This is a genomic window from Herpetosiphon gulosus (genome assembly GCF_039545135.1).
Taxonomy (GTDB): domain Bacteria; phylum Chloroflexota; class Chloroflexia; order Chloroflexales; family Herpetosiphonaceae; genus Herpetosiphon; species Herpetosiphon gulosus.
The window spans coordinates 288,357-462,501 of record NZ_BAABRU010000002.1 but is presented as its reverse complement, the minus strand read 5'-3'; the positions used below and the strand labels follow the sequence as shown (position 1 = coordinate 462,501).

Annotated in this window: 134 protein-coding genes, 1 tRNA gene and 1 other RNA gene (1 of these 136 running past the window's edge); 86 read left to right on the top strand and 50 right to left on the bottom strand. The window is 50.3% G+C overall.

Going from position 1 to position 174,145, the window contains the following annotated elements; all coding sequences use genetic code 11:
• Positions 1–601: 601 nt before the first annotated feature.
• Together ABEB26_RS03980 and ABEB26_RS03975 are read right to left on the bottom strand one after the other, a co-directional pair.
• Complete coding sequence (locus ABEB26_RS03980) at positions 602–1,000, bottom strand: LysM peptidoglycan-binding domain-containing protein (RefSeq protein WP_345720655.1); 399 nt, start codon at positions 998–1,000, stop codon at positions 602–604.
• A gap of 9 nt (positions 1,001–1,009) precedes the next feature.
• Positions 1,010–2,017: a stage II sporulation protein M gene (locus ABEB26_RS03975; RefSeq protein ID WP_345720654.1), complete on the bottom strand. Its 1,008-nt coding sequence runs from the start codon at positions 2,015–2,017 to the stop codon at positions 1,010–1,012.
• Positions 2,018–2,056: 39 nt separating this feature from the next.
• Here ABEB26_RS03975 and ABEB26_RS03970 point away from each other — a divergent pair, with 39 nt between their 5' ends.
• The gene (locus ABEB26_RS03970) at positions 2,057–2,884 is read left to right on the top strand and encodes an RDD family protein (protein WP_345720653.1); all 828 of its coding nucleotides are present in this window, start codon (positions 2,057–2,059) and stop codon (positions 2,882–2,884) included.
• Here ABEB26_RS03970 and miaA read toward each other — a convergent pair.
• Entirely contained in the window at positions 2,790–3,740 is a 951-nt protein-coding gene (gene miaA / locus ABEB26_RS03965) for a tRNA (adenosine(37)-N6)-dimethylallyltransferase MiaA (protein ID WP_345720652.1), read from the bottom strand. The genes ABEB26_RS03970 and miaA overlap by 95 nt on opposite strands.
• Before the next feature lie 115 nt (positions 3,741–3,855).
• Between miaA and ABEB26_RS03960 the strand changes: the two genes are divergently transcribed.
• On the top strand, positions 3,856–4,065 hold the full coding sequence (locus ABEB26_RS03960; protein ID WP_345720651.1) for a hypothetical protein: 210 nt from the start codon (positions 3,856–3,858) through the stop codon (positions 4,063–4,065).
• 2 nt (positions 4,066–4,067) lie between these two features.
• Positions 4,068–5,258 carry a cysteine--tRNA ligase gene (gene cysS / locus ABEB26_RS03955; RefSeq protein WP_345720650.1) on the top strand — a complete coding sequence of 397 codons (1,191 nt, stop codon included), beginning with the start codon at positions 4,068–4,070 and terminating at the stop codon, positions 5,256–5,258.
• 57 nt (positions 5,259–5,315) lie between these two features.
• On the opposite strand, the gene ABEB26_RS03950 is transcribed toward cysS, so the two are convergent.
• Positions 5,316–5,891: a DUF1499 domain-containing protein gene (locus tag ABEB26_RS03950; RefSeq protein WP_345720649.1), complete on the bottom strand. Its 576-nt coding sequence runs from the start codon at positions 5,889–5,891 to the stop codon at positions 5,316–5,318.
• A 222-nt stretch (positions 5,892–6,113) separates the two neighbouring features.
• On the opposite strand from ABEB26_RS03950, the gene ABEB26_RS03945 reads away from it, so the two are divergent.
• The 5 genes from ABEB26_RS03945 to ABEB26_RS03925 all read left to right on the top strand — a co-directional run bounded on the left by ABEB26_RS03945 (position 6,114) and on the right by ABEB26_RS03925 (position 14,452).
• A complete protein-coding gene (locus ABEB26_RS03945; RefSeq protein WP_345720648.1) occupies positions 6,114–7,142 on the top strand; it encodes a helix-turn-helix transcriptional regulator in 1,029 nt (342 codons plus the stop codon).
• Positions 7,143–7,212: 70 nt separating this feature from the next.
• A non-coding RNA gene (ssrS, locus tag ABEB26_RS03940) (6S RNA) lies at positions 7,213–7,380 on the top strand.
• 6 nt (positions 7,381–7,386) lie between these two features.
• Positions 7,387–8,358: a DNA polymerase III subunit delta gene (holA, locus tag ABEB26_RS03935; RefSeq protein ID WP_345720647.1), complete on the top strand. Its 972-nt coding sequence runs from the start codon at positions 7,387–7,389 to the stop codon at positions 8,356–8,358.
• 118 nt (positions 8,359–8,476) lie between these two features.
• On the top strand, positions 8,477–10,891 hold the full coding sequence (locus ABEB26_RS03930; RefSeq protein ID WP_345720646.1) for a hybrid sensor histidine kinase/response regulator: 2,415 nt from the start codon (positions 8,477–8,479) through the stop codon (positions 10,889–10,891).
• Positions 10,892–11,233: 342 nt separating this feature from the next.
• Positions 11,234–14,452: an N-acetylmuramoyl-L-alanine amidase gene (locus tag ABEB26_RS03925; protein WP_345720645.1), complete on the top strand. Its 3,219-nt coding sequence runs from the start codon at positions 11,234–11,236 to the stop codon at positions 14,450–14,452.
• 42 nt (positions 14,453–14,494) lie between these two features.
• Here ABEB26_RS03925 and ABEB26_RS03920 read toward each other — a convergent pair whose 3' ends face one another.
• The 3 genes from ABEB26_RS03920 to carA form a co-directional block, all read right to left on the bottom strand.
• Complete coding sequence (locus tag ABEB26_RS03920) at positions 14,495–16,039, bottom strand: anti-sigma factor family protein (RefSeq protein WP_345720644.1); 1,545 nt, start codon at positions 16,037–16,039, stop codon at positions 14,495–14,497.
• Complete coding sequence (locus ABEB26_RS03915; protein WP_345720643.1) at positions 16,036–16,563, bottom strand: RNA polymerase sigma factor; 528 nt, start codon at positions 16,561–16,563, stop codon at positions 16,036–16,038. Before ABEB26_RS03915 ends, ABEB26_RS03920 begins: the two co-directional genes overlap by 4 nt.
• Positions 16,564–16,700: 137 nt before the next feature.
• Positions 16,701–17,831 (bottom strand): glutamine-hydrolyzing carbamoyl-phosphate synthase small subunit, encoded by a 1,131-nt coding sequence (carA, locus tag ABEB26_RS03910; protein WP_345720642.1) that lies wholly within the window; start codon positions 17,829–17,831, stop codon positions 16,701–16,703.
• 194 nt (positions 17,832–18,025) lie between these two features.
• Here carA and ABEB26_RS03905 point away from each other — a divergent pair, with 194 nt between their 5' ends.
• The 26 genes from ABEB26_RS03905 (at position 18,026) to ABEB26_RS03780 (ending at position 59,046) form a co-directional block, all read left to right on the top strand.
• Positions 18,026–18,811 carry an enoyl-CoA hydratase/isomerase family protein gene (locus ABEB26_RS03905; protein WP_345720640.1) on the top strand — a complete coding sequence of 262 codons (786 nt, stop codon included), beginning with the start codon at positions 18,026–18,028 and terminating at the stop codon, positions 18,809–18,811.
• Between the two features lie 3 nt (positions 18,812–18,814).
• A complete protein-coding gene (locus ABEB26_RS03900) occupies positions 18,815–22,009 on the top strand; it encodes a response regulator (protein WP_345720638.1) in 3,195 nt (1,064 codons plus the stop codon).
• Positions 22,006–22,386, top strand: coding sequence for a response regulator (locus ABEB26_RS03895; RefSeq protein WP_345720637.1), 381 nt, complete (start codon positions 22,006–22,008; stop codon positions 22,384–22,386). Before ABEB26_RS03900 ends, ABEB26_RS03895 begins: the two co-directional genes overlap by 4 nt.
• A 59-nt stretch (positions 22,387–22,445) precedes the next feature.
• Positions 22,446–24,029, top strand: a complete 1,584-nt coding sequence (locus ABEB26_RS03890; RefSeq protein WP_345720636.1) for a long-chain-fatty-acid--CoA ligase — start codon at positions 22,446–22,448, stop codon at positions 24,027–24,029.
• A gap of 265 nt (positions 24,030–24,294) precedes the next feature.
• Positions 24,295–24,717: a hypothetical protein gene (locus ABEB26_RS03885; RefSeq protein WP_345720635.1), complete on the top strand. Its 423-nt coding sequence runs from the start codon at positions 24,295–24,297 to the stop codon at positions 24,715–24,717.
• A gap of 143 nt (positions 24,718–24,860) precedes the next feature.
• Positions 24,861–25,319, top strand: a complete 459-nt coding sequence (locus tag ABEB26_RS03880; protein WP_345720634.1) for a hypothetical protein — start codon at positions 24,861–24,863, stop codon at positions 25,317–25,319.
• Positions 25,320–25,322: 3 nt separating this feature from the next.
• Complete coding sequence (locus ABEB26_RS03875) at positions 25,323–26,612, top strand: cytochrome P450 (protein ID WP_345720633.1); 1,290 nt, start codon at positions 25,323–25,325, stop codon at positions 26,610–26,612.
• Positions 26,613–26,623: 11 nt separating this feature from the next.
• Positions 26,624–29,482 (top strand): excinuclease ABC subunit UvrA, encoded by a 2,859-nt coding sequence (gene uvrA / locus ABEB26_RS03870; protein WP_345720632.1) that lies wholly within the window; start codon positions 26,624–26,626, stop codon positions 29,480–29,482.
• A 170-nt stretch (positions 29,483–29,652) separates the two neighbouring features.
• Positions 29,653–30,303, top strand: coding sequence for a hypothetical protein (locus ABEB26_RS03865; protein ID WP_012191641.1), 651 nt, complete (start codon positions 29,653–29,655; stop codon positions 30,301–30,303).
• A gap of 164 nt (positions 30,304–30,467) precedes the next feature.
• A complete protein-coding gene (locus ABEB26_RS03860; RefSeq protein ID WP_345720631.1) occupies positions 30,468–31,766 on the top strand; it encodes a DapH/DapD/GlmU-related protein in 1,299 nt (432 codons plus the stop codon).
• Positions 31,767–31,804: 38 nt separating this feature from the next.
• Complete coding sequence (locus tag ABEB26_RS03855) at positions 31,805–32,740, top strand: response regulator (protein ID WP_345720630.1); 936 nt, start codon at positions 31,805–31,807, stop codon at positions 32,738–32,740.
• A gap of 40 nt (positions 32,741–32,780) precedes the next feature.
• Positions 32,781–43,229 (top strand): GAF domain-containing protein, encoded by a 10,449-nt coding sequence (locus ABEB26_RS03850; RefSeq protein WP_345720629.1) that lies wholly within the window; start codon positions 32,781–32,783, stop codon positions 43,227–43,229.
• A gap of 24 nt (positions 43,230–43,253) precedes the next feature.
• Positions 43,254–43,634, top strand: coding sequence for a response regulator (locus tag ABEB26_RS03845; RefSeq protein WP_012191637.1), 381 nt, complete (start codon positions 43,254–43,256; stop codon positions 43,632–43,634).
• On the top strand, positions 43,631–44,464 hold the full coding sequence (locus tag ABEB26_RS03840) for an alpha/beta fold hydrolase (RefSeq protein WP_345720628.1): 834 nt from the start codon (positions 43,631–43,633) through the stop codon (positions 44,462–44,464). The genes ABEB26_RS03845 and ABEB26_RS03840 overlap by 4 nt, the downstream gene beginning before the upstream one ends.
• Positions 44,465–44,912: 448 nt before the next feature.
• Positions 44,913–46,172, top strand: coding sequence for an ArsB/NhaD family transporter (locus ABEB26_RS03835; protein ID WP_345720627.1), 1,260 nt, complete (start codon positions 44,913–44,915; stop codon positions 46,170–46,172).
• 47 nt (positions 46,173–46,219) lie between these two features.
• A complete protein-coding gene (locus ABEB26_RS03830; protein WP_345720626.1) occupies positions 46,220–46,681 on the top strand; it encodes a hypothetical protein in 462 nt (153 codons plus the stop codon).
• A gap of 11 nt (positions 46,682–46,692) precedes the next feature.
• Positions 46,693–47,526, top strand: a complete 834-nt coding sequence (locus ABEB26_RS03825; protein ID WP_345720625.1) for an alpha/beta hydrolase — start codon at positions 46,693–46,695, stop codon at positions 47,524–47,526.
• A complete protein-coding gene (locus tag ABEB26_RS03820) occupies positions 47,523–48,788 on the top strand; it encodes a glycosyltransferase (protein WP_345720624.1) in 1,266 nt (421 codons plus the stop codon). The genes ABEB26_RS03825 and ABEB26_RS03820 overlap by 4 nt, the downstream gene beginning before the upstream one ends.
• Positions 48,789–48,812: 24 nt before the next feature.
• Positions 48,813–49,532 (top strand): pentapeptide repeat-containing protein, encoded by a 720-nt coding sequence (locus ABEB26_RS03815; protein WP_345720623.1) that lies wholly within the window; start codon positions 48,813–48,815, stop codon positions 49,530–49,532.
• A 320-nt stretch (positions 49,533–49,852) separates the two neighbouring features.
• Positions 49,853–51,127 carry a WXG100 family type VII secretion target gene (locus ABEB26_RS03810; RefSeq protein WP_345720622.1) on the top strand — a complete coding sequence of 425 codons (1,275 nt, stop codon included), beginning with the start codon at positions 49,853–49,855 and terminating at the stop codon, positions 51,125–51,127.
• A gap of 42 nt (positions 51,128–51,169) precedes the next feature.
• Entirely contained in the window at positions 51,170–51,775 is a 606-nt protein-coding gene (locus ABEB26_RS03805; protein ID WP_345720621.1) for a hypothetical protein, read from the top strand.
• Between the two features lie 11 nt (positions 51,776–51,786).
• Positions 51,787–52,572, top strand: a complete 786-nt coding sequence (locus ABEB26_RS03800; RefSeq protein WP_345720620.1) for a hypothetical protein — start codon at positions 51,787–51,789, stop codon at positions 52,570–52,572.
• 164 nt (positions 52,573–52,736) lie between these two features.
• A complete protein-coding gene (locus ABEB26_RS03795; RefSeq protein ID WP_345720619.1) occupies positions 52,737–53,126 on the top strand; it encodes a DUF2721 domain-containing protein in 390 nt (129 codons plus the stop codon).
• A gap of 11 nt (positions 53,127–53,137) precedes the next feature.
• A complete protein-coding gene (locus tag ABEB26_RS03790; RefSeq protein ID WP_345720618.1) occupies positions 53,138–54,298 on the top strand; it encodes a sensor histidine kinase in 1,161 nt (386 codons plus the stop codon).
• 610 nt (positions 54,299–54,908) lie between these two features.
• Complete coding sequence (locus tag ABEB26_RS03785; RefSeq protein WP_345720617.1) at positions 54,909–56,480, top strand: type III PLP-dependent enzyme domain-containing protein; 1,572 nt, start codon at positions 54,909–54,911, stop codon at positions 56,478–56,480.
• A gap of 313 nt (positions 56,481–56,793) precedes the next feature.
• Positions 56,794–59,046: a (Fe-S)-binding protein gene (locus ABEB26_RS03780; protein WP_345720616.1), complete on the top strand. Its 2,253-nt coding sequence runs from the start codon at positions 56,794–56,796 to the stop codon at positions 59,044–59,046.
• Between the two features lie 58 nt (positions 59,047–59,104).
• On the opposite strand, the gene ABEB26_RS03775 is transcribed toward ABEB26_RS03780, so the two are convergent.
• The 4 genes from ABEB26_RS03775 to ABEB26_RS03760 form a co-directional block, all read right to left on the bottom strand.
• Complete coding sequence (locus ABEB26_RS03775) at positions 59,105–59,740, bottom strand: hypothetical protein (RefSeq protein WP_345720615.1); 636 nt, start codon at positions 59,738–59,740, stop codon at positions 59,105–59,107.
• An 80-nt stretch (positions 59,741–59,820) separates the two neighbouring features.
• Positions 59,821–61,182 (bottom strand): phosphoribosylamine--glycine ligase, encoded by a 1,362-nt coding sequence (locus tag ABEB26_RS03770; protein WP_345720614.1) that lies wholly within the window; start codon positions 61,180–61,182, stop codon positions 59,821–59,823.
• Between the two features lie 75 nt (positions 61,183–61,257).
• A complete protein-coding gene (locus ABEB26_RS03765; RefSeq protein WP_345720613.1) occupies positions 61,258–63,204 on the bottom strand; it encodes a 1,4-alpha-glucan branching protein domain-containing protein in 1,947 nt (648 codons plus the stop codon).
• Positions 63,205–63,554: 350 nt separating this feature from the next.
• On the bottom strand, positions 63,555–64,508 hold the full coding sequence (locus ABEB26_RS03760; protein ID WP_345720612.1) for an aldo/keto reductase: 954 nt from the start codon (positions 64,506–64,508) through the stop codon (positions 63,555–63,557).
• A gap of 185 nt (positions 64,509–64,693) precedes the next feature.
• On the opposite strand from ABEB26_RS03760, the gene ABEB26_RS03755 reads away from it, so the two are divergent.
• From ABEB26_RS03755 to ABEB26_RS03745, 3 genes are all read left to right on the top strand, one after another.
• On the top strand, positions 64,694–65,929 hold the full coding sequence (locus ABEB26_RS03755; protein ID WP_345720611.1) for a sugar ABC transporter substrate-binding protein: 1,236 nt from the start codon (positions 64,694–64,696) through the stop codon (positions 65,927–65,929).
• A gap of 192 nt (positions 65,930–66,121) precedes the next feature.
• Complete coding sequence (locus ABEB26_RS03750) at positions 66,122–66,490, top strand: roadblock/LC7 domain-containing protein (RefSeq protein WP_012191988.1); 369 nt, start codon at positions 66,122–66,124, stop codon at positions 66,488–66,490.
• Positions 66,491–67,102: 612 nt separating this feature from the next.
• Positions 67,103–68,542, top strand: a complete 1,440-nt coding sequence (locus ABEB26_RS03745; protein WP_345720610.1) for an O-antigen ligase family protein — start codon at positions 67,103–67,105, stop codon at positions 68,540–68,542.
• A gap of 253 nt (positions 68,543–68,795) precedes the next feature.
• On the opposite strand, the gene ABEB26_RS26910 is transcribed toward ABEB26_RS03745, so the two are convergent.
• Positions 68,796–70,034, bottom strand: coding sequence for a DUF7507 domain-containing protein (locus ABEB26_RS26910; RefSeq protein ID WP_486348291.1), 1,239 nt, complete (start codon positions 70,032–70,034; stop codon positions 68,796–68,798).
• A gap of 504 nt (positions 70,035–70,538) precedes the next feature.
• Between ABEB26_RS26910 and mltG the strand changes: the two genes are divergently transcribed.
• The 5 genes from mltG (at position 70,539) to ABEB26_RS03715 (ending at position 74,738) form a co-directional block, all read left to right on the top strand.
• On the top strand, positions 70,539–71,612 hold the full coding sequence (mltG, locus tag ABEB26_RS03735) for an endolytic transglycosylase MltG (RefSeq protein WP_345720609.1): 1,074 nt from the start codon (positions 70,539–70,541) through the stop codon (positions 71,610–71,612).
• The gene (aroE, locus tag ABEB26_RS03730; RefSeq protein WP_345720608.1) at positions 71,600–72,421 is read left to right on the top strand and encodes a shikimate dehydrogenase; all 822 of its coding nucleotides are present in this window, start codon (positions 71,600–71,602) and stop codon (positions 72,419–72,421) included. The genes mltG and aroE overlap by 13 nt, the downstream gene beginning before the upstream one ends.
• Before the next feature lie 7 nt (positions 72,422–72,428).
• Positions 72,429–73,100, top strand: coding sequence for an A24 family peptidase (locus ABEB26_RS03725; RefSeq protein ID WP_345720607.1), 672 nt, complete (start codon positions 72,429–72,431; stop codon positions 73,098–73,100).
• An 88-nt stretch (positions 73,101–73,188) separates the two neighbouring features.
• The gene (locus tag ABEB26_RS03720) at positions 73,189–73,821 is read left to right on the top strand and encodes a cyclodeaminase/cyclohydrolase family protein (RefSeq protein ID WP_012191994.1); all 633 of its coding nucleotides are present in this window, start codon (positions 73,189–73,191) and stop codon (positions 73,819–73,821) included.
• A 56-nt stretch (positions 73,822–73,877) separates the two neighbouring features.
• Positions 73,878–74,738 carry a bifunctional 5,10-methylenetetrahydrofolate dehydrogenase/5,10-methenyltetrahydrofolate cyclohydrolase gene (locus ABEB26_RS03715; protein ID WP_345720605.1) on the top strand — a complete coding sequence of 287 codons (861 nt, stop codon included), beginning with the start codon at positions 73,878–73,880 and terminating at the stop codon, positions 74,736–74,738.
• Here ABEB26_RS03715 and ABEB26_RS03710 read toward each other — a convergent pair.
• The 4 genes from ABEB26_RS03710 to ABEB26_RS03695 form a co-directional block, all read right to left on the bottom strand.
• The gene (locus ABEB26_RS03710; RefSeq protein WP_345720604.1) at positions 74,735–75,328 is read right to left on the bottom strand and encodes a hypothetical protein; all 594 of its coding nucleotides are present in this window, start codon (positions 75,326–75,328) and stop codon (positions 74,735–74,737) included. The two genes, ABEB26_RS03715 and ABEB26_RS03710, sit on opposite strands and share 4 nt — an antisense overlap.
• 98 nt (positions 75,329–75,426) lie before the next feature.
• A complete protein-coding gene (locus ABEB26_RS03705) occupies positions 75,427–77,319 on the bottom strand; it encodes a peptidoglycan DD-metalloendopeptidase family protein (protein ID WP_345720603.1) in 1,893 nt (630 codons plus the stop codon).
• Between the two features lie 262 nt (positions 77,320–77,581).
• On the bottom strand, positions 77,582–78,796 hold the full coding sequence (locus ABEB26_RS03700; protein ID WP_345720602.1) for a glycosyltransferase family 4 protein: 1,215 nt from the start codon (positions 78,794–78,796) through the stop codon (positions 77,582–77,584).
• A gap of 92 nt (positions 78,797–78,888) precedes the next feature.
• The gene (locus tag ABEB26_RS03695; RefSeq protein ID WP_345720601.1) at positions 78,889–79,908 is read right to left on the bottom strand and encodes a polyprenyl synthetase family protein; all 1,020 of its coding nucleotides are present in this window, start codon (positions 79,906–79,908) and stop codon (positions 78,889–78,891) included.
• Between the two features lie 123 nt (positions 79,909–80,031).
• Here ABEB26_RS03695 and ABEB26_RS03690 point away from each other — a divergent pair, with 123 nt between their 5' ends.
• The gene (locus ABEB26_RS03690; RefSeq protein ID WP_345720600.1) at positions 80,032–80,457 is read left to right on the top strand and encodes a BlaI/MecI/CopY family transcriptional regulator; all 426 of its coding nucleotides are present in this window, start codon (positions 80,032–80,034) and stop codon (positions 80,455–80,457) included.
• A 115-nt stretch (positions 80,458–80,572) separates the two neighbouring features.
• Here the strand turns inward: ABEB26_RS03690 and rimO are convergent, their stop codons facing one another.
• Positions 80,573–81,982, bottom strand: coding sequence for a 30S ribosomal protein S12 methylthiotransferase RimO (rimO, locus tag ABEB26_RS03685; RefSeq protein WP_345720599.1), 1,410 nt, complete (start codon positions 81,980–81,982; stop codon positions 80,573–80,575).
• A 117-nt stretch (positions 81,983–82,099) separates the two neighbouring features.
• Here rimO and ABEB26_RS03680 point away from each other — a divergent pair, with 117 nt between their 5' ends.
• A complete protein-coding gene (locus tag ABEB26_RS03680; protein ID WP_345720598.1) occupies positions 82,100–82,639 on the top strand; it encodes a GNAT family N-acetyltransferase in 540 nt (179 codons plus the stop codon).
• 6 nt (positions 82,640–82,645) lie between these two features.
• Here the strand turns inward: ABEB26_RS03680 and ABEB26_RS03675 are convergent, their stop codons facing one another.
• A complete protein-coding gene (locus ABEB26_RS03675) occupies positions 82,646–83,272 on the bottom strand; it encodes an MBL fold metallo-hydrolase (RefSeq protein ID WP_345720597.1) in 627 nt (208 codons plus the stop codon).
• A gap of 205 nt (positions 83,273–83,477) precedes the next feature.
• Here ABEB26_RS03675 and ABEB26_RS03670 point away from each other — a divergent pair, with 205 nt between their 5' ends.
• The 3 genes from ABEB26_RS03670 (at position 83,478) to ABEB26_RS03660 (ending at position 86,842) form a co-directional block, all read left to right on the top strand.
• A complete protein-coding gene (locus ABEB26_RS03670) occupies positions 83,478–84,569 on the top strand; it encodes a 6-phosphofructokinase (RefSeq protein ID WP_345720596.1) in 1,092 nt (363 codons plus the stop codon).
• Positions 84,570–84,923: 354 nt separating this feature from the next.
• On the top strand, positions 84,924–86,306 hold the full coding sequence (locus ABEB26_RS03665; protein ID WP_345720595.1) for a glycogen synthase: 1,383 nt from the start codon (positions 84,924–84,926) through the stop codon (positions 86,304–86,306).
• Positions 86,307–86,323: 17 nt separating this feature from the next.
• Positions 86,324–86,842 carry a GTP-binding protein gene (locus ABEB26_RS03660; protein ID WP_345720594.1) on the top strand — a complete coding sequence of 173 codons (519 nt, stop codon included), beginning with the start codon at positions 86,324–86,326 and terminating at the stop codon, positions 86,840–86,842.
• A 28-nt stretch (positions 86,843–86,870) separates the two neighbouring features.
• Here ABEB26_RS03660 and ABEB26_RS03655 read toward each other — a convergent pair whose 3' ends face one another.
• Positions 86,871–89,018, bottom strand: a complete 2,148-nt coding sequence (locus ABEB26_RS03655) for a hypothetical protein (protein ID WP_345720593.1) — start codon at positions 89,016–89,018, stop codon at positions 86,871–86,873.
• A 444-nt stretch (positions 89,019–89,462) separates the two neighbouring features.
• Here ABEB26_RS03655 and ABEB26_RS03650 point away from each other — a divergent pair, with 444 nt between their 5' ends.
• The 6 genes from ABEB26_RS03650 (at position 89,463) to ABEB26_RS03625 (ending at position 97,268) form a co-directional block, all read left to right on the top strand.
• Positions 89,463–90,770, top strand: coding sequence for a PT domain-containing protein (locus tag ABEB26_RS03650; protein WP_345720592.1), 1,308 nt, complete (start codon positions 89,463–89,465; stop codon positions 90,768–90,770).
• 103 nt (positions 90,771–90,873) lie between these two features.
• Positions 90,874–91,236, top strand: a complete 363-nt coding sequence (locus ABEB26_RS03645; protein WP_345720591.1) for a DUF1294 domain-containing protein — start codon at positions 90,874–90,876, stop codon at positions 91,234–91,236.
• Positions 91,237–91,501: 265 nt separating this feature from the next.
• Positions 91,502–92,575, top strand: coding sequence for a threonine synthase (gene thrC, locus ABEB26_RS03640; RefSeq protein ID WP_345720589.1), 1,074 nt, complete (start codon positions 91,502–91,504; stop codon positions 92,573–92,575).
• A gap of 147 nt (positions 92,576–92,722) precedes the next feature.
• On the top strand, positions 92,723–94,159 hold the full coding sequence (locus ABEB26_RS03635) for an aspartate kinase (RefSeq protein WP_345720588.1): 1,437 nt from the start codon (positions 92,723–92,725) through the stop codon (positions 94,157–94,159).
• 203 nt (positions 94,160–94,362) lie between these two features.
• The gene (locus ABEB26_RS03630) at positions 94,363–95,454 is read left to right on the top strand and encodes a prenyltransferase/squalene oxidase repeat-containing protein (RefSeq protein WP_345720587.1); all 1,092 of its coding nucleotides are present in this window, start codon (positions 94,363–94,365) and stop codon (positions 95,452–95,454) included.
• A 227-nt stretch (positions 95,455–95,681) separates the two neighbouring features.
• A complete protein-coding gene (locus ABEB26_RS03625) occupies positions 95,682–97,268 on the top strand; it encodes an ankyrin repeat domain-containing protein (protein ID WP_345720586.1) in 1,587 nt (528 codons plus the stop codon).
• Between the two features lie 44 nt (positions 97,269–97,312).
• Here the strand turns inward: ABEB26_RS03625 and purQ are convergent, their stop codons facing one another.
• The 4 genes from purQ to purL all read right to left on the bottom strand — a co-directional run bounded on the left by purQ (position 97,313) and on the right by purL (position 102,828).
• Positions 97,313–98,083: a phosphoribosylformylglycinamidine synthase I gene (purQ, locus tag ABEB26_RS03620; RefSeq protein ID WP_345720585.1), complete on the bottom strand. Its 771-nt coding sequence runs from the start codon at positions 98,081–98,083 to the stop codon at positions 97,313–97,315.
• A gap of 64 nt (positions 98,084–98,147) precedes the next feature.
• Entirely contained in the window at positions 98,148–98,864 is a 717-nt protein-coding gene (locus tag ABEB26_RS03615) for a hypothetical protein (RefSeq protein WP_345720584.1), read from the bottom strand.
• A 15-nt stretch (positions 98,865–98,879) separates the two neighbouring features.
• On the bottom strand, positions 98,880–99,713 hold the full coding sequence (locus ABEB26_RS03610) for a DUF1444 family protein (protein ID WP_345720582.1): 834 nt from the start codon (positions 99,711–99,713) through the stop codon (positions 98,880–98,882).
• A 235-nt stretch (positions 99,714–99,948) separates the two neighbouring features.
• Positions 99,949–102,828 carry a phosphoribosylformylglycinamidine synthase subunit PurL gene (gene purL, locus ABEB26_RS03605; RefSeq protein ID WP_345720581.1) on the bottom strand — a complete coding sequence of 960 codons (2,880 nt, stop codon included), beginning with the start codon at positions 102,826–102,828 and terminating at the stop codon, positions 99,949–99,951.
• A gap of 430 nt (positions 102,829–103,258) precedes the next feature.
• On the opposite strand from purL, the gene ABEB26_RS03600 reads away from it, so the two are divergent.
• Positions 103,259–104,491 (top strand): hypothetical protein, encoded by a 1,233-nt coding sequence (locus tag ABEB26_RS03600; RefSeq protein WP_345720580.1) that lies wholly within the window; start codon positions 103,259–103,261, stop codon positions 104,489–104,491.
• A gap of 3 nt (positions 104,492–104,494) precedes the next feature.
• Entirely contained in the window at positions 104,495–105,535 is a 1,041-nt protein-coding gene (locus ABEB26_RS03595) for an ABC transporter ATP-binding protein (RefSeq protein ID WP_345720578.1), read from the top strand.
• On the opposite strand, the gene ABEB26_RS03590 is transcribed toward ABEB26_RS03595, so the two are convergent.
• Positions 105,510–105,734, bottom strand: coding sequence for a hypothetical protein (locus ABEB26_RS03590; protein WP_345720576.1), 225 nt, complete (start codon positions 105,732–105,734; stop codon positions 105,510–105,512). The two genes, ABEB26_RS03595 and ABEB26_RS03590, sit on opposite strands and share 26 nt — an antisense overlap.
• Before the next feature lie 272 nt (positions 105,735–106,006).
• On the opposite strand from ABEB26_RS03590, the gene ABEB26_RS03585 reads away from it, so the two are divergent.
• The 4 genes from ABEB26_RS03585 to ABEB26_RS03570 all read left to right on the top strand — a co-directional run bounded on the left by ABEB26_RS03585 (position 106,007) and on the right by ABEB26_RS03570 (position 109,628).
• Entirely contained in the window at positions 106,007–106,510 is a 504-nt protein-coding gene (locus tag ABEB26_RS03585) for a cyclic nucleotide-binding domain-containing protein (protein ID WP_345720575.1), read from the top strand.
• A 16-nt stretch (positions 106,511–106,526) separates the two neighbouring features.
• Positions 106,527–107,615, top strand: a complete 1,089-nt coding sequence (locus ABEB26_RS03580) for a hypothetical protein (protein ID WP_345720574.1) — start codon at positions 106,527–106,529, stop codon at positions 107,613–107,615.
• Positions 107,616–107,694: 79 nt separating this feature from the next.
• Complete coding sequence (locus ABEB26_RS03575) at positions 107,695–108,666, top strand: type I phosphomannose isomerase catalytic subunit (RefSeq protein WP_345720573.1); 972 nt, start codon at positions 107,695–107,697, stop codon at positions 108,664–108,666.
• Complete coding sequence (locus ABEB26_RS03570; protein WP_345720572.1) at positions 108,666–109,628, top strand: GDP-mannose 4,6-dehydratase; 963 nt, start codon at positions 108,666–108,668, stop codon at positions 109,626–109,628. Before ABEB26_RS03575 ends, ABEB26_RS03570 begins: the two co-directional genes overlap by 1 nt.
• A gap of 1,206 nt (positions 109,629–110,834) precedes the next feature.
• On the opposite strand, the gene hisB is transcribed toward ABEB26_RS03570, so the two are convergent.
• Positions 110,835–111,425, bottom strand: a complete 591-nt coding sequence (hisB, locus tag ABEB26_RS03565; RefSeq protein WP_345720571.1) for an imidazoleglycerol-phosphate dehydratase HisB — start codon at positions 111,423–111,425, stop codon at positions 110,835–110,837.
• A 192-nt stretch (positions 111,426–111,617) separates the two neighbouring features.
• Between hisB and ABEB26_RS03560 the strand changes: the two genes are divergently transcribed.
• Positions 111,618–112,088, top strand: coding sequence for a hypothetical protein (locus tag ABEB26_RS03560; RefSeq protein ID WP_345720570.1), 471 nt, complete (start codon positions 111,618–111,620; stop codon positions 112,086–112,088).
• 42 nt (positions 112,089–112,130) lie between these two features.
• Positions 112,131–113,234, top strand: coding sequence for a glycosyltransferase family 4 protein (locus tag ABEB26_RS03555; RefSeq protein ID WP_345720569.1), 1,104 nt, complete (start codon positions 112,131–112,133; stop codon positions 113,232–113,234).
• A 120-nt stretch (positions 113,235–113,354) separates the two neighbouring features.
• On the opposite strand, the gene ABEB26_RS03550 is transcribed toward ABEB26_RS03555, so the two are convergent.
• The 3 genes from ABEB26_RS03550 to ABEB26_RS03540 all read right to left on the bottom strand — a co-directional run bounded on the left by ABEB26_RS03550 (position 113,355) and on the right by ABEB26_RS03540 (position 116,211).
• Entirely contained in the window at positions 113,355–114,596 is a 1,242-nt protein-coding gene (locus ABEB26_RS03550) for a sensor histidine kinase (protein WP_345720568.1), read from the bottom strand.
• Positions 114,593–115,291: a response regulator transcription factor gene (locus tag ABEB26_RS03545; protein ID WP_345720567.1), complete on the bottom strand. Its 699-nt coding sequence runs from the start codon at positions 115,289–115,291 to the stop codon at positions 114,593–114,595. The genes ABEB26_RS03550 and ABEB26_RS03545 overlap by 4 nt, the downstream gene beginning before the upstream one ends.
• Before the next feature lie 224 nt (positions 115,292–115,515).
• Positions 115,516–116,211 (bottom strand): DM13 domain-containing protein, encoded by a 696-nt coding sequence (locus tag ABEB26_RS03540; RefSeq protein ID WP_345720565.1) that lies wholly within the window; start codon positions 116,209–116,211, stop codon positions 115,516–115,518.
• Positions 116,212–116,398: 187 nt separating this feature from the next.
• Between ABEB26_RS03540 and ABEB26_RS03535 the strand changes: the two genes are divergently transcribed.
• Positions 116,399–117,763 (top strand): MFS transporter, encoded by a 1,365-nt coding sequence (locus ABEB26_RS03535; protein ID WP_345720564.1) that lies wholly within the window; start codon positions 116,399–116,401, stop codon positions 117,761–117,763.
• A 76-nt stretch (positions 117,764–117,839) separates the two neighbouring features.
• On the top strand, positions 117,840–119,324 hold the full coding sequence (locus tag ABEB26_RS03530; RefSeq protein WP_345720563.1) for a S10 family peptidase: 1,485 nt from the start codon (positions 117,840–117,842) through the stop codon (positions 119,322–119,324).
• Positions 119,325–119,368: 44 nt separating this feature from the next.
• Here ABEB26_RS03530 and hemG read toward each other — a convergent pair whose 3' ends face one another.
• From hemG to ABEB26_RS03480, 10 genes are all read right to left on the bottom strand, one after another.
• On the bottom strand, positions 119,369–120,799 hold the full coding sequence (hemG, locus tag ABEB26_RS03525) for a protoporphyrinogen oxidase (RefSeq protein ID WP_345720562.1): 1,431 nt from the start codon (positions 120,797–120,799) through the stop codon (positions 119,369–119,371).
• An 87-nt stretch (positions 120,800–120,886) separates the two neighbouring features.
• On the bottom strand, positions 120,887–123,388 hold the full coding sequence (locus tag ABEB26_RS03520) for a hypothetical protein (RefSeq protein WP_345720561.1): 2,502 nt from the start codon (positions 123,386–123,388) through the stop codon (positions 120,887–120,889).
• Complete coding sequence (locus tag ABEB26_RS03515) at positions 123,385–126,066, bottom strand: ATP-binding protein (protein WP_345720560.1); 2,682 nt, start codon at positions 126,064–126,066, stop codon at positions 123,385–123,387. Before ABEB26_RS03515 ends, ABEB26_RS03520 begins: the two co-directional genes overlap by 4 nt.
• 6 nt (positions 126,067–126,072) lie before the next feature.
• Positions 126,073–128,106, bottom strand: a complete 2,034-nt coding sequence (locus ABEB26_RS03510; protein ID WP_345720559.1) for a sensor histidine kinase — start codon at positions 128,104–128,106, stop codon at positions 126,073–126,075.
• 146 nt (positions 128,107–128,252) lie between these two features.
• The gene (locus tag ABEB26_RS03505; RefSeq protein WP_345720558.1) at positions 128,253–128,894 is read right to left on the bottom strand and encodes a hypothetical protein; all 642 of its coding nucleotides are present in this window, start codon (positions 128,892–128,894) and stop codon (positions 128,253–128,255) included.
• Positions 128,895–128,974: 80 nt separating this feature from the next.
• Positions 128,975–129,715 carry an RDD family protein gene (locus ABEB26_RS03500; protein WP_345720556.1) on the bottom strand — a complete coding sequence of 247 codons (741 nt, stop codon included), beginning with the start codon at positions 129,713–129,715 and terminating at the stop codon, positions 128,975–128,977.
• A 53-nt stretch (positions 129,716–129,768) separates the two neighbouring features.
• Positions 129,769–130,179, bottom strand: coding sequence for a phage holin family protein (locus ABEB26_RS03495; RefSeq protein WP_345720555.1), 411 nt, complete (start codon positions 130,177–130,179; stop codon positions 129,769–129,771).
• A gap of 68 nt (positions 130,180–130,247) precedes the next feature.
• Entirely contained in the window at positions 130,248–133,208 is a 2,961-nt protein-coding gene (locus ABEB26_RS03490; protein ID WP_345720554.1) for a S8 family serine peptidase, read from the bottom strand.
• A gap of 120 nt (positions 133,209–133,328) precedes the next feature.
• Positions 133,329–134,120, bottom strand: a complete 792-nt coding sequence (locus ABEB26_RS03485) for an anti-sigma factor domain-containing protein (RefSeq protein ID WP_345720553.1) — start codon at positions 134,118–134,120, stop codon at positions 133,329–133,331.
• The gene (locus ABEB26_RS03480; RefSeq protein ID WP_345720552.1) at positions 134,117–134,854 is read right to left on the bottom strand and encodes an RNA polymerase sigma factor; all 738 of its coding nucleotides are present in this window, start codon (positions 134,852–134,854) and stop codon (positions 134,117–134,119) included. Before ABEB26_RS03480 ends, ABEB26_RS03485 begins: the two co-directional genes overlap by 4 nt.
• Before the next feature lie 200 nt (positions 134,855–135,054).
• Between ABEB26_RS03480 and ABEB26_RS03475 the strand changes: the two genes are divergently transcribed.
• The 10 genes from ABEB26_RS03475 to ABEB26_RS03430 all read left to right on the top strand — a co-directional run bounded on the left by ABEB26_RS03475 (position 135,055) and on the right by ABEB26_RS03430 (position 147,007).
• Positions 135,055–136,656, top strand: coding sequence for an ATP-binding protein (locus tag ABEB26_RS03475; RefSeq protein ID WP_345720551.1), 1,602 nt, complete (start codon positions 135,055–135,057; stop codon positions 136,654–136,656).
• 106 nt (positions 136,657–136,762) lie between these two features.
• Complete coding sequence (locus ABEB26_RS03470) at positions 136,763–137,422, top strand: response regulator (RefSeq protein WP_012192170.1); 660 nt, start codon at positions 136,763–136,765, stop codon at positions 137,420–137,422.
• A gap of 107 nt (positions 137,423–137,529) precedes the next feature.
• On the top strand, positions 137,530–137,826 hold the full coding sequence (locus ABEB26_RS03465) for a PqqD family protein (RefSeq protein WP_012192169.1): 297 nt from the start codon (positions 137,530–137,532) through the stop codon (positions 137,824–137,826).
• Positions 137,827–137,828: 2 nt separating this feature from the next.
• Positions 137,829–138,944, top strand: coding sequence for a radical SAM protein (locus ABEB26_RS03460; protein ID WP_345720549.1), 1,116 nt, complete (start codon positions 137,829–137,831; stop codon positions 138,942–138,944).
• 22 nt (positions 138,945–138,966) lie between these two features.
• Positions 138,967–139,137 carry a hypothetical protein gene (locus tag ABEB26_RS03455; RefSeq protein WP_345720548.1) on the top strand — a complete coding sequence of 57 codons (171 nt, stop codon included), beginning with the start codon at positions 138,967–138,969 and terminating at the stop codon, positions 139,135–139,137.
• A 14-nt stretch (positions 139,138–139,151) separates the two neighbouring features.
• On the top strand, positions 139,152–139,982 hold the full coding sequence (locus tag ABEB26_RS03450) for a hypothetical protein (protein ID WP_345720547.1): 831 nt from the start codon (positions 139,152–139,154) through the stop codon (positions 139,980–139,982).
• Positions 139,960–140,400 carry a hypothetical protein gene (locus tag ABEB26_RS03445; RefSeq protein ID WP_345720546.1) on the top strand — a complete coding sequence of 147 codons (441 nt, stop codon included), beginning with the start codon at positions 139,960–139,962 and terminating at the stop codon, positions 140,398–140,400. Before ABEB26_RS03450 ends, ABEB26_RS03445 begins: the two co-directional genes overlap by 23 nt.
• A 2-nt stretch (positions 140,401–140,402) precedes the next feature.
• Positions 140,403–143,462, top strand: a complete 3,060-nt coding sequence (locus ABEB26_RS03440; RefSeq protein ID WP_345720545.1) for a C25 family cysteine peptidase — start codon at positions 140,403–140,405, stop codon at positions 143,460–143,462.
• Positions 143,463–143,602: 140 nt separating this feature from the next.
• Positions 143,603–144,484, top strand: a complete 882-nt coding sequence (locus ABEB26_RS03435) for a sortase (protein WP_345720544.1) — start codon at positions 143,603–143,605, stop codon at positions 144,482–144,484.
• A 30-nt stretch (positions 144,485–144,514) separates the two neighbouring features.
• Complete coding sequence (locus tag ABEB26_RS03430; RefSeq protein WP_345720543.1) at positions 144,515–147,007, top strand: isopeptide-forming domain-containing fimbrial protein; 2,493 nt, start codon at positions 144,515–144,517, stop codon at positions 147,005–147,007.
• Positions 147,008–147,066: 59 nt separating this feature from the next.
• Here the strand turns inward: ABEB26_RS03430 and ABEB26_RS03425 are convergent, their stop codons facing one another.
• Positions 147,067–147,483, bottom strand: a complete 417-nt coding sequence (locus ABEB26_RS03425; RefSeq protein ID WP_345720542.1) for a RusA family crossover junction endodeoxyribonuclease — start codon at positions 147,481–147,483, stop codon at positions 147,067–147,069.
• Positions 147,484–147,738: 255 nt separating this feature from the next.
• On the opposite strand from ABEB26_RS03425, the gene infC reads away from it, so the two are divergent.
• The 4 genes from infC to ABEB26_RS03405 all read left to right on the top strand — a co-directional run bounded on the left by infC (position 147,739) and on the right by ABEB26_RS03405 (position 149,777).
• Positions 147,739–148,314 (top strand): translation initiation factor IF-3, encoded by a 576-nt coding sequence (gene infC / locus ABEB26_RS03420; protein ID WP_486348290.1) that lies wholly within the window; start codon positions 147,739–147,741, stop codon positions 148,312–148,314.
• Entirely contained in the window at positions 148,283–148,486 is a 204-nt protein-coding gene (gene rpmI, locus ABEB26_RS03415; protein WP_054535718.1) for a 50S ribosomal protein L35, read from the top strand. The genes infC and rpmI overlap by 32 nt, the downstream gene beginning before the upstream one ends.
• 114 nt (positions 148,487–148,600) lie before the next feature.
• Complete coding sequence (gene rplT, locus ABEB26_RS03410; protein ID WP_345720540.1) at positions 148,601–148,957, top strand: 50S ribosomal protein L20; 357 nt, start codon at positions 148,601–148,603, stop codon at positions 148,955–148,957.
• Positions 148,958–148,976: 19 nt separating this feature from the next.
• The gene (locus ABEB26_RS03405; protein WP_345720539.1) at positions 148,977–149,777 is read left to right on the top strand and encodes a TrmH family RNA methyltransferase; all 801 of its coding nucleotides are present in this window, start codon (positions 148,977–148,979) and stop codon (positions 149,775–149,777) included.
• A 171-nt stretch (positions 149,778–149,948) separates the two neighbouring features.
• On the opposite strand, the gene ABEB26_RS03400 is transcribed toward ABEB26_RS03405, so the two are convergent.
• Complete coding sequence (locus ABEB26_RS03400) at positions 149,949–150,578, bottom strand: YqiA/YcfP family alpha/beta fold hydrolase (protein WP_345720538.1); 630 nt, start codon at positions 150,576–150,578, stop codon at positions 149,949–149,951.
• Between the two features lie 137 nt (positions 150,579–150,715).
• Between ABEB26_RS03400 and purF the strand changes: the two genes are divergently transcribed.
• Complete coding sequence (gene purF / locus ABEB26_RS03395; protein WP_345720536.1) at positions 150,716–152,122, top strand: amidophosphoribosyltransferase; 1,407 nt, start codon at positions 150,716–150,718, stop codon at positions 152,120–152,122.
• A gap of 65 nt (positions 152,123–152,187) precedes the next feature.
• Here purF and ABEB26_RS03390 read toward each other — a convergent pair whose 3' ends face one another.
• The 9 genes from ABEB26_RS03390 to ABEB26_RS03350 form a co-directional block, all read right to left on the bottom strand.
• Positions 152,188–153,861 carry a M14 family metallopeptidase gene (locus tag ABEB26_RS03390; protein WP_345720535.1) on the bottom strand — a complete coding sequence of 558 codons (1,674 nt, stop codon included), beginning with the start codon at positions 153,859–153,861 and terminating at the stop codon, positions 152,188–152,190.
• Positions 153,862–154,695: 834 nt separating this feature from the next.
• Entirely contained in the window at positions 154,696–155,376 is a 681-nt protein-coding gene (locus ABEB26_RS03385) for a hypothetical protein (RefSeq protein ID WP_345720534.1), read from the bottom strand.
• 60 nt (positions 155,377–155,436) lie between these two features.
• On the bottom strand, positions 155,437–156,297 hold the full coding sequence (locus ABEB26_RS03380; RefSeq protein WP_345720533.1) for a cytochrome c: 861 nt from the start codon (positions 156,295–156,297) through the stop codon (positions 155,437–155,439).
• Positions 156,298–156,356: 59 nt separating this feature from the next.
• Entirely contained in the window at positions 156,357–158,045 is a 1,689-nt protein-coding gene (locus ABEB26_RS03375; protein ID WP_345720532.1) for a cytochrome b, read from the bottom strand.
• 27 nt (positions 158,046–158,072) lie between these two features.
• On the bottom strand, positions 158,073–158,792 hold the full coding sequence (locus tag ABEB26_RS03370) for a Rieske (2Fe-2S) protein (RefSeq protein WP_345720531.1): 720 nt from the start codon (positions 158,790–158,792) through the stop codon (positions 158,073–158,075).
• 213 nt (positions 158,793–159,005) lie between these two features.
• The gene (locus tag ABEB26_RS03365; protein WP_345720530.1) at positions 159,006–159,473 is read right to left on the bottom strand and encodes a hypothetical protein; all 468 of its coding nucleotides are present in this window, start codon (positions 159,471–159,473) and stop codon (positions 159,006–159,008) included.
• Between the two features lie 265 nt (positions 159,474–159,738).
• On the bottom strand, positions 159,739–161,424 hold the full coding sequence (locus ABEB26_RS03360; protein ID WP_345720529.1) for a M3 family oligoendopeptidase: 1,686 nt from the start codon (positions 161,422–161,424) through the stop codon (positions 159,739–159,741).
• Positions 161,425–161,524: 100 nt separating this feature from the next.
• Positions 161,525–161,601: transfer RNA gene (locus tag ABEB26_RS03355), tRNA-Val, on the bottom strand.
• A 27-nt stretch (positions 161,602–161,628) separates the two neighbouring features.
• Positions 161,629–163,008, bottom strand: a complete 1,380-nt coding sequence (locus ABEB26_RS03350; protein ID WP_345720528.1) for a cytochrome P450 — start codon at positions 163,006–163,008, stop codon at positions 161,629–161,631.
• 516 nt (positions 163,009–163,524) lie between these two features.
• On the opposite strand from ABEB26_RS03350, the gene ABEB26_RS03345 reads away from it, so the two are divergent.
• The 4 genes from ABEB26_RS03345 (at position 163,525) to ABEB26_RS03330 (ending at position 168,939) form a co-directional block, all read left to right on the top strand.
• The gene (locus ABEB26_RS03345) at positions 163,525–165,603 is read left to right on the top strand and encodes a PrkA family serine protein kinase (protein ID WP_345720527.1); all 2,079 of its coding nucleotides are present in this window, start codon (positions 163,525–163,527) and stop codon (positions 165,601–165,603) included.
• 80 nt (positions 165,604–165,683) lie between these two features.
• Positions 165,684–166,787 (top strand): DUF444 family protein, encoded by a 1,104-nt coding sequence (locus ABEB26_RS03340; protein ID WP_345720526.1) that lies wholly within the window; start codon positions 165,684–165,686, stop codon positions 166,785–166,787.
• Positions 166,788–166,985: 198 nt separating this feature from the next.
• On the top strand, positions 166,986–167,357 hold the full coding sequence (locus ABEB26_RS03335; RefSeq protein ID WP_345720525.1) for a four helix bundle protein: 372 nt from the start codon (positions 166,986–166,988) through the stop codon (positions 167,355–167,357).
• Positions 167,358–167,436: 79 nt separating this feature from the next.
• On the top strand, positions 167,437–168,939 hold the full coding sequence (locus tag ABEB26_RS03330; RefSeq protein ID WP_345720524.1) for a SpoVR family protein: 1,503 nt from the start codon (positions 167,437–167,439) through the stop codon (positions 168,937–168,939).
• A 106-nt stretch (positions 168,940–169,045) separates the two neighbouring features.
• Here ABEB26_RS03330 and ABEB26_RS03325 read toward each other — a convergent pair whose 3' ends face one another.
• A complete protein-coding gene (locus tag ABEB26_RS03325; RefSeq protein ID WP_345720523.1) occupies positions 169,046–169,750 on the bottom strand; it encodes a class I SAM-dependent methyltransferase in 705 nt (234 codons plus the stop codon).
• A 148-nt stretch (positions 169,751–169,898) separates the two neighbouring features.
• Between ABEB26_RS03325 and ABEB26_RS03320 the strand changes: the two genes are divergently transcribed.
• The 4 genes from ABEB26_RS03320 to ABEB26_RS03310 all read left to right on the top strand — a co-directional run.
• Entirely contained in the window at positions 169,899–170,813 is a 915-nt protein-coding gene (locus ABEB26_RS03320) for an ABC transporter ATP-binding protein (RefSeq protein ID WP_345720522.1), read from the top strand.
• Positions 170,814–170,832: 19 nt separating this feature from the next.
• On the top strand, positions 170,833–171,960 hold the full coding sequence (locus ABEB26_RS03315) for an ABC transporter permease (protein WP_345720521.1): 1,128 nt from the start codon (positions 170,833–170,835) through the stop codon (positions 171,958–171,960).
• A gap of 1,043 nt (positions 171,961–173,003) precedes the next feature.
• Positions 173,004–173,612: a glycosyltransferase family 87 protein gene (locus tag ABEB26_RS26905; RefSeq protein WP_486348289.1), complete on the top strand. Its 609-nt coding sequence runs from the start codon at positions 173,004–173,006 to the stop codon at positions 173,610–173,612.
• Between the two features lie 34 nt (positions 173,613–173,646).
• Positions 173,647–174,145, top strand: the 5' portion of a protein-coding gene (locus tag ABEB26_RS03310) for a hypothetical protein (protein ID WP_345720520.1). It continues 131 nt past the right edge of the window; only the first 499 of its 630 coding nucleotides appear in the window; its start codon is at positions 173,647–173,649; the stop codon falls past the right edge of the window.

Here is a 174,145-nt window from a genome sequence, read left to right as displayed (position 1 = left end):
ATGTGCAGAAATGTATGAGAGGCACCGTCGAGACGAGACGGACAACTGGGTTGCTGTGGAGGCCGTGTGAACGGTAGAGCAGACAACCGCAGACAGCCGAGCGATCATCGGTTGCCGCGCGTCGGCAAGCATTCAATCTGTAATATGTTTATTGCAATTTTTGAAGCTATAGTTATCAAGCTTATCTGTTGTTGGGTTTACCATTGGTACGTGTCGAGGTGGTTGTGCCCCACGCTGCTCCATCCCGAACCAGGCCGTGAACGCGACACACACCGAGGCTACTGCAGCACCCGCTGTGGGAACGTAGGAGGATGCGTACCATCCAATCGAAAACGCGCTAGATGTCCAACATCTAGCGCGTTTTTGTGTGTACTAAAAAGCTTAAACTTGCTCGAAGCTGGCTGAGCTAGCCTAAAATGCGAAACCGCCAGTTCATCGAACTGGCGGTTTGCTTTCGTCTTTTCGCTTCACGATAGGACTAGAGAAGTCCCTCCGTGATGCTACAATGACTACTATCATTCATTGGCATCACCTCCTTTATCTCTTGCGGTAGTTATCGAATAAAGGTTATGCTGGAAGTATAGCATGCTGAAAATCATTGTCAAGGTGTTGGAGTTAGGTCTTTAGACTGATTTAATGGCAGCGTTATCGTCAGATTACTCGTGCCACTAATCAGCGATGGAATGATCAGCGGTTGTCCAATTGCAATAAGATTGATATCTTCAAGTTTATTGGTGGCTGAAATTTCTTCTACGCTGGTATTAAAGGCTAAGGCTATCGATTCAAGCGTGTCGCCATCGCGCACAATATATAAACCGAGCGGTTGCGCAGTCGGTTGTAACTCATTTTTATAGGCTTCACGGGTTGCATCTAAATCGATAGTTGGTGCCGCTGTTAGATTAACAATCGGTTTGGGGGTTGGGCGGCTAGCAACTGGTGTGCCGCATCCAACTAAAGCTGCACAAATCAAACCAATCGCTAATTGATCTCGTCGTTTCATTATGATCCTCTAGTGTGCTGGGGTTTCAAGCTTCAAGGCGCTTGCTTCAGCAGATTCTGGTTGTTGGACGTTGCGTCCGGCTAATAAAAGATAGGCGTACATACTGCCAGCACTGATAATACCAACTGCAATCTTAAACCACAATGGTAGATATTGCGGCGAAATAAAGCCTTCGATTAATCCTGCTAGAATCAGAAACATGACGATTGCTCCTGATACTTTGAATGCCCGTTGAGCAGCAATCGCCAAGGCGGCCCGCCGCGAAACCATCCCTGGTCGCAGAATGGCCCAAGCAAGTTGTAAGCCAGCACCGCCAGCAAGAAAGATGATGCTTAACTCAACAGGGCCGTGCGCCGCAATAAATCCCCATAAATTATCGGCAAAGCCTAAATTTTGGGCTGCCCCAGATAGAATTCCAAGCATTAATCCGTTGTAATACAGGGCATAGAGTGTGAGTAAGCCTAAAGTCAACCCTCCCACAAATGCTTGAAATGAGACGAAGATGTTATTGGATAGAATCATGACTGCACCTTCAGCATTGTTGTCATTTAAATTGCGCCACCATTCAGTATCGGTTCGCATATCGTCAATCACTGGCTGAAATTCAGGTGCTAAGGCTACCCCTCGAACCGGATCTTGGTAGCTGATGACCCACGCCACAATTGCTGGGAGGAAAAATGCTAAAAATGCTATGCCTGTAAATGGTAGTAGCTCACGGAAGGCTTGGGGGAGTTGATAGAGAAAGTAGTTTTTTATTCCGGTAATTGGCGAATTGCGCTCACGGTAGATGCTGCTATGGCCCTTCGCCACCAAATCGTTTAAATAGATTGTCAAGGGATGACCTGGAAAATCTCGCCGCGCTTGGGCTAAATCTGAGGTCGCTTGGCGATAAAGTCGGCCTAGCTCTTGCAATTCAGCGGCATCCATGGCAATAATATTACTCTGAGCACGGCTGGTTAGCTGGGTTAATCGTTCCCAAGCATGATGTTTGGCATTGATAAAATCTTCTGCTACCATAAAGCTACTCCTCTACTAGTTATATTGTTGGAGATAGAGATGATCGATAATCGTGGAAGTGATCGCTATATTATTGATACTCCCGAAAGTATTGAGTTTGGTTATGATGTGGCTGGAATCGGCACACGTTTTGTTGCCGCAGTCATTGATACGGCCTTCTTCTCAATTTTGTTGTTTATTGCGCAACGGGTCTATATCGGGACTGATAACAATCCCAGCGATCTAGCATATCGGATTTTCTTTTTCTTCTGTATTTTTACAGTCTTGGTTTATTATATCGCCTTTGAGCGCTTTTGGAATGGTCAAACACCTGGCAAGCGGCTTTTGGGGATTCGAGTGGTGCAAGAGGCTGGCAAGCCATTAACTTTCACTGGTAGTTTGATTCGAAATTTACTTCGGTTAATCGATTTTGTGCCAGCTTATTATTCAACTGGGCTGCTCACGATGTTGATCGATAAACGTGCCCGCCGTTTGGGCGATTTGGCTGCCAGCACGTTTGTGGTGCGCGATCGTCAACGGGTGACGCTTGAGATGTTGTTGCAATCAACCCGCGATGATAAAGTTGCGAGTGCGCTCAAAGATAGTGGTGCAACTTTGCCCAATATTACTGCCTTGCGCTCAAATGATATGGATTTAGTTCAAAACTTTTTGCTGCGCCGCGCTGTTTTAGCTCCAGATCGACGCTTGCGGATCGCAACTCAATTGGCCTATGCGCTGTTTGGGCGGCTTGGCTATAGCGTGCCTGGCGATCCTGAGCAGTTTTTGCAACAAGCTACTGATCAATATGTGTTGCTACGTGCTCAGTCATTGCAGCAAGCAGCGTCTGCACCTGTGCCAGTAAATCCGTATGATGGGCATCGAGGCTAACCCGATTGGGCAAACGCCGAAACCACGCCCCTTGTTTGCGAGCAAAACGATGGGTGTTGAATTTGAGTTGGCTGATGCAAGCGCCAGCACTTTGTTGGCCTTGCCACAGTGGCCGAAATTCGGCATAACCCAATCCTGACATCGATGGTAGCTCCCAGTCATAGCCTTGACGAATCAACGCCCAAACCTCGGCAATTAATCCTTCGCGCACCATCAGATCAACCCGTTGATCGATGCGGGCATATAGTTCGTCGCGTGGTCGCTCTAGATCAAGCGTCAACATGCGATAGGGCGGTGGATTGCGGCGCTGAAGCTGGCTAATCGGCTGGCCTGTTTCATGGAAAACTTCTAAGGCGCGAATCACCCGCCGAACATTGGTTGGGTCGATTGCCTTGGCTGCTTCGGGATCGATCGTTTGCAGTTGTTGATGGAGCGCTGTATGGCCTTCGCTGGCAGCCTGTTGCTCATACCGCGCCCGTAATTCGTAATTGGGCGCAACCTCGGGAATGCTCCAGCCCTCAAGTAAGGCTGCCATATATTGACCTGTGCCCCCCACTAAAATTGGCTGTTTGGCTCGTTGCTGAATTTGGGCAATCGCCGCATAGGCCGCTGCTTGGTAGGTTGCCAGGCTATATTCCTGATTAGGATTAACCACGTCGATTAAATGATGTTTGACCAGCGCTTGTTCAGCAGGCGTTGGTTTGGCTGTGCCAATATCCATCCCCCGGTAGACTAAGCGCGAATCGACTGAAACGATCTCGCCATTCAAGGCTTGGGCTAAATCGAGTGAAAAGGCAGTTTTGCCAACCGCAGTTGGGCCAACGATGGCAATGATTAATGGTTGTGGTGCTTGCATGGCCGCTATGATACAAGCCGCCAGCGATTGTTGCAATGTTAATTACGATCTGACGGTATTTTGGCTATTTTTGAGGTACAGTACTACAGGACAATTCTGTGTTAGAGGATCAATCATGACCGAACAACCACCCAAACGTGATGATGATCAAGGCTTCGAGGGCCAAGCTGGCTACGATAGCGGTTTTCAAGATGGCAAATATACCAATCCCGACATTGCCGAATCAGGTGGCGTGGAAGATCGGGCTGGCTCATATGAAGATGGTTTGCGAATTGAACGTGACGATGCGCTTGATCAAACGCTCGACGACCATGGGGAGGCCTAGTCGTGTTACTTTATGATACTCTGCGCCAAACGCCTGTCGCCATGGAGCCAATCGATGGCTTTGTGCGCATGTATGTATGCGGCGTAACTCCCTACGATACGACCCATATGGGCCATGCGCGGACTTATGTGGTCTATGATACAATTCGGCGCTATTTGGAATGGCAAGGCTTGCCAGTGCTGTATGTGCAAAATGTGACTGATATTGATGATGATATTTTGCGCAAAAGCGCCCAACTTGGCCTAACCTGGGATGAATTGGGTCGCCAAGAGACCGAGCGCTTTTTGCGTGATATGGATGCCTTGAATGTGCGCATGCCCAATCACTATGTTAAAGCGACTGATGCCATCGCTAAAATTATCGAAGTGAACAGCGGCTTAATTGAGCGTGGCGTGGCCTATGAAAATCAAGGCAACGTCTATTTCAATGTCCATGCTGATCCCAATTTTGGCAGTTTGGCCCACAGCGATTATGCCAGTATGCTGGCGATTGCCAATGAGCGCGGCAACTTCCCCGATGATCCGCATAAACGCGACCCATTGGATTTTGTGTTGTGGCAGGCGACCAAACCAGGTGAGCCATGGTGGGATAGCCCATGGGGTCGTGGTCGGCCAGGTTGGCATATCGAGTGTACCGCTATGGTGCTGGAGTATCTGGGTCCACAGATCAATATTCATGGTGGCGGCAGCGATTTGCAATTTCCGCATCATGCTTGCGAATTAGCTCAAGCCGAGAATTTTACTGGCCAAAGCCCGCACGTTGCTGCTTGGTCACATATTGGTATGGTCTATTACGAAGGCGAAAAAATGAGCAAATCGCTGGGCAATTTAGTCTTGGCCAGCAAAACGCTACAACACTACAGCGCCGATGCGATTCGCTTGGGCTTGCTCAAATATTATTATCGCGATCAATTTGAATATAGCGATGATGATGTGGCTTGGGGCGAACGCACGGTTGAACGCTTCAAACAGGCTGTTAATAGTGGCGTAGCTGGTGGCGCACTTCATGCTGAAGAGCTGCGCAATGAGGCAATCGCAGCACTTGATGCCGATTTTCAAACACCAGCCTGTTTACAAGCGTTAATCACGTTGGCCGAAGCCAGTATTAATGGCGAAATTGATGACGCTGAGTTGGCTGCTACAACCTTGCGTGAGCTAGGCACGGTGCTTGGCTTACGTAGCGAATTGTGGTAGTTGAAATGATTAACAACAAGGGTAGCCAGGTTAAACTACCCTTGTTGGCGTAACGCTTTATTGGCTTGGTGTGCCTAAATCTTCCTCAAGTGCCCGTACCAGTTGGCGAATATGCCGCCGATTTGCCCCAAGATCTGCACCGCCAACCTTGGATAGCGATTGAATATCCACGCGAGTTTGGCCGCCCTCATCAATAAAGGCGACAGTTAACTCATCGGTGAAGATCCCCATCATCACATCAATATCGACTTTGAGCGATGTTTGACTATCGGAGCGATTGGTAATCGTCCAGCCACGTTGGGCCTGAATTGTGCGAACGCCTGCTTGATAGACCGTATTTTTATCGAGGGTAAAGCGTGGGGTCATCAATTCAGGCACGACTGGGCTATCGCTGGTTGCGGCGCGATTGGTGCTTAGCCCAAGCTCAAATTTATCGCGAAAGTTTGGCACAAAACGGAAGGCATAAAATATCAAGCCAAGACAAATCACGAAGAGCACGATCCGTTTGCCTGGAAACACTTTAGGTTGTGGCCGAAAAATCCAACGAACTGTGGAAAAGAGCGCCATCGAAGCTAAAATGACCGAGCTTACGACGACGACTTCCCATGGGAACACATCCTGATAGTAATTCATGCATCCTCCTAGGCAAAAAAGAACGAATTACAAACATTGCCTTGGTCTTTGGCCGATAATTGCTATGCTACCACATTCAGTGCAAGCTGTTGACGAGCCTCGATTGCTCACTACACGAGTGATTGTCGTTGATCTTGTACAATTTGTTTGCAGTCCCATATGTGCCCCACGTTCCACACCACAACAATCTGAATGGGCTTATTTTGGAATAGTGAGGATTACGTGAATACAAAACGACAAGCACGCGGGATTAAGCGTTCATCGGTGATGAAGGTGCAGCGTCAGATGTTGTTGCTGCGTTGTTTGGGCAGCGGCCCTAAAACCAGTGAAGCCTTGATTGACGAAGTTAACGGCCAGATGCTTGAAGCGTATCCCAAAGCGGCCCGCGAGGCGCTCCGTCACGATCTACGGGCTTTGCGCGAGGTCTTTGGCTGTGTGATCGAATACACGGCTTCGGTGGGTTATCGTTTGGTTAGTGTTGGCGATTTGGCCTTGCTCAATTTAACCAACGATGAAATTGCAGCGCTGCGTTTTCTGGATGCAACCTATACTGCCAATAGCACCTGGCCCGATCATCAACAGGTGCGGCGGTTGGTCGAGCGGATTATTGATTTCTTGCCAATCGAGCGCCGTGGAGCATTGAATGTGGGCGAGCCAATTTTGCAACAGGCTGGTCCAGTTGCACCGTATGAGCATGATCCGCAAATTATGCGTAGCTTGCGCAAAGCCCTTGCCCAGCGTCGCGAAATTCGTTTTCGCTATACTTCAAGCCAACGTGATGGCGAGGAGACGCATCGGGTCGGGCCAGTTAATATTTTTACTCGCGATGGCCATATGTATCTTTTGGGCTATTGTTTTGATGGGCCGCAACAGATGGTCGAGCGGGTTGGCCGCTATGTTGATTATCGCATCGACTATATTAGCAAAAACAGCTTAACAATTTTGCCACGGGTATTGCCACCAGCGTTGCCCAAACGCCCAACTTGGACAGTTAAATATGAGTTGCGCGATGTGGTTGCTCGCAATAAAAAAGTTGCCCACTGGTTTGCTGATACTGATATTCAATATCGTGATGATGGCTCGGCCTTGGTTACGGCCACGGTGCATAATCTCTGGCAAACCCGCCAAATTCTCCTGCGCTACTTGGAGAATTGCCGTGTTTTAGAGCCACCCGAATTGATCGATATGATGCGGGCGACGGCCCAGGGCTTGCGCGATTTGTACCCACCTAGCACCAACGAAATTGGCTAAACAAATAGTCTAGTGTTAGGATATGATTTGATGATTTTTGCAGATCTGAGTGGGCTATAGTACAATAGGGTGCACCCTTCGCTGTACGTGCGGTGGGAATTAGTTTTGAGCCAACACTTTATGAAGGGGAGCCGGGTTCCGCGACTAGTGCGGCTGGTGCTGTACGACTCAAGGGCTGGCACCCACCTGCGAAAGCAGGTTCAAAACTACCCCGCTCACGGCTGATAGAAGGGTGTTTACTTTTATGTTGTATCTCTTTTTTGGCCCCGACGATTATACCCGCCAAGCCACAATCAATGCGCTCAAGGCGGCTTTTCCTCCTGATGCTGCTGCCTTCAATGTGGTGGTGCTCCACGGCAAATCGATCAAACTCAACGAAGTGCGCACTGCTTGCGAAGCCTATCCAGTCTTTCATGATCGCCGCTTGGTGATTGTGCATGATCTGTTGAAGCATGCCAAATCGGCTGAGCTGCGCGATGGCCTCAAAAGCTTGGTGCAACGCTTGCCCTCGACCACCGACCTTGTGCTCAACGAAAGTGATGCCCCCGATAGCCGTTTGAGTGTGGTCAAAGATATTCAGGCGTTGGTCAAAACCAAACAAGCTGAGCAGCGCGAATTTAATTTGCGTGAAGGCAATGCTCTGATCGCTTGGATGCAGCAAGAAGCTCAATCCAACGGCGTGCAATTGCGCCCTGATGCGGCTCAACATTTGGCCAATTATGTGGGCAGCGATGGTTGGATGCTGCATAATGAAATTGCCAAATTAGCGGCCTATGTTGGCCAAAATGGCACAATCGGCATTCGTGAGGTCGATTTGCTGGTGGCTGATGAAACAGAAACTAATTTATTTAATTTTATCGATGCGTTAAGTACTCGGCGAGGTGCTGCGGCAGTGCAAGGCTTAAATGGCTTATTAGCCGATGATGCCGCCCCGCTGTATATTTTGACCATGATCGCCCGCCAAGCGCGTTTGATGTTGGCGGCGCAGAGTGCTGGACGGGTCGCGCCCGACGAGCTGGCTAAACTTTTGGGCCAAAAACCGTTTGTGGCACGTAAGGCTGCTGAGCAAGCCCGCAACTTTAGCCCAACCGAATTGCGCATGCTTCACGAACGCGTGGTGCAGATTGACCACGGGATTAAAACAGGTAAAATCGACGCAGAAGGCGCACTAGCCAGTCTCGTTGGCGATTTTGGCTTTGCACCAAACCGAAAATAAACATTTTAAGGCTTAGATTGCGGTTAAACCTATTGCGTAGAGCGATGCGACTCGTTAGAATAGCTATGAGTCCAACAATCTGCCCATACAACACGCAACAACACGCGAAGGATGTCCCATGGAAGAAATCCTCATCATCGACGATAGCCGTCAGATAGCCGATTTTTTGGCTGAGACGGTGCTGCCATACTATGGCTATCGTTCGCGCGTCGTACCCACAGGCTGGGAAGGCCTGGCTTTTTTGAAACAACGCCAGCCCGACCTGATTTTGCTTGATCTCCAACTCCCCGACACGTCGGGGCTTGATGTGCTTCGCCAGATGGGCGAACTTGGCTACGATATTCCGGTGATTTTGATGACCGCCCATGGTACCGAGCAAACCGCTGTCGAGGCCTTTCGACTTGGTGCCAAAAATTATTTGATCAAGCCTTTTGATGCTTCTGAAGCGGGCGCGGCAATTGAGCGTGCCCTGCGTGAGCGCCGTTTGCAGCGCGAAAAAGAAGTGCTTACCCGCACCTTGCAGCAACGCTTGCAGGAGTTGACGATTCTCTCTAGCGTTGGTAAATCGGTGACCTCGCTGCTCGATCTTGAAGAATTGCTCGAACGGATCGTCGATGCTGGGGTGTATCTGACCCACGCCGAAGAAGGCTATTTGCTGCTGCGTGATGGTGATGAGCTGTATTTGCGGGCGGCCAAAAATCTTGGCGAAGAGCGTGTCCAGCGTTTTCGGGTCAAGATGGATGACAATGTGGCAGGCCAAGTCATTCGCACGGTCAAGCCAATTCGGCTTGATCGCTCGCAGCACCAAGATTTAAAGCTGCGCACTGGGCTTTTGGTGCAGGCCATGTTGCAAGTGCCCTTGATTGTTGGTCGTCATGCAATTGGTGTGTTGGCGGTTGATAATCGGGTGCAGCAACGCACCTTCAGCGAAAACGACCAATATTTGCTCTCAGCAATTGCCGATTATGCAGCGATTGCGATTGAAAATTCGCGTCTGTTTAAATCGACTCGCGATTCTGAGCAACGCTATCGCGAATTGTTCGATAATGCCAACGATATGATCTTCACGCTTGATCCACAGCTACGAATTGCCTCGATCAATCGTCAAGGGGTTAAATTGTTGGGCATGACCGTGGCTGAAATGATGCAGCGCACCCTGATTTCGCTGTGTGTGCCTGATGATCAAGCAGCGATCGAGCATCAATTGCAACGCCAATTGGCCAAAGCTGCTGGTGATGGCGGGGCATTTCCGTTGACCTTACGCCGCGCCAATGGCGAAGATTTGCATATTGAAGTTAGCGCCCAATTGATGCAGCGTGGCGATCAGGTGATTGGTCTGCATTGTATTGCGCGGGATGTGACCGACCGCCGCCGCTTGGAATTGCAACTGTTGCAGGCCGAAAAACTCTCAGCGATTGGCCAATTGGTGGCTGGGGTTGCCCACGAGTTGAACAATCCGATGACCAGCATCAAAGGCTTTGCTGAGCTATTGCTGCGCCGCAAAGATTTGGATGATGATGCCCGTACCGACCTGAATTACATTAATAATCAAGCTGAACGGGCCGCGCGAATTGTGACCAACCTGCTGACCTTTGCCCGTGAACATCAGCCTCAGCGGGTTTTAGTCGATGTCAATAAAGTTATCGACGACACGCTGAGCTTGCATAGCTATCACTTGCGCGTCGATAACATCAAAGTGCAACGCCAATTCGAGCCAGAGCTACCGACCACCGTCGCCGATCCTTATCAATTACAACAGGTGTTTCTGAATTTGATCGGCAACGCCCATCAAGCTATGGCCGAAAAAGGCGGTGGCGGTTTCTTGACCGTCAAAACCGAACGGGTTGATGATGAAATTCGGATCAACATTGGCGATACTGGCCCTGGCATTCCTCAGCACCTCGTTGGGCGGATCTTCGATCCATTTTTTACCACGAAGCCTGTTGGCAAGGGCACAGGGCTGGGTTTATCGATTTGCTACAACATCCTGCATGATCATGGTGGCAATATTTGGGTTGATAGTGTGGCCAACGAGGGTACGATCTTCCACTTGGCCTTGCCCGTGGTTCAGGGCGATAATCCTGAGTTGATCAACGACGATGATCGCGAAACCACGATTAAGCCCGACCAAGCCTATAAAATTTTGGTGGTTGACGATGAAGAAGGTGTAGCCCAAGTGATTCAGCGCTTGGTGCGCGATTTGGGTCATCAGCCAGTGGTGGTGGCCAGCGGCGAGGCCGCCTTACAAGCCGTTGATCAAGCGCCCTTCGATTTGATTCTGAGCGATGTCAAAATGCCAGGCATGAATGGCTTTCAGCTCTATCGGGCTTTGCAGCAAAAAGCGCCTGAATTGGCCAAACATTTTATCTTCATCACTGGCGATACGATGAGTCCGGCCACAATTACTGCGATGCGCCAAATTGGCACGCCGATGATCGCCAAGCCCTTCTCGGCTAAAAAACTCGAACGCACAATCAACGAGTTTATGGCTCGCGAAGAAGCCTTGCAACGCGAGGCCGAAATTCAGCAATAGTTGAAATTCGGAGATCGGGGATCGGTTATTGGGGATCGGGCTGCATGGCCTGATTCTCTTTTTGATCCACGAAGGGCACGAAGGTATACGAAGGAAAAGTGGCTATAGGCTATAGGCTCAATAGATTATATAGATACCAACAATTGTTCCGATAGCCTATAGTCCAAAGCCAATAGCCGTCGATTGCTCTGCGTTAAATGCCTTATGTTCTATACTCTATGCTCTATGTTCTATATTCTCCCCCTTGTCATCCGATTGTCATTTAAAAGGCTGCTTTTGCTGCAAGGCTCATGCTACTGTTTGTAGCAACAGCTACGATTTAACCTAGTTTTGGGGGTTGCGATGAACCAAGTAGCATTTTGGTGGGTTGCGTTAGTGCGTACCATTCGCCAGCCATTGCGTTGGCTGGCTTGGCCTGCGGCCATTATTACGGCATTGTTTGTGGTTGCGGCTTCAGCCCAAACTGGCGAACGCCGTTCGGCAGCATTCGAGCCAGTGACGACCGTTCTGGATACCAACGCCTTGGGCCGTGGCAATGGGCAGCGTACTCGCATCACACCAGATGGAATTCGGCCTGAACCTGCTGGCGGAATGTTAATCACGGTGCCGCAACAGGTCAATCAATTTAGTGATTTATTGGCAGCATGGCGAGCCGATGTGCCGCTTTCGGCAACTTTGCAAATTTCACTGCGGGTTTCCAGCGATGGCAATAGCTGGTCGCGCTGGGGCTTAATTGAAGAATCACACGATTTTTTGGATGAGCGCGATGCCGCCGATTTGCATTGGGGTTCGCCGCTCTTTGCTGGCGTGGCAACTTGGTGGCAAGCTAAAATTGAGTTTGGGCCGGCTCCCGATGGTAGTTTGCCAACCCTGCGCGAATTGCAGGTGCATAGCGTCGATGTTGGTGCATTAACCCCCGTTGTACCTGAAACAACTGCTGAACGAGCAACCGATGTTGCTAAACCGCCCGTGGTTAGTCGCACTGGTTGGGGTAGCCCTGATGGCCAAGGCAGCCGTGTGCCCCCAGCCTACTATCCAGTGACCCATTTGGTCGTGCACCATACCGCTGATGCCAATAGCTTGGGCGGGAGCGAAGGCTGGTGGGGCGATCGGATTCGGGCGATTTGGTCGTTTCATACCTTTACCCGGGGTTGGGGCGATATTGGCTATAACTACCTGATTGCGCCCGATGGCACGATTTTCGAGGGTCGGGCTGGTGGCGATAATGCGGTGGCATTTCACGATACTGGTAATTATGGTTCGATGGGCGTTTCGATGGTCGGAACCTACGCCAGCGTGCCGCCAACCAGCACTGCCCAAAATAGCTTGGTTGAATTGTTGGCATGGAAAGCCGAGCAACGTGGGATCGATCCGTTGGGCCGTTCGTATTACTATGGCTGCGATATTTCGCGCTATTGCGGCAATGCTGGAGCGATTACGCCCAATATTGCAGGTCATCGCGATGTCGCGAATGATCCAGTTGGCTATACTTCCTGCCCGGGGAATAATCTCTATGGCTTATTGCCAACCATTCGTTCGCGGGTGCAATCGCGTTTGAGCAGCACGCCCGATAACGGCGATATGACGATTGATGATCTGGAATCGAGTTTTATTCGCTCGACGGCACAATGGTATGAGGCTAATTGTGGCGACGGCGGCCATATTTTTTACACTTTTGCCACGAATGACCCCGCTGAGAGTAGCAATAGTGGTCGCTGGCGTAATACCAATATTGTTGCTGGCAATTATCGGATTTTTGCCCATGTGCCCCAAAATTGTGGAGCACTCAATGCAACGCAGAGTGCTCGCTACACAATTTGGCAAAATGGCGTGCAAATTGGCGAGCGGGTGTTGAGCCAAGATACCACCACCGAGTGGATTGAAATTACCACCAATGCGCTGGCGTTGTCGGGCCAGCCAGTCGAGGTGCACCTAACCGATTTGACCAGTGAGCCATTGAGTGCCAATCGCAAGGTGATTTTCGATACGGTGCGCTGGGTCAAACAAGATACTCAAGTCAATGTAGCACTCGAATCGGTTAATTATGATCGCACAAGCTTGGCTGGTGGCGAATTGCTCAAAGTAACGTTTCGAGTACGCAACACTGGCAATGTGGCGATTGAAACCCAAGCTCCCGACGCAGGCAGCCCTAACGATAACACTATAGGCTATACCTACGACGAAGGCGAATGTTTCCTTGGCAATGGCAACGATGCCTATCCGACCTATCCCAAGGAATCGGGGCGTTTTCGGCTGGTGCTTGGCGGCGATGGTCTGACGCTCGATTGTGCTGGTGATACTGGTGGGTATCCATGGCGTTGGAGCATTGGCGGCGACCTTGGGCCTGGCGAGGCTCGCGATTTGGTGGGCTATGTGCGTTTTCGTAACCATACCACCAGTCCGCGCCAAGTAACCCTGCGAGCAGGGCTGGTCCAAGAATATGTGCGTTATTTCAGCCAAAATCAAGCCAGCCAAACCATCACAATCAATCCCGAAAATGATGCTCCCCAATCGTCGATCTATAACGATTGGCAACCCCAAGCTTTGGTTTATGAGCTGGGCACAATTCCCGATGATTTTCTGGCGCGAACTGCTAACCCACTTTCGATTCCTGAAGGGGCGTTTTTGGGCAGCTTTGATTGGAGCGGTACCCGCCTCGATTTGGCTGATAGCGGGATTTTTGGCCGTAATGATCGCTTTATTGTGCGCCAAACCCGTAGTTTTGTCGCGCCTGTTGCTGGAATCTATCGCTTCCGGATTAATTCAGATGATGGCGCTTGGCTTTGGATTGATGGCACGCTGTTGGCCGAGGCCCATGGCCTACACCCTGAGCGCGAGGTGATTGGCGAGCGTTGGTTGAATGCTGGCGAACATCGGCTGGGCTTTAAATATTTCGAGCGCACTGCTCAAGCCGTGTTGAGCTACGATTGGCAAACGCCTGGCAGCAGCGATTTCAGCCCGATTCCAGTGAATATTGGCGCTGGGGCAACCCGCTATGGCAACTATTTTGCCCCGGATGTTCAAATGACCATCGTTGCTGATGATCATGGTGGTTCGGGCGTGGCTAGCATTCGTTGGCGGATAAACGGCAGCGATTGGGCCGAGGATGCAGGCAGCAGCTTGACCCTGACCCCAAGCGGCGGCAACTTCAGCTTAGAATATGCAGCCCGCGATCTGGCTGGTAATTTGGAAGCAACCCGTAGCCTTAGTTGGCAAGTTGATGGTAGCCCGCCTAGCTCAAGCATTAGCAGCGCCACGCTTGAGCCAAGTGGAGCCGTGCGTCTGAATCTGAATAGCAGTGATGCTGATAGCGGTGTGCGCCAAATTGAAATTAGCGTGCGCGATCAAGCTGATGGACAATGGTATGTTTGGACGACGCTGCCGCCGAGCAGTTCGACCGTGTTTATTGGTCAACCTAATCATCGCTACGATTTTCGCAGCCGGGCGATCGATCATGTTGATAATCGCGAGCCTGAGCATAGCAGCGTTGATGCCAGCGCCACTGTGCCCAGCACTGCCAATGTTTATCGCATAACTGCGCCGATTGTTAGCAAAAACTAGGGCTGGATGTAAGACCCGCTGCTTTGGTTGAGCAGCGGGTCTTCAGAAATCGTAAACCATCATTATTTCCTCAAATTGTTGCTGCGGGTAATCGATAAATGTCGTTTTCGTTGCTTGCACGGTATAGAGTGTGCTCAAACTGCCTGCTTCAGTTGGTTTTGATCTATGAATCGCATACACCTCAGTGCCATCCCAATTAGGTGTAAAACTCACGGTTGAAGCTAAGATCGACCGTTTCCATAATTGCTGGCCACTGAGTCGATCAAACGCATAAAAGGTTGTTTTATCCTCGGTACTATCACGAATGATAATTGTTTGTTGGTTGCCACTAAATTGAATATCAGTAATCCTATCGAGGTCAGGACTTATCGAAGGAGATTGACCAAACCTCCCTAATTGCAGCTGTGAAGCATATAAATGATCATTGAGCTGTTGATTGCTAGCAAGCTTGGTTGAGTTGAGGATTTTTTGGTTTTTTAGATCATAGATTATAACATCTTGAGCAGAAGTTACGAGGTTGAGCAGATTGGGGTTGGATGCAGAAATTGCATAATTAACATAATTGGTAAATGGGAACGCTTGCTCATAGCGATACAAGGTTTGATTACTCGCGAGATAACGACAATCGCATTGCTGATTTGGATGTTTAATCGTGCCATTTGTGCTATCAATAATCACATAATGAGGCTCATACATTATTTGATGCGCTAAAGGCTGAGAACTTTGGCCAAGCCGTGGATCGGGCGTGTTCGTTGGGCTTGCGCTTGAACTACCCAAACCAGCGGCGGCATCATCCAAAATATCGGAGATCGAGTCTGGAGTTGTGCCACCGAGCGGACGAATTGGATCTGAAGCTATGCTTAAATTTGTTTGTTGGTGGGGAATGATCGATACTGGTTGGGTCATGTTGGCTGGTTGGTTAGCTTGCTTTTCGGTATAGGCTATTAGATAAATCTCTTGCTGATCGGAACTTTGATATAACCCCAGCATCATGCTTGTATCTGGTTCAAATGGCAGGGATTGTTGCCAGAGTGGATTATCGTCGCCACTCCGCCGGGTTAAGACATAATGCGCTTGGGTTTTGCTCAACTCAATCCGATCACCATTATCAGCCATGAGTAATGCTTCGACGTTGTTGGCCTGCCACATCATTTGATCATCTTGCATGGCGCGTACAAAGTGATTTTGCTCGTGATCAATCCCTTTCAACAACAGCATTTGTTGTTGGGGCAGTGATGTTTGCTCGTTGGCTAAGGCTAAATAGGTTGGCTCGTTGCTGATTTGGGGCGCTAGATCAAATTGTTTTTTCAAATAGACCCCACCTAAAAGCAACACAACCAACATCAGCGCATTGATTGTGTGTTTGAACGTGCTAAATTTGGCCACCCGTCGCCGACTCTGGCTTGGTGCAACTAAACGCTCGCTCTGACCAAAGATCGAGCGTAAATTGCGTTGCATGGATTTAGTTTTTTCCAACAACTCACGTAACTGTGGTTCTTGGGCTAAGCGTTCTTCAAAAGCTTGCCGATCAGACGAGCCAAAACGCTGATCAAGATAATCAAGCACTGCCGCTAGATCGTGATTCATACATCCTCCAAGTGGTTGCGTAGTTGTGCATGGGCAGTGTGTAAACGCGACCGCACTGTACCAATTGGGCATTCTAAAATAGCTGCGATTTGTTCATAACTTAAGTCGTGAAAGTAGCGCAAGACGATGACGCTGCGTAATTTCAACGATAAATTACCAATAGCATTCCAGATAACTTGCTCCTCCTCGCTGCGCAACAAATTATCAAGGGTCGTGGCTTGAGGCTGTTCTGTCTCAGGCCGCAATTGTTCGCCGAGCCAGCGGCTTAGTCGTTTGCGGGTGCTTAAACAGCAATTAACCGTGATGTGATGCAACCAAGTTGACCATGCTCCTCGGTCAGGGTCAAAGCGCATCAACGCCCGATTAACTCGCATCCAAACTTCTTGGGCGACATCTTCAGCATGGCCCCAATCTGCCAATATCAAGTAGGCAGTTCGGAGTACCATTGTATGATAGCGACTATGCAATGATTCGAGTGTTTCGCTGTGCAATTGCTGAAATTCTGTCATAACAGATGAATTCATTGGAAGCTTTCCCTCATGCATGCTTGCTGAACTAAACCGAGGGTAAAGTTAAAAAGTTCAGTTTTAAATTGAGATTAAATAGAAAACCTCGATAATTTCGCCGATTATCGAGGTTTTGGGTCAATCGGTTTGGAAATTTAGTTACGCTGTTGATCAACGAGGTTGATAAACCGCCGAAAGTGTTCATCGCCATCGTGTGGGCCAGGCCCAGCCTCAGGGTGATATTGCACGCTGAAAACTGGTAAGCTCCTGTGTTGCAAGCCTTCGCAGGTTTGGTCATTGCCACTAACTTCGGTCACTTGTACATCGCTGGGCAAGCTGGCCGGATCGAGTGCGAAGCCATGATTTTGGGCAGTGATCCGAACTTTGCCAGTGCTAGTATCACAAACTGGGTGGTTGCCAGCGTGATGACCAAAGGGCAATTTGAAGGTTGTGCCGCCCAAAGCTTGGCCAATCAATTGATGCCCAAGGCAGATGCCAAACACTGGCACGTTGCCGATCAACTGACGAATTGTTTCGACCGCATACTCCAATGTCGCAGGGTCGCCTGGCCCATTCGAAATCAAAATGCCATCTGGTTTTAGGGCGAGGGTCGCTTCGGCTGAAGTGCGATTGGGCACAACCGTGACTTTACAACCAAGGTCAACCAAGCGCCGCAGGGTGTTACGTTTGACCCCGAAATCGTAAACTACGACATGGCGATTGTGCAATTGCTCAGGAATCGCCAGTTGCAAGGTAGTGAAATCGGCAGGCGTGCCTTCATTCCACTCATAGATGCTTTGGGTTCCCACATCGCTGGCCAAATCGCGGCCCTCCATCACAGGGATGGCTTGGGCTTTGGCGACCAAACTAGCCGGATCAAGATCCTCGGTTGAGAGCACCGCCCGCATTGCCCCTGCTGCCCGAATATGGCGAGTCAAGGCCCGGGTATCTAAATCAGCCACCGCCATAACACCGCGCCGTGCTAATAGCTCGCTGAGAGATTCGCGCGAACGCCAATTGGATGGTCGCTCGGTAAATGAACGCACGATCAAGGCTTCGGCCCAAGGCATGGCCGCCTCAAGATCAACCTCATCAATGCCATAATTGCCAATATGCGAGGCGGTTAAGGTTACTAACTGACCGCGATACGAAGGATCGGTCAAAATTTCAGCGTAGCCAGTCATGCTGGTATTGAATACAACTTCACCTGCACGTTCGCCGCGTGCACCGACAGCCCGCCCCCAAAAGGTGCGTCCATCTTCCAATGCCAGTAATGCGCGTGTCATGGCAACTCCAAGCTAGAAGCAATCGGGTGGTTCAGCCAAAACTGAGTACCAACCGAGTATTATAACGGAATCGGCATTTTTTGGGGTTGCTACTTGCGTTGACGCGTTGCATAAGATGGCCTATGATAAGGCCAAACCACTGCCTTTTCCTCGCTGTTTAACACCAAATTCTTTAGCACAAAGGAAGATCGTCAATGACTGACACGCTTCTGATTAGCAAAGCCGACAATGTAACCACCCTAACGATTAATCGCCCAGCGGTGCGCAACGCCGTCGATCAGCCAACCATGGATGCGCTGCGAGCGGAAATTGAGGCTTGCGAGCATGATGGCACGCGTTGTATTGTGATTGCTGGCGCTGGTGGGGCATTTTCGTCGGGGGCCGATATTATGGCGGCGCTCCAATCTGGTGGCACGGCAAATGATGTATATCGGGTTTTAACCGAATCGTATGGCCCAACCCTGTTGGCAATTCGCCAATCGTCGTGGCCCGTGATTGCTGCCGTCGATGGTGTAGCCGCTGGCATTGGCTCGGATTTGGCGTTGGCCTGCGATTTGCGCTTGGTCTCAAGCCGTGGACGCTTCTCAGAAATTTTTATCAAAGTTGGCTTAATTCCCGATGGCGGTGGAACCTATTCGTTGCCGCGCTTGATTGGCCTTGGGCGGGCCATGGAATTGATGTTTACCGGGGCGATGGTAGAGGCTGAACGAGCTTTGGCTTGGGGTATGGCCAATGCAGTCTTTGATGAAGCACATTTTGCCAACGAGGTACAAGCTTATGCTGCGACGATTGCGGCACAGGCTCCTTTGGCGTTAACCCGGGGTAAACGTGCGATGTTGGCCGCCCAAAATGATCAAAGTTTTGCCGATGCGCTGCGGCGTGAAGCTGAATATCAACGCGAGATTTTTAATAGTGAGGATGGCTTTGAGGGCTTTCAGGCCTTCTTGCAAAAACGCCCACCTGTGTGGAAAGGACGATAATTCGTGCTAGTTAACCCGTATAGCTCAGATCAACAACGCTCACGCTTTATCTGGTTAATGGGCATTCAAGCGGTCTTGGTGGTTGTGTTGCTGATTGCCTCAACCCTCTTGACGGTTGGCATGAACCGTTTGCGTGATCGTGATGAAACCTTGCTGAGCTATCGGGTGCGTTTAAACGACGTTAATATTGCCCTTTTATCGCTCCACAATAATTTGCGCGGCTATACCAGCACTGGCTCAGAGATTTTCTTCACTGAAATGCAAAAAGAACAGACAGTTGTCGCCGAAGGCTTACAATTTCTTTTAGTTAATCCGCCCGATCCCAGCTTGCCTCAAGTGGCTGAGCAAATCGATCACTGGCTGCTTAATACCTATCAGCCAGTGCTTGATGCGGTGGCCAACCAAGAAATGCTGTTGGCCGAATTGACACTTGAGCAAGGTCGCCCACAAATCGAAGCGGTGGTTAACACGACAACCAATTTACGCACTGAATTGCGCCAACGCTCGGAAGCCTATCGTAACCAAATTGATACCTACAATTGGATCAAACTGGCTTCAATTGGCTTGCTCTGTGCATTAATTGTGGTCTCGATGATTGTAACGGTGCGCTTCTGGCGCACTCAACAGCACTTAATTCATGAGATTGAAGATAAAGGCAGCCAACTGCTACAAAGCAACCATGAATTAAATTTCAATACCAATCAACTCTCAATTATCAACAGTATTTTGGGTGTGCGGATCAACGAGTCGCGGGTGTTACGCGAAATCAGCGATTATTTGGTCAATAATCCTACTCCAAATGAGGCTTATAGCTTTGTGGCCCAAACCGTTGGCAATGTGCTGAATACCTGGTGTAGCATTGCGCTACGTTTGCCCCCGCCCCGCGAAGAATTTCTCGATGTGGTAGCTTCGTATCATTCGCTGCCCAGCCGCCAAGCCTACATCGACCAAATGGTGCAAACAGTGCAATTTCGCATCGATAACGGCCTGTATTCGCCAGTCTTTACCGAGCGTGCTCCCTTGGTTGAGCTATTCAATGTGCCAGTTGAGCAACGTCACCCCAACTATTTGACCAACGAGGTGCGCGAACACTTGGAGCCGTTTACGCTCTATTCGTATATTGCTGTGCCGATTAAAATTCAGGATGAAGCAGTTGGTCTGATTTCAGCCGCTTCGGATTCACCTGAACGGCTGTTTGACCATGATCAAACCTTGTTTGTGCGCCAAGTGGCTGATCGTTTGGCCGCTTGGCTCGAAAATATTCAATTATTTTATTTGCTCAAACAACAGGCCAATGAGCTGCAAACCAGTTTCGATAGCCTCGACGATATTGTGGTAGCCTACGATAGCCGTGGTCATCAAACTCGAATCAATGAGGCTGGCACGCAGTTTTTTGCTGGTCGCCACTTCGATTTTCTTTCGACTAATTTGGTTTGGCGCACGGCTAAAGGCAATGTTTTGGGCTTCGATGAGCATCCGATTCAGCAGGCTTTGGCTGGCACAACCGTGCGTGATGTTGAAGTTTCGTTAGCGCGTTCCGATGGTGTGCCAATTATTCACGAAGTCAGCGTTTCGCCGCTGCGATCTGCTGATGGTTCAATTGAAGGCATTGTTCTGGTGGCGCGAGATTTAAGCGCTCGCAAGGAGCTTGATCGGCTCAAAGAAGAACTTGTAGCCAATATGAGCCACGAGTTGCGCACCCCGCTCACCGCCATTTTGGGCTATAGCGAATTGCTGCTCAAACGCCGCACCGAAGTGCTCACGCCTTGGCATACCACCAAAATTGAAGGCATTCGTACTGGCGGCCAACGCTTGTTAAGTCTCGTCAATGATCTGCTGGATATTGCCAAGCTTGATGCTGGCCGGATCGAGTTGCAACGCCAAACCACCATGATCAACAGCCTGCTGCAAGAACAAGTGGCGATTTTGCAGCCGATGATTCGTGAGAAACACCAAACCCTAACCCTGCAACTGGGCGAACATCTGCCCTTGCTAATGATCGATCCTGAGCGGATTGGCCAAGCAGTGACCAATTTGTTGAGCAATGCGATTAAATTTACACCAGAACAAGGCACAATCACCCTAACCTCGACCGCCTTGATTATCGATGAGCATGGCCAAGTTGCATGGCTGGATCAAGTATTGGCGACCGAAGTGCCGCCGATGTTGGCAGGCCAATATGTCTTGATTCAGGTCAGCGATAGCGGGGTTGGCGTGCCAGCCGAAGCACTGGTGAAATTGTGGGATCGTTTTTATCAAGTTGAGGGTGGCTCGACGCGGCGTTTTGGCGGTACAGGCTTAGGTTTATCGATCGTTCAGCAATTAGTTGAATTGCATGGTGGCCGCACCTGGGCTACCAGCGCTGGCGAAAATCAAGGCAGCAGCTTCACGATTATGTTGCCAGTTAGCCGAGGAACCCAATTTGTGAGCCTCAATCATGGCTTGCGGCGTTCGATTTTGGTGATTGAAAACGATCAACAAACAGCCCAAAATTTGGAAGAACAATTGCAAGCAGCTGGTTTTGAAGTGATTGTGGCCGCCGATCGTCATAGTGCTTTGGCTTGGGCCAACAAGCATTCGCCAGCGGCAATCACCCTCGATTTGCTCATGCCCAATAGCGAAAGCTGGGAAACTTTGGCAGCGTTGCGCGAAATTGACCATTTAGCGCAAGTTCCCGTCTTGATCGCAAGCGATGCTTCGGTATACAATGAGCTACCAGGGGTTGGGGTCTCCACATATGTAGTCAAGCCAATTGATAGCCAAATTCTAATTCGGATTATTCGTCAACTGATTGGGGCGCAAAGCCAAGCTGGGTTTATCTTGGTGGTTGATGATGATTATGATATGGCCGAACTGCTGTGTGCGACCTTGCAAGAGCATGGCTATGTTACTCAAGCCTCATATGATGGGGCGGCGGCGCTCGATCTGATTCAAAAAGGCAATTATCCTCAACTGATTTTGCTTGATCTGATGATGCCAGTGGTTGACGGCTTTCAGCTACTCGAAAAACTGCGGGCAAATCCCGAAACTCGCAATATTCCCGTGATCATTGTGACTGCCCGCGATTTAACCAATGAAGAAATTCGCCAATTGCGCCAAGCTGCGCAAGCCATTCAGACCAAACATACCCTCAGTATGCGTAAGCTGGTTGCTGAAGTCCAACGGTTTGCCCCGTTGAAGGAATCGGATACCCCATGAACACACCAGTTTTCTTGCTGGTCGAAGACGATCCATACAACCGTGATATTTTGCGCGAAATTCTTGAGGATTACGCCGATTGTGAGATTGTAGAAACGACCAATGGGCGTGAAGCACTCAATTGGATCATGGGTCAGAGCAAGCTGCCGAGCCTGATTTTGCTCGATATGATGATGCCAGAGATGGATGGCTTTGAATTTTTGCAAGAGCTAGCCCAGCATCCGCAACGTCAACAACTGCGAGTGGCTGGCGTGAGCGCCCGTGCCCATAGTCACGACCGTGATCGGGCACTCCAAGCGGGCTGCTGGCGGTATCTCACCAAACCCTTTGATATTCGAGAAATTGAATCAACAATTGCTGCGGCGCTGACAAACTAAGGTTTAGGCAGTGCGGTGGTAGCTTTTTTCTATATTGGGCTTTTTAGGAGGTTTCATTGATGATTCCCCAGACGGCTACGACGCTTAATTTGGCCACAATGCTCGAAGATCATGCCCGAAAACGCCCCAACCGCACTGCCCTCATTTTCAACGATATGCGCTTCAACTATGCTCAACTCAACGCCATGACCAACCAAATTGCCAATGGTATGGTTGCGCTGGGCATCAAGCCTGGTGATCATGTAGCGCTTTCCTGTCCCAACTTGCCTTATTTCCCCATGGTTTATTATGCGGCGCTCAAAGTTGGCGCAGTCATCATCTGTTTGAATATTATGTTGAAGCCGCGCGAAATCGCCTACCACTTGAGCGATTGTGATGCCAAGGCCTTCTTCTGTTTTGAAGGCACTGCCGAGTTGCCGCTGGGCCAAATGGGCAAAGCTGGCTTTGATGAAGCGCCAAACTGTGAGCATATGATTATGCTGACTACTAATCCAGCTGCGCCATCGCCGATCGAAGGGGTTAAAACCTTAGGTCAGTTGATGTACAATCAAGCTCCAACGTTTACTACCCACCCCACTAAAGCCGACGATACGGCGGTCATTTTCTATACCTCGGGTACGACTGGCCAACCCAAAGGTGCTGAATTAACCCACGCCAATATGTTTTTCAACGCCATGGTTGCCCGCGATTTGGCTTGGCCAATTCTTGATAACAGCCTCGATGGCTCGAATGTGGTGCTGATTACGCTGCCACTGTTCCACTCAACGGGCCAAACCGCCCAAATGAATGCCAATATTTTTGCTGGCGCAACCCTGACCTTGCTGCCCCGTTTCGAGCCAGCCGCTGTGTTGGCCGTGATGGAGCGTGATAAAGTCAACCTTTGGACGGGCGTGCCGACCATGTTCTGGGCCTTGTTGCAATACATCGCCGCCAATAAGATCGATCCCACACCGATTGCTGCTAACTTGCGCCTGACCTCATCTGGTGGTGCCCCTATGCCCGTCGAAGTGATGCGCCAATTTGAAGAAATCTTTGGGGTGCGGGTGCTCGAAGGTTATGGGCTTTCGGAATGTTCGCCGATTGCCACCTTCAACCATATCGATCTGCCTTCAAAACCTGGGACGGTTGGCCAACCAGTCTGGGGCGTGGAAGTTTGCTGTGTTGATGATGCTGGCAAGCCTGTGCCAGCTGGCGAAAAAGGCGAGATTCTGATTCGTGGTCATAATGTGATGAAGGGCTACTACAAGCGCCCCGATGCCACGGCTGCCGCGTTGCAAGATGGCTGGCTCCACACTGGCGATGTCGGGGTAATTGACGAAGAAGGCTATCTCTCAATCGTTGATCGCAAAAAAGATATGATTTTGCGTGGTGGCTATAACGTCTATCCTCGTGAGCTGGAAGAAGTGCTGATGACTCACCCAGCGGTCTCGTTGGTTGCGGTGCTGGGTGTGCCCGACGAAAAACTGGGCGAAGAAGTCAAAGCCTTTATCGTCAAAAAACCAGGAGCCGAAGCAACCGAAGAAGAAGTGGTAGCGTGGTGTCGCGATCAATTCGCTGCCTATAAATACCCACGCCTTGTCGAATTCCGCGAGCAACTGCCAATTAGTGCTACCGGCAAAATTCTCAAGCGCGAATTACGCTAGGTTCAAGTGAGCGATGGGAGAGGAGGAGATTCAGAACATAGAGTAGAGCATAGGGCATTTAAGGCAGAGGCGCAGAGCAACGATGCAGGGGTCAGATGTCGGGGGCCACGGGTTAGGACTTTGGAATAAGCAGCATTCGTGCTCTTCGTGTCCTTCGTGGATCAATCTAAACCCTGAAAACTGACCCCTGATCCCTAACCCCTCCATTCAACGATTGTTATAATACCCAGTGACAATCGTTATTACCCGCTGATGGAGGCGTGTTGTGAATTTTCTCATTGCTCTTGATCAGGCTGCTACTGTTGATCCAGCCTTGGTTGGTTTGGCTGCCCTCGATTTAGCTGGCACAACCCCCGGTTTTGTGCTGAATACCAAGGTTTACCATACTGCGCCGCATGGCGAAATTACCCCCGATGTTGAAGCCGAAATTGCCCAAGCCTATGCCCAATTGGCAGTTGAAAAAGTCGATGTGATCGCCTCGCCAGCATTTGTGGGCACTGCTCCAGCTGAAGCTGTTACCACCTTTGCCAGTTTTTCAGCAGTTCAGGCAATCGACAAAATTGTGTTGGCGGCTGAACGCTGCTGGCAATCGGCGACCAGCGAGGCCGCCCGTAAATTGTATAGTGACCATGCACTTAACCCAGATGATGTGCAAATCGCGGTGGTAATTATTCCTAGTCGTGGTTAGGCCTAGTGCAAGATTTTGCCAAAGCTAGGCTCTTTGCAAAACACCCGAATATTGATCAGGTTTTGCGTGTTCTAACTGGTATAATAGCTTTATACCCACCTGAACCCTAACTTAGCAGAATCAGTTTTGTCGAGAGGTTGCTTATGTTTCGTCGTTTCTCTGGCTTGTTTGCTGCCGCCCTGCTAGGAGTGCTTAGTTTGGTGTTGCTCCAGCCCGCAGCTGCAAGTAGCTTGGCTCAACCACCGCGCCCGACTTTAACGCCCACGCCGCTGCCGACAGAAACACCGTTGCCCACGGCAACCCGGGCACCAGTAACATCAGTGCCAGGTGCGACGGCTGAGCCAACTGCAATTGCACCAACCGCTGAAGCGACTGCAACTGTTGCGCCAACTGCAACCGCCTTACCAACTGCCACGCCCATTCCAGCGACTGCTACGCCAGTGCCACCTGTGACCCTGCCTGATACTGGCGTGGTCAAGCCTGTGCCTGTCGCCTTGCCAGTCACGAGCAGCCCACAAAGCTCGAATGTATGGTTGTGGCTGGGTGTGAGTTTGGTTGTTTTAGGTTTGGCTGGACGCTTTGGCTTGAAATTGATGCGCTAACAGGTGAAACGGCATTTGGCTCCTCAGGCTGGCTGCCCGCCTGGTTCGTTTGGTGCTCCCGTGATTGGCGAGATTCGCGAGTGGGCCGCTGACCCATTGCAATTTGCCCAAGCACGCGCCCAACGCTATGGCCCGATTTGGTCGACCCATCTTTTGGGTCGGCCTTGTGTCGTTTTACTGGAACCAGCAGGCAATCGCTTTATATTGAGCCAAGGGTCACAGCATTTTTCGTGGCGGGCGGGCTGGGGCCGAGCCATGCTGCGGCTGATGGGCGGTGGTTTATCGTTGACTGATGGCCATGAGCACGATCAGCAACGAAGCTTGCTCAAGCCTGCTTTTGCCCATGCCGCACTTCAGCAACTGCAACCACCCATTCAACACCTGATTCGGCAACAATTAGAAACGTGGCTCGATGCTCAACCCATTTGTTTGTTGGAACGCTTGCAGGCATTGGCGTTTGATGTGGCATTGTTGGTGGTTTGTGGCCGCACGCCAGCCCCAATTGCCGAAGCTTTGCATCATGATTTTGCGGCGTTTACGGCTGGTTTGTTTACCCCGTTGCCCTACCCAATTCCAGCAACGCCCTATTTTCGAGCGCAAAAAGCTGGCGAGCGGCTGCGCCAAACCTTGAGTTATTTGATTGAATTACGCCGCTTGAATGTAGAAGCGGATGCCTTGGATAGCTTAAGTTTGATGCTACAGGCCGAGCCAAGTCGCCCTGATGATCAACTTATTAGCGAATTATTGCTGTTGCTATGGGCTGGCCACGATACTGTTGCCTCTTTGCTGACTTGGATTTGTATCGAATTGGCGCAGCACCCTGATATTTTGCAACGTTTGCGCCAAGAATTAAGTACTAATCAACATAGTTTGCTTGATCATGTGCTGCGTGAGGCTGAGCGTTTGCATCCGCCAGCACCTGGTGGCTTTCGCGGGGTCGTTGAAACATTTGAGTATGCTGGCTATCATGTGCCACAAGGTTGGCTGGCAATGTATTCATCAGTCTATACCCACCACATGCCAAGTCTGTGGCATAATCCTACTCAGTTCAATCCTGATCGGTTTGCTGCGCCTTGGAGCGAGGGTAAACAAGCCTATAGTTTGGTTGGCTTTGGCGGCGGGCCACGGATTTGCATTGGTTTGGCGTTGGCTCAAGTCGAAATGCGCTTGGTGTTAGGCGAATTGCTCGCCAATTATCAATGGCAACTTATGCCTAACCAAGATTTACGGCCTGTGTGGTTGCCTACCAATCAGCCGCGTTCAGGTGGCCTGATCACAATCCAGCGGTTTTAGAGGAAGCGGTTATGGCCGAAATTGATTCGATTCAGATTGTTGGCGCACGCCAGCATAATCTCAAAAATATTGATTTAGCCATTCCCAAAGGCAAGTTGGTGGTCTTCACTGGACCATCGGGGGCTGGCAAATCGACGCTGGCCTTTGATACGATTTATGCTGAAGGCCAGCGCCGCTATGTTGAATCGCTTTCGAGCTATGCCCGCCAATTTTTGGGCCAATTGCCCCGGCCTGAAGTTGATAGCATTCGTGGTTTAGCGCCAGCAATTGCCGTCGCCCAACAAACGATCAATCGTTCGCCGCGCTCGACTGTGGGCACAATTACCGAAATTTATGATCATTTGCGTTTATTGTATGCGCGGATTGGCAAGCCGCATTGTCCGGTATGTGGCCGCGCGATTGAGCAACAAACTGCCAGCCAAATTGTCGATCAGATTTTGGGCTATCCCGATGGCACACGCCTGATGATTTTAGCGCCTTTGGTCAACGAAGAACTTGGTTCGCATGCCACAGTGCTTGAGCAAACGCGGCGGGCAGGTTTTGTGCGGGTACGTGTTGATGGAGTAATTGTTGATCTTGATGAACCAATTGATTTGGATCATCGCCAAGCCCATAGCATTGATGTGGTGGTTGATCGGCTGATTATTCGCCATAACGAGGCCGCGAGCTTGAATGACCATCCGGATCGGGTGCGGGTCAGCGATTCGGTAGAAACCGCCTTGAAAACTGGCGCGGGAATGGTTTGGGTTCAGCCACTTGATGGCCAACAGCTGCGCTATAGCGAACATGCTGCTTGCCCTGAGCATGGGCCATTGGTCAGCGGCGCGATCGAACCACGCACTTTTTCATTTAATAGCCCCCATGGTGCTTGCCAAGTTTGCGATGGATTAGGCACAGTTGATGATTTTGACCGGAACCTGTTACAATCTCAGGCAGCGCAAACCCTTGGTGAGCTACTTTCGAACCCACTTCGCGCCAGCACCACGACCTACCAACAATATTGGGAAGAAACCATCCAAGGTTTAGCCGAAGCCTTGGGCAGCGATCTCGAACAGCCGGTTGACACAATGGCTAGCTGGGCGTTAGATTTATGGTTAGAAGGCACAATTCCCAGCGACGATCAACTGCATTTAAGCAAAAAGCTACGTCAACAACTGGCCAACTGGTCTGGTTTGCTCGGTTGGTTGCGCCAACATTGGCAACAAGCAAGCGAACAAGAGCGCGAAAGCCTCAGTCGCTATCGCCAAGGTACAGTTTGCTCAGCCTGCGAAGGTTCGCGCTTGCGACCAGAGGCGCGGGCAGTTACACTACAAGGGCTAGCAATCGATCAAGTTGCAGCAATGTCGATTGAGGCTAGTTTTACTTGGATTCGTGAACTACCCAACAGATTGCGGCGCGAGCGTGATCAACAGATTGCAGCGCCGATTGTGCGTGAAATGGGCTTACGCTTACAGTTTTTGCGCGAAGTTGGCCTAGACTATTTGAGTTTGGCGCGAACTGCTGAGAGCTTATCGGGCGGTGAGGCTCAAAGGATTCAATTGGCTACGCATATTGGAGCTGGATTATCTGGGGTGTTGTATGTGTTGGATGAGCCATCGATTGGCCTGCATCCACGCGATACCGAGCGTTTATTACAAACATTATTGCAACTGCGCGACCTTGGCAATTCAGTGTTGGTAGTCGAACATGATCCAGCGATTATTGCTGCTGCTGATTGGGTGGTCGAAGTTGGGCCGACGGCAGGCGTACAAGGTGGCTACATTATTGCCAATGGCACGCTTGAGCAACTGATGGCTCAGCCCAATTCCCAAACAGGTCAATATCTGGCTGGGCAACGGCAGCTACACCTGCCTCAAACACGGCGAAAGCCAACCCATGCTACACTAATGCTACGTGGAGCCAAACAGCATAATCTCAAAGATTTGGATGTAGCGATTCCATTGGGATGTTTGGTTGCGATTACGGGAGTATCAGGTTCGGGGAAATCGACACTTATTCATGAGATTCTCTACCCACGGCTGGCCAACGAACTGCATGGAAGCCGCCTGCCAGTGGGCCGACATCGCAGCCTTGAAGGCTATGATCAACTTGAAAAAGTGATTGCAGTTGATCAAACGCCACTGGGGAGGTCAGGTCGTTCCAATGCTGCCACCTACACCGGTATTTTCGACGCATTGCGTCAATTGTTTGCTGGGACACCTGAAGCCAAAGCACGGGGCTATGGAGCCAGTCGATTTTCTTTTAATCTTAAGGGAGGGCGCTGCGAACAATGTCGCGGCGAAGGTGTGGTATCGATTGCCATGCAATTTCTACCAGATTTAGCAGTGACCTGCGACGCATGCGGCGGGTTGCGTTATAATCGAGAAACCCTTGATATTCGCTATCGTGGGTATACCATTGGTGATGTGCTCGCCATGACCGTAGGCCAAGCCTTAAGCGTTTTTGAACGGCTACCGGCTTTGGCGCGAAAACTAGAGAGCTTGGTTGAGGTCGGGTTAAGCTATTTGACGTTAGGACAGCCAGCAGCGACTCTTTCGGGAGGCGAAGCGCAACGGGTAAAACTGGCGGCAGAGCTAGCGCGTCGGGGAGCAGGCCGAACCCTGTATATCCTTGATGAACCAACCACCGGATTATATTGGACGGATGTCGAACGGTTGATTGCGATATTGCAACGATTGGTTGATACAGGAAACAGCGTTGTGGTGATCGAACATCATCTCGACCTGATCAAGACCGCCGATTGGGTGATCGATTTAGGGCCGGAAGGTGGGGACACTGGTGGCCGGCTGGTAGTGGCTGGTACGCCGGAAGTAGTCGCTATGAATCAAGCTTCATGGACTGGCCGCTTCCTTCAAACCGTGTTAGCTTGACGGTATGCCCAAAGCGTGAACAGCAACTGTGAATTTGGGGCATTATAAAGGCACATTGTGTTGACGAAGGTATAGCCTTAATGTACAATGTGCGTGCTGGCCGGGCCACGTTCCGAACCACGCCGTGTTGCCCCACTGCGAAGCTCACAGCATAGTGCAAGGAGTTACTCATGGCAGAAGAGCGCACCAATACGTCTGACGAGCTTGAGCGCCTGTTCTACCCCAATAAAATCGCACGATTGTATCTTCTCAGTTTGGAAGATGTTATGGGCCGCACGGGGGTCAATGCGCTGCTAAATATGGCAGGGATGAAACACCTCGTCAATAACTATCCGCCCAACGACTTGAAACGCGAATTTTCGTTCTTTGATCTCGCAACGATCAGCGAAGCCACCGAAACAATGTTCGGTCCACGGGGTGCGCGTGGGATGGAACTGCGGGCCGGACGGTATGCGTTCAGTCTTGGGTTGAAAGAATTTGGCCCACTATTGGGGATGGCCGACCTTGCGCTCAAACTGATGCCCATGACCATGAAAATGAAGATCGTGTTGAATGCGGTAGCACAAACCTTCGACCGCTTCAGCGATCAGCCGAGTCGGGTGGAAGATCAAAAAGGTCGTTTCCTCTATTACATTGATAAATCGCCAGTGTTCTGGGGACGCGGCAATAGCACCCCGATCTTCTATTTGGCGCAAGGGATTATCGAAGAAGCCTTGACGTGGGTGACCGGCGGTCATAACTTCAAGGTCGAACAAGTTGCAAGTCCACGCAATGGCGATCCATATTGTGCGTTTGCCATTGACAAGGAGCCAATAGATTAGGACGATGTAAGTCTGCCAATCTGTGCGCTGGCGACGAGCAGGACGCTCACAGACATCCAACTGTAATCTGCTAAATACCCTTATTCGTGCAAATGCGAGTATAGTACATGGTAGATACCAGGTGGTTTCGGTGGTCGAAACGTCTTGAGCTGCAGGGACTCGTTATGAAACGGATTGTTCTCCGCGATCCTACGCTTATCGCTCCCTTTGGAGAACCAGCGCGTGATTTGCGGATTCTCAATAAGCCGCTGTGGCTGCTACACCGTGATCTGCTTGCACGCCACTGCCAAAGTGTTGCGGAAGTAGCTGATTGGTCTGAAATTTCACCAAGTAGTGATGAACTCTTGGTGCATAAAGATAATCTCTATTTCAACCGCGATTTCATTGAGACGTTTATCGCTGAGGCACGCGCCACTGGGCAACCTTGCCAAGTGGCTTTTGCTGCTGATGATGCGATGATTACGGCCCATGCTTTGCGATTACAAGAGGGTATTCGCAAGCATGGTAACCATTTTGTCGCCGACCTCTACTATTTCCCTCGCGGCGTTGTCCCGAATCCACAACCGCTGGTAATCGATACCAATGCCATGGAGATGGGCTACTACCATATTCCAAGCTATATGGCGCCCAACCAAGGGGATTTGGTATTCCAGGTGCCAATTCGTGCGTTTTGTTCAATCGAAAGCTGGGTTCATATTTTCATGACAAACTCTCCGCTTGGGGTGTTTGCATGGGGTCGGAAGCTCGAGCAAGAAGTTGCCGCAAGTTGGCGTTTGAAGTTGAAGATTGGCTTTCGCTCATTCATCGAACGTAAGCACTTTCTTTCATCATCTCCGGTGGTCAAGATTGGCAAGAACTGCTCAATCGATCCTTCGGCGATTATTCAAGGGCCAACTGAGATCGGTAACAACGTGAATATTGGCGCTGGAGTGGTGATTACGAATAGCTTGATCGGTAATAACGTGACGATTATGCAAGGCTCCCAAGTGATGCTTAGCGTAGTTAGTGATCGTTGTTATTTACCATTCCGGGCTGCTCTGTTCATGACTGTCTTGATGGAAAATTCGATGGTGGCGCAAAATACCTGTTTGCAGTTATGCGTCGTTGGCCGTAATACCTTTATCGGGGCTGGCAATACCTGTACCGATTTCGATCTGCTGGGCAAGCCAATCAAGACGCTCCATCGCGGGCGCTTGGAAGAAGTTGGTCTGCCAGTTATTGGCTCGGCAATTGGCCATAATTGTAAAATTGGCTCAGGCTTTGTCATTTACCCAGCCCGTAATATTGAATCAGGCACGGTCTTGATTTATGGCGATGACCATTCGGTTATTCCTAAAAATGTTTCGAGTGGTATTTATACGCGCCCACCAGTTTTCTATCCCGACCGCGATCCGCGCGTTCAACGTATTCCAGTTAACGATCGCGTCGCAGATGAGTACCCAGCAGAACAATTCCGTGATTAACGCTGCATCGCACGCGGCGTGCGATGATGGAGGATACTGTGAGCAAAGAACGCATCTTAGTCGTCGAAGACCAAGCCGATATCTCTGGCTTGCTCAAAATTTACTTCACCTCGCAAGGTTATGAAGTGATGACCGCGATGCGCGGGCAGGTAGCGCTCGATCTTGTGAAACGCACGCCGCCGCATTTGGCCTTGCTTGATGTGAATTTGCCCGATATGACCGGGTATGATATTGGAAAAGCACTGCGTGCCAATGCCCGTACAAAGCATATTCCAATCATTTTCTTGACCGCCCGTGGTGAAAAAAGCGATAAAGGAATTGGCCTCGGCGAAGTCCAAGCCAATGACTATATTGTCAAGCCCTTCGATATTGAAGAAGTCCATATGCGGGTGCGCAATAACTTAGCTTTGGCTCGCGAAAAAAGCCGCACCCACCCAGTCACTGGTTTGCCAACCGCCGAATTGATTAACGAAGAACTCCGCCGTTTGCTCTCAGCCGAAATTTGGACGCTGGCAACCGTGCATATCAATGGCTTCGATACCTTTACCCAAGTCTATGGCTCGGTCGTCGGCGAGGATGTGCTGAAGTTTGGCGCATTGTTGATCAACGAAGTCGTCAGTGAATTGGGTGGCCAAGAGGAGTTCATCGGTCAATTGGTCACTGGGCCAGATTTCTTGATTACGTCGATGCCTGAACGCGCTAAAGCAATTGTCGATCGGATCGCCGAACGCTTTGATCAAGAAATTGGCTTGCACTATAGCTATCCCGACCGTAAACGTGGCTATATTTTGGCCAAAAATGCCGATGGCACTGAACGCCAAGAACCACTGATGACGGTTTCAATCGGGGTGCTCGATAGCAACGATGGGCCATTCTATGATATCCGTGAACTCAGCGAAACGGCTGAAAGTGTGCGCCCATTGCCAAACTTGCAAGATGGTTCAGTTCGTAGCGCTGTGAAATTTGGCCGCTAAGCCAGGAGTTAATTCCTGTGCCTAAAGAACACAAATGCCCATGAAAATCTCTCCTCCTTCCACCGCAATTTGGCACGTGTTAACAGGCATTGCTCACCTCGCCCGTGAGCAATCGCCTGATTTGCCAACGTTCGCGCAGCGCTGTGCCGATTTGCTCAAGCAAAGCGGCATGTTTGCTCAAGGGGCGATCTTACGCCTTGGTCAACAACGTTCGTTGCTGACTGCATGGGGCATGAATAAACGCGCAACCAATCGGTTGTTGCCTGCTCGCGTTTTAAATGGTGGAAGTGAGGTTCGCCTACCCGATGGTTGGCAGATGTTTGAGATTGGCACTGCCGAGGTGCCTGGCGTTTTGGTCGCTCCGGTCACAATTGAGCCTGAGCCGCTCACAGTTTTGGTGGCTCAGCTAACCAGTTTGTGGCAGGGTGTCGCCTTGCAAGAGGAATTTGCCCGCCGTGAACGCACGGTCGCGGCTATGACTGAATCGTTGCAAGGTTTGGCGCAACAACTTAATGCTGACGATTTCTTGCAAACCTTGGTAACTCAAGCAACCGAATTACTGGGTGCTGCTGGTGGTGGGGTCTACATGACCGATTCCAACCAGCAATATTTGGAGTTGCGCCAAGTTGTGCAATTTCCGGCCAATTGGAATGGCGCACGGATTCAGGTTGGCAAGGGTGTGGCTGGCAAGGTGGCCCAAAGTGGCAAACCGATGCTGGTCAATGATTATGCCCAAGCCAAAGAAAAATACGATAATCTCCCCGAGGGGATTAACTTCACCGCTGTGATGGCTGCTCCGCTCCGCGCCGACGAGGCGATTATTGGGGTTTTGGTGCTGGTGCATATCGAGCCTGAGCGCGGTTTTCAAAATGCTGATTTGGCCTTGCTTGAATCATTCGCCGCTCAAGCTTCGTTGGCGATGCGCACCGCCAAACTCTTCGATGCTCAACGTCAACGCTCCCGCGAATTGTATTTGCTGTATGAAAATAGCTTGACAGTTGGCTCATCGCTTGATCTAAGCCATATTCTCAATCGATTAACTGAAAATGTCTTGCTGGCGCTTGGGGTCGAGCAATGTTTGTTGTTGCTCTGGGATGATCGACGCAAAATTTGTGAGTTGGTAGCCCAAGCAACTGATGACGATGCCACCAATTCGTTAGATTTATCGATTGGGGCAACCTATGAGTTGCGGCCTGAATCAATTTTAAAATTATCGTTCGATACCCAACAACCAGTCGTGGTTGTCGATATTGATACTGACCCACGAATCAATGCTCAACGTTCGTGGCTCAAGGCCCGTGGTATTCGCAGCGCTTTAGGCTTGCCAATGCTGCTCAAGGAGCGGGTGATTGGGACGTTGCTGTGTACCACTACCTCGAAACCCCGTACCTTTAATCCTGGCGAAATTACCTTAGCTCAAACCTTGGCGGCTCAAGCTGCCACGGCGATTGGCAATACGCGCTTATTAAATGATGAGCGCCGCCGCAATGCTGAGCTTTCAGTGTTGCAATCGCTGAGTGCCAAATTGACCTCAGGCGTGAGCCTGCAAGTGGCGCTCGAAAGCATCGGCGAAAGCGTTGTTCAGCTCTTTGATAATATTGATCTGGAAATTTGTCTCTACGATCCGCAAAATCAGGTCTTAAATAGCCAATTTGCCACACCTCGCACTCGCCAGCACTATGCGAGCGAAGGTGGTTCGTATGGCATCGATCAAGGTTTGACTGGTTGGTTGGCGCGGCATCGCTCAACCTTGCGGATCGACGATTTGCAACGCCAAAAGATTGTTAAGCCAATTCGACCTCACGAAACCGAAAGTGGCTTGGCCTTCCGCTCCTTCTTGGGCGTGCCAATGCTGATTGGCGATCAGTTGATCGGAACATTGGAGCTTGGTTCAAGCACGATTGGGCGGTTTGATGCTGAAGATGAGCGCTTACTGAATATTATTTCTTCGCAAGCCGCTCAAGCGTTGCGCAATGTTCAGCGCTACGAAGCCACCGACGAAGTGTTGCGCGAACGGGTACGCGAGCTTTTGGCGCTCCAACGCATCAGCCGTGAACTAACCTCGACCTTGCAGCTTGAGCAATTGCTGCCCGCAATGTTGACCGAAATCACCCAAGCTACTGGCTGTGGCTATGGGATTGTGGTGCTGCATAACGAAGATGAATCGCTGCAAGTTATCGCGCAAACTGGCTACAATTCAGCCGAAGCTGCTGGCGTGTTGGCGCTACCGTTGCTGAATAATGGCTTGTTGAGTGCGCCAATGCAACGCGCCGAAGCCCTGATTTATGATGATGTAACTGTATTAGAAGCGAATATTGCCTGGGGCGAGATTCGTTCGTTGCTCATGGCTCCGATTTTGTACGAAAATCGGGTGGCTGGGGCAATTATTGCTGGCGATGCCAAAGGTTATTCCTTCGATCACGCCGCGCTCGATTTTGTACGCGCTGTGGCCGACCAAGCTGCTTTGGCGATTGGTAATGCCCAACACTACGAGGAGCAAGTTAAGCAACGCGAATTGTTGCAACAACGTGCAAGCCTCTTAAATGAAGTGCTGGAAATTGGTAACGCGCTACGGGCCGATATGGAGCTGAGCAATCTGCTTGAGCAAATCGCCTTTAGTGTGACCGAAGCCGCTGGCTATCGTATGGTCTTGTTCAATCTGATCGATCCGGCGCGTCCGACGATTATGCGCACCGCCGCCGGCGCAGGGATTGCGCTCTCCGATTTGGAACAATTGCGCAGCGAAGATATTTCGATTGAAACTGTGCACCCCTTGCTCGATCCCCAATATCGCATTGGTCGAGCCTATTACATCACTCGCGGCAACGATTCGAATGCTTGGCACGATGGCGATCAACTGCTCGTGCCGCTCTACTCGACTGAGCGCGAATTAATTGGGATTATGACGGTCGATGATCCGTTTACCCACGAAGCGCCAACCCGCCGCACGGTCGAAACCTTGGAAATTTTCGCCAACCAAGCAGCGATTGCGATTGAAAATGCGTGGCTGTTTGATCAACGTTCGCGCCAAATTGCCGAACTGGCGATTATCAACCGCATTAGCCGCGCCGCAACTGCTAGCCTCGAATTCAATGATTTGGCGCGTGAAGTCTACAATGTGTTGCGCGAAAATCTGCCAATTCGCGCCTACTATTTGGCAGTTTTTGATACTCAGCGCAATAGTGTGGTCAAATCGTTGGCGATTGATGACGAGCACTTTATGCCCGATGTGGTCAATGGGCCAATTAACGAAAGCTCGTTGATGGCACGGATCATCAAGCAACGTAAAACGTTGTATTTCAATGATATGACCACGGAATTTCATTATGACGAGGACAATAGCCCACCGCGTAATGATGAAGGTAATAGCACCGATGTTCCTCGTTCGTGGATCGGCGTGCCACTGTTGTTGGGTGATGGTACGGTGCGCGGGGTGCTTTCGCTGCAACATAATGAAGCTGGGCGCTATGGCGAACGCGATGCGGCAGTGCTCGATACGATTGCCAACCAATTGGCTGTGGCAATTGAAAACTCGCGCCTATACACCGATACCCAATCGCGTTTGAATGAATTGGCACTGATCAACAAAATTGGTAGTCTGACTAATTCAACCCTTGATTTTGTCGAAATTCTCAAGGGTGTCTACGAATCGTTGCGCACAACCTTGGAATTGAATGTCTTCTATAGCTTCGTCTACGATCCAACCCATGGCGAGATTGTGCTGCGGGTCAATGTTGAAGAAGGTAAATTCTTCATCGAAGAGCAACGCGAAAAACTGTTGCCCAACTCACCGTCAGCCCATGTTGTTAACGCCCTTGAACCCTTGGTCTTCCGTGATATGCCCCAAGAAATTGAGGGCAAATATACGATCAAGCGCTTTGGCAACCCCGATAAATGGGTACGCTCGTGGATTGGCGTACCGCTGAAGATTCGCGATGACACCGCTGTGGGGATGCTCTCGGTTCAACACTACGAGCCAAATATCTATAGCGAACGCGAAGCCGAGTTGTTGCAAACGATCGCTAGCCAAGTGGCCTTGGCAGTACAAAATGCCCGCCTCTTCGGCGACCGCGAACGCCAAATTCGCGAGTTGGATGCGATTAGCCAAATTGGCCAGTTGATGAGCGCCTCACTTAATCTGAGTGAAATGCTGGGATTGACCGCTGAATACTTGCAAGAAGTAACCTCAGCGCCAGTTTTTTACACCATGATCTACGATGCTGAGCACGACCAAATTACCGATGGCTATGCTGTCCAAGAAGGTGTGCCAGCCGAACGAACGCCACGTGGGAAGCCACGCCCAGGCAGCCCAAGCGCATGGGTGGTGCAAAATCGTGCACCCTTGATTTTGGCCGATGTAACGAACAAGGCTGAATTGCACCAAAAGGGCGTTCAGCCGATGGCCAACCCAATCGAGGGCAAAAATAAATCGCCACGCTCGTGGATTGGCGTGCCGATTATTGCTCGCGACGGTGCACCGATTGGGATGCTCTCGTTGCAAGATTATCGGACAAATGCCTTTGATCAACGCACGGTTGCTTTCTTGACCAACGTGGTTTCGCACATTAGTTTGGGCGTGCAAAAAGTTCAGCTGTTCAACGAACGTGATCGCCAAATTAAAGAGCTTGATGTTATTCGCCGTGTCGGCCAAGTTACCAGCTCAACGCTTAACGCTGATGAATTGATGCAGGGCGTGTATAACGTGCTGCGTGAGTTCTTACCGATTGAAATTTTCAATCTGAGCGTTTTTGATAGCGATCTGACGGTGCGTAGCCATAGCTTTGTGATCGATCGTGGCTTGATTATTCAATATCCCAAAGCTACGCCGATTACGCCGCACTCACTGACTGCTTGGATTTTGGAGCATCGCCAACCGTTGCTGTTCAAGCATGTTGACGAGGAAATGAAGGCCTATCCCGATATTCATCCACGAGTGCAATCAGCCGATACAGTGCTTTCACAATCGTTGATGGGTGTGCCGTTGCTCACCAGCAACGACGAACCGCTTGGGATTTTGCTGCTGCAACACTATAAGCAAGCGATGTTCGATGAACGCGATTTGCAATTGCTGATCAACGTAGCCTATCAGGTAACCTTGGGGATGCAAAATGTGTTGTTGTATAGCCAAACTCAGGATGGTTTGGAGCAACTCGCAACTGAAGCTGAACGCTTGGCGCTGATCAATCACGTTTCTGATCTGACCGCTTCGACGCTTGATACCCAAGTGCTCTACGATTTGGCGGTTGAAGAAATGGCCCAAGTGACCGATGCTTCACAAGCTCGCTTGGTGATTTTTGATTACGAAGCCCAAATTGGCTATACCCGCGCCGAATTCCCTAAAGGTGATCTGAGCATCGAAGTTCCGGTTGCCAACAACGGCACCATTCCATGGATGCAGCGCCATCGCCGCCCATTGGTCATCAACAATCCACTTGAGCACGAATTAACTGAATCGTTTCGTGCAACGATCAGCCAACTGGGCATTCAAGCGTTGATGTTGGTTCCGTTGATTGTCAAGGGCGAAGTGGTTGGCTCGATTGGGCTTGATCACATTGGCGAGAGCCGGCATTTCAGCCAACGCGATGCTGAAACCTGCCAAACCATCGCCAACCAGATTTCGCAAGGCTTGGAAAATGCCCGTCTGTTTGCCGAAACTGAGCGCCAAGCCCATGTGCTAAGCCGCAAAGTTGGCGAATTGTCGGTGCTTTTGGAAGCAGGCCAAGCGCTTAGCTCAATCCACGAGCCAACCCAGGTCTTGGATACTTTGGTACGCTTGGTGGCCCGCCAACTCAACATCGAAACCGTGATTCTGTTTACTGGCGATGAAGAACTTCAGCCTGTGGCCTCGTTGGGCTTGCCAACCGATTTTGTCCAAAGCTTGCGCGTCAAGCGTGGCGAGGGTTTGGTTGGCACGGTCGCCGAGCAACGCAAACCGCTAACAACCAGTGCCACCGATGGTAATTCATCAATCATCTCGCAATATACCGAATTCAATCGCGACCATGGCCTCTCGGTCTTTATGGGTGTGCCGATTGTCTATCGCAATGAATTGTTGGGTGTGCTGAGCGTGATGTCGGGCACAGGGGCATTATTCAGCGAAGATGATACGGCGCTGTTGAGTGCTTTGGCTGACCAAGCGGCAATCGCAATTGAAAATACTCGCCTGTTCGTGGAGCGCGAACGCCAAATTACGGTGCTGCAAGCATTAAACGATGTAACCCAAGCGATCACTTCGACGCTTGATCCACAAACTTTGCTGCGCCAATTGCACCTGCGTTTGAGCAGCGTGGTCGATACCCGCTACTCATTTATCGTACTCTACGATAGCGATCATAATCTGTTGACCTTCCCTGTGGTGATGAATGCTGGCCGTGAGGAGCGACTTGAGCCACAAGCCTTGGCCGAAGGCGTGCTGAGCCGCGTTATTCGCGGTCGGCGCACGATTGTCCTGAATACGATCGAAGAAACTGCCAATGCCTCGCGCTTCTTGTTAGGCCACGATACCGCAATGGCTTCGTGGGTCGGGATTCCGATTATGCTTGGCGATATGGTTTTGGGGGTTATCACTATCCAAAGCCCAAATCAACGGGCATTCAGCACCGAAACCATTCAATTCTTGCAAGCGGTCGCCAGCCAAACTGCAATCGCACTCGAAAATGCCCGCTTGTTTGCTGAACGCGAACGCCAAGTAACCGAAGCGGCAATTTTGTCGTCGATTAGCCAATCGATGACCGCGACGCTCTCGCCCGAAGAATTGGCTAGCTCAATTTTGAAGGGCTTGACCGAAATCTACAATACTGACAATGCTTATATCGTGTTCTACGATGCGCCAACCAATATGATCTCAACCACGGTTGGCTTTAGCAATGGCCAGCCCTATTCGTTGATTTCGCATGTGCTGAGCAACAACTTCCTCAAAACCATGTTGTTTGAGCAACGCCCATTGATGTTCAACAGCAGCAGCGATTTGCTCAACGAGCGCTTCTCACCACGGCTTGAAGGTATTCCCGATGCGATTGAGCCAGAATCGGTGATTGCGGCTTCGATCACCATGGGTAGCCAAACCTATGGGATGAATATCAATCAGCCGTTGGGCGTGCTGGTGATTCAAAGCCCGCAAGCCAACACATTTAGTCGAGCACAACTTCAGTTTCTTGAATCGTTGGCCAACCAATCGTCGGCAGCAGTGCAAAAAGCCATGCTGTTTACCGAACGTGAACGCCGGATTCGTGAACTGGATACGCTCAACCGCATTAGCCAAGGGATTACCTCAACCATTAGTTTGGATGAAATCTTAGAGCGCTTGTATGCTGGCTTGGGCGAAATTGTTGATGTTAGTACGGCCTTCATTGGCTTGTACGATCCACAAACTCACTCGATGGAATTCCGCGAAGCCCATGATCGGGGCGCACCAGTCACGATTGGTTCACGCCGCTTGTCGGTTGGCGTGCCAGCGTGGGTGATCGAACATCGGCAGCCGTTGCTACTGAACACATCGGAAGAAGCCAACGAATATCGCGATGCCCAAACCCAAATCACCTCGGAAACCAGTGCCATGCGGGTTGGTGGTCAGGGAGAGATCGAACAGTCGTATCTGGTTGTGCCAATTGTGGTTGGCGTTGATGTGATTGGGATTATCAATATTCAGAGCTATGAAGAATATTCGTTCTCTGAATATGATATGAGCTTCGTTACCACGGTTGCGGCGCAGGCAGGCGCGGCGATTGCCAATGCTCGATTGTTCTCTGAGCGCGAACAATCGATTCAGCGCTTGAACACCTTGAATAATATTGGTCAAGCCTTGAGTTCAACGGTGCGCTTCGACGACTTGCTGCGGGTGATTTACGAACAAACTGGCAAGTTGGTCAAAACCGAAAACTTCTATCTTGCGCTGTATGATGAGCGCAATAAAGAAGTGACCTTCCCGCTGTATTACGAATATGGCCATCCAATCAATGTTATGCCGCAGCGCGGCGTAAATGGTTTGACTGAATATGTCATTCGTAAACGGCAGCCGTTGTTGTTGCAAGGCCCACATATCGCCGAACGCATGACCGAAATGAAGGTTGATCAAGTTGGCGATATGGCCCGTTCATGGCTAGGAATTCCACTGATTGCCGCCGATAAGGTTGTCGGGGTTATGACGGTTCAAAGCTATGAGCAGGATAATGCCTATAGCGATGAATTGGTGCAATTGTTGCTCACGATTGCCTCGCAAGCAGCCCAAGCCTTGGAAAATGCACGGCTCTTCTCGGAATCACGCCAGAGCGTGCGCGAACTTTCGACGCTTTCAGAAACCAGCGTTTCCTTGGCTAGTACCTTGGAAATCGACGAATTGATGGCGATTAGTGCTTCGAGCGCAATCGAAATGTCGCGGGCCGATTTCGGCGGGATTATCGTGGTCGCAGGCGATGGTTACACAATTACCAACTCGTTAGCACTCAACCGCGACCATATGGAATTGGAACTGCCCGATACCAATGAGCTTGATGTTGGCAGCATGGAAATTTTGCGGCCATTGCGTTCAGGCCATCCATTGGCCTTGTTTGATGCCAGCACCGACGAAGGCTTAGCGCCATTCGTCAATAGCATCGGCATGCGTGGCTCGATCTTCTTGCCAATGTTGCGCGAAGGCTTGCGCGGCGTGGTGTTCGTGGGGATGGACGAACCATTTACCTTCAACGAACGCACGATTTCGAGCTTGATGATTTTGGCAACCCAAATTGGTCAAGCGATCAACAATGCTCAATTGTTCGATCAAATTCGCCGCTTCAATCTTGAGCTCGAAGAAATCGTTGATCAGCGCACCTTGGAACTTAAGGGTGAAAAGGAACGAGTCGAAGCACTCTACAACATTGCAACTGAGCTTGGCACGACCCTCGACCGCGACGAGCTCTTGCTGCGCACGCTTGATCTCGCGGCTTCGGCCTTGATGGTACGGCGTGGGGCAGTCTTCTTGCTCGACCGCGAATCCAAAGATTTGGTGTGTCATGCAGTGCTCAACGAAGAATTGGGCTTGAAGTCGATTGAAACGCGAGTACGCTTCCAACACCCAGGTTTGGCCAACTGGATCATCGAGCACAACGAAGGCGTGGTGATCTCCGATGTTTGGCTGGATGAGCGTTGGACGAATGCCCAAAGCGGACGCGGTGACGATGTGCGCTCGGTGATTGCCGTGCCATTACTTTCGAGCGACGCACCTCAAGGGGTGTTGATGCTCTATAGCAACGAAATTGGCTTCTTCACCCAAGATCACCTGCGCTTCCTCTCGACGATTGGTGGCGAAGTTTCTTCGGCCTTGCACAACGCCGACCTTTACACCTTGGTTTATGACTCGGCTGACCGACTTTCTGACGCGATGTGGCAACAACGTGAAGAAGCGAGCAAGACCGCTGCTATTCTCCAGAGTGTTTCGGAAGGGGTTATGGTGCTTGACCACCAAACCGAGAAGATCATTCTGTATAATCCAGCAGCCGAAGATGTTTTGCGGATTCCGCGCTCGGAAGTGATGCACAACAGCTTGCAAGTCGTGGCTGCTCCGCGCAACGAAGAAGAATTGCATGAAGAAGGCCGCTCGTTACTGCTGTATGCTGGTTTGCACGAAGGCATTCAGGTGGTGCAACGCTCCGAAGGCGTGCATCGCAGCATGATCGAATTGCCAGGCCAATCGATTGCGGCCAACTTTGCCCCGGTGGTTGGCGAAGAAAGCTCACGCTTCGGGGTTGTGGTGGTCTTGCGCGATATTACCCGTGAAGTTGAAGCTGATCGGGCTAAGCGTGACTTTGTGGCGACGGTTTCGCACGAGTTACGCACGCCGCTTACCCCAATTCGCGGCTTTGTCGATTTGCTGCTGCTCGGTGCAGTTGGCCAACTATCCGATCCACAACGCGAAATGTTAAACACCGTCAAGACCAATGCTATGCGCATGGTGGGCTTGGTCGAAGACCTGTTGGAAATTGGGCGCTTGGAAGCAGGCAAGATTGTCTTGAACACTGCGCCGAACCAAATTAACCAATTGGTGCGCGATATCGTGGCAACCTGGGGGCTTGAAATCGAGAAGAAGAATATGACGCTGAAACTCGAGCTTGACGACACATTGCCATTAATCGAGTATGATAGTAAGCGGATTGGACAGGTCTTAACGAACATGGTTTCGAATGCGATCAAGTATACCTACGCTGGTGGCGATGTGATAATCCGCACCTTCATCAACGAGGACAAGATGATCCAGCTTGATGTCAAAGATACCGGGGTCGGTTTGACAGCCGAGCAACAAAAGAGCATGTTCAAACGATTCTATCGAGCCGATAGTCCCCTACGTGATGAAGTTGGCGGCACAGGCTTAGGGCTTTCCATCGCTAAGTCGTTTATCGAATTGCATAATGGCGATATGTGGGTGCAAAGTGTCTATGGTGAGGGCAGTACATTCAGCTTCTCGCTACCAGAAGTGCAACCACGCCCCGACTTAGGCGAACGTGATGAGGTCTAGCATCGGCAGAACACAGGAGCTTCGATGGGCATGATCAAAATTCTCGTTGCAGACGATGAGCCAGATGTGCTGTTTATGACCAGCTTTAGCCTGCGGAGCCTTGGCGGGTTTGAGGTGATCGAAGCACATAATGGAGCAGAAGCGGTTGAACTAGCCCTTCAGGTTACTCCAGAGTTACTGGTTCTTGATATTAAAATGCCACGGATGACTGGCTACGAAGCATGTCGTGAGTTGCGCAAGTACCCACAATTTGCTTCGACACCAATTATTTTGCTATCGGCTAAAGGGCAAAAAACCGAAATAGAGGAAGGCTGGGAATCAGGCGCGACCGAGTATATGCTCAAGCCCTATGCTCCAGCAACCCTCATTGGTCGGGTGCGCGAATTGTTGAGTACGCGGGCATGAGTGCAATTTTTATCGAAAATCGGGTTGTGCATTACGAAGTGTTTGGCCGTGGTCAGCCAATTATCTTCTTGCATAGTTGGCTTGGCTCTTGGCGCTATTGGGTTCCGTCAATGGAGATGGTCTCTGATCGCTTTCGGGCCTATGCTCTCGATTTTTGGGGTTTTGGCGATTCGGATCGATCGATCGGTACTTACAATATCGATGCCTATGTTGAGCAACTGCTCGCCTTTATGCGCGAATTGGGGATGGTTCGCACCAACCTGGTTGGCCATGGCCTTGGCGGGATGGTCGCAATTCGGGCGGCGGCGCAAGCTCCCAATAGTTTTATCAAAGTGATCACTTCGAACATGCCCGTGCATGGCGAGCCGTTGAGCACCTTGGTTAAGCCCAGCACACTTTCGCGCTTGATGGGCAAATCTAACCCCAACGAAACCTGGAGCAAGCTGCTCAAAAATATCAAAATCGATGATGACACCTATCGCGAAGTCTTGGAAGATACCAACGCTACTTCCGGCGATGTGATTCAGCGCGTGTTTGATTCGGTGCTAGCAGCTGACTTGCGCTCAACCCTTGAAACACTTAAAACTCCAACCTTAGGCATTTATACTGGCAACGATCAAATTGTTGTCCGTGATCATGCCCAATTGTTTGAAACTGCAGCGATCGAACATCAGGTATTGACCTTAGAAAATGGTACTCACTTTCCGTTCTTGGATACTAATTCGCAGTTCAATCGCTTGATTCTCGATTTCTTCACCAGTCGCGGCGCAAACACTGTCCAAATCAAAGAAGAGTGGCGGCGACGTATCAGCCAATTCGAGTATTTGTAGGCGCTTAAAAACGATGATTGGTAGCAACCGTCACCACGGCTGTGGTTGGCGGTTTTTTATATGCTAGGGAAAGACCATAGACCATAGAACATAGCGCATAGGCGTAATGGATTATGAGGTTAACAACCAGTGCTCGTACCCTCACCCCCAGCCCCTCGCCCACGGCGGCGGACGAGGGGAGCACTGTTGGAACGGTTCCCCCTCGCCGCGCGTGCGGGAGAGGGGGTGAGGGCATGCCATGCGTTGCCAACCCAATGAACCATTACACATAGGGGCTAGTTTTAACGCAGCGGCGCAGAGTATCGAAGGATGAGGAATGAAACGATTATTTGTGGAATTCGTGCAATTCGTGGCTAAAACGGTCTTGCAGTCCTGTATGCTTAAAAGCTCTCCGCCGCTGCGTTAAAGAATGTGATTGATTCGTAAACCCTCATTTAATAGGAAGATCATGCAACTGCTACTTGGTGGAACAATTTTTGGAGCCACGCTCTTGGGCGTAATGGTTCGTCCGCGCAATATTTCGGAAGCTTGGGTTGCTTTACTTGGCGCAGTTGCCATGCTATTGGTCGGGATTTTGCCACTGAAGGCAATTTTGCCGACGCTTGCCCGCGAATGGAATGTGTATGGTTTTTTTGTAGGTTTGATGCTAATTGCCTTTTTTGCCGAGCAAGCTGGGGTGTTTCAAGCCTTGGCGTTACAGGCAGCGCGTTGGGCCAATGGTTCAGCTCAGCGTTTATATTTGGCAGTATTTTTGGTGGGCACGTTGATTACGGCGGTGCTCTCCAACGACGCTACAGCCTTGATTTTAACTCCAGTGGTTTGGACGTTGGCCAGCCGTTTGCGCTTGTCAGCCTTGCCATTTATGTTTGCCTGCACCTTTATTGCCGATACTGCTTCGGCGTTGCTGCCCGTTTCCAACCCAATTAATATTTTGGTACTAACCCGTTTTAATCGGGAGTTGCTGGAATATTGGGCCTATTTGTTGGTGCCATCACTGCTGTGTATTGGCTGGAATATCGGGCTATTTGCTTGGTTGTTTCGGCGCGATTTGCAGGGCAGCTATGATTTGGCGTTACTTGATGATTTAACCATCGCCAACCCGCGCCTCTATTGGGCAACCCTCATTGGCTTGGGCAGTATTGCCGTGGCCTATGTAGCTGGCTCGTTGTGGCAAGTGCCATTGGCCTTTGTGGCTTTGGCCGGAGCAGCCCTCTTAGCAGCGATTAGTTGGTGGAATGGCACGTTTAAGCCCAAACAAGCCTTGCATGAGTTATCGCCAGCCTTGTTTGGCTTTATCAGCGGCATGTTTTTAGTGGTACGGGCAATCGAGCAATTAGGCTGGACTGAACGCTTTGGCGCGAGTTTGTTGCAGGGTAGCGGCGCGAGTTTGGGCAACATTGCGCGGGTAATTTTTGGTAGTGCGCTTGGCTCGAATATGATCAACAATGTGCCAATGACTTTGGTGATGACCTCGACCCTTGAACATTTGCCCAGCACGCCTGAGCCTGCTTTGATCTATGCCACAATTTTTGGGGCTGACCTTGGGCCAAATTTAACGATTGTTGGCTCGTTGGCCACCATGCTGTGGTTGGTAATTTTACGGCGCAAAGGGATGGAAATTAGCGCCAAACAATATTTTAAGTTGGGCTTGCTGTTTGTGCTACCATCCTTATTAATTGGTACGTTTTGGATGTGGCTAATGGCATGAATTATTACTTCTTTGACCAATTAACGCGTTGGCTGGAACGGCGGGACATGAATTATACCCGCCCGATTCAACTTAACCCGCAAGCTGCCGATGTGCATCTACGTTGGGTTGCGCCGCTACCCTTAATTGGCAAAGTGACCAATGATCTGGCTTTTTGGGATTTTGATCGGCTAGCGATTGATCAAGAATATCAAGCCTATACCTTAGAGCAAGCCAATTTGGCCCAATTAAAGCTAGTCGAGGCTGGTTTTGTGCGGAAACGCTGGCTGCGCTTGCATCTACCCAATGCAATTACGGTAGCGGTGAGCGCCCGTGAATTTAGCGCCGAATGTATTAAACTGGTTGAACAACCTTTTTTTGCTTGGATTGGTGGCTACTCTTGTTCGATGATCTTGCTCAACCCACGCGGCTATAGCATTATTCATCAGCGAACTTGGCCGCGCTCAAGCCTCCCACCCAAAATGGCGATTAACTTCATCCAGACCATGCTAAAAACTCTAGATTCGTAGTTGAGGTAGCTATGCAGACTATTGAATTATCTGATGCAACTGGATTTTTAGAACGCTATGCCAATATGGATATTCCTGGCCTTTTGCCCCGCAATGTTGATGTATGGCTGCCAGCCAATTACCATAGCAGTAGCGAAGCTTTTCCAGTGATCTACATACATGATGGTCAAAACGTGTTTGACCCAGCTTTGGCCTATATCGGGGTTGATTTGGGGGTTGATGAGGCGCTAGAAAACTTGATTGCAACCCAAACGATCAATGGCGCGATTGTGGTTGGCATTTGGAATAGCGAGCAGCGGATTCGCGATTATTTGCCTGCCAAGCCATTCTACACTGCCAACGCCGCCGCCCAAGCGCAATTTGTCGCAGCTGTTGGTGGCGTACCACTTTCCGATCAATATTTGGCTTGGATTGTAAAAACGCTGAAACCACAGATCGATGCAACCTATCGTACCCACCCTGAGCCTGAGCATACCAGCATTATGGGCGCAAGTATGGGCGGCATCATTTCGCTCTATGCCTTGGTCGAATACCCGAAAGTTTTTGGCAATGCTGGGTGTCTTTCGACCCACTGGCCAATTGGGGCAAGCCCGTTGGTACGCTGGTTTGGCCAACGGCTACCGAAACCTAATAAGCATCGGTTGTATTTTGATTTTGGCACCGAAGGGCTTGATGCTGAGTATGAGCCATATCAAAGAGAAATGGATGGATGGATGCAAGCGGCAGGGTATCGCCAAAGCCGCAATTGGCTGACCAAAAAATTTGTTGGGGCAGACCATTCCGAGCATGCTTGGCGTGAACGAATTGAGCTACCCTTAGCCTTTTTACTGGGAGCAAGTGTGTGAGAATTTTAATTATTGCGTTTGGGACACGTGGTGATGTTCAGCCGATGGTGGCCTTGGGCTTGGCCTTACAACAGCGCGGGCATTCAATAACCCTGTTGGTCAGCAGCAATTTTAAAAGCTGGGTTGAGGAGTTTGGCCTACAAGTTGCCACTGCGCGGGTCGATATTCAGCAGATGATGTTGAGCGATCATGGCAACGATTGGGTCAAACATGGGGCTAATCCAATTAAGCAGCGCAATGCGATGCGCCGGTTGTTGAAGCAACATGCCTTGACTATGGTTGAAGATGCTTGGCAAGCCGCCCAAAACTGCGATGTGTTGATTAGCAGTTTTACCTCGGACGTGTTTGCGGTGACTTTGGCTGAAGTGCTGAAGGTGCTGCATATTAGCACGCCATTGCAACCAGCTATGTTGGCCACGCGTTGCGGTCCTGCCAGTGCGGCGGCAATTCTACCAAACCACGACAACATCATTAATTATTGGTTTGGGCGATGGGTGATCGAGCCGTTTATGTGGCAGGTTGGCGGTGATTTTATTAATCAATTTCGTCAGCAACAGCTCAAATTACCAGCCCAAAGCGTGCGCGAATATACCGAGCGTTTGCGCCAAACCACCATGATTCAAGGCTATAGCTCGGCAATTATTCCGCATCCTAGCGATTGGCCTGCCAATATTCAGACGGTGGGTTATTGGATGTTGCCGCCAGATGAGGCTTGGCAAATGCCGCCTGAACTTGAGCAATTTTTGGCCGATGGACCAACTCCAATCTACATTGGTTTTGGCAGCATGACTGGAGCCAACCCCGATGCCTTTACCGAACTGTTGCTCAAAGCGGTGGCGCATAGTGGGCAACGGGCAATTATCCAGACTGGCTGGGCTGGCTTGGGCCAAATCGAATTGCCTAAAACTGTTTTTCGAATTGGTGCAGCACCGCATGAACGGCTTTTTCGCCATGTCAAAGCGGCGGTGCACCATGGAGGGGCTGGCACAACTGCTGCAAGCTTGGCGGCTGGTTTGCCCACCGTGATCGTGCCGCATTTGGGCGATCAATTGCGTTGGGGGCAGCGAGTATATGACTTGGGCTTAGGGCCAAAGGCGATTCCGCGCAATAAACTCACTGTCGATCGTTTGGCTTGGGCGATTTCGCAAGCCTCTAACACGCCGAGCATGCAGCACAATGCTCAAGCGATGGCCAAAACCCTGCAAGCCGAGCAGGGCATCAGCTGCGCCGTCGAAATTATTGAACAACGTATGCAAGCTTAGGTTTGGAATGCTGAGGCGTTAGCAATGCGCTATTTTTCGCAACAAAAGCTTGATCAACTGCTGGCTGCACATACCGCATGGCTGCAAGAACCGGTTGGCGAAGCTATGAGCTTGCGCAATTGTGATCTACGGGGCATGGATTTGCGTGGGCGTTCGTTGATGCGCATGCAGCTTGAAAACGTGGTGTTGGCAGGCTGCGATTTGCGCGATTGTAATTTTTTTGGGGCAACGTTGCGCAAGGTCGATTTACAAGCTGCCGATTTGCGCAAGGCCTGCTTTGCTTCGAGCTTTTGTGAGCAAATTGATGCCCGTGACAGCAATTGGCAACAGGCTGATCTGATCAGTGCAATCATTAAACTAAGCGATTTTAGCCAAGCCAATCTGGCCTATGCCGATCTGAACAAAACCAGTGTTGAGACCAGCATTTTGGATCAGGCGAGGATTAGTTATACCCATGCAGTGCGTTTCAGTCTGAGCCGTAGCTCAGCTCGCAATGCCCAATTTGATCATGCCATGCTTGATTTTGCGGCGATTTACGCCTGTGATTTACGGGGTGTAAACTTAAACGCGGCCAGTTTGCGCAAGCTGAAAAGCTTCGAGAATTTGGCGGTTGCTGGGTTGCAAGCCAAAGATATAGTGGTTGAGAACGGGCGGTTTGCTGGTTGGTTTGATGCCAGCCCTGAGGCCGATGGCAGCCAACGCCACGATGCCGATTGGATGCGAGCCACGTTACTTGAATCATGAATCAGTTCAATTGATCAAACAACTGGCGCAAATTTAGTTAACCCCTTGATCGGTTGATCAAGGGGTTTTGCTTGGTCTTGTTCTTGCAACGCTCTTAGTGGGGCAAAACAAACCTAGGCCTAAAAAAGACTAACCTGATCAAGATACTTAACAATAACTAACTAGCTAGCTGCTAGATTGCAGCTTTTTCTTAATAAAGATCTTGACGTAAGACTGTTTTTATACGATGATACTGCTACATTTCGGTTTTTTACCCCACATTCGGTCAACGAGAGCAAGGGCATTCCCGAGGTTGAAGCGCACTTTTAAGGAGTATTGGCATGGGAGCTGAAATCGTTCAAGCTCAGTATGACCAACTCACTCAAGTTGCAAGTCGGTTTGGCAAGCAATCGGAGGTAGTTGATCAAATCAACAGCCAGATTCGCCAGAGCTATGAAAGTTTAGCCAATGGCGGATGGATGGGTGATGCGGCAAAGGCATTTTTCAATGAAATGCAGGTGGAAATTTTCCCCACAATGCAACGTCTAACAGGTGTATTGCGGGAAGCGCAAACGGTGACCCAACAAATTAGCACGATCTTTCAGCAAGCTGAACAAGAGGCGGCTAAGGGGATCACATTTGCCGATGGCGAAGCTAGCTCAGGCGCTGGCAGCGGTGTTTCATTCAGTGCTGCGGCTGGCAATGCAGCAGGTTCGGCAGCGGCTAGTCAGTTGCCACCACCACGGATGTACATTGTCAATGGGATTAACGCCAGCGAACCAGATGGCACACCAGGCGAAGGTCCACAGCAACTGGCTGGCTTGTTGGCGGCCCATGGCTATGATCCAAGCCAAATCAAGGCCATGCCGGCAATTTACAACACCAACTACACCACCAACTTGCAAGGCACCGACTTGCAAGGCACCAATCATGGTGGTTGGTTGTCGCCCGTCGATTGGCTGACCGGAGCCGGAGCCTCAGTGGTTAATGGAATTACAGGCGCTGGTGCCAGTGTTGTCAACGGGGCTTCAATGTTGTTTAATACTGGAGTCGGGGTCAGCGAAGTTGTGCAAGAGTATACAATGCAAGATCAGGGCAAGTATACCCAAGAAAGCTACAACTTTATTCAACAAGACCTTGCGCGTAATCCATTATTGCCTGGCCAAACCGTCATGCTGATTGGGCATAGCGGCGGTGGGGCGGTTGTCAGTAACCTCGCGCCAATGCTTGAAAATAACATGGGCGTTGATGTTTCTGGGGTGGTTACGCTCGGGTCGCCCGTGGCCAATGCTGATCGGGCGATGCAATATGCCAAGTTCCTCAGCGTGAGCGACAAAGGCGATTACATTGGCCAACCATGGATTCGCTCCGATGAAGGGCGTAATTTCCTAACCCCAGGCTTGATGACTGGCATTTTAGCGCCTAAATCCTTGCCATTGGTTGTGCCTGGCGTGCTTGGGGCCGATAATGCTGCCCGCGATGCTGGCATCAATTACTTTACGACTAACGCCAATGCTGGCAACCCTATTAGCAATCACAACTCCTATTGGACGAGCAACGATGTGGTTAGCATCATTAAAAACAGCTACCCCCAAGTTGCTCCATACCTGAAGTAATCCATGCAGGTTGTGTGTAGAGTATGGTGGGGGATGCTTGCAATGGGATTGTTGGCATCACTCTTTGGATGTGGATCGAGTGCTGTTCCCGAGGCCGTGCGTAACGGCCTCGAAGAACAGTCGATTCAAACAATTGGCACACTTGATATCAGCCCGTGGTTGGGTGACAAACCACGCTATCGCCGTTTAAGCTTGATTCGAGCTCAAACCATGGCTGGCGAACCAACAACGATTGCCTACCTTGAGCCAAATGCTGATGCAGCGGCTTTTGCGCTCCCTTTGACTCAAACCTTTCCCGAAGCCCCGCTGCAAACAGCTTTATTCGAGATCGATGGCTATCGGCTGATTGTTGGCTTGGTTGATGATAGAGTTATGGGTGAACTCACCACGATCGAATTTGAACGTGAAGAACCAGATCAAACTCGTTGGTTAGAAGCATTAAAAGTTAGTAAGCTTAATAAACGGACATTTGTGATTCCCATCGCCCCGAATGAACAAGCGCAATGGCCAACGGTCCAACGGATTGCGGTGAACACTCGTGAATCGCGCCAACGTGGGGTCGATGATCGCAATGCTTCGGGCCACGAATGGGAACATCGATACTCCAACCCGATTGCAATTGACAGTACCTTTGCGGTTGTACCGTAGGAGATTAGGGCATGACAACCCCCCAACCCTTGGTCGCAGTAACACTTTCACGCAGTGAACTGCTGTTAATTAGTGCACTCTTGAAAGCTCCCGCTTTGATGGGTGTTCAAGCGACCACCGCCGATGAGAATCAACGCGCTTTGGAGTTGTTGCAGGCTGAACATTCGCTCCGTGCTCGCAACGCTGCGGCGGTAGATGAAAATGGTCAATTATTAATTGTTCGAGATTTGCTTGGAGTTGTGGCAAGTTGCGCGTATCCACAACGCTCACTGGTGGTTTATCATACTCGTGCCGATGGGGTGGTGCTGCAAGGGTTTGGCCATGTGCGCGATGATTCCTTGGTCGTACATACGGTGATCAACCCTGAAGTTCACAACCTTGCGCAGATGCCCAATCTTGATCGATTGATTGAAACGGTGTTTCAACTGAGCGATTACGCTTCGAACACGCCAGCGGTTAATTTGCATGTTGATATTAGCCGCGAAAAATTAGTTATGGCGCGGCAATTGGCTGAGCAAGGCCAAACCGCGCAATCAGCTGATACCTTGGTGCGCAGCGGGGTTTCGCCGACTGAAGCTGAATTGTTGGTGCGCATGTTCCGCTTGCCTTCAACCACCACCGTATTTGTAACCATCCAATATAGTGGTAGCCATGCCATGGCTCGTGAATATACCCTATTTAAGAATGAAATTGGCTCGTTTTTGATGACCCAAGCCGACCTTGAAATTGAGCGCTATCAACTCAAGGGCATCGATTATATGGGGCTTGGTGGCATAATCTATGAGTCACTTTCATAAGTTGGTTCGCCTGTACCAAACCGCTCATTCGCTCGAATGGGCGGTTTTGGCGTTAATTGTGATGATCTAGCGCCGCACGGTGTCATTTTGCATCCAATTACTTGCGCTAAAAGTGCTAAACTATCTGGTTATGGAGTTCAATTTAGCATCAAAGCAGGCTCATCATGGAACTGACTTTCACCACGCCAGCGCTGTTGTTTCCAGCAATTTCGTTGCTGTTTTTGGCCTATACCAATCGCTTTCTTTCAATCGCCGCCCTGATGCGCGAACTTAAAAGTCGCTATAAACTTGATCGTGATCCACGGATTCGCGGCCAGTTGGAAAATTTACGCTACCGCATTGGGATTATTCGTAGCATGCAGATTTGCGGCGTTGCAGCATTTTTCTTTTGTGTGCTGTGTATGTTTGTGCTCTTCGCGGGCCAAGAGCTGTTGGGTAAAGGCACATTTGCGATAAGTTTGGTATTACTTTTGACTTCGTTGGGCTTATCGCTGCGTGAAATTCAGGTTTCGATCGATGCCCTCAGCCTTGAAATTGCCGATCTCGATGAATAATTGGATTTATTATGCCCAAACAAACGATTGAACAATCAATCCAGCAGCTACGCCATATCATGATTATCGGGATGGCCTTCGTTGGTTATAGTCTGAGTTTTATTTGGTTTTATGATCAGGCTGGGGCGGTTATTGGCTCATTATTACTGCTCCCAGTTGGTTTAGCTGCCTGGCTTTTGGGTTGGCGTGGTGGCTTGATCGCTGCATTGATTGGGATTTGTCTCAACATCGGCTTATTTTTGTTGAATGGGGCATCCTTTGCTGAGATTCTGGCGCTTGGGCCTGGCTTGATGATGGCATTTGTGGTCGGCGGAGCCATTGGTTGGTTGCGCTCGTTGATTAATAAAATTCAGACCCAAACCAGCGAGCTTCAGCGTGAGCGCGAATTGTTGGCCAACGAAATTAGCCAGCGCAAACAGATTGAGCAATCGTTGCTAGCAGCCAAAGAAGAGGCTGAGTTGGCCAATCGCTCTAAAAGCCAATTTCTGGCCATGATGAGCCACGAATTGCGCACACCGTTGAATGCAATTATCGGCTATAGCGAACTGCTGCAAGAAGATGCCGAGGCTGATCAATTAACCAACTATGTGCAAGATCTCAGTACGATTCGCAACGCTGGCGTACATCTGTTGGGCTTGATCAACGATGTGCTTGATCTCTCCAAAATTGAGGCTGGGCGCATGGAATTGTTCGGCCAAGATTTTCATGTGATTGAGTTAATCAACGATCTGGAACTGTATATTCAGCCGCAAATTGCCAAAAATAACAATCGCCTTGTGTTGGATGTAGCTGAGGATTTGGGTGTAATGCACAGCGATTTGCAAAAGTTACGCCAAATCTTACTTAATTTATTAACTAATGCTACCAAATTCACCCAACAAGGTAGCATTACCCTGCGGGCCAAACGTGATGGCGATTGGCTGCATTTTGAAGTAGCTGATACTGGGATTGGCATGAGCAGCGAACAAGTTGCCAACCTGTTTCAGCCCTTTGTCCAAGCCGAACAATCGACAGCGGCACGCTTTGGCGGCACTGGTTTGGGCTTGGCAATTAGTCGTTCGTTGGCAAAACTTTTAGGCGGCGATATTATGGTTGAGAGCGTAATTGGGCAGGGTTCGAATTTTCAATTAATTGTGCCAGCATTTCAATTAGCGCCTGTTACAGCCATGTAACTCGATTTAGCCCTTTGTGATCAGCTGAATTGTTGTGAGTATCCCCCATGATTTTGCCACCGAATTCATACTATTTTCTTATTTGACAAGCACCAAAATTAGGCTAAAATATGCAGCGGTGAAGTAATTTGCCAATCGGTTCCGTGCCTTCTCGGCACTCATCGGCAGCAGGGGGCTGCATCGATTGTAACGATGAGTGTAGTTGTTTTCTGGGGCGCATCACAACGTTTTGAGCGCTGGTTTTTGACTTCCGAGCGGGCTTTCAACGAGGCTATATGAACGGTAGACAGAATTTTTGCACGCTGCGACAAATTGCGCGGCGCTGTGCTGAACCTCCCTCAATCTAGGTTGGTGAGCTTTGCAATCATGCTAGCAGACTAGCAATGGTTCGCTGTCTATCTCCTCACCTGCCACGATTGGGCAGGTTTTTTATGCCCAGTGCTTAGGCCAAATGTCGCCCGACACTTGGTTTTTTTATGCCCAAAAAATGGGCAAAGCACCTTGGGAGTCTCCGTTAATAAACACACGCACGAACACCGTTAATTTTGATTGCACTTTGTTCTCTCAGCCCCATGTTGTGGCTGAGCACTATCGTCGTGGACATCACGGCTTGGAGGGACATGTCCAGTTGATCGAGCAAACCTATGCTGGCTACCTGAATGATTCGTTTGGCTTTTCGGGTGCTGGGGCTTTGACCGATTTTCTAACGCGCCGCAATGAGCGCTTGCTCTTAGGCGATACGGTCGATCTGGGTGCATTGGTTGAGCAATTTGGTGCACCCCTTGAGGTTTCGTTCTGCCCGCAAATTACCACGCAGGTGCAGAATATGCTTGATTATGCGATGGCTGCACAGGCGGCATCAAGCTATACTGGCTCGTTCTTGTATGCTTATGCTACCAAGGCCAATTTTTCGGAAGAAGTGGTGCGCACAGCCTTGAATGCTGGTGCTCACTACGAAACCTCGGCGGCAGCCGATGTGGTGATCGCTCACCATCTCTGGCGGCAAGGGGTGCTTGCCGAAGATCGCTATATCTTCTGTAATGGCTCGAAAGAACCCATGTATCTCGATGGGATCTTGGCTTTGCGCCAGGCTGGCTACGAGCGAGTTGTGGCTGTGCTCGATGATCTCGATGAACTTGAGTATATTTTGGCCCATTGCCGTGTACCGATGTTGTTCGGTGTTCGTGAACGCCACGCCCCTGATGTCGTGGATCGTAACCATGCTGGAGCCGAGCGCTTTGGCTTAACTCCAGCTGAAATGCAGGTTGTCGCCCAGCGCTTGGCTGGCACGCAGCATCAATTGGTGGTGTATCACGCCATGGTTGGCTCGCAAATTGAGGATGCTGCTGCATGGGAAGCCCGTTTGGCCCGTTCAGCCAATGCTTATGCCGCGTTGGCCAGCGTCACGCCAAGCCTAACGATGTTCAATTTTGGCGGTGGTATGCCCACCTCAGGCTACGATTTGGCCTTCCAATTTGATTATGTGGGCTTTTTGACCAACTTGATGGCCAATACCCAAGCAATTTGTGCTGAGCATGGCGTGGCAGCACCCATGATCATCGCCGAATGTGGCCGCTACACTGTTGCCAACCATAATCTGTATTTGATTGAAGTTGGCCGTGTTAAGGAAGCTGGAGCAATCGAGCCGTGGTATTTGTTGAATGGCTCGTTGATGGTTTCAGCTCCCGATACCTTGATTGTTGATCAAGAATTTGTGGTTGTGCCCTTGGATGGTTGGGATACAGCGGTGCAGGCAGTGCGCTTGGGTGGCCGCCGCACCTGCGATTCCGACGATCTGTATCCACGTTCGCATCGCCCAGCCTTGATGTTGCCAGAATTTCAGGCTGGCATGGTCTTGGCGGTTTGTGGCGTTGGCGCATATCAAGCCATGATCGGTGGCAAAGGTGGTGCTCATCACTGCTTGAACCCCGAAATGCGCCGCATTATCATCGAGCAAGATGGCGATCAATTGGTGATGCGCGAAATTGCGCCCCAAAACCTGATGGCGCAAATGAGTGCCTTGGGTTATAGCATTGCCACGATCGAACAACCAGTGCGCAAGCCAATGCCGGTGCGTACTGCCGTGGTCAATGAGCAATTGCCAGTGCGACCATTGCGGACTGCTCGTCGCCGCCAAGCTCCTTCAGCCTTGCGTACCAGCCGTTTCGCGGCGAGTGCCTAACTAACGAGGGATCAGGATTCAGGGGTCAGGGATCAGAGAACATAGCGATGAATAGCTAGGGACTGGGATCGGGATGTAAGATGATAGAGCTTGGTTCCTGACTCCTGATCCCTAGCCCCTGAATCCTAACGGCATCGATAACCCTCAAACTCAGCCAGCGTTATGGCTGTTCCTGACCCCTGATCCCTAGCCCCTGATCCCTCACCCCTCTAAAAACGTTTGACGCATGATGTCATGCGTGCTAAACTCGGCGTATCCTCTTTTGTAATACAATAGACCCACACCGTGTTCACCAGTTCGATGAGGAACGCCTATGCACGAGATATTATTTAACAGCCAAGTTATCGCCGTTCGCGAGATTTACTGGAACTTACCGCATGCGGTTGAGTATGTGTTGTACTTGTTTGCCATCGCCTCAATTGGCACGATGTTCTACAAGATGTACCAAGACATTCTGTTGTGGCGACGTGGCCATGCAACAGTACGCTCGACCAATTTTGCCAGTCGCTTGTGGTTAACGACGACCGAGGTTTTTGGGCAGAAGCGCGTTTTGCGTGACCGTACCCCGGGCATCATGCACACCTTTATTTTCTACGGCTTTTTGGCGCTGTTTATCGGCACCGATATCATTGCCGCCGAAGCCGACTTCACTATTCCGATTGCTGGTGAAGAGCAAGGCAAGATTTTAACTGGTGGCTTTTATCAGTATTACGAACTGATTCTCGATGTAATGGGGATGGTCTTTCTCGCTGGTTTGCTCTGGGCGTTGTGGCGACGCTACAAAACCAAACCAACCCGCTTGGATAATCGTCGAACCGATGCTTGGGTGCTTTGGTCGATGATTTTCATTGTGGTTGGCGGTTACTTTATTGAAATTTTACGCTTGGCCAACCAAACTATGACCGTTGGCGAAGGCGCAAATGCCGTCACTGCGATCGTCTACGAGCAAGGTTGGGCCAAATGGGCAGTCTTTGGCTATCCTGGAGCCAGCGTTGCCCGAGCGATTGGGCTAGGTGTCGAACGCGCCGCTGATGGCACAATCGTGCATAGCCAATTAGCCTTGTGGATTCACCGCGTACTTTGGTTGAGCCATATGGCGGTGGTTTTTGCTTTTGTTGGCTCGATTCCCTTCACCAAATTCCGCCACATTTTCTATACCCCGCTCAACACCTTGTTCCGCGATCGCGACCCCAAAGGTGCGCTCGATCGGATTCCGAATATGGAAGAGGAACTGGAAAAAGATGAGCCAAAATTGGGTATTACCACGCTAAGCGACTTCTCATGGAAGCGCCGTATGGATTTTGATGCCTGTATGCGCTGTGGGCGTTGTCAGGATAATTGTCCGGCGTTTGCCTCTGGCTCGGAGCTTTCGCCCAAATGGCTGATCACTAAGATGAGCGATTTGATGCATGGCGGCCCGGTCATGAAGCGTGATGGCACGGTGGTGATGGTTCAACCAGCCGGCGCAACTGCACCAACCATCAGCAACGGCGTGAAAATCGAATTGCTGGAAGGCACGCCCGAAACCTTGCCATTGTATGAACATGGCATTGTTACCGAAAACGAACTTTGGGCTTGTACCACCTGTCGCGCGTGTATGACCGAGTGTCCAGCAACGATTGAACATGTCGATGATATTATCGATTTCCGCCGCAACTTGACCATGGTGATGGGCGAAATTCCATCAGGGGTTAAAACAGTATTGCAAGGGATCGAGCGCAACGGCAACCCTTGGAAGTTGCCACAACGCAATCGTACCGCTTGGGCTGATGGCTTAGAAGTGCCAACTTTGGCCGAAAAAGAAGAAGCCGAAGTGTTGTATTGGGTTGGTTGTGCCCCGTCGTATGATGATCGTTCGAAGAAAACCGCGCGGGCGATGGTGCAACTGATGCAAAAAGCTGGGGTTGATTTCGCCATCCTTGGCGATGAAGAAACCTGTACTGGCGACCCAGCTCGGCGCATGGGCGAGGAATTGTTGTACGAACAACAAGCCAACACCAACATCGAAACCATGGGCCAATACAAATTCAAGAAGATCGTAACCACCTGTGCCCACTGCTATAACACCGTCAAAAACGAGTATCCGCAATTTGGCGGTAAGGCTGGCGTGGATTACGAAGTAGTGCACCATACTGAATTCTTGAACGATTTGGTCGAAGCTGGCAAGCTCAACCCAACCGTGCCAGTCAACGAAAAGGTTGTGTACCACGACCCCTGTTACATTGGCCGCTACAACGATATTTACGAAGAGCCACGCAACGTGCTGAATAGCATTCCTGGCTTGGAGTTGGTCGAAGCTGGCCCGCGCAATCGTGAAAAAGCCATGTGCTGCGGTGGTGGTGGTGGTAACGCTTGGCTCGAAGGCTGGGGCGATAAACATGTCAATGTGATTCGGCTTGAGCAACTGCAAACCGAAAAGCCCGATACCGTGGCAATGGGCTGCCCCTTCTGTATGGTGATGTTCGAGGATGCAGCCAAGAACACCAACCAATCCGAAACCTTGGGCCGCAAAGATGTCGCCGAAATTCTGCTGCAATCGGTTGGCGAGCAACCACCCGCCGCCTAAACTACTCGCGACTTAAACAAAAACAGCGCTTTCCAAACCGATGGAAAGCGCTGTTTAATTACTCAAAAATCCGATAATCGTTGGGATTTAAGTTTGCCCCAAGTAAGAAGGTGCGGGCTTGTTCAAGATCATGCTCGGTAAATTCGATAATCTCGGAGGTCGTTTCGCGATCGGGGTTATCGGTCAAGGCCCAGATTGCCAGTTGTTTGCCCACAAACTCTTCGCTGCTTTGTAGCACTAAATAGTCAACGAGCCGTTGCAATTCTGGATCAACAAAGCCATCAAACGCATAGGTATCAGTTTCAGCGCCTGGATCAGCATACAATTCAAGGCTGTAGGCTTCAATAATTCCGTAGCGAGTTGTGGCCTGTTTGGTAATTAGCGCCTTTGGTTGGATATATTTATCTTCTAGGGTATCAACCCGACCTTCATATGCAATCAAGACCATATCTTCGTGATAGTCAGTTTGATTATCTAAAATTTGGCCAGCAGGAATCGTGATTCGAATCGAGCGATCAGTTTTGCCAGTGACGATCATCAACATTACGTCGCCTGATGTGCCTGAGTTTTTAAATTCTAAATCGATTAAGCCTTGATCGTAGGCTTCTTGGATGGAGAGCGGTTCGGCAGTGAGTGAACAGCCAGTAAGCACGATGAATAACAGTCCCAGCCCAATGGTGCGCAGCAGATACATATTCAACTTCCCTCAATTGCAGAATTAAACCAAGCATAGTCGGTAGCGTTGACCTATACTACCGACCAAAGACCGATCTTCTAGAGTTCGCGCAGCCCGATATCGTTGCGGTAAACCGCTGAATTAATGCGTAGCCGTTTGAGGTTGTTGTAGGCTTTGTCGTGGGCCGCTGCCAAACTTGAAGCCTGGGCAGTGACAGTAACGATTCGTCCAGCTTGGCTTGATAAACGAGTTGGCCCCATCGATCGCACCAGAATTGCATCGTTCAAAGCATCGCTGACCCCGCTGAATAAGCCACGTTTTTCAGGCATATGGATTTCGGCGGAGACATAGCGCAAGCCATTGGGGTTGGCGGTTTCATTTTGAAATGCGACGACTCCAGCATCAAGCTCGGTAACGCCATCAATCGCCATTCCAGTGTTAAAACTATGTGGATAGCCGTTGGCAACCATAGTTACGCTGACACTCGCCTCATTGCGCCAACGCAAAGCTGGTACATTTAACAGGCTGCGATTGTTGGCCGCTACCAAGAAGGGAAATAAATCGTCTTCGAGCAACGGCAATAAGACTTGCGCTTCAGGGTCACTCAAGGTTGTGCGAATCCGCAGCACTTGTGGTCCGCTGGCCGTAATTGCACAATCGACCCCTAAAATTCCCCACCAAGGCATTTTGTCGCGCAATAGCGCGGCGCGAATTGGCTCAAGAATGGCAGCGCTGAGATAATCACCGAGTTGTTTGAGAATTCCACTAGGCGTGGTATGGGCACCCATGCCTTCAGCTGCCCAGCCTTGATCATTATCTTCAAGTCGATCGTACATTCGAACCGCTTGCATTGGAATCAGGGTTGTGCCATCAGTAATTGCTGAAAGTGCCACGGTTGGGCCAAGTGCTGGTTGTTCGATCACTACGCCTCGATAATGGCCTTCGCGTGGCGGTAAGGCAAAAATGCCTGCTAAGGCGGCTAAGGCTTCGGCACGGTCGATATAGGCTCCATCATATTCTGAAGGATAATCACCCCATAACATGAGTGGCATGGGTTGTGAGGCCACATAGCGCTCAGCGGTTGCTAAATCGCCCAAGGCACGGCCAGTAGAGGTGGGAATTTGGTGGCGATTGAGAAATTCTTTCAGCCAAAGCCGCGAACGCTCAAGGACTGCCGAATGTTTGGGTGGCCCACAAACCGGAATTTTATAGGTAGCGGCGGCATCGGCCAAGCCTGCACTGAGATAACTGCCCTCAGCTGGAATAATCACTTGGAAGTGTTCGTCGTAGGCCCATTTGGCCAACTCGTTCATTTTTTCAATGTGCTCAGCATTTGGCACAAGCAAGCTTGTACCACCATTGCCTGGCATGGTTGCTAAACTATCAATCCGTTGACTATTGAACAACTTCCAAACATAGGCATGGGCTGCGCCATTTTTGCCAAGCACAAGTACTTTCATAGGCCTGAGGTGCTAGCGCGATTGCTGCTATTTGGGCTAACAGCAATCGCGTAATGATTAATTCAGTTGATCGGTTTAGGCTGCCGAGCCTTCACGAGCGGCAAAAACATGATAATCAATCGTGGGGAATGGATTATCAAGCTCGTTGAAGCTGGCGGTCAGTTCGGCCATCAAGCCAGCATCATTGGCCTCAATTGCATCAGCCAATTGATTGTAGCGATCAACATGCTCGTTGAAACGCTTGGTTGCGTAATCTTGAGCTTGACCAGTGGTTACCAAGAACGGCCAATCGCTGGATTGCAGCAAGAGTAACTCACGCGCAGTTTGGGCCAAGGCTTCAGCTAAAGCACCATCAGCCTGTGGATAGCTGGCGACCAAGCCTTCCATGCGCTTTTCGGCGGCATGAATAATTGGCCACATCCACTCGGTTTCAGGGTTGAGCCAAGTTTGGTGCGTGCCATTGGAACCCCACGAACTTTCGGGCAGGTTCAACGATTCACGCGGTGGATTGCTAGCGATATATTCCGAGGCCGTGGTGAGATCAATATCGGGATTAGCTGCCAAGCGTCGCAGCACTTCGCGCATCCAATCGACCCCTTCAAACCACCAGTGACCAAATAATTCGGTATCGTAGTTTGATGAAATCAGACCATAACGCCCAGTTTGGCCGCGATATTCGCTGATAACTTGCTGCACCAAGCCCGTGAAGTGATCGGCGTGGGCATGGATTTTATCGGTGACCCAATCGGGATGATAATAATCTTTATAGCCAAGATCAACTTTTGGCCCAGTGATTCGCCAATATTGCATGCCGCTTTCGCTATCTTTGCGGTGGAACTCGCGGTAGTTGGCCTCGCCGGGGTAGCCCCATTCAGCCGACCAAACCTGCAAGCCAGTTTTGTGATGGCGACCAATTGCCGCAACTTTGTCGCTCAAACCAACCAAGTAGGGTTGCAGCGTGCTATTGCCAGTTGGCGGAATTTCGCGGCTGACTGGCACGACATAGCGGCGCAATGTATCGCCATACGGCCCAAGAATCTTGCCTTCGGCCTTATCCATGGGTGCGCCACCCTCGATTGTGGTGGTTTCGACAAAGAAGCACTCGATGCCTTGGGCTTCGAGAAATTCTTCGATACCTGGCTTGCGCTCGGTTTCGCTTGGGTTTTCAGGATAATAGGCTGGACGATAGGCACACTCGGGCAGCCAAATAGCCTTTGGCTTGCGGCCATAGTGGCGTTCGTAGCTTTGCACAGCAACCGCAATTTGGGCATAAATCGTTGAATCGCGGCTGACCAAGGGCAAGTAGCCGTGGGTCGCGCCACAGGTGATAATTTCGATATAGCCAGCATCTTGCAATTGGCGGAAGGCTCCGACAATATCGCGGTTATAGCGCTCGATAAACGAACGCTTGATCATGCTGTACCAATCGCGATACCACATTGCCAAAAAGGCTTTATGTGGATCAGGCTGCTCGATCGGAGCAGGCTCTTCAACTTCTTCCTCGGTTTCTTCAGATTCCGCTTCGTCGTCTGCTTCGGCTTCGGTGCTGGCAGCAGCAGTGGCGCTCAGCAAACCAGCGTGAAGTGGGGCCGGAGCATCGCCAGCGGTCGAAGAAAGCAGTGCATCGCTTTTGGTGATCAAGCTTTCCAACTCTTCGCTGGAGAGCAGCGGAGTTGGTTCGGTTTCTGGTTCGGCAACTTGGGCGGCATCCCAAACTGCCTGAACATCGGCCAGCCGATCCATATCAGCTTGAGCTGCGGTGATCTTCTCGTCGAGATATTCTTCAAAATTGTGCAAAATGGTGGGGTCGGCCAGCTGCTCGGTTAGGATTGGCGTAATCCCAATCGTCAAGCGTGGTGTAACCCCATCGTTGATCAGATCGTTGAGCGCATTGAGTAGTGGAATATACGTCTCGGAAGCGGCCTCGTGAATCCATTCTTCACCGTGAGGCCAGCGGCCAGCCTTGCGACAATAAGGCAAGTGGCTATGTAAGACAAACGTGAACGCACCTTGTTTTGGCATAGATGCTCCTTCTTTGCGGAACATGCGGGACATGTTGCAGAGGTCGGTTCCCATTATAGCAGGTGTTCGCAAACAGGCGCTTAGCCAGAACTGTGCCGAGGTGTTTGATAGAGCGGGTTGTGAGCAGTATGCGTGATCCGTCCCTCTTAAGACCCCTCACCCCCTGACCCCCTCTCCCACTGCGGCGGGAGAGGGGCATTCCAAATGGTCATGATTGGGATGATACCCCCTCACCTCGCTGGGCGGGAGAGGGGGTCAGGGGGTGAGGGCATGCTAATCGACGATTAATCCCACCCAATTATTGTTAACAAGCTACCTGTATGGGCGAGTGGGTGTGAGGCTATCAAGAGCTAGTAGCGTGTGCCAACAGCAACGTTAATTGGCAGCACTGCATTAATTGCTGCTAGTTCAGCATCACTGAAGCTCATGTTGAGCGCAGCCATGTTTTCTTCGAGATAGCGCTGGCGCTTGGTGCCTGGAATTGGCACAATATCAGCGCCTTGGTTCAAGACCCATGCCAAGGCCAATTGAGCAGGCGTGATGCCTTTTTGGCTGGCCAGTTGCTCGATATGGGCAACTAACGCCAAGTTTTTGTCAAAATTTTCGCCTTGAAAGCGCGGCGAGTAGCGGCGATAATCATCGGCGGCAAAATCATCGACGCTGCGAAATTGGCCAGTTAAGAAGCCGCGCCCAAGTGGGCTATAGGCCACAAAACCAATGCCTAATTCGCGAGTTGTGTCCAAAATATCAATTTCTGGCTCGCGCGACCAGAGCGAATATTCAGTTTGCAAGGCGCTAATTGGGTGTACCAGATGTGCGCGGCGAATGGTTTCCGAATTGGCTTCAGATAAGCCGATAAACCGCACCTTGCCTGCTTGAACCAACTCGGCCATTGCGCCGACGGTTTCCTCAATGGGCACGTTGGGATCGACCCGATGCTGGTAATAGAGATCAATATAATCGACCCCGAGGCGTTGCAGCGACGCGTCGCAGGCCGCTTTGACATATTCAGGGCGGCCATTGATTGAGCGTTGGTTATTGGCTTCGCGTTGAATGCCAAATTTCGTTGCAAGGATGATCTGATCTCGACGGCCTTTGAAGGCTTTGCCAACCAATTGCTCGTTAGTAAAAGGCCCATACATATCGGCGGTATCGAAGAAATTGACCCCAAGCTCCAAGGCGCGATCGATTGTTGCCAATGATTCGGCCTCGTCAGTTGGGCCATAAAACTCCGACATGCCCATACAACCCAAGCCAAGCGGGTTAACTGTGAGGCCTTGCGTGCCAAGTGACCGTTGTTTCATTCCAACCTCCAAGTGAGTACACCAAACCGATATTGGCAGTCTACACCTTTGAGCGTGCTCAAAGTCAAGGGGTTTACGACAGCTTGTCAGTAATGGCTGAGCATGGTATACTTTTGGTGATTCGTTGGCGTTTTATGCCTTTATAATGAGATAAAACGCAATTAACGAAAGAACGGGATACACCCATGAGGGCAGTATGGCGGTATTTTAGCCTTTTTATGATTGGGATTTTCATTGTTGCTGGTTGTAGCACGACAAGCTATGATAACACCTTGTTAACCCCAGGGGCTACCGCTAATCCTCCCGCACGCACGCAACTGGTCATTTGGCATGGAGCCGATGCCCAACGGAGTGAACTTTTCACCCGATTGCTGTTAGAATATCAACGTGAGCATCCAAACGTTGTAATTCAAATCGTCAATCGTGGGGCAAACCTGCTACACGATTATCGTGCGGCCCTGCTTGAAGGCACACCACCAGACCTGATCTGGCTCAACGAAAATCGTTGGGTAGGGGAACTGGCAGATCAACAGCTTATCATCGATCTGACAGAACGACTAAGCGACGAGAACCTTGAGTCAATTGCGCCAGCTGCGCTTGATGGTGCCCGCTATGGCGAGAAATTATATGGCTTGCCATTGACGCTAGATCTACCTGTGCTGTACTATAATCGTGCAAACTTTGTGAGCACACCACCACAAAGCACTGCTGAATGGCTTGAGATCGCTCGCGGGTTTAGCGATGATCAAGGACAGTACGGATTAGCGTATAATTTATCGCTATACTTTACCCAACCCTACCTACCAGCCTTCGGAGGCACAATCTTCGATAGCACTGGCGAGGTCGTGCTGGGAACCCAAAGCTATACCCCAACATTACAGTGGTTGACGTGGGTTGACGAATTAGCCCAAGACCCACGCTTGTTAGCCCGTGATGATCATCGACTGGTAGCTCGCAGTGTGAGCCAAAACAGTGCGATCATGACGATTGACTGGGCAGATCAAATCGGAACCTATCGTCAATTGTGGGGGGAGAACGTTGGCGTGCAACCATTGCCACGCCTGAGCCAAACCGGCCAAGAACCGCAACCCTTTGTTCGGAGCAGCGTGCTTGTGATCAGCCCACGCAGCACCGAACAACAGCAAAACGCCGCGCTTGACGTGATGCGGTTTCTTGTGGAGATGAAAGCGCAAACGGCTTTTCAAGCCGCTGATATACCAAGCGTCCGAATCGACTTAGCCAGTGCCGATCCACTTTACACCCAAATTCAACTGGCAGTTAGTCGAGCCAGCGCTTGGCCCACCACCCTTCGTTTCAACAACGGATGGGATATCCTGATCGCATTGGTGCGTAATAGCTTAAATGGCGCACCCTTGGAAGAAAGTATCGCGAATGCCGATCGCCTGCTACGGAGCGAGTAGCCAACCCAGCATATTACAGTAACCGCTTGACAAGCAAGGGCTAAATTAGCCCGTTGTGGTGCGATCTGTAGTTGATATTTGGCAAAAGATGTAGTAGAATGGCGCAGACGGCCAACCCGCTGAAGGCTGATCGTTCCAAGCAAGTCATTCATTATAGATTCCACGCCGGCCTACGGCCTAAGGAGGAGTTGCATGGCAACCAGAACCGAAGAGATGGTGCGGCATCTCAAGGCACTGCAGATGAATACGCCTGACATCGAAGCCTCGGCGGTCGTCAGCGTTGATGGTCTCATCATGGCCTCGAATCTTCCGAACGATGTGGAAGAAGATCGTGTGTCTGCTATGAGTGCCGCGATGTTGTCTCTGGGCGAACGAATCGCTGGCGAGCTTCGGCGGGGCGCTCTTAACCTCGTCTTTGTGCAAGGCGAAGAAGGCTACGTTATTCTGATTTCGATCGGTGAAGATGCAGTGCTAACCGCCTTGGCGCAAAGCCGGGCAAAGCTTGGGCTGATCTTCTTGGACATGAAACGTACCGCTAACGAGTTAGCCCATCTCGTATAAGGCTGCCGACCTCCGAACGACCGTTCGCGGGCCAGAATCGGTTCTGGCCCCCTTTTTTGCTATAGGGTAACGCTAGCGTGCCATGTGCAGGTGGCCTGCTGGCGCTTTTTTTATTTAAGCTAGCGTTTGCTCGGTTACAATTTTGTGATAATTGGCGTTTTGGCTTGTCGGGCTGTGATAGTTTATGCTAGGCTAGAAGAGTAAATAGAACATAGAACATAGATGTAATGGTTTATCGCGTTAACAACGGCCAGCATTCCCTCACCCTCTAGCCCCCTTTCCGGCACGCGAGGCGAGGGGGAACCGTGCTCGGAGTGCTCCCCTCGCCCGCCGCAGTGGGAGAGGGGATGGGGGTGAGGGAAGGAGAACGGGTTGTTAATCCAATGAACCATTACACATAGAACATAGGGAATTTAGTTTTAACGCAGAGGTGCAGAGCGCTATAAGGCTATAGGCGTTGGACAATAGGCTATCGGAAATCGGTTGGAACCTGGAAATCAATAGCCAATAGCCTCATACTTCGTGCTCTTCGTGCCCTTCGTGGATCAAAATAAGGATCACCCGATCTCCAACAACCGATCCCCAATCCCCAGTTATAAAAGGTAGCTTGGTATGTTTGCAACGTTTGATCAGCGGCGGCGACGTGAATTTGGCTTGATTGTTGGTGGCACATTGGTTGGTATTGGCTTAGGTGCTGCTGCCGCATTTGTGCCAAGCTTTTTGGTCGTCGCTGGTTTGCTGGCGCTGTTGGTCGGGGCATGGTTTGCCCGTTCGATCCATTCGATGCTGACGGCCACAATCTTGGTTGCAACGCTCTTGCCATTTGGCACCTTGCCTTTCAAAGTTGGCCTAACTCCAGCCTTGCTCGAACTAGCCTTGTTGGCGCTGTATGCCATGTTGGTGGTGCGAACGTTGGCTGACCCTGCGCGTACTTGGCGTTGGGGGAGCCTCGCCCCATGGGTGATTTTGCTGCTAGCTAGTTCGTTTTTCTCCTTCATCATTGGCTCGAATGGCTCGCCTGATAGTTTGTTGCTGCATAATTATTTTAAATTGCTACTGGGCATTTGTTTGTTCTGGGGAGTACAAAATGCGCTCGATTCACTGGAACAGGCGCGTTGGTGGCTGCGATTGCTGATTTTGGCTGGCTGGGCGGCGGCGCTGCTAGGCATTGGCTTGCGCTTTGCCCCCGATGGCCTAGCTTTACGCTTTTTGACCGCCTTGGCTCCGCTTGGCTATCCGGCGAGTGGTCGAGTGTTGCGCTATGTCGAGGATGATCCCAGCGGCTTTGAGCGAGCGATTGGCACTTCGGTTGATCCCAATGGCTTTGGTGGGATGATGGCCTTACTAGGAGCAATTGCACTTGGTCAGGCCTTGGCGCAGCGCCCAGTCCTAGGCCGTAAATGGCTTTGGCTGATCACCGCCAGTTTTGCTTTGGCTGTATTTTTGACTTCCTCACGGGCTGCGCTGGGTGGCTTTCTGATTGCAGGCTTGTTTTTGGCAACCGTGCGCTATCGCCAATTGTGGTGGTTGATTGGGGCTGGCGGCATCGCTGGGGCAATTGCGATTGTGGGCTTGGGCAAGGGTGGCGATTTTGTCGAGCGGATTGTCGAAGGCATTCAATTCAAAGATCAAGCGAACCAAATGCGTTTGGCTGAGTTTCGTAATGCGATCGCGATTATGCGTGAGTATCCGGTGTTTGGGGTAGGTTTTGGCCGTGCACCCAACATTGATCTCACCACAGGCGTGAGCAGTGTGTATTTGGCGCTTGGCTCACGGATGGGTTTGGTTGGTTTAGGCCTCTATATATTAACTGCGCTGGCCTTTTTGGTGCTCACCACTCAAGCTGCACGCCGCTGCGAACGCTCGGTGAGCGATGCGATCATTGGGTTGCAGGCGGCAATTTTGGCGGCGCTAGCGGTTGGTTTGCTCGATCACTATTTCTTCAATATTGAGTTTCCGCATATGGGGACGTTGTTTTGGGGGGTGGTTGGCTTGGCAATGGTGTTTATGCGTGAGGCAAATATCGATCAGCAATCTTCACTATTGAAATAAAGCAGCTATGTATTTTATTCGGAATTCTGGTTCGGCATCATCTATGGGTTGACTGACCCCTGAAAACTGAAACCCTCGTTCATCACTTTTCCGTCCCGGCTCAAGGCGGGAGACGCAGGGGCTTTAATCCCCTGCGCCCCTAAAGAACAATTGGTAGCCATCAGGCGTTTTCCGCTGAAATTAGTAATCCGTAGATCTGATGTTTTGCCCCGTCGCTGGCTGCTAGCCCCTGATCCCTGACCCCTTATTCCGCTTATCGATCAAAATCTGGGTTGTAAATATGCTCGGTGGTGTTGCTCCACTGCTGGCCAGTTTCGTTGCTGGCAAAGCTGGCATTATTGATAATTTGGGTATAGGTGCCGCGAATCGATTCTTTGACGATCACATGGAAGGTGGCATCGATGCGTTGGTTGGGCTGCAAGACTGGAATTTGCCAGCCAATCGGGCCAGAGCCATCAGGGCTTGGTTGAATTTGGGGCGCTGGCAGGCTTAATCCCGTAAAGCTGGTCGCATTCGAAAAGGGATCGACGATTTGCACATTGGTCAGGGGCATATTGCCAGTATTTTGAATCGCAAGGGTATAGGAAATTGTATCGCCTGGCCGTACAAACCCATCGAAATTGGTTAGCCCATCACCACGATTAGCATCCCAAATAACCAATGAATTGAGCACAATTCGCGCTCGATAGACTGGCACTGGGGTTGGGGTTGGCGATGGTGTGGGCGTTGGCAGCGGGGTGCTAGCAACTTTAAATTGAATCGTTTTGCTATCGCAGCGCACGCCTGGGTTGGCAATATAGGTGGCTTTCATGGTGTAATCGCCAACTGGTACAGTGCTCAAATTCCAGGTATTGCCCGTAAACAAATAAGGGTCGATTTGCTCAATGTGGGTCATGGTCATCGGACCAGTCAGGCGAAACTCAACTTGCCATGGTGGTGCGCCAGTGATTTTCATGCCGATGCGAGCTGAGCTTTGCAAAATTGCATTTGAGCTGACCCCAACCCAACCCAGCAATTGGCCCGAATCACAACTGCGCAAACAATAATTGGTGCCACCATAATGATTGGCCGCCAATAAGCGTTCATTGTAACGTTGGTTCATTAAACTTGGCAGCACTGGCCCGAAGAAGGCGCTCATTTGGCCAGCACAGGCGTTTAAGGTTTGGCGATACGTGCGTTGGGTATTGGGGGGCAGTTGATCAGTTTGTGAGGCGAACAGCACCTGATGATCGGTCACAGCATCGAATTTTTTATAGACAGCCGTACCAACTTCGTAGGTACAAACGCTCGAACGATTGATGATAACAACTTCGTTTTCAGCGGTGAACCAAGCACCGAGATCACCCAACCCAGGGCAATCAGGTGGCGAACCTTCGCTATCTTGAGCGAAGCTAGCGTGCGGTTGACTGAGCACAAACGCGGCAAAACCAGCGATCATGAACGTCAATAGAGCAGGAATGCAGAGCGAACGTAGCCGCATGCTCCATTGCATAAAACACCATCCTGCGATGATTGGTTGGTATGTCGGTAGGACTATTATGACTCAGGCCTTAAGTCATGTCAATGACTAGCTAGCTATTCAGCCAAGCCGCTGATCAAATCTCTAGCAAGGATTAATCCTAGCCTAAACTCAATCGTGGAATATATCTTGATACAGGCCTACCAACCAGTCAAACGCAATCCAACTGGCAACAAGCCAGCAAAGAATCCAAAAAGAATACTTGTTAGTATAGCAACACTTATAGGAGTTGTGCAGTCTCATTAACAAGCGTGAGTCCCATTCGTTGAGACGACTTGGTACTCACCCCTAGAGGTGATAATTGAGCAGGATGCTTGCCTAAGGATTTAGCCTATTAGGATGGGCTGAACGCTGGTTGTGAAAGGAGTAGTTGTTGTCAAATAGATAACGCAAGGCTATAATAGCCAAGGTTTTGAGGCTAGCTATCGACGATTGTTGGCATGTGCCAACGCTACCTATAGATAATAAGGGATGCTTGTGAGACGTTTAATTCGAGCTTTGTTGATTGTTGCCACCATCGGCGCACTGGTTGTTGCGTGTGTTGCAACCCTGTTTTTGCGTGAGTTAACTCAGCCTGCTAGCGAGAGCAATATTGCCCAAGATTTTACAATTGCTCCCAGCGAAAGTTTGGCGGTGATCAGCAGCAATCTGGAATCTGAAGGTTTGGTGCGGCGGGCAATTGTTTTCCGTGTATTTGCTGATTTACGGAATGCCGAAACCGATTTGTATCCTGGCACCTACAAAATTAGCCCAAACATGACCATCAACCAGATTTTAGAGATGTTTCGGGTTGCGCCAGAAGTTCAAACCGCTGTGCGCTTTACCGTGCCTGAAGGCTTACGAATCGAAGAAATTGCCGCTGTGATCGAATCGACTGGCGTGGTTAGTGCCGATGATTTCTTGGCTGTGGCCAGCAATGGCTCGCAATTCAAGGCCGATTATAGCTTTTTAACCAGCTTGCCCGATAGCGCAACCTTGGAAGGTTATCTCTTCCCTGATACCTATGAGATTTTCTCCGACGCAACCAGCGAAGAGATTGTGCGCAAAATGCTCGATACCTTTGGGATTCGCTGGGCTGATTCGCCGCTAAGCAGCGCCACGACTGGACGTTCTGTCCATGAAGTGGTGACCTTGGCCTCGATTGTGCAGCGTGAAGCCAGCAATAACGAAGAAATGCCGCGAATTGCCGCCGCCTTCTGGAATCGCCTGAAACCAGAATTTGCTGGCAATCAGCTTGGAGCCGATCCAACGATTCAATATATTTTGGGTGAAGCGGGCAATTGGTGGCCCAAGCTTGATCAACTAACGATTGAGCAAATTAATAGTGCTGCTGGCCCTTATAACACGCGGGTCAACCCTGGCTTGCCACCTGGGCCAATTAGTGCACCTGGCTTGTTCGCCTTGCAAGCGGCTGCCTCGCCAGCCGACGAAGATGTAACCTATTTTGTGACCAAATGTGTGGCTGCTGGCGAACGCCCAACCCACAACTTTACCAACGACTACAGCGAATTTTTGCAATTTCAAGAAGAGTTTTTGGCGTGTCCCAAATAGCTGCGCTTGGCATCATTGGCGATCCGGTCGCCCATAGTCTTTCGCCTGCAATGCACAATGCTGCTTTGCAGGCGCTTGGCATTAATCAGCAGTATGATCGCTGGCATACTTCTGCCGCCGATCTGCCTGCCCGTGTTCAAAACTTGCGAGCTGAGGGTATGTTGGGAGCCAACGTAACCTTGCCGCATAAAGTGGCGATTGCAGGCTTGCTTGATCGCACGGTGGCAATTGCCCAAGAACTTGGTGCGGTCAATACGGTCGTGCGCGAAGCCGATGGAAGCTTGACAGGCCATAACACCGATGCTCCTGCCTTGCAAGCCTCGCTTCAAGCCTATGGCGCAGATCTCGCCAACCACCGAGCGGTAATTCTCGGCGCTGGTGGGGCGGCGCGAGCAGCACTTTGGGCTTTACGTAATGCAGGTTGCCAACAGATTAGCCTGATCAACCGCACGCTCAGTAGCGCTCAAGCCTTGGTTTTGCCGCATGAATTGGCTTTAGCCGCCGATGATCAGCGAGTGACCGCGCAACTTGCCAATGCAAACTTGTTGATCAACGTAACCTCGTTAGGTTGGAAGGATGCTGATCCTGCGCCGCTGGATTTGGCTCTGTTGCATGCTGACTTGATGGTGTACGATACGGTTTATCGCCAAACGCCGTTGCTGCGAGCGGCGGCAGCCTGTGGTGCGGCCCACTACGATGGCCTTGATATGCTGGTGCGGCAAGCAGGTTTGGCGTTTAGTTTGTGGTTTAAACAGCTTGCACCGCTTGAAATAATGCGAGCAGCAGCCCTAGCGGCTCTACAAGGATAATCAGCCTATGTTGCCAGCAATTGTGGTTGTGGTTGGAATTGCGCTTGGTTTTGGCCTCAACCCATGGATTACCCAAATCGCCACCGATCCTAAAGCTGCGAATCCCTTGCCAATGCCACGCCACCCCTTGCTTGGCGGCCCGACTTGGGTGGGTTTGCTGGTGGCAGCAGCCAGTGGCTTGATGGCTTGGGTTTGCTATCACGATTATGGCGCTTCGTTGCAAGGCTTGTATTGGTATCTGATCAGCTTAGTTTATATTGTGGTTGGCGCAGTCGATTGGAAGGTACGGCTGATTGATGTGCTGCTGGTGATGATTGCAACAGTGGTTGCATTGCTTGGCTCGGCATTTCTAACTATTAGCTTTAAAGATTCACTGATTGGCTCGTTGATTGCTGGTTTGTTATTTTTGCTCTTTTTTGCTGGCTCGCTGGTGCTCTTCCCTGATACTGATGCGCCGTTTGGCTTAGGCGATGTCTATTTGGCCTTTTTTATGGGCGCAACCGTCGGTTGGCGACACCTTGGCGGAGCGCTGATGTATGGCATGGGTTTGGCAGGGATCGCCTCAATTGGAATTTTGGCGTTGCGCCAAATCAAAGGCGAAGGCACACTCTACATTGCCTATGGTACCTATTTATGCCTTGGAATGCTGCTCTACCTGATCAAGTTTGGGCCACTTTAAGCAACGCTGGATCGGAATCGTTCAACCGCATGTATGTTTAGATGTGGTACGATCAACATGAACTTGATTCAACACCAAGGAGGTCGTTATGACCCTATTACAGGTGCCAATCACCGAATTTTTGGATCAGCTTGCAACCAAGGAGCCAGTGCCAGGTGGCGGTAGTGTTGCAGCCGTGTCTGGGGCAATGGCCGCAGGCTTGATTTCAATGGTTTGTTCGCTGACGCTTGGCAAAAAGAAATATGCCGAGGTCGAGGATGAAATTCGTGGTTTGATGGATCGCTCTGAGTCGTTGCGCCGCGAATTGCAAGAGCTCGCCGATGCTGATGTTGAGGCGTTTCGGCGTTTGAGCGCGGCCTATAAATTGCCCCGTGAAACCACCGCCGATATTGCGATTCGCCGCGATGCGATTCAAAAAGCGACGCGGATTGCGACCGATGTGCCGTTGCGGGCGGCCCAGGCAGCAGCGGCAATTTTGCCATTGTGTAGCCCAGCCGCCCAAAAAGGCAATTCAGCGGCGGTTAGCGATGTGGGCGTGGCGGTGCTCTTGGCGCAAGCGGCTGTTCGCAGTGCCTTGCTCAATGTTGAAATTAATCTCAACACCCTCGAAGATCAATTTTATGTGCGCGAAACTCGCGCCGAGGTTGCCAAACTTACGGCAACCCTGCACGATGATACTGAGGCCGTGATGGCCTTAGTCAACCAACAGCTTCAGGGCTAAATGGTTTTCCAACGATGGCGGAGCGCAGGCTCCGCCTTTTATTTGTAAAGGATGTTATGACAGCGCTTTTGCTTGATGGTCGCGGGTTGGCCAAGGAATTGAAGGCTCAAATTAGCCAAAAAGGAGCTGAATTTAAGGCTCGCACTGGCTATGCTCCCCAATTGGTGGTGATTCAAGTGGCAGGCAATGCTGCTTCCGATTGGTATGTGCGTTCAATTCGGCGTTCATGTGAAGGGGTTGGCTTTGGCTTTGCTCTGCAGCGCTTGCCAGAAACCTGCGATCAAGCGACCTTAGAAGCGGCAATTCAACAAGCCAGCAACGATCCCTCGATTCATGGCATTATCATTCAAATGCCCTTGCCTAGCCAGCTTTCGGCTGATGGTGCGGTAGCCGCGCTCAATCCCCAAAAGGATGTTGATGGCTTGCACCCGACCAACGCAGGCCGCTTGGCCCAAGGTTTGGCTGTCTTAGTGCCCAATACACCTGCTGGTGGCATGGCCTTGCTCGATCGCTATCAAATTAATCTGGCTGGCAAGCATGCGGTGGTGGTGGGCCGCTCGAATGTGGTCGGCAAGCCGTTAGCTCAATTGTTGTTGGCGCGGCATGCCACCGTCACGATTTGCCATTCACGCACTGCCAATTTGGCCGAGGTTATTCGTCAAGGCGATCTTGTGGCAGCGGCAGTCGGCAAGGCTGGCTTAGTTACTGGTGAGATGCTCAAACCTGGCGCGGTGGTGCTCGATTTTGGCATTAACGAGGTGGCTGAGGGCCAAGTTGTTGGCGATGTTGATTGGGAAAGTGCCAGCAAAGTGGCTAGCGCAATTACCCCGGTGCCAGGCGGCACTGGCCCGGTCACCAATATGATGTTGCTGCAAAATACCTTACAAGCAGCTCAATGGCTGGCCGAACAAGCCTAACCTGCTGCTAGGCTGATATTTTCTTGGCTGGCAACAATTAATTGCTGTAATTGTTGCCAGCGCTCCGCCATTTCATGAGCAGGCAAGCCTGGTTTTTGCCAATCGGCGACACATGCTTGGCGATAATTAAGCCCTGCCTGCTCGATAACCCACTGCTCATAGGCGGTAATCCACGTACAACAATGGCAAAGCAAACTGGTCATACGCAGCCATTCAGCACACGTATGCGGTGCTCGCACTGCTGGAATTTGGCTTAGTGACCAAACATTACATAGCGGCGCTGCCCGCTCGATCAAGCCAACTTGCAGTTTATCGCGGCGCAAAAAGAGGCTTGGCGCATAGCCATCGCCATACCACAAGCCCCAACCCCACAAATCCAATCTCGTTCCACAGCTCAATTGGAAACGATAATTGCTGCTGCCCCGTTGCTCGGCTGGCACACGGCTGCGGGTTGCCCCATATTCCAGTAGCAAATTGCCTGCGCTACGTCGCACATCGTGGCCCCAACACCAACATTGTTGCTCGAATAGTGGTCGGCCTGCTTGATGCACAGCCTTGGGCAATTGATAATTTGGCTTATTTTGCTTCATATTGATACTATATATCATTTATAAAATTACCAAAAAAAATGGCCACGCTTGGCACGACCATAGTTATTGATATAATGTATCATTATTAAGGCGAATTGTCAATCGGCAGGCAGCCAGACGGTTGTGCCAACCCAAATCCCTTGATCGGCCATGCTGGTTTCGTTGCTTAGCTCGACCTTGGCGGGTTTGCTGGAGTCGAAGGTATATGTGCCGAGATCGGCCCATTCGTTGGCATACACAAACTGATTGACTACTACATCGCTGCGGCCCTCGGCGTGCTCAATTACGTAATGGGCGGCGACAGCATCATCGTGGCCGTTGTAGTAGTAGGGAATATAGGTTAGCACGCGATAACGCCCAGCACTTGGAATGCTGGTTTGCCAGGTGGCGGTGCTTGGCGGTTGGCTGGGGGTTGGTTGGGGTGTCGCAACGCCCGCTAAATCCGAGATCGTATCGGTTAAGGTTTCGGTGCTGGTCATCGGAATTTGTGAGGTGATCCAAAGCGTTTCGCCGCCAGCGCCGATTGGGGCATTCTGCCAATTGCCCTCGCTGCGGCTAAAACCCTCATCGCTTGGCCGCACCGCGATAGTTTGCCCAAGATCGCAAGGATTGGGACGATCGGCCCAAAGCCAACGCGAAGCCGTGCCAACCGGATAACTGCTCCATGGGTCGGGTTCGCTTGAGCACCAACCATATGGATCGGTGTTGCGGCCAAGGTATTGGGTTTGAAAGTGCAGGTGGGGGCCGATGGCGCAGCCAGTTGAGCCGACGATGCCTAATTGTTCGCCGCCTTTGATCGCTTGGTCAAGCTCGACCGAAATTTCGCTGAGATGCCAATAGAGCGTGCGATAGCCATTGCCATGATCGAGCACCACGCCTTTAGCTGGCACACCACAACCATCATCAGAATTGCTAGCCCAAACTACCGTGCCATCGGCGGCGGCAACGACTGCTTCCGGTGGGCGTGCGCCATAATCCCAGCCATCATGACCATCGTAGGAAATTTGGGTTTCGCGTCGCCCCCACCAACTCACCAAGGATTGATTGGGCGTTAGAAAGGGATATTCGTGATCAAAAAACGAGGTGATATAGGTGACATTGCGTAGCGGCCAGCGCAAAAATGGGGTTGCAGGCGCTGGTACTTGGCCCAACGTTTGGCGAGGATCTTCGAAAAACTTGCTGTAGGTTGCGACAAAACTGCCATCGCTGAGCACTTTCGCCAATTCTTCGGGAGTCATGGTTTGGGCTAGCACCCGTACCACAGCATACGAGCTTGGGTTTAATCCAGCTGGAATTGGGCCTTTGACATCTTTATCGCGATACTGCAACTCGGTAACATAGGCGAAATCGCGCACCCCACGGCGCAATTCACGGGCGGCCCAACGAATTTGGCCATGCAAGCCGCGCCACTTTTCATCTTCGCCCTGATATTTCATGGCCCAATCGAGTTGATCGGGGTTGGGCGTTGGATTAGTCAGCAGGCCTTGTTGAAATTCGAGCAAGGCTAGCAGTAATTTAGGATTGAGACTATACAAATAAGCTTGGCCAACCACCACCTCGGCTAGCGATAAATTGCGATCGCCAACAGTTACCAAAGCAGCTTTGAGCGTGCCAGGCTGCGCATCTAACAGAGTTTGAATATTGGCAACGGTCAGATTTTGCTCGGATGTAAAGCGAATATCATCGATGATTGTTGGTGTTTCGGCGGAGCGGGGCAAGACTGCGCTCGCCTCGACCAAATTTTGCGGTTCGATCGCTGGGGGCAAGGTTGGTGGTGGTTGCTCAGCTTGGGTGCGGTCGTCCTCGGTCACCGAATCAACAGGCCGGAAAATCAAGCGCCCGGTTTCAGTGGCAGGTGGGGCGATCCGTAGCACCAACGTCGTTAGCACCAAACTGATAATCAATGTGCTGAACAAAGCCCAGAGGCGTTGTTGATCGCTTTGCAGCCGATTGCGTAAATCGAAATAGCGTTTGGGGTTAAAACGTTGCATAATCCTCACCAAGCATTCGCCACGTCAGTATAGCAGATGTCGAATGCTTGGCGTACACGTTGGCGCTGATTAATTTAGAATGAATAGTGGTTTCAGCTGATTATGGTTGATATTCGTGCTTCCTTTCGCTACCCTCGTTGCGCCACCCTTCCGTTCCTCCGCTACTGGAAAGCAATCATTGCCCGATAAACCATAGCTACGATTCTGCTTATGCCCACGCTTCGCGTTCTTCGTGCTCTTCGTGGTTCCGTCTCTCTGACCCCTAGCCACTGAACCCTGAACCCTCATCCTGCTCCTGCTTGGTTTGCTGCGCATCGAGCAGTTGTTGATAGAGCGTCGCATGCAATTGGGCGATAGTTTCCCAGCGGAACGAGCAGGCGATATGTTGGCCTGCTTGGCTCAATTGTTGGCGTAATTCGGGGTTGGCGGCGATTTGCTCAACTGCTAAAGCCAAATTAATTGCATCATCTGGCTCGACCAACAGCACATCACGTTCATGGCGCAGCGAAGGATCGATCGGCACATGCGGCGGAGTGGTGATCGTCGGCACACCATGAGCCAGCATCGCCAACAAACTACCACGGCGATACGATGCACCATCGCTAAATGGCAGGGCCGCGCAATCGAGGGCTTGCAAGGTACGGGAAACTTCGCTAGCACCTAGGTAGCCCGTCCAATGGATGCGCTGATCAAGTCCGAGGCGGCTGATCGTGGCGCGTAATTGTTCGGCATACATTTCATCTTCGGGCGTGCCTATGCCGCCGCCGATAATCACGAGGCGGGTGGTGGCTGGCAAATATTGCAACGATTCAACGATCGTGTGCACGCCTTTGGTGCTGTTGAGCAAGCCAAAATAGCCCAATAACAGCGTGTCGGGATTGGCTCCCAATTGCTGGCGTAGCTGCTCGCGGTTGGCTAATGGCGCAACCTCGATATTGGCTCCAATTGGAATCAAGTGGGCTGGTGGCTCCAATGGTTGGGTCAAAGTATAAATATCGGGATTGCTGCTGGGTGCATCGCCGGCCAAGCGCGATTCATCCTCGGCATTGGTAACCACCACCGCATGGGCATTTTCGATTAGCAAACGGGTTACATAGCGGCGTAATGGGGCAACTTTGGGAGCCAAATAGGGCATACGCAAATCGTGTAGGGTTACAACACTCGGCACCGAGAGCGCCGCAGGCAGCAAATTTACCGCAGGCTTCATCTCATATGCGCCAGTTTGATATTGAATATGCACAATATCGGCCTCGAATTGCTTGGCAGCGTTGCGCACATCTTGATGCAGCTTACGCCCCCAGCCGCGCACTCTGCGCCAAACCAGCCATGGCTCGGTTTGTTCAGCACCTTCGCCAGCAGTGAGCACACAAACTTGACAACCAAGCGCGGTTAAGGCTTCGGCTAATTTGGCAGTGTAATCGCCAACGCCCCCAGGTTGGGGCAAATATTCGGCTGTTAGCAACAATATTCGCATCATGTATTCTCGGTGGCTAGCAGCAAGGCCGTAGCCCAACCTTTACTCCTTGGTTAGCAGATTGCTGGGCTAGCCCAGCAGCGCCGATTGCCCAACTATTTCACTCGTCCCAATAATTGTTTGGTTAATGCATGCAACTCGGCAATTGGCTCGGCCTCGCCTTGTAAATCGGCTAAGGCGGCTAAAGCTTGCTCGTGATAGAACTTGGCTACGCCAGCAGTATAGCCTTGCGAGCCAGTACGCTCTAAAATTGTCAGCACAGTTTGAATATCGCTGACTTCAAGCTGTTCTTTTTGATAAATTGCCGCCAACTTGCCGCCATCTTCAACATCGGCATGCGCCAAGGCGTGGATAACCGGTAGGCTTTTTTTGCGACCCCAAATATCGTGAGCGTCGGGCTTGCCAGTTACCGCTTCTGCGCCCCAAATGCCGAGCATATCGTCCTCGATTTGGAAGGCCAAGCCCAAGGCTTCACCCCAATTATACAGGGCGGCGGCTTGTTCGCGGTTGGCATTGCCCAAAATTGCCCCCAAACCAGCCGCTGCTGCGATTAATGCCGCCGTTTTGCGGCTGATCATCGCCAAATAATCGCCTTCGCTGATGTCGAGGCGCTGCTCAAACGACATATCGAGATACTGGCCTTCGCACAAACGAATAATTGTTTGATTAAAGCGCCGAGCAATTTCGACCACCACCGATGATTCGACCCCAACTTCGGCCAAGCGAAACAGTGAAAGTTGGGCGAGGGTAAACATGCCATCGCCAACATTGATTGCTTGCGGCACTTCCCACAATTTCCAAACCGTTTCGCGGCCACGGCGGGTTGGGCTGTGATCCTCAATATCATCGTGGATGAGCGAAAAATCATGCAGGAGTTGAATTGCGGCAGCCAGTGGCTCAGCCTGTTGTGGATCGCCACCGACAGCGGCACAAGCCAGCAAGCAAAAGCGCGGGCGTAATAACTTGCCACTATCAGCTTGGGTTGGCTCAAGTTGAGCATTACGCCAGCCCAAATGATATTCCTGCATCTCATAAAACATGGTTACGCGGGCATCGGCAGGTGGGAAGGCACTCTGCATTGCTTGGCGAATCGAATCATCAGAAATGTGTTTCATAGTAACCTCGTACTACGTAATGTCTTTGTAATCTTCGGCTCTAGTACCGTTTCTTGCAAGGGCGTACACTCAAGGCAGCTAAGAACAACCCGTTGCACCACATCTCAATCAAAGAAGGAGCCGATGATGAGTTTGAAAATGCGCTTTCGTTTCAGCCCAACCCAAGATGGTTTGGTAAAGGTCCTTGGCCCGTTGGAAACCGAAATTATGGAATTGTTATGGAAAGAAAATCAAGGCACGGTTAAGCAAATTCATCGTTCGTTGCAACATCGCCGCGATATTGCCTACACAACTGTGATGACCACGATGAGCCGTTTGGCTGAAAAAGGCATTTTGCACCGCACCCGCGATGGTTTGGCCTATGTTTATAGCCCTGAACTAAGCCAAGATGAGTTTGTGCAAATGGTTGTGCAACAAGTGCTCGATGGCTTGCTCGATGATTATCCTGATTTGACTCTGAATTACGTGGTTGATTATTTGGCTCGTAACGACCCAACTCAACTCAAACAACTCAGCCGCGATGCCCAAAATCGCTATGCGCGGGTCTAAGTTCCCTCACCCCAACCCCTCGCCCACTGCGGCGAGGGGCTTTTTTCGCAATTTAGGTTTGCCGTCTGACTCCCCCTCGCCTCGCTCGGCGGGAGAGGGGTGAGGGAATTTCAATTTAGACGATCTCGCCCCATAGGTCGTAATCGGTGGTTTTGTTGATAGTAATGTTGGCAAATTGGCCGACCTCGGCAGTGCCATAGCCAAAGACCAACCCATCAACTTCGGGCGCATCGCGGTATGAACGCCCAACCACAATCGCGCGGCCATCATCATCAGTGCCAGTGCCTTCGACCAATACCTTCATGGTTTGGCCGACAAAACGCGCAGTTCGAGCACGCGAGATCACTTGTTGCACCGCCATAGCTTCGTTCCAACGCCGCTCTTTGACCCGTTCGGCCACTTGATCTGGCAATTCGCCAGCAACTGTGCCTGGCTCCAACGAGTAGCGGAACATGCCAACCCGATCAAATTGCATTTCTTCGAGAAATTCGAGCAAAGCTTTGAATTCGTCACGAGTTTCGCCAGGATAGCCCACAATAAACGTCGTGCGTAGTGACAAATCGGGCATGGCTTGGCGCAACGAGTTCACAATCGCTTTGGTTTTGTCGGTATCGGGTGGGCGGCGCATACGGCGCAAGGTATCAGGGTGGGCATGCTGCAATGGCATATCGACATAATGACACAATTGTGGCAGCCGCGCCATGGTTTCGACCAAATCGGGCGTAACCGATTGCGGATAAGCGTACATCAGCCGAATCCAGCGGTCGGCCGGCACAACTGCGGCTAATTCTTCGAGCAAAACCCCTAGGCCATTTTGTTTCATGCCCAAATCGCGGCCATAATCGGTGAGATGTTGGGCGACCAGAATAATTTCTTGCACCCCAGCCTCAACCAACTCGCGGGCTTCGCCTAAAATCGAGCCAACCGCCTTCGAGCGCATATCGCCTTTGAACGAAGGAATCGTACAGAAAGCACAGCGCAAATTACAGCCATCGGAAATTTTGAGATAGGCCGAGGGGCCACGTTTGTTGCGGGTAATCGCGGTTGTGCGCCAATCGCCATAGGCTCCGAGGCTATCGCCAGTTGAAGCAGGCGTGAGGCTGAGATTAAGCCCAGTGCTAGGGATTGCGCTTGGTGCGCCGCCCATCAAGGGAATGCCAAAGCCTGTGGTTTTGCTAGGAGCTGTGCTACCTGCCACAACTGAACCGATACGCATCCATTCTTTGGTGCTGAGGGTGGCATCGAGTTTGGGTACGCGTGAACGCAAGACATCGCCATGGCTTTCGGCCATACAGCCAGCCGCGATTAATTTTTGGCCTGGCGCTTTGTTGTTGGCCAGTTCTTGCAACACGCCCACGGTTTCTTCGCGGGCTGCGTTGATAAACGAACAGGTATTGACGATCACCACGTCAGCGCCATCGCTGCTATCGACGGCGGTGTGGCCTTCGCGCGTCAGAATGCCATGCATGCCTTCGCTATCGACGGTATTTTTCGGACAACCTAAAGTAATGATATGAAATTTCATGGGTTGTATAAACTCGATGAGGCAAGCCTCGTTGATAAATAGTTAAGATCGATGTGTCTATTGTACCAGTAAGTTTCAGCTTCGGCTTTGATTGCACTACAAAGAATGTGAGGCTTCATGAACAACATTCAACTACGGCCATTAAATTGGCCGCATGATCGGGTGGCGATTGGTTTGCTTGACACCAGTTTTAGCACGAATACAATCTATCAATTGCACCAAACAGCGTTGACCATGCACTTGGCATTAGTCGATTTGGCTAGCCCATTTGAAAAGCATTACGATTTGAGTGAGGATTATGCGCGTTTGCCGCAGCACGATTGGGTGTTTGTAGCTGAAGCTCAATCTCAGGTGGTGGGTTTGGCGGCAGTCGCATATCAACAATGGAATCGGCGGGCTGTGCTCGAACATTGTTATGTCGATCGGCGTTATCGTGGGCGGGGCTTGGGCCGACAATTGCTCACGGCAGCGATCGCGGCGGCGCGGCAATTATCGGCGCGTTGTTTGTGGCTGGAAACGCAAACGACCAATCCAGCAGCAATTGCGTTTTATCGAACAGTCGGGTTCGGTTGGTGTGGCAGCGATTGGCAATTGTATGATCCTTCCGCACTTGACCCACGTGAGATTGCCCTCTTTTTTAGTTACGATCTCGCCTAGCTCGCTTTAGGTTGGGTCGTTGGGGCAAAGTTTGACCTGTTGGCTAGCATAAATCAGTGGTTGCATTGGGCCATGGCCTGGGTAGAGCCACTCCACGCCACGTTCGCGCAGCGCTTGAAAACCCCGTTCAACCAAGGCTTGATCAGTTTCATCGGCGGCGAAAGGTTGTAAATCGCCAGTAAAAGCAATGCCTTGATCGAGCACCAAACTAATGCTATCGGCTGAATGACCCGGTGTGTGGATAATCTCGCCAGCGATGGCGATTGAGGCCAACCATTCGCGGCTTTGGGCAAGACTGATAACGGTGGTGTTTTCGGGTGTGATCGGCTGATAGTTCACATCGGGTTTGATTAAACTTTTGAGCAAAGGAATGGCTGGTTGCTGTTCTTCGACCACAATCAACTGAATGCCCTTTGACTTAAGTTCTTGCACCAAACCAGCGTGATCGGGGTGATAATGAGTAATCAGCATGGAATGAATTTGATCTAAATCTACGTCATAACGTTTGAGTACGGCCATAAATTTGCCCCAAGTGCCTGGCCAGCCAGCATCGACCAGCAAAAAACCATAGGTCGAGCCAACCAGATAATAATTGGTTGAATCGTAGCCAACATTCAGAATTCCAAATGGCATTGGTTTGCCTCCGTTAAATGAATTGATTTTAGCCTACCCCTGATTAAGTTGATCGTAGTCGGCCATACGACTGATTAAATCGGTAACTAAACCACAACCATGGGTCGTATGAATATTCCTTGCCAGAGCCAACCTGATAGTGCTAGGATAGCCATAATTAATCGGGCTTGATTTCATGTAGATATAGATATTAAGGAGTTGTGCCATGGTTATTCGCAAAGTTGCAATTTTAACGAGTGGCGGCGATGCCCCAGGCTTAAACGGTGTTATTCGGGCTTTTGTAAAATCGGCAGTTTTAGAGCATGGCTGGGACGTGGTGGGGATTGAAGATGGTTTTGAAGGTTTAGTTGGTACGCCGCGCCTGCGACCTTTGGGATTAAAAGAAGTGCGCGGATTGCTCGGTCGTGGCGGCACGATTTTGGGCAGCACCAACAAAGGTAATTTTGGCTGGCACAAAAATGCCGATGGTGAGTTGGTGCGCAACGATGCGGCTTATCAAGAATTTGTGGCCAATGCCAAAGCCGAAGGTATCGATGCTGTGGTGGTTTTGGGCGGCGAAGGCAGCCAATCGATCGCCCACGATTTGGGGAATTTTGGCTTGCCTGTGGTTGGCGTGCCCAAAACGATCGACAACGATTTAGTCGGCACTGATCAAACCTTCGGCTTTGATACGGCGATTGGGGTTGCTACCGATGCCCTAGATCGCTTGCACACCACCGCCGAAAGCCATGATCGGGTGATGGTATTGGAAGTCATGGGTCGCCATGCTGGCTGGATTGCCTTGCATGCTGGCTTGGCTGGCGGGGTTGATGCCATCCTGATTCCTGAGATTCCATTCGATTTACGGGCTTTGGCCCACAAAATTGGCGAACGTGATGCATTTGGTTCATCGTTTAGTATCATCATCGTGGCCGAGGGTGCGATGCCAGCTGGCGGCGAGGCAATTTACCAACGTGAAGGCTTGCTCGGCGGGATTGGCTATTACGTCGCCAATCAATTGGCTGAATTGACTGGTAAAGATACGCGAGCCGTGGTGCTTGGCCATATTCAACGTGGTGGCTCGCCTACGCCGATCGATCGAATTTTGGCTTCGCGCTATGGAGTTGGCGCGGTTTGGGCGATTTCTCAAGGGCGCTTTGGTCAACTAGTCGCAATCCAAAACGATCAATTGATTACCGTGCCATTGCTTGAATGTGCCAACAAAATTAAGCCCGTGCCAGTTGATGGCCAAATGGTGCGCACTGGCCGTTCGTTGGGCATTGTGTTTGGCGATGAAGAACAACGAATTAATCAATAGGCTTAAAGTTATGCATTTTCAATCCATAGATAACTGCTTTTATGGTTCGCCACCCTTCCGTCCCTCCGCCGGAGGGAAACGCAGTGGGTTTTCATCCCCCTGCACCACCTAAAGCACAATCGGTGGATACTCAAGAATCGACCAAGTAATTGAAATTATGGTTTTTGTGAAATGCATAAATTCTAAGAGTATCACGGGTATGATTGCAGGGCGATCATGCCCGTTTTTGGATTAATTTCAAGCTAGTTTTAGCTCATAGCACCGCAAAAGCACTCTTCTATCAAGCCAACTGAACGAGTATAATGCAGGCAAGCACAGGATGCCCTTTCCTGTTGCGAGCGCAAAGGGGCTACCATGAAGGTCTTGTTTCTGGCAGCGGAAAGCGTACCATTTGTCAAGGTCGGGGGGTTGGGTGATGTGGCGGGTGCATTGCCAGAGGCACTTCGTCGGCGGGGACTCGATGTTCGGCTGGTGATTCCACGATATGGTACGATTGACCCTTTGCGCTGGAATTTAGGGCAACTCCGCGATAATTTTCCGGTCGGTTTGGATTGGCGTAGCGAGGAATGCCAACTTTGGGCAACCGCCGATCAACAAACTTGGTTTATTGAAAATCAATATTTCTTTGGGTCGCGCACCACGATTTATGGCCATGGTGATGATGAAGTGCGCTTTGCCCTTTTTTGCCAAGCCGCCTTAGAAGCCTGCCGCCAAATGGATTGGTGGCCCGATGTGATCCATGCCCACGATTGGCATGCGGCTGCCGCAATTCGGATCGCTTGGGGCAATGCAGCTCGGCCAGCTTTAGTCTTTACGATTCATAATTTGGCCCATCAAGGCCGCTTTGCCAATGATGCCTGGCCCTTGGTTGGGGTCTACGATGCTTTTGGCGAATTGAATCTGATGGAGCAGGCGCTGTATACCAGCGATGTGATTACCACCGTTAGCCCAACCTATGCCGATGAAATTAAACGCCCTGAATATGGTTTTGGGCTTGATCATATGCTGCGCGAACGTTCCGATCGTTTGGTTGGCATTTTGAATGGAATCGATCCACGACACTTTGATCCGGCAACTGATCAACATATTGCCCAGCGATTTAGCATCGATGATTTGGCGGGCAAGGCGGTGTGTAAAGCAGCATTACAACGGGAAGTTGGCCTGCCAGAGCGGGCCGATGTACCATTGGTGGCGGTCGTTTCACGGCTTGATAGCCAAAAAGGTATTGATCTAATTGTACAAGGCTTAGGCCGGATTATTGCTGAAACCGATGCCCAACTGATGGTGCTTGGCTCAGGCTATGGCCCCTATGAAGATGCCTTCCGCGATGCCAGTCGGTTTGTGCCTGAGCGGGTGGCAAATTATATTGGATTTAATGCACCCTTAGCCCAACGGGTGTATGCTGGGGCTGATATTTTTCTCATGCCCTCGGCCTTTGAGCCATGCGGCCTGAGCCAAATGATCTCAATGCGTTATGGCACAATTCCAGTAGTACGGGCAACTGGCGGCTTGGTTGATACCGTGCCCGATATGAGCCAACCAGAAGGAGTTGGCGTGGTGTTTAGCGATTACAACGTTGATGCTATGCTGTATGGGCTAGGCCGAGCGTTAGCCGCCTATCGCTACCCCAATGATTGGAGCTATTTTGTGCGGCGGGCCATGACCCACGATTTTAGTTGGGATACTGCGGCAACCCGCTATGAAGATGTTTACCGTTGGGCGCTGAGCTTGCGCTAAATGAAAGGAGCATTCCTGTGGAAACATTTAAGCTCGTGATCACCGGAGCCTTTAACACGGGCAAAAGCACCTTTATTCGATCATTATCGGATATTGCCGTTGTCGATACCGATAAAGCCACCTCGTCGCCCGATGAGCAACGCGTTAAGGCTAATACCACTGTGGCAATGGATTATGGGCGGGTGGCGCTCGATGATTATACCTTGCGTTTGTATGGCACGCCTGGCCAAAACCGTTTTGAATTTATGCGCGACATTTTGGCCAGAAACATGAATGGCTTTTTGGTGCTTGTCGATCTCTCGCAACCTGCCACGATCGACGATGCTGCATCAATTTTGGCCCAATTTCGTGATCATGGCGAGGTGCCATATGCAGTTGTGGCCAACAAAAGCGATTTGAACACCGTTATCAGCCAAGCCGACCTGCGCCAACAACTCGATTTGAATCCCGACATTCATATTTATTTGTGCACCGCGACTGATCGCAACTCGGTGCGCGAGGTGGTGCGGCGCTTTTTACGTGATGCCCGCAAGTGAGTCAATTAACCTTGCTAACTCGCTAAGTCTATTCGCTTAGGCTTGGCGAGTTGGCTCGCCCCACCCAACCCCAAATTGCCAAAACCCCAGCTGTGCTAGCCAATAAGCCCAAAAACACCCACAAACTGTGTCCTTGCAGATTGCTCAGTTGACTGCCAAACCAGCTATTGCGCATTAACAAACCAAGCCGCGAGGCCTCTAGTGGTTGGTCGGAGAGCAAAATAGCACTAAGTGGTAACTCGGCAATCGCCGGATAGCCCCGTGGAATCGCATAGGTGATATAACGTGCCATCAGAGCGAGATTCCAGCCAACCAAACTGGCGATTAAGCCGATGGCTGCGCCTGGCCAGCGTCGCCAACGTTGCAGTAAGGCCGCCACGCCCCAAGCCAAACAAGGCGCAAGCGTGGTCAAGCGGCGTAAACCAAAGGCTCCACTGCCATGCCAATCGGGCAAGCGCGAAATATAAATCAAATAAATAATTACTGCTGCGAGATACGGCCAAGCCTGCCGTTGCCGAATGCTCAAGCCTAATCCAACCAAACCTAGCACATAGATTGGTGTCCACCAGAGCATGCCATAGAGCGAGCCAACCAGCATGGGCCAGAGTTGGCTGCTGCGCGGTGTGGCAAAATTACCACCTTGCGGAATTGTCAGCCACGCGCCATAGAGTAAGCGCCACATCGCCAACTGCGGTAATACCACAATGAATCCTGCAATTGTGGCTATGCCAATGCCTTTGATTAAATTCGGCCATGCTAGGCGTTGTTTGCCAACCAGCAACGGCCAAAGCAGTAGCGCTGGCAGAATCAGCACCAACGCGCCAATCCAATAGCTAACGATGGTTGCGCCCATGCTTAAGCCGAGTTGCGCCCAACGCCCAAGGCTTGGTTGCTCACGCAAACGCAAACTAGCCAACGCCAGCAAGCTCACACAAGCCGCCGAAAGGCTGTGGGCATATGCTCCTTGAAAGAGACTGTAATAGAGCAAATTGCTACCAAGGTAAACGCTGATTGTGGCGAGGGCAGCGATTTTAGGGCTGAATTGGCGACGTAGCACAGCCTCGCAACTCAGGATGAAGATCAATCCAGCTAAAGCGCTGCCCCAAGTGGTCAAAGCAAGATACGGTTGACTATAGCCATCGCTGGGCCAACCACCAAGCAAAGCGCTACCATGACCGATCCACCATAAAGGTGCGAACGCCATGGCTGGGCCAACGCTCCACGGGTTGGCGGCGTAGCCTGTGTTGGTCAATTTCACGCCGGTGTTGAGTTCTAAAGGGGTTTGGCTAAACTCGTTGCTAAAATCAAAATCGTGATCAATACCTGCCGAACGCAAGTAAGCGTAATAGCCAACGCCATCATATTGTACTGTCGGAGTCCACAAACACAGCGTTGTGATCAGCCAAATCGCCACCAACACCCAGCGCCAATTAACTGGGCGTGGCCAGCGCTGCCAAATATGGTATGCGCCAACTGCCAAGGCTGCCACCAGCAGCAATTGACTTAAGCTGTTGAGCGCCGCCCGATTGAGCCAATTGCCCGACCATGCTAAGGCTGCCAAGCCAAGGCTCAAGCCGCTGACAGCGAGCGCTAGCCAATGGCGCGCTAAGCCAAGACTAAGCAATAGCACTACGCCACAGAGCAAGGCCAAATTGCTGCGATTAAACGGCGTAGCATCAGGTAAAGCAGCCCAGCCGTTTGAACCAAGCTCTCGCCAACTCAGGTGACTGAGCAACAAACCCAAGTTGCGTCCGTTCTGCTCGCTTGGCTGATTGAGCAATTGCAATTGTTGTACATCGGCGGGCACAAATAGGCTGATTTGACGTAGTTCAGGTTGCAACGCTAGGCTGAGGGCTTGCGTTTGCTCAAATTGCAGGCTGGTTGGGCCAAATGGGGCTAAATATTCAAACTGAACCAACCGCGCATGGTTGCTGGCAGGCCAGAGTGGTACTTGGAAATTACCATTGCTCCAGCGGTAGTTGCGGGTAGTCGGGCCTGTTGCGCCTGGCAAGCTATTCGATTGCTCAAGGCCATACAAGCCGCCAACGCTGGTTGGCGTATGCTGCAACACATTCGCTGAGTGGGTTGGCTGCGCATTAGCCCACCAACCGATAATCAGCCACAACAGCAACAATGCCCCAATATTGCCCCAGCGCGAACGCAAACCATGCAGCATAATCCACCTATCCACACACGATGCTTGGCTTAGTATAGCCGATTGTTGCTTGAGCTTGGTTTATGGAGCAATGATCATGTAGTGATGATAATAGTTAAGTTATTTAAGTGGAAAATTAAATAAATCAAGTCGTTTTTTAATTAAACAAATAAAATTTTTGATAAAAATGAAATATTAGATTTAATTAGGTCAAATAAACAGCTATTTAATTAATATTCTACTAATAGAGTACTATTTGTTTCTGTGCCACCTTACGAAGAACCTTACGGGTTGAATTAGTACCAGTACTAGCTCAATCTAGTCCTCTTACTACAAAAAGATCACGCTCATGTTGAACTAGCGATTACGAATCAATGACATTATACTAGCTAGTAGCTTCATTTATTTTTATGGTTTAACTAATTTATTATTTTTTTAACTAATTTTTTATTGTAAGGAGTTCCTATGACCCCGACACTGCGACGATGGACAACGCGGGTTGTGCTACTTGCAACAATTTTGGTGGCAGGTGGGCCAAGTGCCAGCTTTGCCAATGTGAGCAAAGGCGTAGAATCAGCCAGTGTTGAGACAGTCGTTGAACCAACTGCTGAACCAACCACTGAGCCAACTGCTGAGCCAACCGTAGAACCAACGGCAGAGCCAACGGTTGCCCCAACCGCAGCCCCAACTGCAACCACAGCCCCAACTGCCGCCCCAGTCTGTAACCCACAAGTTGATCTTTCGGGCTGGTTCTCAAGCAATACAGTGGGCAAAATTTGGAATAAATCAAGCACATGTTCCTACGATGTAGGTATGGCTTCGTATCAAAAATTTGATGAAATCATTGATCATCAATTGATTTATTCGTGGGCAATTGGCCGAGTTGGGCCAAACACCACTGTTTCTTTAAGCGTTGCAGTGCCTGAATGTGCTGCCCAAATTGACGTGTTCTATGGGTCTGTATTGCATTCGCTTGATGGTCAACGCTATAACGAGCGCTTGCTTTCGGCTCGCCATATTGGTGGAACCAACTATTGTGGTGTAACAACGCCAACTAACACGCCAGAACCAACGGCAGAGCCAACAGTTGCACCAACCAATACACCAGAACCAACGGCAGAGCCAACAGTTGCACCAACCAACACGCCAGAACCAACGGCAGAGCCAACAGTTGCACCAACCAGTACACCAGAGCCAACGGCAGAGCCAACAGTTGCACCAACCAACACGCCAGAACCAACCGCCTATCCAACGCCAACGGCAGTCCCAACCGCAACCAAGACTCCGATGCCAACCGCGACTAAGACACCAGCGCCAACGGCCACAAGCACGCCAGCGCCAACCGCGACTAAGACACCAGTGCCGACCGCGACTAAGACACCAGTCCCAACCGCCACGAGCACACCTACTGGCAAAGATTGCACCTATACCCAAGGTTACTGGAAGAACCATCCAAACGCCTGGCCAGTAACCAGTTTGAGCATTGGTGGTGTGGTTTACACTCAAAGCCAATTGATGGCAATTTTCAACACCTCGCCACGCGGCGATGCCACCTACATCTTGGCTCACCAATTGATCGCTGCCAAGTTGAATGTTGCCCAAGGTGCTAATGGTAGCACGGTCAATGCGACCATCGCTGCTGCTGACGCTTGGTTGCAACAACATCCATTAGGCAGCAAACCAAGTGGCTCAGCTTCTAACACTGGCACGAGCTACGCCACCCAATTGGATAACTTCAACAATGGCCTAATTGGCCCAGGCCACTGCGGCTAAGCTCAACCCTGAATAATTGTTCAAACGGCGGCGATCTAGCATTTCTAGATCGTCGCTGTTTTTCGTTATAATAGCCTGCATCATTTGTGATTGAGGTTGAACAATGGCGAAACAAGGGCTGATCCCCATCGATCTTGGACATATATTGGTGGCATTTGGGCTTGTTGCAGCGTTTAGTTTTGGTTATAGTTATGGCTGGATTGGCCTGATCGTGATTTCATTCATCACTTTTCTGGCCTTTTTTCTCGATAAGCAACAATCAAAAGGGCGTAATCGCCGCATTGCCGAGCGCACACTGCTGTTGTTTGTGGCCTTTGGCGGAACCTTAGGCGCTGTGATTGGCATTTGGTTTCTCCGCCATAAATCACAAAAAAAGACTTTTTTACAGGGCTTTTGGTTAATCGTTGCTTGCCATGTTATTGGATTATTGGCAGTTGGCTTGGTGCGTGACCTATTGTTAAACTGAGCCGTAACCGCAACCCGAAGCTGGTAATGCAGTGGGATGAGCATAGAATATAGAGCATAGAGCACCGATGGGGATCAGACGATTACTCGTGGAATTTGTGGCTAAAAATCAGCCTTCGTGCAATTCGTGTTCTTCGTGGTTAAAATAAAGTAGCCAATCTTCAGTAACTAACTCAACAATAATCTAAATATGTTATAATCAGCGCCATCGGCGATGATGCCCTTTTCCGCATTGGGAAGGGGCTTTTTTGTAGGACACACCAGCTATGAGTCAGCTAACCACCCATGCTTCGGCGGTGCCATTACTCGAACGCTACCGCCAATTTTTGCCGATCACTGCCCAAACGCCAATTGTTACGTTGCACGAGGGCAATACACCGTTGATCAATGTGCCACGCTTGGCTGCTCACCTTGGGGTGCGCGAGTTGTGGCTCAAATTAGAATCCATGAATCCAACTGGTTCGTTCAAGGATCGCGGCATGGTCATGGCGATTGCCAAAGCGCTCGAAGCTGGCAGCAAAGCCGTAGTCTGCGCCTCAACTGGCAATACCAGTGCTGCCGCCGCTGCTTATGCCGCTCGCATGGGCATGGAATGTGTGGTGGTCGTGCCTGCTGGCAAAATCGCCTTGGGTAAATTGGCTCAAGCTTTGATGTACGGAGCCAAACTCTTGGTGATCGAAGGCAATTTCGACCAAGCCTTGGATATGGTGCGCGTGTTGGCCGAACAACACCCAATTACCTTGGTCAACTCAGTTAATCCTTATCGCTTGGAAGGCCAAGCGACTGCTGCCTACGAAATTTGCGATGTACTCGGCGATGCACCCGATTATTTGGCCTTGCCAGTTGGCAATGCTGGCAATATTTCGGCCTATTGGATGGGCTTCAAACGCTATTACGAAGCGCATCGCTCCGAAAGCTTGCCCAAAATTTTGGGTTTTGAAGCGACTGGTTCAGCGGCGATCGTGCGCGGTGAGCCAATTGCTTATCCTGAAACCGTGGCAACCGCGATTCGAATTGGCAATCCAGCTTCGTGGCAGTTGGCAGTTAATGCTCGCGACGAATCGGCTGGCACGATCGATCATGTCAGCGATGAAGAAATTTTGGCGGCTTGGCGCGATCTTTCGGCACTTGAAGGCGTTTTCTGCGAACCAGCTTCGGCGGCGGGGGTTGCGGGTATTCGCAAACTCTTGGCTGCTGGCAGTATCGATCCCAATGGCCGTTTTGTAGCAGTGATTACTGGCCATGGCTTGAAAGACCCACAATTGGCAGTCGAGCAGTTCTCGGTTCCACAGGCTATCCCTGCTGAATTGAGCGCTGTGGTCGCCGCCTTAAATTTGTAGTGGCGCGGTGAGAGTGAGCTGGGTTTTGACGCTATTGATTTAGCCACATTCAGGCACTTGGGCAGCAACTTAATTGCTGGGGGCAAAAAAGTTGTTGAGTTGTTGCTCGCCTGCAAGGTGGATTCAATTTTTCATTTGGAGCACGTTATGCGTTTGCTAGTGACGAAATTTGGTGGTACGTCGGTCGGTTCAGCTGAAGCTATTCGTGGCTTAACTGCAATCACTACCACTAATCGCACTACTTGGGATCATGTTGTTGTGGTGGTGTCGGCCCTCAGCGGTGTCACCGATAAGTTATTGAATATTGTGCGGGTTGCTCAAACGACGGGCGATGCTGCTGCTGTAGCAGCTCTCCATGCTGAGTTACGTCAGCGTCATCATGATGTGATTGGCGAGTTGCTTGATGCAGAACAGGCTGCGATCCAAGCCGAAATTGATGGCTTGCTCGATGAGTGTGCCCGTTTGTGCGAAGGTGTGCGGGTTTTGGGCGAATTGACTCCGCGCACGCTCGATGCGATTGCTGGCTTGGGCGAGCGCATGAGTGCCCGCATTGTGGCCGCAACCTTGCGCCATTTGGGCGTGCCTGCGCAACATTTTGATGCCAGCGATCTGATCGTTACCGATGATCGCTATCAAGATGCTTCGCCGTTGATGCCCGAAACCACTGAGCGCACCACCGCTACCCTTGGCCCAATCTTGGATCAAGGGATCACCCCAGTGGTCACAGGTTTTATCGGCGCAACCTTGGCGGGCGTAAAAACCACACTTGGCCGTGGTGGCTCCGATTGGAGTGCTGCGATTCTAGGCGCGGCGCTCGAAGCTAGCGAAGTTTGGATCTATACCGATGTTGATGGGGTGATGACTGCCGACCCCCGAATTGCTCCCGATGCCCATGTGATCAGTACGCTTTCCTACAATGAAATTAGCGAATTGGCTTATTACGGCGCGAAAGTGCTGCATCCCAAAACGATTCGGCCTGTGGTCGAGCGTGGCATTCCCTTGCGAGTCAAAAATACCTTCAATCCTAGCCATTCAGGCACGGTGATTGTGGGCAAAACTGAGCCAATCGTTGGCGCAATCAAAGCAGTTACTGCAATTCACAATCTGACCATGATCACCGTGGCAGGTCGTGGCATGTTGGGTGTGCCTGGGATTGCCGCCCGTACTTTTGGTGCGGTAGCCCGTGAAGATGCTAGTATTTTGATGATTTCGCAAGCTTCATCCGAGCAAAGCATCTGTTTTGTCATCCCCGATGGCGGCGCAAAGCGCGTGGTCGAATCGCTGAACCAAGAGCTAGCGATCGAACTCGAACGCCGCGATATCGATACGATCGCCCTCGAAGAAGGGGTTTCGATCATTACGGCAGTTGGTGCGGGGATGCGCGGCACAACTGGGGTGGCTAAACGGGTGTTTAGCGCGATTGGCGATGCTGAAATCAATGTGATTGCGATTGCTCAAGGCTCATCCGAATGTGCAATTAGCTTAGTGGTTTCGGGCGATAGCGCCAAGGCTGGGGTGCGAGCCATTCATGCCCTAACCTACCGCGAAACGATCAATGCTCAACATCGCCCACCATGTGAGTAAATTTTAAGTCTCAATCAAACAAAGACCCTCAGTTCTCTCGTTGAACTGAGGGTCTTTCTATGTCAATAGGTATAAAATCATGACTTTAGGCCTATACCTATATAGGCATGAGGTTTTCATAATACTTGTATCAGTCTGATTGATCATTGGTTTTGCTGGCCACGATTGCTGGGCTGATCTGTGTGGTTCTAGGAGGTATTGGCATGCTTCAAACCATTGTTCGTTATCGTTGGCTGTTAGTCCTAATCGGTTTTTTGGTAGCGGTCCCAATTGCTGCTCAAACGGTGGAGAAAAATAGTGGGGCTGATTGGTTGCTGACTCAGCAGCAGTCGGATGGCAGTTTTGATTCGTATTATCACTCTCCACTTGATCCAACTGCTTGTTCGGTGTATGCCTTGCATGCTGCGGGCTATCAAATTGATCCAGCCACGCAACGGTTTATTGAGCAACAGGCTCGGAGCTATATTGGGCATCCCGATAAAGCTGCGGCGATTGTCATGGCTCAATTGCTAACCGGTCATGATCCCCGCTCGGTTGGTGGAGTTGATTTGGTAGCGGCGATTATTCAGAGTTACAATCCGACAACTGGCATGTATGGCGAAAACTTGTATGAGAATTCCTTGGTGATGATGGCCTTAAAAGCTGCTGGCGAGGCGATCGAGCCACAGACGATCCAGACAATTCTTGATCAACAGTTAGCTGATGGGTCGTGGAATACCAGCACTCAAAACACCGCCTTACAAATTCAGGCCTTAGTCGCAGCTGATCAAAAGCAATCTGCGGCAATTCCTGCGGCTTTGGCCTTCTTGCAAACCCAGCAAGATGGTGATCGGGGGTTTGTCGGCAATCGCAACTTTCCGCCATCGGCGTTTAAAGATGCAATTTCTACATCCTTGGCCATCCAAGCTATTTTAGCAACTGGTGGTGATCCCAAGGCTGAACCATGGGGCGATAATATCAACAATCCAGTCAACGCTTTGCGGCGTTTGCAGCTGGCTGATGGTGGTTTTCGGCGTGATTCATCGACCCCACAGCCTGATACGATGTCCACTTGTTCGGCTGTTCAGGCGGTGCTACAAAAAACCTATCCATTTATTGAACTTGCCAAGATTGGCATTACACTTACCCCAACCTTAGCTCCCGTTGATGGCTCGACGGCCATACCAGTTCAACAACCTGGCTTGCCTGGGATGTTACCGGACACTAGTTCAAGCTCAAATCTGGCCTTGCCAATTCTGCTTGGTGTATTGGCAACCTGCGTATTGGTTGGCCTACGCCTGCGCAAATTAGCCTAAATTGCTAAACGGCCTTGATCGATCTGATTGATCAAGGCCTACTTGCTTTTCGAGCTATCAACCCGAATGCCCCACAAGCCTCCAAAGCCTCAAACCCAGCCATTGTTCTACGCCAAAATACTTACAGATTGCTAGCTAAGTTCCTTCAACCAGCTTTTGACGTAGCGAACCCAATCCCGTATATTGAAACTCCCCAAATCGATTTGTTGAGCAGGAAAGGAACTTCCATGAATAATTCAATGATCGAAGTGCGGCTTTTTGAGGCACTTCGTTCTGGTCAAAGCTCAATTGCTACTGAGATTCTAGAAGTACAGCCAGAGCTAGCACGGATGAGTTTCAATCCTTCTAATCCCGCAATTGCTAATGGCTTGGTGAGCCATCCAGAGCAATATGCAAATGCGCCGATTGGCCAGACCCCGCTACACATCGCTGCTTGGAATGGTGAACAGCGCTTGGTCAAGCAGCTCCTTGAACTTGGGGCTGACCCCAATGCGCGTGATCTGCATGGTGGCACGCCACTGCATGCGATGGTACGCTGGGTCACCCGACCTGATATTGTCGACATGCTATTGGAACGAGGCGCAGATATTAATCCAGTTGATCATGCTGGGCAAACACCATTACATTTGGCTGCTAGTTGCATTCGTCGCCCAGGTCATCAATGGGGCAATCATCCAGATCTGTGCTCCTATTTGATCGCAAACGGCGCAATGATCGATATTTTCTCAGCAATCATCCTTGATCACGACGATCAGGCAGCGACACTGCTCAAGCAAAATCCTGAGCTAGTACACACCCGTACAACTGGCAATCAGACCCATCCGCCAGCTGCCACACCTTTGCATGTCGCTGCCGATCGGGGCAATCAAGCCATGGCTGAGTTGCTATTAGCGTCTCATGCCGATCCCAATAACCTGGATGCTCGTGGTCGTTCACCGTTATATTTGGCTGCTCATGCTGCCGGAACCCGCAAACGGCAAGCAGCACCTGAACTCACAGCCTTGTTGTTGACTCATAGCAATGCTGCGCCGATCTTGGCTGCTAGTTTGCTTGGCACTGAGCCAGCCTTGCGTGATCTGCTAGCTCAATCTGCGGCTAACATTCAGGTCAGCGATCAAGGGGGATATACTGCCTTGCATTTGGCGGCATGGAATGGTCAAGTTGAGGCGATTGCTGAATTGTTGGCGCATGGTGCCGATATTGCTGCACGAACCAAACGCAACGAAACCGCCCTGCAACTTGCTGTTGCTTATGATCACAATGCCACTGCTGCGATCTTGTTGGATCATGGGGCAACGCCCGATGTGTTTATTGCCGCAATGCTTGGCCGCACTGATCTCTTGGAACAATTGCTGAAGCACAATCCTGAGGTGGGCAGCACTCCTAATCGGTATGGACGGACACCCTTACGACTCGCAGTTGAACGTGAGCAGACGGCAATTGTTGAGTTTTTGCTGGCTCATGGGGTGAAACCTGATTTGTGGATGGCGGCAGGTATGGGCGATCTAGCGAGGGTCGAAGCCTTAGTCGAAACTGATAGCCATGCGTTACACCAGCGCGATCAATGGGGCTATACTGCCTTACATTGGGCCAGTAAATCTGGTCAACTTGCGGTGCTCGAATATCTGCTTGAGCGGGGTGCTGGCTTAGAGCCGCGTGGTTCTGATGGTGGCACGCCGCTTACCTTGGCATTGTGGCATGAACAGTCGGCAGCAGCCCGCCTGCTGGTTGCTAGCGGCGCTGATATTGATGCACTAGACAATTGGGGTGGTTCACCACGTAATCAAGTAGCGGCGCTCAAGCACGTTAATTGAAATTGAATATGGCGCAACAGCAGAAATCTGTTGCGCCATTGAGCTTAAACTAGGGCCATTGCTCGCACGCCGTTGCGGAAAATTGCCATGCCTGGGCCTTCGAGATCAAGGCCGCGTCGTCGCCATTGTGGGTGATGTTGTGGTAAGAACGCTCGATCAGGGTGGGGCATCAAACCAAATACGTTGCCCGCTGGATTGCAAATGCCCGCGATCGCGTTTAATGCTCCATTGGGGTTAGCAGGATATTCCATGGTTGGCTGGCCTGCTTGATCGAGGTATTGCACCACAATTTGATTATTGGCTTGGAGCTTTTCGAGCGTAGCTTGATCGGTCAGAAATCGCCCTTCGCCATGGCCAACTGGCAAATCAAGCGTGCCACTCAAGCCTTGGGTAAAGACACACGGGCTAGCACTGTTGAGGCCCAATTTGATCCAGCGACATTCATAATGGCCACTGGCGTTATCGATTAAGGTTGCTTGACCAACTTTATCGCTGGGCAAAAGGCCAGTTTTGACCAACACCTGAAACCCATTGCAAATGCCTAGCACAGGCCGACCATCAGCCACAAAACGGCTCAGATCCTCGCGCAAACGATAGATCAGATCGACTGCCAACATGCGGCCTGCGCCAAGGTGGTCGCCATAAGCAAAGCCGCCTGGAATCAGCAACATGCCATAATCGGCCAATTGAATGCTGCCTTCAGCCAAACGGTTAACGTGAACCCGCTCGGCCTTGGCTCCCGCTAATTCGAGGGCTTCGGCGGCCTCGGCATCACAGTTAATCCCCGGTGCTCGCAGCACCAATACCTTTGTCATAATCAGAGTTCCTTATTGTGAAGGTCGATTATTCAAATGTTTATGTTCTATGCACTATGTTCGATTAACGTTCAATCACATGTTGTTGGCGCGAAGCGTGAATGCCAGCGCTGGCCAAATGCACCACCCACAGCACCAGCCCCGCAATTACCAGTAACGCAGGCTTGGTAAAATTGCCGCTGCTGCCGATTAAGCGTGGTAGCCAGAACGGCGCTCCCAGCAAGCCAAAGCAGATCAACGGTGATCCGATGCTGGCGGCAACGAGGGTTGGCACGGCAATTTCGGCGGCATAATAGCGGCTGGCAACCATGGCATAGAACAATAGTAATGAGCTTAGCCCAGCAAAAACCGCCATCAAGAGATAGAAATTAATCCCCCACGCTCCAACACTTTGGCTATAACGCCATAACCCAGTGCGAGCGGCCAGCCCTTGAATGATAATGTGATAGAGCACGAGCGCCACATACGCTATCACCCCAGTCAGGTAATGGCGCGTCCACCAATGTTGCTGTTGCCCAAAATACATCAATAACACTGGCAATGAGCCAATCCAACTAGCCGCCAGCAACGCATAGATTGGCACAGCATTACCAAACATGGTGATTGCTGCCACATTGTCAGGGTAGGTTAGGCTATACAAACGTTGCAAAATCGGCTCGGCTATGATGGTGCAATGGCCTGCAATCACCACCAGCAAATAGCGGTATGAGCGAAAGCGCAGCCACAATAAAATCGCTACGGCATAACAAATGACCGTAATTCCAATGAACATTGCTGCCATGCACCAAACCTCACGCTAATTTTTACGTTCGCTTGATGACCAATCGTACTCGTAAATCAAAATTTGGCCTTGTTTGATCGTCCAAAGCTGATCGCTCAGGCCATAATCGAGTTTGTAGGCATCTTGGGCAATTTGCATGGCAATCCGTTGCAAAATTTCAGGGTTGGCATCGCTGAAGCCAATCAAGAAATCGCGGTTGGGAATTCCCAGCACCAAGTTTCCAGGCAATAAATCGGCCCATTCGCTCAAAACATCGGTCAAGAGAATTCGCGCTGCATCATAGCCATCGCTGGTCGAGTAGATAAAGAGCATTTGATTGCCCTCGCCCACCACTTGAGCCATGCCAGGTTTGAGGGTTTTGGTGCGCAGGTTATCCACGGCTTTGGTGTAGATCGTGGTTTCGAGTACGCCCCAGGTTTTGAGATGTTCCTCGTTGATGTAGGCCACGCTCTCTGGCTCGTCGATCACATAGCACACGATCAAATCGGCTAGAAATGGTCGATAGACCAATTGGGGCAAATTTCGCTCGGCTACTTCGAGCAACATCGAAGCTGGCTTGATCATCGGATAAACCCGATCTTCCAGTTCATCCCATAGCTCTTGGCCGCGATCGGGTGCAAACGAGCGAACCGCCGCTTCGAGCGATTGCAAAATCGATTCAAGTTGTTCTGGTGAGCGGCGATAGGCCTTGTAAAAATGCTCTAGTTCGGAGACGACCGCCCGTCCATGCCAGCGAAAACGAATCTCCATGCTATCGCGGCTCAGTTCTTCAATGCCGCCAAGTTGCTCTAAACGCTCCTCGACAACATCGCCAAATTCTTCATCATCTAAAAGTGGCCGTTCTTCCATAACCCTTGTCCTTATTGTAGGTTAAAAGCCAAAGGCCTAGCGGGTTGAGCGCAATGGTTTATGACATTAACCCCAGCCAATATTCCCTTACCCCCAGCCCCTTCTCTCGCCCAGCAGGCGAGGGGGAAACCACTCCCCTCGCCCATCGCAATGGGAGAGGGGCTGGGGGTGAGGGGTTCAGATTGTTGCCAATGCAATGAACCTTTACAACGTGGAGCGCTAAGCCTTTGCCCATTTAGGCTTGCCATGCGGCCTTGAGGCTGGCCAAATCGCTGTCGATAATCGGCTGGCCAGCCAAATCATTGATGATCAGGCGTGGTTCAGCCAGCACTTGGCCGATTTTGGCATAAGCAATGTTGTTCAGTTGGGCTTCAAAATTAGCGGTTTGTGCTGGTTCAACTTCGACCAAGAAACGGGTGGTCGATTCGCTCCACAACAAGGCATCAGCGCTCAAGCTGCTTGATGTTGGCACTGCGCTTAATTCTAAGCTCAAGCCAAAACCGCCAGCAAAGGCCATTTCGGCTGCGGCGACCGCTAAGCCACCTTCGCTCAAATCGTGGCAAGATCGCACGCTATTGGCGCGAATCGCCGCATGCATGGCTTTGTGCACGCTTGGCGCGGTCGCCAGATTAACCTTGGGCAGATTGCCATTATCAATGCCGCCAACTAAGCCGCTGACGGCCCCACCCCGTTCGTCGTGAGTCAAACCAACCAAGTAGATCGCATTGCCAGCGGCTTTCGCGTCCATCGAGATTGTTTGCAACACATCGGGCACTAAGGCCATGGCCGAAATCAGCAAGGTTGGCGGAATCGCCACGCGCTTGCCTTCTGCATCGCGATATTCGTTGTTGAGCGAATCTTTGCCCGAAATAAAGGGTGTGCGATACGCCAAGGCTGCATCGTGACAACCAGCCGAAGCTCGTACCAAACCTGCCAAACGGTCAGGCAATTTGGGGTCGCCCCAACAGAAGTTATCCAAAATCCAGGTTTGTTCGGGGTCGCCGCCAGCAGCCACAATATTGCGTAGCGCTTCATCAACCGCTGCTAAGGCCATCCAATAAGGATCGATTTTGCCATACAACGGATTTAGGCCACAGCCAAGCACCACGCCACGGTTTGAATCGACCCGTGGTTGCAGCACCCCCGCATCGCCTGGGCCATCTTCGTTCACGCCAACCAAGGGTTTGAGCACGGTCGCTGCCTGCACTTCGTGGTCGTAGGTGCGCACGATGTTTTCGTTGCTGGCCACGATTGGCTGACTCAAAGTTGCCTTGAGCAAGGCATTGTGATCGATAGCGGCTGGTTGGGCGGCTGGCGCTGGGCTTGGTTGCCAATCAGCATTCAGCTTAAATTGCACCCCGCCGCTATGTAAAAAGGCCATATCCAGCTCAACCACGGTTAATTGGTTGTGCTTGACCGTCAGCACGCCGTCGGCGGTAAAGTGGCCAATCACGGTTGCCTCAACATCTTCGCCATGGCAAAGATCAAGCAAGGGTTGGACATTCTGCGGCGGCACGGAAACGACCATGCGCTCTTGGGCTTCAGAGATCCAAATTTCCCATGGTTGCAATCCAGCATATTTGAGCGGCACATCGCGCAATTCAACTACTGCGCCAGTTTCTTCGCCCATCTCGCCGACCGCCGAGGAAAGCCCGCCCGCGCCACAATCGGTAATTGCACTATACAAGCCTAAATCGCGGGCTTGCAACAACACATCGATTACGGTTTTTTCGGTCACGGGATCGCCGATTTGCACCGCAGCCCCAACCGTTTCAGCGGTGTCGTGGGTTAATTCCACCGACGAGAAGGTCGCGCCATGGATGCCATCGCGGCCAGTGCGTCCGCCGATTACCACAATTGCATCGCCTGCTTGAACGCCGCGTGGGTGGCTGCCGCGTGGGGCAATGCCCAGCGTGCCACAAAATACCAATGGATTAGCGGTGTAGCCATGGTCATACCAAACTGCCCCGTTGACATTCGGGATGCCGAGTTTGTTGCCATAATCGCGTACCCCAGCCACGACACCTTCGCGAATCCGGCGAGGGTGCAGCACACCTTGCGAAAGCTCGCTTTCTGGCAAATCAGGGTAGCCAAAACACAGCACATCGGTTACGGCGATTGGCTTGGCTGAAACCCCCAACACGTCGCGCACAACCCCGCCAACCCCGGTATTTGCGCCACCAAATGGCTCAAGCGCTGAAGGGTGATTGTGAGTTTCGACCTTGAAGGAAATTTCATACTGCTCATCGAAAGCCACAATCCCAGCATTATCGACAAATGCCGAGAGCAAGGCTTCGTTGCTAACAGCGTTGGTAGCGCTGCGCAAATAATGATTGAGTAAGCCATTGATTGTTGCGCCGTTGGCAGCATTGAGTTCAGCCAAGGCTGGGTGCAAAGCAGCATCAATTCCCGCATCCGAGGCCGATTGTTGATAGCTGATCGTGGCGCGGAAGGTTTTGTGGCGGCAATGCTCCGACCAGGTTTGAGCGAGGGTTTCCAGCTCGCCATCGGTTGGGTCGCGGCCTAAATCTTCAAAATAATCGCGAACTGCCTGCATTTCAGCCAAACTCAAGGCCAAAATGCCCTCACGGCTAATCCGTTCGAGTTCGCTATCGCTGACTCCGCGCAAAGCCACGCGGGTGATCGTGGGCGTGTGGGGAGCAGGGAGTTGTAATAAGTGTTGATAAAACTGCAAACGTTCAGCGCTACGAGCCTCAAGGGTAGAATAAGCAGTTTCAATCAAATCATTTAAAAGATGTTCACCAGCAAATTGACGCAAAACAGCTTCGTCTTGCACATCGGACACATAGACGCGACGCAGGGTTTTGGCCTGTTTCAAGCCATTAATCCCAATATGGCGTGCGCCAACTAAAATCGTCTCAGCTTCGTTATCGGTCACGCCTGGACGAAAGGCAATCTCCACTAATGCTCCAGCTTTGGGCGCAGCTAGCTCAGCATCAAGCGCTTGCCAGGTAGCAGTATGGGCAACGGGATCATGCAGTAATTCGAGGGTCAGGCGTTGGACATCTTCTGAGGAAAGATCGCCGGCGAGAAGGTACAGCCGTTCGTGGTTGTCGGCCTCGCGTGGGCAAACAGTGACCAAATATGCGGACACAATTGACTCCTGTTCGAGTGAACTCGTAGGCTATCGCGATTCTACCCGTCTCACGGATGAATGTCAAAAAGGCATTGTTAGGGATGAGGGGCCAGCTGTCAGGGGTCAGGGGCTAGATTGATATTTGATCCACGAAGAGCACAAAGAGCACGAAGATGAGGTTATTGGCTATAGGAACAACAATCTGAATAATCTGTGCAATCTGTGGCTAAAGATCAGCATTCGTGTAATTCGTGTAATTCGTGGCGAAAATGAAGCCTTCGTGTGCTTCGTGTAATTCGTGGCTAAAGATCAGCATTCGTGTGCTTCGTGTAATTCGTGGATCAAAGCTTAACCTGGCCCCTAACAACCGGCCCCTGACCTCTACATCACTTGATACGTTCTATGGTAGTATTTAACCACTTTTTAATTAACGCAAAGGAGCAACACGATGCTTCGTTCGCGCATGCTTGGTTTGTTGTTGGCCATCACGACCGCACTTTTTCTGTTGGTAGTCGGAGTTCTATTTTTTGGGGGTTCGGTGCGACCCGCCGCTGCCCAAAGCAATGGCTTGCGGGTTGAAAAAACCTTGCTCAAATCGAGCAATGTGGTGATGGTTGGCGAAACCCTGACCTTCGCCATCACGATCACCAACAACTGGCATACCACCGTGATCACCTTGCCAGTCGTTGATACCTATGATCGTTCGGTGTTGGGCTATATCAATGCCACTCCAGCCGAAGATACCCACAACGCCAGCACTGGTGTGATCAATTGGGACAACATTCTGGAAACGACTGGGCCATTAGCTCCTGGTGAGCAAGTGGTGATTTTAGTGCGCTTCACCGCCGAACATCCCTCGCCACGGGTGGTCAACCATGCTGCAACCCACGATGCCTACGATTCATTGGGCAATTTGGTGGGCGATGGCGAGGCCGAGCACGATAATGAAGCAGTTGGCGGTCAAACGCCACTCGAAAAAACACTTGATGATGGAGTGCTGCCCCAAGCTGGGCAACGCATCACCTTCACAATTCGGGTGCAAAATGCTGGTTTAGTTGATGTTGTGCGCTTGCCGTTGGAAGACACCTTTGATCCAACCGCACTGCAATTTATTGCATCGGAGCCAATGCCCGATATAATTGAGCCAGGCCGCCTAACCTGGGCGAATGTGCTAACCCCGCCACGCCCTATGCGCCTGCCACCTAACGAATTTATCTCAATCACGACAGTCTTTACGGCGCTCAAGGGGATTGAGCAAACCACCAATAGCGCTCGCGTGGTTGGTGCTGGCGATAGCTTTGGGAACGATCTCGCGCCTGCTGCCGACGATGTGCCAATTCGGATTATTGGTGCGCCTGGCACGCCAACCCCAACCCGCACGCCACGGCCAACGCCCAACGCCACGGCAATTAATCAAGTGACCGCTACGATTGCGGTGAGTGCGACCGAGGTGGTGATTACCACACCAACCGTTTCAATCAGCAGCACCGCCACGATTGAAGCAATTGCCACGCTTACACCCGAACAAGGCAGCGGCATTACTGCCACACCTACCGTTATTCCAGCAGTCTTGCCCGATACTAGTGCCGCCGCAGATCCACAGCACAATTGGTGGGTTGGTGCGGCAATTCTTGCTATACTATTGCTTGGGATTGGCCTCACTCAACGCAGTCGTGGATAAACTATGTTGCACATGCAAGGCATTCGTAAGCAGTTTGAACAAACAATCGTCTTACGCGAGATTGAACTAACGATCAATCGTGGTGAAATTTTGGCCTTGCTTGGCCCCAGCGGTTGTGGTAAATCGACCCTCTTGCGAATCATTGCTGGCCTTGAATCTGCTGATCAAGGCCAGTTGTTGTTGCATGGCCAACCGCTTAATCCCATTCCGATTCATCGGCGCAATTTTGGCCTGATGTTCCAAGATTGGGCGCTCTTTCCCCATCGCAATGTTGGCGAGAACATCGAATTCGGCCTGCGCATGGAAGGCATGGCTAAAATTCAGCGCCAACAGCGGGTCGCCGAAATGCTCGAATTAGTTGGCTTAGTTGGCTATCAACAACGCTCGGTTCTCGAATTATCGGGCGGCGAACGTCAGCGGGTGGCCTTGGCGCGTTCATTAGCGCCGCGACCGCAATTATTGATGCTTGACGAACCCTTGGGATCGTTGGATCGGACGTTGCGCGAACGCTTAACCGAGGAATTGCGCCAAATCATCAAAGCGGCTGAAGTGACGGCGATCTATGTAACCCATGATCAAAATGAAGCATTTGTGGTGGCAGATCGCTTGGCCGTGATGAATGCAGGCCAAATTGTGCAACTAGATACACCCCAAGCGATTTACCAACAGCCCAAAACCGCCTTTGTAGCGCGATTTTTGAGCCTGACCAATTTATTACCAATTGTGAAGCAAACCAGCCTTAGCTCTGAGTTACAGCTGGTCGAAACCAATTTAGGCCAATTTGAAATTCAAAGCTCGCAAACCCAAGCAGCCTATTTGCTGATTCGGCCTGAGGCGGCCCAGCTAGCGCCAAATGCAACGGCTAGCTATCGCGGCCAAGTGGCTGGGCAAAGTTTCCGTGGGAGCCATCAACGGATTGAGTGGCGCTATCAGCATGGGGTATTGCAACTCGATTTGCCGAGCAGCTATCAACTACACCAAGATCAAGACCTCGACCTAACATTTGATGCCCAGCAGCTTAGTCTCGTGCAGAGCGACCACTGACGACGGTTGTTTTGGTTTGTTGCTGCGATGAAAGTGTGCCAACCGATGGAATCGGCGTGTCCTTATCGACCAATTGGCTTAACGTTGAACCACAGGCAACACACGTCCACAACAACATCTTCCGGCCACGATTATATTTTTCAGCGCCCCGTTGCTCGCCAATGTAGCGACAGGGTGCATTACAATGAGGACAGTGCACCCTGTGACCTCCTTTTAACATTGTTTGTAATGTGTTATTTTTTGTTTCGATATTCTGATTGGCTATAAAGCACAGACTATGCCATTACCACGCCGCATGATATAGTTCCAGAGTCCCACCAAAATCGGCAGTATGGGGATATTAACATATTTTGCTCACGATTTGGGGGGATGACCAATGGTCTGTCAGCATTGTACGCCAAAATTGGGCCAATGTTGCCGATCACTTCAAGAACCGCTAGAATACAGGCATGAACCTAGTTTGGAGGCTTTATGGCATTGCAGCCAGATTCATCTGAGCAACCAACCCCTGCCGACATCGCCCAACGTTTGGCCGATGTTCCCTTATTTGAACAAATGCGGCCCGACGATTTAGCCTTCTTGGCCGATCACGCCCAGATTCAGCAACTTGAGCCGGCGGTGGTGCTTTCAGCCCAACAATCCAGCGAAAACGATCTGTATGTGGTGGTGCGCGGCCATTTGGAAGTGTGGCTCGACCCAAGCAGCCTTGGAGCCGAAGGGCCAGAGCGCAAACTCGCCACCTTGTTTGCCGATGAAATTGCTGGTGAATTGGCCTTGGTTGATGGCGGTGTGCGTTCGGCGCGACTCCAAGCAGGCGATGCAGGTGTGCGGGTGATTTGCATTTCGCAGGCTGCAATTCTCAATCGTTGTGAGCAAGATCCAATTTTTGGTTATCGTTTGATGCGCAATTTAGCAGCAATGTTGGCCTTACGTGCCCGCCTGACTGCCTTGAGTGCTCAAACCACTATTGCCTAGTGAGGGGGATTGACGTATGCACCGTTGGCGGCTCGCCTTTGGGCTAGGGTTGATACTTATCTGTGTGAGTTGGGCGAGTTGGCGCTGGCAACCGGTTGCCGCCCAAAACCCCGAAGATGATGATCAGCCGCCTGCCGTTGAACAACCATTGTGTTTTTCGAGCACTGGGTTTTGTATCAACGGGGCATTTCGGCGCTATTGGGAGACCAACGGCGGTCTAAGTCAATTCGGCTATCCAATTACTGCTGAAATTCGTGAAACAACCAGTAACGGCATTTTTACCGTGCAATATTTTGAGCGAGCACGCTTTGAATATCATCCTGAGCACTCGCGCCAGTTCGAGGTACAGCTTGGGCGTTTGGGTGCAGAACTCTATCGCATCGGCCATGAACGCGAAACTGCCCGCGCTGGTTGCCGCTATTTCGAACGCACTGGCTTTAATGTATGTGAGCCGTTTCGTACCAAATGGGAAACTGTGGGTACAACGCCAGGTGCAACCAGCCTCGAAATTTATGGCTTGCCCATTAGCCCATTGCTGGTTGGCCGCGATCCTGCTGGCAACCCAATTTCGTTTCAGTGGTTCGAGCGGGGCCGCATGGAATTGCACCAAACCAATTTGGTCGTGCTAGGTTTGGTTGGGGTTGAATATCGTCAGCGTGAGCAAGAGCCTCGCCCAACACCAACGCCAACCATTCCAGTTGTGCCGACCCAAGCGCCAATTGAGCCAACCGCGATTCCAACCGCAGTGTTGCCAATTCCCATCAATGTGCCATTCCCCGATCGGCCTTGTCATATCAATGTGCCAGCGCCAATCGAAGGCATTCAAGCATGGGCCACTTTGCCCGTGGTCAGCCCACCCGAAGATGAAGTGATTTGTGTGCGCTTGATTGTCAACGGCGAGGCGGCTCATCCAGCCTTTGTCAATATCTACCGCTATATTGGCAACGAACGGATTCCAGGCACGGGCCATACGACGGGACTTGATGGCACTGCCAGTTTTGTGTTCCATGTGCGTGATCTGCCGATTGGCACGATTCCGGTTGAAGTGGTTGCGACCTTTGAAGGCCGCGAATATCGCACTTGGACGAGTTTTATTCATCGCTAGCGTTATCACGATTGATCGATGGAACGACGCTGGGGTGAGTCTACCTCAGCGTCGTTGCGATCTTTAGAAGATAGTAATTATGGAAGCGAAAACCTTACCACCCATCCAACTCGAAGCTCGCTACGATAGCCGTGTTTGGGGCGGCAATCGCCTAGCCCAATGGCTGCACTTGCCCGCTGCCCCTAGCCCGCTGGGCGAGATTTGGCTCGTTTATGCTGAAAATCGCATCGCTGATGGTCCGTTGCAAGGCCAAACCTTGGCGGCAGCGGCTGAACGCTATGGGGCATTATTGCTTGGTAGCGTGCCATTTGAGCGCTCAGGCAGCCAATTTCCCTTGCTGGCTAAATTTATTGATGCTGCTGATCATCTGTCGGTGCAAGTGCACCCCGATGATACCTATGCCCACACGGTCGAGGCTGCCACTGGCTTCAATGGCAAAACCGAAGCATGGTATTTGCTGCAAACTGAAGCCAATGCTCAGTTGATTCATGGCTTTAATCGCCAAACCAGCCGCGAAGAATGTAGCCAATTGATCGCCAACGATCGCTTGCCTGAACTGCTGCGTTATGTGCCAGCCCACGCTGGAACCACAATTTTCGTGCCTGCTGGTACGATCCATGCGATTAACGCTGGCGTGATGCTGTTTGAAATTCAGCAAACCTCTGATCTGACCTATCGAATTTATGATTATGGTCGACCTCGCGAGATGCACATTGAACGAGCCTTGGATGTGCTGGATTATGCTGCATCGGCATCAGCTGAAACTCCGCCGACGCGACTTGATTCACGCCGAACGTTGCTGGTTAAGTGTCGCTATTTCGCCATGGAGCGTTGGCAATTGCATGGCCGCGTCGATTCGGCAACCTTGCCCACCAGCTTTGAAATTATCACCGTGATCGATGGCTCGGCCACCTTGCGCTCATTTCACGGAGTTTGGGAATTGACGCTGGGCACGACCTTGGTTTTGCCAGCAAGTTTGGGCGCATACACCTACGAAGTTGCCAACTCGGTGACCCTGCTGCGCTGCTATGTACCTACTGAGGAACTCTAATGCGTGTTTTGATTACTGGCATTACTGGGCCAGTTGGTAGTTTTCTCGCCGATTATCTGTTAACCTTGCCTAATCTCGAAATTCATGCGCTCAAGCGTTGGCGCTCCGATCCACGGCCAATTGAGCATTTGCAAGGCAAAGTAACCTTTCACGAAGGCGATATTGAAGATGCCTTTGCGATGGCGACGTTGCTGCGGCGAGTTCTGCCAGATCGCATTTTTCACCTTGCGGCCCAAAGCTACCCCAGCGCCTCATGGGATGCTCCAGTTACCACTTTACGTGCCAATACCGAAGGAACCCTGAATATTTTAGAGGCTGTGCGGGTTGCCGTACCTCAAGCTCGTGTGCATATTGCCTGCACCAGCGCCCAGTATGGCATCGTTAATCCGGCTGATGTGCCAATTAAGGAGAGCCACCCTTTGCGCCCAGGCAGCCCATATGGCGTGAGCAAAGCCGCCGCCGAAATGCTGAGTTTGCAATATCATCAATCATATGGCTTACATGTCGTAGTTACCCGCTCGTTTAATCATGTGGGGCCACGCCAAGGCGATCGCTGCTCGATTCAAACATTTTGCCAGCAAATGGCTGCAATTGAAGCAGGCCAGAGCGAACCAGTGATGCATGTTGGCAATTTGGAGCCACAGCGCGATTTCAGCCATTTCAGCGATGTGGCACGGGCTTTGTGGCTGCTGCTCGAAAAAGCGCCTGCGGGCGAGGTTTACAATCTTTGTTCGGGCGTGGCCACCCGCATTGGCGATATTGTGGAGTTGGTGCGGCGTTTTGGGCGTGTGCCAATCGAAGTTAGGCTTGACCCAAGCCGTTTGCGGCCTGTCGATGAGCCAATTTTACAAGGCGATAATAGTAAATTGCGCCAAGCCACAGGCTGGGAGCCACAAATTGGCATGGAGCAAATTGTGCAAGAAGTGCTGGATTTTTGGCGCGAACGCTACGGCATTTTGTAGCGACTAATCTGGTTGCCAAAATTAGTGCTCAGACATTTCTTGGCAATTGTTGTAGAGTTAACCGAGGGTTATCCGTTAAATATTAGGGGATGAAAATCTCTACTAGGATAAGTTTCCGCTGCAAACCACGGATTCCGTGGTTTATCGGACAATGATTGACCATCACCAATTGAAATTTAGGGGGTGCAGGGGAAGAAAACCCTAGCTCATACCACGCCGCATCACTGGCAGTTGGTGGCAGATCGGTCGGCATGCACCACGGGTCGGCATGCTGCCCATCCAGACCAGCAGCGTGGCCGTGAGCGGATACCGCCCTTAAAACGCCTGCACCACCCCGCGCCACTGGGGCTGCTGTGGCGTGACCAGCGTCGTCGGGGCCACCGATCGCGCTTGCCCATGAGGCCGCACCGTGCGATGGCGGGTAATCCGCATGAACGGATGTCAGCCATGGGCCTGAATTGCGCGATCGAGGGTCGATGACCACAGGCCGCGATCGGTCAGCACCAGCACCGTCTAGTCAGGAGGGATGTCGGACTGGATCAGGGCCAAGAGCCGCACCCACAGCGGATGTCAGGCCTGTTTCTGGCTGGCAGGCAGGATCGTCCACGCCACTGGAATGGCATTGTCGCGATAGACGACACTGATGGTCAAACCGCTGAAGCAATCGTGCAGAGGTGTGGCATCAAGGGTGAGGGTGAGCTGGGTTCCCATCCAGAGGCGCAGCACCCATGCGAGGAGCGGGGCAAAGCAGCTGGTGACATCGAGCGTTTACCGCTGGTCGCCGGCCACCATTCATAGAGGCGCTGTTCGATAGTATTGACCTTCTGCCCAAGCACGAGGGCAAACCACGTCGCAATTGTGCGTCGTCCACCGCTTCGGGTGTGGGCAATCCCGAAACTCCACCAGGCCAATCCACGGGCAAACGCGCGACTTCAGTGGGGAAAGGCGCTTGACACGACGGCTTCCCATGCTGATAATCCGGGATGACGCATCACGACCTCGCGAGGATTGATTGGTTGTTGACACCCCGATCATACCGCCGGTTCGGTAATGCGTCATCCCTTAATTCTTAAAAACCTACCCCGTAAGGGTTTTCATCCCCCTGCACCCTCTAATACGTATCTGGTCGATTATTATTATTTTTTTCAACCTCTGTATATCTGCCAACATCCACCAGCAATGATAGATAAAGCGGGCGCATGTTGGTTAAATCACACCTTTGGTGCTGGGAATCGCATCGCCCAAGCGGGGATCATGCTTGGTGGCGCTATCGAGTGCCCGCGCCAAAGCCTTGAACAAGGCTTCGGCCTTGTGGTGGTCGTTGCGGCCATATTCGATTTTCGCATGCAAATTCATTCGGGCATGAATCGCAATACTTTCAAACACATGCTCAACCAAATCGCAGGTCAAGCCACCGATACTGGGGTTGGTCCAGCTAAAGTTGAGCACATGAAACGGTCGGCCACTCAGATCAAGCGCGACAAATGCCAATGCCTCATCCATCGGCACATAGGTATGGGCAGTGCGAGTGATACCAGCCTTATCGCCGAGTGCCCGATCAATTGCCATGCCCAAGCAAATTGCCACATCTTCGACCGAATGATGATCGTCGATATGCAAATCACCATTGCAGGTCACTTCTAAATCAAATTGACCATGGCGAGCAAAACTCTCCAGCATATGGTTATACATCCCGATCCCCGTATTGATCGCCACTTGACCAGAGCCATCGAGATTGAGCGTGAGCTTAATTTGGGTTTCGCGGGTGTTGCGTTCGATCGTTGCAATCCGAGCCATAATCATCCTTTCGCTAAAGCTGCCTGATCGTACCTGCTCTGGCGATTTTTGCCAACCAGCCTTGATAACGATTTCACGCTAATAGCTCATCGCCATCTCATCAAATTTTCATCAGAATTTCAGATTAGCGCAGCATACTAGATTGGCCTGAATCATTGTTCAGGCATTAATTTGTGTAATGGATGGGCAATTATGAAGGTTAGCCTCAATCGTCGCTGGTTCCCGTTGTTGGGAGCTTTTGCTGCCTACATCGCTTGGGATCTCGTCGATCATCAAGTTCTCACGCCACGCTCGCCAGTGTGGCTGTGTTATTTGATCGATTGGGGCGTGGCTGGAATGGCAGGTTGGTCGATTTTTTTATTGCTTGAACGCCAATATCAGCATAAAAAACCACTGATCGATGCCAGCACAATCAATCTGCCGCCAGCAGTATTTGCCCAATTAACTCAAGCCGCCCAAGGCTTGCAGGGTGAAATTCAGGAATTGCAACAAGCGATTGGCAATTCGATCAACGAAGAGGGCATTCAACAACAGCGTAGTTTGCGCCAAGCTTTGGTCGCCAGCTATCGCGCCCAGGCAATTTTGGAGGAAGTTAGCGGCATCGTCGATAAGCCCCAAGTTGCGCCGCCGCCAGTTGAACAATTGATCACCCAGCGCTCCTAGGCTGTGGTAGCATAACAATCATATTTTGCTACGAGGCCGCTGATGATTGCGATCGATGCGCGTTTGAATGCCTACCGCCATGGTGGCATCGCCCAATACACTCAAAAATTGCTGACCTATTTGCCCAAAATCGCGCCTGAGCAACAATGGTTGGTGCTGGAACATCGCAAAAGCCCCAAGCCATTGGTGCTTGGCCCCAACATTCAGCGAGCACGTTTATTCACCCCGCCCCATCATCGCTTAGAACAAGTGCTTTTGCCCTTGGAAATTGGCCTGCGCCGCCCAAAATTGTTACACTCACCTGATTTTATTCCGCCGCTGTATCGCCCATTTCCTGCCGTAATCACTGTGCATGATTTGGCTTTTAAATTGTTTCCCGAAATTTTGGATGCCAATGCCAGCCGTTATTATGGCCAAATTGAGCGAGCGCTGGCCTCAGCCAATGCAATTATTGCCGATTCGTACAGCACCGCCAACGATCTCACTAATGTATTAAATGTTGATCCAGCGCGAATTGATGTGATTCATCTGGCGACCGATATGCAGCCAATCGCCCTAGCCGCCGATGCTCAACGCCACATTGGCAACAGCATTTGGCAGGCTGATCAATTTATGCTGTTTGTTTCAACCCTAGAGCCGCGCAAAAATATCCCAATGTTGTTGCGAGCCTTACGAATTGCAGTTGATCGCAAGCCGCAAGCTGGCTATCGCTTGGCTTTGGCGGGGCGACGCGGCTGGCTCGATAGCGAAATTTGGCAAACCCTGGCTGAATTACACTTAGAAGATGTTGTGACTTGGATCGATAGCCCTAGCGATGAGGAGATTCGCTGGCTGCTGAGTGCCTGTCGCTTGTATCTCAACCCCTCGCGCTACGAAGGCTTTGGCTTACCAGCCTTAGAAGCCTTGGCTTGTGGCGCGGCAGTAGTGGTTGCTGATGCCTCAAGTTTGCCTGAAGTGGTCGGCGAAGCTGGCCTCAAATTGCCAGTTGCTGACCCGCTAGCGTGGGCTGATGCAATTGAACGATTATGGGATGATGATGCAGCTCGTCAAGCTTTGCGTGATAAAGCTCCGGCTCAAGCAGCCAAATTTTCGTGGCAACGCACCGCTGAGCAAACCTTGGCCGTTTATCGGCGAGTACTTGATTAATCCCTTCACCCAGCCCCTCGCCCAAGGGGCTTTTGGTTTCGTGGTTCCCCCTCGCCTCGCGTGCGGGAGAGGGGGTGAGGGCATGTACTTCATCGCAAACGCAATCAACCATTACAAATACTAGTTAACGGGAGTTTGCAGGGTAAAGACAAAGCGTGCACCATGCTGGGGTTGGCTTTCAACCCAAACGTTGCCACCATGGGCCTCGATAATCGCCCGTACAATCGCCAAGCCCAAGCCCGCCCCGCCATAATCGCGCGAACGCGATTTCTCGCCGCGATAGGTGCGCTCGAAAATATGCGGCAAATCGTCGGGCTGAATGCCTTCGCCTGTGTCGCTGACTTCAACATGCACGGTTTGGTTGATTGTTTGGGCCTGAATGGCGATTGTGCCGTCGCTCGGCGTGTGGCGCAGCGCGTTGCTAATCAAGTTATACAACACTCGTTGCAATTTGGGTGCATTCATCAGCACCAAATCGGCTTCAGGTGCAACGCTGCCACGCAATTGCACGCCATGAGCATCAGCATGCGGCTGTAAGTTACTCAACGTATCAGAGATTAAATCGCCCAGCGAGGCGCGTTCTAATTCCAAACGCAACACCCCAGCATCAAGTTGAGCCATCTCGAATAAATCATCAACTAAGGTGCTTAGGTTGGTCAGTTGGGCATTGGCCGAATTAAGGTAGCGCTGCTGCATGGCTGGCTCAGTTACCACACCATCAGCTAAAGCCTCGATCATCGCCCGCACTGCTGTCAGCGGGGTACGCAAATCGTGCGAGATCGCTGCAATCAAATCGCGCCGCGATTGCTCAAGTTCGTGTTGGCGCTCAGCACTTTGGGCCAGTGCATCGGCCATCTGGTTAAAATCAGCGGCCAAGATACTGACTTCATCGTTGCCATGCTCAGGAATTCGCAAGGCCAAATCGCCCTTGGCGAGGGCGGCGGCTCCCGCACGAACCTCGGCCAAACGCGCTACCAGTACATTCCCGACAGCAATGCTAAACCCCAAAGCCAGCACCAACATAAAAATTAAGACCAACAAGAGCAATGGCAAATCGTGGTCGGTACTGATAAACATGGCTCGCGCAACGCCCTGCAACAAGGCCGCAACCAAAATTCCGCCAAGGCCAATTGCGGCGATAATTTGCGCCCGTAAACTGCGCAACAGCGAGAGCATGCGGCTTTGCAAGGCGACAATTGCCACGATGCCCGCGCCAAAGCCCAGCGAGCCAAACAGCTTGACGATGCCTTCTAATTCGCTCATTGGCAGCATCAAGCCAAAGTGGCCGACCAAGCTTACCAAGCCCAACGCAATTGCCAAGGTTAGCAACAAGAGACTCGACTGATGCAAAAAACGTCTCATTGTTCGCCTGCGCAGAGTTTGTAGCCCACGCCCCAAACCGTTTGCAGATAGCGCGGCGCGGTTGGGTCATCTTCGATTTTTTCACGCAAGCGCCGAATGTGCACCGTCACAGTGCTGGTATCGGCAGAAAATGTATAGCCCCACACCAATTCCATCAACTGGTCGCGGGTAAACACGCGCTCACGATGGCGTGCCAAAAAATAGAGCAAATCAAACTCACGCGCAGTCAGGCTGATTGATTTGCCCGCCACTTGCACATCACGAGTGCGCGGATCGACCCGCAGTGAGCCAAGTTCAATCGGGCGTTCGTCGGGCGGCGGAGCATCGGGCTGCGGCTGAACACGACGCAACACCGCCTCCACCCGCGCTACCAATTCGCGGGGGCTAAATGGCTTGACCACATAATCATCAGCGCCAACACCCAAGCCGATGATTCGATCATTCTCCTCGCTTTTGGCGGTGAGCATAATCACCGGAGTGCGGCGGTCGCTCTGCAAGCGCCGACAAACTTCCAATCCCGTCACTTTGGGCAACATCAGATCAAGCACGACCAAATCGGGTGGTTGCTGACGCGCCAAGCGCAAAGCGGCCTCGCCATCGCTAGCCTCAAGCACGGTATGGCCTTCGCGCCGCAAATACAAGCCAACCACCTCACGAATATTCGGTTCGTCATCAACCACCAAAATATTGGCCATAACTAATCCTTTTTTAGAGGTCAGGGGCTAGGAGTCAGGCATTAGGATATTGATCCACGAAGGACACAAAGAGCACGAAGGGCTGTTGTTTCGCCACAGATTGACCCAGATTTGTTTGATTATCCCTATATGCCGATCGACCTGATCCCTAGTCCCTGACCCCTGATCCCTATATTCTTTTTCCCTTCATCCCTCATCCTTCATCCTTCATCCTTACAAACATTCTACTGGATTGGCGCAACTGCCATCAAGACTTGATATTTTTCGCACCAAATAACCACGTTGGAGTAGAGCGCAGGATCAAAATCGGCGGGCAGGCTATAGTTTTGGTTGCCCTCGGAGCCTTTGAGTTTGCCCAATTCGAGGTAGCCCGCTTGTAAATCGCTGGGTTGATTAATTTCGGCTGCCTTAGCGACAAAAATATACATATCTGGACCGGCTTCAACAAAGAAATCACTGAGGCGCAACAAATTGCTGCCATCGGGCTGTTGATAGAGCGTTGCCATTCCGCCACTTTTGTGATCGATTCCGCGAAAACTACCCGATCCCAATACCACTGGCTCAGCTGGCACAACGGTTGACTCAACCCGCGATTCGGTGGTTGGCTCAACGGTTGCGGTTGGCTGCATCATGTCATCAGCCGTTGGCATTGCGGTTGGCTGCATCATGTTGTCGGTCATCGACATCGCATCGGTTGGTTGCATCAGATCGTCGGTCATCGACATCGCATCGGTTGGCTGCATCAGATCATCGGTCATCGACATCGCATCGGTTTGCATCATGCTATCCATGGTTGGTTGAGCTGTAACCATGGCTGCGCTGCTAGTGGTTGGAAAAGGCTCATCGACCTTGGTTGGGGCCGTACCACAGGCCGTTAATAAGCCAAAAATAATAATCGTTGCTGAATATCGCAATTTCATCGCTGCTAACCTCCATAAAATGTCATAGTCTAGTTATAACCGCCAGCACTTAACCAAGCCTTGCCAAAAACTTACAAAACCCTAAACAAACCCACCCTAGAACTAAAGACTGATATGCAATTATTGGCATAGCGATATACTAATTCAATCAACATTCCAATCTCAATCGCCAGAAGAAGGAGCCGTAATGGCTGAAACAACCAGAAAGCAACCGAGCGGCATGCTCGCATTTAGCATTATGTGGTTTGGCCAGGTCGTTTCATTGCTTGGCAGCTCCATGAGCAGCTTTGCCCTCACGATTTGGGCTTGGCAAATTACAGGTCAAGCTACAGCCTTAGCCTTGGTAGGTTTTTTCTCATTTGCCCCAAGCATTATTGTTAGCCCCTTCGCGGGAGCCTTGGTCGATCGCTGGAATCGTAAGCTGGTGCTGATTTTGAGCGATTTAGCCACAGGTTTATCGACGATCGCCATTTTATTGCTCTACCACAACGATGCACTGCAAATTTGGCATTTGTATGTGGCTGGAGCATTTGCCAGTATTTTTCAATCGTTTCAATGGCCAGCCTATTCGGCAGCAGTTTCGACGATGTTGCCCAAGCAGCACTATGCTCGCGCCAGCGGCATGATGTCAATGGCGGAATCGGCAGCGGGGATTGTCGCGCCAGCCCTAGCCGGCTTTTTGCTAACCGTAATGGGGATCGGCGGCATCTTGATTATTGATATCGTGACCTTTGTGTTTGCCGTCAGCGCTGTACTTTTTGTTAATATTCCCCAGCCAACCCAAAGTGAGGCAGGGGCGCAAGGCAAGGGCAGCTTATGGAGCGAGGCTGGCTTTGGCTTTCGCTATATTTTGGCACGCCCCAGCCTTTTGGGCTTGCAACTAACCTTTTTTATGATTAACTTCGTTGGCTCGTTTGAAGCGACCATGACCGCCCCCATGATTCTGGCTCGCACCGATAGTAACTCGGCAATTATGGGCACGGTGCAATCGGCCATGGGCATTGGTGGAGTGCTCGGCGGCTTGATTCTCAGTGTCTGGGGTGGCCCCAAGCGCAAAGTTCATGGCGTGCTCGGTGGCATGGCGCTCTCCAGCTTTTTTGGCGGCATTCTCATGGGCTTGGGCCAAAATACGCTGGTCTGGTCGATTGCGGGCTTTGGGTTGCTGTTCGTGCTGCCAATGTTGAATGGCTCGAATCAAGCGATTTGGCAAGCCAAAGTGCCCCCCGATATTCAAGGGCGGGTGTTTGCAGTCCGCCGCATGATCGCCCAAATTTCGGGGCCAATCGCAATTTTGATCGTTGGACCATTGGCCGACAAAGTGTTTGAACCACGTATGGCAGTTGGCGGCGCTTGGGTCGAGATGTTCGGCAGTTGGGTTGGCAGTGGCAAAGGGGCAGGCATCGCTTTGATTATGGTCTTGAGTGGCATTGTTGGCATTGCAGTAGCCGTGATCGCCTATGGCGTGCGGGTCGTGCGCCATGCCGAGGACCTGATTCCTGACCATCAAGATAGCCCAAGCAGCAGCCCTGAATTGCAAGCCGAACCAGCCTAAAATTGACAATCAATGAGACAAAACTTGTTACAATCAAATCGATTGATATGCTTCTAGTGTGAGGATATGCAACCCTATGGCAGATGCAGGTAGCGCTGAAAAACGCAGCGATTCGGAAAGCCCCAAGCCACCGCAAGAAATTGTAAGCGTGACTCATGGGCGGGTAAAAATCAAGGGCAACGATGTGCCTTACACCGTCACCGCCGGAACAATCGTGCTCTATGAAGAGGATTCGGAGTTTAAGCAAGCGCCTAAGGCCAAAGCAACGGTTTTTTATGTGGCCTACACCCGCAGCGATGTTGACGATCAAACCACCCGCCCAATCACCTTTTCGTTCAACGGCGGGCCTGGCTCAGCCTCAGTGTGGATGCATCTTGGCTTGTTGGGGCCAAAACGGGTTTTGATGGCCGATGAAACTGGCAATTTGCCAGCACCACCATTTCGTTTGGTCGAAAACGAATATTCCTTGCTCGATCAAAGTGATTTAGTCTTTATCGACCCGATTAGTACGGGCTATAGTCGCGCGGCAACTGGCGAAAATCCCAATCAATTCCATCAATTTACCAAAGATATTGAATCGATCAGCGATTTTATTCGGCTATACACCACCCGCGCCAAGCGTTGGCTCTCGCCCAAATATATTATCGGCGAAAGCTATGGCACAACTCGCGGCTCAGCCATCACCAACTATCTGCAAAATCGCTACGGCATGTATCTGAACGGGATTATGCTAATCTCCTCGATTCTCGATTTTCAAACTGTCGAGATGGACCCAGGCAACGATATTGCCTATGTGGTGATTTTGCCAACCTACGCCGCGACTGCATGGTATCACAATCAGCTTGATGCCAAATTGCAATTGAGTTTGAGCGATACCTTGGCCGAAGTTGAGGCCTTTGCAATTGGCGAATATGCCACAGCCTTGCTGCAAGGTGATAGTTTGGCCGAGGGCAAGCGTCGCTCGGTGGTGCGCAAATTGGCTCGCTACACCGGTTTGAGCGAACGCTTTATTGATCAAAGTAATCTACGGATCGACTTGATGCGGTTTACCAAGGAATTGCTGCGCGATCAGCAACGCACAGTTGGCCGCTTGGATAGCCGCTTCGTGGGCATCGACCGCGATCCAACTCGCGAAGCCTTTGAGTACGACCCAAGTTATGCGGTGATTCATGGGCCATACAGCGCCACCTTCAACGATTATGTGCGGCGCGAACTCAAATTCGAGAGCGACGAACCCTATGAAATTCTGACCTCGAAGGTACGGCCTTGGAAATACGATAAGCATGAAAATCAATATGTGAGCGTGACTGAGGCTTTGCGCTCGGCCATCTCACAAAATCCCTATCTCAAGGTGTTTGTGGCCAGTGGCTTCTTCGATTTTGCCACGCCGTATTACGCCACTTTGCATACCTTCAATCACCTTGGGCTTGACCAAACCCTGCGCAACAACATCGTAATCAAGCATTACGAGGCTGGGCATATGATGTATACCCATTTGCCGTCGCTGGCTGAGCTAAAAAGCGACCTCGAAGCTTTTATCAGCCAAACCAAAAACGTCTAAAATAGCAAGCCCACGGCAAATCTAAGTGCCGTGGGCTTGTTAAATTAAGCGCTAGCCGTAGCGAACAATTGGCTAATCGCTTGGGCAGTTGCTTGGCCTTGGCGCACACAATCGGGAATCCCCACGCCTCGAAAGCCGCTGCCACACAGCAACAAACCTTCTGGGCACAAGGCCTCAAGCTGATCCATGCGTTGGAAGTGACCAATATCGTATTGGGGATTGGCCTCGTTCCAACGAGCAACCCCGCTCCAAACTGGCTCAGCAGTCAGACCAAAAATCGATTTAAGCTGATCGCGCACCAATTGAGTTAATGCCTGATCATCTAAGCGCAACACTTCGGGATGTTTCGAACCACCCACAAACGCCCGCAGCAGCATATAATCGGCGGGAGCACGCCCAGCAAATTTGCGTGAGTTGATCGTTACTGCATTAATCAGGCGATATTCGCTACGTGGAATAACCAAGCCATAACTATCGAAAGCCATGTTAGTTTCGTTGCGCCGAAATGCCAACGAAACCGTGCCAGTACTAACATAGCGAATAGCTTTTAGGCGTTCGGCCAAGGCATCAGCCCAAGGCGCGACCAATTCAGCGGCTATAAAACTAGGCACGGCCAACACCACTGCATCAACGTCAATCTTCGTACCATCATCGAGGGTTAGTTGATAGGCTGGCGCGTTGGTTGGGTCGTAGCGCAACGCTTGAACCCCACAATTTGTCCGAATCTCAACGTTGAGCTGCGCAACCAGCGTGGTAATTAATTGCTCGATGCCGCCGCGCAAACTGATAAATGGGCTGAGTTGCTGGCCTTTGGGCTTGCCTGCTTTAAGTTTAGCCGCCAGAATTCCGCGAATCACACTGCCATGGCTGCGTTCAGCCTCAATAAAACGTGGAAAGGTTGCTTCGAGACTTTGGCGATCCGATTCGGCATTGTGAATGCCCGCCATCAACGGCTCGGCCAATTTATCCAGCGCTTCGGCTCCAAAACGGCGGCGCACAAAATCTGCCAGCGATTCATCGGTATTACTTTGGCGTGCAGGCAAGACCAAATCAAGCAACATGCGCAATTTGCCTGGCAGCGAAAGAATCGGCGTGCGCAGCAACGGCCAAAATTCGGTTGGCACAACCAAATTAATGCCATCGGGCAGTGGTTCGGGCTTTCCCCGATGCAACACAAACACCTTATGGCGAGCTGGCTGAGTCGAAATTAACTGATCTTCCAAGCCCAACTCACGCGCCAATTGCAAACCCCATGGCTTTTGGCTGATAAAGGCATCTGGCCCTGCTTCGACCAGCAATTCGCCAGCGCCATCGGGCAAAGTAACATGGCTGGTGCGCAATTTGCCACCCAGCCGTTGATCGCGCTCAAAAAGCTGAATATTGGTTAGACCTTGTTGTTGTAAATACCATGCTGTACTAAGGCCAGCGATACCACCGCCAATAATGGCAATGCGTGGCTGATCAGCAACATCCATTGCAAACCTCATCGTAGTGAAAACTAGGCTTAGTTTGCCGGGGTTGGCGAATTCTGTCAATCGGTTATTGAATGGATCTGGTGGAGATTAGGCAACATTAAGCGGTAAGATTCTTCGCCCGCGCAAGCCACTGAGCAGAATACATAGTCCGCCAGCCAGCAACCAAAGCATTTGGCCTCCCGACATTGGCGGCAAGGCTGAACTTTGGCCAATTACTGGCAGGGTTGGTTCGAGCGTCGCTTTTGGCTCAGCCGTTGGTTGATCGGTCGGCACAGCTGTTGGTTCGGGAGCAGCTGTTGGTTCGGCGGTAGCCGTTGCCGTCGCAGTTGCGGTAGCCGTGGCAGTTGCGGTCGCAGCAAGCGCTGGTTGATTTAGGGCAGTGTTGACCACAGTAAAGCTACTATCAACACTGACGGTATTGGCGTTGCTGGCGCTAAATTGAGTGCGGAATGAACATGAACCAGCACTATTGCCAGTCACAATTACTGATAACGAGCGATTTACGCCGCCATTCAAATCGCTTGAATCGCTTGAGCCAGGCTGGGCACTAATACACGAACCACCGTTAAAGCTGAAGTTCAAGCCCGTTGCTCGCGAGCCGCTAGCATTATTACCAAACACAACCGTTACATGTTCTTGCGCCCCAGCGGCCAACGTCATCGAGCCTGCTGGATTAACCACTCCATTGATAATGTGGAACACAAACAGATCCGGCGTTGGAGTTGGTGTGCTCGTTAGTGTTGGCGTTTCGCTTGGTGTTGGCGTTTCACTCGGCGTAGGTGTTTCACTCGGCGTTGCTGTCTCGGTCGGCGTTGCTGTCTCGGTCGGCGTTGCTGTATCAGTTGGCGTATTGCTCGGCGTTGGCGTATTGCTCGGCGTTGGCGTATTCGTGATTGTTGGCGTGTTGCTCGGCGTTGGCGTATTCGTGATTGTTGGTGTATTGGTTGGCGTGCGCGTATTGGTCGCCGTTGGCGTATTGGTTGGCGTATTGCTTGGTGTTGGCGTATTGGTCACCGTCGGCGTGTTACTCGGCGTTGGTGTATAGGTCAAAGTTGGAATTGTCGTTGGCGTATGGGTATTGGTCGCCGTTGGCGTATTGCTTGGCGTTGGCGTGTTCGATGGAGTAGCCGTATTGGTTGGCGTTGGTGTGCGCGTTGGCGTGTTGGTTGGTGTGCGCGTTGGCGTATTGGTGGGTTGCGGAGTTACCGTAGCACAACCATCACACACAATTGTCCAATTCAAGGTTGCTTGAACTGGGGTTTGACCAATTGCCGTCAATATTGCAGTAATCGAACAATTACCAACATTATTGGCTGAAATTGTGGGCGAAAGTGTAAAGCCTTGATGCGCCCCAAGCGTAATTGGTACGCCGCTACTGCTAATACTTGAGCTAATACAGGTTCCAGTTACGCTGATATTAACTTGTGCGCCCGACGCTGGAGCATCGCCAGCATTGCCAAATACCACGAATACCTGCTTGGTATCGTTATTTTCCATCGATGGATTAACTGGATTGACAATTGCATCAACGCGCCAAGCGATATACAGCTCCGGTGCTGGCGTGGCAGTTGGTGTCGCCGTATCGGTTGGCGTTGGCGTATTCGATGGCGTAGCCGTGTTGCTTGGTGTCACCGTATCGGTTGGGGTATTGCTCGGCGTATTCGTCGGTGTCGCCGTATCAGTTGGGGTATTGCTCGGCGTATTCGTCGCCGTATTGGTTGGCGTATTGCTCGGCGTAGTAAAAATTGGAATTGGAGTATTGGTCGCCGTCACAATCACGGGCGTATTGGTTGGCACGTCAGTTGGCGTGTTACTTGGGGTTGCTGGCACGGGCGTGATCGTTGCCACCTCGGTTGGCGTGTTGGTCAGCGTCGCTGGTACAGGAGTGATCGTTGGCACGCGTGTGTTGGTGGGCGTTGAGGTTGGAATTGCGGTATTGGTTGATGTTGCACTTGCTGGCACAACCGTAGTAGCCACCACAACACTGGTTCGGGTTGGTGTACCGGTAAAGGTTGGTTCGAAGGTTGGTCTGGTTGGATTGATTGTTGGATTCAGGGTTGGCGTGCGCGTACCAGCTGTCGAGCTTGGATTAACCCGTGGCGTTGAGCTTGGTTCGGCAGTTAATTCGATAGTTGGCTCTGTCGTTGCCGCCGTTGCGCTGCCGATCGGAATACCCTCATCCTTGGTTGGCGTAGGGGTAGTCGTTGTGGTTGAAGTTGCAATTGCCTGATTAGCTGGCGTAGGTCGGCCAGTTGGCGTGGCGGTTGGCAACAAATCCACAATCCCAATTGGAATTGGCGTTTCGGCTACAACTAAATTTGGGTTAGCAGGCTTGTCGCTAATTTTGCTGCGAATCGCTTCTTGACCAATCGGAAATGGTGCTGTGCCATTCCAAGCCTCATAATTGGCAAATGGTGGCAGCAAGACCTCAGGGCCAGACGCATTAACCGGAGTTGTCCAGCGCACAACCATTAATGATGAGCAGCCCATCACCAACAACACCGCTAAAATCACAATTGAACCGATAGTTAACAACAATCGGTCGCGTGGCTCTTGGGTATTTGGTTGTGGTAAGGCGCTATTGCTCATGCGTTGGTTGCCGTCACATTCACTAAGTTATATTCGCTCGGCGCAAGCTGCATCAGCGGAAATTGCATAATAAAGCTTGAACCAACCCCTTGCTCACTCTCAACCCAAATTTTACCATTATTCCGCTCGACCAATTGCTTGGTAATTGCCAAACCAAGGCCGATACCACGCTCTTTGGAAGTTAGGCCGCTTTGCTCACCGCCACGTTGGAAGCGCTCGAACAAGCGCTCAAAATCTTGGCTGGCAATCCCAGGCCCAGTATCGATCACGGCAATTTGAATTCGCTGCTCAACCGCTTTAGCCTGAACCATCACCGTGCCAGTTTGGGTATAGCGGCGGGCATTTTCCAGCAGTTGGGTCAACATAATTTTGAAGTGGTCGCGATCAACTACAATGTACGGCATGTTCTCAGGCAGGTCAATGATCAATTTGAGCTGCTTTTGCTCAAAGCCCTTTTGCAAAGCTTGGGCAATTGGCGGCAACAACTCGTCCAGCGAATGTTGCTCAATTTGTGGTTCCATATTACCAGCTTCGATACTGGCAATCACAATCACATTTTGCAGCACCTCGACCATGCTTTGGCCTTGCTGGCGAATGGTGTTCATAAACTGAGTTTGTTCGTCGGTCAATGGCCCAACAAAGCCACGCAACAGCAAATCGGCATAGCCACAAATCGAGGTCAATGGCGTGCGCAGTTCGTGCGAGATCGTAGCGATAAAGTCAGTTTTGGCGCGATCCATCGCCCGTTCTTCGGTCACATCGTGGAGCACCAAAACTTCGCCCGATTGCAGGCCTTCACGCTCAACTGGCGCTGCATTCACAGTCAAAATGCGCTGCGAAGTTGTCTCATAGAAGGTTGTGGCTGTGGGCGTAGCAAATAATTCAGCGCCGCCCGACAATGGCGTAAGCTGAAATTCAGCAAAACTTTTGCCGAGCAAATCGGCTTCGCTAGCTCCCAGCATGGCCGTGGCCGTGTGGTTGACCAAAATAACTTTGCCATCAGGATCAAGCACAATCACACCGTCGGCGATACTTTGCAGAATTGCCTGTTTACGGCTAGCTTCATCTTGGACGGTGGTGTAGAGCACTGCATTTTGCATCGCCGTGGCGGTCATGCTGGCGATTGCGCTGAGTGGTTCGCGAATGCTGCTCGCTGGTGGCAAAGCGCGATCATTCTTAACCAACAGGCTGCCAATAACTTGTTGCTGGGTGCGCAACGGCAACACTAATTGCAGATTTGGCGCAAGTGGCCGCAAGGCGCTATCCAAAGCTGGATTTTCGGTAATCGTCACCATTGGCGCAAGCGTTTCCAGGCTGGTCGCAGGAAAGGGCCGCTCGATTTCGCGCACGCTTTCAGTTGTAACATAGTGCCAAACGCCTTGCTCAACTACCAAGGCATCAACTTCAGAATCGGGAATCAGGCGTTGAACCGCAGCGGTGGTTTGGGTCAAAACCCCATCAAGGGTTAGTTCTGTGCCCAGTTGGCGGCTGGTACGATACAAATCGAGCAGACGATCAGTCATATCATTTAACACTGTCGCCAACGTACCAAGCTCATTTTCCTCGGAAACAAAACTGCGGCCTTCTAAATCGCCGCTCTTAATCCGCAAGGCGGTACTGACCAACTCGCTAAGGGGAACAGTAATGCTACGAGTTACCCGCACGCTAATCCAAATAATTGAAATCAGCGAAAGCACGCCGAATAAGAAGATCAGCACCCGCGCTTGTTGCCAGGCCCGATCAATATTGCTACGCGGCAAACCAACCGCAAAATAGCCATTGAGTGCCCGCCGAATCCGCATTGGGCTATACATCACTTGATAGCTGGTATCGCCGCGTTGAATCGTGGTAAACAAGGTTCCACGCGTTTCGGGGTCGGGGTTGGTTTGGCTGGCCTTAATTTGCTCAATCTGGTTGGCATCAATCACTAGCTCATCAGCTTCTTGCGGTGGGTTGCTGGTGAGCACACTGCCATCGCTATTGAGGATGGCGGTGATGGTTGCACCGTTACGTGGTGGTAATTCCTCGTTGACAATTCGTTCTAACGGCTCGGCATAAATAATTGCCCCAACCACTTTTTCACTGCTGCCGACCGTTAATTTAACCGGAGCAACCACAAAAAACATGGTGTAAGGCGGATTCGCGCCGATGCGCAAGAGGCTGGCATATTTATCGCCATAATCATCAACTTGGCCACGCAGTACCGCTTGAATCAAGGAATCTTTGGCTAACTCGGTGCTACCAACCAACGAAGGGCTACGGCTGAGCACGGTTGAACTAGCAGCATCGACCAGCACTTGACCATCAGCATTCAGCGCAATCAAGCGTGAGGGCTTGAAATAATTGAAGGCATTGTTGATGATCTGCTCGACCTGATCAACATCATTGTTGCTAAATGCCTCGGCGGTGCTTAGCAAGGCTTCTTTTTCGTTGGCAGGCGAAGTGACGATCAAACGTAAATTATCGAGGATTTGGGCTTCGATGGTTTCCAAGCCCACGCCAGTATTGGTAGCGCTGGTGCGCAGTGATTGATTGAGTTGGTTTTGCAAGCTCTGAGCATACAGCCAAAAAATAATCACAATCAATAAGCCCGACAAAAATGCTAGCAAGAGCAAATACGGCAGGGTGATTTTATACCGAATGCGACTTTTTAGCCGTCGCCGCAGGTTGACAAACATAGAAGGCTATTTCACTGCTGGCTCATACGGAATGGTAAACGAGAATGTACTACCTTCGCCCTCAACGCTTTCAACCCAAATCCGCCCGCCATGGGCTTCTGATGCAAGTTTGGCAAAGGCCAGGCCCAAGCCCGTGCCCTTTTTCTGGCCAGCGACCTGCACAAATTTATCGAAAATCTTGGCGCGGTAGCTTTCGGGAATGCCGGGCCCGGCATCAATCACACTCCAGCAGATCGTCTGCTTTTCATTATCAGTTAATTGGCGCACGCGGATTGTAACACTTCCGCCAACTGGCGTAAATTTAATCGCGTTATCTAGCAGATTTTGCAAGATCCGCACAATTTTATCTTGGTCAGCATCGATAATTGGCAAATTCAGGGCCATATCCAGATTGATACTGATATCAACACTGCGAGCCGAGTTAATCAAACGCTCCGAAGCACGATCAACAATTTCGTAGGCTGAGCATGGCGCACGATTCAGCACCAATTCGCCAGCTTCCATCTTGCTAATATCCAGCAAGGTATTGATCATGCCAACCATTTCTTGGCTGCTATTATTGGCAATATCCAGCAATTCGCGTTGTTGGTCGTTGATTGGGCCAGCAAAACCGCGTCGCACCATGGTCATGCCATTGATGATCGCTGTGAGTGGCGCACGCAAATCATGCACCAACATACCCATATAATCTTCGCGAATTTGGGCTAGCTGATATTCCTCGGTAATATCGTGAAACACAATCAGCGTGCCAATCACATTGCCAAAATTATTGCGCACTGGTAGCGGCTCTTGGCGCACATAGCGGGTACGAGGCCGCAGCACCTCAATTTCGCAAGTTTCGCTATTGGGCAACTCATTGACCACCCGCGATTGTTCTTTGATACGGGCCAGAATATCGCTGCCAGCTTCGCCGATGATATTGCGCCATTCCCAGCCGAACAATTCGCCCAGCATTGGATTCGCAGTCAACACCACATCATCAGGGTCGATCATCAAAATACCGTCGGTGGTGGAGTTGAGCAAGGCTTGTAGGCGATTGCGGTTCTGCGAAACCTCGTGAAACAGATTAGCGTTATCGATCGCTACGCCCACCGTGTTGGCCATGGCTTGTAGGCGTTGGGTGTCTTCAGTGTTAAATACGCCTTCGAGCTTATTCAACAACTGAATCACGCCAATTTCACGATTTTTCACCAACATGGGCACACACAAGACTGAGCGCGTCACAAACCCAACATCCTCGCTGACCCGCCGATAGAAGCGTGGGTCGTTTTGGGCATCAAGCACGACGACAGGCTGGCGGGTGGTAATTGCCGCCCCAACCAAACCTTGGCCTGGCGGAACTCGCACGCCCGCTAATTTTTCCTCGCCCGCCTCAAGCGTCATCACAAAGACCAATTCGTTGGTCACAGGATCGAGCAGCAGCAGCGAACCAGCCTCAACCTGAAAATATTCGTTGATCTTCTTGACCACCAAGCGATAGACTTGGCGCGGATCAAGCGATGAAGTGATTGTAGCGGCAATATCGTTGAGCGTATTAATTTCTTGATTACGTTTGGCAGTATATTCTTTAAGCTGAAAAGCTGAGATAGCCAAGGCCAAATTATGTGCTACCAACCGGGCAGCTTCAATTGCTTCAGCCGCCCAGCGACCCTTTTTGGGCAAGAGCAAGGCCAAAAAGCCCACAACTTGTTGGCTAGCCAATAACGGCAGCGTCAACAATTGGGCTGGGGCACTCTCTTCGTTGCTTGGCAAAACCGCAGTTTTTTGTTCGATGGTTTGAGCAATCGCTTGATCAAGCAATTTTTGGCTGGCTTTGCTGGGGTTGCCATAGAGATATGGAATGGACGAACCGCTGTGGTGTTCGTTAGCGAGCAGCCCCAACTTAACGACTTCGACCCCAAAACCAGTAGCACATAACTCGGCCACTGTAGCTAGCAAAAAACCAAGATTTGCTGCGTTGTTGATTGCCTCGGCAATTGCCAACAACTGAAAACCGCTGATTGGACGTGCGTGATTTTGGGTAGTTGCAACGTCAGCCATATGTATTGTGCTCAAATCGTAGATTTCAGGCTTCTCTGAGGAAAATTATACTGTAGAGCATGCCCCAAACGCAAGGAGTTTTAACCATAAATGTAGCTCCACGCTAGCACTACAACTAGCGTGGAGCCAAGCGATTTAGGCGCTAATTACCACAAAATCAAGGGTAAATTGTTTTCAATACTATGTTGGGCAGCAGTTCGCAGCTCATGCAACGCTTGGTGAGCAGCTTGACCTTCGGCTCCACGCAAATTGCGCACATGGGCTTCAAGTTCGCTCAACTCGCGCGACAAAGCAACCGATGAGCCAAATGAGACCACATCTTCGCTGCCTTCTTCCCATTCTTCTTCGTCAGTTTCTTCGCCTTCGTAGCTCAACCAAATTGGCTCAGCGAAATCGACTGGCAAATAGTAGCCACCTTCGCCTTGATGGTTAATCAAGTGAGGATATTTGGTTTGGCTTTCACCTTCCCAAATATTGGCCAAGACTGGGTCAACTTCATCATCTTCGAGGTTCGCTGGCAAGTTATCCAAATCGCTGCCTTTTTCAGAGTGAGCAGCTAGGCGGCGCAAATTATAGAGATCGGCAAATGTCGCAATGCCGCCGTTGTAAACTTCTGCTCCAGGCATTGAAAGCAGATCAACCTCAACGCCTTCTTCGCGCAGCAGGTCTTGAACATCTTCAACCCAAGCTTTTTCCTCTTCAAACATTGCTCGATCATCTTCTGGGCTGACGGTGATCATCGAGCCTACTACTAAATCTAGCTCATGAGTTGGCATGCCATCGGACATGAGAGAATCTCCTTGTATGTGCAAACACGCCCCTAAGTGTAACTTAGGAGCGTGTCCATTATACCATGCTCGTTGTCGGATTATGCCCGAACAACCAATGTATCAGCAACTTTATCGTGCAAGGCTTGCTTTTGTGAGTCCCATAGCGGCCAGAGATAGTCTAAGAGGAGGCCAATACTAGCGGCAAAATTGATTAGGCTCAAAAAGCCTAATGTTGAAAGGCTATCACCAAAGGTAAGCATAGCCATAAATAGCTGGATAATCGCGACCCCAAAGGTGATGGCCATGCGTTTGGCAGCAACCACAAAATCCATGGCTTGGTTATTGCGGCGAATCACCCGAATATTCAACACTTTTTTGCCAATAGTTTGGCCCGTGGTTCCATGAAAGTAGATGAAATAAGCATAGTTGATGATCATGGTAATCAGGCTACCAATAATCAACATCCCAATGCTGCTAGCAGACCGAGAGCCAGTCATATTAAAGCTTGCCGCAAATCCAGCCCCGGTAAAGACCCCAATTAAGCCTGAGGGAATCAACAAAATCAATCCATCCAAAAGATATGCCCCTAAACGAGCACCCCAACTGGCATACATTCCGGCAGCACTAGGCACTGCATAGCCACCTTGGACAAATGGCTGTTGGCCGTAAGGTTGCTGACCATAAGGTTGTTGGCCATAGGGTTGTTGTGGCGGCTGTTGACCATAAGGCTGTTGTGGTTGTTGGCCATAGGGTTGCTGTGGCGGCTGTTGACCGTATGGTTGTTGTGGTTGTTGGCCGTAAGGATTGTTAGGGTCTTGTGGTTGGTATGGATTACTCATAAGGGCGTTCCTTTCAACACAATCAACGACTACTTACTTCAACTACATCTTCTCTAACGCCGACGGCGTTCACGTTGATCGTCACCATCGCTGACAACAGCGGTCAATACAATACTAATCAACGAAATAACAATCGATCCAAGCAATGCTGTACCAAAATCTTCAACGTAAAATTGTAAGCCCAAATCTTGTGAGATTGCCGATGTTAGCATCAGCATCGCCGCATTGATTACAAAGATAAACAAACCGAGCGTCAAAAATACGAGCGGACATGATAAAAGTTTCAGAATTGGTCGCACTAGCGCATTAATCAAGCCAAAAATCAAACTGACTGCCAACAAGGTTTTAATATCAATCCCAAATAGCTGATTAGCTGAGCTATCTCCTACACTGATGCCAGGCACAAAATAGACGGTCACGGCTATTGCAACTGCATTAATTAGCCAACGAACAATCAGACTCATTCAACGAACCTTCCTATGCCAAACCAAATTTCCAGCTAGTTCGATTATCGCATGTCGCCTACGCCATATCAAGGGTTTGCCAACGGATTACTAAGCACAATCGTATTGGCGTAGGTTTGATAGGGCGCTGGTTGTAACCGTACACTCGCAGTTAGTTCAAGTTGCGGCTGGCGCGGATCGTTGCTGTTGAGTTGCACAACACTGACTGCTGGCTGTTGCAACCAACTAATTGCCCCAAAACCATTGAGCTGGACCAGTAATGTTGCTTGTTGCTGCGGCGCAATTGTCAGACTACTTGGCGTAGCACTTAGCCACTGTTGGCTGCTTGGTTGATTGAGTAATTGCCAATTGTGGGCCGCCAAATATTCATGGCTTTGATGGCAACCCAAGGCTTGCCCAACACTACTATTGGTATGTGTGCCAACTCCCCAGCGACCTGGCAAATAGCCCATCATGCCATAACGATATTCAACCCGCCCGCTACGCTCGATAATTAATTGGAAGGTATAGGTCGGTGCGGCAGTTGGAAGATTTTCATCTTGCCAGAGTGGTACCTGCTCATAACTCGCTACAAAGGTATCAGCATTGACGCTACCAGCACGGATAATGCCACCCTCTGAAGGATCAAGATCAGTCCAGAAGGGTGCAAGTGTAGCATTAGGCAGGTTGTTGGCCGGAAAACAGTTAGAACTTGGGGCAGCACTCCGCACAGCATTCAATGAAACCCAACCATTCGAGCTCAGATAAACCTTATTTGCCAATGTGCCAAACAACGGCGCACTAAAGCCCAAATCCAAGGCATCAGTATAAATTTGGTCATCATCGAGCTTTAATTCGGCCAAGCCAGTTGTATCGTATAGCGCGGCACTTGGTGCTGGGGTAATTTGCCATTCACGCTTGGGCACATTCGGCGAAACCACGAGCGGTTGCGTGCCAGCATTGGTCAACGTTACCGGAAACGTGTGTTGTTCAGCAAAAGCCAAACTGGCACTGATTGGCGGAATTTCAACCAGCATATGCGGAATATCGGGTGTTAATGTCAGCACATTGGTCTGCTGGATAACTAAATCAACCGTCGTTGTTTGGGGATGATAGCCCGTGGCCTGAGCTGCAAGTTGATGGGTATCGGTTGTCAGGGTCATGGTGTAATGGCCCGTTGGATCGGTGTAACTAGAAGGCCCACCCCCAATGCTGACCCGCCCATACACCCCACGCCCATGCCAACGATCGATTAATTGGCCGGTAAATTGGCTGGTGTTAGCGGCAGCCTCTACGATCAGTTCTAATTCGATCGTGCTTGTGCCTGTGCTAGCTACCACCAATACATTCGCCCGATAGCTCCCCGCTGCGCTGACTTGGCGTGTATCCAACGTAATTGGAATCGTCACGAGGCTATTAGCGGGAACAACGATCTGCTCGGGCAAGATCAGCCAAGCCACATCAACCCGCGCATTACGCACCGCTGCATAGGCATCAGCACTGCCCCAACCATAAACATTATTGGGCCGCGCGGTTGGGGTATCACCACATTGAGCCGAATAACGCGCTTCAGTGGTGTTGGTTAATAACGCTTGCGTGGCAGCTAAATCACCAACATACTGTGGGTTAGCCGACCAAATCAGTGCAGCAATCCCGCTCACATGGGGAGCTGCCATCGATGTACCATCGAGCAATGCCGTCGAGCCATTGGGCCATGCTGAAGGAACCCGCACACCAGGCGCACTCAAATCGGGGTTGGTACGGCCATCGCTGGTTGGCCCACGCGAAGAGAAATCGGCGATCAGATTGTTACTATCAACTGCGCCTACACTAAATACATTGGCATTATTGCCTGGCGCGGTGCTGGTATAGCAACCAGAACGCCCGAAATTACCCGCCGCAAAGACACTCAAAATGCCTGCTGCATCCCACGCAGTGATATAACCGCTGTACCAGGTGTTTTCGCCTGGGCCGCCCCACGAATTATTAATGATATGTGGACGCAAATCGGGCCGAGGATCACAGGGAATTTGCTGATTGCGTTCGCAGCCAATGCGGGTTGGGGCAAGCATCCATTGGGCGCTTCTGATCAAACTTAATTCATCGCAGGTCAACGCGCCACACGCACGGGCAGCAATCCAACGGGCGGCTGGGGCAACGCCCAACGCCATGCCTTGTTGATCATTGGCTCCCACCAAACTGCCCATAGTGTGGGTGCCATGGCCAGCAGGATCGGTTGGCAAGCGATATTGATAGATAGGATCAAACCAATTGTAATCGTTGCTCAAGCCATTGGCCGACCAACCACGATAATTATTGAGCAAGGCCGTATGGCTGACGGTAACCCCTGTATCGATATTGGCAACCACAATCCCCTGTCCACGCACGCCCCAATCGGCCCAAACTTGGGGCGCATCGACTGCTGCCACGCCCCACGCTACATTCGCAGGCTCAGTCACTGGGGTAGCCGTTAAACTTGGGTTGTTAAACACTTGGTTAGCGCTAATACTGGCAACCGCTGGATGTTGAGCCAAAGCCAAGGCCAACTGCTGATCGCCCTCAACAATCAAACTATTAACAATCCACAACGATTGTGGATTATGGCCTTGCGCTCTTAGATCACTGATTAATGATGTTTGCGTGCGTTGGGCATGTTGAGTCAGAGTTTTGTAGACGTAATCGCCACGTTCAGCCCAAGCATCAAATGTACTGGCCAAGCTCAAATCGGCTTGCTCAGCCAAAAAGACCAGCATTGTTTGCGGCTGGCTCGGAGCATCATGCCAATAGTTTTGTAAATTTGGGTCAATTTTTTGAGGAAAGCTTGGCACAGCCACCCGCAACAGCGGATCAGGCTGGCGTTTGGCTTGGGTTGCCGGCCACGCTTCGTACAGCTGAAGCGTGCGTTGGGGCAAGCCACGATTATCGAAGCTTAGCCCACGATTGGTTACGCTAGCAATTGGAACGACAAATTGAATTGGTAGGGTTGTTCGGGCACTAACCGAGGGTAACAGCCAAAAAATGAGCAGGCTGATCGTAAAAACACGCCACATAGCACCACCTCACAGCTACAGCATAGCCATGATTAAACCATGGATACGGAGGCAGGGCTATATTCCAATTGGCCTATTTTGTGGGCGACAGCCACACCCAAAGCGAGTGTGGCTGCGAAATTAGAGGTTACCAGCTAAAACGGTTGTACCAGGGGCGGTTTGCAAGCCACCAGCCACCTCAATCGTCACCATCACCTGTTGAAAATCGTTAACTTGACTATCGGCAGTGATGACTAATTGAGCATGACCAGCAGCATTCACCGAAAACTGATCGCTGGGAATTGGCTCTTGGCCAGCTCGGGCTAGCCAAAATTGATAAACTTGGCCTTCAGGCAATGGTGCTAGGCCATCGACGACTAAAACTGCCGTCTGATTACCTGGCTGCATATACATTGTGCCAACCGCTTTGGGTGATTGCTCAGTGCCCGCCAATTGACGCGAGGTTGTAGTTTGAGCCACCACAAACGCCACGGCTCGCTCGGCTTGGGCAATCTGCTCATCGGCTTGCACGCGGCGAAGCCGTTCGCTGGCAACTTCGCGTTCAAGCCCAGCCACATTGCTACGCAATTGAGTATTTTCGCTGCGCAAGCCAATATTCCAGCCGCCAAGCGCAATCAACAACGCCAAGGCTGCCGTCCATGCTAAGGAAAGCCGTCGCGTTGCTGGGCGATTTAATCCACTTACTTGCTTGCTGGCGCTGGCCCGAGCCAATAACTGTTGCTTCACAATTGGCGTTGGTTGTACTCGTGGCGCAGCCAAAGCCAATTGATGCACAGTGCGTTGTAACTGCTGAATTTTTGTCCGCAGCAGTGGATTATTGGCAATTTGAATTTCGACCGATTGTTGCTCATCGACACTCAAAATGCCAAGCGTATAACCAATTAAGAGTTCTTCTAATTGTGTATCCATCATTCGTTCCACTGTTGTGTACCCAAAAGATCACGTAGTTTCAAGAGGCCAAGCCGCACGCGAGTTTTGATCGTGCCCAAGGGATTGCCTAATTTATCGGCAATTTCACGTTGAGTCAGCCCACTAAAATAGGCCAACTCCAAAGCTTCGCGTTGTTCGGCAGAGAGCGCCTGCATCGCCGAGCGCACAACTGAACGTTGTTCGCCCAACCACACCACTTCTTCCACATTGGCTTCGTCGGCAATCGCCTCAAGCAATGGTCTTTCAGGGTCTTCATAGGCAGCTTGAGGGCGGGCTGCACGACGGCGCAGTTCATCGATGCTCAAGTTGCGAGCAATGCCAAAAAGCCAAGGGGCAAAATTGCCACGGCTATTATCAAACGTGCTCGCCCGTTGCCAAACCCGCCAAAAAGCTTCTTGGGTAATTTCTTCGGCGATCTCACGTTGACGCACGATTTTGAGGGCAACCCCCATCACCGTAGCGGCATACCGATCGTAAAGCTGCGATAGTGCCTGCTCATCGCCTTGGGCAATACGGCGAATTAACACATTATCACCCAGTGGATCACCAGGCAGCGGGCGTTGATTATCGTTAAATGGTACTACGTCCGAAGCATCCGAACGGATGGTTGAAGCAGCCCACCATAATTGAACCCCTTGAACAATCTGGGTTAATAATGGAGGGCTTGAGGTAGCTTTAACATCGCTGAAGCGAATTTTTGGTCGTACAAACACCATCAGTACCTCAACTTTGGGTGATGAGTACGCGCAGGATTAACTACGAAAATCTGGAATTGGTACTCAGCAACATTTGGTTTCATGATGAATCATTGTATCATACTGATTAGGCATTGCATGGGGCGCTTTGGCCGCTCCCCTTGTGGCTTGAAACTCAGTGTTATAATTCCCAAACAATACGCATATCTGTGGAGTACCCAATGGCCGCGAATGAACCTGGTCAGGTGACAAGCCCCGAAGATTCATATCAGCGTTTGCGAACCGAGTATGAACGGTTGCAGCTACTCTATAGCCTCGCTCAACAGTTTGCGACGATGTTAAGTTTACCCAATGTTTTACAGCATGTGCTTTCGGCTACAACCCGCTTTACCAATGCTGTCCGTGGCAGTATTTTTCTCTATGGCGAGTACGATGAAGTCCAAATGCATTTGCTCTCCGAGCGGTTTCAACAAGCCCGCTTGACTCCTTTTACTAATCGTATTTTGCGCGAAGGGCTGGCAAGTTGGGTGCTCAAGCATCGCCAAAGTGCCTTAATTGCCGATACCAATCTCGACGAACGTTGGATCGATTATCCCAGCGATACCTTGGATGTGCGCTCAGTGCTGTGTGTGCCGCTCTTGCGCGGGCGACGTGTGCGCGGCGTGCTGACTTTGGTGCATCCTGAAATTGGTTTTTTTACTATGGATGATGAGGCGCTGCTGAATGTGATTGCCCAACATGCAGCCATGGCAATTGAAAATGCCCAACTGATTGCTGATATTAATGATGAGCGGCGCAAATTCGAGGGAGCCTTCACCGCTATGGAAGAAGGCTTGATTTTGGTCGATGGCGATGGTCGGATTCACTTTGTCAATCCCCAAGCCTTGGCCTTTTTCGCGGTCACCCCACCAGTCCCCGAACACCTGAACGAGCTTTCACAGCAAGTTTTGGGCTTATTCAAAGAGGCTCAACAAACTGGCGATAGTGTGCGAGCCGAGATTGTGCTTGAGCAGAATCCCACCACCGATCTGGCCATCCACATTGCCTACATCCCCATTTTCAGCGAACAAGAAGATTGGTGGACGATTGTACTCCACGATATTACGCGGCTGAAAGAGTATGATCGGCTGAAAACCCAGTTTGTCGCCAATGCTTCGCATGAATTGCGCACGCCGTTGGCCAATATTAAGTTGTATGCCCGTTTGGCTCAGCAAGTCAAAGCTAAAACCAAGTTACCTCAATATCTCGAAACTATTGCAAGCGAAGCAGGCCGCTTAGAAGCAATCGTTGAAGATTTGTTGACCCTGACCCGCTTGGATAGTGGCTTGATGCATAGTAACCCTGAGTGGGTCGATATTATTGAATTGTTGCGCAACTTAGCCCAAACCTATCGCCCACTGGCCGAAGCGCGGGAACAACGCTTGATTTTTCAAGAATGTACCAGCAATTTGCCCAAGCTTTGGTTAGCCCCCGATCAATTTATGCGGGTGGTCGTGAACTTGCTAAGCAATGCCCTAAAATTCACACCCACTGGCGGCACAGTCACACTATCGGTTGATCGGCAAACCCAAGCGGGTCAGGCTGGCACGCTTATCACTGTAGCCGACACTGGGCCAGGCATCGCACTTGAACATCAGCAACGCTTATTTGAACGTTTTTATCGCGGTAGTAACCCAACCGAGAGTGGTAGCGGTTTAGGTTTAGCCATTGTGCGTGAGTTGTTGGCCTTGATGGGAGGCACAATTTCGGTAGCCAGCACCGTTGGTCAAGGTTCGCAATTCACCTGTTGGTTGCCCTTAGAACAACACACTCACACCGCATGATTACTCAATTAATCGTAATTTTGTTCGTAAACTCTCACCCCTAGAGTGGATATGCATTGTCCATTTTTTGACCGTTTTCGCATCTGTTCTGAAGAAGGAGTACCCCATGCGGATCCTGATTGTTGATGATCATCCGGTGTTTCGGGAGGGGGTACGTGCCCTACTCGAAACCCACGATGAGATGGAAGTTGTTGGCGTGCTTGGGCATGGGCGCGACGCTGCTGTAGTTGCCAAAGATCAATTTGTTGATGTGGCCCTGCTCGATGTGAGCTTGCCCGATATGCCTGGCTATGAAGTTTGTCGCTCAATTGTGGAAGCGTCGCCACGCACGCGCGTGTTGATGCTGACCGCCAACGATACCAACGATGTGATTCGCCAATCGCTGGCCGCTGGGGCTGCTGGCTATGTGCTCAAAACTGAAGATCCCTCTCGCTTGATCAGCCACATCAGCGCGGTTGCTCAAGGCGAAACGGTTTTGGCTGGCCCGATTGCTCAAAAAGTTGTGCGCCAACTGTTGGAAGGCCCACAGCCAACCGTCTCGACCAAAACCAACGATGCCTTAAATGCTTTGACCGAGCGCGAACGCCAAGTCTTTTTCTTGGCAGCCGAAGGGCGGCGCAACAGCGATATTGCCCAACAATTAATTCTGAGCGAAGAAACGATTAAAACTCACTTGCGCAATATTTATAGCAAATTAGGTTTAGGCAATAAAGCTGAATTACGCTTGTTCGCGGTACAAGCTCGCCTTGCACCACCCCAAATCTAAGCTAAAATTCCCACAATCGAGGGATAAAACAGGGCTTGGACGTGGAGATCAGTTCATGCTAAGATGAAAATCATTGCAATTGACCCTTGTGGTTTGAGTACACACTTATGAATGAGCACGCTCCACAACGATTTGTCCGTGATCCGGCGATTGTTACCCGTAGCATTGGGAGTGAAACGGTGTTGGTTCCTGTGCGACCAAACACCGCTGCCCTCAATGCTATTTTTGCGCTTAACGAGACTGCCGCGCTGGTTTGGCAAGCTTTGGCAACACCCCAAAGTCTGGCCGAATTGATCGACCTCGTGTGTGCTGAATACGATGTTGAGCCTCGGGCCGCCCAAGCTGATCTGATTCCGCTGTTGGAATCGATGCTTGAGGCCGCCGTTATTCAGGAGGTTGCCTAAGCATGGAATTATGTGCTGAAACCAACGATGCGGCGTTCAATGTCCGATTAGCAGCTTTGGGTCGCGTTCCAGTTTCGATGTCGTTTGAGTTAACCGAGCGCTGCAATTTAAATTGTCAGCATTGTTATATCAACTTGCCGGTTAATCACCAGGCTGCACGCCAACGTGAGCTTTCAACCGACGAATGCAAACGGCTATTCGATGAAATGGCGGCAGCAGGCACGCTCTGGTTGCTGCTGACTGGCGGCGAAATTATGGTGCGGCGCGATTTTGAAGAACTATATCTCTACGCGCGTAACCTTGGCTTTGTGATTTCGATCTACAGCAACGCAACGATGATCACCCGCCAACGCGCCGAATTTTTGAGCCAATACAAGCCCCATTTAGTCGAAGTAACCTTATATGGAGCCACCGCCGAAACCTACGAAACTGTAACCCGCGTGCCTGGCTCGTTTGCCAAGTGTATGCAAGGTTTGGCGCTATTGGCCGAATATGAGATTGATGTGGTGCTCAAAACTGTCTTGCTCAACATCAATTCGCACGAATTTTTGGCAATGAAGGCCGTTGCCGAGCACTATGGCTGGGATTTTCGCTACGATGGCATGATTCACCCACGCTTGAATGGCGACCGTTTTCCCACCACCTTGCGGCTTAGCCCCGAAGAGTTGATCGAAATTGAAAAACTCGATCCACAGCGGGTTGAAGAATGGCAAGATTACTGCAACGGGTTTTTGGGCTACCAAATGAAGGGTGGCGAAAAAACCTTCACCTGTGGTGCAGCCAATAAATCGGGCCATGTCGATGCCTATGGCATGGTCAGCCCGTGTATGATTACCCGTACTCGGGCGGTCGATTGGCGAGCAACCAATTTTATGGAAGTCTGGGATGGCTACTTGGCCGATGTGCGCGAAACCCGTAACACTGAAGCTACTGCCTGCCACTCCTGCGAAATGTCCTTGGTTTGTACCAATTGTCCAGGTTGGTCGGCCTTAGAACGCAATACATTGGAAAATCGCCCAATTGAGTGGGTGTGTGATAGTACGAAGGCGCGAGTTTCTGCTTTTGCCGAAAATGCCGAACGTTGGATCAATAATGCAATTTGTCTAGAGGTTCGCTAACCTCGTACCGGGAGGATGTCTCATGGCACAACAATCATCAAGCCAGCCCGAGCGCAAGCCACGCAAAGCCTATGTTAAACCAACGATTGAAACGGTTGGCTTGCGAATCAAAGAAGATGTGTTGGCGGTTTGTCGCACAACCAGCAGCGCTACATCGGGGGCAAATTGTAAAATTACACCCTGTTTTACCTAAGCGTTATTTTCACTATGGTTATGCTTACAATTGGCGGTTGTCGGCTGGCGCTTGATCTGCCAACTTGGCCAGCAATGGTCGATCAACAATTTCAAACCACCAACCCCACCGCCGATCTCACGATTCTTAGCCGTGCTGCCGCTGACCGCTATCCGCTTGGTCAGCGGCTTTTTCAGGCCGATCAGGTTTGGGCGCTCTGGCAATCTGAGCATGTTCGTAGCATTGTTGGTCACCCGCCAACTCATGCTGAGCCATTGTGGATGCTGCAACAAACTGCTGCCGATACGTGGTTGTTAAGCCATGATTCCAGCATTAGCGCCGCCGAAGTGCTGTTCGATTATCCTGCTTTACAATTAATCTTGATCGAATGGCTGAGTGCCCATCAAGGTGGCTTGTTGCATGCTTGCGGCGTGATCGATGGCGAACAGGGATTGCTCTTGGTTGGCCCGCCAGGCATGGGCAAATCGACCTCAGCTCGCTTATGGCATAGCGCTGGAGCCTGCATTTTGAGCGACGATCGGGTGATTGTGCGTTGGCAAAATGAGCAGCTTTGGGCCTATGGCACGCCTTGGTATAGCAGCGCTGGCTTGATCGCCGCCCAAACTGCTCCAGTTCAGGCAATTTGTTACCTCAGCCACGGCGCAATTAACCAAGTCACCAGTTTGAGTAGCGCTCAGGCCTTGCGTCATTGGTTGCCTGAGCAATTTCTGCCCTTGTGGAATCCCATCGCGCTTGATCAAGCCTTGCAGCTTGCCGATTATGCTACCAGCAAGCTGGACCAATGGTACTTGGCGTTTGTGCCAGATTCTGAGGTAATTAGCTATGTGCGCCAACTACTTGGCTGAACGAGTGCTGAGCGCCGCCGAAGCCTATGATTTGGCCCAAGTGGTGGTGCAAGCTGGTGGACAATTACAACTGCAAGTCGCGGGCCGCAGCATGCATCCCATCTTGCCTGACCAAACCTTAGTAACAATCGCTGGCTTGCCCAAGCGTATTCCACTAGGCAGCGTGGTTTTGACCAAAGTTGGTCAACGGGTGGTCATTCATCGCTTGCTTTGGCGTAAACATCAGCGTTATTTGATTGCTGGCGATGCCTGCCCCTATTTCGATGGCTGGATCGAAGGCTCGGTAATTGTGGCACAGGCTGTTAGTTGGCAAGTTGCTAGTAAATCATTGAGAGTGAATAGTGTTTGGCGTTGGTATCAATGGGTCGTGGCGTGGTTACGTCATGCGCGGCGTTGGTTAATTCAGCATTTGAGGTAAGTATGCTACAACGTTGGTTAATTGGCTGTTTGGTTGTGTCGCTGATGTTGATTCGGCAGCCTGTGCCTGTGGTTGCCCAAATTACCACGGCAACGCTCACGCTACAACGCCACGATCTGCAACTGCATATCAACGTGCAATTACCCAAACCAACATTGCAAACCAATAGCATCAGCATTGATGGTTGGCAAAATGATGCCACGCCTGATCAGCCCGCCTTGCCGCGTTCAACTCATTGGCTGGTTGTGCCAACAGGCTATCAACTCAGGCTAAAATCGATTAATCCCCAACAGCTGCAAAGCTATCATCAACAACTTAGCCTCAATCCTAGCAGTGGTTGGCAGGTTGACCCATTAGCACCAAATAAGGCCGTGGCGCTGAGCGCACCAAGTGCAGCTGTCAAACAAGCCCAATATCCCACCACATGGGCCAGCGTTGGTCAGAGCGTCCAAGTGCGTGAGCAACAACTTGTGCCGCTAAGCATTTTTGGGGCGCAATGGCAACCAAGCAAACAGCAGGTAATTGTACCAAGCTCAATTGAAATACACTTGGAATTTGTGGCAAGTGCCGAGCAACGCAGTTTGCGAGCTGATCCATTTTGGAATGAACTGCTGCGTCAGCAAGTGCTCAATCCTAGCGATCTGCAAAATCCAGCATTACGCCCAGCCTTTGTCACAACTACGCCGTTAACCAATGGGGTGCGGGTTAGTTTTGCCAGCCACGGCATCAGCGAAATTCGTTGGAGCGATTTGCAGGCGGCAGGCGTGCCAAGCCAATGGCTCAATCAATCGGCCAATTTGCAAATTTGGCAAGGGCGTAATCAACTGCCACGGTTGCTCACCGCGACTGGCATGATTTTCTATCTACCGCCATATAATCGCGATCAAAGCCTGCAAGCTAGTGTGATTGTGCGCTGGAATGCGCTGCAAACAGGCAATGTGTTGCTCAGCGAAGCAGTTGATCCGGCCAACCCTAGCCTGAGCTACTACAGCGAAACTTTGCGCTTGGAAGAGCAAAAACTCTATCTAAGCGCCTTTCCAGCCAGCGGCACAAACCGTTGGTGGTGGCAATATTGGTATAGTCCAGGTGCAGGCCAAAGCGCTCAGCCCTTGCAGATTAATTGGAATTTGGATAGTGCCGCCCGTTTCGATCAGCCAGCTCGCTTGCGGTTGCGCTTGCATGGCGGCAAGCTTGGCAATCGTCATCAGGCCGAAATTCGCCTAAATAATCGTTTGCTTACAACCGTCACAATGACTGGTTTTCAATTGCTTGAGCCAACGATTAATCTGCCAAGCGGTTGGCTTAGCTCAACCAACCAACTGACAATTACTCCAATTAGCACCGAGCGCGAAACTAGTTTTCTGGATTGGGTAGAGCTAGATTACCAGCGTCAAGCGCAGGCAGTCGCAGGCCAATTGCAATGGTCAAGCAGCCAAACCAACCAAAGCATCAGCAATATCACCAGCGAAAATCCACTGCTTTTCGATGTGCAAATGCCCTTGACCCCGCGCCGCTTGATTGGCTGGAACTTGCAACAAGGCCAATTAAGCTGGCAAGCGAGTGGCAATCGGCGTTATGTTGTGCAAAGCCAACGCCAAACACCCTTGGGCAGCGTTTGGTTTAGCCAGCCCGATCTGAGCAGCACCAGCCAGCAAGCCGATTATTTGCTGATTACTTATAATCCAGCCAACTCCACGAGCTGGGGTGATGCGCTACAACCATTGATTGCCCAACGCGCCAGCCAAGGTCTCAAACCATTATTGATTGATGTGCAACAGATTTACGATCAATTTGGCGATGGACGGGTTGATCAACAGGCGATCGCCGATTTTATCAAGTATGCCTATCACAATTGGCAAGCACCAGCGCCAAGTTTTGTGGTGTTGGTCGGCGATGGCACAGCTGATCCGCATGATTATGCTGATATTATTGGCCAACCAGTGACCAATTTTATTCCGCCCTATTTGGCTGATGTTGACCCGTGGTTGCGCGAAACAGCCGCCGACAATCGCTATGTGACGGTTGCTGGCAACGATAATTTGCCTGATTTGTTCTTGGGGCGCATTCCAGCCCGTTCGCTGAACGATGTTGAAAACGTCGTTACGAAAATATTGAGCTACGAAGCCACGCCAAACAATGCCGATTGGCTGAATAAGCTGTTGTTTATCGCCGATGATCCAGATGTATCGGGCGATTTTCCGTGGCTTTCGAATGAGGTTGTGGAGATTTTACCACCGACAGTTGATGATCAGCAGCTCTATTACACAGCGAATACCAATCTGACGAATTTTCGGGCAGACATTGTTAATCAGATCAACAGTGGTCAATTTTTGGTCAATTATGTTGGCCATGCGGGCATCGATGTTTGGGCAGATCCGACGATTTTCAACCCGCAATCGGTAGCAAGTTTGAGCAATACCGCCTTGCCGTTAATGCTCTCGTTGAGTTGCTATGCTGGGCATTATCAACAAAACGACCTTGAAGCGTTGGCCGAAATGCTGGTTTTGCAGCCTGAACATGGAGCAGTTGGTATGTGGGCAGCTAGTGGTTTGGGCATCGCCCATGGCCACGATTACCTCAATCGTGGATTTGTAAACTCGATTATTAACGATGGTTGGCGCTTGGTTGGGCCAGCGACAATTCAAGGTAAACTTGATTTAGCCGCCGCTAATATCTCGCCCGATTTGCTCGACACCTTCACCTTTTTTGGCGATCCAGCGCTGCGGTTGCCCTTACCAACGCTCAATAGCTGGCAACCCATGAATGATTATTATGAAGTTTTGCAATATTCGCAGGCCAATCGATTCACCCCGTTAGCGAATGATCAAGTCAATTTTAGCCAAATTATTACCCTTGAACAACCACAGCATGGTCAGGTTTGGCTTGATGCTGATCAACGCAGCGTTCGCTACACGCCTGATCCCGTTTATAATGGGCTTGATTCATTTCGCTATCAGGTGCGCAATTTGAGCCTGAATCAAACCCTCAGTGCGACCGTGACGATTAGCGTAACCGCGATTGCGCCGCAGCTTTACCTACCATTAGCCATCGCAGATTATTAAGAATTTGCTTTACAATAAGCAAGCAAAAGAACGCTTTAATGCGATATGTAGCCTTTTAGTCCTATTGCGCAATTGTAAAGAGAGCTATATAATTTGCGCCATTCTAGGGATGATTGAAGCATATAGAGTACGAGTTTGTAGTGGTACAACCGCCAACCATCGATTCGACACACGACGATTTGGGCTTGCTTCAAGAATTGCTGGCAGCACCACCACCAGTGCGTTCGTCATTGCATCGGCCAGCCCAACTCCGTTCGCTCAAAGAAGAGCGGAAAACTGCACTTCAGGGTTATCGTTTCCGTGGGGTGCTTGACGCTATTTTAGTGCGCTCGGAACGTTTGTTGATTGTTGGGGTAATCATCTTTTTTGGTTATTGGGTGGTCAACATCTACGGACGAGATTGGTGGTATGCCCGTAACAATCCGGCTGCTCCATCAGTGGTTTGGGAGTCACTCGCACCAGGAGCCAGTGCCGCTGAGCTGGATCGAGTGTTGGGCCAACAATTACCAGTGATTGCTCCCGCTATCAGTGCGGCAGCACCCGATTATCTTGTGCCTGCTCAGGCGTTTATCTTGCCAACAGCATCACCAACCCCAACGCCTGATCCCATGAGCTTGATTCCCAAACGGATTATCGTGCCAACAATGGAGCTTGATAGTCCAGTGCGTGAAGTATTTTTGCGCGATGGTATTTGGGAAGTTGCCGATTATGCAGTGGGTTATCATCATGGCACGGCCTTACCAGGCAAAGGCAATAGCGTTTTTGCTGGGCACGCAGGTATTCGCGGTAGTGTTTTCGCCCGCCTGAATGAACTTCAGATTGGTCAAGATATCTACGTCGAAACTGCCGATACCCGTTATCATTATCAAGTCCAAACAATTCAACAAGTTTGGCCAAACCAAGTCGAAGTTATGTATCCGACCGAGCAAGCAATTATTACAATGATCACATGTACTGCGTGGGATACCCAACGGTTGGTGGTCAAAGCTCGGCTGATTGATCAGGCAGCGCTCTCCTCTTAATTGCGGAGGCAATAGATCGAGGGGTTTCGCATGAAATCTTTTTTTCGTCGGCAACGCCCGACATCCCTCCGCGAACGAGGTAAAGGCAAAGTTCGCTGGACAATCTGGGAGTTAACAGCGCTGGTTGTTAGCATCATTATGATGGCAACCCCATTGTTAGCCGCGATTAGCAGTGCTATTTTTCCATTTAATGCTCAGGCGCAAACCACGCCTCGGCCAACATCAATTCCTACGCCAATAACACCGCTGCCAGCAACTGCAACCCAGACCTACCCGGTGCCAACGGAAACACCGCTTGCCACACCGTGTCCAACGTTCGAGCCAACCAGCACACCAACCGAAACTGCCACAACCTATCCTACACCGGGCACTCCTGGTACACCAACCGATACGCCCAGCGTGACCGATACGCCAAGTGTGACCGACACGCCAAGTGTGACTGACACCCCTGGTACACCAACCGACACGCCAAGTGTGACCGATACGCCAAGTGTAACTGACACCCCTGGCGTACCAACTGACACGCCCAGCGTGACTGATACGCCAAGTGCCCCAACATCAACCACGGTTGTTACACCTACATCAACCAGCGTTGTAAGCCCAACTATACCCCGTGGCGGAATGGGAAGCAGCACACGTTTGCAACGACCTTTGGCTCAAACGCCAGATCCATGTGCAACGCCGCCAACAATTGTGCTTCCGCCAACTGATACGATTCCACCTGAGGAAACTCCAACTGGCACGATCACTGGCTCAATCACCCTGACTCCAGATACTCCAACGGTTGATCCGTGTGTGATTGCAAGTTGTACGCCAGTTGCAACCGTCCCAACTGATATTGCAACAGCGACTGAAACCACCTTGCCCGCCGATGAACCGATTGCTGTGGCCAAGAGTAGTTCCCGTTCGCTGCTTCAGCCCGGAGAGATATTTAGTTATATCATTACGGTGAGTTTCCAAGATAATGGTGATGGGCAAACGTCACGCTCAGTTACGATTAGTGATCCATTGCCCAGCCAAGTAACTTTTATCGCAGTGCAACAGCTTGGTTCAGCTACCTGTGTTGGTGGCACAACTGTCAACTGTAATGGCACAGTGAGCGCTGGCAACCCAATCGTGGTTACAATCCAGGTTCAGGTTAATGCTAGCGTGGCCTTGGGCACAAATATCGTAAATACGGTCAGTGCCTCGGCTGCCAATCGCACATTGCAAGCAAGTGATACCGTGATTGTGCCAGATACCTTGCCAACAATCACAATTGGCACGGCTGGCCCAAGCTTTACGCCAATTATTGTGACAAATACACCTGGCGGTGGTTCAACCGTAACTCCTGGTGGTGGTTCGACTGTTACACCAGGCGGCAACTCAACCGTAACCCCAATCATCGTAACCAATACGCCAGGCGGTGGTTCAACCGTAACACCAATTATCATTACTAACACACCTGGTGGGTCAACCAGCGTGCCTGTTACAACTGGCCCAAGCAACACGCCTCGGCCAAATCAGCCGAGCAACACGCCTCGGCCAAACCAACCAACTAACACGCCTCGGCCAAACCAGCCGAGCAACACGCCACAACCAAATCAGCCAAGCAACACGCCACGGCCTGATATCACGCCAGTGCCTGCGACCAATGTGCCAGTTGCCACGGTTGTTCCACCAAGCAACCCAACTGCCACGCCACGCCCAGGCGCACCAGTGCCTTCAGCAACTCAACGCCCAGGCGGTGGTTCAAATCCAAGTGCTACGCCACGGCCTGGTGCACCAGTGCCTTCGGCCACCAATGCACCAGCTAGTAACCCACCAACCAATGCACCTGCTCCAGCTACGGCAACGCCAACCAATCCAGCTGGCTTCGTCACTGATCCAATCGTGACTGGCTTGCAGTTCCAAAAGAAGAGTGATTGGGGCAGCCGCTTTGCAGGCGAAAGTTTGATTTACACAATCACGATCATCAGCCCAACCAATTCGTTGAATGCTGGTACGATGCGTGATGTGGTGGTCGTTGATCAATTGCCAAGCAACTTGGAAACCAATGGCCCAATCAAGGTCAGCGACCAAAATGCGCGGGTTGAACAACAAGGCAACCAAATTATCGTGCGGGTCGGTGTCTTGCCAGCAGGCCAAACCTTAACGATCATGATTCCAGTCAAGATCAAAGATGGAGTGGCTGCCCAGACCCGGATCGTCAACCAAGCCCAGTTGAACTTCACTGGCTTAGCTCAGCCAATCTACTCGAATATTTCGAGTGTGTTGGTGGTTGGCGAAGCGCCAGCAGTCAGCGCCACAGCGGTTCCTAAGGGTAATGTTGGCGGCGGTGCTGCAACTGCCAACCCAGCCACCGTCACGCCAAATACGGGCATTGGTGGCGGCCAAGGTAGTGGCGATGGTACTGGAGCAACCGATGTTGGAACAATCAACCCAGCTACCAACATGGGCATTCCATCAGCAGGCTTTGTGCTCTTTGCCCTGACGATGGTGGTTCACGTTGTCCGGGTTCGCCGCGAAATGACGCGGATCTAACCCACCATCTCAACCAAACAAAAAAACCCCGCTCAAACGAGCGGGGTTTTGGTTTTAGCTTATTTAATTAATACTTGGCGATCATGTTCAAATTGCCAATCGCTGAGCGCTTCTAACTCAACTTCTAAGCGCGGATGCAACGGGTCAATCCGTTTGACCAAATGAATATCAACAACCCGATTGTCATTGATCCCAAGGCTGGTACAAATACTATCTTGGGTAATTTTGAGGCCGCCATCAAGATCGCGACGCAGCGGCGTTTCAAAATAAAAATCGAGGAACAGCGCAATATAGCCTTGATGGGCTAGCGCGAGGAATTGCTCGGAGATCGTATCGCGTTGTTGCAACATAGCCAGATGGCGTTTGACTTGACGTTTGAAGACTTGAGCTTCGCGACTGAGCACACGGCGATTGCCAACTGACACATATTGGCTGTTGATTGATGGTGGTAATGGCAAACTAAATTGAACAACCACATGCCCCTCCAAACAACATCAAGCGCAAATACCATCCTAGTATAGCACATGCTTGTCAAACATTTGTGTTATTTAATTAAAAATTTGATTAAATAGCCTAAAAAGCTTTGACTTATCGCCCAGATTATGCTATAGTTGGCAAGCCAACACCCTAACGCTGATGAGGTCGCGTTTAGGGCTTTGTTGTGTTTTGATGTCCTTTTTTGGAAGGAGCCTCCTATCAGAGACAAGCTACGAATCAATAATCGGATTCGCGTGCGTGAAGTGCGTCTGATCGACGAAAACGGGACCCAAGTTGGGATCATCACCACCCGTGATGCGCTCGACATGGCACATGACCGCGATCTCGACTTAGTTGAGGTTGCCCCGAATGCTAGCCCGCCGGTTTGCCGCCTTATGGATTACGGCAAGTACCGCTACGAGCAAACCAAGAAAGAACGCGAAGCCCGCAAGAATCAAAAACAGGTCGAACTGAAAGAGATTCGCATGCAGCCGCGCACCGACACCCATGACTTGCAGGTAAAGGTGAACAATGCTCGCCGTTTCCTCGAAGAAGGGCACAAAGTGAAGTTCTCGGTACGTTTCCGTGGGCGCGAAATCACTCACCCTGAAATTGGCCGCGAAATGCTTGAGCAAATTGCCGAGGATTTACGCGATCACGGGGTGCTTGAGCAAAAACCCACGCTCGAAGGTCGGGCCTATTCGTTGATCATGGCCCCATCACCAAGCAAAACGCAGCCTGCGAAACGTAGCGATAAACCGGCTCCACCATTATCATCATTAGGAGATATTGATTTCGATGCCGAAGATGAAAACCAACAAGCAGGCTAAACGCCGCTTTAAAATCACTGGCACCGGTAAGATTATGCGCACCAAGGGTGGCAAAAGCCACTTCCGCCGCCGCAAATCAACCCGTGTCAAGCAGGCTCTCGATAAGATGTTCCCAGTGAGCCCATCAGACGTGAAGCGTCTGCAACGCTCATTGCCTTACGGCCTGAAGTAGTTCGCCCGTCGGAAAATTGGTGCTGGTTGGTAGCGGGATCAGGGTTATAAGCTTTGCAATGCTCCTGTACCGTCTCACCAGCATTTTGTATCTACTCTTTCTGGAGGTATCTCGATGGCACGTATCAAACGTGGCATTATGACGCACAAGCGTCACAAGAAGCTTTTGAAGCAAGCCAAGGGTTTCCGTGGCAGTCGTTCCCACAACTATAAGACCGCTCACGAAGCAGTAATGAAGGCGCTTTCATACGCTTTCCGCGACCGCCGCAACCGCAAACGCGATTTCCGCCGCTTGTGGATCGTGCGGATCAACGCTGCTGCTCGCTTGAACGGCGTAAGCTATAGCAATTTGATCAATGGCTTGAACAAGGCTGGGATCGTGATCGATCGCCGCCAATTGGCCGACTTGGCTGTACGCGATGCTGCCGCTTTCACGGCAATTGTCGCTCAAGCCAAGCAAGCGTTGGCCTAGTTCAAGGCACGGTGCTGCGTTGATCGACCTCATTACCAGCACTGCTAATCATCACGTTAAATACCTGCGTTCGTTGTTGCGTTCCCGCAAGGATCGTCACAGCGAGCGCAGGTTTGTTGTTGAAGGGGTGCGTTTGGTTGGCGATGCGCTCAATTTCGCCCAACCAAGTTTGTTGCTTTATGTGCCTGAGCAGTTGGCTAGCACTGAACGCGGCCAACAATTGCTCGATCAAATTACTCAATTGCCCAATGCTTTTGCAACAACCCCAGCAATTTTGGCTGGCCTCAGCGATGTTGAAACCCCCCAAGGCATCATCGCGGTTGTACCAATGCCTCAATTCATCAGCCAATCAGCCTCATTAATCTTGATGCTCGATGGCGTGCAAGATCCTGGCAATGTTGGCACATTGTTACGCTCAGCCGAAGCTGCTGGCGTTGGACAAGTGTTATGTTTGCAGGGCACTGCCGATGTGTGGAGTCCCAAAGTTGTGCGTTCAGGCATGGGCGTGCATTTTCGGCTACCAATCGTCGATGGCTTGCAGTGGGAGGCCGCATTACCCATGATTGAGCACTGCCAACAACGCTTCGCGGCGGTGCAGGATTCAACCTTGGCCTATGATCAGGCTGATTTGACCCAACCAACCGTGTTGATTATTGGTAATGAAGCTAACGGCGTTTCAGCTACTACTCTCAGCTATGCCAGCACCCTCACCATCCCTATGCTTGGCTCACTCGAATCGTTGAATGCTGCGGTTGCAGGCAGCGTGCTATTGTTCGAGGCCGCCCGCCAACGCCGGAAAATTATAAAGGATGAGGGATGAAAGTAATCCCCTAATTGCAGGTTTTTAGCCACAGATTAGCACAGATTTATTTAATTTTTCTGCTATGTCTACAGTCTAGCATCTCATATTCTCTGTGCCTCTGCGTTAAAAACTCGATTCTGAATCCTCAAACCTGCATGTTCTTCGTGGTTAAATGCCGCTCCTCATTCTTCACCCAAGATGCTGTTCGATCAAAGCCCACAACTCAGCCACATGCCCAAGCATTCCGTGATCCCAACTGGGCGTATGCAAGCGAACATACTCACGCGGCTGAGCAAACCGCTGGCTTTGGGTGTGGCTCACGCTCTCATCTTCAGTGCCATGCACAATCAAAATTGGCATGTTACGCGAGAAATTATCGCTATTGTAGGCCTCAGCATCTTCAATTAAGCCATAATGAACCGCTCGTAGCGCGTTATCACGATAATTATAAAATTCTAGCCAGCCCGCAGTTTGCCATTGGTTGATCGTTGCCTCGCCTAGCATCAAGCGCCGATTTTGGGCGAAATAGAGCGCCGGAGCCAATAAAACCAAGCGTTCGATTTGCGGAATAGTTGCGGCAGCATGCAAGGCCACTAAGCCACCCAAACTCGAACCAAGCAAATACCAAGGCTCATCCGACATGCTAATTAGTTGTTGCAAATAGGTAATTTGAGCACTGATAGTTAAGCGTTTAAACGATGGTCGGTTCAAATCGGGGATGATTAATTCGTGGCCTTGGGCCGCAAATTGTTGGGCAAACCAGCGTGCCTTTTGCGAACTAGGCCCAGAAGCGAAGCCATGGCAATAGAGATAGCGCATCCTATGTCCTCAGAATTTCAAGCAATAGGCCAATTGTAAACGATGCGGGGAATACTACCGAACAGTTGTATAATGATTATACGATCCGTCGCACGACGCGGCGACAACCGTAGCTTGGAATCAAGGAAGGGCTAACCATGTTCAGTGATTCGCCCCACGAGGAATGCGGCGTTTTTGGGATTTACGCTCCCAGCGAAGATGTAGCACGCATCACATTTTTCAGTTTATACGCTTTGCAGCACCGTGGTCAGGAAAGCGCAGGGATTGCGGTTTCCGATGGCAAGACCATCAATACTCACAAAGAAATGGGCTTGGTATCGCAGATTTTCGATGAGCGTTCGTTGCGCCATCTCAAAGGTCATATTGCGATTGGCCATACCCGCTATTCAACCACTGGTTCATCACAAGTAATCAATGCCCAACCATTTACAATGCACACGTTGCTTGGCCCACTGGCAGTTGGCCACAACGGCAACCTGACCAATGCTGCCTCGCTGCGCCGTCAATTGATGGAACGTGGTGTCGGTTTAATGACATCTTCTGATAGTGAAGTAGCAACGATGCTGCTCGCTGGCCTTGAGGGGAATACTTGGTCACAGCGCATCGATGCCTTTACCAATTGTGTCGAAGGTGCTTATTGTCTGACAGTCTTGACCCGCGATGCGCTCTACGCCGTGCGCGACCCTTGGGGTTTGCGGCCATTATGCCTTGGGCGTTTTGGCGATGCCGGCTGGGTCGTGGCCTCGGAATCATGCGCCTTTGATACAATTGGCGCTGAATTTATCCGCGAGATTGATCCTGGCGAGGTGGTGCAGATCGATCGTGATGGCCCACGCACGATTGCCAAACACCCTGCGCAGCAACAAGCCTTTTGTTTATTTGAATATATTTACTTCTCGCGCCCCGATAGCTATCTGCAAGGTCAATTAATCCATGAAGTGCGCATGCGCTTAGGCCATGAGTTGGCGCGTGAAGCTCCAGCTGATGCCGATTTAGTAATCGGTGTGCCCGATTCGGCCTTGCCAGCAGCCTTGGGCTTTTCGCAGGCTAGCGGTGTTCCCTATGGCGATGGCTTGATCAAAAATCGTTATATTGGCCGCACCTTTATTCAGCCCGATCAACGTTTGCGTCAGCAAGGCGTTGCGCTCAAGCTCAATCCATTGCCAAATGTGCTCAATGGCAAGCGGGTGATTTTAATTGATGACACGATTGTACGCGGCACAACCAGCGGACCAATTATCAAGCTTTTGCGCAAAGCAGGGGCTACCGAAGTGCATATGCGGGTGTCTGCACCACCAATTCGTCACCCATGTTTTATGGGCGTTGATATGGCTACTCAGCCCGAACTAATTGCCTTCAACAAAACTGAGGCCGAGATTTGCGAAACGATCGGGGCTGATTCGTTGGCGTACCTTTCGATGGAAGGGCTACTGCGAGCAACCCGCCGCGATCCTAATGGCTTCTGTGGGGCATGTTTCAGTGGCAAGTATCCATTTCCAATTCACGAAGCTGGCAAGGAAATTTTCGAGTTAACCAGCGTCTAGTCCAAATTCATTTGGCACAACCAATGGCCCATGGCACAACCAATGCACCATGGGCCATTACAATTTTAGATTTCTAGTTTGGCGCGGGCAATCCCACCGCGGCCACCTTGGATGGTCAATTCAATCACACCAGGATTCGGCACATGCACCACCCACTCAACTTTGGTACGATCAGTGGTTGAGCCATTGCTAAAGCCAAAGAACGAAACTCGCCCTGAACGACCTTCAAGATCGCCAATCGTCGTTTTGGCTTGACCAAGCTTGAGGCTTGCACCTTCAGGCAAGTTGAGCAAGGCTTCGAGTGGCAAGGTAGCTTTACGTTCGCGGCCTTTTTGCGAGCCATAGCTTGGCAAATAACCCTCATTCTGCACCACTGCTTGCAGCCGATAAACATTATCGCCCAAGCTTTCAAGTTCAAAGCTGCTAATTGTGGTGAATGGGGCAATCGCGGCATGGGCTAGGGCAAATTGGGTCACAGGCGCAATTGTTTCGAGCAATTTGGCTGGCGGCGGGTTACGGAAGGCGTACATGGGATGCCAGCCGCCAATTTCAACTGGGCCAAGCTGAGGATGTTCGAAGGCTGTCCAATCGTAGAAGCACAAACCTTCGCCATGCTGATCGACCCATTGCATAATTTTAAGATCATCTTCTTCGGGATGTTCTTTGAACCACTCGATAAATTTGCGATCTTTAATTCCCGCTGAACCAACTAAATCCCAAAATTCGACTGTCCAAGCGAACATGCCCAAGTGATCGTAGACCCAATCATCAAACACCCCAGTAATCACATCTTTGGGGTGGTAACGGAAATCGTGGTAGACCGAAACGCTGGGCCAGCCAGTTAACTCGGTTCCATGCTTACCCAAAGCCTTAAACACATCGAGATCATGCAAATTCATCTGATCATCGGCGCGGTCGCCATATGGTCGTAGCAGCACGCCCGAATAGGTGTGATAGGTCAGGCCACTATGAATTTCGGGGTGATCGACGATAAATTGCACCACAGCACGGATTTCTGGCTCAGAGGTTGGGTAGGGGCCAGCACCATATTGTTCGGCTTCGGGCCGCCAATCGACCGGAAAGTTGCGGTTGATATCTAAGCCTTCGACGGCGCGGCTCAGCTTGATATTGACCCCATCGTAATTTTGAATCAAGCCTTCGGGCAAAATTCGATAGTAGGTGCCGCCAATTTCATGGGGCTTGCGTTTGACCATCACCCGTGGATCATGCTCGGAAACCCGCCAATCGCCGTTGGGATCGACCAAGCGCATCTGCAAAATAATCCCATCGGCGTTGATATCTTCTTGATACAAGCCATCAATGCGTTCAGCATAGGGATAAGGCCGCACGCTCGACCGCACCACATAGGGCGTGGTTAAGGCCCGTTCAGCGCCATCGGGGTTGAAGCGTGGCAAAATGTAGAAGGTTGTGCGATCAAGCAAACGGGTGCATTCAGGATCGTTGTCATAACCCTTGAGCAGCGTATCGATCAAATGCAAGCCAGCCATTGCGCCAGTTACTTCGCTGGCATGAATATTGGCATCAACCCAAAAGCCGGGCTTTTCGCGTGGCCCACCAGTTGCAGCATTGGTAACCGTCGCTAACCACAAATCACGGCCTTCATAACTTTTACCGATCGATTGCAAACTGATCAAATCGGGATATTCGGCGGCAAAGCCTTCTAGCGCTTCCACCAACTCAGCGAAACGATAATAGCGCGTGTAATCAATCTCTGGCATAGCCACTCCATTGCTAACTCTATGCATGATATTGCATATTATGCATTATTGCCCTACCAAGATGCAAGCCCAAATTTAGATTCAATCAATATTTGGATACTTGAATTAGAAAAAAGCCCATGGAGAGTTGATCTCCATGGACTATATCTGAGATAAGTATGATTAAAACTCACAACAAATTAGCGTTTAGAAGCTGCCGCTTGGACCAGACCAGCTAGAAGTCCAGATCAGACCATCATAACCAGTAACAGTGCCCATTCCACCAGTTCCATATGTTGTACCTACTATACGTGGAACTTGCACTTCGACGTAACAAAAGTTTGTATTGTAACAAATTTTTGTTTTGTGAACATGATTTGATCCATATGATATATAACCATAAACTTCAATTTTTGAAACGTTTCCTTGGCATTCAACTTTAGTAATACCTTGAACTCTATTTGTAGAGGTAATTAAACCTGGACGGATTGATGTTCCTTGACAATTAGGGGTAGCAGCGCTCGCAGATTGAGGTGTAGTTGCTTGATGAAAGAGGCTTGCACCGATGAGTAATGCACAAAGCAATATTCTTCACATATAAAATCCTTCCTACTCAACTTATCTCAGACTTGCTTATTCTAATTATATTGAATTAGCTTGTCAATGTAATACTAATTAATGGTAGATGAGAGTCTATTATTTAAAATCTAATAAATATATTTTATAATATTTGATACAATATTATTCCTAATCATAATTTACTCCATACTTAGTTTTTATTAAAACAAAAATACCTACTATTTCACTAGATTAATTACTAATCCGAAATAGTAGGTATTTTAACAATAAACCAATTTAGGCAGTTGCTGGAGTTTCGCTGCGCTTGCGCAAATTCGAGCCAAGCCCGCCGCCGAGGAACAACCCCCAGAGCAAGCCCAAGCTCATGGCATGCACAAACACAACCCCACGTACTTCGTCGTCCCAGCGTGGCAAGAACACAATCACGAAGAACTGGATAACCGGAATAACCATCAAGGCTACGCCCAAGCGCACAAAGCCTTGAGCCACAGGTTGACCGCGCAAGTGATTGCTAAATCCAGTCACAATCCAAGCGATAAAGAAGAAGATTGTGGCAGTCACGATGGGCAACAGCACCAAAATATCGCCAATCGCAATGCTGACCACTTTGGTTGATGCCGGAATGGTAGCAGCAAGTGCTTGGGTGCCAAAGGTCAAGCCAAAGAACACCGCTACCATCACACCTATGGTAACCACAAAGGCGATCAAGCCACCACGAGCAGCCTTGCCCCACAAGGCGATGGTATTGGCCAATACGGCATAACCGATTGAGCAAGCCCAAAGCAAGTAGTACATAATATCTTTTTTAATTTGCAATCCGGTGGCAAGATCGCCAGCCATATACGGGCCACTGCTAGTCGTCCAGATTGCTCCAAAGATGGTGTAGATCAAGGCAAATGGCACGAAGATGACCAGATCAAGCATGCTCACGCCTATGTTATTCAACCATTTTTTCACTGAATGGCCTCCTTAGAAGGCTTTTAGGCTGGCGACAGCATGCCATCGCCAGCTCATGCTTTAACGAGTCAATGTCTTCAAGTAGGCGATGACTTCGAGAATCTTATCATCACTTAGGATTTGGCCTTGTGGTGGCATAGCACCATACGAAGCGCCATCTTGGGGATCTGGGCCAACGCCTGGGCCACCACCACCATTTTTGATCCAATCTAAGACGTTTGCGTCATCGACTGGATTGCCGTTGGGTAGAGTTGTACCAAAGGCCTTGGTGCCGCTTTCGCCGAACAAGCCAGCTAAGCCAGGGCCAGCCCCGCTTGCATCGGTTTTGCTATGGCAGCTAATACAGTAGGTATTGAAGGTTTGCTTACCAGCTTCCGCCAATGGATCATCCAACGGTGGTTCATTGGGAGTAGCGGTTGGTGGCAAACCAGCTTCAGTTGTAGCCGACCATGATTTAGCCGACTCAAGGGCTGCTGGGGTTATAGCACCACCTTGCATCGACATCACATATGCGGCGATCGCCTTGATTTGGTCATCGCGCATGCCTTGCAATTTCCATGCGGGCATGGCTGTGCCAGTTTTGCCATAGGAAATAATTGCTTCAACATAGTTGCGTAACGACCCGTATTTTTTCTGAATGCCGTTTTCGCGAGTAAAAGCTTCGGTGCCTGGGCCTAAGCGCCCTTGCAAATCGGACAGAGTTGAGGCACCTCTATTGCCTGGGCCTTGGCCTTCGCCAGCCAAGCCGTGGCAGGTGGCACAATATTGTTCGTAGTTACGCTGCCCGAACTCCAATTGCAAAGCATCTTGGCGCAAATTGGTGGCTGCCAACCGATCGTTGGTTTGGCCAAACCAGATAAAGCCAAGCAAAGCAACTGTTGCGAGGGTAAACAGCAGCGAAACTGCAATGTTTTTCGTCATAGGACGTGTTTCCTTATTCGACACGGCCCAAGCACAAACTTAGGCCGTGGATAAAAAACTTAGTTTCGTGGTTCTGTATCGCCAACGTGAACAACCCCATTGCGGTTCAGGAACTTATATTGGGTATAACGGCTCTTTTCAGGGGTTTCTACCAAATTACCTTCGGCATCATAGCCCGCCGTCGTCCATTCCATATCCAAGGTTACACGTTTTTGCAGAAGCCCATCGACTGCTGTTGAAAATTCGGCAGCATCGGTTTTTTGTTGATAGAGCCATGGCTCAATCGTCAAGGTTACCGTTGGGCGAACAAACAACACGTCATATTCAGCCCATTTTTGCACATCGTGCTTGAGTTCGAGCAACATTTCTTTGAAGACAGGCGAGAGTGCTTCTGGCAATGGCCCTTCGGCTACCCCAAACTCACCTTCTTTGAAGTCACCAACTGCTGCATCGTAATAGACTTTATAGACAAATTTTTCTTGAGGCACTTGGTCGAATGGCACTTCCATCACGCGACCTTCGCCTTCAACTGGCACATATGACACGGCCAATTCGTTCGAACCAACTTTTTGAATCCCGAAGGCGGGCAAACCACCATACGAAACCACAATAAAGACGATCAACGAAACGATTCCGCCAGCAACCGCAAATTTGCGATCTTTGAAGCGGCGTGAAGGGTTGCGGTCGATGTATGGCAAGAGGAACAATGCGCCGAAAATGATCCCAGCGATGCCCAAACCCCAAACGATCTTATCACCAAGCTTCAACATCCCTTGCAACCAGAAGAAGTACCATGGTGCTTGGGTGTGTTGCGGGGTTTCCAAAGCGTTGGCGTGATTTTCCAGCTTGGCATCCCAGAAGAAGTTGTTGATAAAGATAAAGGCAAAGGTCAACACCACAATCACTGCCAACTCAAAGAACACTTGATCAGGCAAGAAGGGGATTTTGCGCTTGGTTGGTTTTTTATTTTCAAACAATTCGTGAATTGGCGAGATTTCTTGCTTGCGCACTGCATAATAGTGAATACTGATGAAAATAATCGTCAGCATTGGCAACATAAAGATGTGAAGCAAGTAGAAGCGCAAGAGTGCGCCCGCGCCAATTTCAGCGCCACCACGGAGCAAGCGGCCAATTGCCGGCCCGACTCCAGGTGCAGCATCGGCCATCGACGAACCAATCGTCACCGCCCAGAACGCCAATTGGTCCCATGGCAAGAGATAGCCAGAGAACGACAACAATAGCGTCATAAAGAGCAGGATCATCCCCGTAAACCAGATAAACTGGCGCGGAGCTTTATACGAGGCCGTAAAGTAGGTTCGCAGCATGTGTAAAATCACCACTGCAACCATAAAGTGCGCCCCTAAGCGGTGAACATTCCGCATCAGGCCGCCGAGCGGCACATCGTTCATAATCTGGGTCATGGTGGCGTAAGCTTCGTTGGGCGATGGCGAGTAATAGATCATCAAAACGAGACCAGTAATCGCCTCAAGCACAAAGAAGAAAAACGACATCCAGCCAAGCCCCATGGTGTAGTACCATGCGGTGGCTTCTTCAGATAACGAACGTGGGCGAATGTGATACCAAAAACTATTTGAGTGCACCCGCATCCGTGGGTTTGGGCGTGGTGCTGGCTCACCACGGAGCGTTTCGCGCCACTCTCGTGCCCCCATTGAAGGGAAGAACGAGCGGCTAACCTCGGTTAGCCAGCCACCGAAGCCCTTGCGCTTGCTTTCAGGCGATACAGCCATACGGAAACTCCTTCGTGACTGGGCAAACTAGCCGTGAGTTAGACCCGTCTTCTTTTTCCCAGTGTCTACAACCAATGCGCCATCTTCGATAGTAATCGGAAACTGATCAAGGTTTCGCGGCGCAGGACCAAGCACGAAATGACTGTTACGTTCAAACGTCGAGCCATGACATGGGCAGATAAAGCGATTTTGTGATGTTTGGAAAGGAATCAAACAGCCTAAGTGGGTACATACTTGATAGATTGCAATCAAATAGCCACCATCACTGGTCTCGACCCCAACGTTATTATCGTTGGTTGCGACGATCCCGTTTTCAGTTTCACCTTTGGCTTTATCGACCTTAACAATGAAAAATTTACCAGTAGAGTTTAATTCTGGGGCTTCTTCGAGCGAGTAGCTTTCGCCGCTACGAGCCAGGGTAAATTTACCGCCAAACTGGCCTTTTTTAATCCGTGGGTAGGCAAATCCACCTGGAATCCACCCGCCGCCACCAGTTAATGCTTGAACTAATTCGTCGTCTTTGTTGGGCGAAATCATTGTGCCCAGCCCAAGCGCAGTTAACACTGCCAATGAGCCAGCCGTCGCATAAGCCATAAATTCGCGCCGATTGAGCCCTAGCCGCTCGCCAACCGGCTTGCCAACTTTGGTACGGGTCACAGAGCTAACACCTGCTTTAGCAGTCACTGCCTCTGCTTCGGCCTGCGAGACGATCCGCCGCCCTCCAGATTGTTTCGGGTTTTCAGCCATTATTAGGTTCTCCTAGCCGCCTTGGTTGTCGTTTGGATATCGTGGCAATGTCAAAAAAATACCGCGCACAGACGCTGAGGCGGGGTCACTCGGTATTGTAACACATTGCACAAAGGAGCGTCAAACGCATAGTACAGCGATTTTTTGCCTTTATAAAGGGCTATTTCGCAATTCGACCATGCCAGTTTTTGGCTAATTTGGCTGTTTTTTCAGCTATGCGCTTGGCTCGCTTTGCTCAGATTCGGGGTCTAAATGCCACAACGAAAAGAATTCTTTGTCTTGATCGGCACGATGCACATAGACTTCCCCCAAATAGGAAATGGCATTTGGCCGTTGGCAATCTAAACAACGATAAATATCATATTTGAAACGCGTACTCACCGGATTGGAAACTGTCGCATTGACTTCATAGGCATCAGTGTTATGGCTGCCACACCAGGCACATTCGACCGGATAAATCACCACCCACAGCGAGCGCCGAAACCGACGCGGCGATTCACGTACCTTGCGCCGCACAATTCGGTCGGGCCAGCGAATATCCACCATTGCCTCACGACAGGTCGGGCAACGCCGTAGCTCATGCTGCAAGGTCACTTGCGGATTGACCACCGTAATAATTTCGCCAGCCAAAACTGGCCCACGATACTCACACCATAAACAGCCTTCAGGTTTCTGATTCATATAGGCCTCATCGTTTGATCAATCAGTTTGATAATGCGTAATTATACCTACGATAAGCTGAGCGACTAGTTTTTAATTTAACCACGAAGAGCGCGAAGAACGCTAAGGGTTAATTATTTGGATGTCTGAAGTACCAGCCAATGCCCGAGAACAAGCCTCCCTTCGTGCCCTTCGTGCGCTTCGTGGATACAAAACTAAATTCCTCTTAAATAAAAACCCCCTGCACAGAAACCAATCATGTGCAGGGGAGCAGTAATCAATCCAATTAATCGTGGAGCGCTGTCAGATGTTGATCAACCAAGCGGGCCAATTCGCCCACGGTTTCACGATCAAAGGCAAATTTTGCCCCAGCCGCAGCAAACAATTGGCTCAGGGGTTTGGTATTACCCAAGGCCAAAGCTGAACGATATTGAGCCACCGCTTGGGCTTGATCATTCATCGCATTGCGCCAAACTTGTTGTGCACCCAATTGGGCCAAGCCATATTCAACATAATACAGCGGTGCTTCAAAAATATGCTGCTTGCGATGCCAACCTGTAGTATGCACATCCTCCAAGCCACTCCAATCAACGACGCTCATAAAGCGCTGATAGAGATCTTTCCAAACAGCATCAAGCTGCTCGGCAGTTACATCTTCGGGCGCTTCGATATAGACCCAGTGTTGGAAGGCATCGACGGTTGCCATATATGGCAAGAAGTTGAGCATGCTCCAAAGATGCTCAGCGCGAGCGCGCCGAGCATCGGTTTCGCTGTAGAAGCCACCTTGATCCTTGGACAAATAGGGTGCTGCCAACAATTCCATAGCCATCGAAGCCACTTCGCAGAATTCAGTTGGCCCATCGTAATTCCAAATTAGGCCGTTGGTTGCTGATGATTCCATAAAGTGGAATGCATGGCCACCTTCGTGCAACATCGTTTGGACATCATCATGAGTGCCAACCGCATTCATGAAAATGTAGGGCACTTTGGAAACAAACATACCGCCGCAATAGCCGCCAGGCGCTTTACCAGGCCGCGATGCCAAATCGAGCCAGCCGTCACGCATGCGGGTGTATTGCGCTCCCAACTCAGGATCAACTCGATCGAAGATCGTTTGGCAGACGCTTTCCAGCTCATCGGCATGCTGGAAGGGAGTTAAGGCGGGGCGCGATTGTGAATCGACCATCATATCCCAAGGCCGCAAGCTATCAACGCCTAATTCCTGCTGGCGCACGGTCAACCATTTTTCAACCAAGGGCACAACTTCATGCTCGATTGCATCGTGGAAAGTACGGCAATCGGCGGGCGTGTAATCGAAGCGGCCATACAAATCCCACACGTAATCCAAGTAGCTGGCTTTGTTGGCGTTGGTGGCAATTTGGCGGCGCAGCTTAAGTTGCTTGAGATAAATCTCGTTGAAGGCAGCGCGATCGTGTAAGAAGCGGCTGTAGTAGGCATTAAACGCAGCTTCGCGAATACTACGATCAGGGTCGCTAAATAGCTTGACCACTGCTTGCATGGTCAGGGTTTCGCCTTGCCACTCAACGCTCATTGCGCCCATCAACTTGCTAAATTCGGCGCTCAAGCGATCAACTTCGGTCAGCAGCGCCACATTTGCTTCACGGAACAAATTGGCTTCAGCATGAAACCGCCGCAGCATTTCTTGCATTTCGACTGGCAACAACGCTGGATCAAGTGCCAAGATTTTTTCTTTGAGAATTTGGGCGGCAACTTTAGATTTAGGGGTTAACTCCTCAATCGTGTAGAGGTACAGCTCTTCGGCAGCCTGATCTTGGGTATTTTCGGTCATCGCCCGATAGGCCTTGAAGCCAAATTCTTGTAGATGGGCTTCCAACTCACTCCAACGGCCTAACCAAGCAGTTGCATTGGCAGCCGTAAGCTCCTCGGCTGCAAGTGAATCGTAGTAGGGCTGAACTGTTGCCCAATCGCGTGGGTCAATCTTCAAACTCATGCCAGAACTCCTTGCTAGATTGTTGCTACTCTCAAAGGGCTAAACCACCGCAAAAACCTACACAAACAAAAAATCGCCCTCGTGGAGGGCGATTTGCGAGTGGTGGGCGGTACTGGACTCGAACCAGTGACCTCCACGATGTCAACGTGGCGCTCTAACCAACTGAGCTAACTGCCCACGCGCCCGCGTATACTACCATAGCTCTCAGCTTTTTGCAAATTCAAGGCTTTGCTCAACTGGCTGACGTTGAGCCAAACGTACTCGCAAGCCATGTTTCACGCCTAGGGTAATTTGAGGATCGTACTCGACCCGCTGGGTTGGATCAAGTGTGAAATCGTAATGCTGCATAATTGTCGCCAGCAATAATTGGGCTTCCATCATGGCAAAAACGTTGCCAATGCACACCCGTGAGCCAGCCCCAAAGGGAATATAGGCATATTTATGGCGGGCGCGTTCTTGATCCGAGCTAAATCGCTCAGGATCGAAGCGCTCTGGTTCAGGCCAATAGCGCGGATTATGATGCATGGCATAGGGTGAAACCATGGCTGCTTGGCGAGGGGTGATCGTTTGGCCAAGCACGGTAATATTTTCAGTTGGCACTCGCGCACTCAAGGCATAAGCAGGCGGATACATGCGTAAGGTTTCTTTGATCACCATTTCAGTATAGGGCAATTTTTGCAAATCTTGCAAGGTCACTGGGCGACCTTGTAATACCTCATCAACTTCGGCTTGCAGGCGTTGGCGCACCTCTGGAGCTTGGCTCAGCAAGTAGCTACACCAGGTTAAGGTATTGGCAGTAGTTTCGTGGCCAGCTAAAAACAGCGTTACCACTTCATCCCGCACTTGTTGGTCAGTCATACCTTGACCATTGCCATCGTCGATTGAAAGCAACAACATCGACAAGAGATCACCAGTATCCTCGCCACTGGCACGGCGCTCACGAATCACCCGCTGCACCACTTGATCGATTTGTTTGCTGGCATGTTCCAGCGCCCGATTAGCCCGCGTTGGAATCCAGCGAGGCAACGGCAAACTTTGCTCCGAGATGATTGTAAAGTTAACCTGAATATCTTCCATGGCTTGGCTAACTTGGCGTACTTCTTGTTCGCTGATATCGGCATTGAAGAGGGTTTTGGTCACAATCGTCAGGGTCAATTCCATCATGGCCTGATCCATATCCAGAATCGCGCCATCATGCCAGCGTTCGAGCATGGCTTGGGTATGCTCAACCATGGTTTCAGCGTAGGCCTGAATGCGTTTCATATGAAATGCAGGCTGGACTAGTTTGCGCTGCTTTTGGTGATCAGCGCCATCATTGCTGAGCAAACCATTGCCTAAAAAGCGCGAAAGCAACTCGCGATCGCCGCCATTTTTGCGCACCTTATCGCGATTGGTCACCAGCAGCTCTTGAATCCCTGCTGGATCATTGACCAGATAGACTCGAAACGGCCCCATGCGACAGGTGGTGAAATCGCCAAAACTAGCCAGATATTCGAAAAAGCCCAATGGGCCATATTTATGTAAATCGCGTCGACTGCCACCGAGGCGCGTTCCTTTGGGGCCAGGTAACATCTTAACCGTCATGTGCCACCTCCAGGCTCTATTGCCGTTGTTAAATCATTGTTCATTGAAAATGTTGAGTTTGTTCGCCGCAAACTTTATTTATGAATTTCGTTCATAAATAATAGCGAGAGTGATGCACAAATGCAAGAGGCATTGGATGAACAAATGTTAAGAGAAATTCGCGGCGGTTATAGGCAGTTTTGAGCATGCAAGCTACCCAAGGTAGTAAGCCTAAAGCCAAGTAATTACCCTTGAGTAGGCCATAAAAACGGGACTTTTGCGGCACATTTGTTTCTTGACGCTGAATCTTGCGATTGCTATAATTGAAAAGCCGAAGTAGCAACGGCACTTCCTCTTAAACCATCCTCTGGCAGTACATATTCACAAAGCTTATCAACCTGCCAGAACAATTGCCGTGCTTTGGTGTTGGCTCATTTTCAGTCGGCTTTGTCCGCGTTCCTCGGTATCTATCGGCGGACCCCACCCCTCCGTCGTCGCTCTGTTCCCGCCGCGTGGCGGTGATGTAGGAGGCCAACTATGACGACTCCCTCCGGCTCGCAACTGATGTCCTTGCTGAGTACCTTACAAGATCAGCAAAACTATCAGAATCTCAATTGGGCTGGCTCTTTCCAGGATTACTTGGACATCGTGGCCAGTAATCCTAAGGTCACCCGCAATGCCTTCCAACGGATCTACGACATGATTATGTCGTATGGCTTGGAAGAGTTCATCGATGCCAAGAAGAAGTTAATTCGTTATAACTTCTTTACCACCAACGAATTTGACGAGCAAGATGCCATCTTTGGCTTGGAAATCCCATTAATGCGCTTGGTTAATTTTTTCAAGGCTGCGGCTCACGGCTATGGCACAGAAAAACGGGTGTTGTTGCTGCATGGTCCAGTTGGCTCAGCCAAATCAACCATCGCCCGCCGACTGAAACGTGGTCTCGAACGCTATTCACGCAGTGAGGAAGGTGCGCTGTATACGTTCGATTGGTTTTTAGGCGATATCGAAGATCTCGATGCTGGTAAAGTAAAGGATGCCGATTGGGACCCCTGCCCAATGCACGAAGATCCACTGCACTTGATTCCGATGGAAATGCGCGAAGCATTTTTAAATGAATTCAATGCCAACCTCGAACCAGACGATCATATTACGATTAGTGGCGATCTTGATCCTTCTTGTCGCTATAATTTCCGCGATTTGATGCGCCGTTACAATGGCGATTTTGCCAAAGTGCTGCGCCATGTCCGGGTGCGTCGCTTTGTCTTTTCTGAACAAGATCGCGTCGGTATCGGTACATTTCAACCAAAGGATGAAAAGAATCAAGATAGCACTGAATTAACTGGCGATATCAATTATCGCAAGATTGCTATTTATGGTTCTGATAGCGATCCACGGGCATTTAGCTTCGACGGTGAATTTAATATTGCCAATCGTGGCATTATTGAGTTTGTTGAAATGCTTAAGCTCGACACAGCATTTTTATACGATTTACTCGGTGCTTCACAAGAGCATCGGATTAAATCGAAGAAATTTGCGCAAACTCATATCGATGAAGTTATCGTTGGGCATACAAATGAACCAGAATTCCGTAAACTTGAAAATAATGAGTTTATGGAAGCCCTAAAAGATCGTACTGTACGAATTGATATTCCATATATTACGCGATTGCGTGATGAAATTCGAATTTACGAAAAGGATTTCAATTCGGAGAATGTACGAGTACACATCGCGCCACATACGATTGAAGTTGCTGCGATGTGGGCGATTTTAACCCGGCTTGAAGAACCAAAACGCGCAAACTTGACTTTATTGCAAAAGATGAAGCTCTACAATGGGAAATCATTGCCTGGCTTCACTGAAGATAATATCAAAGAATTGCGCAAAGAATCACGACGTGAAGGCATGGAAGGCATCTCACCACGCTATATTCAAGACAAAATTAGTAATGCCTTGGTCAATTACCAAAGTGATGGCGGAATCAATCCATTTATGGTGATGAATGAGCTAGAAAGTGGCCTCAAAACTCACTCATTAATTACCAATGAAGAAGATCGTAAACGTTATCGTGAATTACTGGCAATCGTCAAGGAAGAGTACGCTGATATTGTTAAAAATGAAGTTCAACGCGCTATTTCTGCTGATGAAGAGGCCATCAAGCGTTTGTGCGCCAATTACATCGACAATATCAAAGCCTACACCCAACGTGAAAAAGTGCGTAATAAATTCACTGGAGCCTACGAAGAGCCAGATGAACGGCTAATGCGCTCGATCGAAGAAAAGATCGATATTCCCGATAATCGTAAAGATGATTTCCGGCGCGAAATTATGAATTACATCGGAGCATTAGCAATCGAAGGCAAAACCTTTGATTATCGCACGAATGAACGACTTCATCGGGCCTTGGAATTAAAACTCTTTGAGGATCAAAAAGACAGCATCAAGCTAACCAGTTTAGTTTCAAGCGTTGTCGATAAAGATACTCAAGAAAAAATCGATGTAGTCAAAACCCGCTTAATTCGCGATTTTGGCTATAACGATCAAAGTGCTACCGATGTGCTGAATTATGTCGCGAGTATTTTCGCTCGTGGCGATGCGACTCAGCGCAAGTAGGCTCGGACACAGCGAACGGGTTCGATCAGGCATCCGTTCGCTTGGGTGCGTTCCTTCCACTAACAATCAACGGTGAGCCTATGCAACGAGTTGAACGTGATCTCAATCGCTTCCGCCAAATTGTGCGGGGCAAAATTAAGAAAGATCTACGCAAATATATTTCCCACGGCGAGATGATTGGCCGCCAAGGTAAACGCTTGGTCTCGATTCCTGTGCCATCAATCGACTTACCACGCTTTCGCTTTGGCAAAAATCAAGGTGGGGTTGGGCAGGGCGAGGGCGATAACGGCGACCCGATCGGGCGCGGCGATGGCTCGCAACCAGGTGCAGGCGAGGCTGGCGAAGATTCGGGCCAACATTCGCTTGATGTCGAAATGACCATCGAAGAACTGGCGCAGTTGTTGGGCGAAGAACTACAATTGCCCAATATCCAACCCAAAGGTAGCAAGAATATTATCTCGCAAAAAGATAAATATTCGGGCATTACCAAGGTTGGCCCAAACTCGCTGCGCCACTTCAAACGCTCCTTCCGCGAAGCCCTCAAACGCCAAGTCGCCTCTGGTCAGTACGATCCTGATGATCCGGTGGTGGTGCCAATTCGCGATGACATGCGCTTTCGCACCTGGAAAACCACCGAAATGCCTGAAAGCAACGCCGTGATCATCTACAGCATGGATGTTTCTGGCTCGATGGGTCAGGAGCAAAAGGAGTTGGTACGGGTAACTGCATTTTGGATTGAAACCTGGCTGCGTTCCCAATACAAACATCTGGAAATGCGCTACATCGTGCACGACGCAGCGGCTAAAGAGGTCACTCAGGATATTTTCTATCGCATCCGCGAGGGTGGCGGAACCAAAATTTCGTCGGCCTATCGCTTGGTGTTGAAACTGATCGAGGAGCATTATTCGCCCGACGAGTGGAATATTTATCCCTTCCATTTTTCCGATGGCGATAACTGGGGCGGTGGCGATACGCGTGAGTGTGTTGAGCTACTGCGCAACCAAATTTTGCCCAAAGTCAACCTTTTCTGTTACGGCCAAGTGCGTTCATTGTATGGATCTGGGCGTTTTGCCCATGATCTGAACGAAAATTTTCGAGCCAATGAAACCATGGTCGTTTCCGAAATTGCCGATCGCGACGATATTTACAATGCAATCAAAGCCTTTTTAGGGAAAGGCAAATAGAAAGTCAAAAGGCAGAAGTCAAAAATCAAAATATAAATATATGCTTAAATTAGTCATTTAAGTTGTATATTTGTATTATTCACATAGTAGTAAGACAATTAGAGAAGGCAGAAGTCAAAAATCAAAATACGAACATGCATACTTGATCAACATAATCATCTTTATTCATGTTCGTATTTTCACAGCAGAGAGGCAAGAATGGAGCGGCAAGATTTACAAGCACGCACGAAACAGTTTGCTCTGCACATTATTCAATTAGTTAATTTCATCCCTAATTCACTAGCAGGGCGAGTTCTGGCTCAACAAATTCTCCGTTCAGGAACCTCTGTTGGGGCTAACTATCGTGAAGCTTGCCGTGCTCGTTCAGCGGCTGAATTTATTTCGAAAACCAATATCGCTTTACAAGAACTAGAAGAAACGCGTTATTGGCTTGAATTACTGCAAGAATCAACGCTATTAAATCATCGGCAATGTAATCATCTCGTTGATGAAGTTCAGCAATTAATCGCTATTTTTGTTACCGTTATTAAACGTAAAAAACAACATTCTAGTCCCGATACTTCCGTTTAATTTCATTCCTTCATTATATTTTTTAGATCTCGCCTTCTGATTTTTGATTTTTGCCTTCTGACTTTCAAAGAGAGGTTCTATGCCACTCAGCAACAACGATTTACCCCTCAACTTACAAAAAGCTTGGGAGCAAATTGATGGCCATGCCAAACGTTATGGTCTCGATTACTACCCAATTGTTTATCAGATCCTTGATTATAATACACTCTATGAAGTTGCTGCGATGGGTGGATTTCCAACGCGTTACCCACATTGGCGCTTCGGAATGGAATATGATCAATTAATTAAGGGGCATGTGTATGGGTTAAGCATCATTTATGAAATGGTGATTAATACGAATCCAGTTTATGCCTATTTGCTCGAAGGCAATATGATTGTTGATCAGAAAACGGTGATGGCGCACGTTGCAGGTCATGCCGATTTCTTCAAGAATAATATGTGGTTTGCTCCAACCAATCGTAAAATGCTCGATACCATGGCCAATCATGCCGGACGAATACAACGCTATATCGACCGTTATGGCTACGAAACGGTTGAAGCATTTATTGATACCTGTTTATCAATTGAGAACTTAATCGATTATCATTCACCATACATTAATCGCCCAGAAGCCCAAACCAGCCAACCAATCGTTGAAGATGACGATATTGAAGTTGCTGAAGGTCTGCCGTTTGAACGTTCGTATATGAAGGATTTTATTAATCCACCAGAATTTTTACGCCAGCAACGCGAAAAACTCTTAGAAGAACAGCAAAAAATGCGTAAATTCCCTGAGAATCCGCAAAAGGATGTGCTGTTGTTCTTGATGAATTATGCGCCGCTTGATCGTTGGCAGCATAATATTTTGGAAATTGTGCGCGACGAGGCCTATTACTTCGCTCCACAAGGCATGACCAAAATTATCAATGAAGGTTGGGCCAGCTTTTGGCATAGCCGGATTATGACCACTCACGCCGCCGAAACTTCGGAAATTATCGATTTTGCCGACCATCACGCGGGGATTGTGGCAGCCCATCCAGGCCGACTAAACCCCTATCGTTTGGGTTTGCTGCTCCTGCGCGATATCGAAGATCGTTGGAATCGCGGGCGCTTTGGCAAGGATTGGGAGCAATGCGACGATATGCGCGAGAAGCGCGAATGGGATCTTAAGCTTGGCAAAGGCTTGGAAAAAGTCTTCGAGGTGCGGCGTTTCCATAACGATATTACCTTTCTCGACGAGTTTCTTACGCCTGAATTTTGCGTCGAGAACAAATTATTTACGTTCAAACACAATAATGACACCGATTTGTATGAAATCGTCAATCGCGATTTTGGGGCAATTAAATCACAATTACTCAGTGGTTTGACCAATTTCGGCCAACCTTATATTTATGTTGAAGATGGCAATTACAATAATCGTGGTGAATTGTATTTGCGCCATCGCCATGAAGGCAGCGATTTGCGCATGGATTATGCTCGTGACACGCTCAAGCATATTCATACAATCTGGACACGTCCGGTCAATCTTGAAACAGTACTCGATGATAAAAAACGTTTATTGACCTTCGACGGTAAAGAATACAGCGAACGCCGCATTGATTAAGCAACCAAAACACCACACAGCATTTAAAAATATCGTAGATGCTGTGTGGTGTTTTAATGCCCAAGGAAATAGCAAAATGGCTATTGGCAGTGGGCTTGGTCTGCGTTCAACGGCGCACCCCAACGATACTTCCGGCCCAAAACCACTGTTGCACATCATCAATACCAAGGTTATGCTGTTGTAGCGCACGATTGAGGCTAGCTTGACGCTCAGCGGGCAGATTGTCCAGCCACATTTCTTCTTTATCAATGCGCAAACGGCTTAGCCCACATTCACGCAACAAATCGGTTAAATTGCGTTCGCTATAAAAGCGAATTGAATGAGCAATCCATTGTTGGACAACTTGCTCAACAAACGAGCGACCTGGCTCTTCCTCGGGTAACAAAGCACTGCGCAAGAGCAATTGGCCATCGAGCGCCAATGCATCAGCCAAATATTCCACGAAGGCATGCTCATCGGGCATAAATTGAATCACTTGGGCTGCTACAATAATATCGACTCCGCTGCGCGGCAAATCAAACTCACGCCAATCGGCAACCCCAAACTGAATTGAGTTGATGCCTGCTTGGGTGGCGGCTTGACGTGCTTTGGCAATTTGCTCAGGCGAAATATCAATCGCAATAATTTCGGCATCGGGCCAAGCTTGGGCTAGGGCAATCGCGACTTGGCCTTGCCCACAACCAACATCAAATACCCGAGGCTTGGCCGCAATCGGCTGGCTTTGAAGCAAATGTAATACATCAACGGGCCGCACAAAACTTGTGCCAACTGGAATAGTGGCATAATGGCGAATAAGATCCGATTCATGCATTGACTTTGCTCCTTCTAATGCTTAAGGGCGATGCGCAACGAACCCTCATCATATATCGTAGTATCACCTAGAATTATCACAAGAAGATGATCAATGCAATGCTGATTTGCAATAATCGGCTAGCTAGGTGTGTGTGGAGCAATAATCTATGACCGCAATTCAGGTTGAGAACCTCGTAAAAATCTATGGCCCCTTGCGAGCCGTCGATGGGATTAGCTTCGAAGTAGCTAAGGGCGAGGTCTTTGGGATGCTTGGGCCAAACGGTGCCGGCAAAAGTACAACTACCGAAATGATCGAGGGCTTACGCAAGCCCGACGCTGGCAACATTCATGTTTTGGGTCACGATGTATTGAAGAATATCGAGCCAATCAAGCAACGGATTGGAATTCAGCTACAAACAACATCGTTATTTCAAAAATTAACCACCCGCGAATTGGTTAAATTATTTGCCTCGTTTTTTAAACATACGCTGCCCGTTGATGAAGTGATTAGCTTGGTTAACCTAGAAGAAAAAGTTAACACGGCCTCAAAAGATCTTTCAGGTGGCCAACGCCAACGGCTTGCCGTGGCAATTGCCTTGATTAATGATCCCGACATTATCTTCCTCGATGAGCCAACGACTGGGCTAGACCCACAGGCGCGGCGCTCGATGTGGGATGTTGTATCCAATTTGCAAAAACGCGGTAAGACGGTCTTTTTGACTACCCACTATATGGAAGAAGCCGAGCGTTTATGCGATCGGGTGGCCGTGGTTGATCATGGCAAAATTATCGCTTTGGGCAAACCACAAACCCTGATTCACGATAACTTCAATGAAACCGCGTTGGAATTCTCCGATGATGAGCGCTTACCTGAAGCGTTGTTGGCAAACTTGCCAGCAGTTGAGCGGGTGCAAAATGAAGATGGCATCACCACGCTCTATTCAACTGGCGTTGCTCGTACCACCAATGCGCTGATGGCCTTGGTTGAGCAACAACAAACCGAGCTACGCGGCTTTACGATTCGCGCTGCAACCTTGGAAGATGTGTTTTTGAAATTGACTGGTCGGCGGATTCGCGACTAAGTGTGGGAGCAACCAAATAATGTTTGTGCAACTCTATTTATCGCAATGGCGCGAATTTTCCCGCGACCGGATGGCGTTGTTTTTTACGATTCTGTTTCCGCTAATTTTTATTAGCATTTTCGGCTTGCTCTATAGCGGCGGCAGCAAGTTTGACGAAAAAGTCGGGATTGTATTGGAAGATCAAGGCCCAATCGGCCCACAAATCGCCAGCGCAATCGAAGGCTTAACCCAAACTCGTGAAGGCCAAGATCCTGAGGAAAATGTCTTTTCAGATATGAAGTTCAGCCGAGGCACGGCCAGCGAGCTTGATGCTCAATTGCAAAATGGCGATCTCCAAGCTTTGGTAATTATTCCAGCAGGGCTGAGTGATAGCATCATGAGTGGTCAGCCAGCCAGCGTTACGGTCAAGGTTGATCAAACCAGTCAAGTGTTTGCGCCCTTCTTCCAAGGCGTGGTTGATAACATCATCGCATCGGTTGATCAAGGCATTACTCAATCCAAGCCAATGCTGACCATGCAGGTCCAATCGGTGCTTTCGAGCCAAATTCGTGGCATCGATTTCTTGATTCCAGGGATTTTGGCGATGTCGATTATGCAGCTTGGCCTATTTGCCACCGCCCAACCGATGATCTCTATGCGCACCCAAGGGGTGCTGAAGCGCTTGAATGCCACTCCATTGCCACGCTGGATGCTCTTGGTGAGCTATGTGGCGATGCGTTTGACGATCGGTTTGCTGCAAACCATCATCATCATTGCGGTCGGCAAACTGATGTTTGACGTGGCAATTTTGGGTAATATCTTTGTGTTGATTGGCTGGCTGTTGCTGAGCATTTTGATGTTTATTGCAATTGGCTTCTTCGTGGCAGCTATCGCCAAAACCGAAGAAAGCGGCAATGCAATTACCCAGTTGATCAACTTCCCAATGCTGTTTCTCTCTGGGGTTTTCTTCCCGGTGACTGGCTTGCCCGATTGGTTGCAAGTAGTGGTTAAGGCCTTCCCCTTGACCTACACAGTTGATGCCTTGAAGCAAGTGATGATCAACGCGCCGCCAATTAGCACACCGCTGGTCAATTTGCTGGTGCAAGCAGGCTGGTTGATCGTGATGACGGTGCTCTCAATCCGCTTCTTCAAGTGGGAAGCCCGCTAGGATGAATTATGAGAGATGAGGATGAAATCGTTTAGGGTTGTTTAACGCAGAGGCGCAGAGAATGATATAGGCTCTTGGCTACGTAGATTATCGTCTACGCTTAGCCAAGAGCCTTATTTTAGCTACACAATCGAATCTTGTGATTAAATTTTTTATGCCCTGTTTCAAAATTAAACCCTAATTGACACTCCATCTGATTTTTGGTAGGATTTTGTTGAGTAGATTGAGTGCAGAAATGGTTGGTATTTCCTCGTGCTAACCTCTGTTTACCTCATCACTTAGAATGATTTATTTCTGGCTTGGATTACACTATCACTGGTAATGCAATGAAGCGATTCATTCTATTTACTGATTGAATCTTCTAGCCTTAAAATCGCAGAGGCTACCTCATGACAACGAGTTCTTCAGCAATTCAAGAACGTCATCTCTGGCGGTATTGGATGGCGCTTATAGGAAGTTTTGGTTATTTCGCGCTCAGTGATTGGTTGATGTACGTTGTTTTTGGAGCTTGGCCATTCTACATGGTTAGTACGGCATTGTTCTTTGTAATCCAATGGTGGCTACTCATACCACATCCCGATGCAGTTCGATGGATTATTGGCAGTATTACTGTGTTCATAATCAACGCACTATTCATCGGCTCTTGGTTTGACCCGCTCCTTTTTACAGAACTCGCAGAACTCCATCAGACATCCCTCTCATGGATCACCAATACAGGGCTATTTATAATCCACAAGGTTATTGTGAGTGGACTCTTGGGACTTATGATTGGATGTACTCAAGCCATTACGCTTCCTACACATTATCGGCGTAGGTGGTGGATTATAGGCACCACAATCGCCTATGGGTTCTCTGGCCTCGGACTTCTATTCTTCCTACCTTAGCAAGATAACTCTGGTCAAGCATAATAGTTTCAGCTCACCCTAGATATTTTCCTGCCAACAAGCAGCGGTATCCCATCGATCAGAAGTTATAGGATTTTTGATGGGCAAGGGTTTTGATAACAAGGCTAAGTTTCGATTAGCTCCTAAAACAATCAATGAATGAGAAGAGGTTACATGATTAAGCTATTTACACATCCTAGGGTACAACAATTTATTCGACCAAGCTTAATTATTATAGCCCTCGTTAGTTTCATTCAATTTACTATTACCTATGGAATTCTTGTTGCGCTCGGGAAACATACCCTTGATTTTCCATCATTCTATTGGGCTAGCGATGCATTGTTTAATCGTAATATTTCCCCTTATAATATTGACTATATTCAAAAAAATACAGGCCTCGCTGTCTATCCTTTTATCTATGCGCCACCAAGCATTCTTTTCTTTTATCCACTTTCCCTATTCCGTTATGAACACGCTCTACTTATTCATTTAATTATCAACCATATTTCAGTAATAATATTTATTATACTTTTAAACAAAGTTTTTAATTATAGGAATCCATCAAATCAATCACTATTAATAGTAATAATGATATATAATTCATACCCGATTATGCAAAACATTTATTTCGGCCAAATAAATACACTCATAATTATAGCATTGTTATTATTTATTACAGTAAAAGATGATAAACCAAAAATATCATCAATTATGTTATCCTTTGCAATAGCCATAAAAATATATCCAATTATTATTATTAGTTCATAGAAAATATAAAATAATAGCTAATACAATCATTTCAATGAGTATTATTTTAACTATATCGATACTTTTTATCCCAAAATTTGTATGGAACGATTGGTTTGTCAATATTATCCCTAATGGAGGTTATGGTAAATCGCCAAAAGGATTGCCTGATCCAGCGTATAGCTATAATAAAGGCTTTAACGGCTTTTTTTCAAGAATTTTCACAAATCAACAAGATTCATATCAAATTATGAATTATCCTTTATTGGCTAAAGTAATCACGTATATCATTTGTATAATATTATGTATTATTACAATTTTCATTATATGTAAATATTTAAATAAAAAAGAAGATATGGCTATTGAAAAAATCATATTCATTACAATGCCTCTAATCTTTATGATTGCACCTGTTTCATGGAATCTTCATCTTATAACGTTATATCCAACAATAATTTACTTATTCAGGATATTCTATAATGGATTTACAAATAAGATAAACTTCAAATTAATACTGGTCTTTTTAATCACCCTATTTTTCTCCATGCAATCAA

Excerpts from the sequence above, each read along its gene's own strand:
- ABEB26_RS03560 (WP_345720570.1), top strand. The coding sequence starts at position 111,618 with ATGAAGGTTAGCCTCAATCGTCGCTGGTTCCCGTTGTTGGGAGCTTTT.
- ABEB26_RS03515 (WP_345720560.1), bottom strand. The coding sequence starts at position 126,066 with ATGTTTGTCAACCTGCGGCGACGGCTAAAAAGTCGCATTCGGTATAAA.
- ABEB26_RS03670 (WP_345720596.1), top strand. The coding sequence starts at position 83,478 with ATGGTTATTCGCAAAGTTGCAATTTTAACGAGTGGCGGCGATGCCCCA.
- ABEB26_RS03440 (WP_345720545.1), top strand. The coding sequence starts at position 140,403 with ATGCTACAACGTTGGTTAATTGGCTGTTTGGTTGTGTCGCTGATGTTG.
- ABEB26_RS03675 (WP_345720597.1), bottom strand. The coding sequence starts at position 83,272 with ATGCCATTTGGAATTCTGAATGTTGGCTACGATTCAACCAATTATTAT.
- ABEB26_RS03895 (WP_345720637.1), top strand. The coding sequence starts at position 22,006 with ATGAACACACCAGTTTTCTTGCTGGTCGAAGACGATCCATACAACCGT.
- ABEB26_RS03370 (WP_345720531.1), bottom strand. The coding sequence starts at position 158,792 with ATGGCTGAAAACCCGAAACAATCTGGAGGGCGGCGGATCGTCTCGCAG.
- ABEB26_RS03595 (WP_345720578.1), top strand. The coding sequence starts at position 104,495 with ATGTTGCACATGCAAGGCATTCGTAAGCAGTTTGAACAAACAATCGTC.
- ABEB26_RS03570 (WP_345720572.1), top strand. The coding sequence starts at position 108,666 with ATGCGTGTTTTGATTACTGGCATTACTGGGCCAGTTGGTAGTTTTCTC.
- ABEB26_RS03860 (WP_345720631.1), top strand. The coding sequence starts at position 30,468 with ATGAAACGGATTGTTCTCCGCGATCCTACGCTTATCGCTCCCTTTGGA.
- ABEB26_RS03585 (WP_345720575.1), top strand. The coding sequence starts at position 106,007 with ATGGCATTGCAGCCAGATTCATCTGAGCAACCAACCCCTGCCGACATC.
- ABEB26_RS03980 (WP_345720655.1), bottom strand. The coding sequence starts at position 1,000 with ATGAAACGACGAGATCAATTAGCGATTGGTTTGATTTGTGCAGCTTTA.
- ABEB26_RS03745 (WP_345720610.1), top strand. The coding sequence starts at position 67,103 with ATGTTTGCAACGTTTGATCAGCGGCGGCGACGTGAATTTGGCTTGATT.
- ABEB26_RS03450 (WP_345720547.1), top strand. The coding sequence starts at position 139,152 with ATGGTTATGCTTACAATTGGCGGTTGTCGGCTGGCGCTTGATCTGCCA.
- ABEB26_RS03830 (WP_345720626.1), top strand. The coding sequence starts at position 46,220 with ATGAATTATACCCGCCCGATTCAACTTAACCCGCAAGCTGCCGATGTG.
- ABEB26_RS03320 (WP_345720522.1), top strand. The coding sequence starts at position 169,899 with ATGACCGCAATTCAGGTTGAGAACCTCGTAAAAATCTATGGCCCCTTG.
- ABEB26_RS03470 (WP_012192170.1), top strand. The coding sequence starts at position 136,763 with ATGCGGATCCTGATTGTTGATGATCATCCGGTGTTTCGGGAGGGGGTA.
- ABEB26_RS03360 (WP_345720529.1), bottom strand. The coding sequence starts at position 161,424 with ATGAGTTTGAAGATTGACCCACGCGATTGGGCAACAGTTCAGCCCTAC.
- ABEB26_RS03340 (WP_345720526.1), top strand. The coding sequence starts at position 165,684 with ATGCAACGAGTTGAACGTGATCTCAATCGCTTCCGCCAAATTGTGCGG.
- ABEB26_RS03645 (WP_345720591.1), top strand. The coding sequence starts at position 90,874 with ATGGCGAAACAAGGGCTGATCCCCATCGATCTTGGACATATATTGGTG.
- ABEB26_RS03925 (WP_345720645.1), top strand. The coding sequence starts at position 11,234 with ATGAACCAAGTAGCATTTTGGTGGGTTGCGTTAGTGCGTACCATTCGC.
- ABEB26_RS03680 (WP_345720598.1), top strand. The coding sequence starts at position 82,100 with ATGAACAACATTCAACTACGGCCATTAAATTGGCCGCATGATCGGGTG.
- ABEB26_RS03650 (WP_345720592.1), top strand. The coding sequence starts at position 89,463 with ATGACCCCGACACTGCGACGATGGACAACGCGGGTTGTGCTACTTGCA.
- ABEB26_RS03915 (WP_345720643.1), bottom strand. The coding sequence starts at position 16,563 with ATGAATTCATCTGTTATGACAGAATTTCAGCAATTGCACAGCGAAACA.
- ABEB26_RS03555 (WP_345720569.1), top strand. The coding sequence starts at position 112,131 with ATGATTGCGATCGATGCGCGTTTGAATGCCTACCGCCATGGTGGCATC.
- ABEB26_RS03725 (WP_345720607.1), top strand. The coding sequence starts at position 72,429 with ATGTTGCCAGCAATTGTGGTTGTGGTTGGAATTGCGCTTGGTTTTGGC.
- ABEB26_RS03665 (WP_345720595.1), top strand. The coding sequence starts at position 84,924 with ATGAAGGTCTTGTTTCTGGCAGCGGAAAGCGTACCATTTGTCAAGGTC.
- holA (WP_345720647.1), top strand. The coding sequence starts at position 7,387 with ATGTTGTATCTCTTTTTTGGCCCCGACGATTATACCCGCCAAGCCACA.
- ABEB26_RS03750 (WP_012191988.1), top strand. The coding sequence starts at position 66,122 with ATGGCAACCAGAACCGAAGAGATGGTGCGGCATCTCAAGGCACTGCAG.
- ABEB26_RS03400 (WP_345720538.1), bottom strand. The coding sequence starts at position 150,578 with ATGCGCTATCTCTATTGCCATGGCTTCGCTTCTGGGCCTAGTTCGCAA.
- ABEB26_RS03960 (WP_345720651.1), top strand. The coding sequence starts at position 3,856 with ATGACCGAACAACCACCCAAACGTGATGATGATCAAGGCTTCGAGGGC.
- rplT (WP_345720540.1), top strand. The coding sequence starts at position 148,601 with ATGGCACGTATCAAACGTGGCATTATGACGCACAAGCGTCACAAGAAG.
- ABEB26_RS03970 (WP_345720653.1), top strand. The coding sequence starts at position 2,057 with ATGATCGATAATCGTGGAAGTGATCGCTATATTATTGATACTCCCGAA.
- ABEB26_RS03535 (WP_345720564.1), top strand. The coding sequence starts at position 116,399 with ATGGCTGAAACAACCAGAAAGCAACCGAGCGGCATGCTCGCATTTAGC.
- ABEB26_RS03795 (WP_345720619.1), top strand. The coding sequence starts at position 52,737 with ATGGAACTGACTTTCACCACGCCAGCGCTGTTGTTTCCAGCAATTTCG.
- uvrA (WP_345720632.1), top strand. The coding sequence starts at position 26,624 with ATGGCCGAAATTGATTCGATTCAGATTGTTGGCGCACGCCAGCATAAT.
- rpmI (WP_054535718.1), top strand. The coding sequence starts at position 148,283 with ATGCCGAAGATGAAAACCAACAAGCAGGCTAAACGCCGCTTTAAAATC.
- ABEB26_RS03600 (WP_345720580.1), top strand. The coding sequence starts at position 103,259 with ATGCTTCGTTCGCGCATGCTTGGTTTGTTGTTGGCCATCACGACCGCA.
- ABEB26_RS03315 (WP_345720521.1), top strand. The coding sequence starts at position 170,833 with ATGTTTGTGCAACTCTATTTATCGCAATGGCGCGAATTTTCCCGCGAC.
- ABEB26_RS03710 (WP_345720604.1), bottom strand. The coding sequence starts at position 75,328 with ATGAAGCAAAATAAGCCAAATTATCAATTGCCCAAGGCTGTGCATCAA.
- rimO (WP_345720599.1), bottom strand. The coding sequence starts at position 81,982 with ATGAAATTTCATATCATTACTTTAGGTTGTCCGAAAAATACCGTCGAT.
- ABEB26_RS03975 (WP_345720654.1), bottom strand. The coding sequence starts at position 2,017 with ATGGTAGCAGAAGATTTTATCAATGCCAAACATCATGCTTGGGAACGA.
- ABEB26_RS03455 (WP_345720548.1), top strand. The coding sequence starts at position 138,967 with ATGGCACAACAATCATCAAGCCAGCCCGAGCGCAAGCCACGCAAAGCC.
- carA (WP_345720642.1), bottom strand. The coding sequence starts at position 17,831 with ATGACACGCGCATTACTGGCATTGGAAGATGGACGCACCTTTTGGGGG.
- ABEB26_RS26905 (WP_486348289.1), top strand. The coding sequence starts at position 173,004 with ATGAGAAGAGGTTACATGATTAAGCTATTTACACATCCTAGGGTACAA.
- ABEB26_RS03350 (WP_345720528.1), bottom strand. The coding sequence starts at position 163,008 with ATGACGGTTAAGATGTTACCTGGCCCCAAAGGAACGCGCCTCGGTGGC.
- ABEB26_RS03865 (WP_012191641.1), top strand. The coding sequence starts at position 29,653 with ATGGCAGAAGAGCGCACCAATACGTCTGACGAGCTTGAGCGCCTGTTC.
- ABEB26_RS03480 (WP_345720552.1), bottom strand. The coding sequence starts at position 134,854 with ATGGTGTTTGTACGACCAAAAATTCGCTTCAGCGATGTTAAAGCTACC.
- ABEB26_RS03720 (WP_012191994.1), top strand. The coding sequence starts at position 73,189 with ATGACCCTATTACAGGTGCCAATCACCGAATTTTTGGATCAGCTTGCA.
- ABEB26_RS03485 (WP_345720553.1), bottom strand. The coding sequence starts at position 134,120 with ATGATGGATACACAATTAGAAGAACTCTTAATTGGTTATACGCTTGGC.
- ABEB26_RS03520 (WP_345720561.1), bottom strand. The coding sequence starts at position 123,388 with ATGAGCAATAGCGCCTTACCACAACCAAATACCCAAGAGCCACGCGAC.
- ABEB26_RS03690 (WP_345720600.1), top strand. The coding sequence starts at position 80,032 with ATGATGAGTTTGAAAATGCGCTTTCGTTTCAGCCCAACCCAAGATGGT.
- ABEB26_RS03630 (WP_345720587.1), top strand. The coding sequence starts at position 94,363 with ATGCTTCAAACCATTGTTCGTTATCGTTGGCTGTTAGTCCTAATCGGT.
- ABEB26_RS03840 (WP_345720628.1), top strand. The coding sequence starts at position 43,631 with ATGAGTGCAATTTTTATCGAAAATCGGGTTGTGCATTACGAAGTGTTT.
- ABEB26_RS03615 (WP_345720584.1), bottom strand. The coding sequence starts at position 98,864 with ATGGCAGCAATGTTCATTGGAATTACGGTCATTTGTTATGCCGTAGCG.
- ABEB26_RS03430 (WP_345720543.1), top strand. The coding sequence starts at position 144,515 with ATGAAATCTTTTTTTCGTCGGCAACGCCCGACATCCCTCCGCGAACGA.
- ABEB26_RS03335 (WP_345720525.1), top strand. The coding sequence starts at position 166,986 with ATGGAGCGGCAAGATTTACAAGCACGCACGAAACAGTTTGCTCTGCAC.
- ABEB26_RS03780 (WP_345720616.1), top strand. The coding sequence starts at position 56,794 with ATGCACGAGATATTATTTAACAGCCAAGTTATCGCCGTTCGCGAGATT.
- ABEB26_RS03490 (WP_345720554.1), bottom strand. The coding sequence starts at position 133,208 with ATGTGGCGTGTTTTTACGATCAGCCTGCTCATTTTTTGGCTGTTACCC.
- ABEB26_RS03465 (WP_012192169.1), top strand. The coding sequence starts at position 137,530 with ATGAATGAGCACGCTCCACAACGATTTGTCCGTGATCCGGCGATTGTT.
- ABEB26_RS03790 (WP_345720618.1), top strand. The coding sequence starts at position 53,138 with ATGCCCAAACAAACGATTGAACAATCAATCCAGCAGCTACGCCATATC.
- ABEB26_RS03550 (WP_345720568.1), bottom strand. The coding sequence starts at position 114,596 with ATGAGACGTTTTTTGCATCAGTCGAGTCTCTTGTTGCTAACCTTGGCA.
- ABEB26_RS03715 (WP_345720605.1), top strand. The coding sequence starts at position 73,878 with ATGACAGCGCTTTTGCTTGATGGTCGCGGGTTGGCCAAGGAATTGAAG.
- ABEB26_RS03805 (WP_345720621.1), top strand. The coding sequence starts at position 51,170 with ATGGGATTGTTGGCATCACTCTTTGGATGTGGATCGAGTGCTGTTCCC.
- ABEB26_RS03755 (WP_345720611.1), top strand. The coding sequence starts at position 64,694 with ATGAGGGCAGTATGGCGGTATTTTAGCCTTTTTATGATTGGGATTTTC.
- ABEB26_RS03890 (WP_345720636.1), top strand. The coding sequence starts at position 22,446 with ATGATTCCCCAGACGGCTACGACGCTTAATTTGGCCACAATGCTCGAA.
- ABEB26_RS03325 (WP_345720523.1), bottom strand. The coding sequence starts at position 169,750 with ATGCATGAATCGGATCTTATTCGCCATTATGCCACTATTCCAGTTGGC.
- ABEB26_RS03330 (WP_345720524.1), top strand. The coding sequence starts at position 167,437 with ATGCCACTCAGCAACAACGATTTACCCCTCAACTTACAAAAAGCTTGG.
- hemG (WP_345720562.1), bottom strand. The coding sequence starts at position 120,799 with ATGGATGTTGCTGATCAGCCACGCATTGCCATTATTGGCGGTGGTATC.
- ABEB26_RS03380 (WP_345720533.1), bottom strand. The coding sequence starts at position 156,297 with ATGACGAAAAACATTGCAGTTTCGCTGCTGTTTACCCTCGCAACAGTT.
- ABEB26_RS03575 (WP_345720573.1), top strand. The coding sequence starts at position 107,695 with ATGGAAGCGAAAACCTTACCACCCATCCAACTCGAAGCTCGCTACGAT.
- ABEB26_RS03345 (WP_345720527.1), top strand. The coding sequence starts at position 163,525 with ATGACGACTCCCTCCGGCTCGCAACTGATGTCCTTGCTGAGTACCTTA.
- ABEB26_RS03920 (WP_345720644.1), bottom strand. The coding sequence starts at position 16,039 with ATGAATCACGATCTAGCGGCAGTGCTTGATTATCTTGATCAGCGTTTT.
- ABEB26_RS03655 (WP_345720593.1), bottom strand. The coding sequence starts at position 89,018 with ATGCTGCATGGTTTGCGTTCGCGCTGGGGCAATATTGGGGCATTGTTG.
- ABEB26_RS03510 (WP_345720559.1), bottom strand. The coding sequence starts at position 128,106 with ATGGCTGACGTTGCAACTACCCAAAATCACGCACGTCCAATCAGCGGT.
- ABEB26_RS03845 (WP_012191637.1), top strand. The coding sequence starts at position 43,254 with ATGGGCATGATCAAAATTCTCGTTGCAGACGATGAGCCAGATGTGCTG.
- ABEB26_RS03705 (WP_345720603.1), bottom strand. The coding sequence starts at position 77,319 with ATGCAACGTTTTAACCCCAAACGCTATTTCGATTTACGCAATCGGCTG.
- ABEB26_RS03530 (WP_345720563.1), top strand. The coding sequence starts at position 117,840 with ATGGCAGATGCAGGTAGCGCTGAAAAACGCAGCGATTCGGAAAGCCCC.
- hisB (WP_345720571.1), bottom strand. The coding sequence starts at position 111,425 with ATGGCTCGGATTGCAACGATCGAACGCAACACCCGCGAAACCCAAATT.
- ABEB26_RS03495 (WP_345720555.1), bottom strand. The coding sequence starts at position 130,179 with ATGAGTCTGATTGTTCGTTGGCTAATTAATGCAGTTGCAATAGCCGTG.
- thrC (WP_345720589.1), top strand. The coding sequence starts at position 91,502 with ATGAGTCAGCTAACCACCCATGCTTCGGCGGTGCCATTACTCGAACGC.
- ABEB26_RS03800 (WP_345720620.1), top strand. The coding sequence starts at position 51,787 with ATGACAACCCCCCAACCCTTGGTCGCAGTAACACTTTCACGCAGTGAA.
- ABEB26_RS03505 (WP_345720558.1), bottom strand. The coding sequence starts at position 128,894 with ATGTCCGATGGCATGCCAACTCATGAGCTAGATTTAGTAGTAGGCTCG.
- ABEB26_RS03835 (WP_345720627.1), top strand. The coding sequence starts at position 44,913 with ATGCAACTGCTACTTGGTGGAACAATTTTTGGAGCCACGCTCTTGGGC.
- ABEB26_RS03775 (WP_345720615.1), bottom strand. The coding sequence starts at position 59,740 with ATGTATCTGCTGCGCACCATTGGGCTGGGACTGTTATTCATCGTGCTT.
- purQ (WP_345720585.1), bottom strand. The coding sequence starts at position 98,083 with ATGACAAAGGTATTGGTGCTGCGAGCACCGGGGATTAACTGTGATGCC.
- ABEB26_RS03365 (WP_345720530.1), bottom strand. The coding sequence starts at position 159,473 with ATGAATCAGAAACCTGAAGGCTGTTTATGGTGTGAGTATCGTGGGCCA.
- ABEB26_RS03765 (WP_345720613.1), bottom strand. The coding sequence starts at position 63,204 with ATGCCAAAACAAGGTGCGTTCACGTTTGTCTTACATAGCCACTTGCCT.
- ABEB26_RS03635 (WP_345720588.1), top strand. The coding sequence starts at position 92,723 with ATGCGTTTGCTAGTGACGAAATTTGGTGGTACGTCGGTCGGTTCAGCT.
- ABEB26_RS03950 (WP_345720649.1), bottom strand. The coding sequence starts at position 5,891 with ATGAATTACTATCAGGATGTGTTCCCATGGGAAGTCGTCGTCGTAAGC.
- ABEB26_RS26910 (WP_486348291.1), bottom strand. The coding sequence starts at position 70,034 with ATGCAATGGAGCATGCGGCTACGTTCGCTCTGCATTCCTGCTCTATTG.
- ABEB26_RS03695 (WP_345720601.1), bottom strand. The coding sequence starts at position 79,908 with ATGAAACACATTTCTGATGATTCGATTCGCCAAGCAATGCAGAGTGCC.
- ABEB26_RS03500 (WP_345720556.1), bottom strand. The coding sequence starts at position 129,715 with ATGAGTAATCCATACCAACCACAAGACCCTAACAATCCTTACGGCCAA.
- ABEB26_RS03850 (WP_345720629.1), top strand. The coding sequence starts at position 32,781 with ATGAAAATCTCTCCTCCTTCCACCGCAATTTGGCACGTGTTAACAGGC.
- ABEB26_RS03825 (WP_345720625.1), top strand. The coding sequence starts at position 46,693 with ATGCAGACTATTGAATTATCTGATGCAACTGGATTTTTAGAACGCTAT.
- ABEB26_RS03810 (WP_345720622.1), top strand. The coding sequence starts at position 49,853 with ATGGGAGCTGAAATCGTTCAAGCTCAGTATGACCAACTCACTCAAGTT.
- ABEB26_RS03375 (WP_345720532.1), bottom strand. The coding sequence starts at position 158,045 with ATGGCTGTATCGCCTGAAAGCAAGCGCAAGGGCTTCGGTGGCTGGCTA.
- ABEB26_RS03770 (WP_345720614.1), bottom strand. The coding sequence starts at position 61,182 with ATGAAAGTACTTGTGCTTGGCAAAAATGGCGCAGCCCATGCCTATGTT.
- ABEB26_RS03880 (WP_345720634.1), top strand. The coding sequence starts at position 24,861 with ATGTTTCGTCGTTTCTCTGGCTTGTTTGCTGCCGCCCTGCTAGGAGTG.
- ABEB26_RS03815 (WP_345720623.1), top strand. The coding sequence starts at position 48,813 with ATGCGCTATTTTTCGCAACAAAAGCTTGATCAACTGCTGGCTGCACAT.
- ABEB26_RS03905 (WP_345720640.1), top strand. The coding sequence starts at position 18,026 with ATGACTGACACGCTTCTGATTAGCAAAGCCGACAATGTAACCACCCTA.
- ABEB26_RS03610 (WP_345720582.1), bottom strand. The coding sequence starts at position 99,713 with ATGGAAGAACGGCCACTTTTAGATGATGAAGAATTTGGCGATGTTGTC.
- ABEB26_RS03580 (WP_345720574.1), top strand. The coding sequence starts at position 106,527 with ATGCACCGTTGGCGGCTCGCCTTTGGGCTAGGGTTGATACTTATCTGT.
- ABEB26_RS03540 (WP_345720565.1), bottom strand. The coding sequence starts at position 116,211 with ATGAAATTGCGATATTCAGCAACGATTATTATTTTTGGCTTATTAACG.
- ABEB26_RS03760 (WP_345720612.1), bottom strand. The coding sequence starts at position 64,508 with ATGAAACAACGGTCACTTGGCACGCAAGGCCTCACAGTTAACCCGCTT.
- purF (WP_345720536.1), top strand. The coding sequence starts at position 150,716 with ATGTTCAGTGATTCGCCCCACGAGGAATGCGGCGTTTTTGGGATTTAC.
- ABEB26_RS03930 (WP_345720646.1), top strand. The coding sequence starts at position 8,477 with ATGGAAGAAATCCTCATCATCGACGATAGCCGTCAGATAGCCGATTTT.
- miaA (WP_345720652.1), bottom strand. The coding sequence starts at position 3,740 with ATGCAAGCACCACAACCATTAATCATTGCCATCGTTGGCCCAACTGCG.
- ABEB26_RS03460 (WP_345720549.1), top strand. The coding sequence starts at position 137,829 with ATGGAATTATGTGCTGAAACCAACGATGCGGCGTTCAATGTCCGATTA.
- ABEB26_RS03545 (WP_345720567.1), bottom strand. The coding sequence starts at position 115,291 with ATGGCCAATATTTTGGTGGTTGATGACGAACCGAATATTCGTGAGGTG.
- ABEB26_RS03445 (WP_345720546.1), top strand. The coding sequence starts at position 139,960 with ATGTGCGCCAACTACTTGGCTGAACGAGTGCTGAGCGCCGCCGAAGCC.
- ABEB26_RS03390 (WP_345720535.1), bottom strand. The coding sequence starts at position 153,861 with ATGCCAGAGATTGATTACACGCGCTATTATCGTTTCGCTGAGTTGGTG.
- ABEB26_RS03475 (WP_345720551.1), top strand. The coding sequence starts at position 135,055 with ATGGCCGCGAATGAACCTGGTCAGGTGACAAGCCCCGAAGATTCATAT.
- ABEB26_RS03700 (WP_345720602.1), bottom strand. The coding sequence starts at position 78,796 with ATGATGCGAATATTGTTGCTAACAGCCGAATATTTGCCCCAACCTGGG.
- ABEB26_RS03625 (WP_345720586.1), top strand. The coding sequence starts at position 95,682 with ATGAATAATTCAATGATCGAAGTGCGGCTTTTTGAGGCACTTCGTTCT.